Source organism: Candidatus Nitrososphaera evergladensis SR1, from assembly GCF_000730285.1.
Taxonomy (GTDB): domain Archaea; phylum Thermoproteota; class Nitrososphaeria; order Nitrososphaerales; family Nitrososphaeraceae; genus Nitrososphaera; species Nitrososphaera evergladensis.
Map to the genome: position 1 here is coordinate 1,412,162 of NZ_CP007174.1, position 222,239 is coordinate 1,634,400.

Sequence of the window (222,239 nt, forward strand, 5' to 3'; positions counted from 1 at the left end):
CTGCCGCCCTTGTAGTCTTGAAGAGTTGGTTTTTCTTCCTCGCCTACTTGCGGGGCAACGTCTTTTGGTTTTTCCTCGGTTGTTGCTGATGATGATGACGACGATGTCGGTGATGGTGGTGTCTGTTGCTGTCCTTCGCTCACGATCTCTGCCGTGGCAAATCTCGCGCCGACGTTTGTGATTCTCACCTTGGCCTTCTGTCCGACTTTGCCACCCTTGACAAAGATTACAAAGCCCTGGATCCTGGCAATCCCGTCGCCTTGCCTGCTGATCTCAGAGATTTGCACGTCGTATTCCTTGCCGGTTTCAACTGGTTTTGGGCCGCCGAATCCACGGTCGCCTCCAAAACCCCTTCCTCCGCCGTAACCTCTACTTCCACCGTAATTACTTCTTCCGCCGTATGACATTTTCCAGAATCAAGTGCGCAGCAAACAATTTAAAGTGAATCGGTATTGGTGCCGTCTCTAAAAAGCTCTGAATTGCTAAACGCCACCTGAGGGGCTAACTATGTGTGCTCTATGAACCGTGAACAGTAGCCGCAATGGTTTGCTGTGGCAGGCGCATTTGCACTTAGACTTTGTGAAAAGTTCCGCTTCCTTGGGATAAAAATTTGCATTTTGCAATGTAATTTTTACATCTCTGGCCTTGCCATTTCGTCTCTATCTTGCTCTTTCTCTTGCTGATGGGGACCAAAGTCATTTTAGAAAGTAAAGGGTAATTCTTGTACAGACAAGTGTATGTTTGGATTTGGAATTATTCTCACGGCTTTGGCCGACCGCCTAGCCCAGCGAAGAAACAAGGAAAGAAAGCGATGCGACATATGCAGACAGAGATTTGATACCTACGAGGCTGCCGAAGAGCACAGAAGAAAAGTGCACGCAGATGTAATGATCTAGTTGCATAGATATATGCACACACATATACGTTCTTTTTTGCAGCGTTACTTGGCTCTCTAGAACAAGAATTTCTTTATATTATCATAAATGCGGAATCATATGTGAATAATACCTATAATGAGGGACGTCCAGTATAGACTTACCACCAGTTACCTCGTCGTCTGGAAACCTGACAACCATCCGGAACGCTGCGAGATTGCATCTATGCGTTCATTAGGTCCCGAAAGCCCGATGAGGGCGAGTAGGGCCTTTTTGTTTAATCTCTTGGCGCAACGATTGGCTGCCCTGCAGAATCATCATCCTATTCAGCTTGTGCCGCATTTCCAATTGAAACTCTTTTTACGAGCATTTTCATGGTCAGCAAACCCATGATAACGCCCTTTCTACTTATGACAGGCAGTCGGCCGATGTCATTTTCTTTCATGATGGATAGCGCTTGCTCTGCAGTTGCTTCAGAATCAACTGTTATCAATGGCGCGCTCATTATGTCCTTTAACGTTACCTTGAATGGGCCGCGGTTTTGCGCCACTATGCGATAGATGATGTCCCTTTCCGTAATTATGCCAGCTGGTATGCGCGAGCGAGTATTTGGATCATTTCGGGTGACAATGATGGTGCACTCTTTTCTTTCGTACATTGTTTTTGCAGCATCTGCAACAAGAGTATTTTCATCCATGCTGACGAAGGCCTTGTCTGCAACCTTGCCTGCCTTCAAACTGACGGCCCTTCCTGCACGTTCCATGTATGTGTATATTTGACCACAGAATAGCATATCAAAGTAGCTGTGGCAGCAAAATTATCTATAATTAATAGAAAAGGAAAATAGCGGTTGTGTTTCTTCCTGCCGTCTAACTTCTTTGGCTGGCTGTGTCTCTGCATCTGATAACTCAATCCAGCATCTTTATACGATTTAGAGGCACAGATTTGGTTATGAACGACAGAGATGATGATAATGGTGGCGAAAGAGAATGGATTTCAAAAAGCGGCGAAAGCGACGTCTTTAAGGAATATGAAAACAAGGTCGAGCGCTTTCTTGCCGGTCTGAATGAGACTATCTCCAAGTTGCACAAAGCGGGTCATCTCGACGATGCCGCATACTCTAGGCTTGGCAAGCTGGCAAGAGATTTTCAAGGGTCCTAGGCAAGCATTGTGTGTATGCGTGCCTGACTCGGCTCTGCATGGCGGTGGAAAATAGAGGCAGCAAAAAGTTCCATTTTTTGGGAAAAACGTAAATACTATGCGCTTGTACAGAATGTCAAGGGGTAGGCCGAAAAGGTAATCGCAAAAGGTGCGGTTATTGGGTCATGCGGGATAAAGGTCCTGCATGACTGGCCTTCCCTTGTCTTGTTATTATAATTCTTGACTGAAATTTCTTCAATGGCAAAAGAATCTGCTACTTGCATTATTTTACATCCTGTCAAAGCAGCATGTAATTAAAGCAGCGTGGCATCAACAACTGCCTGCTCTACCATATATGCAGACGCTTTCAATGAAAAGCGAAAGGAAGATGAGAAAAGTGCTCCGGCCGGGATTTGTTCCGGCAGGGATGACGGACCCACGCCGTTTGAACCCGGGATCTCCGCCTTGAGAGGGCGAAATGCTTAACCGGACTACACCACCGGAGCTTAGCCACACTGCATTTCGCTCTTCATAAAAATGTAACTTTGCGATGTAGATCCGCAAAGGAAATAATCTACAGCATATATACAATCAATCCGGAAGATGTGTCACTGCTGGAGGCTGCCCAATTGATAACCCGAGGTTCTATCACCTTTCAGTCGACGACAAAAGACGCTGTATTTGATGCTTTCTTGCTGTCCTGCAAACAAGCAGGTGCAGACATCAAGAGCGCAGACAGGACGACGTACAGAATAGACGGCAAGTCCGGCACGATGTGGCTCCAAAATCGCTTTTCATTCCGCTTTCATGCGCGGCTTGTAGGTGATGATAATGGCGGCGGCAGTCAGGGCGTGCGGCTGGAAGTCTATGACTTTGCCCCTTCTCCTCCTGACAAACGCTTTATTGAAAAATTGCTGAAAAAGGTGGTTGACAAGATTCCGGGAGGCAAGCTCGAATACAACCTTGACTGTGTAGAACAGCCGGGCGACGCTCCTGTAGTCCCAGCAAAAAACACCGCCGCGCCAATTGCCATTGTCAGCAAGGGGCAGCTCATGGCAGATGCACGCATGATCCCGACGTTTGAATACAGCCTCCAAGGCGCAACAGGAGATGATGGGAGCGTGCATGGTGCAGACAAACTCATCATAATGCCGCCCGAATGCGGAAACGTCCTGAGCCTGTACAAGGGTGCATCTCTGGTTCTTGGCATTGCGATTAGCTCGATAGAAAAAATGATGCCTGTCATGGCAGAAAAGAAAGGCCTCCTTGGCAAAAAGGGAGATCTATCACTTGACATTCTCTACAACGACGGCAGCGGTGGTGTGCACTCTGTTCGCGTGAATGTGGATGACGAAAAAGGAGGCGAAATAGTCGACAAAGTGAACAGGTTTGAGAAAATCCAAAAAGAGCAGGACATCTATTATGATTTTGAATACCTTGAAAACGGGCAGTGGTTGCCTGACCGGCTCTACCCTGCCACGCTGTTTCTTGCCAAGTGTGAAAAGCTGGTCTGGCTCAAGCAAGACACTGCCGGCGTATTCTCTAAACACTACAAGTGGATAAAGGCCTTGACCAACATCCGGGTGTTTTATTACAATTTCGAGAGCCGCGCAGTCGACGCAATGGCACTCTCTATGGTGCAGGACGTAACTGTGATTAACAAGAGAAAAGAATCTGTTTCAAGATCCTCCGGGACAATAGATCAGCGTGAAAGGGGATCATATACAACAGGCCATTTTCAAAGCGCTAGAGACACCACTACTGTCACCGTCGGAGACGTGGCCTTTATGTACAACGGCGCCCCGCGTATAACCTTTGTAGATGTAGAAGATCCAGATGGACTCGCCACGCTTGCGCGTGAAGCCATCGCCAACTCAAAGTTCACCTTTAGGCTAAAACCACAACAGTGGCAGCCTGCCGGCAAAAGCCCATCTGCGCAACAGAATGCCGAGGCCTGTCCAAAGTGCAATGCGCAAAACCTGCCCGGTTCTAACTTTTGTGCCAAGTGTGGCTTCACGCTGCATTGACAATATTTTTATCGTCTCTATGTCATCCTTATTCCAGTAGCCGATGGGCATCCCTGAAAAGATCAAGGCCATACAGGACGAGATCCACAAGACCCAGATAAACAAGGCCACCGAGTTCCACGTTGGCCTCCTGAAGGCCAAGATAGCCAAGCTAAAGCGGGAGCAGGAGCAAAACATCCATGGCCGGACCGTGCACACGGGAGGCGAAAACGCCGGCTTTGATGTGCGAAAGGCCGGCGACGCTACCGTCGTCTTGATAGGCCTGCCGAGCGTCGGCAAGTCGACCCTGCTGAACAGGCTGACAAACGCCAAGTCTCGCGTCGCTTCGTACCAATTCACGACGCTTACGGCAATACCGGGCATGATGGACTACAGGGGCGCAAAAATCCAGGTGCTCGACCTGCCTGGGATCATCGAAGGAGCAGCGGCCGGCAAGGGCTTTGGCCGGCGCGTCATCTCTGTCGCAAGGGGTGCGGACCTTGTGCTTCTCATCCTTGACGTCTTTCAGCCGCAGCACATCGGCCTGCTAAAGAGGGAATTGGCAGAAGCAGGAATAAAACTGGACGAGCGGCCGCCAGATGTAGTCATTGAAAAGACTTCAACGGGCGGCCTCTCAATAAACTGCCAGGTGCCTATCAAAATGGAGGAAAGGATGGTCAAGGAGATAGCCCGGGTATATGGCATCCACAACGGCAGGATAATAATCCGAGAGCCGGGCCTCACCGACGACCAGCTCATCGACGTGTTGTCTGAAAACCGCGTATACACAAAGTCGCTCGTACTCCTGAACAAGATAGACCTTGTCAATCAGGGATTCATCAAGGAAGTCCAGTCGCAGATAGGCAATAATTTCATCCCGGTTTCTGCAGACGCCAACGTCAATATCGACGCCGTCAAGGAGGCGATATACAACAAGCTCGATTTTATACGGATATACATGCGTCCCAAGGGCGGCGAGACTGACTACAAGGAGCCAATGATTGTACAGAACGGCTCGACAGTCCAGGACATCTGCAACAAGATTCACCGCAGCATGACTCGCAACTTCAAGTACGGCATGGTGTGGGGCAAGTCTGCAAAATTCGCGGGCCAAAAGGTGGGACTTGACCATGTGATGTACGACGAAGACGTGCTGACGATTGTAAAGAACCCCGGCGCCCTCTAGCTTGCTGATGCTGGTGCCGGCGTTGCTATTATCTTGCCTCGCATCGTCGGGTGGTAGGAGCAAAAGTACTCGTACGTGCCCGGTTTATACGCAACTATTGCCGCGTTAAAGTGCTGCTCTGTCTTTAGCGGCGCAGTTTCAAAGTTCAGGATGCCTCCAGAGTTGTCTTTAATCTGCAAGTCGTGTATCACTATGTCCTTGTTCAAGACGACCAGCTTCTTTGGGACATCTACCTGCACAGAGATGTCCGGGTTTGTGCTGTTGAAAGTGCTTCTCTCTGCCAATAGCAGTATGCCCTCAACGTGCGAGACGTCTGCCTCCTTTGTCTCTTTTGTGAGGTTGCCTACGGCCCACAGGCCGCCGACCACGATGCATGAAATTGCCACGATGGCAATGACGTTGTTGCGCACGGACATCTTCTTCTTGCGGCATTGCTTGACGCAATTGACCTAAATTCGTTTGTTTGGCAGAATGTGTATGTGTGGAAAAACAAAAAAAGAAACGATCTGCATTCGTAGAACGCAGTCTAGCTTGTCGGGTTGTCGGTTGTCGTGGCTGCTGCGCCGTTGACGACTTCGGCAGTCGCGAACCTTGGTCCGATTTGCGTGACTCGGATCTTGGCGTTCTGACCTACCTTACCGTCCTTCACAAAGATGACAAAACCTTGTATCCTTGCGATTCCGTCTCCCTTGCGGCTGATTTCCGTGATTTGAACATCGTATTCCTTGCCCATTTCCACAGGCTTGGGACCGAAGTTATCTCTTCTTCCGTAACTCATACGTATGGAGCGCAAACACTGCTCCCTATATAAACTGTAAAAGTTGTTCATGAGCCTACTCTCATGCCGTCATCGCATATGGAGCGGAGGCATTCTATCGCCGAAAGCACCGCAAGGTAGCTGGTCTTGGGGTTGCCCGGCGAAGGCACGTTGTTGACCGTAAAGCGAAATTCGCCAAAGCTTCCCTTTGCGGTTATCTCGTGCTGGTTCGTGGTAAAGGCAGGGTCTGCGATGATGCGCACCTTGGTCCTGTCAACCCCAATGCCTGCAAGGCTCAGGACTGCCGCGACGTTTACGTTTGCCGGAAATGCCCTGACTGCGTCTGCGGCAGTTCCTTCGTAGATGACCGTTCGCTCTTTTATCTCGTCCAGCTTGACCTTGCTTGTCTCAAAGAACGGTGCGCCTGCAAGGGCCTTGGGGCTCTTTGTCGTAGCAAGCGTGACAGAATCCAAGAGGTGCTTGACAGCCCTTATTGCGTCAATCCCTGCTATGGCGCCCGTTGGGACGTACAGCCTGCGGCCGGCCTTTTCTGCTTCCCTTAAAAGTTCTGAAAGGAATGTTTTGTCGGCAAGGGCGCCGACGCTCATCACCATCAGGTCCTTTTCAGCACGCAATACCTGCACTGCAAATCTTTTTACCGCTTCCTGCGAAGCGGCCTCTACCACAATGTCACAGTCTGTTTTCTTTATAAAATCGTCAAAACTGGAATAGGCGGAAGGGCCCGTATTCAGTTTTTGCTTTAGCACCTGCGCGCTATTCTGAACGACATCAAAAAGTGAGACAAGAGAAGCATTTCGTACTGCGCCAGTATCGACTGCAATGGCAAGCTGGCTACCAATGGTGCCGCAGCCTATTATGCCGACTTTTCTTGCAGGCATGTACTAGCAGGTAGGCAAGTGGGGGATTTTTACCCTTCTCTGCTGCTTACCTTCTTCCGCCGCGGCGCTCTGGCTTTTTCTGGCCTGGCAGCCTCTTTTTCTCAAAGCGCTTGACAAAGTTGTCCTTATTGCGCATTCTTGCAATCTTGCTTGAGCGTGGCTTGGCCTGAATCTTTGGAGTCTGGCCTCTGACCTTGCCCGCCTTTGTAAGCGATCCGTGTGTTGGCATGTATTATTATCTCCAGAAGCATTATGGAACTGAAATTTATATTTGTATTCATCATCATTTGCTGTTTTGATATCATTCTGTGACTGGTTTTTCTATCCTGTCTGCATGTGTAGATTCGGTCGTGTGCTGGTTGAGATGTATAGATACAGTTTCAACTTGAAAAAGAATTAGTTAGTTGTTGGGCGAGTCCAAGATACTCTTGAGGAATTCCAGATCTCCCAAGCGCTCCCATAATCCTATTCTTTCCAAAGAAATAGCAGGATCGCTAAGGTTTTTTCTGCCATTTTCAATCAGTTCGTTTGTAAGCTTTTGCGATTCGTTTTCTATCAGATTCAAGTCTTTCGGAAAATTCTGCAACAGCTTGATCCGTCTATCTATGTGCTCGTTATAGATTCCGCCCAGCTCTGGCCTTTTTGCAGATTCCAATTCCTCTATGGCTGCCTTGATTCTGCTTTCTGCATCGACGACATCATTATTATTATCCAAAATAGGTGGATACAAAATCTGTCTCACATCCTTAAAGATTTTATGATTCTGGTCGATAAGACTGATGCGTTTCATCGCGATGCATATCATGAAAAAAGCTCGTCAAGCCGTGGTATTATCCTGTCACGTATTATGGGCTCGTGCTTGATGCCCAAGTCAAACGAAATCATGAAAATGTGAGTGATTCTTGACGACTCCCTGATGGGTATCGTCGCCCTCTTGACCTTGCCGTACAGTGTGTAAGCGTATATAGTCCGGCCGAGTTTTGGCTCAAGGGTTGCGCGCATGTTCATCCTCATCAGCGACTGCAGGACCGCGGTTTCGCTTTCCTCCTTTGTCAAGAGGGGCTTTAGGCCCTTTCTGTACGCAAAGCCAATGAGTCTTCCGCTGCTGCTTGCAATGCCTGCAAACCTTATGCCCCTGTCTATCTCGAGTATCCTTTGACAAAAATCGTCAACGGTACTGGGCATTTTTTGCCTGTGAAATACTGGGAATATTTCTTAAGTTTTATCCAACACTCTTCTAGCCGGATTGGTCTTTTGCACACTATTGTGCGTCAAATGTGGCAAGTATTGCCTGTATTCTTGCAAGTCTGGGCACGCATATCCTCAATTATACTGGTTTAAATGTAGACCACATGAATCATTGTCTGTATATAGACAGACATGACCATGCTTGCAATCGACTTTAAGGAGCAGGTCCTGCGGCTGAAGAAGGAAAGGAACGCCATTATTTTGGCGCACAACTACCAGCTTCCAGAGGTGCAGGACGTCGCCGACTTTATCGGTGATTCGCTAGCCCTGTCCAAGAACGCGGCTGCGACAGATGCTGACGTGATTGTATTCTGTGGCGTCCACTTTATGGCCGAGACCGCGTCGATACTGTGCCCCAACAAAAAGGTGCTCATTCCCGACCTTGAGGCTGGATGCTCGCTTGCGTCCACCATAAACGCAGACGAGCTTGCCGCTTGGAAGCAGGAGCATCCCGATGCAGTGGTGGTAAGTTATGTCAACACTACCGCAGAGGTCAAGGCGCTGTCGGACTATTGCTGCACGTCTTCAAACGCTGTCAAGGTTGTCAACAGCATACCTGCCGACAGGAAGGTACTGTTTTTGCCAGACATGTTCCTTGGCTCGTACGTCGCAGAAGTTACAAAGCGCAAGAACATGTACATATGGCCTGGCGAATGCCACGTGCACGCAGGCATAAAAGCAGAAGACATCAACAAGATGCTTGCGACGCTCAAGAACGCGGACTTTCTCGTTCACCCGGAGTGCAGCTGCACGTCGTCTACGATGTACCACATGGCCAAGGGCGACCTTGCGCAAAAGGGTCACATACTGTCAACAGAGGGCATGATGAAGCACGCCCGCACGTCTGGCGCCAAGCAGTTTGTAGTCGCCACTGAAACGGGCATCCTTTACAGGATGAGGAAGGAAAACCCTGACAAAGAGTTCATACCTGTCAAGGAAGACGCCACCTGCCGCTACATGAAAAAGATAACGCTGGAAAAGGTCTACAATTCGCTGGCACACAACGTCTATGAAGTAAAGGTGCCAAAGCAGGTTGCAGACAAGGCGCGGCTGGCCATAGACAGGATGCTGGCCATCTCTTAACTTTTTGTTTTTGCCGTCATTATTTCCAGACTGAAATCGACTGCCTTTGGCGAGTGGGTGATGTAGCCCATAGAGACATAGTCCGGCTTGGCTTTTGCGTACTGCTTTATGTTCTTGTGGTTTACGCCACCTGAAATTTCAATGATGGTTTTTTTGCGCAAGCCTAGTTTTGCGAGGTTTCTAATTGTCTTGGCGGCCTGCGCCGGGGTGAAATTGTCCAGCATGACAATGTCTGCGCCGGCCCTGATTGCCACTATCGCCTCCTTTTCGCTCTTGGCCTCGCACTCGACCTTGATGGCGGTGCCTGCACCTTCCCTTGCAAGCCTGACGCACTTGTCCGGCTCGCCGCCTGCAAGGGCAATGTGGTTGTCCTTTATCAGCACCATGTCGTCAAGGCGCATCCTGTGCGCCAATCCTCTCCCAATCACTACCGCTTTTTTGTCAAAGTAGCGCAGGCCCGGAGCTGTCTTGCGCGTAGCAGCTATCTTGACCGGCTTGGCCTTGTCAGCAAGCGCCCTTGTCTCCGTAGCAATGCCACTCATCCTCATTATCAAGTTCAGGGCGACACGCTCGGCCTTTAGAATTGCCCTTGCATTGCCTTCAATTATCATGACGCGCTTGCCCTTGCTTGCCCTTGAGCCATCCCTGACAAGCGCCCTTGCCGAGCAGCCGCACATTTCAAAGATGATGCCTGCCTCCTCAAGCCCGCAGACGACTGCATTGCCAGTCTTGCAGACTATCTCTGCCTTGGCGTTTCTGTCCGCGGGGACTGTAGTATTGCTTGTAATGTCGCCCGTCCCGACGTCTTCCTGAATAAAAGAAGCAAGCGCTTGCCTGATGTCAAGAACTGTATCGAGACTTGCCGGCAATGACAACCTTACTGGACCTTTAGCGCATACCTGCTTGGGGTGGTTATTTCAAGCGTGTTTGCCACGAGGGACTTGGCAGGGTCAAATACCAGAATGATGCCTGACCAGTCGGGGCTCAGGTCCGTTGACTTGCACACGGGGCACACTTTGCCGCTGGTGAGGGCCTTGCACCTTCTGCAGGCTTTTTCCTTGGCCATCTCTCCTACTACTTGCCTCCCTTCTTCTCCTTTGGAGCAGCTGGCGCCGTAGCTTCTCCGCTCTTGCCCTTTTTGATCTCTTCCTGTATCCATTCAAGGGCGCCAAGGAACGGCTGGCGGCACGTGATGCCTATTTTGCCCATGCCTGCCCCCTTGCCGAGGCTGACTGCGGTTATCCTTGCGCGGATTTTGGAGCCTATCTTTAGCGCGCGGGAAGACTGGTTGGCAACGATGACGCCTTGCTTGACGTCGCTTTTCAAATAGTCGTCGGTAATCTGCGAAAGGTGCAAAAGCGCATCAGTCGGGCCGATCCTGACAAACGCGCCAAAGTCGGTGATTTCAACGACCTCGCCTTCTACAATTTCCTGCAACTTGGGGTAGAACGTGAGCGCCTTGAACGTGACTTTGTGGTATGTGGCGCCATCTCCGGCCACCAGCTTGCCCGTCGAGCTCACCTCTGCGTCGGTGATCATGACAACGTATCCAACATCCGGAGAGAGCATGCTTTCATATTTTTCCTTGAGGATCTGGATAGCGGCATCTTTGAGAGAGTTTGTCAGCCTACTTGGAGGAATCCTGACGACGTCGCTCATGTGCACTATGGCAAACATAATATTGTACGCGAGAATGTGATAAACGCAACTTTATGAACTTTTGGAATGGTTTGATGCATTTAGTAAGATAATCTCGCCGGACACAGCCAAGAGTCGCCGACGAAATGGTGCAGGTTTTGCGGAAAATGCTAGAAAAATAGGCTTGCATATTATATGTAATGCAATTTGTACTGCCTAACTCCCCTAGATACGATGATTTAAATACAGTGTAGGCAAAATTTTTCTTAAATGGTGACGGTAGATCAAGTCCTAGGCTCCCTGAAAAAGGTGGTTGACCCCGAACTCCACAAGGACATTGTTTCAATGGGAATGATAAAGGATCTTTCGATAAACGACGGCAAGGTGTCTTTCACTCTCGAGCTCACTACTCCTGCATGCCCTTTTAACAGCGACATCGAGCGCGACGTGCGCGCCGCCATAGCAGGCATCGGCGTCAAGGACCTGCAAATGCGCGTTACTGCACGCGTCATGGAAGGAAGGGCGCTAAACCTCGATGAACTGCTGCCGGGAGTAAAAAACATCGTGGCAGTTGCGTCTGGCAAGGGCGGAGTCGGCAAGACTACTGTGTCTGTAAACCTTGCATTGTCGCTGGCAAAGACCGGTGCCAAGGTCGGGCTTCTTGACGCCGACATTTATGGCCCGAGCGTTCCTCTGATGCTTGGGTTAAAAGCGCAGCCAGAAGTCGAGAACAACAAGATTCAGCCGCCAGAGGTCGCAGGCGTAAAGGTCATCTCGATGGGCTTTTTCTACGAGCAGTCGCAGCAGGCCGGCATATATCGCGGCCCGATTGTCTCGGGAATAGTCAAGCAGTTCCTGACCGACGTCAACTGGGGCGAGCTTGACTATCTCATCATAGACCTGCCGCCGGGAACAGGCGACGCTCCGCTTACAATAGCACAGACGATTCCAATCACAGGCATACTCATAGTCACTACGCCGCAAGACGTTGCCATGAACGTGGCCGTCAAGGCTGTGGGGATGTTCCACAAGCTCAACGTCCCTATTATTGGCGTCGTGGAAAATATGTCTTTTCTCAACTGTCCGCACTGCAACGAGCAGATCTACCTCTTTGGCAAGGGTGGTGGCAAAAGGATAAGCGACGACTTTAACATCCCGTTCATAGGCGAGATCCCTCTGCATCAGCACATCAGCCAAGGAAGCGACACCGGAAAACCTACCGTGCTTTCAGAGCCCCAGTCTTTCCAGGCGCAGTCGTTTGAAAAGGCAGCCAAGATGATCGCCGGAAGGATAAGCATCATCGCGGCAGAAATGCGCGCGCAGGAAGAGGCAGAGGGCAAGGACCCGCAGGAAGGCACCAAGGACCCAGAAAACAAGCCGTGAGCTTAATAGCCGGACGCCTGCAACAGCAGTAGATCCGCTTGCGCCAGGAAGACCTTGAAGAACTCAAAAAGCCGTTTGGCACACTCGTACCGGACGCGCAGGTGACAAAGGAAAAGATCTCTGCTCTGGTCAAGGGCGCCAAAAAGATAGTCGCAGTGGGTGACGCCACAACAGAGCGGCTGCTTGGTTTTGGCATAACGCCCGACCTTGCAGTAGTAGACGGCAAGGAACGGCGTCTCTTACGAGAGTATCCAAGGCACGACGCAAAGGAGATGCGCTGTACAAACCCTGCCGGCACGATTTCGCAGGCTGCGGTTGACCTCTTGAAAAAAGCACTTGTCGAAAAAAAGCCGGTGTTGGTAGTCGTGGAAGGCGAAGAGGACCTGCTTGCACTTCCAGTATTTGCGATGGCGCTGGAGAACTCTGTCGTCCTGTACGGCCAGCCCCTTGAGGGGATGGTCGCTGTCAAGATAACGCCTGCAAAAAGGAAGCAGGCTAAAGACTTAATGGACAGAATCGGCGTCGAAAAACATGGCGGGGTATGATGATGTGGTGGCTGGAAGATATCCCAGATAGATGATTGTATATACCACTTGCTGACCCCACACAACAAAAAACTCAGCTGTCGCAGCCGCAGCCGTCCTTGCTCATGTCATACTTGCCAATGTTGAATTTCTTGGCACAAGCATCGCATACGCTCTTGCCATAGTCGATCTTGGCATTGCAAAACGTGCAGACCATCCCGCCTATCTGTTGCTTCAACAGTTACAAAAGCGCGTAGTTGATTTTTAAATCTTGTGTCTATTATCGACGCGGATATCTAGTAAACTGAAATCCTGTGCATAGTGACAGGATTTAAACCACTGCAGGCGATGCAGGTCATGACAAATGTCCTTACGTCATAATTTCCTGGCTTGTCTGGCACCCAAGAGAAACTAATCCTAGACCACTGGCTTGGTTCCAGCGCGATTTGCTGAAATGCCAAATACTTGGTTATGCCATCTGAATCCCTGACTTCAAGCAGTACTGTGGCAGGATAGTCTGCAACGTCACAACCGCTGTTGATGATGGCTTGCACTGATACCTGCGATCCTGCTGCCACTTGTTTTATTCCATTGCCGCTGAAATCCCTGAATTGCAGCCCTGCTACCTTGGTTGCATCAACCTGCAAACAGTGCTGCTGGTCGCCCTTGACAATCACTTTGGTTTCGCTGTAACCGGATATTGTTGCGGCATATGCCCTGTTTGTCAAAGAAGATGTCGCCAGGACGGCTGCCAGAATAACTGCAATTGCTATCGAGCCTGCGGCTTTTAGTAGCAACTGGTGGCATCAGGAACGAGCTACGATAAAAAGAGTACGGATGAATCTTACATCGGCGCGATCAGTATCTTTGGACGATTTGGAGTATTGTGATGGCATTTCTTGCCGCAGATAGGGCAGTTCTTCCTGTCAAGGAATATGCACTGGCAAATGTGGACCTTCATGTAACTTTCTGCCGCCCTGCTTGGTTCGCCAGTACCGTTACAGAAGGGACACTGCGAGTCTGTGATTTCGATAACCCCCTTGCCTGCACATACGGGGCAGTGTTCCGCCTGCATCATAACCGCTACAGCATAACCAGTGCTATTTAATCATATCAGTTTAGATTCGTGAAGTTTGTTATACTGGCACCGCCAAGGCTAGGCATATTGACGACGATAGGCGACGGGCTTGCTCGCATTGCCAAGGGGGAGGTGCTCTCTGACGAGTGGAGCCGGCAGGTCTACTCGATGGACGCAAGCCACTATGAAATCAAGCCAGCGCTGGCAGCCTGCCCAAAGGACGCCGGCGACGTGCAGGCAATCTGCCATTATGCGTTTTCAAAAAAGGTTCCCCTGACGGGAAGGGGCGCGGGAACCGGCCTGCTTGGCCAGTCGCTTTCAGACGGCGGCCTCGTGCTTGACTTTGCAAAGCACATGAACAGGGTGCTTGAAGTGGGCGACGATTATGTCGTAGTCGAGCCCGGGATAGTAAAGGGCATCCTTGACAAGGAGCTGAAAAAGAGGAACAAGTTCCTGCCGCCGGACCCCGCAAGCAGCAACTATTGCACGATTGGGGGCATGATAGCAGACAATTCAAGCGGCGTGCACTGCCTTGGATATGGCAATACCATCGACTTTATCGAGGCGCTTGACCTTGTGTACGCAAACGGCTCGGCCGGCCATGCCGACAAGAATAGTTTTGACGCTCGCATGGAGAAATTAAGAGGGCTGCTTGGGCAAAGCGCCGAGATGATAAACAGCAGCTACCCAAGGGTGAGCAAGAACTCGTGCGGCTACAGGCTCGATGCGGCAATAAGGCACGGCTTTGAGCCGCACAAGGTCATTTCGGCGTCAGAGGGAACGCTCGCACTCGTCACGTCTGCAAGGTTCAGGATACTGGATCTGCCGCTCCATCGTTTTTTGCTGGTGCTTGGCTTTGAGGACCTGCTTGCCGCAGTAAGGGCCGTCCCTGCGATACTGGAATCGTCGCCGGTCGCCCTTGAAATGCTGGACGCAACAGTCCTTGCGCTGGAGAAAAACGCAGAGACCGGGTGCCTCTTGTACGTCGAGTTTGCCGGCGACAACCGTACCCAGGTTGAAGCACAGATGGCAAGGTGCCAGCAAAGGATGATGACAGCTGCAGGTACCCGGATCGTGGAATACGCGACTGACGAGCAGAGCTTGACCAGGATCTGGGCGGCAAGAAAGGGGGCCCTTGGCAACATCATGAAGTTGACTGTTGGAAGCAGAAAACCAGTAGGGCTTGTAGAAGACACGGTTGTCCGCCCCGAAATGCTGGCCGCGCACACGGAAAACCTGCTTGCCGCATACCGGGACAACAACCTTTGCTATGTCATGTACGGCCATGTTGGAGACGGCAACATACACACGCGTCCCTTGGTCGACACTGGCTCAAAGGCCGAATCCGAGATGATAAGGGCGTTGGCTGCTCGCGTCTTTGCGCAGGTGATAGCAAACGGCGGGACGATAACTGGCGAGCACGGCGACGGCCTTGCAAGGGTAGGATACATAGAGCAGATGTACGGCAAGAAAATGACCGCACTTTTCAAGACGGTCAAGGAACTGTTTGACCCGGACTACCTGCTAAACCCTGGCAAAAAAGTACCGTTTAAGAGCAGGCGCAATGTGTAGCTGGCCGTATACAAAAACATGCCTGCTGCCTGGAAGACAAGGAGCGCGGAATTCAAGAAACTGTGGGGGTACTCGGTCGGCTTGTACGGCGTATGGGTCGCGCACGTCGGGCGCAGGACAGGGCTGTTTGAGGCAATTGCCAAAAGTCCTGCCACTTTTGAAGAGCTGGCGGCGCAGACCAGTTTCAATCCTGACGCAGTCAAAGCGTGGTGCTCTGCCGCCCTTGCGCTTGGCTTTTTGAGAATGAAAGGCAAGAAATTGTACCTGCCGGCAAAAACAAAAGAGATCCTTCTTGACAAAAAGAGCCCAGATTACCTTGGCGGCCAGTTCTCGTACATTGCCTTGCGCAGCCTAGAGTACGGCGGACTTGAAGACCTGATAAGAACAGGCAGAAAGCGTGAAACGACCTCTTTAACGTTTGAAGCCATCGTGGAGGCGACCGACTGGGACCACAACGCCTTTTTGTCCGCAATAAAAAACCGCGGCGGCAAGAGCCACAAACTGCATACAATGCTTGTCAGGGGATGCAGGGTGCTTGACGTCGGCTGCGGCACAGGCACGTTTATCGAAAAACTGCTGCAACACTATCCGCGCTCGTCCTTTGTGGGAGTCGAGCCGTCAGAGGTCGCTGCGCACAAGGCAATGGAGATGGCCGCAGGCAAGCCTGCAATAGAGGTACTGCGAGAGACGGGCGAGGCGATGAACTTTGAAAGCGAGTTTGACCTTGTCTACCTCGGCGAGTCGCTCTATGCCGCATCTGACAAGCAGGCCATAGTGTCAAACTGCTATCGCGCGCTGAAAAAAGGCGGCGTGATTGCAATAGTAGAAGGACTCTTGCCCGATGATGATGACAACGACCACAAAACCAGCAGCAACGATGATGATGAAAACCGGCTGATAATGGGCATGCAGGTTGATTTTTCATTGCAGGGCTATCGCTTTATGACGAGAAATGAGATAGGGACACTCCTGAAGACGGCCGGCTTTTCCAAGACTGCCTTTGAGGATTTCGGGGGCTCGCTGTACCTGGTTACTGCATGGAAGAGCTAGATCTAGTCCGTTCCAAACATGCCGAGCATGTCAAAGCCTTCATCCGACTTTGTCTTTATCTCTGCGATGGATATCAGGTGGCCGTCAGGGTCCTCAATTACTGCGTGCTTGCCAAACGGCTCATCCTTGGGCTTTTTGAAGAACTTGACCTTTTTGGCCTTTAGCTCCTTCACGGTTGCGTCCATGTCGCCTACCATGAAACCGACAAGCATTCCTGTGCCAGAGCTTACCATGCTCTTTCTCTTGGCAGGAGTGAGCGCAAGAACGGTGCCGTCCTTGAAGAATTCGGTCCAGTCCTTGGACTTGCTCTTCAGCTGGAGTCCAAGCGTATCTCTGTAAAACTTTACCGACTTGTCCATGCTTGAGACGAGCAGAATCACTGCGCCGACTTTTTTGAATGCCAAAATCAGTCTCTACCTGTGGGAAATGCTGCGGAGGTAAATTAAGAACTTTCCGCTCCTGACGTGCACAGTCTTATAAAAAAATCTAATAAATTTGTCCTACCGCATTCTTAAATAAATTTTTCTAATAAACTAATTCGGACAACATGAACTTCGGGATTTTTGCAAACTTTGCATGTGCTGCGGCTGCTGCAATTATCGTCATGTCTATTTTGCTACTGCCATTATCAAAAGTATTGGCTGAAGAGCAGGTTACAAGGGGCGCCGGTGAGCTGGACAGGTTTGCGGGCTACTCTCGGGTGCATCTGTCAGACGACACCTTTACCCTGCGTTCGGGAGAAGAGCGGGTTGTCAATTTTACTGGTATTAGTACCGCTGAATCAGGCGCTTACATTGTTGGCAACGCTACTGTAGAGGGAGGCGGGGTACGGATCAAAATCACGGATTCGCATGGAAGATGTCCCGGAGTGGACATGTGCACCTCGATATCTGTTTATTCTAAAGATGCCCCGTGGAGCTACTATGACGGAGACGTCAAGGACGTGGAAATTCCAATATCTAAAGGAATGACACAGGTGGTATTTTACACGCCCTACGAACAGGGGAGCACTATTGCATTCAATTTCGATGTCGTTGAAAAAGTGGTGGACAGCAAATCCTAGCCAACGCACTATTGCTGATGCAAAAGTCGCTATAAAAGAATGGTGTGCCTCTCTGCCACTATTGGCTTATGTTGTTGTTGATGATGTCGCAGTCGCCACAAGGACGTCCCACGGGAATCTTATCTTGCCATCTTTGACAAAGCGCTGCGCCTTTTCCTCTGCTTCCTTTTTTATGTCGGCCACCACCTGCGAGCCTCTTGCCTCTATCTTTGACCGTATGGCAGCGGCGGTTGTGGCCATGTAGTCGGACCAGTACTCTGAAAAAGGCCCTGCTTCATAATCAAATACAAATTTTCTGACAGCCACGTTTGCAAAACCTGCGCTGGCCAGCGCGTTTTCAAGGTCCTTTGGGTTGCCAAAGCGGTGCACCGTGGGTGCGCCTTCCGGCCTGATGTCCGGTATGCGCTTTAGCACCGGCTCCATTATGGTGCTGAAATACGGCACGCCTTGCGCTGTACCGTGTACTGCGACTGCAATCCTGCCGCCTTTTTTCAAAAGCCTGCGCAGCTCCCCAAGGACGCGTACAGGCTCTGGAAAGAACATCAGCGCGTACTGGCACAGGACCTTGTCGAACCTCGCACGCAGGCCAATGTTCTCTGCATCCATCTCTACAAAGTGGCCTGCCGGCACGTTCTCTTTTGCTATCCTTAGCGCGCCTCTTGCAAAGTCAATCCCTGCAAGCATCCCTGACGGCCCAAGGCGCAAAAACGCCTCTTTAGAGACAGCACCCGTGCCGCACGCAACGTCAAGCACGAAATCACTTTCCAAAATGCCTGCCGCGTCTACCAGCTCTTTTGTCGACCGGAACGGCCCGCGCCCCGCGCCTGCCCAGCCATCGTGATAGTCACGTGCCCTGCTGTTCCAGCTGACAATCGACTCTTGCTTGTACTTCGTTGGGTCGTAGGCCAAGCGTGTCACAAGGTTTTAATGTCTTCCTTTAATTAATCATAACCTGCCGATGAAAGAGTTCCGCGTGCTCGTGACCTGCAACGTCTGCGGCGAGACTTTTGACTCTGACTACAAGCTGATGAAGCACGTGAGCAAGAGCCACCCGCAACCGGAAAAGACCGGCTGGATGGGAAGCGAAGACGAGCACAACTGCAGCTGCGGCGGCGGACACATGCACAATCATCATCATGAGTAAAACAACATGGCCTTGAAAGCAGAGAAACTGTTCTTCATTTATGTTGCCCGAAACGACGAGTGGGTGCGCCTGCAGTCAGAAGACTGGGGCTATGTCTCGGCAATGGCGCGCTTTTTCAAGTGGTGGATAAGGCGCTATTATGACTTTGAAATAGCCGTGGAAGCAGACATCCTGCCCGTGATACCCGGCAAACTGTTTGACAGGATGTCGCTTGCGCTTTTCCTACGCGACCACGAAAGCAGGGGCCAGGACATCTACCACTTTTACCTGGCGCCGTTCAAGCCGTTTTTCACGGACTGCAAGACCGAAGGCTACACCACCGACAACTTTGGCCTCGCATTCTGGAACCGGCCAAAGGAAGGGTCGGAGGCAAAGCGAAACGCCATGTTTGCGGAAGAGAACTGCCCGCGCATCTCCCACGTGCTGTCGCACGAGATCCTGCGTATGCAAGGGCGCAAAAAGAAAGAGTATTTTGAAAACGTCCATGACCTGTGGAGGCAGCACAAGGAAAAAGGCAAGCCGTTTCTCTATTATGACAGCCAGTTCAAGCGCACCACAAGCGACGGCTGCAAGTATTCAACCATCGATGCGACCGGCCTGTGAGGTGGACCTGGCAGGAAATAGTTTTATGTGCTCCTTGGATGCACCAGTTTGCGTTGCCAGCATCAGGCCTTGAAATCCTTGCCAAGTCGGGCGCAATAGTGTCTGCGGCAGGCGTGGCGCTGCTCGTGACGTTTGTGGCCGTGCTCCTTGTGTTTCCGGTGGCCAAGACATGCGAGCAGGAGGGCAAAAAGTGCGAATACACGTCATCTGCGTCAGAGCAGCTGCAGCCGATATTCAGCCAAGGGTTCTTTGCGCTGTCGCTCATCGTGATCGCAGCGGGCATACTGATGATCCGGTACAGCCGCTGGCGCGAGTCCAAGGCGGCTGCACCGGGCTAGATGGCCCGCCGGCTATTATAAATACGAGAAACCGCAAAAAATTCATGTAGTTGATCTCGTTTACCAAGGCCGAAAAAGAATTCCTGCTTGCAAACGAGGCGTGCAGGCTTGCGACCTGCCACGACAACACGCCGCACGTAGTCCCGGTGTCGTACGTGTTTGAGGATGGCGCGTTCTACTTTGCCACAGACCTTGAAACCCGGAAACTGGAGAACTTGAAGAAAAACGATAAAGTCGCGCTTGTAGTCGATGTTTACAATAGTTCGGTTGGCAACAAGGCGGTGTGTGTTCAGGGCAAAGCAGAGATAATCGAAAGAGGCAAGGAATTTGCGCGCCTCTACAGGATTTTCCATGAAAAGTTTGAATGGGTCAGGCGCGAACCGTGGAAGGAAGGCGAGGCGCCCTTTGTACGAGTAGTTCCAACAACCAAGGTCAGCTGGGGCATATGACATTCAAGAAAAAGTTTGACGACGCGGCGGGCAAGGTGTGCGAGGCGTTGATACCTGTCAAGCACGAGAGTTTTGAGGGTGAAGGCAAGGAAGTGGCGGTGTGCACCCTCGGCAGCATCGACCTGCTTGAAAAGATCTCTGAATCTGAAACAATCATGGGCAAGGTGGCAATAGCCGGCCGGCTCTTGTCAGAGAACAAGGGCATCGATGCCATCATCGATTACGTTTCTGCACACCCTGACTTGAAGCGAATCATAGTGTGCGGCAGGGAGGTCAAGGGTCACATGGCAGGCCAGGCATTGCTGGCGCTTTACAAAAACGGCATCGACGGGCAGGGCAGGATAATCGGCGCGGCAGGCCCGTACCCCGTGCTTTTGTCTTCGCAGGAAAAGGTCGAGGTATTCCGGCGGCAGGTAACAATAACTGACATGATTGGAGTTATTGCCCTTGAAAAAATAACACTGCTAGTAGCCTGACTTTTGCCTGTCGCGGTTTACCTGGTTCTTTTTCTTGTATTCGTCAAGAATGTCTGCCGGCGTCATGCCAAGTTCCAGCGACGCCTGCACCACAAAGTGCCATATGTCTATCAGCTCTTCCCTTGCGGCTGCCTCGTCAAAGCCAGAGGGCTTTTTCCACCACTTCCAGTTTGTCAGGCGCTGAAGCTCCACTGCCTCGTGGATTATTGCCGTGGAAAGCGCCGAGACCTTGCCCTCTGTTGTTGCAGGATATCTTGACAGGTCCATCATATTTGCAAGCTCTTTCTGCATGGAAAATATCGTCTCTAGCGTGTCCATCATCAGGATGTCTGTTTTGGATAGACAGGTAAATAGTTGCTGCTGATGATGATTGTTGTCCGACTAGTGTCGAGCTGTTGCGAAAGCTTTAAGGCATGTGGTGATAGTACAGCTCGCTATGGCTTCTGGCAGGCAACCTGCTGCTACTACCACCCCCAATTCCTCAATGCCCGAAGATTCTGCGTCGCTTGGAAACGTTCTTTCGTCATCGCTTGACATGCTGAAGATAGAGGATGCCGAGATCCGCAAAAAGGCAGTCGAGTTTGTGGGCAACGTGTCGCTTGCAACCGTCAACGCATACGGCAAGTGGATCGCATCCATTAAGGCAGTGGCTGACGCCTGCACAGTGTCAGGCCACGCTTTTTCGCAGTCAGAACTGTGCGACTTTTTGACCGTGGCCGCAAAGGGCATGGACTCTAAAAGGGCAGGGACAAAGGCCGTAAACGACGCCACGTTTTACATCTACATGGACATCATGGAAAACCACCAAAAGGCACCTGCACAACTGAAACTGCATTTTCCCAGAATAATCGTCGATGTCATATCGATACTTGACAAGGGAGTAGACACGCGTGGTGAAGCAGTCGGCGTTTACGGAATCGAGCGCTACTATCAGGAGCGAAAGGCCAGCGCGCCTTTGGAAGACCCTGTCGCCAGCTACACTGCTGCTGTTGCTGCAAGGCCCTTGACCGGCGGAAAAAGATCCTCCTCATCGCCTTCTTCTTCTGCCAACAATAGCCAGCCAAACCTGCCAGCGATAACGTTCAATGACGACCTAGTCGACAACCTTGCAATCATAACCGGTAGGCCAAAGAAGGAACTTGAGGCGTCGCTTGCAAGCCTGCCTGCTGCAGACATTAAAAAGATAACCGACCTTTCAGTCAACTACAAGCGCCTGCAAAAGTACAGCAAGCTGTCAAAGCCGGAACACCTGAAGATGGAGGTGGAAAAGGATCTTGGCCGCAAGCTCACCGACAACCAGCTGCAGCATGCCGCCAACTCGATACGCAAGGCCAAGACATACATCGAAAACGTGCTTGACGGCAAGTTTGTCCCGCATGGGACGCACGGCATCAACCACGTCAAGCACAATCTGGAGTACGGCTATCAGCTGATGGGCCTGATAGAGCCCAGAAAGCGCAGGTCCAATTGAAATTTTTACAAAGTTGCAGTGCAACAAAGCCGGTTAGATAGGGTCGTCCCCCTATCGAAAGGCGGCCAATACCGCACATTTGTGATACGGGGGGTCCCTATCTAGTTAGTTTATTTCGTTGCTTGGAGTAACGGTGATAAATTATTAAGTCTTTCCAACATAAAATTTTAGAACTATGCTAATGTACCAGAATTATAGCATAATTTTTACACAATTTATCTTTGTCAAAATCATAATTTACATTATAAGTCGATGTAGATAGACACTTGTCGAACTAGCTCCAGACTTTTTCCTTGAACGTCCACTTTTTGTTCAAAAGAAAGTTGCCTATCGATGCGGCGCCGACAGCTAGTACGAGCGCGATCTCTTTGCCCACGCCCTGGTATTCTACAAGCGCGTACATCATGCCCAGCTGCACCAGCGCGCCAAACGATGAAAAGCCGGCGAACATGCCGTACTGCAGCAGTGTCTTTCTGGCTACAAAGTCCATGTCCTCAAACGTCCAGATCTTGTTGAGGATAAAGTTGGACGTTATGGAGAACGTGATTCCGACTATAGCTGCGTGCAGGTACCAGATCTCCTGGAAAAGCGTCGTGAGTATGAACGAGACGAGGTAGTTGATCAAGAGGCCGCTTGCCCCGACCGTGTAGAACCTGCCTGCCTTTGAGAAAAAGCGCACCGATGTCCTGCGCTCACTTGGCGCCGCCCTGCCGTAGCGGTACAGGCGCCACACCGCGCGTATGTAGTCAAATACCACCTCCGAATCGAGCTTGCTTGCGCCGGCACACCTGTTTGTAAACGTGTAGGGTATTTCTTTTATCCTTGCTCCTTTGACCTTGACGAGCATCTCAAGGAGCATCTTGTAACCGATAGAGTCGAACTTGATTCCGTGGATGATATGCCTGCGAAACGCGAAAAAGCCGGACATCGGGTCCTTTACCTTTATTCCAAGGCTGTACTTGGCTATCTTGGTCGCGCCCTTGCTCATGAGCTTGCGCTTGAAGGGCCACCCTGATATCGCGCCCCCCTTGATGTACCTTGAAGCGACAACGATGTCGCATTTTGACTGCTTTATCTCCTCAAGCATCTTGGGTATGGTGTGGGCCGGGTGGGAAAGGTCGCTGTCCATGACCACGACTATCTCGCCTGTCGCTTCGTGCACTCCTGCAAGTATTGCAGAGCTGAGGCCCTGCTTGCCTGCCCTGCGCACGACGCGTATGCGGAAGCGCTTGTCCTGCTTGGCAAGGCTTGCGGCGTGGTTGGCCGCAATGTCTGCAGTCCCGTCGGGCGAGTTGTCGTCGACTACTATGATTTCTGCAGGCGTGTTGCGCGGCAGCGCCTCTGCAATCGAGTCGATCATCTTGGTGATGTTTTGCGACTCGTTGTACGTGGGCAGGATAACCGAAAGCGGCATCTTGTCCTGCTTGACGACAAGCTCTTGCGGCAAAGCGTCCACAGCTGTTTTAGACTGCCGTTCTATAAAACGGTTAGTCTCCTATGTCTGACAGGCCCCGCGGGATGATTGCAAACTGCGCAGTGCCGGTGGACGGCTGCAGTAACGCCGCGTGGAACCATCCTCTTGAAGGGTCCTCTAGGGCAAGTTTCATCCTGATGTGCGAGTATATTGAAACCGAGCTTCCAAGGTATTCGCGCTGGATATACTTGCCCGTCTCGGTTGGCGCGTTTCTTACCATGTTTGTCACGACGACCGCGCAGTCCGTGCTTATTGCAAAGGTTGCAAGGTCGTGGAGGTGCGACATGACTGCAAGGTGCCTCGCCGGGCCGGCGGAATACTCTGCTGAAAAAAGGGACGTCAGCGTGTCGATTACGAGAAGCCGGGCATCTGCATCCCGCACTCTCTCAACTACGTTTATCTGGTCCCGAGTATTGAGCGCCCGTACAAACGTGATCCTGTCCAGCGCTTCTTTTGTCCCTGCCATTTCAGAGACGCGTTCTGGCCGGAACGTGCCGGCCGTGTCCACGAAAAATGCTCGGAATCCTGCTTTTGTGCAGCTGGCGCACAGCGAGAAGCATAGCTGGGACTTGCCGGAACCGCTCTCGCCGTATATGTCGGTGACCATTCCTGTTCTGATGCCGCCTCCCAAGAGCGCGTCAAGCGACTGCGAGCCGGTCTGGATGAACATTATATCTTGTCATTCTCTAGGACGCGGCCTTTTTATGAATTAAGGGAGGGCAAGGGAACCTTTTTATTTGCGGCGCAAACCTACGACCACCAAAGTGATTAACTAGCGTGTCTTCTCCGTCATCTCAACAACCAAAACGTCCCCTGTCGATTCTCCAGAGATCGCTTAACCGCAAGGTCGCCGTGCGCCTGAAGAGCGAGATAGAGTACAAGGGGAGGATGAACAATGTCGATTCTTACATGAACCTGATACTTACCGACGCAGAAGAGTTCAACGGCGCCGACGTGATGGCCAACTACGGCAAGGTAGTCATCCGCGGCAACAACGTTCTGTTCATCAGGCTTGAGAAAGACCTCTAGCGTGGTGGCAAATGGTAAAGCGCTGGCTGTTTACTTCTGAAAGCGTTACAGAGGGCCATCCTGACAAGGTTTGCGACCAGATCTCTGACGCGCTTCTCGACGAGTTTCTCAGGCAGGACCCTGACTCTCGCGTTGCCGCAGAGTCGATGACTACGACTGGCATCGTCTTTGTGGCCGGCGAGGTGACGTCAAAGGGCAGGGTTGACGTGCAGAAAATAGTCCGCGACACCATCCGCGAGATTGGCTACGACAAGCCCGATTACGGCTTTGACTGCGACTCGTGCTCTGTCCTTGCGGCACTTCACGAGCAGAGCCCCGACATCTCGATGGGCGTGACTGCCACTGAAAAGAAGGAGCAGGGCGCCGGCGACCAGGGCCTCATGTTTGGCTATGCCACCAACGAAACTCCGCAGCTGATGCCCCTTCCGATAACCATGGCCCACCAGCTCTCCATGAAACTCTCGCAGTCAAGAAAGAGCAAGGAGCTTGGATGGCTAAGGCCAGACGGCAAGTCGCAGGTGTCCGTCGTCTACGAGGAGGGCATCCCAAAGCGCATCGACACCGTCGTCATATCGACGCAGCACGCGCCAGACATTAGCATGGACCAGCTGCGCGAGGAAGTGATAGGCAAGATAATCAAGCCGGTGTGCGGCGAATGGGTGGACAGCAAGACAAAATACCTTGTCAACCCGACCGGCAGGTTCGTGATAGGTGGCCCGCCGGGCGACACCGGCCTTACGGGCCGCAAGATAATAGCCGACACGTACGGCGGCATGGGAAGGCACGGCGGAGGCGCGTTCTCTGGCAAGGACCCGTCCAAGGTGGACAGGTCTGCCTGCTACATGGCAAGGTACGTTGCCAAGAACGTAGTGGCTGCCGGCCTTGCAGACAAGTGCGAGGTGCAGGTCGCATACGCAATCGGAGTAGCCGAGCCCGTATCCGTAATGGTAGACACGTTTGGCACCGGCAAGGCTCCTGAAGAGGAGATAGAGGCTCGCGTGCGCAAGGTCTTTGACATGAAGCCGGCAGGCATCATCAAGACGCTTGACCTAAAACGCCCTGTCTACCGCAAGACTGCGGCATACGGCCACTTTGGAAGGAGCGAGCCGGGCTTTACGTGGGAAAAGACCGACAAGGCTTCCCTGCTGAACTAACCGGCTGATGCAAAAAAAAACAGTCTAAAAAATAATAATGTCTGCCATCTATCCTCTGTCATTGAAGGGCAAAATTGCGGCGATCACGGGCGCCACGCGGGGCATTGGTCTTGAAATGGCCAAAGAGTTTGCAAGGAGGGGCGCCACAGTCCTCGTGTGTTCCCGCGACATCAAAAGCGCCGGCGACGCCGCAAAGAAGGTCGGAAAAAACGCGCACCCTTTTTCACTTGACGTTTCAAACCCTGCCAGCGTCAAGGCCTTTGTAAAGGATGCAATTGCAGAGCACGGCAGAATAGACATCCTTGTCAACAATGCCGGCTATCCCTTTGACAAAAAGATGTGGTACAAGGAGATGCACGAGGTCACCGACGAAGAGTTTGACCGCGTGCTTGAAGTCGACCTAAAGGGCACGTTCCGCCTGACGCGCGCAGTGCTCTCTGTGATGGTGGAAAAAAAGAATGGCGGCGGAGTCATCATCAGCATCTCGTCAACTCCTGCGGTGGCAGGCCACGTCGAGGGCGCGCCCTACACTCTTGCCAAGGCCGGAATCATCGCCATGACCAAGCACATCGCGCTTGAATATGGAAACAGGGGAGTCCGGGCCTACTCGCTTGCCCTTGGCAACATTGCCACCGACGCCACCTTTGGCTCGATGGACGAAACGGCACGGAGGCAGGCAGCGCAGGAAAACGCCATGAAGCGGTGGGGAAAACCAGAAGAGGTTGCAAGGGTAGCGGCAAGCCTTGCAAGCGACGACTTTTCCTTTGCAACCGGCAACACCTTTGTAATCGACGGCGGGGCGGTGCTCCTGTGACTGTTGACGATAATGATAATGCTCACAAGGAAAATGACGACGACCTAGAGCTGGCAGAACAGGAACAGGAACTGCCCGCAGAAGTGGAGGAGAAAAAGAAAAAAGGTATTCTGCGCACCGGCTACACGACAGGAACCACTGCTACGGCGGCGACCAAAGCCGCGCTCCTGGCGCTTGTAAATGGCAAGCCTGTAGAGCAGGTTACGGTGTCGCTTCCAAAGGGCAGGACTGCGACGCTCGAGATCGCATGGACAAAAATTGAAGGCGACAAAACAACATGTGCTGCAATAAAGGACGGGGGCGACGACCCTGACGTCACACACGGCGCGGAAATCTGCTCGACTGTTTCGTTGATTGATGATAATCCCGGCATGATAGACATCGATGGCGGCATAGGAGTCGGCAGGGTGACCAAGCCTGGCCTCGGGCTGGAGATGGGCAAAGCCGCAATAAACCCCACTCCGATGAAAATGCTCCTGCAGGCAGTGGATGAAGTAGCTCACGAGCAATTGAAAACAAAAGGGGTCAAGGTCGTTATCTGGGTCCCGATGGGAAAAGAGCTTGCAACAAAGACTGACAACCCGCGCCTTGGCATCGTTGGCGGCATCTCGATACTTGGAACGACCGGCATTGTACTGCCATATTCTACCGCGTCATTTGCAGCGGCGATACGACAGAGCCTTGATGTGGCCATTGCGATGGGCGCAGACACTGCGGTCCTAACAACTGGCGGCAGGAGCGAGGATTTTGCCAAGACGCTGTTTCCGGATCTTCCTGAGCACAGTTTCATACAGATGGGCGACTTTGCAGGATATTCCGTCACGCAGTGCGCCACAAAGCACATCAAAAAAGCAATCATCGCCGGCTTTATCGGGAAACTGACAAAGATGGCGATGGGGATAAAGCAGACGCACGTGCGCGGCCATCATGTCAGCCTTGACTTCATGGCCGGCCTTGCAGAGCAGTGCGGCGCACCTGCTTCTGTTGTCGCAGAGATAAGACAGGCAAACACCGCCCGGCACGCAGGCGAGATAGTGGCAAAAAACAACGTCCACGGCTTTTTTGACCTGCTGTGCAAAAAGGTGTACGAGCAGATGCGCGATCATTCAAAGGGCCAGCTTGCGCTTGAAATAGTCATGTTCGACTTTGACGGCAAAATCCTTGCGCGCTATTCTTCCTCTTGATTGCGTTTTAGCGCCTCTATCCTTCCGCCGTACTTTTCCTTGTACGACGCCCTGCACTGCACACAGCAAAAGAACCGCTCAAACCTTGCAAACCTGAGCACCTTTGGCTTGTCGTGCACCGGCCCCCCGCAAAAGTCGCATTTCAGCTTTACCTTCAGACCTTCGACATACACATGAAAGTGCTTTTTTTGCTTCTTTAGCTCTTGCAGCGCATCGCCAATCTCGTCACTCTTTTTGTCTATCTTGGACATGTCAATTTCTGGCCTGACTGCCTTGATGAGGCCGATATTGACGAGGCGCTCGTACCTTGCCTTGACGGTGGGCGTGCTGACCTTGATTTCGCGGGATATTGCACGAAAAGACTTGCGCCCGTCTTCCATCAGAGACTTTAGTATCGCAACGTCCGTGTCATCGAGTTGGACTGGCAATGTTGTATAGCGTGTACATTACAGCGAAACTGTTCTTTTAACCTTGACTATGCCCTAACCTTCGATAGCTTTTTTATAATCGGTGTTTTTTTGCATACATGTTCTTGCTCTCTATTACCATCAGCAAGAAAAAGTATTCGCTGATAATCTTTATTCCGATAATATTATCCTCGTTTACGCATCTTTGGAATGCCACCGGCTTTCCTGACATATTCTACGACGAAGGCATCTACATGCGCAGGGCAATGAACGTGCTAGTGTACCAAATGCCCCAAGAGAACCCCTATTATTACGATCACCCGTTGTTTGGCCAGATGTTTCTGGCAGGGCTGCTCGCCGTCACCGGCTTTCCTGATTCGCTGCATCCTTCCGCTTCGGTCCAGTCGGTCGAAGAGCTTTACCTTGTCCCAAAGATATGGATGGGGCTCCTAGCCGTGCTTGATACGTTTCTGATTTACAAGATTGCCGAGTACAAATACAATTCTCGCGTTGCATTTCTTGCCTCCCTCCTGTTTGCAGTGATGCCCATGAGCTGGCTTTTTCGAAGGATACTGTTAGAGTCGCTGCTGCTGCCTTTTCTGCTGTCCTCAATATTGTTCGCGCTCCAGCTGGCGCGCTCAAGCCAGAAGCAGTATCTGCCGGCGCTGCTTTCGGGCGTATGCCTTGGCCTGGCAATTTTCACAAAGATCCCTGTTTTTGCCATGATCCCCCTTGTCGGCTTTATGATCTACACTGGCAGCAGCAAGGACAGAAAGAGCAGGCTGAGAAACATTGGCATATGGCTCATCCCTGTAATCCTGATTCCTCTATTATGGCCTCTTCAAAGCATATCGACCAATTCCTTTGATAACTGGGTTAAAGGCGTTCTGGCACAGACCCAGAGGCACAGCTACGGAGTCGCAGGCATTTTTGAGACTTTTCTCACCGTCGACCCCGTCCTGCTGGCGCTAGGCGTCGTTGGATTAATGTACGCCATCCCAAGAAAAGACCTGTTTATTCTGCTGTGGCTTGGGCCTTTCTTGGCATTTCTGTGGCTCATTGGATACGTGCAGTATTTCCACATCCTCCCGGTGCTGCCTGTGTTTTGCATCGCAGGTGCCTTGTGGTTAAATGACCTGGTTGACAAGATAAAATCAAGAAAACACAATCTGGCAGGCTATGGCATAGTAGCGTCCGTGGTACTTTTTGGACTGGTGAGCACCACCTTGCTGATAACAACCAATGTGACATCTGCGCAGTTTGAGGCTACGGCATTTGCCCTGTCCATAGCAGACAAGGACACGACGATAATTGCAAACCCCGTCTACGCCTGGCCTTACAAGTTTGTGTTTCACATGCCGTATGCGATGAACGACTACAGAGATGTCCTGTACTCTGAAATCAACACAGACAAGGTTGTGCTTGTGTCAGAGCCACACCTGCAGGGCAGCATCGGCGAGCCGCAGATTAGACAAGCATATGACAGCACCGCCAGCGTCAGAACTTTTTACGGCAACTCTAGAAACTATGATGTAGGTTTGTATCCGTATACCAGCATGGCGCTAAACAACCAGGGAGACTTTATCGACGTAAGGCAGAGGGTCCCTTGACAAGGCTTTTATTCTAATGTCCTTTTCAGGACGCGTGTAGCCCGCATATGCTACAGATAGCAGTAAGCAGAGGAGGAAAAGAGCCTGTAATAATATTTCTGGCTGTCATAGCTATTGGACTTGCCGCAGCATTTTACCTGTACTTTGTAGTTGACAAGTATTCTCTTCTTTATTATTGGGACGCCGTCTCGCATTCAGTTGCAGCCAGAAAGCTGGTAGACTGGGGCGAAAACCCCGGCTTGGGCCAGATTGGAACGGTGTGGATGCCGCTTCCGCATTTCCTGCTGATTCCATTCGTTCTGGTAGACCTGCTTTTTTCAACGGGGTTTGCAGGCACGGCCCTGAGCTTGCCGTGCCTGGCTCTGACTTCGGTATACCTGTACAAAATTGCAAAAGGACTGCAAATCCCCGGCATCGCCGTCATTCCGGCATACGCTGCTTTTGCAGGGGCGCTGCTGTATGCGACAAACCCGAACATCCTGTATCTTGGGATAACCTCGATGACTGAAGCTCCTTTCATGCTCTTTTTCGTGGCTTCTGCATATTATTTCCAGATGTGGTATCAGAAGGGCAACAAGCTGAGAGACCTGATACTGTGCTCGGTTTTCCTGTCGTTTGCCACCTTGTGCAGGTATGAAAGCTGGTTCCTTCCGGTCTTTTTGATAATTGTTGTAGGCGTGTTTGCAATAAAGAAAAAGGAGGGCAAGGATCAACAGTCCAACAATAGAAAAGCACTTGCCATACTTGCTTCCATTCTCTCCCTGTCAAGCATAGTGTTCTGGCTTGCCTGGAACCAGTACCACTATGGAGATCCGTTTGAGTTTAGCAATGCGCAGTACTATTCTGCGTCCTGGTACGCGCAAAACAGGCCGTTTCGCGAGCTCTTGTTCCTGCAGCCTGCAAACGTCCTGTCGGTTTATGGCGTTACCGCGCTTGCAATGTACGGGCCCATTCTGCTTGGCGCAGGGGTGGCAGGGTACTATGTCTTTCGCAAAGCCCGCATAGATGGCAAAAAGATTGTGCTTCTGTTTCTGGCGCTTCCGCCGCTGTTTACCATCGTCTCGCTGTTGATTGGAATTGGCGAAATGTCCTACTGGTTCAACTCGCGGTTTATGGTGCTCCTGTCGCCTCTGATCATAGTAATGACATGCATATTCCTTGCCAAGGTTGGTGATGATGGCAGGATAGTAAAAAGAAGGCGCGCCATCACCATCGCTGCCATAGTTGGCGCCCTGTTTATCTATCAATTAGCTATTCCTGCGTTTGCTGCCGTCATCACGGTGGACGATGCAAAAGGTGGCTACTCTGTCAAGGAAAACCAGCTTGCCATAAAAACAGGCGAGGCGCTAAAGTCTCTGTATGACGGCAACGGCAAAATCATGGTGCTGACGGGATCCGGACTGGAGCAGAGGATAATGGTTACAAGCGGGATCGCGCTGCGGAATTTTGATGAGATTATAGAACCAAGCACGTGGAAGGCATCGTTCAAGGAGCCGTGGTCCTATGACAGGTGGCTGGTTATCACCAGCCATCCCGGCTCTGACGCCCTAAACACGACAAAATACTGGCTTGACCGGCAGGACGAGCTTGCGACACATTACAACACGGTATACGAAAACGAATACTACAAGATCATGGCCTTGAAATAAGGAGAAGTAAAAGATTAATTTCCACTGCAATCTGCATAATTTTGCCTTGGCGAGCAAAACCGCCGTCGTTGCAATTACAAAACACGGGATCGAGATTGCCCGAAAGATAAAGGGCAAGATGCCCGAGGTGGAGGTTTACGTCCCTGCAAAGCACAGCGACGGCGGCGCAGATATCAACTGGTTTTCAGAGCAGAGCACGCAGCTTGTCGCCAGCTTGTTCAAGTCGCACGACGCGCTGATATGCGTGTTTTCGCTTGGCGCAGTCATACGCATGGTCGCGCCATACCTTGTGGACAAGAAAAGCGACCCTGCAGTGATTGTAATAGACGACAGGGCAAACTATGTCATCAGCGCGCTTTCAGGCCACCTTGGCGGCGCAAACGCGCTTGCACGGCTCGTGGCCTCTTTCCTTGGCGCCAAGCCCGTCATAACCACGGCCGCAGACGTCAACGAAACCATCGCCGTGGACCTTGTGGGCAGGGAGTTTGGCTGGACAATCGAGAATTTTGACAACGTGACAAAGACAAGCGCGCTCATGGTAAACGAGGAAAGGATCGCCATCTACCAGGATGCCGGCGAGCGCAACTGGTGGCAGGGCCAGCAGCTTCCAAAAAACGTCACCGTTGTCGATAATATCGAAAAAGTCAAGTCGCCTGATTTCAAGGCGGCCCTTGTCATCACCGACAAGATGGTGGATCAGGACGTCGTGGCCAAGTCCGTGGTGTACAGGCCAAAGACGCTCGTGGTCGGGATTGGCCTGCACTGGGACACGAACAAGGAAACCATAGAGTCTGGAGTAACTGCTGTCTTTAAGGAAAAAGGCCTTGCGCTCAAGAGCGTGCGCAACATCGCAAGCGTCGACCGCGGGGCAAGGGTCAAGGGCCTCGACGAGTTTGCAGGGCAGTATGGAATGCCTGTTCAGATCTACAAAAAAGAAGACCTGGCCAAGGTGGAGGTGCCAAACCCGTCGCCGGCCGTGCAAAAGTTCGAGGGGACGGCAAGCGTGTCAGAGGCTTCAGCCATCCTGGACTCAAAGGGCGAGCTGATAGTGCAAAAGCAAAAGTTCCCGCCAAACCTCACCGTGGCCGTGTGCAGGGTCGCAGACTTCTCTCAGTAAGATATTTTATCCCAATATATGCACACATTTTTTGCAATTGAAGAAGAGGGCGCTTCTTATCGTCGACAGGGGCAGCAGGGAGCCAGAGGTCCGGCAGGAGATGCAGGAGATATGCGCGCTTGCCAAGGGCAAGGCAGGATACGACTTTGCCGACTATTGCTTCCTTGAGGTGCTCCCCCCGTTCATTGAAGAGGGCATCAAAAAGTGCGTCGACGCCGGCGCCGAGGCGATAACCGTGATGCCCTATTTCCTCTACCCCGGCATGAAGCTAAAAGACACGGTAAAGCAGAGCGCAAGGATAGGCCGCGACAAGAACCTGAATCTGGTAATAACAAGGCCGCTCAGCTATCATCCCATGATGCCAGAGCTTGTATCGGAGCGCATAGCCGAACTAAAAAAAGAAAAAAGCATCAGCCTTTCCGACAGCCAGTGCGACGTGCTTTTGATAGGGCATGGCAGCAGCGACAGAAATGCGCACGACGCCTTCGTGCACACTGCAGAGGCGATAAAATCTCGCTACCGAAACGTGCACCACTGCTTTTTAGAACTTGACACACCAAACATCGAGCAGGGGGTCATGCAGGCGGTGGCCAGGCAGCCAAAAGTGCTACTCATGATGCCGTATTTCCTGCATAAAGGAGCCCACATCAAGCGCGACGTTGTAAACGATGTTTCGGCCGCACTTGAAAAAGCGCGCTTTCAAGACGCTTACATGGCAAGGCACCTGGGAGTTGACGACAAGCTGGTCAACCTCGTAGTCGAGCGCGCCAAGGAAGTGGAAAACCGCCAGGGGCCGGACGACAGAAGCTTTGGGACTGCCGCAAGCAGGAGCATGACGGAGAGGGCCTTTGACATTGAAAAGAGGAGCTTTGAGATAATCGACTCTGAAGTCGGACCGCACGACTACGACTCCATGCAGTGGCCAATAGTGCGCAGGGTGATTCACGCAACGGCTGACTTTGACTTTGCCGGCAAGGGCAAGATGCTGTTCCACAAGCGCGCGATCGAGTCTGCGTTTTTTGCGATCAAAAACAGGTGCACCATAGTCACGGACGTAGACATGGTGCTTGCCGCCATCAACAAAAAATCGCTTTCCGACCTTGGGCTCAAGGGGGCCTGCTACATCTCTGACAAGAGCGTCGCAGAACAAGCAAGGAGGCTTGGCAAGACCCGGTCGGAGATGGCCATGAGGCACGCGGCAAAGGAAATAGAAGGCGGGATTGTAGTTGTTGGCAACGCGCCGACCGCGCTCTTGGAAGTCATTTCGATGGTAAAAGAAGGCGTGGCCAAGCCTGCGCTAATAGTCGGCATCCCTGTGGGCTTTGTGTCTGCGCCCGAGTCAAAGGAAGCGCTTGCCAAAATGACTGACGACGACGATGGCGTGCCGTTCATAACAAACGTCGGCAGAAAGGGCGGCAGTCCAGCCGCGTCGTCAATAATCAACGCGCTGCTTTTGCTGTACCAGAATAATAGTCAGCGGCGCAAGTAGGATGCGCAACTGCGTACAAGCCTCTCTGCCAGCACGTTGTTCTTGCTTGCAAAGTGCAGGTGCATGTATGCCGCAAGACCTGTTTCGCCTATCACAAAGCCGTCCCTGCCATCCGTGACTCCTTTTCCCTTTTTCATGGCGTACGCAAACCTGCTGTCCCTGGAAATGTCCTCTATTGCGGAATAGTGGAACTCGTGGCCGCGCAGGTTTGCCCTGCCAAAGACCGGCCCGTCGCAGTCAGCCTCGGTGTAGTTGAGCGTGAGGCGGGAGGTCATGACCGTGTCGGCGTCAATCAGCCCTGCCATCCTGCGAGTTTTTTTCTCGCCCTTGTACCCGCTTATCGAGCGTGTCAGGTACATCAGCCCGCCGCATTCGCCGTACACCGGCATGCCAGCGTTTACCGCTTTTGCGACAGACTTTATCATGGGCCTGTTTTTCTCCAGCTTGTCTGCAAGCACTTCTGGAAAGCCTCCGCCAAGCATCACGCCGTCTATTCCCTCCGGCAGCCTGGCATCGTTTACCGGGCTGAAAAAGACGAGCCTTGCACCCGCCCTCCTTAGCGCGTCAAGGTTGTCCGCATAGTAAAAGTTGAACGACTCGTCAAGCGCGACTGCTATTGTTGTGGCCTTTTTCTTTGGTGCCTTTTTCATTGCAGACGATGATGCAGGGAGCGGGCCTGTCCCACATGCCTTTAAAATAGAGTCAATGTCAATCTGCTCCGAGACGTATTTTGCGGCGTCAAGTATCGCGGCGCGTTTTTTCTTTTGTAACTCCTGGGCAGGCACGAGCCCGAGGTGGCGCTCGTCCATCTTTATCTCGCTGTTGCGCCTGATGACGCCAAGCACCGGCACCCTCCTGACCTTTCCTGCAAGCGCTTCTGAAAGGTAGCCTGCGTGTCTGTCGCTTGCCACGTTGTTCAGGATGATGCCTGCAATCCTGACGCTCCTGTCAAAGTGAGTAAAGCCAAGGGCTATGGCCGCAATGGACCGCGCGCTCTTGCTTGCATCGACTACCAGCACCACCGGCGCGCCAAGTATCTTTGCCACGTGAGCGGTGCTTGCAAAGTTGTCTTTTCCTGACATGCCGTCAAAGAGTCCCATTACGCCCTCGATGACTGCCACGTCGGCACTCTCGCACGCAGAGTTAAAGCAGTCAATGACTCCCTGCCTTCCCATGAGCCAGACATCGAGGTTGCGCGACTTGCGCCCCGTCACAAAGGTGTGGTAAGAGGGGTCGATAAAGTCAGGCCCGACCTTGAATGGCTGTACGGCAAGCCCCTTTTTTTTGCGCAGGGTGTGCATTATTGCAACTGCGACAGTGGTCTTGCCCACTCCGCTTGTGACTCCTGCGACCACTATTCTAGGGACTGCCACCGTCGCCATGCAGCAACACAATTGTGTTGCAGAATGGTGGTATTAATAATATAATATGACTACTTAGCTCAGGATCTCGGGGAACTTTTGTCTGCACGCAGAGCAAAACACCGCATCATTGGTTGTCAGAGCATCGCACGCAGGGCACATCTTCCAGACGTTGGTTTCTGCCTTGAGGTCCTTGCCGCAGTCTGGGCAGAACTTGGACGCAGGGGGCACGGCTGCAAAGCAGCAGTAGCGGCACGCAACCGTTTCTTTTCTTCTTCTTCTTCTTTGGCTCTGCTACCTCCTGTATTGTTGCTGCTTGCTTTGGAGGCTCGGCCTTTAGCTGCCGTGACGGCTGGACGGCGGAGGAGACAACAAGCATTTCGCCACTTATCTGGGGCCTGATCCCCAGCATCAGTTCCTCCTTGAGGATGGCAAACTCTTCCTCGGTTATCATGCCCTGGTGCTTCATAAGCGCCAGCCTTTCAAGCCTGTCAAGCGCATCCATCTTGGGTTTTTCCGGCTCGAGTCTCATCTCGGGCTTTGGTTCTTGCTTTTGGGCAGTCTTGCGGCTTGATAATTCGCCCCTCATGCCCTTTTGGATGAACGCGCTTACCTGCAGCGCCACCTGCTTGTCGACAGCCGGCAGGTCAATATGCTGCAAAGATGCGAGGGGTTTTAAGAGTATCTCTGTGGAAAACACGCCGCGCTTTAACATGACGGTGGCAATCTCTTCGTATTTTATGGCAATGATGTTTGCCCGCAGGCCAAACATCTTGGGATCCTTGAAAAGCACGCGACTCGTGGTGATGTATATCTTGTCAGGTGCCGAGATGGACCCGCCGGGGGCGACCTTGGACTGCGAAGCCACAAGAAGTATCTCTTCTTTGGGCATAAGCAGGCCAGCTATGTCTGGGTCCATCCTTTCAAGCATCATGTCCGACAGAAACCTCTACGCTTTTTCCTAAAATATCTGATGTAAGGAGGTTCTGGATGTTTCTACTAGGGCCGGCAGGTTAGTTTTTATCCCAACCCGTTTCTTTTGTGACAATACACACGCATATGCCTCCTCCTCCTTCTTTGGACAGGGCTCCGGTCATAGTCTATACGGGCAAGGGCAAGGGCAAGACTACCGCGGCGCTTGGAATAGTTTTGCGGGCGGTGGGACACGGCCACAAGGTGGGGATGATCCAGTTCATCAAGGGCGAGTGGTATTATGGCGAGCTGACAAGCTCCAAGCGACTAGAGCCAGAGTTTGAGATGATTGCTGCCGGCAAGGGCTTTGTGGGCATCATAGACGACGACCATCCCATAGAAGAACACCAAAAGGCTTCGCAAGATGCAGTGGGACTTGTCCGGGACAAGCTTGCGTCAGGAGCCTATGACGTGATGATACTTGACGAGGTAAACTATGCGGTCAAACTCGGTCTGATTACTGTCGACGACGTCCTTGGCATAATTGCGGCCAAGCCTGACAAGACCACGCTTGTTCTGACAGGCAACCACGCACACGAAAAGGTGCTAGAAGCGGCAGACCTTGTCACCGAGATGAGGGAGGTAAAGCATCCTTTTCAGAAGGGGATCAAGGCCAGAAAGGGCATCGACTTTTAGATCTCTTGTATCATCAAAAAAATCTAATGGTATCTAACCATCAGGGCAACCTTAAAGTATGGTCTGCGCACCGCGTAAAATGATTTGTCATCTGCTCAAGAGGCCTCCAAACTCCCGGACGAAGGCGAGATAGTCATTGCCTCGGTGAGGGAGGTAACTGGCCACGGAGCCTATGTCACGCTTGACGAGTACAACGGCATGACGGGTTTTCTCCACATTTCCGAGATTGCGACCGGCTGGATACGCAACATCGAGCGCTACGTCCGGCCAAAGCAAAAGGCGGTGCTGAAAGTAATCCGCGTCAACAGGGCAAGGGGAGAGGTGGATTGCTCTCTCAAGCAGGTCTCTGGCGAGGAGCGCAAGTCAAAGCTCATCGAGGTAAAAAAGAGCGAAAAGGCCGATGCGTTCATGGATTTCATAAAGGCCAAGCTGAAACTTTCAGATCAGCAGGTGGCGGAGATAGAAGAAAAGGTCCTTCAAAAGTACGACTATGTTTATGACATTTTCGAGGACATTGCAAGAAGAGGTCCTGAGCTACTCCAAAAGTTCGATTTTTCAGACGACATCAAAAAGGCGATGGAGGAGGAGAGCAACAAGATTCAAGTGCCCCATGTTGAAGTGAGGGGCGTCATGGAGATATCCTCGAAAAAACCCGACGGCATCGAGATCATAAAAAGCACGCTTGCAGGCGTGGAAAGCAGCAAGGGAAACGCCACGACAGAGGTCACGTACGTAGGCGCCCCTCGCTACCGCATAGTGGTAACGGCAGAGAATTTCAAGGTGGCTGAAAAATCGATGAACAACGCAGTGGAAAAGATCCGCTCTGCGATTGAAAAACAGCACGGCGCATTCAACTTTATCCGCGAAGAGTCGAAAAAATCGCACCAAGGATAGAGAATAGTAGAATATGAGACATCTAATCCGCAAGTGCACCGCCTGCGGAGCGTACACCCTTGCAAACACGTGCCCAAAGTGCAATTCCCAGACTGCCGATCCTCACCCGCCGAAATATTCGCCAGACGACAAGTACGTGCGCTACCGGGTGGCCGAGCGCTATGAAGAAGAAGAGGGCGACAAGGATTATAAGTAAAGTTGCGGTCCTGACACTTGCGCGTTGAGATTTGCCATTGCAGGTGCAGGAGTGGCCGGGAGCTACCTTGGCAATATGCTCCAGAGACGCGGCCATGAAGTCCAGGTGTTCGAGTCGTCAAGGCCGGAGAACCACTGGCCAGTGTGCGCCTGGGGCGCGTCGCGGCACATGCTGTCCAAATTTTCAGAAAAGGCGGGGCTTGACTTTAAAGACTATATCATGCACATAGGGCAGAGGCTGCGCATGGACCTGCCAGCAGGCAAGGTCGAATACCTCGACCTAAAGGGGCTTGTCACCTACGACAAGCACAGGTGGGAGCACGACCTGATGCAGGGGCTGGAGATAAAGTACGGCACCAAGGTGACAAAGGAAGATTTCCCGTTTGAAAAATACGATCACGTCCTTGACTGCACGGGCCTGCACCGCACGCTGTTGCCAAAGTCAGGCGAAGATTTTCTCATACCTGCGTACGAATACCTGCTTGAAGAAGTCAAGGGCGAGAACGAGTTTTATACGATAGGCTACAAGGGCGCCAAGGGATATTTCTGGTACTTTCCGCTAGGCGACGGCAAAGGCTACATGGGGGCCGGCGACGTGGAAAAAAAGTACCACGGCATAAAGGAATTCTTTGAGCAACACCCTGAGGCAAAGATCGTCAAGAAAATTGGCAGGCCAATCCGGCTTGCGCCTCCAAAAAAGATGGAACCGTTCTTTGACGGAAACGTGGTAGGAGTTGGCGAATCCATCGGCTGCGTGTTTCCGATGCTTGGCGAGGGCATCATCCCGTCGCTTTTGTGCTGCGACTTTTTCCTCGACGCCCTTGACGACAGAAAAGGCCTTGACGCCAAGAAATACAGAAAGAAGGTTCTCTCTTACTTTGACTATTACGACGACGTCTATCGCATCGTCAGGCTAAAGATGGACGGCAAGCTGTCTACCATACGCCATGCAAACCTCCTGATGAGCATGTACCGCCATATGAAAAAGGAGGAGAGCCGCTTTGGGTTTGAAGTCAGCCTTGAGAAGATGAACCGGCTGGTAAACGCTTTATAGCCGAGGGTGGCAGGCGCTAGCTAGCAGTTGTCGCTAAATGCAAAAAGCCCGCAAGACTCACAGGCAGAAACCACCGTCTTGATGATGCCGTCTGACGCAAACCCGATGGGAAACGTCTTTGGAGGCGTGATACTAAAGCACGTGGACCTCATTGCCGGCATCGTTGCCAAGAGGCACGTGGGGCACCCAAACGTCGTCACCGCGGCCATGGACAGGATGACCTTTCTAAAGCCGGTGTTCATTGGCAACGCGCTCGTACTGTCTGCCCGGATAAACTATGTCAGAAGGTCGTCGATGGAGGTTGAAGTTACCGTCGAATCAGAAGACTATGACAGCGGGACAAAGGCTCGTACAGGGACGGCGTTTGTGACGCTTGTGGCACTTGACAAGCACGGCAAGGCAACAGAGGTGCCGCCCCTCTTGCTGGAAACGGCTGAGGACAAGAAGCGGTTTTCAGAGGGCGAAAAGCGTATGCAGCAGCGCCTGCGCGAAGCCGGCAAATTGTAGTTAATCTCATTCAAAGTATTCTAGTTCTTCGGAACCACTGTCGCCATTTTCGTCGTCATCTTCCATATCTATGGCGTCTTCAATCTCGGCTGGCTCTGCACTTGCTGCCGCCGTCTGCTGCCTCCTTTCGAGGTTTGTGTTGAGCCTGCGAAGCTCGGCAAGAATCTCGCGCAAAAGTACCGTTATCTGCTCCTCATCTTTTCTGGCCTTCTTTGCCTTTTTTGCCACGGGCTTTGACCTTCTTTGCATATTCTATCAAGATCATCTCTTTTCTTTAGCTATAGCGCTTTTCAAGGCCCATGTATTTTTGCAGATCAACAAACTCGTTAAAGTCCTTGAATGTGACCATCATCTTGCGCGTCTTTTTGGTGTAGCTGGTCTTTTTCAGCTCTGTAAAGACTTCGCGCATGGCGTACGTGGCGCTGTACAGGCCGGAAAGGGGCCATACCGCTATCCTGTAGCCCAGCTTTAGCAGCTCCGGCCCTGTGAGGTTTGGAGTCACGCCGTCTTCTATCATGTTTGCCACAAGCGGGGCGTCTATCTCGTCAGCGACCTTTTTCAGCTCTTCGACAGTCCTTGGTGCCTCGACAAATATCACGTCGGCGCCTGCCTTTCTATACGCCTTGCCCCTTTCTATCGCCTCGTCAAGGCCAAGTGGCGCCCTTGCGTCGGTCCTGGCGACTATGATAAAGTCCCTGCTCTTTCTTGCCTCGACTGCAGCCTTTAGTTTCGGCAAATAGTCGTCCTTTGGGATAACGTCCTTGCCGACCATGTGGCCGCACCTCTTGGGCCATATCTGGTCTTCAAGGAATATCCCTGCCGCGCCAAGTGCTTCTAGGTCTCGGACGAGCCTCCACACGTTGAGCGGGTTGCCATAGCCGGTGTCCGCGTCAACGAGAACAGGGACGCTGACGGCACGTATGATGCGCCTTGCATTGTCAACCGTCTCGCCGGCGTTTAAAAACCCAAAGTCGGGCATCCCAAGGAGCGCAGCAGAAGAGCCATAGCCTGTCTGGAACATCGCTTCAAACCCGACTTGCTCCGCAATTCTTGCGCTCAGCGCGTCAAACACGCCCGGCAAAACTATTATCCTGTTCTTGTCCTCAAGCTGCTCACGTAGAGAACGCGGCTTTTGCATTTTGTATGTGTGCAAGAACATTGTGCAACATTATTATGCTTTTACTAACAGTCAACTGGCCAGGCGCCGGGCGTTATCAGCTCAACGAGGTTGCCAGACGGGTCGCGAAAATACAGTGACCTGGCTTCCTTCCAGTTGACTTCAAGCTCTATTGCAACACCGTTTTGTGCAAGATGTTCCTTCCATTTTTCATAATCGCCGGTTTCTATTTCAAGGGCAAAGTGGATGTTCCCGTATGCTCCATGTGGAGGCAGCTTGTCATTTGAAGGAAATGTCCGGTCAGAATTGAACACAAGGAGCATACTGGCTCCTGCCTTTAGAAATACAAATTTGCCCTCTTCCTCATCGACTACTTTTAGGCCCAAAATATCCGAATAGAATTTCTTTAGCGATCCAAGGTCATGAGAATAGATGCAAGTCTCTATTACTTTTCTGACCTTCATTTTGTCATTTTTTATATCCTTATTATTACTGCGTTGCCTGTTGCTGCTCTTCTTGCGGCTGTTGCTGTTCTGTTTCAATGGTGCCGTCGGCAAGCTTGGTCACGTTGATCTTGCAGTGCCTGCACTCGTAGAATTTTGTTGGCGGGTCATGCAGGACGGAGCCGTTGAGCCAGACCATTATCGCTCCGCACACAGGGCAGTTCATCATATACGCGATAGAGTTTGCAGGTACCGTTAATATGCTTTGTCTTGAAGAATGTGTCAAGTTAAAGTATTGATTGCATTTGTGATGGAAACTGGAATACAGATTGGATTGGATTGTAGATTTTATAATGAGATCGTAGATAGCGCTAGAGACAATATTGTTAAATATTCAATATCGATGGGCCCTTCTCATTATGCTATGGAAAAAGTCAGAAAACCGACCATGGTCAGGGCGGCAAATGGCACCATGAACCACGCCACAGCCGAACTCCCTGACCGGCTGACATGGGGTAAGGGATGCGTACATGCTTCTAATACCAAGAGCAATTAAAAACAGTTAGGATACGTCGCAACTTTTTCAGTCGAAAAATGCAGACTCACCTTAATATTTGTTTAAACATACATATTCATTGTCAAAATCATGCCAAATTAGGCGATTAAACGCAGATCAATACACGATTGCGCCGTACTGTACGACATGCAAAAGCCGGCTCAGATTGAAGTATTGATTGAAAAGAAAGATTACGTCATGCTCCAAAGGTTTTGCAAGAGTTGTCTACGGCGGCCAGGATACAAAGTTCCTAAACACTAATCTATACTTCATCTTGATCGCCTGATTCTCCTTCCTCAGTTTCTGTCTCTGCAACAACAAGGTCTTCTTGTAGCTTCTCTGGTTCCTCGCCTTCTTTGGATGGAAGGTCGGCCTCTCCAACAGCCCCACAGATAGGGCATTTGAATTGGCTTGTTAATCCTTCAAGCGCAAGTGGAAACTCCTTTTGGAAAACCTCCGCACATTTTGAGCAAGCAAGCGTTGTATGTAAATTATCTTGGCTGAATTTGATAGTCTCTAAAAGAAAGGTTGTGTTTGTTGTCATTGCGCAGTAACTTAACAAAACTATCTTAAAACAGATTCCAAAAACTCGTCTTTCAAATCATTCTGGTGAATATTAGAGAAGCAGGAGTCAAATGAGATGCAGCCGCCTGCAATAATATTGGCTCTATGTGTTCTCAACTTTTTTATTTTATTATTTCCTGCTGTAGCACAAAAATCCATGTGGCGCCAAACATGGTTGTCGGGATCAGGCTTGGGCTGGCTTGCAGGTAAAGGCTTGCAATTTGTGCCAGCTACCCCTGACCTCTAGGCCCTAGTGCTGAAAGGTAAGCTGGCAGTGCAATATCATTGGCGATCCAGCCCTTCCTGATGCAATTTATGCGATCTTATGATTCTGGACTTGACAAACAACTGTCACAATACCTTCGAAGAACTATACAATTATCTCTCTCCAGAAATACTTCAGTTGTTGCTTCCTTTGAACATGCATCGCAGTCATAAGGCAGCCGGTATTTCTTGTGTTTCACTGGCCTTGTCTCAACCAACCTTTGCATTTAGAATTGATAGCAAAATATTGAACATATAAAAACTGGGTAACACTGTAATGTAGAAAATTAACAGAGGCTAAACTAGTTCGCATTCTATGGAACTGCCCTCGCTAATTTATGGTTGAGAACCTCTCCTCATGATGATGGAGTACGCTTTTGGATATTTGTCCAAATGAAATAATCCATGCGCCATTAGCTATTGGTGTGAAACGGGTTCATGCGAAGCCCATCTGTGTGCGTGTGTCATTGCTTTTTTTCTTCTGCAAATTTGGAAAAGCATTCTGAAATGCAACAATAGCCTTGGCTGGACAAATCATGTACTAAGCCCGCATTTGAGCCAGAAAATCATTAAAATTTTGCATTTACATGATCCATATCAGGTGCGTGCCAGCTTCGCGCCTGAGCAAGTGCCAAACAACCCGCGATGCCCCTCCTGCTGCTGGCAGTTATAGTAGGTAGAGGCACATACTAATTAAATCTTTAATCATCATTCCCAGAATGACTCGTACGATAATAAACGCTAGTTGCGATGATGCTTGGCAGACGCTTGCACTAAGAATCTATGATTTCCTGCATAATCTAAACAGCGTGATGTATTGACTCATTAAACTAAGGTAATTGCTAAATTTGGAGCTAAATTTTAAGTAATTTGCTTGGTTATGTGAATAGTTGTTCACAGTGAACAATGACTGTATCTGTTATAACAAAAAATGGTGAATTGCCATGAGAAAAAATAACGTTGATGTACCACACATCGACGAATTTGACGCAAGGCTGCTCAGCCTCCTGACGTCGCAGGAAAGCTATTCGAGCAAAGATTTGGCCGCAAAACTGGACAAACCGCTAAGCACAGTCCAAAGAAGAATCCGGATTCTCTTTCAGAACGGCTACATCAAGAAAAAATACGAAGTCGATTACTTGAAACTGGGCTGCAGAAAAGGGATTCTGGACATCTGCCTTAAAGACAGCGACATTGAATGCGTGGCAAAAAAAGTGTCAAGGATAAGCGGCGTGATACTGGTATCAGTACCGTTGGGTCATTCCGATCTGTCCGCATCCTTTGTCTACAAGACCAACGATGAAGTCTTGAGGTTCATCAGGCAGGTAAAAAAGATGCCCGAGGTGCAGCGGGTCACGTGGACAGAAGAAGTCTTTAGTCTATCTGCGGCCCGGCCAGTGCTCATAGAGTATTTGTGCAGCGCCGCCTAGACATGCATACATACAGTTTTTTCCCACTCGTCGCATCATGATGTCAGGTCTTCAAAGCACATGCACACACCTAGATTTGCAACACAATGATATTTTTTTTCAGCTGCGGACTATTTGCCTGTTGGGCCTGTACTCACGCATCTCCGAGCCGCAATACACGCAGCGGTACACGTCGACTTGCTGACCGGAACTCCTATCATACCTTGTGGAAAATGCAAGCTCGCGGTGGCAATGGACACACTTCATAAAACTTGTTTTTACAAACTTGTATAAAAGCAAGACTGACCCATGTTTGCTTGGTTTCCAATGGCTTTTTTAGTTTAGCATGATTTTCAAAAAGCGTGATATGATGATATCTGACGCAGAGGGGGCCGAGCTCGTGCGGCTTGCGAGGCTGGCCGTGGAAAAGTACGTCGTCGAATCAGTTGTGGTAAAAAAGCCTGCAATGGAGCTTCCAAAATCCGGCGTGTTTGTTACGATAAACTACCTTACAAGAAACGGCGAGGATCTGCGCGGGTGCATCGGCTTTCCCCTGCCGTACAAGGAGCTGCACCAGTCAGTCATCGAGGCCGCAATTGCAGCGGCTGTTGACGATCCGCGCTTTCCGCCTGTCGACGGCAAAGAGCTTGAACATCTTACCTTTGAGGTGAGCGTGCTGACAGAACCGGAAGAGATACCGGGAGGCCCTGTAGAGCGCAAAAAGCGCATTGCTATTGGGCGCGACGGGCTCTTGCTCAAATGGAAGCACGGCTCTGGCCTGCTCTTGCCGCAGGTGCCTGTCGAGCTTGGGTGGGACATCGACGAGTACCTGGCAAACATTTGCTACAAGGCCGGCGCGCCGCCTGATGTCTGGCTTGACCCCTCGTCAAAGCTCTTTACGTTCCAGGCTGCAATATTCAAGGAGGAAAGACCCAAGGGGGACATAGTGCGGCTTGGAACCGACGACCGCTACTACTATAATAATAACAAATAATATCGCCAGCGCTTCCATGCATATTCCAGTTGGTGGACAAGGCGTATCTTGCGCCGTACGGCGTAGGGCTTGGTCATGCAAGCCGGATGGTGATGGTGGCAGACCATCTGCAGCAATACAACGATGTCCAGGTGCGCTTTTCTACGTTTGGCGAGGCTGCAAAATACGTGTCTATGAGGGGCTATCAATGCGTCAACGCTCCTCCCGTCGAGTTTGCGTGGAGCGTCGAAGGTGGCTTTTCGGTAAAGCACAGTATAGCCAACATCCCGATCTGGTTCACCAACTTGGTGCGTCAGGTAAACCATGAGACTCGCAACATGATAATGTACAGCCCTGACGTCATCCTGTCAGACTCGCGCCTTTCGCCGCTTCTTGCGGCAAAGCTTCTTGGGATACCCTCTATAGTGCTCCTCAATCAGGTCAAGCTCTTGCTGTCGCCGAGGCTGCGGGAGTTTAGAATCTCGCGGTTATTTGAGGCGATGGTGGGTGAGTTCCTAGGCTCGATGTGGAATCTGGCCGACAGGATACTCGTGCCGGACCTGCCCCCTCCGTATACGGTAGCCGCGCACAACGTATGGTGCGTCGGCTCTGCCGCGCGCAAGCTAGAGTACATCGGCTTTACTGCTCCCAAGCCTGTTGTGACAGAGGAGCAGGTCGCAAAGGTGGCATCTGACCTTGAAATAGACAGGTCGAGGCCAGTGGTGTTTGTGCATATAAGCGGGCCTATGGAGACGCGCATGCCGCTCATCAAGCTTGCGCTTGAGGCGACTAGGCTTGCAGACATCAACAACAAAGAAGGCATCCAATTCATCTTTTCTGAAGGCAGGCCGCACGGGAGCATCGAGCCGAAAAGGATCGAACATGGCTGGTATTACGAGTGGTGCCCTGTACGTGACGAGGTGTTTGCGCTAAGCGATCTCGTGTTGATGCGTGGCGGCCATACCGCGCTTTCCCAGGCCATACAGTTTGGCAAGCCTGTAGTGACTATACCAATAGAAAACCACGGCGAGCAGCTGGGCAACTCTGAAAAGATTGCCAAGCTTGGCGCCGGCATGATGGTTCACCCAAAAAAGCTAAAACCAGAGAAAATCGCCGAGGCCATAGAGCAGGTTTTGTCCGATCCTGCGTACAGAAAGAGCGTCTTTGAGCTGAAAAAGATGACAGAATCGCTAGACGGAATCAATAATGTCGTGAAGATAGTCAGGTCCTACCTCTAGCCTTACGTGCCTTGGCTTTTCCAGCGCCGTCTTCTTTGACTTCATGAACTCTTGACGCGTGACTCGTCTTGCATCTTGTTCTTCTTTTGCATAATCTATCTCTGAAAACATTAGCGGTACAAGAGGTACTTTGCCTGCACCAACGATTTCTTTCATGATCATTTCTATGAACCACTGCGGGTGCGTGGCAAGCGACAGCGGCAGGACGACGTTCTTGCTCTTCATCATCCCTGCAAGCGCTCTTGCCGCGGCAAGGTCGAATTGGAGCATCCTTATCCTGCCGTCCCTTGGATGCACTGCCGTCATCTTTGCTATCGCAATTTTCTGGCTTTTTGCTCTCGTTGTTTTTTCTGCCAGCGACCTTGCAATCTTGGCGTTTCTGCAAAGGTCGTCTTCGTCGCCGTACAAGAGCAAAAGTTCTGGCAAGGAAAACCCTGCCTTGCAGGCTGCGATGCAGGAGGCAAGCGACAGCGGGCCCGTTATCGCACACGATGCGCTTCCAAGTGCGCCGGCAGGCGCCCCGCCCGCACCCTCGTACTCTTTGAGGCAGACAAACGCCCTTCTCATGCCCACGTACGCGACTATTTTCGCGCTTGCTTCTTCCTCGTTTTTTGCAGAGCTTGCGACGCCGGCAAGCTCTGCGGCAAGCGCGCCAGTGGCGGCAAACTCTAGGTCTCTTGCAGCAAAGTCTCTATCTGTCAAGAGATGCACCTTGACGAAAAAGCCCTGGCCCTGCAAAACGGTTCGCCTGCCGACCTCTGCGATGGCCTTTGATATTGCGGCAAACTGGCTTTCGCATTCTATTGCCATGGACACCCTTGCCACGCCAAATGTGCCTGCAATTTCCTGGATGCGGTCGGTTTCAAGCACGACAAAGCTGTTTTCTTCCACCCTTGCCGCGCCCCGCTCCCGCAGTATTTTTGCGAGCTCTTTTGCATCTGTTTGTGGCGAAGGATGGGCCAGTACAAACGTCAATAATGCAGAGGAGTGCTTGGTGGGTAATAATAATTAATTAATTAATGTTGTTTTATATTATAAAAGAAAGATAAAAAGGGCATAAAGCCCTGAGTTTTTTACCAGTGGTGCTTTTCGTCCGGAATTAGGCCTATCTGTTCACGTTCAAAGTATCTTTCCAGTTCCTGCGCCCACTTTTCCTTTGCAGAGCCACCGCCAAGACCCTTCCTTCTGAGCCAGAAGGCGATTACGCCAAGCAGGAACACTGCAAACAGCATGGTTCCGAAGATGTAGACCATGACGTCATAGAACAGTGGGTCGTAGTTCGGACCGATCTGCCCAAGTAGACTTCCGAGACTTCCGAAGTTCATTAGCATAGTCCAGAAAGCGCAAAGATATATACATTTTGGTTGTCGTAAAAGTCGCTGAAAAGAAAAGGAAATGACTTTTCTTTTTCTGCGGAAAAGCTTGGCTGTGTAAATATGTCAAGTGGATAAAATAAACAAAAAGAGAGGAGGTAGGGGTGTTGTGTACTTAGCTTGGAGGTGTTGCGCCTCTGCCCCTGAAGAAGAACGCTGCAGCTACTCCACCAAAGATTGCGCCTAGGACGCCGATGTATATCCAAGTCTCGCTTCCTTGGAAGTAGTTAGTTCCTGAACCCTTGTCGGGGTTGTTTACGTTGTCCTGCACTGCTATGATTCTTCTCTTTGCAAGAATCGCGTTCTCAGTGCACTCGGACTTGGCAATGCCAAGCTGGTCGCACTCTTGAAGCTGTTCCTTGGTTGCACCTGCCACCGGGCTGCCTCCGACACCATACTGCGCGTGGGCAACCGGCAAAGCCGATACAGCTGTTGCAGAGAAGAATACAGCCAATACAGATAGAGCCACTACGATTGGCTTGTTCATACTAGACTACCCATTAGGGTTCGAATATTTAACCTTTATGAGCGGGCCGGAAAAGCGTTTCTCGCCGCGCCGTTTTTCGTGCCCAAAAACACACAAGTAACATTTAAGAAACGCATGGCAGAAGCTGTAAAATCGTATATGGCACGAATTCACGTTCACACTCATGGCAAGTCACATTCTATCCGTCCTACTTCCAAGGCTGCCCCTTCGTGGCTGACTACGACTCCTGATCAGGTGTCGTCACTCGTGGTCAAGATGGCCAAGGATGGCGTCACCCCAAGCGTAATCGGCATAAAGCTTCGCGACGAGCACGGTGTTCCACTTGCCAAGTCCGTGACCGGCAAGACGGTGACTCAAGTACTTGCCGACAACAACATCAAGTCAGACATGCCAGAGGACCTTGAGAGATTGGTGAGAAAAGCGCTTGGCCTGCAAAAACACCTGAGGGCGCACAACAGCGACCACAGAAATGTCCGCTCGCTAGAGCTTGTAGAAGCCAAGATCCATCGTCTGGCAAAATACTACAAGGGAATAGGCAAGCTTCCTGCAACCTGGAAATACGCTGCTGTCATTGCCCAGCTAGAGTAAGACACAGAGATGGGCGACGGCGACAGTTCAAAGCTCCTCTCTGCGCTTAAACCTTTTTGCGAAAAGCTCCGCTCTGTTGTAGAGAGCGGGAGCGAGATTTCTGTCATAACGCACCTTGACGCCGATGGCATCACTTCCGGAAGCATAATCGGAACGGCTCTGGCGCGCATGGGTGCCAAGTGCTCCGTCAGGACGGTGTCTGACATGACGCCGTCCGTGATAGAGCAGATGAAGGCCGAAGACCACGAGTTTTACGTCGTAACCGACCTTGGAGGCGGCATGGCCGCAAATTTCCGCAAGGCCCTTGGCGACAGGTGGGTGGTAATCGACCATCACCAGATCCCGGAGGAGGAGATCCTGACAGACGACGCGGGCCAAGTGCTAAACGCCTGGAAATATGGCATTGACGGCGGCATCGAGGTGCCTGCTGGCGGCATGGCCTACATGGTTGCAAGCACCCTTGACCGGAAGAACCGCGACCTTTCGCCCGTGGCAGTCGTTTCTGCAGTCGGCGATAGGCAGGACCAGGGCGACAAAAAGTCGTTTCTTGGCCTCAACAAGGCGATACTTGAAACCGCCAAGACGCTTGGGCTGGTCAACGTCGACCTTGACATCATGCTGACAGGCAGGGAGACGCGCCCCTTGCACGAGGCACTTGCTTTCACGTCGTTTCCCTATATCGACGGGCTGACGTGGAACCGGGATAACTGCCACGCTCTGCTAAAGGGCGCCGGCATAAAGCTAAAGGATGGCAACGGGCGGTGGCGCGTGCCAGCCGAGTTTTCGCAGGAGGAAAAAAGCGCTATTCTGGATGCGATTGCCAAGTTCGTAGTCACGTCGAGCAAGACGTCTGCAACCGTCATCGACGACCTCGTTGGCTATGTTTACACGCTTGCCGGGGAGGACAAGCGCAGCCAGCTGCGCGACGCAAGGGAATTCTCGACCCTCCTAAATGCATGCGGCAGGATAGGCAGGTCCGGCGTCGGGATTGCCATCTGCATGGGCGACAGGAACGCCATGCTCACGGCCGGTGAGGAGATAAGCACAGAATACCGGACGACTCTGCGCAACTATATTTCAACAATATTTTCAGAAAAGTGGAGGGTGTCAGACGACGGCAAAATGGCGCTCATAAACGGCGACGGTCTCGTTGCGGAGGACATGCTGGGCGCCGTCTCGTCGCTCCTCTCCGGTTCGCCGACCCTGGCCGGCAGGCTCGTTTTCGTAAGGTCGCTTTCCAAGGACGGCACCTACAAGTTCTCGTCAAGAAAGGGTCTTGGGTGCACGTCGCCGGCAAACCTCGGCCTTGTGATGCGCCACTGCGCCGAGTCTGTTAAAGGCACCGGGGGCGGCCATTCGGCTGCGGCAGGCTGCAGGATACCTTCAACGACACTTGATCCTTTCCTTTCATGCTTGAGGTCAGCGGTAAATGACGCGAAATTCGCAACAGCATCCTGATGTTCCTACTGCAGTTGATGCGCAGGTCAGCGTGTCTTTTCCAACGGCAGCTCGTGCAAGGGCCGCAGTCAAGGCATTAATACCAGACAATGTGAACATGCCTGCGGGCTTGACAGTTGACATTTTCTCAAGGGGCAGGACAGTCTTGGTGCGAGTTGGAGGTAACGATGGAGTTTCCATTGCTACCGTCGCAAGCACGCTTGATGAAATCCTTGAGCACCTGTCAGTTGCCTGGAAAGTGATGACAACTAATGCTTGACCCCAAGCTATTGAAGGACAACCCCGATGCTGTACACGAGATGCTCAACAAGCGCAATGTAGAGTTCCCGCTTGACGAGCTGGTTGCGCTTGAGCGGCGCAGGCGGGAGCTCATCACCGAGTCGCAGGAATACCGCTCTAGAAAGAACAAGCTGTCCGAAGCAGTCGCGGCAAAGAAAAAGGCCAAGCAGGACGCGTCGGCCGAGCTTGAGCAGATGAAGGAGGTCGGCACCAATATGGAAAGAGTCGAGCAGGAAAAGGTTGCCGCCGAGGACAAGTACCGCAAGCTCGCCGCGCTTTTGCCAAACATGCTCCACGAGTCGGTGCCTGTTGGCAAGGACGAAAAGGACAACGTCGTAGTCAAGACTGCTTCGGGCAAGATAAGAAGTATCGACAAGCCCAAAGACCATGTCGACATTGCAACGGCGCTCGACCTGTTTGACATCGAGCGGGCGGCCAAGGTCTCTGGCGCAAGGTTCTACTTTTTGAAAAATGAGCTTGTGCGCATGAACACCGCGCTGGTGCATTTTGCACTGGACTATTTGACGGAGAAGGGCTATACGCTTGTCCAGCCGCCGTACATGATACACAGAGAGCCGATGGAAGGCGCAGTCATACTGGGAGACTTTGAAGACGTCATCTACAAGATAGAAAACGAGGACCTGTACATGATCGGGACGTCAGAGCACGCCATTGCAGGCATGCACATGGACGAGATACTTGAAGGCAAGCAGCTGCCCGTACGCTATGCCGGCGTCAGCCCGTGCTTTCGCAAGGAGGCCGGCGCGCACGGAAAGGACATGAAGGGCATATTCCGCGTTCACCAGTTTGAAAAAGTCGAGCAGTTTGTCTACTGCCGGCCGGAAGATTCTTGGAAGGAGCATGAGCACATGCTTGAAGTCTCGCAGGGGTTCTTTGACGCGCTTGGCATCCCGTACCGGGTGATGCTCTTGTGCTCCGGCGACACGGGCAAGATATCTGCCAAGACGTACGACATTGAAGCGTGGATGCCCGGGCAGGGCGCGTACCGGGAGATAGTGTCGTGCTCAAACTGCACCGACTATCAGGCACGCAGGCTTGCAATACGCTTCCGGGACAAGACCAACGAAGAAACGAGGTTCGTCCACACGCTCAACAGCACGCTTGTAGCAGTCCAGCGCACGCTTGTCGCAATAATGGAGAACTACCAGACGCCATCAGGCACCGTGCAGGTGCCCGAAGTCCTGCAGAAATACATGGGCGACCTCAAGGAAATCAAGCCCAAGGCCTGATTGTCGAACAATATATATTCTGGAGGCCAAGTGTGGTTTTCGATGGTCAAGGCAGCAAAGAAGGGAGGCAGAGTCCGCGACAAGTGGCGAGACAAGCAATGGGTCATCGTCAACAAGCCATCAGGATTTGAGCCACCCGGATCCGTTAACTACGTTCCCATAACCGACGGCGAGCAGGCCAAGGGGAGGGTGATTGAAAATACACTCCATGACATGATGAAGGGCAACCCTGATCAGACCATGGATCAGCACCAGATAAAGATCTTTATCCAGATTGACAGGATAAGCGACGGCACCGCAAGCACCCGCTTCAAGGGACACGAGTATGCTAAGGAATTCCTGCGCTCGCTGATAAGGCGTGGAAGCTCCATGGTCAATTTCGTACACGACTACACCACGCAGGACGGTCACACCTTCCGCGTGGCAGTTGTCGCCTTTACCCAGAGGCGCGTCAATGCTTCAAAGAAGCACGAGATCCGCATGATCGCCCACCGCATCCTATCGGAGAAAATTCCGCAGATGACAGTAGAGCAGTTTGTGCAAGAGACAACTGGCAGCAAGGCCGGCGACATTCCAAGGGAGACAAACAGCCTGCTTGGCGCAGTTATCATGGACGAGGCGAAAAAGATCTCTAACATACGCCACCTCGGCATAAAAAAGACAAAACTGATCTCCACCCCAGAATCGAGGGCAGTGAGCGACGCCAAGCCTGTCGAAGCGACTACGACCGTGGCCGAACCTGCTCCGCAATAACTTTTTAGTCCCTTTCCTTTTTCCTCTTTTTAGATAGATGTCAGAGGATACAGTAGTAAAGTTCTCCTCAGCAGAGGTCCAGCTGGTGCTCCATGCAACGGAGGGCCATGACAAGGTGCTTGCCGCCGTGGAAAAGGCTCTTTCTGTTCCTGCCGCAAGCTTTGGAGGCGAGCAGTCTGAAGGCCACTATGGCAACGCGATAATGCTTCTTGGCGCTGTGGTGTCAAGCAGCAAGGAAGCCGGCGCGCTTGCCAGCAGAATCATCTCTGCTTTGAACCATACAGACCGGCAAGAACTTACAGACCACATCGAAGAGTACTCTGACGAAAAAGGCAACCTCTACCTGCGCCTTGACAAGCAGAGGCTCTGCCAGGGCAAGGTCTCTCTTGCCGAGTCGGACGCGGTAAGGGTCAAGTTCAAGCCGGTCCACCGTTACAAGCCGTCAAGCAGCCTGCAGAGCTACAGGGGGCTACTCTCTTCAATCGAATAGACCTCTTTGTTGCCGGCGACAACACCGCCGCTTTTGCGGCAAAGGCGCTTGGGCTGAGGGTAGGAGTTGTTATTGCAGCAGACACTAAAGGTTTTTTTTCTGATGCCGGCGGCAACATCATTTACCGGCTCAAGAATCCGCCTCCCAAGCCGGTGAAATACGATTACCTGATAGTCTCTGAAAACATTGACGAGGCCTCGCGCGCAGACATACTTGTACTGAGAGATTTTCGCAGGGCAAAAGAGAGGCTGAAAAAAAAGGCCAAGGGCGGTGGCGCAGGGATCGAGATTACGGTACAGCAGGCGCGCAAGATGGACGCGATAGGAGTCGCAAGGTGGATTGTCGACGCGCACGATCTCTATGAATTCTGCCAGTCGTCTGGCTTTCAGTTCATACTGTCAAGCGGGGCTGGCTCGCCTTCTGAAGTCGTGTCGGGGCAGTCCTTTGATGCGATGCTAAAGATGACGGAAATCGATCCGCAAAAGCATTGGAGAGAGCTTGCCGGCTGGCTGGAATCACGCCTTGAAAGGAGGGTGCGCCTGTGCTAAAGAGGCGGCAAAAGAGGCGCTATATCTCCCTCATGTGCGAGACAATGACAGGAGTGAATGCGCTTGCCGCAATCCAAAAGCGCCATGCAGAGCTCTTTGGAAGCATTGCGCTTGAGAGGGCGGCTCTTCGGCTGATAAAAGACGAAAACAGAGTTGCAATAATGCGCTGCAGCCTTGCAGAGGTAGAGCGTGTCCTTGCGACAATTGCACTGTGCGATCCGCCAATCGTGACCCTTGACATGTCGTCAAGCACGAAGCGGCTAAAGCGCAGGCTGCAGGTATAGGATTTTATCTTGCAGGCGCTTCTCTGTCAAGTGGGGATGAGGTGAGTTTCGCTGCTCCAGACTGAGTCAAAAACGATGAAGATCTCGCGACGAACCGACCCAAATTTTCCAAACTTATAATTATTAGAGGAGCCTTCTTGGAGCCATATGGAGCTGGCCTACGACTATCCTCTGTACAGGCCTCCGTCAGAGGCCAATTCGCTGATATTTCAGGTCACGCTAGGCTGCTCATTCAACAAGTGCTCCTTTTGCAACATGTACCGCACCAAGGAATACGCCGAGCGCCCGTGGGAAGAGATCCGCGCGGAAATAGACATGATGGCAAGATTCTACCCTGACACGCGCAGGATATTCCTTGCAGACGGCGACGCGCTCAACATGTCCAAGGACCGGCTGGTGCAGATACTAGAGTACCTGTACCAAAAGTTTCCAGGCATCGAGCGCATATCCTGCTACGCCATGCCAAAGAACCTCTTGCAAAAAACGGACGAAGAACTGCAGGCACTTTACGCCGCCGGCCTGCACATGTTCTACGTCGGGATCGAAAGCGGAAACGATGTTGTGTTGAAAAAAGTGACAAAAGGCGCAACCGGCAGGTCGATAGTCCAGGCATGCAGCAAGGCCAGAAAGCACGGCTACGTCCTTTCGTGCATGGTGATCCTCGGCCTTGGCGGAAGGAAATACACAAAGGAGCACATTGCCGACACTGCAAAAGTGCTGAGCGAGATAGCGCCTGATTACGTGGGCGCGCTCACGCTGTACCTGGAGGAAGGCGTGCACGACGAGTTTATGAGCAAGTATGGCGAGCCTTTTGAATTCATTGACGATGTTGAAGTGCTTGACGAGCTGGAGCGGCTGGTCAGGGACTTTGACCCAAAGATGCCCGTGGTGTTTCGCGCAAACCATGCTTCAAACGTCTATTCAATAGGCGGGACGATGCCTGACGACAGGGGCAAGATCCTGTCGCTCATAGAGGGATTAAAGTCGCATCCAGAGATGCTAAAGCCCAAGTTCCTGCGCAGGTTCTAGACGCTTTCAGAGCGCCAGGCAAGATCGCCTAGCGTTGTTATCTCGTAGCCTTGCTCGTTTATGGACTTGAGGAGCATATCAAGTTCTTGCATCTGCTTTTCATCTAGCTTGTCATGAAAGCTCAGGCCGTCACGCAGTGCAAACTCCATCGGGTGCATCGTGACGACTGCAAACCCGTTTTCATCTATTCCGCGTTTTATCTCTGACATCGTCTTTTCGTGGTCGTAGCCAAGCCAGCGGGCACCGTCGCTGCTCAGGTCGCCTGTCTCCGCCGTTTCCGGATAGTGCCACAGGCCGTCATCTCTTTTGTTATTGTACGGCGGCTTGTCAAACGTCATGTTTGCGCTCACATACAGTATAGCATTATCCTTTGCGGCCGCAAACGTCTTGTCATTGACGGCGTTATACGGCGCGATGAATATGAGCGGCCTAAAGCCAAGTATGTTGTTTAGTTTTTCGTTTGTCTTTGCCATCAGGTCGGACTGCTCTGTCTGGCTGTAAAGGGTGAACCTTTCATGGTTCCAGCCGTGGTTTGCCACTTCAAGACGCCCCGCCGCGACGCCTTCTTTTACAAAAGACACTATCTTCTCGTCCTGGCCAAAGTAGTTGCCGATGACGCCCACGGTAAGCGGCAGATTGCGCCTTTCAAACTCGTCCATCAGCCGGATCTGGGTGCCTTGTAGGTAGTAATCTTGGATGTCGTCCAGCCGGAATGCGACGCACCTGCACTTTTCACCAAGCGTCTGCTGCTGGGCGTTAAAACTTGGCGCGGCGCCAACGGTCGCAAGCAGCAGCATCGCGCAACCTGCTACTGCAAATGCAATCCCCTTCATATTCTCTTCTTTGCGCATGCTGCAAGGGCATAGTAATCAATTGCGCGACAAGATTCTAGGGTCAAAATATGGAATAATGATCTGGGCTCCGGCTTGATGCTCCACAGTCAAAAGGATTAAAAGCCAGCCGGCGGTTAGGTGTGCAAATATGTATAGCGGAGAACTTGAGGTACAGGCCAAAAGAAAGGCGCTGGCCATTTTACAGGACGAAATTAGCAAGATCCTGAGCTCTTCGCGAGACCTTTCGACGCTCACTTCGTCGCTCATCAAGGATGATAACAACGACATACAGGCATGTCTTGAGCGCCTGCGCAACAACGAAGAAGAGGTAGAAAACCTCCGGCGCAAGATAACCCGGGAAGTGTCAGAGCTTGGCGGCCTGATGGCAAACAGGGAGGACATTCTGCGCACGGCGTACCTGATGGACGATGTTGCCGGCTACATCAATGGAATCGCGTTCCGGCTGGCAAACATGAAGGGCGAGACGCTCAAAAAGGCCCAGTGCGATGTAGACCTGCAGGAGCTCGTCGGCATGGTAGTCGACGCAAGTTTCAAACTGAACGAGATGGGAAGGGCGCTTTCGATAAACCCTGCCAGCATGTTTGAGCACGCGCAGGAAATGCAAAAACTTGAGCATCAAGTGGACGCCAAGTACCGGGCGATGATAATCAAGGCGCTTGGCGAGATAACAAACAACAAGGACCTGCTGCTTTTCAAAGACGCGGTCGAAGGCATCGAAGGAATGGTGGACAAGTGCCAAGAAGCGTCTGATTCGTTCACCATACTTGCACTTGGAATGTAAAAGTAAATGTCAGTAGTAGTAAACGGCCGACTTTTTGGTAACAGGATAATAGTCTGGGACATTGCTGACTCCCGAAAGCTGTACGGCTCGGGATACTATGGCAAGCCTATTGGAGTGCCAAAACCAAAGGGAGTGGAATTTGATGCGCCCCTTGTACTTGACCTGATGGAAGGCTGCTACCTTGCTGAAAAGGGGAGGCTGAAAATATCGCAGATGGACAGCAGCAACAGCAAGCCAGTTTCGCAGACAGAGATAAAAAAGATCTGCAAAAAACAGTACGTCGACTTTGACGCCAAGTACCTGGTGTTTTCGGACCTGCGGGAAAAAGGCTATGTCGTCTCGCCGGGGATAAAGTTTGGCTGCGACTTTGCAGTGTACGAGCAGGGTCCCGGGATTGACCACGCGCCCTACCTCGTACAGGTGTTCCGGGCAACAGACGAAATGACTGCTACCGGCGTCGTCCTTGCCGGCAGGCTTGCCACCACCGTGAAAAAACAGTTCATACTGGCCATACCAAAAGTAACAGAAAAAAAAGTAGAGTACGTCGGCTTTGACTGGTGGCGCGCCTAGCTAGGCCGTTTCTTTCTTGGGCATGTCGAACTTGACATAGTTCTCGCCAGAGATGGTAAGGCGCGTGGAGAACCTGTCAGAGCCCTGCTCAAGCCAGCCCTTGTAGCGCACCGAATTTTTGACAATATCAGTCACGCTTGGCTTTTTCTCATTGACTTCTTCGTAGCACGAAAGTATCTCGCCGAACTTGACTTCCTGCTGCTTGTTGAATTTTGTGATATAGTACGCAAACACCGCCGTTTTCTCATAGTGGTTCTGGGGCTTTTTCTCTGCATAGAATTCGCGCAGGCCCGGCTTGCTCTCGTTTGCTTTCAGGTCGACCGGTATTGGCGGGAGCGTGGGCGCGACGCGCGGAGCGTGCTGCTTGGCCGATGGTGGCGCTGGTGTTGCTGCCGCCTGCCTTGGAGCGGCTGCTGCGTGCCCGTCTGGCATCTGCTGCTGCGATGATGGCATTTCATGGACCTCATGCGGGAGCGCAACCTGCGCCTTTAGGGCAATGTTTTGTTGCTGCATGCCGCTTGCTATTGCCTCCTTTACTGCCATCTTGAATATCTCTTCAAATTTTTCAAGGTGCTTGTCGACGAAACTTTCCTTGCCCTCCAACTCGACGATGCCTTCCTTGACGTTTATCGTAAATCTTGCTTCCGAACTTCCCGCGCTCAAATTCCCGCTGTAGTATTTTCAAAGCTTCTTTATCAAGTTGGTGGTTCACCTTTGCGGCTTTGCTAAAAAAACTAGTTAAGCAAAGTTCCGGCTCTCTTAAATATCCGTATTAGAAATAACTTGCGCCTTATGTTTTCAGTCAAGAAATTGGGTAAGAACGGTATGTGGGGAACGGTGAGCCTCATAGACGAAAATGGGTCTTTTCGGGGAGAGGCCAGATTTGAGACAAGAGAAGATGCCGAAAAATACCTCGTCAAGTTCAAGAACAGGATGAAAAAGCCGGTCGACCTGAAGGTTTTTAACGATTCAGAAGCAGAGGAGCCCAAGAAAAAAGACAAGAAAAAGTGAGATTCTATATTTTATTTTGCGCGCAGCGGCACCAGCTTTTGCCTCACTTTTTGAGCCATCTTCTCAAGCTCTTCTTCCGGGGCAACGCGCCTTGCGGGCCACTTGCCGTCGGGGCTGTCATCTGCAAACCGCGGTACAATGTGTACGTGCACGTGCGGGATTATCTGGTTTGCCGCAATGCCGTTGTTCTGACCAACGTTAAACCCGTCTGCGCTCACAACATCTACGACTGCCTTTGCTATCCTTGGTATTGCCGCATACAGCTTGGCCACTTCGGCAGGCGGCATGTCTAAAAGCGTGTTGTGGTGCTTGACAGGGATTACCAGCGTGTGGCCCGGGTTTATCGGGTACTTGTCCATTATCACGAGCAGGTCCTCGTCCTTGTAGACCTGGGCGCTTGGCAGCTCGCCAGCTATTATGGAGCAGAATATGCATGGCTTGGGCATCTGTTGTTGCGTCATCTGCTAGGATTTCATGGATGTTTATTCCTTGTGCTTGCAGCGCAGTTATGGTTGTTGGCAATGCTTTGAAGATGAGCGTCCTTTTTTGGACCTGGTGGCGTGTTTGTCTCACCAATCGTTCTATACAAGAGATCATAGAAGATCGTATTTGCAACTATCAGCAGACACTTTGTCTGATAGGACAGGAGCGAAGAAGGATATAGTTTACTGTAAGAGCTAAAGCAAGTCGTAAATAACTTGATCATGAGATTGACCTATGAACATAGAAGAATTATCATCAATGCTGTCAAACAAGACTGGGATGCAGCAGTCGATTGCTGGCACAGTGATAAGCGCCGTCCTAAGCTATGCAGTGCAGCACTTTATGCAGAAAGGAGCAAGTGGCTTTATGGGTTTGGGCGGATCTGATGCGGGCTCTTCTTTGCAATCCATGCTGTCGCAGCTGACCTCCGGCATAAACGATCCGGGCAATCCGCTTGTGCAACAAGTAAAAAAAGACGGTGGATTAAATGACGACAATCAAGCAAGGCAGTACACGCAACAAACAGTAGACGTGCTTAAGGAAAGCGCAAACAAGGATTCTGCGGGATTGAGCTCGTTGATTGGCAGCTTTCTGGGCGCAAATAAACAAGGAGGCGGAGGAGGGGTGGGAGATATTATCGGCGGCCTGCTGGGCGGTGCAGGCAAGAAGTAAGGTTCGACATAGTCCGTCTTTACGTCGACAATTGAAAGAGCGAGTCCTGTAACTGTATTACAACAATCACGTGGAGAACACATTTCTGCCGCATCAGGCAGGTATAATATTGAGAATGCAAATGTTTGCGCCGCCTTGCTTGCCAGCGGGACAACAGCCAATTTTAAATACGCCAGATTCTAGACCTTTTACGATGGCTGAGACAGTTGAGCTGGAAGACTTTGACATTGCCTTTTCATTCCGTTGCCCAAAGTGCGATTATGTCAATGAAGAGGTGTCTGCCAAAGATCTGTCAAGCGGAAACGCCGAGTGCGGCATGTGCGAAACTGTCTTTCGCGTGGAAGGCCTCGACGGCATCAAGATAACGGCAAACCTTGACTGATTGACTGACTGAGAAACGCCAAGAATCTTAAAGATCGACAAGCAATTTACTTTAATAATCACTAGGTATAATCTTCTGTAAGGTAATACCTGTGGCAAAAGTTAGTCGTTTGGCGAAGGAGTATCTTGGAAATGTCAGTGCACGCAATGCATTCAGCGGCAGAACATACGCACAGCGCATAAAGAGATTTGAGGAGTTCGTAGCAAAGGACGGCATAGATGCCACTGTTGCAAAGCTGCTGAAGGGAAAGCTGGATGTATACAAGGTCATGAGTGGCTTCAATGCATACATGGCAAGCCGTAAGGTTACACCACGTTCACAAGTCCAGACTGTAAAGACGGTTAGGAACTTTCTAGAGTATTGCGATGTGCCGATATCAAAAGCCAAGTTCAAACTTAAGGTGTTTCTTCCTGTCATCGTTCGCAAGCAAAAGAAAGCTCTCTCTAAAGCTGAGGTCAGAGAGATTGTCATGGCTTGCAGGGGAGATGCCAGATTGTTCACATATGTTCTGTTCTTGGCCGCCACAGGCTGCAGGGCCACAGAGGCATTGAATGTCAGAAACAAGGATTTGCATCTAGATGATCCCATACAGCCTTACGTATTCATCAGAGGAGAAACGACAAAGACAAAACAGGACCGCAATGTGTTCCTCACTACGGAATTGATTAAGGCCTTGAAAGAATATCTAACCGTAAAATACCGCGAGCGCAGGACAGTCTATGATAGGACTCTAGGCAAGACGATACATAACAAGTTTGCCCCTCGTCAGGAGGATGATGATTATGTTTTCGTTGCGTATCATCAGGATAGGACCATCCAACCAGATTTGCGGAGTGTCTACGTCCACCTGAACCACGCATTTGTCGAGACATTAGACAGAAATGGAAGAGGGCAGAAGGAGGAGAATAAGAGAAGACGGAAAATTACATTTCACTCATTGCGCCGGTTCGTAAAGACTCAGATCTCGACACTTGGGTACGCAGAATTTTCTGAATATTTTATCGGCCACACAAGCACTGTAAACATGGTCTATTTTGCAGAGACACATGAGAAGTTAGTCCAGATTTTCAAGAAGTGCGAGCCTGCATTAACGCTCTTGGATGTGACATCTATGGAAGCAAGGCAGCGAGACTTTGAGACTCGGTTGCAGAAGGCTGAGCAGGAGGCGCTTGATGCAAAGAACAGCACAGCGCAAATGGAACAGATAATTGCGAACATGGCTCGCCTGAAGGGTTACAAGTGGACAAGGGATGAGTTCCATCAAGTCTTCAAGGGCTTGCTTGGGGAGCCTGAAGAGGAGGAGCGTGCCGACTCCTCCTAATCTTGTTGTAACAAGCCATGCTGCAAGTCTTGCGCCCATCATGTGATGGAAAGACCCGAAACGTCTTGGCGCACACAACACATGCCATCTCTCTGCTCCGGATCACTTTGCGCTTGGTTGTTTTATGGGGATAGGCTTTGAAACACGCCCAACTGCAATAGATGTTCTGATTATTTCCGACTTTGAAAGGTTGGTGACAGTTCCGGCATATTGGTTTCTGGTCTCTACTCAACTGGCCTTCAAACGCTGGCTTCCATGTGTGTTCAAGACGGCATTTAGCCGAACAGTAAACTCGGTTCTTTACCCAAGACCCAAATTCATTGTTGCAGTGCCTGCAAACATGTGTGTATGTTGGGGCCTTTTTGCTATTGCGTTTGAACTGAAAATAACAATGCTGATCGCAGAATGCATTAGTTGGTTTTAGAACCGTGGCCTGCTTGCCGCAGTTCTTGCAAACTATAGTGTGTGTTTTCTTGCGAACACGTTCCTTTGGAACAGCCTGAACCTTTACCTTGCGTGCGTCCCAGTACGTCCTTCTACACTCACGAGTACAAAACTTGATAGCGTCTCGCTGGCAATTCGGGACGCTAAAGGTTGTTCCACAACCTTTGCAAACTATGTCGGATCGGTGGTTAAGGCGTCTCGAAGACTCGACACTTCTGACAGGTTGAGAGACTATAAACTCTTCAGGGTGGTTGAACCTGTATGCAACAGTCTTTACGAAGGTCCGACGGTTGCCGGTTGTGTTGCAAATCTCCTCTACACTTCGGCCTTCATTCAATAGCTGAATTATGGCGTCTTTAGAGCTCGCTCCCCAAGTCACAGCCGATTTGGGAAGAGGAGGCGGCAATGCAGTGTAATTAACGAGGGGCAGCTCAATCCTCGGCAAGTTTAAGGAGCCCCCGTGCTTGTTTCATGCTCGCCAACATTCGTACTTCATTGATGGAAGCCTGCGCCTGACTTTCTGCAAGATATTTGCGCCGGGCTGCTTCAAACTCTTCATGCTGCTCCTCTGCCTGCTTGATCTCCTCTAGCCGTGCCAGCTCTTCAGCTTGTGCCTTTGCCGCTTTTTCAGCAAGGCGTTTCTGTTTCGCTGCACGACCTGCTATTCTTTTCTTTTCTGTCTCGGTTAGTTTTCTAGGCATGATATCCTAGAATTAAAAATGAAAACAAGGCCCTCATCAAATGTAGGATGAGGGTCCATGCCAACGGACGAGAGCAGGCGGGAAAGGCTGACCCGCCTACTTGATATTAAAAATACAAATGCCAGCTAGGAAGGACCCCGTTTCCTGTCTTGAAGTCGGGGACTTCTACAGTCTTGGGAACATCATCGTCACGCCAAGGACGGCTCTCGTTCTCTCGGATTTGGACCTTCCAGACAAACCTGCGCATCACCATGTAGCCACTTACTAGAAGGAGCTTACTCAAAAATATTATGAAACACTTAGTACCGAGGCAACCGGTACGGGCTATCATCCTGCCGGTACGGGTTGTGTACGGGCTATTTTTGGGCATTTCACGCTCGGTACTGGCGTACGGGTTGATAAAACGAAAATTTTCCGCACTTATACATTGTTTGTAGGTTCAGCCTCAATTTTTCTTATTTATCTATTGTGAGTTCGTAAAATAGCCCGTACCGCCAGTACCAGCACGAAATAGCCTGTACTCAACCAGTACTCAAGCCGTACCTCAAATTAACAACCCGTACCCTAAAAGAGGTTGAAGATTAAACAACCAATATTAGACAATGTTGTAAAAACTATAAGAATTGAAATAAAAGAAAGGAAGGAAGCGGGAGTTTAGGCCGCCGCTGGTGTGAATTGTGCTTGCTTCAAGTCAACAGTATATGCAGGGTTCACCCTCAGTCCCAACCATACTTCATCTTGTTTACCCTTCGGACCCCTATACCCATCCTGAACCATCATCTCCTTGTGCAAATAGGTCCCGAATAGTTTCTTTGATTGCACGGCAAGGTTGTTCTTCGCACAGAACTTCTTGTATGCGTCGTATGCCTCCGCCTTTGTTACATAGTCTTCAGACGTTGAACTACTCAGGAATATTGCGTCTGTCGCAGCCTTCATGGGGTTCGTGACAAGTTCGTATCTTGTTCTCCTGTCCTCAATCTTGTTGTACTTCATATACAGCGATTTGGCCGTATTGAGTCTCCGTAGTGCCGGAGCAATGACCCACGCAAAGATGTTAGAGAGTTCCTCCTCTGTCAGAAGTTTTTGCAGGATGTCTGTGTCATCACTCTTGCCCTCAAACTGGTGCGGATAACTTAGCATGAGCAACCTGCGAATGTCACCGTCCGACTGGTTGATGATGATTGGGTCCTTGTTGAAGTTCATCTGGAACTTTGTATTCAGGATCACGCTCTCAAAGTTGGTTCCCTTCCCTTCTACCTCATGAATCGTATCTCTGGACGCAAGTCTCTTCAGCTCCGTCATGTCTATTGCCCTACCGTCTGTCTCTGCATCAATATTGAGGGCCTTGCCCTTCATTCTGTATGTCGCAAACCGATTTTCGATGATTTGCCTGAGCGAGAAGCCTGTTACTGATCCTCCAACAAAACTTCCCTTCTCACTTTTGCCTCCATGCAGTGCTTTTAATAAACTATCTTCAGTAGTTTTGCCATTCTTGCCGTATCCTATCTTGAAGCATACAAGCTCGAACTTGTTTTCCTTCATGAAGGTGTAGGCCATCCAGTCCATTGCCGTCTTGACTTCGTGTGGATAGTGGATACCCTTGATCTCTCTGTTTCCGTCTTCAGGATATCTGACTCCTGCCATGAATCTGTAGAAGTTCTTTGGCACTTGTTTGACCTCTGGATATGGGTAGGGCAGTTGATGCATGGAAAGCAGGTCTGGACTGTGCGGGTATGTCTTGTCCTCAAGCCAGTTGTACCACACATTCCTGAAGTTTATCATGTACGGATTGTTGTCAAATTCAACCTCATTCACATACTCCCGCCTGCGCAGTTTGTTCAGGACTTCGTTCACATCGTGGTTGTTGATACCGGGGCTGATCTCTTCAAGATACCTTTCTATCGCCTGCTCAGCATCTTTTTCCTCATACACTCCATCGTTGTAAATGCAGAGCCTTCTGTCCTGACCTGTAGCCTTTACGATGAACTTACTCTTTACATCCTCAGTTAAGGCAACTATCCTCTCCTCACTGTCTTCCCAATCTTGCACTTTCCTGCTTGCAGCAAGTGCTTCCTTGATCAGCTTATCCCATTGCTTGAAGAACCTCTGCACTGTTTTGTAGTCATGGTTCGCCAAGAGTTCTCTCTCCAACTCTGCCCTACTGTTAATCTGTGCGATGTCTTTGCGGAATGTTGCATCCACTGCTTTCACAATCTTGTCCCTATCGTCACCGTGCAGTTTTATGACAAACTCTTTCACGGCATCTTCAGGGAAGCCCTTATGCCTGAGGTCTCCGATGAGGCGAAGCCCTACATCATTTCTGCTTCCTTCTGAGTAAATAGACTTGGCACAATCTGCAAGAGCTGCTATGTGTAGAGGGCTTACCTTAGTTACTCCGGCTGTTTGCTGTCTTGAGGCAGTGGAGCTTTTTGAGGCTATATTGAAAGCATTAAGTAATTGTTCATACTCGGCTTTAGTGATGGTTGGTATTGTCTGGCCTCTGCGCTCGTAGACCTTACCGGTGTCAGGGTGTATGCTCCCTGCACCTACAACATAGGAGCCATTTCCTCTAATGACTATCTCTTCATGTGCTCCAGTTCCTTTCCAGAGTTTGATTCTGCCTATACCATCTTCAAACTCGGAGAGATTGAATCTTAGGTAGATGTGATAGCCTCCACTTGTCTTCACTAGCTGTGTATCCTTGGCTTCCAGCTTTTCTTTCAATGTAGGGACTTTAGAGATTGTATCCGCCCACATCTGTGTAGCAGGTTCCCCATCAATATCTATGACAATAACCAAAGAGATCTTACCACATATCACAGCGATGTTGCAACCTTTGGCTATCATCTCTTGGAGTCTGTCTGCCGGGAATAGTTCATTGAAGTATTTGTCTAGGTCAATACCAGCCTCAGGGATCTTGCTTCTAGCCGCAAGAGGGACTAGGTTTATCCCCATACTCACATACCTTGCTGCTTCTTCAGCGATGTTAGAACTCATCTCTAAGCCCTGCCTCCGAGAATCTCGAACACGAATCTCACTGTGAGTCCCAAGTCTTTGCTATGCAGGAGTTTCAGCCTGTAGCCAAAGATTCCCTCAATCACTTCCCTGCATTCCTTACTACACTCAGGATGCGCCCAAACTTCCACTTCGACAATCTGCTGGACCCTAGTGATCCTGTAGTTGGGATGGTCAATACTCCAGTGCTGGAGCCTTGCGTAGTTTGTATATTCGCTCCTTTTTCTATTGTAGTCAATCTTCTGGGGTGAATCAGGTGCTTGGCTACTCATCTTCTTTTATTCAGCCCTCTCCACCATACCGTTCCTGAATGCCTTGGCCCTTGCTTCTCCCAAGTGTACTCTCACCCTGAATCCGCAATGAGGGCACGCTGTATGAAAGATAGATCGCCCTCGGTATGTCCATATGTACGTGCAGTGCTGGCAGTAGAGCTCCTTACCGAGCTCGGCTGTCACGGTTGTTTGGTTGTTTAATCCCATATAATAAAAAGGAGAATTGCGAGCGTGGTTTTGCATTGTTACTTTTTTGTTTTAGTAATGATCCTCAGAATCGGCAAAGAAGCCCATATTCTACCTCCTTTTGGCTAATAGAGGTATAATATGGGAGATAGGATGGCTAGTTTGGGTTAGAATATTCGACAACTGTCGAACTTATTCTAACTTCCGCACAGTCGCCTTCTTTCCATCCAAATCCCAAGCCAAAACGTCCCCAACCTCCAGCTTTAAAGCTTTGGCTATTTCGTAGGGAATTGTTACCCTGATAGAACCTGAAACTTGGTTTGCCGTCTGGACCTTGGAAGTTATCATGTCGCTTTGCCTTATATACCCTCTGTTACCTATATAAATATTGCTGTCATGGTGATCTAAATGCATAAATAGCTCATGTAGGTAACTATAATGCATGAGCAAATACAACACGAACGCAAACAAAATAACCGCAAGCAAAGTCGTCGCAGCCGTCGCAACTGGAGCCCTGATTTTTGGAACAGCCTACGGGGCAGCCACACTCCACACGCCGTTGGGTGCACCGATCCTGACAGCTTCAGTATTCTCATTGGGGCTGCTAATGGGAACGACTTTCAAGGGCAAGCGCAAGGCTGAGGTGACTGCTTAACATGGCCGCCACCCTCCAACACCGGGAGCATGGTATCGTTGAAATGGGGTGCGTGCTGGCAGAGATGCATAGAAGTCCCTTCGGCAGAGACCTGCTCCATAATGCCATGGCGGAGATGGGCTTAACGTGTGACATGTGCGATGAGCAGGAGGGCACGGCCTAGCCCCACTTTTTATGGTGATGGCATAAATGGCAAAAATAATTGGTCTCGGTAAATTCATTGTGGCAGGCGTCTGCGTCGCAGTATGGCTTAACGGTTTCGCCAGCCTTTATCAATCATGGTCAGACGCCGGCATCAGCGCTGCAATGTGGTTGAGTGGGGCATCAGTCTGTCTGTATTGGGCTATGCGTGATCGCAGGAAGGCAAAGGCGAGCTCACAGCAAGCCACCACCCCATAGTCCCTTACTTTTCTTCTTTCCTTTTGATTTTCCAGCCTTTACCTGTTTTTGTCCGCCTTCCTGAATGTCAAAGGCACCGGCTCCGAACAGAATATTTTTCACTCCACGCTGCTTAAACGAACTGACTCCGCCCTTGCTCCCTTGACTGGCCGCTACTCCACCCGGCATGAATGTTGGAATTGCGATAGGTGGCACCTTCCGACTAGTGGGTGGACTTCTCGGAGGCCTGCCCGTGGTTGTATCAAGCCTGAAGTTTAGATCTGTAATAGTCCCCTGATCTAAGCGGGAACCTGTCGATGTGATGTCTCTGGGAGTCATAATTATGTCGGCCTTTCCTCCTGTTTTCGAACCGGTCCCGTGGGAGAATGGATTGGCGACATCGAGTCCTCCTTTTTGGGGCTTTAGGTTGAATGGATTGGCAGTTGAACTCAGTGAGCCAAGGTTAAGCAAGCTGTCTGTCCTAGTATCCTGCTTGGTCTTGTGGCTCAGTGACTCTCCCGGATATCTGAGGAACTCGGTAGACTCAGAGACGTTCTGAGAAGTCTTTTTCTTGGAGACTCTCTCGGCTCCGGTTAAGCCGCCAAGCCCAATGGCCCCAATGTTTGTGTATGCACCGGCATTGCCTCCTAATCCAAGACCCTTTACTCTTGCAGACGATTCCGCTTCAAAGATCGTGTTTTTCACACTCGCAAAGCTCGGAGCTTCCTTGGCACTACTAACCTCAATCAACTTACCGCCATTTGTCTTAGGCAGTTCTGCCGATGGTGTTCTGCCCGGTTCGACATTGAATGTGAATGGTGTGCTCGGCTTCTTTGTCCTTGCCTCATCACTAACAGCCTTGGATCTTTTTGTATCCTCTTTGACAAACTTGCTGACCTTATTAAGATCAAACTCCACATCAGTGGCCACTTGTTCCTTCATCAGTTTTATCGCCTTGCCGCCTTTGGTTATGAAATAGTTTCCGGATAACGGGTCCAGTCCTTCAGAATCTCTTGCAAGGTCATAGCCGGCTAGTCTGGAAAGTCTGGCACTAGGCAAAGCTGGATTTTGCTCCAAGTTATAAACATCTGTGGTACTGCTTGCTATCAGGTTAGAGGACTTGGGAGCGTTCTGGACCTTTGGGAACATGACATCCGCCGGCGCTCCTCCTTTCGCCGGATTAATTCTTCCCTTTCCGCCTACCTTATAGAAAAATTCGCTTGCGTGTTGCAGTGCGCCTAGTGCGTCGGCCCTCTTGATGCCGAAGGCTGTTGTAGTGCTAGATATTTCACTTTCAATACCAGTTAGCTTTTCGTCAATGCCAGATATTTTTTGTAGGAGGTCGGACTTTTGGCTAGTCAAGTCAGCGACCTCTTTCGATGTTGCAGCATCGGTACTGCTATCAACGGCAAACATATTTTCTGATTTTTGATTACTCGCCACAGCAATATGGTCATTGATATCAGAAAGCTCTGATTGCAATTGCTCTTTTTGCATTCTGAGATTGTCAGCCTTAGAATACAGCGGCTCTAATTTCTTAGATAGTTTAGCTGACTTGCTGTTCAGAGTAAAGTCATTTTTCAACGCATAGCCTTCAATCATTTCCTGAATTTTTGGCGAATTGTAGTAAGGATCAGTCGCTTTCAGCTTTATCTCCTCAGCACTTGGAGCTTTTGCCTGATTCTTTATCCACTGGGTAGTGTCCTGCACCGCTGCGACTGATTTAACGTCTTGTCCAACTAGATCTGCCTTTGCTGCAAGCGGCAGTGGAGATGGATTCTGGATGACGGCTGTGTTGCTCCTAGGTGAAATGATCCCAATCGGTGTACCCTCTTGCGTCACGACCTCTCTAGTTGGATTGATGGTTAACTTCTTGACACTTATGCTCTCTGGAATATTGATGGAAGCAATAGGTGTCTCGTTCTGCATGATGCCGAGATCTATTTTCTTACCGCCTACCAATGGAATCTTTACGTTGCGACTGGCTACAGCAACGTTCGCAAAGCGTGTAGGCTGAAGTGGCACGTCAACGACCTCACCGGTTGCCGGAATCTTGCGCTGTTCGATGGGCCTAACAGAAACGTCGCCCTCGACACCCGCTCTTTTTGCCGCAGCCTGCGCTTCCTTCTCAACAGATCGGGTAAGTTTGAGACCGGATGCAACCTTGCTCACACCCTTTACAATCTTTACAGGATTGCCGAACGTTAAAATGTCTGCAATGGTACCGCCAATGAACTCAACGGGCCGTTCTTGCAGTGCCTTGTATTGTTGCGCTATGGCTTCATCCCCACTGCCGAACGACAGGCCAGTTGCACTTTCGACAGACTGTTTCATGCCACTCTTTTCCAATTCCTTCACACCATAGGCAGCACCGAGCCCCACTATGCTGCCTACGGGGATGTTTTGTGCGTCGATAATTTTTTTGTCCTGCGCTGCTTTAGACGATTCGGCATAAAATGTATCGCTGCCAAAGGTCCTGCCTATACTTTCAGTAAGTGTACTGAACGCACCAAGGTCCGTGGCTGACTTGATTGCTTGTGATGCTGCGGCACTATTATTGCGAGTCCGTTCCGCTTGCGCTTTAAATCCTAGTGCATCCTCCGCCTTGCTGATCAGATTGCCACCTAAACTCACCAGTCCTGCACCCGCAGCGCCGAATCCCTCGACGCCAAAGCGCCACACCTGCTCGGCAGCATCTAGATTTAATTTCGCATCTTTGTATGGATCCGGAATCTCAAAGGTGCCATCATCACGAACCCCCACTGTCTTACCACCGCTAGTGAAAGTTGTGAACTTGGCTGTAGTCTTACCGGAGGAATCTTTAGTCTCTACAAGCCCTCCAAAGCCTTTGGCCTGCATGTCGCTAATCCATGCGTCATAGTCGGCTTGGGCTTTCTCGTTTGCAGCACGTATCGCACCGTTTTGCCTCTGAACAGACATGAAATCGGCATAATTCTTTTTGCTCTCCGCCACATCTACGAAGAGTGGGGTAATATCCCCTGTAGGGGACACTTCCACCTGTCCTGCATACTTTACCTTCCCTCCCTTTTCCTGTTCACGCACAAACTGAAGGATGTTGTCGCCCAATGCAAGCCTGCTGACATAGACTCTTTGTGATGCCCCGTTTTGTCCTGATTGCGCTAAGGATTGACGCTGTGCGGCAAGATTCTGCGATTGGTATGCAGCATAGTTTTTTTCCAATCTTTTGGCTTCAGCCGCCTTGTCGTGGATTGGAATGCTCATAGTGCGCATTGGTCCCTCTTCGTACCTGCTGCCACCGCCCAATTTGCCGAAGCCGGGAGTGATGGCGACAGTATAACTATCCTCGACAGCCTGCCGGGCTTCTGGCAGAAAGTCGGAGAGATTTTGAGTTTGACCACTGTATAGCGCCTGGTCCTGAGCTCTTCGCTGTGCTTCCAAGAATGTCTGCGTGGCCAGCGTACGCTGTGCTTCATCACTCAAGCCGTTGGAGTTTGTGTTTGTTGGTGCAGGTGATGGTGCAGCGGCAATGTCCGCAGCCGTGATCGACTCAGTTTTACCAGTTTGCAAAAATTGGGCTTGTTTTTGGGCATTCAGTTCTTGGTACTTTTTATACGCAATTTCCATCGGGGATGACATGGCTAGTTCCTGCCATCCTTGGAATGAAGGAGAGAATAGATTACGTCGTTCATTGAACTATATGGCGTCGGGGACTTTTGCTTGAGCTCATGATAGATCTCTTCACGGACTTTGATTGTTTTGTAGGACACTTTTTGTAACCTTACAATAAAAAAGGAAGTCAGGCAGTAAGAGAAGAGGTTAGGCGTAGCAGAGAGTCAACGGACGTACCTGCCGTTTACGTGGCGGAATAGTAACTTTCACACACAGCCTGCCTTCAGAGTCCACGAAATAACTAGTGTCTTTGGGCAATGCTTTATTCATTCGCAGCCTCCTCCACGATTATCTTTAACCTCTTTCCCATCCACTGTTTGGGTACGTAAACATGGGCTCCTCCGCCAATGGCCGTGGCAGTTGCAACAATCTCTTTTGGCGTTGACTTGTCTGCATGTTGTTTTGTCCGTGTTATCGTTCGCCCTTCCTTGAACAAATATCTGATCAAGTCATAGCGGTAGTGTTTCTCAATTTCGCTGATGATGTGTTTGTAACCTCTTGAACGTACCCATCCCGGCAAATCTGGATGGTTCTTGATGAAAAACTCGTTGCGCTCCTGCCAAGTAATGAGATCCCTATGTCTGGCCTTGGCTTCATTAAGGAACAGTCTTTGCTGAGTAATCTCTAGTTCGCTCATGCCTGTCCCTCCTTATTCCACTGGTCAACAGCCCTCTTCGGAGCCTCACCAAACAACAGATCAGGCGTCATCAATGGCTCGCACTTTTGGTATGCAAGTGCCATTCTCTTTACAAGATCAATCGGCTGTTTGCCCTTTTCCGTAAAGATGTAATGGCTAAACGTTACACCCACCGGCGTGTGATTCATCAGGTATCGCAAGTCCTGAACATCAATGCCGGCTGATTCTAGCTTATGTGCAAATGATTTTCGTAGACTATGAAATGGACTCTTTCTGTGAAGGATCTTCTTACCATCTTCTAACTCTTCCACTTTGGAAATAATTTCAGGGCATTCTGTGCTCAAGGCTCTAGTAAGTCTAGTCCGATATAGCTTGTCGAATGGACTTGATTTGCTGCTATGATCATTAACGATGTAGGGAGTTTGGTTGTTTTTGTTTGAAGGATCAGTGAAACGTTTGATAGCCTCAAAGACTTCGTTACTCAAGATACCCGAATACTCTTTGTTCTTGCTCCATACTCTAAAGGTCACACAATTAGTTCCATCCACAGGCTTTACACTATCCCATCTGATTCCCTTGCAGCCAGATATGCGGAGTCCTGAGTAATAGCAGAGTGCCGCAGCACGCCAAGTGTTGCGTCCATCGTTTATCTTAGCGGCAGCTCGGAACAGCTTTTTGATCTCATCATCGGCGTATTCTTCCCTAGGCTTTTCCAATCTTTGGATTGCCTTGTAGAGGTCATGGTAGCTTTTCCCCTTAAATGGGGATTCATCGGTATGAATTTTAAAGTAGGCAAACAGCATGGCCATAACGTGCTTTATGTAAACGTAAGAAACTCCAGCCTCTAGCTTTGTGAGAAGTACCTTATACAACTCAGGTAGCCTCTCGGTATCTACCTGATTTACCCCCGTTCTCTCTAATGCTCGTTTGTAAGCCTCTATTGTGTGGGCGCTTGCTCCATCCTTCTGTACATCCGCGATATACTCGGTGAGACTGAGTATCATACTGTAATAAAAAGGAGGGGATAACAGGTAGAGAAAAGAAACGAAATAGCGCATTTACAACGACATATATCTATGACTTTATGGAATAGGCAAAAGATGTGTTAATTTGGATGTGTTAATAATAATATTATCAAACAAATTTTTTGGCATGATCGGACGCCTGTACTGGTATAAACCTATGCCTAACTGTCAGGATTTGACCGTCTGGTCCTAGGGTTAGACAGCCTGTCCACGCCACCAGCTTTAAGACTTAAATCAGACGGTGTGCATATACTGGATATCTTCTGAACTTTCCATCCAATAATTGCCCAATACATAGCGAATAATCGTCTCAATCTTAAAATATGCACTTCTAACCTCCTTCTCTCAGTATATGGAGCTTCCAAGCAGAAAAGTTGTCGAAGGAGCAGCAAGGGCGCCGCACCGTGCAATGTACAAGGCAATGGGTCTTACCGACGAGGACCTGAACAGGCCCATAGTTGGCGTCTCTTCCACGTGCAACGAGGCAACTCCCTGCAACATCCACCTTGGGCAGCTTGCGCAGAGCGCCAAAAGAGGCGTAAGCGAAGCAGGCTGCACGCCACGCGAGTTTACGGCCATAGCGGTTTCTGACGCAATTGCGATGGGTCACGAAGGCATGAAGGCCTCGCTTGTCAGCAGGGAGATAATCGCCGATTCAATAGAAGTGATGGTCAGGGCGCACGGCTACGACGGCGTCGTGGGCATCTCTGGCTGCGACAAGAGTTTGCCGGGAACGCTCATGGGCATGGCGCGCCTGAACCTGCCATCCGTATTTGTGTACGGGGGCACCATCATGCCCGGCGAGTGGAACGGCAAGCAGGTTACCGTACAGGACGTATACGAAGGCGTCGGCGCATACGACGCCGGCAAGATGACCCTTCAGGAGCTCATCAGTCTCGAAAACGTTGCCTGCCCCACGGCAGGGTCGTGTGCGGGCATGTACACGGCAAACACGATGGCGTCGATAAGCGAGGCGCTTGGCATGTCGCTCCCTGGGAGCGCGTCGCCGCCCGCCGAAAGCGACAGGCGCCACGAGATATGCTACAACACCGGCAAGGCCGTGATGAACCTTATAGACAGCAACATCCGCCCACGCGACATACTCACCTACGAGGCATTTGAAAATGCGATAATGATGGCAAACGCCATCGGAGGCTCTACAAACGCGGTCCTGCATCTGCTTGCAATAGCCCGGGAGACAGGGGTAAAGCTTGTCCTTAGCGACTTTGAAAAAATCCGCAAAAAGACGCCCCACATTGCAGACATGAGGCCGGGAGGCATGTACGTCATGCTGGACCTCGACAAGATTGGAGGCGTTCCTGTCATCATGAACGCGCTCTTGAAGAAAGGCCTCCTCAACGGCAACGTCATGACGGTGACCGGCAAGACCATGAAGGAAAACCTCGCGTCGATGACGTTTGACCTGAGCCAGGGCAAGGAAAAGGTGGTAAGGCGCCTTGAAGAGCCAATAAGCAGCGAGGGCACGTTAAAGATATTGAAGGGCACGCTTGCGCCGGACGGCGCTGTGGTCAAGGTCGCAGGAGTAAAGAGCAAGAAGTTTGTCGGCAGGGCACGCGTCTTTGACAGCGAGGAAAAGGCCTTTGACGCAGTGTCGCAGCGCAAAATAGTCGAAGGCGACGTGGTGGTAATCCGCTACGAGGGTCCAAAGGGAGGCCCCGGCATGCGCGAGATGCTTGCAACCACAGCCGCAATAGTCGGCCAGGGGCTTGGCGAAAAGGTGGCGATGGTAACCGACGGCAGGTTCTCCGGCGCAACCCGTGGATTCATGATAGGCCACGTGGCGCCAGAGGCGATGGTCGGAGGCCCAATAGCGCTTGTCAAGGAGGGCGACCAAATAGCCATCGACACTGCTACAAGCAAGATAGACCTGGTAGTGTCAAAGGCAGAGCTTGCAAGGCGGGCAAAGAAATGGAAGCCCATCAAGCCCCACTACAGGTCCGGAGCGCTTGCAAAATACGCATCGCTGGTCCAGTCGGCATCGGAAGGCGCAATCACCGTCCCGAAACTTTAAATGCCTATCTAAATGCATGAGGGCAGAGGGCCAGAGAGGGGAGAATGAAACAGGGTGGTAGCTTTTGGCCGTCTCGACTTGGGCGGCAAGATAAGGATCGAGCCCCTAGCCGCGACTGAAGACCAGTTTACGCTATTCAAGAAACTCTATTCTTCCTCTGACCGCGCATTTATTCTAGAGTCGCTGATAGGCCCAAAGGAGCTTGCCGAGATGTCAGTCATCGGCTTTGACCCCGAAGTCACAGTCACCTGCGACTCTGAAACATTTACAGTTGAAAGGCGCGGTAGGATAAAAAAGCAAAAAGTAAGAGAGCCCCTGTCGCAGCTGCGCCAGCTGGTGCCGGAGGTAAAGGACGGCACTTTTCGATACATTGGAGGCGCGGTGGGGTACATCAGCTATGACGCGATAAGGTTCTGGGAAAGCCTGCCCGTGGACAAGCGCAAGGGCAAAAACACGTTTCCCATGATGGAATTTGGGATTTACACGGACGGCATACTGTACAACCACATGGAAAACCGCGCCTACTACTTTTACCTAGGCAAGTCGCGCCTGAAAGAAATCGAGTGCCTGCTGTCAAAACCGCCCGCCAAGTCTCCTCCTTTTACACATACCGCGCCGCGCAGGAACATGACCAAGGAGCATTTCGCAGGCATGGTGAGAAAAGCCAAAAAGTACGTCTACGACGGCGACACGTTTCAGGTAGTGCTTGCCAAGAACATCAAGTTTGGCGTAAGTGGAGACATGCTGCGCTTTTACGAAGCGCTCAGAGAAGTCAACCCGTCGCCCTACATGTACTTTATGAAAATGGGCAAGCGCTGCATTATCGGCTCAAGCCCGGAAATGCTAGTCCGCGTCACAAAGGGCCACGTCGAGACGTTTCCAATCGCCGGCACGAGGCCTATAGTCGAGGACGAGAAAAAGAACGAGGAGATGCGCCAGGACCTTCTAAAGGACGAAAAAGAGCTTGCCGAGCACACCATGCTCGTGGACCTTGCAAGAAACGACATTGGCAGGGTATGCAGGTACGGCACGGTCAAGGTAGACGAGTTGATGACGGTCAAACGCTTTAGCCACGTGCAACACATTGTCTCGCACGTCGCAGGCAACCTGCAAGAGTCGTACGACTCGTACGACGCCCTGAGGGCGGTATTTCCCGCAGGGACAGTGTCGGGCGCTCCAAAGGTGCGCGCGATGGAGATAATCAACGAGCTAGAGCCGGACCTCCGGGGTCCCTATGCAGGCGCGCTAGGCTATTTCTCGTTCAACGGTTCGTGCGACTTTGCGATAACCATACGCTCGCTTTTTGTCGACGGAAACAAGGCTTACATCCAGTCGGGCGCCGGCATCGTCATGGATTCGGACCCTGAAAAAGAATGGGACGAAACTGAGCACAAGGCAAACGCCCTTCTTTCTGCGCTTCGCAAGGCCGCAAAAAACTGACTTTTCGCTCAATGCCAGCCTGCTTCCTAGGCCGTTTTCGCAGCCCTTTCGTGCTTGGCACGTGCTAAAAATGAACCCTTGTCAGCGGTTGGCAGTTTTGCCGGTCAGAAAAACGATGTTGTTGATAATGTAATCATATATATCGTTGTAAACTGAGAATTATGATATTATATTATATCTATCAGTTTAATATGATAAATACTATACAGTAATGATCTGTACGATTGCAATACTAAGAAAAAGGATCTAGTGGTTTGTAGGTGGCCTTGCAAACATGTTGTCTGCGTTCATGTGATATTCCACTGCAAGCGACGGGTCTTTCTGCCTGCCCGTGAGAATGCCAACAACCACGTCGTCCTTCTTTATCGTGCCTTCTTTTCGCAGCTTGCGTACGCCTGCCGGTACTGCGCCTGAAGCCATCTCGCAGTCAAAACCATTCAGGCCGACTATTGACATTCCGTCGCTCATCTCCCTGTCGGTTGCCTGCACGACTATGCCGTTGGTGAAATGAAGGGCTCTTAATGCCTTGACGATGTTGGCTGGCCTTCCTATCTGGATTGCAGTTGCGTGCGTCTTGGGCCTTATTCCCTGCTTGTCTAGGTCTGCGTAATACCTGTCGACCATGCCAAGATCCGGCCTGCCGTCGTTCCATGACAGCTTTTTGCCCTCAAACATGCCATTGTAAAGCTCGTACAGCGTATTTGCGCCCTCGGCGTTTACAACCACAATCCTTGGGATCTTTTTTATCCATCCCCATTCGTACAGTTCGATTAATGCTTTTCCGCAGCTAGAAGTATTGCCCAGCGCGCCACCGGGATAAACTATCCAGTCTGGCGGGTTCCAGTTCAGATGCTCCATTACCCTGTAGACTATGGTCTTCTGGCCCTCTATCCTGAACGGGTTTACAGAATTTACAGTGTAGCCGCCTGTTTCTTTGGCGTTCTTGAGAGAAGTTGCAAGCGCGTCGTCAAAGTTGCCCTGCACCTGTATGACCTGCGCGCCAAACTGGAAAGCCTGGCCTAGTTTGCCTGGCGCAATCTCTCCCTTTGGGATATAGACGTCGCACTGGATATCCTCGTTTGCCGCATACATTGCCGCAGACGCGGACGTGTTGCCGGTTGAGGCACAGATTATCTTTTTTACCTTGAGCATCTTGGCGTGCGTCACGGCAGTAGACATGCCGTTGTCCTTGAACGAACCTGAAGGGTTGTAGCCTTCTGGCTGGAGGAAAAAGCTGTCATGGCTCATGTCGGCATAGTCTGCCGCCTTGCTCATGTTGTACGGTTTTGAGAGCCTGCCTTCAGAGCCGTCAAGCGACACCAGCACGCGGGCGCACTCGTTAAAATCTTCGGTGTCGATACCTGCAAAGTTTACCAGGTCGCGAAAACGCCAGACGCCGGACTCGTTGTAGATGTTGCCTCCGTGGTTGCGCCTCTGGTAAAACCTTTCAATGAGATCGCGGCTTGGCCTTTTGCTGTATTTGATATCAAGGAGCGAGCCGCAGGTGCACCTGTAGATGTCGTTGTCAATGCCATACGACTTGCCGCAGTCCGGATTGATGCATTTCTTTATGGCGTGCTCGGCCATGATGTTGTTCAGAATGAGACGTTAGGACTTGCTATTTAGGTGTTTTTACTTTTTGACGCTCTTCTCATACATTTTCAGGATCTGCTGGATCACGCCGTCCATGTCGTCCTCGCGGACCTCCGGCGACGCGGCATGCTTTAGCAGGTTGCTGATTGTGGATGATATCTCAGAGCTGACCTCGTCAAAACTGTCCATGTCGCTGTAGCTCTGCTGGTAAAGCCTTCGCAGTTTCATTGCATACATCTGCGTTTGCTCGTTGAGGCTGATGTCGTAGCTGCGATTGTTTACCTTTATCTTTTCCTTTATCATCCGCACTTGTCCGGGGTTACGGGTGTTTAAAATACTTGTCTAATGAGATTTTAGGGGGAGGTACGCTTTGTCATAAGGTACCTGTCATGGTCCACAAAGCCGTTGCGCCTGTAAAACCCGATGACTGCGCTGTTGTGCCTTGTCACTTCCAGATGCAGGGCGTTAACCTCTGCTTTTTTTGCCACTTTGTGCGCATGTTCAAGGACCGCCTGCCCTATTTTCCTTCCGCGGTATTCTTGCAGGATGAAAAACTCGTCAATGAATGCGTCGCGGCCACCAAACTCTAGGCTGTAGCCAAACGCAAGCACGAGATACCCTATGGGCTTGCTGCTGCCGTCAAGTACAAGAAGTACTGTGCCAAGCTTGCGATTGCCAAGCAGCTTGCGCATTGCTTTTTTGGCCTTTTTCCTGTCAAAATCGTGACAGTCGTAATCATAATATTTTTCCATGAGCGCATAAAGCGCGTCAAGGTCGCCTGTGCACGCCATTCGTATTCCGTACTGCAATATGCATACGTCATCATCATTCTCCTGTTCAAAACCGTTTCGCAGCATGAGATGTTAGGATCCTGATGTAACCGCCGGGCCTTGTTACCGCGGTTACAGCACGCGTCGGTACAGCCGCCCTTTTACTTGATTGCCAGCAAAACATTGCTAGGTGCCATCATAGTCAAGATGTCATTTGGTAACAAATGGGTAAAACCACAAGGAGAAAGCGTAGGACACAAGCTGATTGAAGGAATCAAGCCGCAAACACCACTAAAGCCGAGGATAGAAGAAGCGCAAAAGAAATTGCAGATGCAGATACAAAAGCTGGACGCGATAAACTCGCGCATCAACGAGAAGGATCAGGTGATCTTCAAGCGCGTCGTCCTTGCCATGCAGAGCCACGATGCCCAGCACGCACGCGTGCTTTCCGGCGAGCTCTCGCAGATCCGCAAGATGGGCAAAATGATAAGCTCTGCAAAACTTGCACTGGAACAGATCCAGTTGAGGCTAAATACCATAACAGAACTTGGCGACGTCGTAGTGACGCTGAGCCCCGCAATGTCTGTGATAAAGGGACTCCAGGGCGGCCTTTCGGGCATGATGCCAGAGGCAGACCAGTCCTTTGCGCAGATTTCGGACCTGCTTGGCAACATCATGACCGACTCGGGACAGATCCCGTCAGGCGAGATAGGTGGATACACAGCAGTCAACGACGACACTGCGAGGATAATGGAGGAGGCAAGCGCAATCGTGGAGATGAACATGAAGAATAAGTTCCCCGATCTTCCTTCCACCGGCAGCTCGCAGAGGTCTGCTGCAGAAGCTTCAGGCTACTAATAGACAAGCCTCCTTCCTCTCTTTTCTCTTTCTTTTCTCACTCTACTTTTTCCCGGCTGCAATTTTTTGCAGCTGCTTTTTTATCCTCGATATCGTCGGATAGCTGTAGCCTTTATCGCGGTACGTGCGAATCATCGTCTTCCAGTTATTCAGGCGCCATTTTGCCTGGTCGGCGCTGAGGAGGTGCGTCTCCCTCTTGACCATGCTCTTTCGCCCAGGCATGAGGTATCCGCCACTTGCAGCAGTATAGCGGTTGTACGCAAAGCGCAGGCCAAAGAGCACGTCATCAGCAGAAAGCGAACTGAGGTACGACGCTAGCTCTCTTTCCTGTTCCTCCGATGACAGCTTTATCCGAAACGCAAATTCCCTTGCAGGCACGATATTCTTTTTGTTGCAGGTACGTGTTAATTAACTTTATTTCTAAACTCGAGTTTAGAAATATATGCTAGATTATGCCTGTCTTTCTGCCCGCTTTTTCAAAAGCGATTATGGCTGTATCAATGTGCTTTTTTTCGTGTATCGCCGTAAGCGAAACGCGCAGGCGAGCTGAACCTTTCTTCACTGTCGGATAACGGACAGCCTGTGCAAACACGCCTTCTTTTAAGAGTTCATTAGAGAATGCCACTGTCTTTTTCTCGTCGCCTATCATGACAGGGATTATCTGGCTTGACGAGTTGCCGAGGGTAAACCCCTGCTTTTTCAATTGCGTGGAAAAATGCTTGATGTTTTCAAACAGCCTTTTCTGCAGGCCGCCTTTTTTTGCCACAGGGACCGCGGCCTCCGCAGCTGCGCAGAGGTGATCTGGGAGCGCAGAGGTGTAGATGAACTGCCTTGAGGTGTTGACCAAGAGCTCGCGTATTCTGGCGCTTGTCGCCACGTACCCGCCAAAGCAACCGAGGCCCTTGCTCATGCTGCTGACGTGTACGTCGACCTTGACGCCAAACTTGGCGGGAATTCCTGCAAATTTCGGGCCAAAGATAAAATCGCCGTGCGCGTCGTCAACCATTGTCAGCGCGTCGTGCTTTTCTGCAATCCTGCAAATATCCCCAATGCAGGCCGAGTCGCCGTCCATGCTGAAAACGCCCTCTGTTATCACGATCTTTCTTCCTGCCGCCTTTGAGACAAGGCCCTCCAGGTGCACAATGTCGTTGTGCTTGAATACCTCTATTCTGGCACCGGAGAGCCGGCAGGCGTCAATGATGCTTGCGTGGTTCAGCTCGTCGCTGAAAATGGTTGTATTTTTGTCGGCAAGCGCGGTGACCGCGCCAAGGTTTGCCGCGTACCCCGTAGGATAGACAAGTGCTGATTCTGTTCTTCTGTGCTTTGCAAGTATTCCTTCCAGCTTCATGATGGCCGGGTCATTTCCAGCGATTAACCGCGAGCTGCACTGCGATACCTGCCTCAATGCACTGGCCGCCGCCTGCACGACTCTCTTGTCCTGCGACAAGCCGAGGTAGTCATTTGAGCATAAATGGATAACTTGCCTGCCATTAACAGTGGCAAGCGGCCCGTTTACGCTCACTGTTTTAAGCGAGCGGTATAGGCCGTCCTTTTCAAGCGCATCAAGTTTTTCGTCTACAAAAAGAGTCTTACTTTGCTTTGAGGCCAATCTCTTTTATCATCGTGATGTCCTTGTTGGGCGCATTGCCGCCTGTTGTCAGGTAGCCCCCTGTGATGATGCCGTTAGCGCCGGCCTTTAGCGCAAGCCTGTCCTTGTCCTTGAGGTGAACCTCGCGCCCGCCTGCTATTTTCAGTATCGTCTTTGGCATGATAAAGCGCCACACCGCTATTGCCTTGATTGCGTCCATCGGCTCGATGAGGTCTTTGTAGCCGGCAAACGGCGTCCCTTCCCTGCCGATGAGTATGTTCATGGGCACCTCGTCAGGGTCAAGTGACGCAATTGAAAACGCAAGCTCTAGCCTCTGCCTAGGAGTCTCGCCCATGCCAATGATTCCTCCGCAGCACAGCTCCAGACCCGCTTCTTTCACTATTTTTGCCGTGTTGACTCTGTCTCTGAAATCATGGGTGGTGCATATTTTTGAGAAATAGCTTTCTGATGCTTCGAGGTTGTGGTTATATCGTTTAACGCCCAGTTGTTTCAGGCGCCTTGCCCTTTCAAGGGTCATAAAGCCAAGCGAGACGTTCACTTCTGTCCCAACCTGCTCTTTTATCGCAGTTATCGTTTCGCATATCTGCTCAAAATCCTTCTCCGGAGGCGACCTGTACGCGCAGACAAGGCAGAAATTGGTAGCTCCTCCTGCCTTGGCCATCTCTGCCTGTTCTACGATTGTTTCCTTTGGCAAAAGGGGATACTTGTTGATGCCAGTTTCGTAAAAAGTCGACTGGGCGCAAAAACTGCAATCCTCCGGGCATTTTCCGGACTTGGCGTTAATCAGGGCTTCAACGTCTACAACGTCGCCGTTGAACTTGCGCGTTATGGTGTTGGCGCAGTCTGCAAGGGCCATGACGTCGTCGGTGGCAAGCAGCCTTTCGGCTTCGTCGATTGTTATCCTGCCGCCTGCAAGCACTTTATCCATGCAAGCCTTGATAAAAGGCGCGTCGGACATTTTGGAATCGATGTTGTGAACTCGTAATTAAAAGTTTGGTTTACAACTGGGCCAAAAACACCGATATTTCAAAACTCGAGTTTAGAAATATAGCTAAAAATCGTGCGTAAAATCAGCTGTCAACAACTGGCAGGTTTTGATCGTCTGCAGCGGGGGTATGCGAACCAATTTCGATGATTTACTGTCCCCGGTGCTTGAGCCCGTCAAGGAATTCCTGGCCGTACTTCCGGGCTATTTCTTGTTCCATTTCCCACGTTATAGGTCGCTCTTTGAGCACGCTAGCTACGTCTGCAAAATACCTTTCCAGGCTTGCAGGGGATATGACTAGGACCTTGCCTCCCTCCGGGCCCGACTGGTAGTTGTGCGGCGTCTCCTTTGGGATGAACACGAAATCTCCTGCCTTGGCAAGAACCGTCTTTTCACCGTACCTGACAGAGTATTCGCCTTCAAGCACAATGCTTCTGGCGCTTTTGGGTGGATGTGAAGCGCAGGTCCGACATTTGGCGGATGGGTCATTTCAAGCAAGGTATAGATGCCCTCTGACCGTTCGCCGGACACCTTTACCATTATCTTGGTGCCCTGAAAGTCGATACGCACCCCCTTCGCCATCTTTCAGGGCATACCCGCCGCCAACGGCATCATCATTGCTTTCCATAATGCGCCTTATGTTACAGGGGCGGCTCTATTTGTAGATGCAAAAGCCCGCCCGTGTGCATCTGGCAATAATTCGGGTTTTCTGGCCTTCCTAGGCGGGGGGTTTGACGCCCATTTTCCGGCAGTTATGGACCTTTGCATTTTTTGAAGTTAACAATTTGTTTGTAGATGGACCTTTTGGCGGAAAAACCGAAAATCGTCATCGCGGCTAACTGTCTGGAACCGTCCAAAAAGGGAAGTTTGACCCTTGTGCGAAAAGTGCTGAAACCCTTTCTACATTCGTGTATACATCTACAAAACAGACCGTAGTACGGAGCATCGCTTTTGCAATATCCTTAAAAGGGAAATCGATATGACGGAAAAATCGACTAGAACTATTGTCTACTGTCAAACGTGCGGATGTCACGCTATAGACCACCGCTTTACCATTTCTGACGACAAGCAGGTTATCCGGCCATGTCGTAATCATGCCTCCTGCCGTCAATTCGTCAGGGTGGAAAAAGTGGTTGTTCACGCATGACAGTCTGGGGTGTCTCAAATGGACTATGGGCATAGTATCTGCGACAGCCCCGACTGTCAGCACCCGCATTTTTTTCACGGCGTATACGGGTGCTTGGGAAGGAACAAGAACAACCTTAAAGCCTTTTGTGACTGCCGACGCGACCTCAACAACGAGCGCGGGACTGCATTTCATGGAAAGCTGCGCGCTATTTTGGAAGAGTACTTTGGACTAATCGAGACGGAAGATTGGTTCAGACCAGAAGCACCTATCGAGATAGAACCGCTGCCACGGCATGAAGTAGACACAAAATATAGCAATCTCCCGCCTGAAATCAGAAACAAACTCTACTATCCAGAGGATTACGCGTTTGAAATACCAGGTGAGGGTGTAGACACCAAAAACGTACAGTCACAAGAATCACCAAAGATAGCGACATCGAGCAACCTAAAGCCACTTCCGCCTCATTTTGTGAGAGCAATAGACCTGCTGAATTAGTCGGGTGACTGCATCCTGTCAAGCGTTGCGCTTGACCTGCGGTCACTTACCGACTATGCTTTAATTCGCAGGTCAGCGGTAGCAAGAGCCTATAGAGAGGGCGAGATTAATCTAGACACCGCGCTCGACCTTTTCACGCAATGGTCTCAGTTCAACGAGGGAATTTTGCTCAAGCGTGAAGATTTGAGCGATGCAAAGATAGACTATCTGGCTATAAAGTCCGCAAAGCGCGGAAATGATGTCTATGAATACAGAATCAAGCAGAGACTAAAGCCCATTGAGATAATGGCCGATGAATTAGATGGAGATATTTTTGAGGATGACGATATGACAATTCTAAACGACAAGACATCAAAAGCATGGACAAACGCGCTATTCGTGACTCTGACCTATGACATCAATCGGTCTAACTCTCCTACTGCATGGCGTGACTTGGGGTCTGACCTGAATCTGTTTCTAGCAAACATCAGAAAGCAATTCGGAAAAATATCGTACATCAGAGCATTTGAGGCATTCGGCAATGGCTATCCTCATATCCACCTGTTAATTATTTTCAAGGAAACGCGTTTTAAGGTGTTCAAGTATCACGATGTTTATCGCTTAGAGGACAAGCACATTTTTGAATCGTGGTATCATTCCTTTGTTGACATCCGAGCCGTACGCAATCTCAAGCATGCAATCCGCTATATCGTCAAATATCTAAAGAAATTAAACGGCAATCTGAAAGAAGCAAAGCCAGAAAATTATTACAAGGCTCTATTGACGCAAGGTCTGCAATGGCTCTACAACAAGCGCGCTTATGCTGTCAGTGGCGACTTCTTGCGCGTCCTGAAAGCGGAACGCGCTCGACTTGAATCAATGAAGCATAACTCAAACCTGCTTAAACTATCTGACGGAACGCGGGGAAAAGTTATCGGCTATGATTTACTAGGGCAACCCATACTCAAAAAATTTAAGTTCACTTTTCTCGGTTCTTTTGCATGGAAAAACATCATCATTTGTGGAAATTACACAAAAGAAGAGGGCACGCCTTGGTTAATGGTCGGCATAGACCCGCACAAACTACCAGAGCAGGATAAAGCGCGCATTAGGTCATTTGACCCGTCTTTTGAGAGCGAGCCAGAATCGACAGCTGACGGCATGATAAGGCTCTATGAACATTCCGATATTTGGCTGTGTGTAAAATGCAAGCGCCGAGGGGACAAGTGGGATGTAATAGGCCATACCTGCAAGGCCAGTGTGCGCGAGAGCGCAGCTATCAACCCTCACGGACTCGATGTCTATCAGTAGATCTTTTTTCAGGTATACACCAACTACCAGGTGCGAGGTGTATACACCTTGACTTGTGATCAACATTTGCGCACCGACAGAGCTAAAGCTGTCGTGGCATACACCCTTGACGGTAGACTATGGGCATAGTTAAACCAAGACACGCCTATTATGGCGGTGAAAACAACTGCAAAAAATGCGCCGTTTTTTTGAGGCGTCTATACGTCCGTGACATATACTATCAGGACGCGGAAGGCAAGCGACACGAGAGGGTGGACACCTACGGTCTGACAAAAAAGCGCGCTTTTGCGCCTGTCGGGTGGTGGTGTCCGTCGTGTGACAAGACGATGTTTGACGGCAAGCAGAGCAAGGCCAGCAAGGACAACCCGCAAGAATCGACCAAAATCAAGTGTCGGGAGTGTGGTTCTACCAACACCGTCTTTAGAAAAGAGCGCGGACGGTCGAAGCAATATCAATGCAGGGATTGCAGCGCGTATTTTAGCATCAAGGACAACGAGACAGAAAACAGCGCGGAAACCTGTCCAGAATGCGGGGTAAAAGTCCCGAATCCTGACAGTTCGTCAGAGTTGACTTGTCAAGGCTGTGGTGAGCAATTCGCTTGCTGATTCGTCTAAAGTGCAAAGAATGTGACCATTGCGTTGACTTCTATCGGGGTCTAGACTGCATGGCCGAGATGACAAGCCACGCGGTCTGGAAGGGTCACAAAAATTTTGAAGTAAACGTCCTTGCCGTCTAACCTAGACGGCTGACGATCTTTTTTCTTACTTCTTCTATTTTGCGCCTTACTTTATTTTCTATTTCCTATATCTATGGGGGGTTACAGAGAGAAACCAAAACAGCTTTAGCTAACCTACATTATTACAGAACAAAGGCATATGACCCTTGCACATGATTTTTTCTGTGGTCTCGGACAATGTTGGATAGGTGACTTGGTAGATGGGGTCTGGCAATTCGGGAGCGTCCTACTTCAATACGCGGTGCCATTGATGCAGGTGTTTGCACTGTTCTATTTGCTGTATTGGGTAGGGCTGATAATTCGAGTTGTCAGACAGGGCGACATCGCTCCCGTTGTAGACCATGTTATGAAAATCTGGCATCTGCTGTCATCTATCGCAAATATGTTCGTGAACATGATTCAAGCGGTCATTCCTTTCTAGGTGGGAAAAATGGAAATCGAAATCTTGAACCAAATTATCAGTAGTGGTTATCTCACTACTGGTATAACGCTAGGCGTCATAGTCCTTTTTTCGTGGCTATTGCTGCCGAGATTCGCAAGGCAAATGAGACAAAGGCTAACCGTCAAAAATGACGGTATCAACGAGACACTTGGAGCGTTCGCGGTGATAATACGCAACGGCGACATTCTGAAAAAGGCAAAAGGACGGTTCACGCGTGAGGGATACCTGCTTGCAGATAAGAGAGCGTGGCCGATGGTGGATGTCAGGCCATACTTGCTTAAAGACGGGTGGTCAACGCGTCCTTGTTTCATAGTAGACGCACAAAAGCAAGTGTATTACAGATTCAACAACGTTGACAACGAGAAGCAAAGACAACTCGCAGGGTTCGCGTCTGACCCCGAATTACTAAAGCGATTCACTGACTCTACCATTGTTCAAAAACTAACAAGCGCAAAAGCAGACAAGACTATGATGATAATGGTTTTCATCATGGGAATGTTCGCGTTCTTCCTGATTCAGCAATTCCTGCCTAAAGGTGGTTAAATGTCAGAGTCAGAAAAGGAACGTCGAAAATTATCGGGCGCAGGTGAGGCGTGGACTGCGGTTCTTGACGCAGAGCGCGCATTTACCAACCCTATTGAAAAAGAGGTATACACCCTCTCGGAATTAGATGATAATGAGATTCGTTTCGCGGTGCAAGCGTTGACGGTGGGAAGCGCGTTCAAGACTGACCTTATGAGAGAGTTGGTCACGAATCTTGCAGTCCTAAAGCGCAGCAAGAAACGTCAAGGTGAGCGCGCCGTAATATCGCTTGTTCGCAACTCTACAGCCAAGATAATGCAGACAGTCCAGCAATCCAGATTCAAGCGTGTCATGTCAAACCGTGAGGACTATGAAAATGACTAGGATAGACGAATTGAGAGCGCAGGAACGGCAATTAACCAAACTCATCAATAAATGGCACGCTGAAAATGAGTTTAGGCTAGTTATCCTCTACGGCACAGGTGGAATCGGAAAAACATCGTATGCGATGCAGACTCTAAAGCAGGTAGACCCCAAAGGCTACCGACACCGCTTCATTTTTCCGCCTAGTCAATTCGTGCAGACAGTAACTTACTTGCGAGAGAATAACATGCGCATTCCCGCGCTTGTCTGGGATGATATGGGCTTCTGGATGTATTCTCTCGACTATTCAGACCCATTTGTTAAGGCTGCGATAAAATTTTTCAACGTAGCGCGAACGGTGGTATCGTGCATCATAGGAACGACGGCCAGCATGAAGATGCTCACTAGCGCGGTCCGTAACATGGATGCAATGAGCGTCAAGGTTGTAAGCGCGACGGCTAAGGAGCCTGTCAGTCTCGCAAAGGGCTATCGTCAATCAATACAGCCTAACATGATGCGACTTGTCAAGACTGTTTTTGAGGACGAATACCCGCGCCACATGGAGGATGATGATTTTGCATGGTATAAACCACTGCGCGATTCCTATGTGAACCACGCTATCAGTCTCATGCAAGAGTCGATAATGTCGCGCTCAAGGCGTCCTATGAAAACATGATCATAATTGCGGTATACACCGATACCTGGTATTAGTGTATACACTTCTAAATTTAATAGGGTCTCTCACGAAAGGATAAGCGCGGATATGCCACATAAGGAATTTTGCACTGGCTGCGGTGAATCTATGTCTAGGGTTTACGAGCGCGGGCCTGCCGAGCAGGGTCAAAAGTTCATACCGCTTGGCTGGAAATGCTCTACATGCAATAGAATAGTATTCGAAGCAAGTCCTATGTTAATGCAATGATGCCCCTCATCAACTGGTTAGTCTGATTTCTTGCTTCATTAATTCCAAATCGTTCGAGAATATCTTGCGGTCTGAAATTGCGTATTTTGCCAAGTCGGAACGCCAGACATGGCGGTCAATTGTATCTATATGCTGTTCGTATAGTGGAATTAATGTCTGTAATTTTGAGTGGTATTCTTGCTCGGAAATTGTTTGATGGTAGTAATCATTGCTTACCATGTAATATTGTTCTTGCAAACGTTCGCCCTCCTCAATGACAGACATATCATCTTTGTACTCTTTGTCATGCTCAAAAAATAGAATGCTGCCGTAGATTGTGCCTATGACAGACGAAACGGCACTGACAACTTCGATAATAAGTTTGAGTTTTTTCTTATCCACTTATCCTTGCTTCTTGCGTGCACATAAATAAGCAGTGCGATTTCTCCAGATAAAAATAGAGTATACTCAGTAACAGTATACTTTATCGAAAACTTATAGCTTCCCTAGAGAATTTCTGCAATAATGTTTTCCATAAAGAAGTGGAAGGCAAATCAAAAAATCGGTAAGATGGCGCGCATAGGCGTTTTTGCCCTCGCGGGCCTGTTCGCGTCCATCTTCGTATTCGGACACCCCGCCTATGCACAAACAACAACATCCGCGCCGACAATGGACATGACACCGCTGATAGCGGTCATCGTGGGCATCATACCACTGTTCATTGTCCTGTCGCTACTCGACAAACTAGGAGGCAAGTTCAAGTAGCAAAAAGGTGGTCTCAATGAAAGCCTCCCGTGTGATAGGTGCAATGGCCGTATTCGCAATCGTAGCAGCGGTGCTTTTTAGCCAAAATGCATTCGCACTTCCGCAGCCTATCACCTTTCAGAGGTCTATTCCCTATACAGTCTTTAACTCAACTAGCGCGACTGTATATGATGTCACGACCGCCACAAAAGCGCCTTTCGAGATTTCTACCGTCAATACTCTGACGTATACCGCAGGTGGAGCAAACAACAAGGCGATACTGAAATTCCAGAGTGGCAAGACTGGCTCATTCAACGCGCTAGAAATAGTGCAGTATGAGGGCAAGGCAATAGACATTAATTGGTCTGACAAGGTGACAGGAACGACAACCAAGATAGGCGGGATTGCTGCTGCCGACCAAGAGACATTCGCAAAGGAATTGCTGATTGAAAACACTGGCTCAACGCTCAAGATAACGGACATCACCAACAACAAGGTGCTGATAAGTGACTTCGTGCTTCCGTCTGACTTTAGCCTAGTCGCTGTTTCAGCCTATGGTGAGACGGGTGCTGTCACAGGTGGATATAACACAGTCTATCTGGGTGGCATGAATCTGTCCAAGGCTGCGAGCGTAAACACTAATAGTATGATGCCCCTAATCATGGCTATCGTCATGATAAGCGTCGTCGTTGGTGTCATGGCTAAAATCAAAAACAGAATCTAGAATGTCAAGCAGAAAAATCCACTACCTTTCTCTCTTTTCTTTTTCAGTTATCCTATTTGCAGGTATATTTCTAAATTCGAGTTTTGAAACATCCGTGCGCGCAGCTTTTGCAGTAAATCCGACTTTCAACGCAACAAAAGGCTATCAGTATATCGCGAATCAATATAATGCGACCTATGGTCTAGTCAGAGAGAGCGAGACCATACCGACATACTGGCTCTGGACGGATAACCTGCTAGCAAGCGAAGTGCTAAAGGACTACAATTATCAGATGTCGGCTAACATCACTTCGTCAATAAAGGTATACACCAGTAACTATGACCTAGATTATAGACATCCTCAAGGCGTCCTGTTCAATAATGTAGCATACTTTAACGGTGTCACAAACAAGCAGGTAAACGGCGCGGTGTGGTATTCTGACAGCGACGGACAGGAATTATCATGCGGTGACTATGCAGACATCGCATTTCTAAAATCAATGTATCTCTACAAGGCAGGCAAGTTCATCGATGCAAAAACCTGCTATGATATGGGTGCATCGATGTTTGATGGGATAGGCATGAGAGACAGCGCGTTCAATGGCGACGGCCAGCGTTATTCTACCTATAAACTGGCTTTGTGGCAAATTGCGTCAAACGTCACAGGTTATCCTATTCCAAAAGAACCTATGATGATTATTCCGTTCATGCAGAATCAGACAACGGGCGGAATATACACCCACTACCGCGCAGACCTAACGCCTGATAGCCTCACAAACGTAGAGACAACGAGTCTCGTTATCATGGCCGAAAAGGGCGTGACGCATGAAAAACCCGCAGCTATCGCGTCGGAGAACCAGCATCTCGAGATGATAAAATGGTTAATCGGTGCTTTCGTGGTGGCAGGTTTTGCTATCCTGCTTTTCAAGAATAGGTGAAGATTTTTTTATCTCTTGTCTGCTCTTGCTTCTGTTGACTATTACCAATAAATGTCCATTTAAGGGAATGATGAATAAAAAGTTTCACTAACATGGTTAACTAATCTTATTATAGAAAGAATTCATATAATTAGGCAATGGCAAATTCTCAGTATATTCTAAAAACAAACGCGCCATCGTCACCTGCGGCATGGGGAGTTAGTGTGGAATTCGTAGTACCGAATGGAGTAACGTCGCTTGCTTCTACGTCAACAGGCAAATGGTGTACTGCCGCAAATATTTTTGGCACTTTTGATGGAATTCCGTACGGCCTGCCCCCTTTTTCGTGGGTAGAATGCAGTGTCACATATTTTGCATCAGGAGGAGCCCGCGCTCAGGGATGGTACTTTTGGTATGGGTGGATTGGTAACACTGCTGGCACATACCAATCCTTGAGTTATGATCCAACTGGACATACGATTAGGCTGAAGCTCAAACAAGTCTTTGGTGCAGTAACTCTTTGGACGGCAACATTCGTAGATTTAACAAATTCTACAACCATCTCGCAGCCCATAAATGGAGCTCAAGTTATCAATAAATTGGGCGGTTCTTGGATGTTCTTTGAAAATGGGGGAAATACGGATTGTCACAACTATGTCAACGCTGGTTGGGGTCCGCTAGATTTCAACAATCATAAATTCTATGACCAGAATGACAATGTCATAACCTTTACACCAACGGTAGTTTCAGATAAGTCAAATCCTGCACCGGCATGTTGCGCAGGACAAACAGACTGTATCGGGTTCAATACTAGCACTCTGACAATATCGCGTAACTGTACAAGTTGCTGAACATGCAATTCTCTTCTTTCCTTCTTAAACTATCCCTACTATCGTCAGAAAAATCCCTATTTTCTTTCGGGCTCAGTAGATTTAACTTCCATATTATTTTTATACTCACACGATTAAGATATTCCTTGGTATCAGTTTCGATTATGGGTGAAGTAATTTGAAAAGATGCGATGCTAAGCTGACAATTATGTGTTTAATTCTATCTGCACTATTATCTAGCATTCCCACTCTATTTTTAATTCCTGCTTATGCCGCAGTTGATTCAAGTCTTGTAAGTGGTACTTCGTTAGAAGGCGCAGATGTGCAGGTTGAAGCTTTGGGTCCAATCAAATTCGATGAACCAAACCAACCTATTCCTTATCTTGCAAATGGAACCGACTATACCTTTATCGTGTCATTCTTTGAACCAAACAGTAGAAAGCTACTCAAAGACGTAAACTATAACATCGTGATCACAGATAATCCATTTGGGCCAGGCAACGAACTATTCAATGCCGCAAAACAGGCTAACGACCCTAGCAACATGATGTTGCATAGCGCAACCGGGAACGCGACAGTCAAGTACAACTTTAATAAACCACAGACCGCAATACTCAGAATACAGTTTTACGGCACTGCCAACAACGCTACATCCAGCGGCCAACAACAACCACAGCAACATGACTTTGAATATCAGGTCATAGACTCCAAGGCCATGCCAGAATTTCCGCTTATAGCTGTTGTCCTCGCATCTAGCTTAGTGGCGGCTATTGTTGTTGCAAGAACCCATATAAAGAAGCCTTGACGTGCATATTGGGTGGATTTTTTAGATAGTCTTCGTTGCGACATTTTTCTTGCGGGCTACCATACGAGTTAGAACGAATTTTGCATTACTGGAGTTTTCTACGCTGTATTGCACATATGACATTTTGTACAGAATAAGTGTATACCACTTAGATCTATAGCTAAGTATACTATGTCTCAGTGTTGCCATGTTAAAAACTGGCAACGCAAAAACAAGTTTGATAGCCCTCGCGGTTATCGCGTTGGTCATATCGACCTCAATTTTGATGCCTATGCAACAGGCAGCGGCCGCAAAACCAACGCACACGGACATCCAGAACGTCATTAACCTCGCAAGTGGTTATATCAACGCGCTCTACAAAGACTCGTCACCTGCGGAAGTAGGTTCAAGCACAAATGCCGTCATGGCAGAATATCCCGCCTTGCCGATTCGTGTCGTACAGTCTGACGGACGCGTTATCAGAGCAGGCGAGGACGTAAACATCTGGACAGGATGGAAAACAAACGTTCTGGACACCTTCAGCGAAACAGCAAGCGACAGCATTAAATACAGAATTCACATGCGCTCGAAGGACATCTTTAACTCGGTATACGACAAGAGCCCGCTTCTTGAGGTGACGGTAGATTATGACTATGGAGCAAGCCACAATGTCAAGGTAGATGTTAAGAATCTGCAATGGGATGCAGGTGCACCCGTATCTTATGCAGATGTCTATATCGGAAATGTCTATCTCGGAAGGGCGACACCTGCAAACGTCGGAACAACATGGTCGTATACTTCAAGCGTCAACAATAGCAACGATGTTTTCTTTAGGTCGTTCCGCTACATTGAAAGGCACGGCACGCAACTAGGGCGCGAATGGTATAACGCTGTAGGTGACACGAGTAAGGCCACCGAATTAGCAAACAGGCTGACAAGCGAGGGCTACACCTTGAGCAAGGACATCTATTCTCCTATGTTCGGAAGTGCATCAGCGCAGGCAACCAACTATCAGTATGAATCAGGATCTACAGGTGTATACCGTGATTGTTATACTGAACCGTCGCTAAGAGACCAATCATACCAGTATCACAGCAAGGTCTGCAATGGCGTTGACGCATACATTATCTATAGCAGGTCAAGTGACTGGCTCGTTCCTACTCTGTGGGCGATTCACCAGTTGAACAAGGGCGTAGGTGTGGACACCCCGATTTATGACGGCTACCAAACATGGTCACCGAGACAGGTAGCAAGGTTCGTTGAAGGCAAGTGGATTGCAGACATAGGCGTAAAGTCACCCTATAGCAACACACAGGCCAGTGCAGTCAGAACCGCAGCATTCCTGACCCTTGAGACCATGCTAGGCTATGGTTCCACAAACGACGCAACAAGCAGGACCTACGCAGACAAGGCTGCAAGTGCACTTCTGAACCCGCAAATCAAGTCAAATGGCGTGGTAACACGCGAAAACGAGGATGGAAGTTTCACATCACTGACAAGGCCATTGCTGAAGGGTGGGGTATACACGGCATGGAATGGCTTCAACTACGTGACAAAGAACTCTATCCTTCAATCGATGTCTGACTCGTTCAACCAGCCTGACGAAACACTAGACATCAAGCCGTCAAATGCAGAATCGACGATAACCGTAGCACAAGCACTTAGGGTATACGACTGCTACAACTACGGCTCCAACTGCCTGAACACCCCATAGGGAAGGCTTTTTTACTTCCTTCTTTCTTTTTCTTCTATAACATGCGAACATCTATCAAGGCAATTATTGCAGGCGTCGCGATTCTTGTCGGTCTGGGATTGTTCTATTGGAATGTTCTGATAGCAGGCGCAGCTCCGCCATAAGAAATGCATACACCGATACTTGGCAAAGGTGTATACCCTCATGAGATCACTTTATCTAGAACTGTTCTATTTTTCAAATGATGGGAAAGCGAGATAAAGGGGAGAAAGATATGCCATTTAAGTTCCAAACAGATTTTGGAATGTTTCAAACTACTATCGGAATAATCATAGGCATTGGAATTGCCTTAGTATCATTTGGATTCACTACCGCTGCAAATATCTTACAAGGCTTGATTACCCTAGACCCGCAGACCACGCCTGCAAGGGTCTATCTGGGTCTCGAAGCCCTTTCCACACTGGGTCTATTTTGGGGTGTATCAGGAGCGATTGTTTTTGCCGGTGGGATATTCCTATTCGTCTGGAAACGAAAATCATTCTATGAGCGCGCTAGAAGGTTAGACGGAGATGCATCATCCTAAACGTGCTCAATGAACTATCAATAACTTCCCTTTTCGCGCGGTCAGAGGTGGGGTCAGACCGTTTTTTTGGCTAGGTATGCGTAGGATAGTATACTTTAAACGCTATCTTTATTAGCTCAACCTAATACCCCTATCGTAATGCACCAAACTTGGGAACTTGACGAAATTCGCAGTGCAGCACAAGAAGGGTCTAGATTTTTTTGTACGTCTGAAAAGGGGACGTTTTCCAGAGTGTGTAGAAATTAGCCCCGTTTTTTTACTCTTGTTTTGCAGAGTTTGCTTACGCGTCGTTTAGAAACTACTATTACCATTTTTGAACACTTGATCGCACTTTGTTGACTAGCCTGCTGTTAAGCTCAGCCTGCAAGACAGGCCATGAAAAAATATGCGTTTGCCTACCTCCGGGTCAGCACCGAAGAGCAGACCGTCCAGAATCAAAGGCTGGCACTAGAAAAATGGGCCAATGACAACAATTTCCAGATCCTTGACTTTTTCGAAGATTCGGCCGTTTCCGGCAGGGTTCCGGCGGCCCAAAGACGGGGATTCCGCGACCTTGTGGAAATGGTCAAGACTGCAACAGTCGACGCGGTGCTAGTCTACGAGCTGTCGCGGGTCGGCAGGACTTTCTGGGACACCCTTGACGCCATTAAAGCGATTGAACAGTACGCGCCTCTGCTGTCGTGCTCGCCCCGCGAGTCGTTTCTGCAAACGACGGAGCCAAGCGTCCGGAAATTGATGATAGGCATACTGACCTGGGTGGCAGAACGCGAGCGTGAGATGCTCGTACAGCGCACAAAGGACGGCATGGAGCGCGCAAGGGCCGCCGGCCGCGGAATAGGCAGGCCGCAGAAGGTGCTCGACAAGGACCGGCTGATTGCGATGCTTGCAGAAAACCGCTCCAAGGCAAGGATTGCAAGGGAGCTTGGAGTATCAAAGGCGACGCTCTACAAGGAACTGCGCCAAATAAGCAAAAAATAGCTATAGTTTTTCGGCTTTTTTTACCAGTTCCTGGTGGGCATCCATCATCTTTTTCAGGTCGTTTCGGCCTATGGCAAGGGGCGGGATAACAACCATGATGTTGCCAAGTGCGCGCAGGTGCACTCCCATCTCAAGCGACTCCCTTGCCACAAAGTAGTTGATGCGCTCCTTGTTCTTGAGATGGACTAGGGGCCTGCCGTTCCGTGCAAGCTCTATTCCCGCCAGCATTCCCTTGTGGCGCACGTCTGCTACAATGCCAATTTCTTCGAATTCACGCAGCCTTTGCTTGATGTACTGTGTATTTTCTTTGATTTGTTGCATTAGGTTACGTTTTTCGTAAAGCTCAAGGTTTGCCAGCGCGGCGGCGCAGCCCACAGGGTGCCCAGTAAAAGTGTGGCCGTGGTAGAAATGCTTGTTTTTCTCGTAACTGCCGAGGAACGCGTCATAGATTTTTTCATGCGCGAGCGTGACAGCAAGCGGAAAGTAGCCTGCGGTAAGGGCCTTTCCCATGCAGACGATATCCGGCTTTGACTTTTGCGCCCGATATTCTATCATGTTGCCAAGTCGGCCAAAGCCCGTCGCAATTTCGTCAAGTATCAAAAGAGTGTCATACTTTTCACATAGTTCTGAAATTTTCTGCTGGTATTTCTGAGGGTAGACGACGACTCCCCCTGCTATCTGGGCGCCACTTTCCATGACAAGGCCGGCACATTTTCCATCCAGCTTTTTCAGCGTCTTTTCTGTCTGCTCTATGCAGTGCTCGACAAGGTCTTGCTCGCTGTCAAACTTGCTTCCATAGAGAAGGGGGCTTGGAACCCTGCTTACCTTGGCCAACAATGGCTTGTAGGCGCCAAAGAACTGCTCGATGTATCCTACAGACATGGCGCCGACCGTGTCGCCGTGATACCCGCCCTCAAGCGACACAAACAGTTTCTTCTCCGACTTTCCGCGGTTCTGCCAGTACTGCAGGGCCATCTTTAGCGCGGCTTCAATGGCTGTCGAGCCGTTGTCTGTGTAAAATACTCGGTCCATGCCTCCTGCCATCTTTACCAGCCGCTCTGCAAGGCGCGCAGACGGCTCGCTTGCAAGGCCAAACAGCGTGGAATGTTGCAGGTGTTTCAGCTGCTCGCGCATTGCCTCAACCACTTCATTCTGCCCATGTCCCCACACGTTGCACCACATGCTTGCAGTCCCGTCAAGGTATCGCCGGCCCCTGTCGTCGACCAGGTAAAAGCCCTCGCCATTCACGATGACCCTGTTGTCCTGTTTTTCCCAGTCCTTCATCTGGGTGTAGGGGTGCCAGACAAAATTCCTATCTGCGTCTTTGAGACTTGGACTGCCGCTCATACGGTTAAATGCAACCCCCTACTCTATCTAATTATTTCCATGCGCGGCGTGTTTGTGACGGGCACGGACACTGGCATCGGCAAGACCGTGGTCGCGGCAGGCATCGCATGGCTCTTGAAGAAAAAGGGAATCGACGTTGCCGCAATGAAGCCGTTTGCGACCGGCGGCAAGTTCTTTTCAAAGAAATTCAAGTCAGAAGATACTGCCATCCTTGCTGCAGCCACACGTGCTGTCGAATCCGATGAAGAGCTGAACCCTGTCTTTTTCAGAGTGCCTGCGTCTCCGCTCATGGCCGCGCAGATTTTAAAGAAAAGCCCGCCGGATGTCCACGGCGCGCTGTTTCCGCTGAAAAAACTGGGCATAAAGCACCAGTTTGTAGTGGTTGAAGGCATCGGGGGCCTGATGGTGCCCCTGACAGAGCGCGAGTTTGTCGCCGACTTTGTACGGCTTGCAGACCTGCCTGTAGTGGTTGTGACTCATCCGCGCCTTGGCACCCTGAACCACACCCTTCTCACTGTACGCGTCTGCCGCGACTTTGGCCTTGACATCCGGGGGATAATCGTCAACCTGATGCCAAAAAAGCCAAGCGCAGTAGAAAGAAACGCACCGCATGTCATGCAGCGGCTTGCAGGCGTACCCGTGCTTGCAGTCCTGCCGGAAATGAAAAAGCCTGACTACAAAGAGATAGGCAGGTTGCTTGAAAAAACAAGCATTGCAGAAAAAATACTTGCCTAGCCGTGCAGCATTTTCAGGCTGCTGACACCCTTGCGTGCAAGGAATGCGTGAATGTCTGAAACTGCTGACGAATATTGCAAGTTTGCATTACCAAGGTGATAATTCCTACCTTTATATTCAATCTTTCTTGCAGAAATTATCCACAGGTTTTCAGCATTTTTCTGGACCGCTTGCGCCTGCTTTACCTTTGCCAAATCCGCGCTAGTTTTTACCACCTGTATTACAAGCGTCTTGTCGGGGTTTTTCGCAAGGCTCTTGACGGACGGCACGACTATGTCAAGCTCCATCCCATCCACGGTTACTTTTCTTTCGGACGGCAGAAGCGACGCGGTGAGCATGAAGTGCAATAACGCCTCGCACAGGTTGCCCAAAGTCTCGTCGTCGTTTGCTTCGTCGCCAAGGTCCCGCATACACCTCTTCATTATTTCAGCGCAGTATTTCTTTGACGATTCTATGTCAGAACTGACGTCTGCGCGTATCTTTTCCCTGCCAATATCGTCAATGACTGCATAGAGGACTTGTTTGACGTCCTTTCGCACACCATTGCAAACCCGGGTACGTTTATTAAATCTGATTGCCCTTTGTACAGCAAATGGCCAAGGTCAAGATTGCAATCGGCTTGCTCGTCGCCTCGCTGGTACTTTTGGTGATATATGGCGCAGACGCCGCAGTCGCTGGCTCTAGCCCAAATCACAGGGGGTTTCTCCCATTTGACGAGTCGGTGAGAGGCAGTGGGTTTGGAGGGGGCGCGGTGATAATGTCGATAATCGCTTTTGTCATTGCAAGAAAAGAGCCTTCAAAGGCAGTCATGGCGCTGCTCTTTGTCAACGGCGGCCTGATAATTGCAGGGATGCTTGCCCTCATTGCACAGGGCGCACTTGCTTCAGAGAACTCGTCAGGCGCAATGCGCACGATCGGAAGCACGATTGGGATGGGCGCAATCCTAGTGGGCCTTGGAGTCTGGAAGGCCGCAAGCGACAGGCGCATCGCAAGCAAGCCGCAGGCCTCGAGATAGTTTTTGCCGGTCTGCGCGCGCTGCAACTCCCAGACTGACCGGACTTATTCTTGCGTGCACACGGAGGACAAGGAAATGTGCACCGAATGCTACCAAGAAATACACTGGCTCCTGACCCAGTCCGATGGATGATAACATTTTATACGATTGTACAGGAATTCTGGGTTATGAAAGCAGTAATCCTTGCAGGCGGCTTTGGCAAGCGTCTGAAGCCATTGACAGACCAGATACCAAAGCCCATGATCGAGGTGTTAAACCTCCCGATAATCGAGTGGCAGATAAAGTGGCTGGCCGGAAACGGAATCAAAGAGTTCATAATCTGCGTCGGCTACCTGAAGGAGCAGATCATAAACCACATCGGAAGCGGGAGCAGGCTTGGAGTCAAGGTCGGCTACGCTGTCGAGGAAGAGCCGCTTGGGACTGGTGGCGCGCTAAAAAACGCGGAGGGTCTTCTTTCCGGCCAGAGCGAGTTTTTCATGCTAAACGGCGACATACTATCAAACCTTGACCCCTTGAAATTGCGCGACGGCGGGGCGGCTCACGCTCTTGCGCTCGTCCCGCTGCGCAGCCCGTACGGCGTGGTCGAGGTGGACAAGGCAAACAAGGTGCTCGGGTTTGTGGAAAAGCCCCGGATTAAAGACAGGTGGATAAATGCAGGAGTCTATCATTTCACAAGCGATGTGTTTTCCTACCTGCCTGAAAACGGCAACATCGAGACAACTGCCCTGCCTGCGCTGGCAAAGGAAGGAAAACTCAAGGCAACCACCTACGACAGCATCTTTTGGCGCTCAATCGACTCGCACAAGGACATCGAAGAGGCTGCAAAGGAAATGCAGGCTGCAAACATCTCATGAAGATTGGGTACAGCCTCGGGCCGCTCCTTTCGATGGAGGACGTGCTCCGTTGCGCAAGCCTCGCAGACGGCCATGAGAACGTCGACTCTGTGTGGGTGCCAGAATCGTGGGGCCGCGAGTCTTTTTCAACGCTTGGAGCCGTGGCGCAGACCACAAAAAGGGTAAGGCTTGGCACGTCAATAATCAGCATTTTTTCAAGGACTCCTGCCACGATAGCGATGGGCGCAGCCACGCTTGACATGGTATCCAGCAACAGGACAATCATCGGCCTTGGCACGAGCACGGAAGCCATAGTCGAGAATTGGCATGGAGTAGAATTTGAAAAGCCTGCATCTCGAATGAAAGAGTATGTCGAGTGCATCCGGCTGATGGCCTCTGGCGAGCGGGTCAACTATTCTGGCGAGTTTTTCAAGGTAAGCAATTTCAAGATGCTAAACGCGCCTCCTAGAAAGCATGTCCCTATCTTTCTTGCTGCGGTCAACAGGCGTATGCTTGCGCTTGCCGCAGAAAAGGCAGACGGCGTGCTCCTTTACATGCGCCCGCTTGAAGAACTGGAAAAAATGGTGCCGGAGCTAAAGGAAAGGGCTACAGCAAGCAATTTTGAGGTCGCGCTCTCCCTCATCTGCGCCGTGTCAGACAAAGAGCCGGAAAAAGCCAGGGCGCGGGCGGCAAAGACCCTTGCGTTCTATGTTGCAGTGGGCAAGTACTACAGCAAGTTCCTTGCAGAAAACGGCTACAGCGACGAGGTCAAGCACATCTCCGAAGCGTACCAAAAGGGCGGTGGCGACGCGGCCGCGGAGCATGTCTCTCCAAGGATGCTTGAGGCGTTGACGGTGTGCGGTACAAAAGACGAGTGCAGAAAGGCGCTCTCTCGATTTTCCGGTTCAGGAGTCACCCTGCCGATCTTGCAGTTCAACCCTGTACAGGACGCAGAAAGTTCATTTAGGGAACTGTTGTCAACCTTTTCAAGTGCGTAGGGTAGCTATCTCGGCTGCAGCAACTTCAAAATTCACCAAAGCAATCGAGAGGTCGATTTTTGACGTTGCGTGCGAGCCCTGCATCGAGATTTTGAAAAGCTATGGCAGCAAGGATGTAGACGCTGTGCTTTTCTCGACGTGCGCAACAGAGCAGTACGGCTCTACGATAATTTCAGAAAGGCTTGGGGTAAAGCCCAAGATGTCGCAGCGAGTCGATAACCTCTGCAATTCCGGGACAAACGCCATAGCCACTGCGTATTCACTCATAGCATCGGGCCTGTGCGAATCGGCGCTCGTCGTTGGCGCAGAAAAGGCGCACAGCGAAGGAAACCGCCTTGTCTGGGACGTCACACGGGGATCTTTTAACTTTCCAGTCCACTGGGCGTCAATGTTTGCGCGCTCACACATGAGGTGCTTTGGAACCACGGAGGAGCAGATGGCGCAGGTGTCGGTAAAGAACCACAAAAACGCTGCAAAAAACAAGAATGCGCTCTTTTTTCAAAAGCCCGTGACGATAAAAGACGTAATGGAGTCAAAAATGATAGCCGAACCTGTGAAACTGCTTGACTGCTCGGCGCCGTGCGACGGCGCCTCTGCCGTGCTTCTTCTATCAGAGCAAAGAGCAAAAAAAGCCGAAAACGACCCTGTGTGGATAAAGGGCATAGGCCAGAAGACAAGCGGCGCCAGCTTTGCAAGCATGGACGACCTGACCGCGCTTGAAACTGCAAAGAGGGCTGCACGCGACGCGTACGAAATGGCCAATGTCAAGCCGTCGCAGGTGGACGTTGCCGAACTGCATGACGCTTTTACAATCTTGGAGATAATGGCGTACGAGGACCTTGGCTTTGCGCAAAAAGGCAAGGGGGGCAAGTTCGTAGAGCAACAGGACATCGCAATAAACCCGCGTGGCGGGATACTTGGATGCGGCCACCCCGTGGGCGCCACTGGCGTTGCACAGGTCGCCGAGATAACTCTGCAGCTGTCCGGCAAGGCCGGAAAAAGGCAGGTCAAAGGTTGCAGGACCGGCCTTGTGCACAACCTTGCTGCCGCCGGCTCGTCAGCTACGGTGATGGTGCTTGGCATCACCTAGTCTCTTTATTGAATACCTGAAAAAGGGGGAATTTGTGGTGCCTGTGTGCACGTCATGCGGACAAAAGGCCTGGCCGCCGTCGCCTACCTGCCCGAAGTGTTTTGGCAGGACTGCGCTAAAAAAGGTTGGAAAAACAGGAACGCTGGCCGAGTTTGCAACCTCGCACGTCCGGGGCCACGAAGGAGTTTTTGGAATCGTAGAAATGGACGGCTTTAGGCTCGTAGGCTCGCTTGACGGCGACAAAAAGCTGCGCAAGGGCGTAAAAGTCAAGATGGACAGATGCGGAGTGAACGCTGAAGGCGCGCCGTTTTACCACTTTACTTTGACAACAGCAAAATGAATGCTTATTAATGATTGAGAGAGAACAGGAACAGGCTCATGAGTTATGATAGGTTCGTTGACGAGAGGGTGCTGACAAGCAGGGATGCCCTCAACCGTTTTCAGATCAAGATAAAGCTAGTTGAAATCGACGAAGGGGCAAGGGACTTTTCCCGGCGCTTTGGCAACAGGATCCTCGTCAGAAAGATTCTGCTTACGATAAAGCATACTGAAACCCAGGAAGTGGAAGAAAGAGAGCTCAACGTCGAGGAAGTTGAAAAGAGGATGAAAAAAGAACGCCTTTTCAGTTCCACGAACAGGTGGGTCGCATCGACTGACATCAAGAATGGCTACGTGGTCGCAAGCAAACACCTTGACCTCCTTGCGGACGCCATAGCGCTTGATATCGTTCCACTTGGATGACAAATGGGATATTTCAAAACTCGAATTATGAAATAGGGCGCTTTATCCACACCCTTAACGTTTCTATCCAAAAGGCGACGGCGCCGGCCACCGCAAAGCCTATTGCAAAAACATCCAGGTTGTTAAAATTCAGGACGACGTACGCGATGAGCATTGTCGTGAAAAATGCCGCAAAAAATGAAAGCCTTGGCACTGCAAGCCCGCCAATGTTGACAAACGCCTGCAGCACGCCTACCTGCACCTTCTGGATGATGTAGTACCGGCCATACTCGTCTTGGCCTACCAGTGCAAGCTGCACCAGCTTGTCGATGTGGTAGTTGGCTACGCTTGGGCTTGAAAAATCAAGGTCGCGCTGCACCTCGCGCACCCCCACCGGCTCTTTTCGCTTTATCATGTACATGTACACCTGCAGGGTTTTTCCCTTTAGCTGCTCCTCTATCTTGTCGTTATTGCTGCTGCCGGCCTGCTCGTTATCTTTGGACAACTCGGGTGTTCACGTAATGCTGACGTGTGAAGCTATCCTGAAATGCTATAAAGCTATCGTAGAGAAATTATACATAGCGCCGCTGACCAGACTCGAACTGGTGACCCACTGGTTAACAGCCAGTTAAGCTCCGAAGCACAATATTGCGCTTTGAATTTGCTCTACCATGCTGAGCTACAGCGGCGCAAGTATACGCAAATTCCATGCACAAAATAAATGTTTTGAGAAGAAAATTTTTTGCAAAATCAAAGCCGGAGTGCTCGCGCCGTTGCTAATCAATCATTCTCTGACAAATTGAATGGTATTTTAACAAGTCTTGTGTTTTCTTACTTGTTTGCTATCTCTAGATCCTGAGCTGGCAGCGTGAAGGTAAATGTCGCCCCTCTTCCATTGCTATTATTTTCTGCCCATATTTTTCCGCCATGAGCTTCGATGATACTCTTTGAGATATACAAGCCAAGACCAGTGCCCTGGGAGGAACCCGTGGCGAATTTGCTAAAAAGTCTTGGAAAAATGTTTGCCGCAATCCCAGTACCTTCGTCTTTTACAGAGACAACGAAAACGCTACCTTCTTTCTTTACGCTCACGGAAATGGTCCCTTCTTTGGTGTAATTGATGGCGTTGCCAACTAGATTGGCTAGAACCTGCATGATTCTGCCTCTGTCAGCGAAAGCAGACGTGGTACCTTTGCTGCCCTCACAGAGCAGCTGCAGCCTGTCATTCTTGGACTGTCTTTTTGCATCATTCACAAGACCTTCTGCCAACTCTGTCAGGTCGAATTTTTCCTTGTTGAGTTTCAATGTTTGATTGTCTATCTTGGTAACATCAAGGACATCTTGCAAAAGTCCTTGTAGTCGCCTTGCATTTCTAAGGATTATTTCTACTCTCTCTTTGTCTTCTTCTTGCCCCTCGATGCCTTCTGCCGTTAGCAGGATGGGGGCAACTCTGTTGCGAATTTCGTGCGCAGCCACGCTGATGAATTCATTTAGCATTTTATCCCGAAGCTCCAGCTGTTCATTCGCTGTTTCGAGTTGTTCGTTAGATTCCTTTAGCTTCTTTGACAATTCTGTTTGCAACCAGAGATTCTCAAAAACAAAGACATAGGAAAGAATACCCGGCGTGCTTGTGGAATAAGTGGAAAAGCCTCCCGCTTCTTCAAATCTTTCTTTGGAATCGTCAATCAATTCAATTACCAAAGAGACGCTGCGGTCCACTATGAGAAAAGTAGACTTGCTTCCTTCGAACTGTTCAAAGAACCTGATTGTCAGGTTCTTATCATCCTTCAATCTTCTTGATAGCTCCTTACTTGATTGATGCTTGGGCATCAGGATTCTTACCTCCACATGCCTGTCTCTTGCTGCTTCAGATATCAGCTTGAATATTCCTGCACGATCTTGCCTTCGAACGGCATTGATAGTTGGGATGACAACTAGGATCTCCCTACGGGCTTCGCTGATAAGATCCTTGTACATGCTTAATGATTTGGAGGGCGAATGGATGAGTTCTATGGTTTCAGTTTGAATGCCATCTTCAATTTCCCTTATTCTTCTTGATGCTGGAATGGCTTTGCTCCAAAGAGCCTCAAAGAGGTACTGCTGCTGTTCGATAACTTCTTTGACGTTGCTATAGATTACCTGCGAAAGCAGCTGGGCCTCTTGGAGAACCGCTGTAGCCATAAATTCAGTTTCTGTTACTCCCATGCCGCCCTTTACTCCATCCATGTGACGGAGCTCTCCTAGTTGCATGACTTCCTTGCAGTAAGGAAGATTCTCCTTGGTAATATTGGTGATAAATCTCGATTTTACATTCCTATCCTTGAGGGCATGGAATTGGGTTTTAAAGATCTCAATGCCCATAACAACTGACGGCCATGTGCTGTCTGCACATATGCTCATGGTGGAATGCGTATTGTTCAAGAAAGCGATTATAGCTGCCGTCGTTTCTTCCGTCCCATAGAAGACTTTGGTCTGGGGATTGGAAGGAGCATTTGACATTTATGCTATTTTCGTGCTCAAGTATAATAATATTGTCCCAAATTGGCAACATTTCTTTTACCATACATAATCTCTCTATTGTTTGTTAAAATATTTGTCAAAATACACGTGGAGAGATCTTGGAATCGTTGTTTTCCAGCGCGATATTCGCGCCGGGGGTTGCCCTATGCAGTACAGTAGCCAAGCAGCAGGTCAATATCGCTGGTATAGAGGTATGTGATAGAGTCTCGCGATAAATGTTTTGAGAAAAGCGCTTTTCAAAAATTATAGGAAGAAAATAAAGAGGAAAACCCTACATGCCTTCTTCGCGGGAGTAGACGTACAGCCCGTCGAGGAAGACACGCTGGTCCTTGTCCTTTATTCTGGTGGATTGCTCGATGTTTGCGGCAGTCTGCGAGACATCTTCAAGACTTGGGCCCTTTACGACGACATCCTCGCCCTGAACTTCTACCTTGGTTGCGTCACCCTGAATCTTGGCAATACGGGCAGAACGCTCGCCGAAAAAGTTCTCTACGTGGACCTCTTTGCCCTTTACCTTTACTGCGATTGGAAAATGCGCAAATATGATCTTGACCTTGTAGGTATAGCCCTTTTCGACGCCTTTTATCATGCTCGTCACGATGCTCCTTGCGGTGTTGGTCACTGCGAGGTCGCGCTTTCTCGTGCCGTACGGCTTTATCACGACCTTGTTGCCCTCAACCGTTACCGTGGCCGGGAGCTTCAAGAAATCCTTCTTGACCGTGCCAAGTTTGCCCTTGACCGTGATAAAGCTTCCTTCCTTTGTCACCTTGACGCTTGCAGGTATGGCGACTTCTGCCATTATCTCTGCTGCTTGCTCAGTAGACGTAGCCAACGAGAACTCCTCCTAATCCTTGCGCTTGCGCCTCGTGGTGGGACATGATGCCCTTGCTGGTCGAGACGAGCAGTATGCCCATGCTGTACGCAGGCAAAAACTGCCTCTCCCAGTTAAAGTACGCGTCCTTTTTCACGGAAAAGCGCGGCGTGATGATGCCACACTTGTTTATCTTGGCCAATAGCTGTATGCGGAATTTGCCTGCCCTGCCGTCGTCCACCTGCTCAAATTCTCCGATGTAGCGGTGCTTTTGCATCACTCGGAGCACTTCGCTTGCGAACTTGGACGATGGAAGTACGATACATTCTCTCTTTCTTCTGGTCTCGTTGTTGTAGATGGTGGTGAACATGTTTGATAGAACGTTTAGCGCTGGCATCTACATACTACACCTACTCGAATTTCTTGAATCCCAGGCTCTCAGCCACTTCCCTGAAGCACTGTCTGCAAAGCATCAGGTTGTATTTTCTGATGAGTCCGTTATATGAACCGCACCTTTTGCACCAGCGCACTCCTCTTCCGTGCGCAAGCTGCTTGCGGCCCGTTGTTGCGTATTCTCTTGGTTTAGGCATGTTGTTTACTGTACCTCCGCTCCAAACTGCTCCCTAAAGTAGGCAATTGCGTCTTCCTTGGTTATCCTGTGGCTCTTGCCCACCTTGGCGCGTTTTCTGCTCTTGCGAGCAATCCTGTATCCCGGCCTTATGAGGACAATGTTTACGTCCATTCCAAAGATGCCGATCTCCGGGTTGTATTTCGTGCCGGGGATGTCGATGTGCTCGTGGATGCCGATTGAAAGGTTGCCGAAATTGTCAAATGAAGACTCTTTTAGCACGTTCCTTTTTGCCGCGATAACGCGCTTTAGGAATTCAATCGCCTCTTGGCGCCTTAATGTCACCATCGCGCCTATCGGCTCGCCCTGGTGGATGCCAAAGTCACGCACTGTCTTTTTTGCGCCCCTTATCGCCGGCTGGTGGCCTGTCAGTTCGGTGAGCGCTTTTTTTGCCTTTTCCATCGGCTCGCCGGACTTGCCGACCCCGATGTTGATGACCACCTTGTCCACCGCGATCCTCTTCATGCTGCTGCTTTCCATAACTTGGCTCATTCTATCTAATTCACCTTTATCACTGGCTTATCCTTGCCAACTACCATGACCATTTCCACCGGGAGCTCTACCGTCCTGTCGCCAACTGAGACGAGCGCGCGGGTCGGAAGGGAGAAAATTCCTTCACGGAGATCCTCTATCTTGCCCACCTTGCCTGCGTTTTCGCCCGTGATGATGAGTGCCGTTGCGCCTTTTTCGAACTTGATGTGGTCCTTTACCTTTGCGCCGGGAAGCTCAAGCACGCACGTGTCGCCGACCTTCATCTTGGCGTCTGCAAGGAGCGTCTTGCCATCGTGGAAGCCGTACTGCAGTTTCTTGCCCTTGGTGGTGACCTTGCTTGTTATCTTGGCTAGTTTTACTGCTTTCTCTGCATCTTCTACTGCCACTGGCGCAAGCAGTTCCGAGTCCTTTGGGACAAGGCGGTACGCTTGGCCGTTTGCAAGCTCTACCACGTCCATCAGGCCGACTGCCAGGTTCGGGTCGCGCCTTACAGTGCCGTCCACCTTGACCTTGCCTTCGTTGAGTATCAGTTGTGATTCCTTGGCCGTGTGCGTCACTTTGATTGCGTCACGCAGGACCATGCCGAGCGGGTATGCGCTGTTTTTCGGATGAGGCCCCGGCTTTACCCTCATGACGAACTGGCTTTCCTTCCTTCTGATGTTCCAGAAGGTCGGTGCCATCTGTCTCTTTACTCTAGTTGCTCCACCTTTCTTTCCCATTAGCTAGTTTTCTCCTCCTTCTTTTCTTTTTTTGCTGCTGCCGCCTTTTTCTTTGGCACTGCTGCCTTCTTTTTTGCAGCCTTGTCAGCCTTTGGCTTTGCCTCTGCCTGCTGCTTTTGGCCGCTCAGCATTGCCGACCTGTACTTGTCATCCGTCTTGAGTCCAGTTATCATGACCTTTGAAGCGTGGATCGGGACTTTGACCTGGCCTCCGCGCACCTTTTCGCGCTGGATGCCTTCGATTTCGAGGGTGCCTTCGACCGTGTTGACCTTGTCGACCTTGCCCTCTACCCCCTTGTACTCGCCGCGCATGACCTTGACAGAGTCACCCTTGATTACGCGTGCGCTGCGCCTCTTGTACTGCTGGCGCAGGCTATCAGACAAGGCAGCGCCGACCATGTTGTCGCGCTGGTGCTTTGGAACGTGCAAGAGTTTTGGATGTATTGCCATCTCAACAAAACACCTCTAGACTATCATCCCTGCGAGGTTTGCAATCCTCGGCCACTTTTCAGCCGCCTCGCTTGCGACTGGGCCCTTGATGTCTGTCCCCTTGATCTCGCCTTCCGGAGTCACGAGCACAGCGGCGTTGTCTTCAAACGCTACGCGAACTCCATTTGGCCTGCGTATTGGGTACTTTTGCCTTACAATCACTGCGCCGAAAATCTGCTTGCGAAGCTCGGCCGGGCCTTTTTTCACTGTAACTGTGACAAAGTCTCCAACTGCCGCCGCCGGCTGACGCGAGTGCCTTCCCTTGTATCTCGTGACCTGCGCGATGCGCAACACCTTTGCGCCCGTGTTGTCTGCGCATACAAGCTCTGCCGTCACCGGCAGCGCCCTTGTAATGTACGGGCGGAATTCCTCCACGCCCTTGGCAGAAACTGCTCTTGACTTAGCTCCTGCCGCCATCCTTTGTGTTCACCTCAATCACTACGAACGAAACTGTCTTTGAAAGTGGCCTGCATTCTGCGATCCTGACCTCGTCGCCTTCTTTTACGTCCATGCACGTCGGAAGGTATGCGTGGACCTTGGATCGGGACCTCTCGTATCTCTTGTATTTCTGGACTGGCCTCGGGTACTCTTGCGTGACTACGACCATCTTTTTGGCCTTGGCACTTGCCACGATGCCTGTCAGCAGTTTGCCTCTCACCGGGAGCGTGCCGTGGAACGGGCAGAGCTCGTCCTCGCACGTCTTGCGAGGGGCAATGACTGAAACACCAATGTTTCTTACCATTTTCTATCTCTCACACTATTATAATCGTGATATACGATCCTCTGGCCTTGCTATCATCGAAGAACCACTTATAAAGCAAGCGCCATTTTGAGTTGCGATTTTGATTTTCTTAGCTGCCGCTTTTGGAATTATTTTTGTCGCGCTGCCCGACCTTATTGCAAGCGTGTTTTTTGTTTCAAAAACAATGGTGCCTGCAAGGCCAGCAAGCGCTGTGTTTGTTGATTCGATTATTTTTGCGTCAAGGCCGATGAGCTCGTGCGCAAGGATGTTTACCGCGGTTATCATATCACGCCTTGGCCTTCCTTTCGTTAAGCAGCGTGAGTATGCGTGCAATGTCGCGTCTCATGTACCTTATCTCGCCCGAGTGCTTTTTCAGCGTGCCTTTTGTCTGCTCGGACCTGACCTTTGCAAGGTCTGCCTTCATCTCGGCAAGCTTTTGCGAGAGGTCCGTGTCGTTCATTTCACGAAGGGTCTTCAGCTTAAGCCTGGCCATTTGTCTCCGCTCCTGTTTGTGCAGTTACTTCTTGTGCTGGCTCCTGCGTCGCTTGTGCTCCGCCTTCGACCATCTGGAACTCTTGGGGCAGCTCTGACTTTGACGCGATGCGCAGCTGTATTCCCATCAGGCCCATCTTCGTCAGGACAGACGAAACGCCTGTCTGGACTATCTTGCCTGCAACGTCGCCGCTCTTTGGCACCACGCCTACCGTGTGCTTTTCAAAATGGGCGCGCTCTGTGCGAAGCTTGCCTGAAATTGTAACCTCGACGCCAAGCGCCCCCTGGCTCATTATCGTGTTGAGCGCCCACATTGATGCGCGCCTAAAAGCTGTCCCGCGCTCGATGAGCTGTGCAATCCTGTTGCACATGATGTTTGGGTTCAGTTCCGGGTTTGTTACTTCAAGTACTGAAATCTGCGGGTTTGGAAAACCAAACTTTTGCTCTATCTTGGCCATGAGGTCCTTGATTCCTGTCCCCTTGCGGCCGATTACGAGGCCGGGCCTTGTCACGAAAACGGTTATCCTTGCACCGACTGGCGTTTTCTGGATCTCGACTCCGCCATAGCCAGCGTCTTTAAGCTCGCTCCTGAGGAACTCGTCGATTTCCATGTTGCGGTACGTGTTCTTCATTACGTTCTTTACTGCGCTCATTATTCTGAAGAGACCTCCTGTGCTACAAGCTCGACATGCACGAGCGTGTCAACCTTGGGGCTTGACCTGCCCATCGCCCTTGGAGTAAAGCGCTTTAGCTTTGTCCCCTTGTGGACTACTGCGCTCACTATGCGGAGGCGGTCAAGGTCCATGCCCTTGTACTCTGCGTTTGACTCGAGGTTGTCAAGAAGCCTGAGGAATTCGTTTGCCGCCTTTTGCGGGAACCTGCCTGCCGCAAAGCCGTCGCGGATGTTGGTCCTGTGCGCGACTTCGTTGTGGTACCTGCGGTATGGCACGGCGACCTTTTTGGCCACGACGTTTTCAAGGAACTCGCGGGCCTTTTCGATGGACATGCCCTTGATGGCAACTGCTATCTCGCGAGAATGCTTGTGAGAAATGCTCTTTTCGCGGACTGCGGCGCGCACGTGGCGGGCCTTGTCAAAGTTTTGGAAAGAATAAGAGAATTGTGGCATATGTGCATCACTTCAGCGGGACGTAGAGGCTGGACCTCGAAGCGCCGACACCTGGTGCGCCATGCTGGACTCTCTTGTTCGTTATTGCGTATTCACCGAGATAGTGTCCGACCATTTCTGGCCTGATTGCGACTGCTGCAAATTCTTTGCCGTTGTGGACGTTTATTGTAAGGCCTATCATGTCCGGCAGGATTATCATGTCGCGGATGTGTGTTCTGATTGCGCCTTTCAGCTTGCCGTCGCGTGCCAGCTTTATCTTTTCGCGCAGCTTTCTCTTTTCGTCGTTCATGTATGTGCCGACGCGCTTGTCAAGCGACCTGCGCTGCCGTGCGTTGAGAAGCGGCAAAAGGTTCTCAATAGACAGTGACTGTAACTGCTCAGGCGTATAGCCCTTGAACTTGAATTCACGTACCAACTATATCACTCTCTCCTCGGCTGCTTTTCCATTTTTAAACCTAGCGAGTATTGTCATGTTATTGTTACACCAGTCCCAGCTTTGTTGCAAGGTTCCTTGCGCCTTCGGGCTCTTTGAACTTGACAAACGCCTTCTTGCCCTGTATAGTTCGCGCCGTGTTGACTTCTGATACCTCTGTTTCGTAGAGTATCCGCATCGCTTCAATTATCTGGTGCTTTGACGCCTGGTCTGCAACCATGAATGAGAGCTTGTTTTCCTTCTCTATCTGGTTGAACGTCTTTTCTGTGACGTACGGTGCCAGTATTATGACCGTGGCTTCTTCTGCAGTCATTGTGGTGTCTGCCGGAGCCGCCGCTGCGGTTGTTGCTGTTGCTTTGTTGCTATTGTCTGTCTTGCTCATCTAATCATCTCCATTACTTTGTGCATCGGGGCCTTCACTTCTTTTAGCTGCTCTATTGCATTCTGCGAAAATATTGTCAGCCTGATTGGCTTTGAGCCCGGAGCTAGGTCAAGGACGCTGATTTCCTTTGCTGTCTTGACCTCTACGCCCGGTATCGACTTTATTGCAAGAGCCTTGGCGTCGTTTCCGACAACTACGAGCGCGCTTGTGCCAATCCTTGCGGACCTGCCCCTGCGCCTTGCCGTGCCGGAGCGGACCTTGTGGGTTGCGCCTGCGCGTGCAAGATCATCTGCAATGCCAAGCGCTGAAAGCGTATTTATCAGGTCTTTGGCCTTTGCGACAGATTCAATGTCATTTGAAACGACCAGCGGCAGTTTGACATCCTTGGCAAGCTTGTGGCCGCGGCCCTCTACTAGGTCGCGCCTTGCAGTTGCCGCAATTGCGGAGCAGAGGCCGAGCTGCTTTTCCTTGTGATTGATTTTCTTGTAAATGTGCTTCCATGACTCTGGCGGGTGCGCAACCCTGCCGTGCCTTACGCCTGCCACGCCTGCTGCCTGTCCTGCCCTTGGGAACCCTTCGCCCCGCGCCCTTGCAAGACGTGCAATGCCAAGACCTGTGTTTCTTGATTCTGCAGAGACGTTCTCACCTGCAGCGGGGTAGCGACCCTGCCTCTGGTACGTGTGCGAGGCGAGGTTGACGTACACCTTGTGGATTACCTCCGGCCTGTACGGCGTCTCAAAGACAATCGGGAGCTCGATGCTTCCTGCGTCCTTGCCGTCAATGCCTGTTACTGTTGCCTTTGTCATGTTACTGAACAACTACCTCCAGAACCTTTGGCTCCTGCACCTTCTTTGGAAGGTTGCGTATTGGGTGCCTCATCTTTATCAGGCGCTTTGGAACGCCCGGCACCGAGCCCCTTACTACGATGTAATCGCCCTTGACAAGCCCAAAGTGCTTGAAGCCGCCAGTGGGGTTGATGGAGCTTTGCTGCTGTCCGTCCTTTTCAGTGTTTGACATTATCAAAATGCGCTTATTGTATTCGGTCCTCTGGTGGAAGCCGCGCTGGCCCTGCCTTGCGACCGTGTACATGACGACCGCAGGAGATATCGGACCCAGTGTACCGACTGCACGTACGCTCTTTCTTGACTTGTGCTGCTTGCGCTTGACACCAAACCTTGTAATCGGGCCTTCGACACCCTTGCCGCGCGTGATGCCAAAGACATCAATGTTCTGGCCGTTCTGGAAAATGTCGCTTGCCTTCATTTCCTTGCCGAGGATGCTCTTGACGTATTCAAACTGCGCTTTTGCATCCTTGCCGGAAACTGCAAGCTCAAAGACAAACGGCTTTTTCTGAGAAATGCCGACTGCGCTTGGAGAAACTGCAGCGATTGCCATGACAGAGCTTGCCTGCGCGACCTTGGCCTCGGCCTTTGCCATTGCGTCGTCGGCCTGCTTGATGTCGACTCGGCGCGACATTTCTTTTGGCAGGTCCTTTGCGTAGACGTCAAAGATCGCGTGCTGCCCGTACAAGTCTGTCTTGTAGGCGCGAGCGCCGATTATCTTCATTGGTGGAGTCGCAATGACCGTGGCAGCGTTTAGCAGCTGCTTGCCAAAGTTTGGAGTCTTTTCCCTGTCGTCGATGGTTAGAACGTGTATACTCCCTGCCTTGAAACCTGCAAATCCCAATAGTGAGCTTTTCTCTCCCGCTATTTCCGGCCAAGTGCGGACCCTTGCTTCGAGGCTCCTTGCCCTGGCCCTCGGGCGGAAGGCTATGCTACCCCTTCTTGGGGCGCTATACTTACGATGACCCATAGGTAACGCAACAGTCTTGCGTTTCCTTTTATAAATTATTCAGTGAACAAAGCTAGTTCTTGGACAAAATAGAGCTGTTCAAGATGGCAAGAGTGCCAAGGATGGCCTCTTCTAGGCGCACCGTTTCCGTGGCTTGGTTTGGAAACATGTTCACGACAAATTCGGCACGCACGTTTGTACCTTCTTTTGCAATGATCTCGTGCACGCCGTGTCTTGGCGCGCCAAACACGACAAGCACGTTCTCGTTTGCCCTGATGCGCTCGCCAAGCTTGACCTCGACGTTTTTGAAATAGCTGCCTTTTCTTGACGTGATGACTGCGACTGTCTTTTCCATGCTGCTTGACAGCAGCTTTACCACTGACGGCACCTCCTTGACTTCATAGCCCCAGTAATCCGAGATGTCGTGATCTGTTGCTTCCACTGCGCGCAGGTTGGGATACGGCTGCGTGAACTTGACGTTCACCTTCTTGCCCTCAAAGCCCTGCCCCTCAAACGGCACAAGCGAGCCTAGGCCGGCCTCCACAAACAGCGCGCCCTTTACCTTTGCGATCACGCCAGTGCGCACGTCGCCGGCCCTGACCGTCTTGATGTCCTGCGCAGGCCTGTGGTGCGGCGCCTTTATTGGATGCAATATGCCGGCAAATTCCAGCTGCGTCATCTTGGGGTACAGTATCTTGCGCAAATATTGCGGCGTGTCAAGGTAGCGGAGCACGGTGCGCAAAAGTATCGGGTCTTCTTTTTCAAACTGCGATAGCGGGTCGTGGTAGATGTAGATGCGCTTTGCTCGAAAGATGGAGCAGGCGCGCGCAAACTGGGCTATCTTGATGCTCTTGTCGCGCTTGGTCTGCTCGTCTGAAAGCGAAGAGTCGGGTATTGCTACCCAGAGGTTCTGCATGTTTTTTCTACTTACCTTTCTTTATTCATTGAGAAGCTCTTCTACTATAGTTCCCAGGTAGCCTGTTGCGCCAAAGAGGTTGTGGCGCAGGTTGCCCTTTTTGTCTATTACAAGCGAAGTTGGAGTCCCGCGCATCGCGTATTCCTCAAACGTCTTGGCAGAGTATTCCTTGCCTTGCAGGTACATTTTCACGCGCTCTATCATCACCTGCTTGTCCTTTTCGCTGTACGAGCGAAAGTCCGGCACGTTTGCCTCGATCACGTCCATTATCTTGCTCTCTGTTATCTGGCCGTTTTCCTTTTTCAGCACGTCCATGCCCACCGGGAACGGTATCTTGTACGGCAGCTTGCCGCCTTTCAGCTGGCCGTACATCGACAGCGCTTTTTGCGTCTCGCCAATGACCTCGCCTGTAGTCAGCAACTTTTGCAGGTTTTCAAGCGTGTTTTTGTCATAGTCTTCAAACGCAGTAGCCATGCCAAGAACCGTGAGGCCGCTGTCACGGTACTTGTTGTAAAGTTCTATTGCCTCCGGAATGCCATACATAAAGCAGCCGGGACAGTTTACCTGGAATACCTCAACAACGACGACATTGCCCTTTTCTTGGTCCAAGTTGGTGGGCTTGCCCTGCACCCATGTAGAAACGTGCAGGTTTGGAGCCTTTGTGCCTACTTTTACTGCCATGTGTAGTAAGCAGTAATTCCCGTCACTGTATTAACCTTACCGGGATTTTCAGGCCGGGTGCTTGCCTGCTCTTTCCTTGGCAGAAGCTGCGTACTTTTCCAGCTCTTCGTCTTCTATCTTGCGCATGGTCTTTGTCTTGGTATCAATGATGGCCATCTTCAAGTGCTTGGTGCTGGACTTGTCCTCGCTGACAAGGTAGATGCACTCAACGGCAAGCGAGGCCGCCTCTGCAAGCGAGATGTCCTGCTTGTATGACTTTTCGAGGAAGTCCGTGACCTGGTCGCTTCCTGCGCCTATCGCCATTGCGTCATAGCCAATGTAGGTGCCTGACGGGTCTGTGAGGAACAGGTTTGCGCCGTTCTTGTCGACACCTGCAAGCAAGAGCGCGACGCCAAACGGCCTGACGCCTGCATACTGCGTGAACTGCTGGGCCATGTCGGCGATGTTCTTGGCAACGCCTTCGACGTCTACCGGCTCGTCGTAGATGAGCCTGTTGCTCTGCGCAAAGAACCTTGCGTGGTCAACCTGGGTCCTTGCGTCAGGGATATAGCCTGCCGCAGCGACGCCAATGTGGTCGTCGACCTGGAAGATCTTTTGTGTAACGTTGTTTATCTGGAGCTTCCTCGTCTTTTCCTCTACTGCGAGGACGACGCCATCCTTTGCCTTGATTCCTATGGCAAGGGTTCCACGCCTTACGGTCTCAATGGCGTATTCTACTTGGTAAAGCCTGCCGTCTGGCGAAAATACGGTAATTGCTCGGTCATAGCCTGCTGCTGCTGGTAACAATTCGAGCTAATTTGCCTCTCCCGTTTAATTTAAGTTTACCTCGCTTTTTACGCGGCATCTTATTGCCAAACCGGGATAAACCTCCGGATGCTTTTTTGCTCAAGCGCGCAGGAATTCTGGCTATAGAACGCTCAAGACGTGAAGGAAAAAACTTTACTCTCTGCCCTCTAGGCGTAAAGGCAGCCCGGTCTTGAAGAAGCAGTGGTAGTGTGGAACGCAACTCTAGCGACATCATTGTGCAGGTAATGCGTGTTGCCTGTTGCTGCTGCAAATACCGAAAAGGCCAGTGCTATGGCAGAAACAGCAACTATTGCAATCGCAAATGCTGCCACCGTTGGATGACTGTATGCAAATTCCTCTAGTCTTTGCCAAAGAGCCATACGCTAGAGTGTAAGCGTCTCTGCTAAATAAGAATTTGCACATAAGGCAGTGTTTGTACATTTTGTTTCTTTCCGGCCGCCCGCTTGCGAGATTATGTTATTTTGATTGATTTTAATATCGTCTGCAAGAAAGGTGTGCCTGTATTGCAGGACGACATCGCGTTCTTTGGCCACCCAAACGTCCAGTCTCTGCACGCAAGGACTGTCGAGATTACAAAAGAGGAGCACCTGACGCTGAGGGGCGATTGCATAATTGGCGTCAATGCTGAAAAGGCGTGCGCCGACATTGACGAAAAGATAAAGCGCAAGCTGGCAAGGAGCGACTCGCACGTAAAAATAGAGATAATCGTGGGAAACGATGTCTATACGATAAGCGGTGCCGGCGATGAGCGGCTTACGCTTCAAAACAAGCACGACATTGTAATCCGCAAGACAAATTTCGTCTGCCCCCGGACGCTTTCTGTGAGGTGCGATAAAGCGTCGTCTGACATACCGCGTGGCATGGTCAAGGCGCTTCAAGACCCTGGCACAAAAGGCATCTTCCGCGTAACAGTCGAGTAAAAAATATTGTTGTTGTTAGCATACGCTAGAGCCATATACAGCACATCAAGAATTTTGGTTGCGCGCGCAAACTGGCCTCATGTCGTCAGAAATATAATAGTCATTCAGCAAGGAAAAATCTGCATAGCTAGGCTTTTTGAGCGTGCATAAATGCATAATTTGGGCACGGCTGTGCATAATCGCGCTTTTGCACAGCCGGCGGGATCAAGTGCCGCAAGCAGGATTGTCCCCATATTGTATGTATGTGTGTGCCAGCACAGACGATGCTAAACACTAGTGTTAATATTAAAGAAGTAATTTTGCATCAAAACCTGCCCTGCCGGTTACTTCTTTTGTTGCCCTGCCGCCGTCAGTTCCTTGTATTCTGGCCTTTCCATCGCCCTTGCAAGAGCAGCATTTATGATTTCAAGAGCGAGAAACTCCCTGCACTTGCCGTCCTTGTCAAGCGCCAAAAAACGCTTGTCCTCATGCACGCTCTTTAGCACCTTTGCCAGCTTGCCGCTCGTATCGTCAATCAGCCGTAAAGCCTTGCTGTCAAGATCTGCTGGCGCTTGGCAGTCAAACACCCGGAGCGTAGCAGAGTAGTACTTCATCACTGCGCCCCTTACTTCGACCATCTTTGCCGCTTCTACCAGGCCTGCTTCCTTGAGCGTGTCAAGATGGTGCCTGACCGTGGTCGTGGCCTTTTTGACGCCTGCACTTCCTAGCGCTTTTGCGATTTCTTCGGCGTTCATGGGCTTGTGGCTTACAAGCTCTAGTATCCGCATTCTTGCAGGGTCGCTTAACCCCTGCGCTGCGACATGATTCAAGGTTGTCACGCGCCTTACTTTAACGTCCTTTTGAAACAGCGCATCTGCCATATGCGTACAGGATGCCGTCATGCATAGTAAAGCGCGCTTGTCTGATTGTTTTGTTCTGTTGGTTAATTGCAATCGTATCTGTAGTTGCAATATGGCATAGATAGTATAGTTATTAATTCCGCCATCTCTAGTTTATCATGATGAAATGATACTATAATTGTAGTAATGCTATGACAAATTCGGTTGGCTGTCGCGCAAAAGCGGCCAGGCAGGCGATGGGGCCGCCTGCAAGCACGCAGCATGCGGAAAAAGGCGCAGAAATAAGGCAGGGAATTGAGCGATTAAAGCGTCCTGCCGCTTATGCGCTCGTACGCAAGTATGTAGCGCCTTGAAAGCTCGCCTGCTATTTCAGGCGCAACTGCGGGCGGCTCGGGCTTTTTGCCTTCCTTTGCAAGCCTGTCGATTTCTGCCTTGAACCCTGTCTTGATGAGCCAGTCGCGCAAAAGTTGCTTGTCGTACGCCTCCTGGATCCTGCCCGGCTGGTAGTCGGCCTTGAGCCAAAGGCGGTATTCATCAGGCCCAAGCGAGTCCCCCAACACTATTCTGCCGCTTTCGTCGCGGCCAAACTCGAACTTGACATCGGCTATGATAAAGCCAGCCTTTTCGACGATTGCACTCATCTTTTCATAGAGCGAGATTGACGTCTTTTCAAGAAACTCATAGTCGTCTTTGGAGACAAGGCCCATAGAGATGGCCTGCTCCTTGTTGACTGGCATGTCGTGCTCCTCTGATTTTGTCGTCGGGTCAAATATCGGCCTTGGCAGCTTGCCGGCCATCACCGGCTTGTAATCTGCAGGCAGGCTCTTGCCAAGGTGGTCCTTAAAGCGCTCGGCAAAACTGCCATAGAAATACCCCCGTACAACGCACTCTAGCGGGATCATGGTCAGTTTCTTTACCACCATCTTGTCCTTGTCCTGCACTCGCAGCATGTGGTGCGGCGTGCCAAGGGTGTTGAACCAGAACTCGCCAAACCTGCACAATACCTCGCCTTTTCTCGGTATGGGAGTTGCCATCTTGACGTCAAACGCCGAGACCCTGTCTGAGAAATGGAAGAGGATGTTGCCATCATCAAGCTGGTAAATGTCCTTGACCTTGCCCTTGCGGATAAGCCTCAACGCCGAATTGTTGCGTGTTATGGCATATCTGCTTATCTATTGTTCTTGTTATTTTTAAAAAAGGCTTTTAACGGCGCCTGTACGAACCAACGTCGGAATTGTTAAAGAGCGACATGCTTTCCATGAAAAGCCCCACCTGCGTCGGGATAATCGGCGGCGGGCAGCTTGGCAAGATGATAGCACACGAGGCAAGGCGCATGTCGTTTAGGGTCATAGTTCTCGACCCGACCGAAGGCTGTCCAGCTTCAAGAATAGCCGACGAGCAGATTGTGGCCGACTTTAAGGACGAGGCCGCGATCATGAGGCTGGCAGAAAAATGCGACGTGCTCACCTATGAAATCGAGCTGGCCAACTCGACTGCGCTAAAGCAACTGGAGGAGAAAAACTATCCCGTCCGGCCTGCCCCTGAAACCCTGCGCATCATACAAAACAAACACCGCCAAAAGTCATTTCTTCAGAAGCACAGGATAGCAGTTCCTGATTTTGAGCTTGTAAAATCAGAAGAGCACCTGCACGAGCTGTGCCAGAAATTCGGTCTTCCCGCGGTCCTGAAAGCGACTGAGGACTCGTACGACGGCCGAGGCAACTTTGTGATAAAAACCAAGGGCGACATACACCGCGCCTACGAGTATTTCAAAGGCAGGGAAATCATGCTGGAAAAGTTTGTCCTTTTTACAAAGGAAGTGTCGATAATGGTGGCAAGAAACCCTTCCGGGCAGATAGAGTCGTTTCCAGTCGTTGAAAATATCCACAAAAACAGCATACTTGACACCACGATTGCGCCAGCGCAGATAAGCCGCAAGGTCGAGCAGAAAGCCATAAAGCTGGCAAAGAGGACGATGGAGGTTCTGCACGGCGCAGGCATCTTTGGGATTGAAATGTTTGTAACAAAAAGAGGCGACGTGCTGATAAACGAGATTGCGCCCCGGGTCCACAACTCTGGCCACTACACCAACGAGGCGTGCTCGGTGTCGCAGTTTGAGCAGCATCTGCGGGCCGTGCTTGACCTGCCGCTTGCCAAGCCGGAACTTCTGTCGCCGGCAGTCATGATAAACATCTTGGGTCCTGAAGACTTTGACGGCGTGTATGCAGTCGCCGGACTTGACGCGATGATGAAGGTGCCCGGGGCGGAACTGTACGTCTATGGCAAAAAGGTATCCAAGCCGCGCAGAAAACTTGGCCACATCACGGCTACCGGCAGGACCGTAAAGGAGGCCCTAGCAAGGGCTAAAAAGGCGCGCAATGCTATCACGCTCGTGCCGGCCGCAGAAAAAGAGGGAGCAAGCTGATAACGATGGCAACAGCGACAACAAAAAAACCGCTTGTAGGCATCATCATGGGAAGCGACTCTGACCTGCCGGTGATGAAAGAGGCGGCAGAGTTCCTCGACTCTTTTGGCGTTCCAAACGAGGTGACCATAGTGTCTGCGCACCGCACCGCAAAGCGCATGTACGACTATGCCAAAAGCGCCAAGAAAAGGGGAATAGAGGTAATCATTGCAGGGGCCGGAGGGGCGGCCCACCTGCCGGGCATGACTGCGTCGCTTACCCCCCTGCCCGTGATAGGCGTTCCGATAAAGACCAAGAGCCTTGACGGCATTGATTCATTGCTTTCAATAGCACAGATGCCGCCCGGCGTCCCCGTTGCGACGGTGGCTATAAACGGCGCAAAAAACGCCGGCATACTTGCGTGCCAGATCCTTGCGGCCAAGCACCCTGCCATTGCAAAAAGGATAGAGAAATTCAAGCAGGAGATGGAAGGTTCCGTTCTTGAAAAGGCCCAGTCGCTTGAAGACATGGGCATAGGCAAGTACCTGGCAAAAGATCGTCGATTGCAGCAGTAGAATTTATTTGGCCGCTCCCGATACCTCTTGGCGTGGAGTATCAAGAGCATAATTCTTCCAGCCATTCCCACGGTGAACTGCACAAAGAAGAGGAGCACGGGCACGGCGACGGCGAGCCAGTGATTGTCAAAAGGTTGGCGCCAAACGAGATGCTGGCCAACGACCTGAATGAACACGGCATCATTGCCGAGACGGTTGCGCAGGGCACGCATCCTATTGAGAGCAAGCCATGCTACAGCCACATGTTTGGCATGAATTCCAAGTTTACTACCAACAAGGGCGTCATTAGGGTCAGGAACAAGAACTTTGACCTTGTCCAGGTGCTCCAGAAACACTAGGTGATAAGAAAAAATGACAAGACAAGATTCAATGCCGCTTCCGTATGGTGCGCTTGACTACTACCAGGTACACTATATCGTCCAGACAGGCGACGACGTAAACACGCAAAAGTTCCTTGCAAGGTGCGAGCCGATAACCAAGGGCCACTTTTCTGAAAAGCGCGTCGTTGCAGTCAAGTGGACAGGCGCAAGCGCCTTTGCAGACAAACTGCAGCAGGACGAGCGCCTTACTGAGCTGTTAAAGCAGGTGCTCCTGCACGAGCGCGAGGTCCGCGTTGACCCGCTTGACGGGCACGTGAGGATCTATGGCCGGTGGAACCACGATGAAAACCTGAAGGCAAACCCTGTCATGGTAGAGATCGCAGACATTATCGCCGGCCACATCAAGGCCGCGCTCTAGTTCCTTTTTCCTTATCGTCACATTAGCTTCCTTCTTCATTTGCCCTGCTATTGTGACTCGTAAGCACCATATACTCTGATGACTTTACAAGTCCTTAAAGCGCGTAATCTTGTTCGTCCTCATTGTCTCCCAGCATGTTGTTGTCGGCAAATGACAATGTCATCATTTCTGGGTGAAATTTGCGAAAATAGTCTACAGGGTCTCCAGACAGCCTGTTGTCTCTCTCCTTGCGAATTATCCGCCCCATTTCATGCACGCAATATCGGTTTAGATATGAAACGAGATGCATTGGCCTGCCTGCGTTGATTTCGTCTTTCTTTTTCCTTTCGGCTGCTGTATTGTAAACGCTGCGAAGCCATCTCTTGTTTCCATTCCGGCGAAATTCTTCTTCGTCCTTTTCGTCAAATGTGGTCTTGACTCGAATCCCGAACACCCTGAATATTTTCTCACCAATCCTATTGAAGCTGGCCTGCTGAAGATCCCTTATTTTCTGGATTGCATCTTGTTCAAAAGGTTCTAGCCTTTTCAGATTCTCTTTAATCTCATTGCGCGTAATTTTGTTAGCTGGCATGCCGGCGTACAGGGCATAGTAGTAATCGCCCATAGTCCAGCCATGCATTGCCAAATTCTGCTGCATTTCCTTGTTAGCCTCTTTGACTTCATCTCCATAGAATTTTGATATTTTCTTGCCCCGCTCATCATACGAAAAATATACTATCTCTCCAATGGCTTCTGGATCCTGATGCCGATACCGCTTGTCAATAATGTAGGTGTTATCAAGAGTAGTAGCATCTAGTTTAATCAGCAATGGGGCAGGCTGATGCCGCTCTATAAGTTCCTTAATCCTCGCTTCAAGCTCATTTCGGTCCGCGGCAGTTATCTGACCTAGATCCTCGCTGCCAACGACCTTCAGCGCGCCACGCATGGCGTGGAATTGTTCGTTCTGCAGAAGAGTTGAAATTTCATCTTGGGCATATTTTTCTAGAATTGGTTTGAAAATTCTTGCTTTGATGGAAGGGTCAGGCTTTTCAGGCGGCGACGATGATGGTGATGGCAAGTTTGCTGTCAACCTATGAATAGGTCGCCTCCTCCAGTTTCACCTTCCTCGTCCTTTACGCCTGCCGCTATCGCAGACCATTTGTTGAGTATCTTTTCTGCGGCACCAAAGACTGATTCGTGCAGCAGGCTCAATTTTGCGCTATTTTCCTTGTTAAGGCGGAACATTTCGTGTGCTGGCGTTGTTGGGGTAAATTCTGCTGTTGACGGAGATAATTTGGCGTTTGCCCCGTTCACAACTTTTATCGCGCTATCCATGCATCTATCGATGATTGCCCTCGCACGCTCGTTTGGCGGGACAAGTCGGCGAAAGGTTCTCATCTCGTTAACAAACCTTGAAGCAGAAAGTGTCAACTCCAGAGTCAGGACTACTCCCTGCTCGCTCGTTGACCTGTCAGTGGATTTTGGAACGCCTTTGCTGACTACTTCACTTTCTTGGTAGTCATTCTCAATGCTCTCGTCTACTATACCCCGGGCAACTATCGTCAGATCTATTGGCCCTTTGTTGGTCATGCCCGGTGCGCGGAGGCCACGTAGACCTGCTTCATACTTGAGCGTTTGCTGGTAGCGTGCAACGGGCTTTGGCCGGACTGCCAGTTTTGTATCTTTTGTAATTATGGCAGCACCGGCATTTGATGGCTTGTCCGTACACAAACGAACCTCGACTACTCTGAAAACAACCATTTCACGGAAGCTGTGTGTCACAAGCAAGTCCCCGGCCGTCACTGGAATGGAGTCAAGTTGCTGGGCAAGTAGATCTTCTGATACGAATGACAATGCTTCTGCCAGCGGAGCCATAATTACACTTTCGGCTTGAGGAATTTCCTTTCCGGCAGGTGTCACGCTAACTTTTCCTCCTATACCGACGGCAACGTTTGTCCTGAGGATCTCGTCCAGACGAATGATGTCTTTTTCTTGATCTGTAGGATAAAGTTCATGCACTTTGGCATAGGTTCGCCTGCCTCCTCCCAATTCAATAATGTCTCCGTTAGCCAAACCTAGTGCAGATAATAGATCCCTGTGAAGTCTGGCAATCCCGCGGTGTCTTCCCAGGGCGTACGCTTCTCTTACAGTCAAAGAGACTTTTTTATCCCGATTGAATGACGCTACATCGTAAGCCATTTCCTTGCTCCTTTCTTTAATCCATTATAGCAGGCATACTGTATGTGGCATTCTCAGTTAGATAAACAAATACGCCAATCTCATTAACCAACTTGCAACAATAAAAGTGCAAGAATAGGCAATGCAATAGCTCAAAAAGATTCCCGTAGTGCCGTCTAGAATTGAATTGTCTTGTACAGAATTATATCTTGCTGGCCCCCTTCCCAATGATCACTCTTTTTCCCAAGTGTGGAAAAGCTACCAACGCAAGCGTATGCCTTTTTTCCTCAAGAGAAAGTGGCAAAGCCGAGCCTGATTCACTCAAGCTCAAACAATAATCTCCGTACCGACCAGAAATACCTTTAATAACCGTGCAAAAGCCTCTTGCACCCTGAGAATATTGATATGAGTGGTTTAAAATTTGATGGTAAAACCGTTGTTGTTACTGGAAGCGGCACCGGCATCGGCCAGGCCATTGCCAAGAGGTTTGCCGAGGCAGGCGCCAACATTGTCATAATGGGCAGGCGCAAAGAGCCCCTTGACCAGACTGCCGAGATACTAAACGACATCATCAAAAAGGCTGGCTCCAAAGGCAGGGTCGCCACCTTTCCCGGGGTGGACGTCTCCGACGAGGAAGGCATCAACACCATGTTTGAGGGCGTCAAGAAGCAGTTTGGCAGGGTCGACATCATCGTCAACAATGCCGGCGTTTCCGGGCCGGTCAAGACTTTTACAAACGCAAGCATCAAAGAGTTCCGCGAGTGCGTCGCAATACACCTGACTGGGACCTTCTGGACTTCGGCGGCCGGCCTGAAGGCGATGGAAAAGGGCGGCAAGATAATCACGATATCGACATTCTTTTCTGAGGAAAACAGGTACGAGCAGCGCCCGTACCGCTTCAGGACGCCGTACACCGCCTCGCAGGGCGCCAAGAACAGGCTTGCCGAGTGCCTTGCATGGGAGCTTGCAGAAAGGGGAATACGCTCGATTGCCACGAACCCCGGGCCGGTGCACTCTGACAGGATCTACAAGACCGTCTACCCAAAGGCGGCGGCAGAGTTTCTGCGCGTCGGCGGATACCCCGGCCTTTCATCAACCGAAGTCGAAGTGGTCACTGCCAAGGCGCTCCCGTACCTTGGCGACGCCGACGACATTGTGAAAAAAGCGTGCCGCGACGCGGCCACAGAAATTGCCGCAAAGCGGGGCCAGCCTGACGAAGTGACTGTTTCAAAACTCGCAGAAACCGTTGCCGGCGCACTTGCCAAGATGCAAGAGATTGCCGAGAAAATCCAGGGCAACACCAGCAAGATGATTGTAGACAGCGAGTTCCTTTCTCAGGACGAGGTCGCCGAGATGGTGCTGAACCTCTCTGACGAAAAGATAAGCAAGCTGATAAACGGCAGGGTGATACCAAACGACCGCGTATTTTACCCCGTCAAGCCGATTGTCGGCACCGGCGTCGACATACTGCCCGGCTCTGAACTGAAGGGCAAGGTAATCGTGCTGACCACGACGTCATCTGCCGCCAAAGACGTTGACAGGGTGAAAAAAATTGCAGGTATCGCGCAGGTTGCAGGAGCCAAGCAGGTCATAGTCCTGTACCGCAACAAGGCCGACGAGGCGCATTTCAAGGAATTCCACAGCCATGCAATCGACTTTCTCGATGAAACCGCGGTAAGGCGCATTTTCAACACTGCCAAGACGCACTTTGGACCAATAGATGCAGTCATACACTTTACCGGCGACTATGACTATAACTCAGCGTTCAGTACGATGCCAAGGAAGCAGTGGGAAGGCCTCATTGACAACTTTCTCTACATACCTGGAATGATAGTAAAAGAATCGGTAATCGCAATGGCTCCAGAGGGCGCGCTTGCCGAGCCGGCCAAGTTCAAGGGGACAAAAGGCACAGTCACCCTAGTCGGACCTGACGCCCCTGTCGGCAAGAAAATATCCGGCACACTCCGCGCACGTGCTGACGTTTTCCGGGGAGCGCTGAGGCCGTACACGGCAACTACGAACCAGGAGCTTGGCGACGTGCTTGGGTCAAACATCAAGTTGCACTTGGTGCTTGCAGGGAACAGCGAAGGAGCAGAGCCAAACGCAGACAGGCTGCATGCCTCCATCCTGAGCCTTGCGGCAGGGGCGGCGCTCAAGCGCAACGAGGCAATATTCTACGTCGATGAGGCAAGGAATCAGTAGCCCTTACTGATTCTCTCTCTTCTTTTTGATAATCTTCAGATTGTATGTATGTGTATGCGGCAGCTACAACTTTACCCCTAGCCATTCTAGGATGAACGTGATGGCTACTGCCACCAGCATGATGCCAAGCATCTTTTGGAGCGACGCTGCCTTGGCATTTTTTGACCATCTGGCACCAAGCTGCGCACCCACTACAGCGCCCGCAGAAAGCGCAACTGCATAAACATAGTTTGGATGTCCAAGCAACGCATGAGTGAATATCCCTGCAAACGACGTTATCATGAGCGTCAATTGCGAAGTGGCCGTAGCCCTGTGTATCGTCATGCGGTGTATTAGGAGCATCACCGGCACGAATATCACGCCGCCTCCCACACCAAAGAGACTCGAGATTATCCCTGCTCCAAAGGTTATCGCAAATATTGCCGCATGCTGGGCTATGGATATTTTTCGCGCCTCTTTTTCCTTCAGTATCGAGCTTCTGAAGACGATGTACGTGCCCACTGCCATTAGCAGTATGCCAAAATACAGCTTGAAATCTGCCTCTGATATCGTGCTTGAGATCAGACCCCCAAGTACCGCTCCAGGTACGGCTCCTGCTGCAAGCTCTAGTCCATGCCTGTAATCGATCCGCTTTTGGCGCGAAAATGCAACCGTGGATGACACGCTTGTAGACGTCACCGCAAACAGGCTCGTGGCGGCAGTCTGGGATGGGGGAAGCCCCATGAATGTAAGCGCCGGCCCCATGATTATGCCCCCGCCCACTCCCAGCATGGAGCCTAGGGTGCCGGCTCCAAGGCCGACTGCCACAAGCACAATCACGGTGGTGACAATGTCAAACAACAAAGGCTAGAACCTGATTGTATACCTAGATTCCTTAAAACTCTACCTCTTCTTTTAGGCGCCATCCTTCCACGCGTTCAGGACGGTTATTACTTGCGTGCCGGCGACGCCTGGGACTGCCTTTATCCTGCTTGCGATAATGTCTGCAAGGTCGCTTGGGCTCTTTGCCCTCACCTTCAGCAGCAGGTCGCCGTACGTGTGCGTCTCGTGCACCTCTGCCACCACGTCAATCAAGGCAAGCCTTTTTGCGACTTCTGCAGTTCTTCCCGGCGCCGCATTTAGGAGGACAAAAGCGATTGCGCCCTGTCCAAGCGCCATCGGGTCTATCGATACCGTGAATCTGCGTATGACCCCTTGCCGGCGCAGCCTGTTTATCCTGTTTCTCACCGTCCCTTCGGTGACTTTTAGCATTCCTGCGATCTTGACTGCAGGAGTCGAGCTGTCCTTTTGCAGGATCTCGACAAGCCTGACATCCAGCTCGTCAATTTTGTAAGCAGCCGGCCTCACAAGGCAAGCGTTGCGCCTGCTTGCGCTTTATAGTTTTGTCATTGTTGTTGTAAACATATTAACCCGAATACTTTAAGCAAATGGGTAACCGAAATTGCGCGTAATCCTTGTGGGCTTTGGCGTCGTCGGCCAGAGTTTTGCCAAGCTATTGCTCTCACGCTCTGCAGACCTTTACAGCCAGCACGGGGTAAAGCCAAGGATAGTGGCGTGTGTCGACAACAGGGGCTCTGCCGTATCGCCTGCCGGCCTCAACCTTGAGCGCCTGCTTGCTGCAAAAAAAGCCAAGGGCACTGTCGGCGCCTATGACAAAAAGTCTGCAACAAAGTTTAACCCATTGCAGGTCATTGAAAACGTCGAGGCCGAGGTTGTAATAGAATGCACGCCTACAGACCTCTCGACGGGCGAGCCGGGGACGTCCCACATCATATCGGCAATGAGGACTGGCAAGAACGTCATCAGCATAAACAAGGGCCCACTTGCGCTTGCCTTTCCCTCGCTGATAGAGCTGGCAAACTATAACGGGGTCATGTTCAGGTTCAGCGGCACCGTCGGGGGCGGCACACCGATACTTGAGTTTGCAAAGCGCTGCCTAAAGGGAGACAGGATAACCTCGTTTCAGGGAATACTGAACGGCACTACAAACTATATCCTGAGCAAGATGGAAGAAGGCCTGACGTACCAGAGCGCCCTTTTGGACGCCAAGGAAAAAGGCTACGCAGAGGCCAAGCCCGAGCTCGATACAGACGGCTATGACGCGGCCGCAAAACTGGTCATCATGGCCAACTGGATAATGGGCATGAAGGTGACCATGAAGGACGTGGCAAGGACGGGGATATCAGAGGTCAGCGTCGCAGACGTGGAAAAGGCACAATCCCGTGCAAACGCGATAAAACTGATAGCAGCATGCGACAGCAGGCGCCTTGAGGTCAAGCCTACGGAGGTTTCCAAGAAGGACCCGATATGCGTCAACGGCACGCTAAACGCTGTCACTTTCTCGTCGGAGCATTCGGGCTCGCAGACCATCATAGGGCGGGGAGCGGGCGGCATGGAGACTGCAAGCGCGGTTCTCCGAGACCTCATAGAGATTAGAGACACGATTTTTGAGCGCTAAAAAGGCGCTTTTTCCACCCGGAAAAGGGCGTACAAGCCTTGTCAAAATATGCTTAGCTGAGCTGTCAAGCAGTAGAAACAAATTACCTATAAATATCCGATCTGCATTCAAATTCTTATACTAGAACTATGCAGATTTTAGGCATGGACACGGAAAAAACTGAGGAAATTGCAGGCGGGGAAATTGTCTGCGACCAGTGTGGCAAGAGGCCAGCCGAGATATTCCAGGTGACGGGCGACTATTGCGTCGAATGCTGGCAGGCCATAACGCACACAAGTACATAATTAAGTTAGTGTTGGATATTAGCCTAAAATATCATAGTTCCTAGTTTCAGCCTGTAATGGCTTTAATCGTTGAAGCAAAAGGCGCATACCAGAGGTTTCTTAGTAAGACAAGAAATGACTTCACACGTAGGCAATACGATCACTTTCTAACTACATTTATCGAATTCACTCTGAAGGTCAAGGTCGATTCTCCAAAGCTTCAAGAACTGAAGAAGGAATTTACAAAGAACCGCCACAAGGAAAAGGCCACAAAGGAGGCACTCAAGAAGTCAATACTAGAAGAGAAAATTAGGATCATGGAGCCATTGGTTGCTCAGATCACAGAGCTTCCTATTACAAGCTTGGAGGACCTGATAATTGACTTCATCAACTACCTTAGTGGAATAGGCAGAGGTTATGGCAGCCAGATTGCCGTTGTAAACGCCATGCGCAAGTTCTGCAAGGCCAATAAAATAGTCCTTGATTTTGATGGGCTACGAGAAGCAGTTGGAGAGGATGACACGGAGAGGGACGACAAGCCGTATTCTAAGGACATGGTTCAGAGGGTCATGCAAGCAGCCGACTTGCGTAAACAGACAATCATAGGAATCCTTGCATCCTGTGGAATGCGCAGGGGAGGTTTGGCAGATTTGAAGTTAAAGCATCTGACAAAACTTTCGGTAGATAATTGGCCTACGGTGTATGCCCTAAAGGTGTATCCCAACTCAGCAAGGTCCTGCTATACCACATTTGTAACGCCAGAGGTCACGGCAATCATTGATCAGTACTTAGAATCCCGTCGAGCCGCCGGAGAGACGTTAAATGAAGAATCACCATTGCTAAGAGAGCAGTTCGCTATCGAAAGCGCCGACAATCCCCGGCACATCACAACGGGCACGATAGCACAACTCGTGCATCAAGTGATTGAAGATGCTGGACTAAAAGGAGAACTAAGGAAGAACAAAATCCATGAAATGCACGGGTTCCGTAAGCATGTTTACACTGAGCTCATTAAGGCAGGAGTTAAAGACATCAACGTTAAACGCATAGTTGGACATTCTACTGGACTAGGCAAAAACTATGACCGCCAAGAATTGGAAGACGTGTTGCGAGATTACATGAAAGCGCTGCCTGCCTTAACCATCTCTGATGCTCCGGTCCTCCGTGCCGAGCTAGAGAAGATGAAGATACAGAATGCAGACATTGATATCTTGAAAATCAAGGTCAGCCAGCAAGCTGATGACCTGCGGGTTATGCAGAGCATACTTGAGAGATATGCCAAGGGTGAGATACAACAGCCGCCTAAGAGGTCGCCTGAAGAGGAGCGGGACTATTTGGAGTGGCTGTTGCGGGATTATGAGAAGGAGCATGGCGGCTCCTCCTAGCCTTCGCATAACAGGCACGACCACAATACTTGCCTTTACCCATTTTCAAATGTGATTTAGGCACTCGAACTGGAGCATTACAAAATCGACAATTATTTACAACGCTGCGAGTACTCTCACGTTTTGGAATTATTTCCATACGATTTGGGCATTGAATGTAGCATTGCCATGAGCAGAACAGATTGGCATCACTCCTTGGCTTGAACGGTTTTCCACAATTCCTACAGTTAGGCAAATGATATCTGTTCTCCTGCCCCGGAAAGTAGGGATTAAAGCGGCTGTCCCAATAGCATCTATGAGAGCAATAGAACTCGCCATGTGCGTTATGTGAAAGACGTTTCCCACATTGCCGGCAGGTTGGCAAGCCGGCTTCATACCGTTGAATGATAGACTCGACAAAGAATCTCCGGTTACGAGTCTGCCGGCAAATATCGTCAATGCCAAAACCACGTTTGAAAAGTTTGATGATTAGATCTCTAGAGTCAAAGCCCCACGTGACCTTCTTGGGCTGAGGTGGTAGGTACTTTGGAACGTATGGCTTGTATTTTTTCCTAAAACCTACCACCTGTGCTTGTCACCTATGCCCCATGCCCTAGTTCGGAAGAGGAACGCCCGGTTGCGTTGATGTGCGAAAAAAGGTCACGGTGGATTTGCCAGTTATGCCTATCTTTGACTTGGCCTTTTCCATACTTTTCAGCATTCGGGATTCATTCAAAGAGGCAGCAGACTCACTCTCGGCGAGATATCTTTGGCGGGCTTGCTCGAACTCGGCATGTTGTGCTTCCGCCTGCTTGATCTCCTCTAACCGTGACAGCTCATCAGCTCGTGCCTTTACCGCCTTTTCAGCAAGGCGTTTCTGTTTCGCTGCACGACGTACTATCTTTAGTTTTTCTGTCTCGGTTAATTTCCTTGGCATATCTATCTAAAATTAAAAGGAGAACGGATCCCGGTCATGCCAAACCGGGCCCCGTATACGGATTAGTCAGCGCAATAGAGGGAATGATGCAAGGAAGCCTCTTTGTGTTATCAGGACCGCCATGAAGATCAGTGCTGGCTGTACGCCGTTTCAGACTTTGCAGGCTAGGATGATCATGAACTAGTTCTATGCCTAACCTCAAAAAATAAGGTAAAAAAGGACTTGGCTTGGATATTCGTTCCTAGTTTACGGTCTTGGCTATCTCAAGCAGCTTGGACAGAGACTCCATACCCGAAATAGAATATCCAAGTTTTGTGTTGTCATCAAACCATGCTACCTTTCCAGGCATCTGAGCAGGTGTTGTCTCTACGGTTGTTCCATTGATTTTGTATGTAGATGCGCCTTCAAACGGCTCCCATCCGTATCCTTTGAATCCATTTACCTCAATAGCCTGCGGATGTGCCTGTAATCCCGGATCCTTTGAGAAGTTGTCCAGCGATATTCTCTGCATTTCCTCACTACTGCTTGCCCAGTCTATTGGTCCAGTAAGCTCTACTATGGAACGTTCCTGAACTTGGTTATCCAAACCAAGGTTTGGACAGATTTCATGGTCTGCATAGTAGAGAGCCACAGTGTTTGGGAAGTCTGCTACTGCTTTTAAGGAATATCCGCTAGGCAGGGAGGCTAGATCTGGTTGCTTTATGGGAAAGTTTACTTCTATCTGAGAAGGGTCTGTTTTGCAGACGTTCTTGTCAGTAGCAGATGCCTCGTCTGTAGTCGTATTGCTGCCAGAAAGCAAGCCTGCCATTTGTAGAGATAGCACATATGCGATTGCCACTGCAGCAATCGACACTCCTATCACGGTCGTTTTCATCTTGTTATTCATCATAACTATTCACCCGGTAACTCCCACTGCTGCGCAAAGTTTCCAGATGTGACACAGTCATCCGTAGTTGCAAGACTAGGTCCAACATCTACCTTGTCTATAAGTTGGGTACCTCCAGCATTGTACTTTGCTTTGTAGTCTATTAACCATCCCGGACTCGAAACGCCATTAGTTGTATAGCACTTTACTAATGATCCGGTGCTAAAATATGTCGATGAGTCTTGCGTAAGGACGCCAGAGTTCCAGTAATAGTAATGATTTCCATCAAACTCGCCGGGCATTGTATTGCTTCCCGCACCATAGATGCTGAAGGTTCTACCTGTTACGCCGGCGATTGAGCCTGTGCTAAAAGTGCCTGTTCCAAAACAGTATGAATATACATTTGATAAAGATCCTGTAATAGCCTGACCTGTCCAGCAATTTGCACTAGTACCCGATTGTGCGTTTTGTGTTACAATAAGACGAGGTTGAGAGCCGCTACTAAGTTGATTGACCAGATTGTGTGTGGGTCCTGAGCCGTTGGGCTTGACGTAAATTAAATCATAATTGATCACAAGAGAAGTACTGGTATCTTTGTATGACAACCACCCAGCTCCTATTCCTTGATTGCCATTGATAGCATCTATGTGCATAACATATGCTACATAATCCCTATGATTATTGAAACCAAGGCTACTCATTACAGGGGTTATGACAGTAGCGGTGTCTGTTCTTACTCCTGCTACTACTCTACTACCTGATGGGAGTATGCCTACGTAGGCTTGTTGTTGCGTTGCGTTAGCCACCAATGGAACGACAAGTAGGCCTCCGACAGCTATGATCACCACGACATATAGAAGATTATTGCCAGCAAGCATCCTCTCTTACAATTTCCCTTATCTTGAACAATCATATAAGATTTTATCCGAATCATGTTCCTGAGAGTTGCATTATACGCTTTCAGAAAATGGATTCATAAGAGAATCACACTGGCTTTTCCGGCGAGTCGGTCCCTTGAGGGACCGACGAGCACAGGGGCGAGCATGGAGTAAATATCAAAAGCAGTTTTCCTTCTCCAAATAGTGGAGAATGTTTTGGTCTGTGAGCTGTATTCCTCCACCGTGATCGTTGACACAGACAAACTCCATCCTTTCAACATTGGCATCATAATCAATATCTATAATCAAAACTACCTGAGGCTCCCTTTGCAGGGTGCCGTTGTATCGCAGGCTGGTATTCCCTGCCTCAGTCTTCTCGTAGATGACTTGACGGCCCTCCACGGTTACTTTTGGTTCTCCGTACTTCTTTTGGAACGCTTTCATCTCTGGCAATGTATTCAGTTTTTCTTTCACAAGTCCTTCGCTGTTGGGTTTCAGGCCTATGGGAACGTCGGCTGGCGGACTGGTTTGCAAGAGTCTGGGCAAATCAGGAATTACAACAACGATTATGATGACCACCACTATGATTGACATGATTAATCCAAATATCAAGAAGCGAGAATTGTCACCGCCTATGAAAGGGTCAATCGACAAGTGTCTGGAATCTTTGCGTTATGAAAGTTAAGGATACTGGAGAGTGACGATAGAAGCTCATCAGAGGGCCCGAAACGGAGGACGAGCTTCGCAATCATTGATTCTAACTCGCTCAGGTTATCAAACTCCCTTTGACCCTCAGGATCGCCAGAAAGAGAGTGTCCCCGCTAGCAATCTCCATTCCGTCGAAGGTATCCTTGCGAAACAAAATGCTACCTCTAGAATCGACAGATTTGAATTTGACTGCAACATTTGCATATGCAATGTATCTCGCACCATTAGCATAATTCGCCCAAATGTTCCTACCTTCTTGAGTGAACGATCCGAGAACGGTTGCATCAAGGTATGCGGCTAAAGGATTCTGTCGATGAGAGATATCACTTCCGCTCACCCCTAATACAATCTCTGATTTTTCATGGAGACCTAACCGGTCCACATCGTCTTTTCTCACTATGATGCTGCCTCGTAGGTTGCTGTAGTAGCCATCCGTAAGCACCAATTTCACAAAAGCATGATCTTTTTGGAGGGGAGTCATTTCATGGATGTACACGGAATACGTTCCCTTCCATTCTCTCCTCATGCGATTATTAACTGGAAAGACATTCAAAATATTTGTATTCTTTGCCATCGACGTCTAATGAATAACAAAAGAATCTGTAAGTATCCGAGAGGTTCTTCAGCACAAGTGCCCACCAACCCGGGATCCCTGAGAGCTGACGAGCGTGAGGGCATCATAGTATCATTTTCTAGTCTGCAATCACCTCACGAAATATTCTTAAGAATTGGACATCTAATCTCACCGGATCAGATAAATCTTGCAGCTTGATGGTAGTACGGTCGGATTACTTTTGACAGTAATTGTTGCCGGTTGTATTTGCATCTCCTTTCTTTTTGAACCGACTGCATATGCACAACAGGGAGGAATCGGGTCAAGATCAGTTCCACCACCGGACTATGAGAAATGGAACGCAGCTCATCCCACTCTAAGAATGAATATCATACATTATCCAGCAGATAATTCTACAGTAATTAATCTACGATTGTATGATAACCGAACAAATCAAGATATTCCTTGGGTATACTATCACCTGAATATCACCACTGCAGACGCATCATCCACTCCCATCGTCAATGACTTCTTTCAGACACATAATGGCACGCTAGTTCTGAAGATAGTTAGTGACCCTAGTCTTTCTGCTGCAAAAATTATTGCATCGAGAGAGCCCTTTATCGGTGCCTATGTGGCTGACCCGAACTCGCCCATCGTCATCATGACGCCATTCATCAAACCGTCTGGTTCATATCTTCTCCATGCCGAGATCTTTGGCGTTTACTACCCGACGAATATTTTTGATGACAGGCACATTAAGGGGACCACATTTGCATTTGATGGAAGTGATGTAGTAAACGAGACGCACGCAGTTCCAGAGTTTTCAATCATCTATCTAGTGATGGCCGCATCTGTTGCTGGAGTCATTGCACTATTTAGAACCAAAATAAAGTTTGGCTTGTAATATGTGGGATGTCTTTCGCCACTGTCAGCAATAGCTGATATAGCGAACCTTCATCGTTTCTGTTACTCCGAATACAGTTTGCCATCCGCCGTCAACGTCCAGTAGATGTCAAAGCTTGGAGGATAGTTTGGCTTAAGGAAGAAGCAATTCGATGAATCAATTCCCAGAAGGTCAATATGTATGTGATACGTGCTTGGCTTTTCCAGCAGTACGTTGTCTATGTTTATGGTGCCATTATGTTCTGGAAGATAGGGCGGATAGTACGCTTGAAAAATCGTTGGTTCTATCGGAGCATGAATTACTACTGGATCAGTTGAGTTTTCAGAAGCCGCATGTAAGTTTAGTGTGAGGTCTGCAGTAGTGTAGAAAAGAGTAGGAGCAAGGACTACTTTCTGGTCATCTCCATTAGTAATGGTTAGATTGTAATGTAGAAAGCGAATTATCTTTTGTGTTTCGTTGTCATACAGTGTTATTTTTAGTGACAAATCCGTCTTACCTGCAGATGCAGGATGGGAGAGTTTGCCATTGTTGTCGTCACCTGCATGCCCTTGCGCCAATGGCAACGCCGTTATGTTATAGCCAAGTACTACTCCTTTGTGAGCAGGTGCCAATATGGGTGGCTCGATCCTATCAGAAGCGATAAAAGCAGGCCCCACATACTGACATTGAACAACGCTAGAACTTGCCAAGGCGTTGACATGATTTTCAGCTTGCATATAGCATATTGACGATATCATAAGCATGACCAACGCAAGCAGGAGACATCGAGAAATCAACATTCCACTGCTGCCTCCCCTTACGAAGGAGTCAATCGACATACGGAGAGTGTCGAATCATGATAATTAAGAATACTGGAAGGGAATGATAGAATAAGAAGGTGGGAGGCGAGCGCATGAGGACGGTGGTAGTGGCGAGAGGAGGGCACTGTCTTGCCATTTCTTTATATTCCCAAAAATGATATGGATGAATGTGTATTTGAGTGAATGGCGGGTAGTAGCAACAATTCTAAAGAAAAAACAGAAACTATAACTTTTCGACTGAAGGCCGAGCTTATTGACCAGCTAAAGAAGGAAACAATAGAAGAGGGAATGAATCTTAATTCTCTCGTCCAGAAGGCTCTGATGGAGTATCTTTGGTGTCATTCAGGCGTCGCCAAAGGAACGATGGTTCCTACTTCAAAGTCAAGATTCAAAGCTATAATGGAAGAGCTATCCAAGGAGCAGATACTCCGGGTGTCTGAAGCCAATGACAAGACGAATCCGAAATCGTTGCAGTTTGTTTTGCATGGAGAATATACCGAACAGGCTCTGAGTGAAAGCCTGGAGATATGGTCGATTGCTTCAAGATTTGACTTTGTGAAGAGAATACTGGACGATAAGAGAGTTTACATGTCAGTTCGACATGGCATGGGATACAAATGTTCACTCTTTTTTTGCACTACTATAGTTGAAGCGATTCACAATGCCTCCGGCAGGCGCCCATTGGCAACTGTTTCGGAGGATTACTTTGCACTAACTGTCGATCCTACGGCGGCTAAACATGTACTGCAGTCTCCAGAGCTGCAGCGCAAAAAGATAAAGGGAGAATAGCTAGCAGGCATTTCTTCACCGGGCGCACTTGATAATTGATTACAACGAGCTCAAAGGGCGAGCAATATCTATGCTGCCTCTCCATCACTTCTCGCAAATGAGCTTCGCCACCTGTCGTGGATGGAAATTATGGGCCCGTTTGCCATAATGAGCTCGCAATAAAATTAAACAGAGTCCTATAATCGCTAGTCCTAAAATACTACCGTGGGCGAGCCTGCCGCCGAGCCTCCTCAAGGGGGCGAGGTTGAGGGTGAAGCGGTGGGCGGATGGAGTAGGGCTTTAACTACACAGGCTTGTAATCTGCTCTGCCACTCTCGTATCCTGCATTGTATAGGTTCCGCAAGGGTGGTGCTAATAGCTGTATCCAGCCGGGTGTATGCATTGCAATGTCTTCAAGGCTTGGGTTCGAGCCTTCTGTCTTTGCATATCTTGTGTACGAAATGAAAGCCTCAAACTCTTCTTCTTTCCCAAATATCTTGGAGATGGCTCCTAGCGCATCCAATAATGCGTACTCCATTCGAGGATCCATTATGGCAGGCATATGCGAACGACATAAGGCAAAGAAACCTCAAGGCGTTGGCCGGTATGAGCAAGGACAGAGGCGCTGTCAGACTTGTTCAGTGTTCTTAATTTGGTCCGGAGTTTACTGTCCCTGCTGCGGATACAAACTCAGAAGTACGCCTAGGAATAAAGTACTCAAGAGGCGGTTCAAGAATATGATAAAGGACCAAAACCGCCATCAACATGCATATGTACTATTTCTTCGCTGATAATAGTCTGTGCCAACAAGGGAACAAGGAGGCCACAGCTTTTTGAATGCGCCGGCTTGATGACTCGGGATTATGGCGCGTAAATATTCCAGAAAAAGGAGGGGACGAGAGTGTGTGAATGGGCCCGTCCATTTGTCCAGGTTGTTGTTTACCTTTCGTCTTCTCTTCTTCTTTTAGAATATGCGCTCAAGAAGAAGGACGAAAGGATGATAATGCCGACGATGATGAATTAGCTTTCGGCGCAGCGGCAATAGTAATTGTGGCCGTGGCTGATTTTCCCTCTCGGTCTGTTGCAGTTATGTTGTGCGTTCCATTCTTTGCATCGTTTGGAGTTGTCATTGTTGCGTTAAATGCTCCGGATTTGTCTGCCTTGGCCGTTGTCGCATTTGAACTGTTGTCAAAGGTCAAAGTGATCGTCTGGTTCGCACTAAATCCAGCGCCTTTCACCACTACGATGTCGCCGGGATTTACAGAGTCCGGTGTCACTGTAATGGATGATGGATTGCTAATGGTCTTGTTCAAAGAAGATGTTGCGTTTGTGATTGCCGCACCAATCATGCCAGCACCAGCTTTGGTGGCGTTAGCAATGGCATTGCCTGCCGAGGCAGTTGCGTTTCGTGCTGCTTCACCCGCATTTTGGGCCGAGGTAGTCGCATTGCGCACGGCTTCAGAAGCTGCTGCTGTTGCATTGCCAGAAGCTGTTGAAGTTTGGTTTACTGCCTGATCTTTTTGAGCAGTGGCGCTATCTGCCATTATCACCGTGACTGACAAAGAGCTTAGTATGGCAAGTCCAACAATCAGTGCAGTCAGCGTCTTCTTTCGCAACGGCTGTAGAGAGTAATTTTTCCTACTTTTTTCTTCATCCATATTTTTTCAGCACCTGAAATGAGAATTTCAAATATTAAGGACTTTAAATTTAGATGAGTTTGAAGGAGATGAGAGATTGAGGGGCAGTGGTAAGTTATTCTTACTATGGGCAATGGTCGAGATAGCGAACCCCGTCGGCCAGATCACCTTTTAAAAAATTACAACTCTGAGATGCGCAGAAAAATAGGAAGAAAGATCGGTGAAGTTATTTTATTTCAGAGCATCCTTGGCCTTTTCCTTAGCTTTGTCAAATTCAGCTCTGGCCTTCTCAGCGGCGTCCTCTGCAGTCATTCCTGTTATTTGCAAATCTATCATCTGCTCAATAGCGCCTCTGACTTCTAATGGCAAAGCCATGTTAGTGTAGAACAATCGCGAGGAATATATCAGTGATTCTCGACTCTTAAAGAGCAGGCATAAGCGTTTTGCCATCTATACACTCTGAACACAATGCGATCAGTTGGAGATTAAAGGAGTTCTTCAGAGATGCACTGGTCAAAAGTTCGCTGGGCATAAACAATTGGAAAAAAATTGAGCCATGTAAAGAGAGATTCCTAACTATGGCCCGTCTGCAAACATATCAGAAGTTGAACTTTCTTTCCCGTCCAATTTTATTTCCATACAGTCATTGGCTTACTAATTCCAAAATAAATGGAGAGAGCAGGCTAGGAGTTACATGCATCCACTATACGTCATGAGGTGAGCATTCATTACAGTACCTCTCTAGCCTTATGTATCCGCCACTATCATAGAGTACTTCCTTCATGGCCGGTTTTCCGCATGAGGTACAACTAGACCTTCTTGCTTTTTTTGGCGGACTATGATCCCGAACGGTGTATGTTCGAGCCATAGTTCTACATACAGAAAAGCCAAATATTTATAGGTCACTCACCATCTGTGAGTAAGCATAAATATCTCGTGCACACAGCATTAATGTGAGAGAGAAGAGATATGGAAGAGCGCGAACATCTCACCTCTGAAATTAACTTCAGAGGACTGTTAGATTAAGATAAAATTAACAGAGAATCTGCAATTGCGACATCGAGAGGTGAAGACAAGGGGTGAAGAGGGCAAATATTGTACATGCAGATTTGAATCCATGCGGAGGAGCGGAGCAGGTAGCTATTGCTACAATTCAGGCGCTGACTGAAATGGATCTTGAAGTTGAGTTGACCGTCGCAAGGTGCCCTGATATTTCAAGATTAAGGAACGCATTTGGCGCCAGAAAAGTAGATGTCATTTTCAGTCGTATAAAGAGGATAAACCTGCTCGACACTTTGCTGACCATCCAGTCGAAAAACTGCCATGATGGCAATGACTGTGGCATCAATGATACAATCACGATAAACACTCATGGAGATGTACTGCCGTATTATCTTCCATGTTTTTCAAAGGTAAATGCCATCACATACTGCCATTATCCAATAGTACCTGGCCTTGCATTAAGGCGAGACCCTTCTTACCTGGACTATTTGAGGAGCCTTGGCATGATAAAGTTTAGCTACCCTACAAGCAAGGTCGATACTGGCGGCAATGGCAAAATTACTGACAATCGCTACACAGAGAATGACTACTCTCTCTTTTGGCAAGATCTTCAAAAAACATATCTAATGATGCTAAAACATTCTACCATCATAACTAATTCTACGTTCAGCAAGGATGCAATTCAAAGAGAGCTATCACCGATGCCGCCCGTTTCGTCATCAACCGTCCAAGTCGTGAGCGAGCCAATTGTTATTCCGCCGCCTGTCAGTGTCGAGGAGTTTCGCAGAGCGACGCTGTATTCGAAAGAAAGAGAGGATTTTGTAGTTGTTATATCACGCTTTAATCCAAGTAAGAAGCTAGAAAACGCCATCACTCTTGCAAACATGCTCAAGAAACAAAGGATTGGCAAAGGAATGATTATTGCTGGGGGACTGATGCCGGAAGACAGCGATTACTATCATCATATAGTGAATCTGGCAAAAGAATATGATGTATCAGATTATGTAAAATTCAAGGTCAATGTCACCTCCGACAACCTTAAAACAATTCTGCGCAAAGGAAAGGTTTACTTTCATCCCATGCCGGGGGAGCCATTTGGGATATCTGTGGCAGAGGCTATGAGTTGTGGGCTTATCCCCATCGTACCAAGTGTGGGAGGCCACAATGACTTTGTTCCGAAAAGATACAGATATGTATCTTTAGAAGATGCAGTAGGAAAGATTTCTTTCGCCTTGAGTGCTTCCCAAGAAGACCGAACGTCGATTAGCAATTTAGTAACCAGATTTTCTGAAGCAAATTATGTGAAAAGCATACAAAGATTGGTCGCCAATGTATTGCAAGGAATAAGGGCAAGTGACAATGTTGCCTATGCTGAAGACACTATTGCATGATTACTCTGTACGATATCCAAAAGTAGAATAGCAAGACAATTTATTTTATACCAAGCAAGTATACATTCGCTCTAGTAACTATCTTCGCATGTGGGTGTCCTCCATATGACCAACCATGGTTTCACTTTTCCCTATCACTGACCTACAGTATGGGCATACAGATTCCCGCTGTGCTACAGAGCGTGACGATTCCAGCTCTGCCAGATCAATGTTGTGGCTGGGCATGTTACCAATTATGGTCTTGAGAGTCACTATACCGATAACTGAACCATCCGAACTTATCACTGGCAGCCTTCGTATTTGCTTTGATTGCATGAGAGCTATTGCGTTTCTGACAGATGCATCTTCACCTATCGTAACAAGTGGTGAGCTCATTATTTGGCCTATAGTAATCTTGTAAGGGCCGTGTCTTCTGGCAAAGCGACAAAATCTTGTTCTGCTACGTTTGCCACTCTTTTGACAAGACCGCTGGCTACTGTTTGCTGCGCCATTTTACTCTCCACCTAAGGCGGAAACGGCATCAGCAATAGAGGGTAGACCCAAATTTATTTTTTAAAATATAGTTAGCTTTTAAGACTGAAGATATGACAACATTATGATTATATGTTGCAGGAACAAGTGAATCCATCGCCTGCAACAGTCCGACGGCTTATCGCGTTTTCATCATTTTTTAATTCCAATAGTAGCATCTTCCTCACCATATCATGCGGTCTAACTTCTGCAGCATGCTTCCCATCGCTGCCTCAGATCTTTTCTTTTATACATATGTCTGACAGCCAGCTCTGCGTTATGGCCTCTACTACATAATAGAGGTTTACAATTTATTGCTTACTCACCACCCGTGAGTAAGCAATAAATGAATCGATTTTGATAATAAGGTCGTGAGGTCAAATGGAGTGAAAGTTCAGAAGGAAGTGCCACGGCCAAAATTTGAATGCACCGGGTGCCAAAAGGCTTTTAAGTTTCCTTGACTGTGGAAGAGCACAGGAAGCATGACCATACAGGCGGCAGACCAATAGCTGCCTGATTCTTATTTCTCTTTTTACCGATAATATCGGTATGCCAATTTCTTTCTATGACAAGGAAAATCATGGATTTATGAATTGGAGAATAGAAATAAAGAAAAAGGTGGAATCGACAGCCGCTGCTATTTAGAAAGCAGCGGATCGCTCCTCATCTTTGGTGCCAAGATTTTGCCTGCGCAGACTGCCGCCATTGTTGCAGAAACAGCGAGTGCGATCCACAGGAGCAAGCTCATGGGGTCAGCACCGAACAGCAAAGGAACCCCGTTTCCAAACGCTCCTGGCTGAGTAGCAGCGTGCACCTTTTCTTGAGCCAGCCTCAGCATTTCAGTATATTCCGGAGGCAGGCTCGCGTCCGTGCTAGCTGCAAATGCCATACGCACAGTGGATAGGATGGTCGCCATTCCTGCCGTAGCAGCAGTGGCTATCTTGGCCAGCACGTCTTTTACTGGTCCACCAATCATATGACATCGCCTATATCTTCTAACTAGAAGAAAAATAAATTTTTTGCTTCATCATAAATTTCTGTCGTCAGCAGCAACTTTGATCACTCAAAATCCATAAAAAATAAAAAATAAATATTAGTTACTCACATGTTGTGACTTGTTAGAGGTGCTGCAAAATGGAGACACTTTGCAGAGGTTGCGGATTCGAACTCGAAGTTGTAGAATTATGTGAAGGATGCAGCGAGCCTGTGCGTTGGAGATGCAATGTATGTTTCAAAGAGAAAGATTCTCCTCATATGCACATGGCACCAGTGCAGTACGCGCTTGCAAGGTAGGTCACATCCTCACTTTTTATCAAAGAAAATTTTTTTATTTTGAATCTCTTTATCATAGAATAAAGGTCGATTGCATATGATGATTAAGACAAGAATATCGTATGCAATCACTGGCTGGCTGGCTGCCTCCAAGCGCGCCAGTCGCCGTTGCCTTCTTAACCTCTTGTGCTAGCAGTTCCATCTCTGGAACCCTATCCTTCTGTATCCTGCCAAACTCGTGCTCGCTAATGCTCCTGTCTCCAATCAACCGTAAGTAGATGAAATCAGTGGTAACTATTGGAGGCGCCTTTATGTCGTCGAGCTGGTTCCACACAAGACAGATGCCTTTTCGTTTCAAAAAGTCGTACAGCTCATCGTTGAACCATGATGGGTGCCTAATTTCTACAGCATATCTGTATTGTTTATTGAGAATATATATTTCCAAAGTTTTGCAAGGCTCTAAATCCTGTTTTGAAGCCGATGGATGACGGCAGCTGTATCAGGATGCAAAGAAGTTTCTCTCTTAGTAGGGCCACCGCTGAATAGAACGTCTCCAGCTGTTGATCGCAATTGCTCATCGCCTTTGCATGTGTTATTACCCTATGCATCTTGGCCGTGTACCTAAAGTCGACTGGAGTATTTTTCGCCCATCTCTTTACTGCGAGGGGGATTTGGCATGGAGTAAAAGGTGCTGTCGATTTCAACAAAGTCAAAGATGCCTGCATAATGCTGCAGCCATTTTGTCTGTTCCAAGCACCTTGGATAAAGGGGGCCCTGCCACGCAACATAGCTCCAACCGCTGCAGCCCACATAATATTGCACAATCGTCTAAGAGCTTGCCACTTATTTTCCATTACTGCCAACTACAAAGTTCACGGTTTAGCCTGATGATGTGGAACCAAAGCAACTGGATATAATGCAACTACTTCTTGACTCTTTTCAAAAAGCACCCATTTCTGTTGCCCCCACTCGAAGTATAAAAATATGCTCACCTTCTATGACTATGTGAAGAAAATAAGAGAAGAGCAAAACAGCAAATCGTCGCAAAACTAGAATTTGGAGCTACAGAGTATAAGGAGTTGCAATTAGCATTAGTAATGAACTTCTTTGAATTCCGCAGACAAGTGATAAAATACGCACGAATTCCCTTCAAGAGGATTTAGAGTGTCACAATGCCCGTTCATCTTGGAACCCTTTTGCCTTTGCATCTGCAGATTCTTTCGCTCCCACAAAATCTGATGTGCACAAGCGTTATTTTTTTGATACCATCCAATTATCCACAGACCGCACTTGACCAAACGACTTATGATAATAATGTACAACATGTTGTGAAAAAAGGAAGAGTACTTTGGGGCGAGCATAGTGGAACTAACGGTTCAAGCTATTCAGAATTCATTTCGCCTTTTGTCGATCCAACTTCGAACTCTTGAAACTCCTTGTCTTCCCTCGACTTTACTTTAGTGATTGGCCCTTGTGCCTCTTTCGTAGGATCTACTTTGTCCTCGTCGTCCGGCAACTACTGTTTCTTGTCCTTTTCATTGAGGTTTGGGCTTGTCCGCATATTCTAATGTTACATTCAAAGATTGATGAGATTCTCTGGACTAAGAAAGGATGAACCAGGTTAGCCCGTGCGAGCCTCCTACAGGTATGTGAAAAGTAAAGAATTTTCAATAATAATCAGTACCTAAAGAATCGTGGGTACGCTTATTATCAGGTCATCAAAGGAAAGAATGGTCGGCCATGCTTCATAGAGGTTGTCGTTATGTGAGCCACAGCAACTTTTGGAACATGGCCAACACAGGCGTCTAATCCTTGACCCGCATCTGTATTCGTGGGGAATGATATGGGTGCGGGTCGAGTTTTTAGTCTATTAAGAAAGCGGTGTTATTTAAGTATGGGCCCGCACAGGGAGACGAGACGTGCAAACCGGCCCGAACGGAGGCGTGGGCGAGCGTGAGGAATACTACAACAAGCCTAATTCAGTATCTTTTTATGTGTCCGCCTTCTAGGTCTTAGTTCCACATGGCCTTGGTCGAACAACAACGCAATAAGATAAGTTTGCTCGTATGCAATTCATGCTATTGGATGTCATCACTTTTGGACAGCTCAAAGGAGGTTCCCAACTGTCCTTCGTGCGGAACCACGTTAGAATCGCTGCCTGTTGAAAATAACGAAAGGTGCACCATAGAGGCAGCAGACACTAAGACAGGTTTGATCGTAGAGTTCCAAAGAGCATAAGGCTTGAGCATTGGCCAATATTATCATAAATGACTGGCAAGCCTGTGCGATGTGGCGTGTGTGGTAAAGCCATGCCATCCAAGGCTGAGAGAGCCAGACATTTGGATCAAGTGCACAGGATTACGATAGACGATGGTCCTAGCGATGCCCTCTCGTAGGGGAGCGGAGGGCGACAAGCGTCGGCAGTTGGCAGAAAAGAATTATTTTGTTGTTGACTGCGATTCGGTGCCTGAGGCAGCAGATATCTTTTCATTGTATTCAGTAGCATAATGTTTCACCAACAGCAACGAGATTGCAATCTCTGCCGCTATGCCACTGATTATAATAGCCAACGAAGCGGCATAGTTGTCAATTGAATTAGCGATTCCTCCCGTTAGCCCACCAATGACCAATCCCAGTCCAAAGTTGATTCCTGTTAGAAGCCAGAACTTTTGGATGCGCCATCCGGCGTAGATTGATAGAAACGGAATGAAAGAGTAGATCATCATCCGTTTAACATTTACTTGCTCCCGTGGAGGATCAAGAACCATGCTACTTACATTATAGTTGCTTCTTCTATATAAGTTCACTAGAGGCGAGCGATAGGACGCAGGAGATGGCTCGAATCGGAGAGCCCCTTAGTACCATCTTGTAATCATAATCCCTCACAGAAGGAGGGGTAGTTGAGTCTGGGAAGAACGCTTGTCACATGGGCACATCCAGTGCCACGTGGACATGAGAGCGTGGGTTCAAATTCCATCCCCTCCGCCTAGGAATTAAGAGTGAGCGCCGAGGCTTCTGACGAGAGACCTTATCTCCGGTTCCCGTTTTCCGATTTCTCTCATTATTGCTTGAAACTCCATATCCATGGGAAACCTACCATGTCTGCAGCGAAAAATCAAGACGTATCCGTGTCTAATGTCATGGATGACATCGTTCTCTATGAACCACATTTCAGCAGCTCTACTAGTTGAACCCAAAAATTCTTCATCTACCTTTTGCGCTTCCGGATGCTGCGGTTTTGCCACCTTCAAGTCACGTATGGATTTGTCGAGATATTCATTTATGGAAGCTTTCTCGGCATTATCCAACTGGAGGTTACGCATTGTGTATGCAAACGTGTCAAGGTTTAATGGCGTTTCTCATCCTTCTTCAGGTAGCTGAATACCGGGAGCGATGGACGAGCGGATAGGCAACCCGTTGTACTCGGCTTGTCAAACTGGCGCATTTACTCTATTTCACTTCAAAGGATTCAAAAAAAAGAAATTGGGGCTATGTCGTCGGTTGTGCTTCGAGCTTTATCTTCGATATCTTCTTCCTGCTGCTCATGCGATGAGTCCGTACTTTTCTACCACAGTCTGGACAGCGGATGGTTCCTAATGGTCGTCGTTCTCTACAGGTACTACAAAACGTGCTGGTCTCATAGATGGATTTTCCCATTCTCCCCGATTCTCTCCCAATTCAGGCGAGCTGCTATCATTAATCAGTCCTATAGTGCTGATATTCTAGAACTCTATACCTGATTAAGAACTAGAAGACATTTAACATATTATTAAACTATGATAAAGCTAGGCCGCCTAATGATTGCTAGGTTGAAATGAGGGAGACAAACGATTTCAACATAGCGGAAATTGTTAGAATTCTTGTGAAACATTGTATACTAATTAGCTAACTTGACAACTGTCGATGTCTTTTCTTTAAAGAAAATGATTCTTGTTTATGGAGATTTCCAGCCATAGGGATTCGCAGAAGAGCAGGCATGAATTGCTGGAAGAGATAGAGAGATTGAAGGAGAAACTGAGAGCAAAGGAAAAGGAGATTGCGGTTCTTAAAAAACGCATTGCAATCTACAAAAGTTTGAAGTGAGATGGCCAGAACAGAGGGCGTTTGGGATGGCTCTTGGCAAAAGTGGCACACCTGCCATACCTGCCATGGCAGGCTAGGGCTTCAGCCTGCCTTTATCCCTCAAGAGATCATCTCTGAGGATGGCCAGTGTATGCCTCAAAATAGCTGCCGAATGCGTGTCGGACAGGCCATATTGCTTCTTTACGTATCTGCAAAGTCGGTAGTCATCATACTTTGTAAGGTCTATAGCCACGATTCTTCGTAATAAAAAATGATATTTAAGGCTAGTACCTGGGGATTTACTGTCACCAGTGTACCCACTGGATGCTTAGGATACTAGATCTAACCTATATGCATTATAGAAGTATAATGATAGTATAGAGGGGAGAGGATTGTGCCAGTGTATCCTAAGCACCCACTGGTGACAGTGGTGACGGCAGACAAGGGAGATTCTATCAATGACTGTTTATTTCGTTAGCTGTACCCAGTGTCACCAGTGAAGTGGCATAGGGAGTGGTACTATACCGTGTATTGTATAAAAATAAATAATAAATAAAAATTATAATAAATAGGGTAAGTAGCTATCCCTACCTATGCCATTCCAGTGGTGACACTGGTGACATCTAAGGAAATAGACAACCCTTCGTAGAACCGGGCACGTCCTCCGTTCACTCTAGCTTGTCTTCTCTTGAAGCCCATAGGATTTAGGACGTTGCCAACTCTATCCTCATCAATAGGAGCCAGATTGTTCTTGGCACACCACTTGTTTAGTTCATCCACAAAAGTTGTAGTCTGCACTCTCCTACCAAAACCTACTGTACAGCAAGCAGCAATGAACTTGTTAATGTTCTCTTTATGATCTTCCATGTAACTATGACTGATCTTCTTCGATTCCTTCTCCTCCGGTAGAGTTTCGCCGAAGCACTGCAATACTTTAAGCAGCTCGGCTTTCGATACCTCAACAACTCCAAAATTAGGCATCATCATACCGCATTTGTTACGTCCGTATGCGGCTTCATACTTATCCCACTCGACTGTGAATGAAGGTAAGACGGGGACGTAGTGCCCATTGCCATATAACGTTGCTGTCTTTCCTAGTTCGATAGTAGGAATACCATTTGGAAACTCTTCTCGCTTGTACTTCAAAAGCCTCCCGCCTCCACGAGCCAATATTTCTGAGCTCTTCTTTAATTTCGTCAAGAGGTCCTCAGAAAGTGGCAGTTTTGGCAACTCCCGCCTGTCCATAGACAGTAACACATGATTCCCCGGCGATCCCGTTGCAATGGCAAGGTTAGGATAGAATCCCTTGGCATATCTTGAGCCTTTGACGAACGGGTCCGGATCATAATCTCTAGTCTGCCAATCTCTATCCACAGGAAGCAATCCTCTTTTACTCTTAGACATGGATTTGTCTAAAGGGGATCGTAGAGGAATGATTGCCAGTTCATACTTGCCCCAAAGTTCTTCCGCCTTGGCGTGGAACTCCGCCTCATCCACGTTCACTCCCTTGATTTTTCTTTTATCAAGCTCCTCATTCATACAGGACCATACTCCTTAATTCTGCATTCGACCATCGGAACACCGCACTCGTCTTCGCTCCATCTTGTAGAGTCTACTATCAATCCTACGTCTTGGCAGACTTGGTAGAAGTCAGCTCTGGGATCATCAGAGTTGTACATGACTGCCTTCAGCTTGTTGTATCTAACGGTGATTTTTGTCCATCTACTGTAGAATACTATTTTCTTGCCGCCTCGGCAAGCCACGACTATGCCATACCATTGTATCTCTGTTTGGCCCTTGCTGTCGGATTTACCTTTTATATCATTGTCTGTACTTTTTATGCTGTAGTCAGGTCCGTTGGATGTGGTCTCTTGGCTGGTCACCGAGTGACTGCCTCCTTTTTATTAAATTCGGCAAGTCCCGCCATCCCGTCTACGTTTGTCTTCACATTGGTCCTGCACCTAGGGCAGGATGTCCAAAAAGGGGACCTGCCCTTGTATAGCCATTCATAGGCGCACTTACCGCAGGTAAGGCGCTTTAGCGTAGTTTGTTCACTATACATTCTACATAATAAAAAAGAAATATGATATTTAAGGGTAGTACTGTTTATATAACACCATTATAAGGTTTGCTACCTAAAGATTGGTAGATACCGATAAGGTGGTTACAATACGGCGACTGTCTATGCTTTCATCCAAAACTAGCCTTTAATATCATAACACACCCACAGAAGTTGGCAAGCCAGAAAAAGGAGCGAACCATGCAAGCGAGCTAGCCATTAGGATGGGTGAACCAACTTAGTAAGCGAAAACATCTTGGAGGGACCCTTCCCTCCCATTTTACAACTTTTGCAAAGCGTTCAGCACAGAATTAATCAAAAGAACCTGATCGGTCATAATTGCCCGTTTCTTTAGAATCCTGCTCTTCAGCGTCTTGCGATAGCCGTCAGAATAAGCTTGTATGTTACCTTTCTTCAGGTCCTTCAAAAACTGCTCCTCCTTAGGGCTTAACACGATATATCGTAATTTCTTGATTTAGTATATAAAAGTACCTATCAATAGCTGATTTACGTAAGCTGGTTAGCTGAGATCATATTATATACTAGATTACGGTATTCTGTAATATGAATAACGCAACAAACAACGCAAACAAAATAACCGCAAGCAAAGTCGTCGCAGCCGTCGCAACTGGAGCCCTGATTTTTGGAACAGCCTACGGGGCAGCCACACTCCACACGCCGTTGGGTGCACCGATCCTGACAGCTTCAGTATTCTCATTGGGGCTGCTAATGGGAACGACTTTCAAGGGCAAGCGCAAGGCTGAGGTGACTGCTTAACATGGCCGCCACCCTCCAACACCGGGAGCATGGTATCGTTGAAATGGGGTGCGTGCTGGCTGAGGTCCACAGGTCCCCGTTCGGCCGAGACTTGCTCCACAATGCCATGCACCAGATGGGCCTAAAGTGCGATATGTGTGATGAGCATGAGGGCTCAGCCTAGCCCCACTTTTTATGGTGATAGCAATGGCAAAAATAATTGGTCTCGGTAAATTCATTGTGGCAGGCGTCTGCGTCGCAGTATGGCTTAACGGTTTCGCCAGCCTCTACCAATCATGGTCAGACGCCGGCATCAGCGCTGCAATGTGGCTAGGCGGGGCATCAGTCTGTCTGTATTGGGCTATGCGTGATCGCAGGAAGGCAAAGGCGAGCTCACAACAACCCCTTCCATAGACCTTTCTTCTTTCCTTTTGATTTTCCAGCCTTTACCTGTTTCTGACCGCCTTCCTGAATATCAAAGGCACCGGCTCCGAACAGAATATTTCTTACGCCTCTTTGCTTAAACGAACTGACTCCGGCTCCCTTGCTCCCTTGACTGGCCGCCACACCGCCCGGCATGAATGTTGGAATTGCGATAGGTGGCACCTTCCGACTAGTGGGTGGACTTCTCGGAGGCCTGCCCGTGGTTGTATCAAGCCTGAAGTTTAGATCTGTAATAGTCCCCTGATCTAAGCGGGAACCTGTTGAGGTGATGTTTCTAGGAGTTGTGAAGATATCCGTCTTCGCTCCACTTCTCGACCCGGTGCCGTGGGAAAATGGATTGGCAACATCCAGCCCTCCTCTCTGTGGCTTAATGTTGAATGGATTTGATGTTTCAGTCAGACTGCCAGGGTTAACTAGGCTCTCTGTCCTTCTACTTTCTCTACTCTTTAGCCCCAAGCTCTCACCCGGATAGCGAACATACTCGGTTGTTTCATTTGTGACAGTTCTTTTCTTATTGACCCTTTCTACACCAGTAGCTCCTTTGAATCCTAGCAGGCCGGCGTTTGCGTAACCTGCCGCATTACCGCCTAATCCTAGACTCCTACCCGCCTGTTTTGCAGACTGCTCGGCATCAAATATCGTGTTTTTCACACTCGCAAAGCTCGGAGCTTCCTTGGCACTACTAACCTCAATCAACTTACCGCCATTTGTCTTTGGAAGTTCTGCCGATGGTGTTCTGGCCGGTTCAACATCAAACTTGAATGGTGTGCTCGGCTTCTTTGTCCTTGCCTCATCACTAACAGCCTTGGATCTTTTTGTATCCTCTTTGACAAACTTGCTGACCTTATTAAGATCAAACTCCACATCAGTGGCCACTTGTTCCTTCATCAGTTTTATCGCCTTGCCGCCTTTGGTTATGAAATAGTTTCCGGATAACGGGTCCAGTCCTTCAGAATCTCTTGCAAGGTCATAGCCGGCTAGTCTGGAAAGTCTGGCACTAGGCAAAGCTGGATTTTGCTCCAAGTTATAAACATCTGTGGTACTGCTTGCTATCAGGTTAGAGGACTTGGGAGCGTTCTGGACCTTTGGGAACATGACATCCGCCGGCGCTCCTCCTTTCGCCGGATTAATTCTTCCCTTTCCGCCTACCTTATAGAAAAATTCGCTTGCGTGTTGCAGTGCGCCTAATGCGTCGGCCCTCTTGATGCCAAAGGTTGTTGTTGTGCTGGATATTTCACTTTGAACACCCGTTATTTTTTCCTCAATGCCAGCTATCTTTTGCAAGAGGTCGGATTTTTGGCTAGTCAAGTCAGCGAGCTCTTTCGAGCTTGCAGCATCGCCGCTATTAATGCCAAACATATCAGCAGGGTTCGATTTACTGGCAGTTGAGATCTGGTTGTCGATATCAACGACTTGTGATTGCAATCTTTCCTTTTGGTCCCTAAGGTCATCTGCCTTGGAATACAATGGCTCTAACTTTTTGGATAGTTTCTGAGACTTCATGTTAAGAGTCGGGTCGTTTTTGAAAGCATAGTTTTCAATCATCTCTTGAACCTTGGGACTATGGAAGTATGGGTTCACGCCTTGTGCCTTGATCTCCTCAGCACTTGGAGCCTTTGTTTGATTCTTTAACCACTCGGCAGTGTTTTGAACTGATGTGACAGATTTGAGGTCTTGACCGACAAGATCTGCCTTTGCTGCAAGCGGCAGTGGAGATGGATTCTGGATGATGGCTGTGTTACTCCTAGGTGAAATAATCCCAATCGGTGTACCCTCTTGCGTCACGACCTCTCTAGTTGGATTGATGGTTAACTTCTTGACACTTATGCTCTCTGGAATATTGATGGAAGCAATAGGTGTCTCGTTCTGCATGATGCCGAGATCTATTTTCTTACCGCCTACCAATGGAATCTTTACGTTGCGACTGGCTACAGCAACGTTCGCAAAGCGTGTAGGCTGAAGTGGCACGTCAACGACCTCACCGGTTGCCGGAATCTTGCGCTGTTCGATGGGCCTAACAGAAACGTCGCCCTCGACACCCGCTCTTTTTGCCGCAGCCTGCGCTTCCTTCTCAACAGATCGGGTAAGTTTGAGACCGGATGCAACCTTGCTTACATCCTTTACAATCTTTACAGGATTGCCAAATGTGGCAATGTCTGCAATGGTACCGCCAATAAACTCAACAGGCCGTTCTTGCAGTGCCTTGTATTGTTGCGCTATGGCTTCATCCCCACTGCCGAACGACAGGCCAGTTGCACTTTCGACAGACTGTTTCATGCCACTCTTTTCCAATTCCTTCACACCATAGGCAGCACCGAGCCCCACTATGCTGCCTACGGGGATGTTTTGTGCGTCGATAATTTTTTTGTCCTGCGCTGCTTTAGACGATTCGGCATAAAATGTATCGCTGCCAAAGGTCCTGCCTATACTTTCAGTAAGTGTACTGAACGCACCAAGGTCCGTGGCTGACTTGATTGCTTGTGATGCTGCGGCACTATTATTGCGAGTCCGTTCCGCTTGCGCTTTAAATCCTAGTGCATCCTCCGCCTTGCTGATCAGATTGCCACCTAAACTCACCAGTCCTGCACCCGCAGCGCCGAATCCCTCGACGCCAAAGCGCCACACCTGCTCGGCAGCATCTAGATTTAATTTCGCATCTTTGTATGGATCCGGAATCTCAAAGGTGCCATCATCACGAACTGCCACTGTCTTACCACCGCTAGTGAAAGTTGTGAACTTGGCTGTAGTCTTACCGGAGGAATCTTTAGTCTCTACAAGCCCTCCAAAGCCTTTGGCCTGCATGCCGCTAATCCATGCGTTATAATCTGCTTCTGCCTTTTCGTTGGCCTTGCGAGCAGCGGTGTTTTCACGTTGAGCCCCCATAAATTCAGCGTAGAACTTTTTGCTCTCCGCCACATCTACGAAGAGTGGGCTGATGTCACCTGTAGGAGACATTTCCACCTGTCCTGCATACTTTACCTTCCCTCCCTTTTCCTGTTCACGCACAAACTGAAGGATGTGGTCGCCCAGTGCGAGCCGGCTCACATTAACCCTTTGTGATGCCCCGTTTTGTCCTGATTGCGCTAAGGATTGACGCTGTGCGGCAAGATTCTGCGATTGGTATGCGGCATAGTTTTTTTCCAACGCTTTGTTTTCGGCCGCCTTGTCGTAGATTGGAATGCTCATAGTGCGCTTTGGTCCCTCTTCGTACCTGCTGCCGCCGCCTAATTTGCCGAAGCCGGGAGTGATGGCGACGGTATACCTATCCTCGACAGCCTGCCGGGCTTCTGGCAGAAAGTCGGAGAGATTCTGCGTTTGCCCACTAGATAGCGCCTGTTCCTGAGCTCTTCGCTGTGCTTCCAAGAATGTCTGCGTGGCCAGCGTACGTTCTGCTTCTGCCGAGACGCCACCGGTGTTTGCAGCCGGTGCCGATGCTTGCGCTGCTAGATCGGCACTGGTCAAGGTCTGACTTTGCCCTGTCTGAATAGCTTTTTTTTGCAATTCAGCATTAGCTAACTGATACTTTTTGTAATTGTCTTCCATGCTAGTCATGGCTAGCTCCTGCCCTCCCTTATTCCGGCCAGTCTAGCTAGCAAACAATCCCAATTCTCGTACGGAAGGGCTTTTGCTCTAAGGGCCTCCTTGATCTCAGGACGGCATGATATGGTAGTAACTTTCTGACTCATTACAATAAAAAATAATTAAACATAATTGGCAAGAAAGGAGGAAAGGCTAGCCTTCAAAGAATCTTCTACTAGTCGTTGCCGCCAATAAGTTCAAGAATCATGAAACACCATAACGGATGATGGAGCCGTGGAAGAAGTATGCCTTTGCTTCAATCAGCGTGGCGATAGCAATGGTGGTCCTCTTCGTTCTAGGTGTTATTTTCGTGCACAGTGGGAATGGCTAGCCGTATATGCCGATGAAAGAATGCAAGAATCAAAGAACGTTAATGCGCATTTAGCCCTATTATTAATAGAGGATGAACTTATGATCATGAAAAGTTGAATATTACCGTTACATTCTTTCACGCTTATAAGAATAGAAGTTTTTTGCAAGATCTGGTGCAGCTATACAGGTTATCAAATACGTCTGAGTGCAAACATCGGGTAGCAAAATGGCAGGCAGAGACTGCGTAAAATGGTAAGCGTAAGGGCCTCAAATGCTTATTAAAGTAAATAGGGATTCAAAAAGCAGATTTTATGTCAGCTCTTTTCATACCGAACCTTCATGTGTTCCGTAAGACTATAACACATTCTGGAGATCCTGCAAGCCATATAGAAGACTACTGATAAGAACCGTGAACGTCTAGTTGTATAAGGAGCGCCCACGCCCTTATTACATGAATGGCAAATCCAAAACGACAATTTTCAACGACTCTTTTTTTATCAAACTGATGAGGGTTGCATATAACGCTTAACGCCTCAAAAAGAATATGTGGCATCAGCTGTAGATAGTATGTGGCTGAGGATGGTCCTGCTGCCTACGTATCGGCCCTATCTTGACCCTGCATATTAGCTGGCCATCGTCAGTCCAAAACCAATCTGGCTTATTGTTGCTGACCGCCATGCTCTCCCGTCTCCGGCAATAATTCCACTTTAACTGTTCGCCCACGCCAAGCTCTTGGCAGTGTGATGTGAGTACATGTGCCCGAACTCTTTACAGTCTTTACCATTGATGATGGGATGTAATGAAGGGTCTTGCGAGTTTTGATCCCACGTTCAAGATATCGAAGCAGGTCATATCTGTAGAAACCCTCTATCTTCCGCTGCCGTTCTTTGTAGGCTCGTGTAAATCTGTAACCGGGTTTGTACTGCATTAACCACTTATGATCCTCCACCTCTTCTAGGACCTCCCTGTATTTCATTTCCGCACATGCTCCTTGGCCCATCTAGCAGGAGCATCTTCTTCATACTTTCTTAGGAAGTCACCATAGATGTGCATGTATTCCAAATAATCATCAGTAGTGGCGTTGTCGTCCTTGCTAAGAGGTGGAGGATTGTAGCCTAACGTCAGGATAGATGCTCGTACAAGCTGGATCGCTTTCTTGGGATCGGTGAGCATGAACTCTGAGGATTTGCAGCCAAGCCAAAGCGCCACACTCTCTTCATCGTCGTATTTTAACCGGTATTGGTTTGCCTTAAAGTCCTCAATGTCCTCCTCGGACATGTCAAACCTTTCAATCATTTCTTTTGAGGGAGAGATATCATCGCTAGCCGTCATTCGCCTTCCTCCTCCTGCTCTTCACGTTCCCTGCGCTCGTCTTCGTCTGTCCACAGCCTAACTGAGCTTACATTGCCGTGACGCTTCAAGTACTTGTCAGTTGATATCATCACATTATCCAACTGCGCTGCGCAGTAGTCCTCCCAAGGTTTTTGATTTACAAGAATACTGACCTTCGGCGGCCGTAATGGAGGCTGCGGAATTTTTGCACCAACTAACCTGCTTAGTGATTTTAGCAGAGTAGAAGCGGTGTAATAGTTTGTACCGCTATATGCGATCAGGAACGAGTTGTAAGTTTGATTGATTAGCATTGAGCGTAGACCGGGACCTTTCTTCATTGTTCATCAGACTCCTTCTTTGAAAGCAAGTCGTTTATCCGGCTGTCGAATGTATCTCCGTATGTCATTGTATCTTTGAGTCGCTGGTGTGTTGCTCTACTGATGCTAATCGTTACTTTCATGTTTGCTGTGCTCATAGTAATATAAAAAATGAAATCGGCAGAATGACAGAAGAGAAAGATTACAATGGGAATCGTTTGTGCTTGTGCGTTCTACACCCTATTATTATTAGAGATGACCAAGATGATAAGAAAAAAGAGTTACAAACCAGTGTGCCACAAAGTATCATCTTTGAAAAGTTTCTTCTCAATCTCTTGTGCAGCTATATTTATCTACGAGTATTCTATAGAATAAGCTTCACTATGCCTGCTAAAGAAAACAGCATGTACAAGACAAACGAACCTCTGCTGACAGCCTTGCAGAGGAACGATTTAGAGGAGTTGCGAAGAAAGGTAAATGGTGAAAAGGGAACTTACTTTGACTTCTATTCGGTTGCAAAGAAGTACTGCAACAGATATGAGGATATGATGAGGTCACACGGGATAAGAAGAGAGGAATAGTCGCTCGAGCTATTTGCGAAGTCAACCTCAGGAGCCCTAGCTAGACTTGCCTCCTGCCACGCCAGCTTGTTGTATTCGCACTAATCCTATTTGGCGTAGAACCGGCATTCCCAAAACCTCGGATAGTTTGAGAAGTCAACATGAACTACATTCCGCAGGACCAACTCCTTTACCGCATCAATAGTTCTGTCGTGACTGAATCCTGTTTCCATTATGAGATACTTGCCTTGAATGCCAGAATATTTCCTAATTAGACTAAGGACTTCGCAATCTCCCGGTAGAGGGTCAGTTGCGAGCATTCTTGGCAGATACTACTATAGTGATTATGATTTTTCAGCATATCTATTCGCATTGCAGTTTGCGGACGCCCGCACCTTGGCGCTAGTTGAGAAGCAAATAGAAGAGCGTGACGTAGAGACATAGCTGCCGTCTAAAATAAAGCCCGATTAATGAGCCACCGTCTTTTATAGACAATACAAAGATTCACCATCATTTAATGCCGATAGAAAGGACCAACGAATCAGGTCGTCATGTCGTTGAGCAACTGTTTGGAGCACGTCGGTCGGCACTAATTTGCTCACCTTATATCTCCTCAGAATATGCAAAAAAAATCACAGGTCTAGCAGCAAGAGGAGTTTTAGTAAAGGTATTGACTTCAGACAAAAATGTCGAATCAGATTTTCACATAAGAGAATTTTTTGCAGAGGCGAAAAGAAAGGAAAAACTTGATACCCTCAAGACACTCGTGATCAGTCACAGGATGTCATTTGAACACTCCAAGATGTACATAATTGATGATGAATATGCTGTAATGGGTTCTGCCAATCTGACAAGAGCTGGCATGTGGGAAAATGGTGAGACCATTGACGTCTACCGCAGTCACAGAGATGTTCAGCTAGCTAGGGAAGCATTTGAAAGCGCATGGAAGGATGCACTTGCATCAGCATTTGGAAACAAGAGCAACACATATCAGCATACTTCAACTTACCCACGCCAAGGTACACGTGCCAATTACCAAATCCATGAAAGAACAGGATCCAAGAAAGTAGAGGATAGAGATTCCATTTTCGATGTTATCAAACGTGAACTAAGGAGTCTGACTAAATAACCACGAACATTGTGCCCGCCGCACAGCTTTCCTGACTGGCATATCCACCTATTCACTAGGAGGGTTGGATGTGCGGCAAAATAATCACCTGTTTAAATACTGAATACCGCACACAAACGCCTAGCTGTTAGCCTAGCCTATCCTGAATCCCCCAAACGAAACTCCCGTGTTGTTTGATGTCGTTTCTGCACGCTGGTTTATTCCAAGTATGTCTATTAGCTCGCGCAGGTTCTTTGTCTGAAACAGAACAGGACCTGGCCCCGTGCACTCTGTGGCAAGGCCTTCGCCTCCAAGTATCGTTGTCTTCATGCCGCCTACCTGGATGACGTTGTAATGCACCTGCTCGCCGAGCGCGACTAGGTGATAGTTGTCAACCGTCATCCTCTCGCCGGGCAGCAGGTCTTTTTGTATGATGCCGCCGTAGGCATTTGCAAAGAGGTAGCCCTCTCCAGTTGCTTTTAGCATGAAAAATTCAGAGCCAAAAAGCCCCTTTGTAAACCCCTGCCACTGGGTGTCAAGGAGCACGCCGGCGGTGGACGCCACGTACGAGCCGGATTGTACGATAAAGCCGCTTCCCGGCTTTACCAAAAGCTGCACAATGTCCCCGATGGGCGGGCCGGTGAGGCCGATGGAACAGCCGTCGCTTTTTGCGACAAAGTCGTTTACAAAGAACGACTCGCCTCCAAGAGCCGTGACTTTTAGTTTTTTCAAAAACCCGCCTTCTCTCGTCCTTGTCTTTATCTCGATGTCGCCTTTCATGTACACCATCGCGCCGGATTCCGCGGTTATCTTTTCTCCTGCCGCCATCTGAACCTCAAGAAGCGCCATGGGTGCCTTGACTATGCCAAACTGCATGTCCTTGGCATTGTTTGTATGTGCGTATAAAGTTGTGCCTGCAAGAATGAGAGGTAATGTAAACGATAATAACGATGACAGGCATAGTTTGCGTGAGAAAAACTGAAAATCTCTGTTCTTTCAAAAAGCGAGACTTCAGACCTTGTTGACAGGATGAAGGCGCTCTGGCCTGCCGGCACGGTCCCAAAGGTCAAGACGTTCAAGGTGTACGAAGTCGACGAAAGCAAGCACCTGCTCGTATCTGACGATGAAATTACGTGTGTGCGAGTAAAGGATGATGACAATATCATCATCATCCCGTTCCTTGGCGGCAAGCCCGAGACACTTGCACAGTTTCCGTCAGTCAAGGTGGACATGGGGGCGGTCAAGTTCGTGTGCAACGGGGCCAAGGTGCTCAGGCCGGGAATAGTCGAGTTTGGCAGCTTCAAAAAGGGCGACATTGTGACCGTGCAGGACCAGACGCACGGCAAGATGCTTGCTGTTGGCATCGCACTAGAAGATAGCGAGGCCGCAAAAGCGATGCAAAAGGGCTATGTCATTGACAACCTGCACTACATCAGCGACAAGATATGGGAAGCGTACAAGGAAATATGATGATGATATCTCCATAATGTTTGGAAGCAAGAAAATGGCTTTTCTTTATCTAGTGTCTGTATTTAGTTAAGATTTAAAGATAGATTTAAATCATACCTGTTCTGTAGGAGGGTATTGACTAATCTCGGGCAGGATGCCCCAATCGTCAAAACAACCACCACCCATGCACGTAATGTATCCAGACAGGCCATAGTAGCAGAATTAGAGAATATAGGCGTCAATGCAAGTCTTTTCGAATCGCTTACAATAGACCAGCTGTCGGATCTTCTGTACAATCTCAACAAGGTGATCATAAATTCAAATGGCAATCCAATGAACTCCCAAAGAACGAAAGGGGTCATCCTATCTGCAGTTGACAGGAAAATATTGAAGGCGTTGCTGGAATGTGGTGGTAACCCCTCCTCTCTGCAACTATCAAGGGAATTGGACATACCATTAAGCACTGTTCAACGAAGACGGAAACGACTTGAGGAAGAATTCATCAGCGAATCATATGGTCTAAGATACGAGAAATTCGGCAAGAGGCATATCACGTTTATCGTATCTCTTGGCGTGGGAGATAGATCTGAAGTCACAAAGGAAATTCTTGTTCTTGAAAAAGTGAGTGCCCTCACCCGTACATTTGGAGATGGGGCAGACCTGAAGGTTGAAGCAATACTGGACAGCAATCAAGAATTCATAGAGATATCTGAGAAAATCAAGTCCATTTCTGGTATCCAGAAAATCTCGTGGTTTGAGTCGATTGAAGTCGTGGGAAGAAAGAAAGAAACCGATCTCTCGATAATAGGATCGGGATAGAAGAGGGAGAAAAAGCCTAGTTCCTTATCGGAACGGTTTCTTCCCTTGTGCCGTTTCGGCTCACGACCAGCACCTCGATTCCGTCGCCTGAAGCGGCGTCGCGCTGAGTTGCCGACCTGACTGCCCTTATTGCCAGCTCCCTGGCGTTTTCCTCGCTCATGTCCTGCTTGAATTCTGCGTCCATGATGCCTAGCGCCATTTCCGCGCCCGTGCCAACGGCCGCGTACTGGTCAGGAAGGACGGAGCCGAGCGGGTCAAGCGTGTATATCTCGGGCTTGTCGTTTACGCCGCCGACGATGACCTGGGTGAGAAGCGGGAAATACCTGCGCTCAAACATGATGACTGACATCAGCTTGGCGACAGAGTTTGGCGCAACCTCGCGCCTTGTCTCAAGCTTGCGGATTTTCGCAAGTGCCTCGACCTGCCTGACAAGGACCGTCATGTCAGCCACCATGCCTGCGCAGGCAGCGCCCACGTGCGGGGTGACAGGGAACGTCTTTTTCATGTTCTTGTTCACGACAAAGTTGCCAAACGAAATCCTCTTGTCCGCGGCCAGGACCACGCCATTGCTGTACGAGATTCCCACCACGGTAGCGCCCGGCATGAATTCAAAGGCCATATATCTATCGTTCTAATTCGCGCTGGCAGTTAGATATAGTCGTTTCCGTCCGGCTAGGCGTGCTTTAGGACGGAGTAGTCGTGGATCCTGATCGCTTCGGAGACGAGGCGGTTCTGAAGTTCAAGCGCCTCCTTGCCCTCCGGGTGCTTGGCACTCGCTATTGATTCTGCGACCATGTTGATGATGTGCCTGAGCAAAAACTCGTCGCCCCTTGAGGATTCCGCCTTGTACGTCGAGTTGGCCTTGTTCACGAAAACGACGTTGTCGCTTGTGAAACTGTATCTTGAGTCGGACTCGTCCTCGTACGGGATTACCTTGAACCCGATCCTTTTTAGCGCAAACGTCTTTTTCACGATTGGCTTGCGGATCTTTTTTGTCCTGATGACCGTGCCATCGACCTGCTTTTCGTCAACGACATCGACTACTTCGCCCTGGACATCTGACGCTTCTTCCACCGGCACGGACCTGTACGACTGCGGTTCAGCTACTGTCTCTTGTTTTGCATGTTCGGCCTTGCCCATGCCGCTGCTTTCAGGCGCAAGCGGCTTGATCTCTTCATATTCCTGCATCTGCGCGCCGCCGTGCCTTGCAGCAGGATGCTTGTCTTCTTCCTCCCCTGACTTGGAAGTACTAGTCCTGACCACTTCTTTTACGTCGACCATCTCGTAGCCCTGCACTTCTTCCTGCGTTTCAAGAGTATCGACCATCGCCTGGCCGAGAACCTTGTCTATCTCGCGGTAGATCTTGGACTCTTCCCTTGTTATCAGGACGTCTTCGTACTCTGTCAGGCTGGGGATTACGGTGTCGATGACAAAAGTCTTCATGGATTGGTTAAACCTGATGTATTCCTCGTCCTCTATCAGCGCCGACTTGTCGGCAAACCTCGACGTGAGCGTGTCGCATCGGACGTAGCCGGTGACGCGGCTGAGCTTTGTGTCAAAGCCAAAGTTGCTGCGAGTCACGATGTGGTTTCCGACCATGACTGCGATCCCGCGCTCTTCGTCTGAAAGCGGCCTGCGCGCTATTACTATCTCGCCAGCTATCTTGCCTCCATCAAGGCTGACTGGGATCTTGTGGCCCTGGATGTCCGGAGCTGTTATCTTTTGCGCACCGGAAAAGTCCCATTCTGAGAACGAATCGGCAGACTTGATAAATACTTCAAACAAAGGCTGGCGCAGTATTGCAAGCTTGCGGATTTCTTTTGCCAGTTTAAAGATGTCGCTTTCAACCTTTGAGCCAGACATTACAAGCTCGGTGCCGTCGCGCTTTAGCGCCGGCTCCTTCAATTCGTCAAGGGCGGCGTTTCCTGTGAAAAGCCTGTCGAGGACGTTTCCATCGATCATGAACGCCTTGTGGAACGAGCCGCGCCTTGTCCTTATCCTCATGCTCTCAAACGAGGTGAGAAACGACAGCCTGCCCGTGCCGTACCTGCCTGTTCTCAGCCTCTTTAGTTTCGGAGAAATGGACTCGACTTTTTTGTGGGGCGAGCCAAGAAGCAGGAACTTTTCCATGCCGTTCTGATCCATTCCAGAGTCATCCTCGATTGATATTCCATTCTTGAGAACCGTGACGAGAACCTTCGTTGCGTCTTCGTCAAAGGCGTTTTCAACCAGCTCTTTGACGATTTCTGTTGGGGAAACCCATGTTTTAGTTGCGAATTCCTTGAAAAATGACGGGTGAACCTTGAGTTGAGTGGCCATCTCTAGTGAGAAAGGTAAGCTGTATACCTTTATTAAATATGCGCACGGTGCAACGATTAACAATCTGCTCTAACGGTTCTGACCTGAAAAAGGGGCAAGCTTGCTTGGCACAGTCTCTGGAAGTTCAAGGCTGCGCATAAAAAAAGAGATGGTTGGGTGGTGATGATGATTGAAGAAAAAAACTTTTTCCAGGTATTTGCTCAGGCCCTCTCTCTGTCTTATGATACCTTGAGCTCGCCAACCATAGCGGGGTGGAGCGAGCAGAAGTACTTGAAGTCGCCTGCTTCTGTTGGCTTGAATTCAAGGGTCTTGCCTGGCGGAATCAGTTCTGGGCTCTTGTCGGGCTTGACGCCAAACTTGCCGTCTGGAGTCCCATTGGCGCCCGACTCTACAGTGTGTATTGCACCGTCCTTGTTGGTCCACACCACTGTGTCACCTACGTGCGCTTGTCCTGGATTTGGAGAAAATGCATCATTTGTTTTGGTTGATGCCCCCGACACAATGTCGATGTTGACATTGGCAGCATAGGCTGCTTGTTGGCCTGCAGCAAGAGCTAACACGGCCGTTGCCAAAATAGCCGCAACTCCCGCTGCTAACATTGTTGCTTTCCTGTTCATCACTAGATGCGAACTTGTAAAAAATTAAAAGAGTTTTGAAAAAAATGTAGAAAATTGTTGTAAAAGATTTCTCGTTCTGCGTGCATAACCTGCGAGGCCTCTCGGAGGGGATGTTGGTTTTTGGCCGCAAGCTAGATATGTTTTTCAGCATAAAACTCTGTCATGGTGGACAAATGCGCCTGCGGCAGGGAGATCAAGTCATTTGAAGCCTGCTCGCCACTTGGATGCTCCACGTTCTTTGTGTGCTCGGGGTGCTTTAAGGAAACTGCCAGCTGCTCTTGCAGCCCTGCTGCTAGTACTACTGCATGATCCTGTAGCGCAGAATCGCGCCTATCTTGCCAAGCGATCCTAGCTGCGCGCCTTCCTCCGTCTGGCCTGAAATCACCTCAAGCCTTGTCCCCGTCATTGTAGCAAGCTCTTGGAGGTAGTCTACGATGTCCTTTTCAACGACTTCAAAGTCGGATGCACCGCAGACGGGGCACGGCTTTGACAGGATCTCCTGCTTGGTCGCCGTGAGTGCCGCGCGGTCGATTATCTTTTCCTGCACGTTCTTGCACGACTTGCACTTGAAATCCAGTTTCATGTACGAAATGTCGCTTGTGACGAGCACCAGGTCTGCCATGTTGCCCTGCAGGGCTTTTACGACGTCGAAAATGCCATAGATGCCCAGGCCCTTGCTCGAATGGACCTCTCCCATGAACTTTTTGACGAGCTGCTTTTCCTCCATGACACGAAACTCTGCAAGGATGCCGTCCTTTTGCGCCTTGTCTATTATCTCGCGCACGCCCTCGTCGCCAGAGTACGAGGTGTCAAGCGTAGCCAGCACGTTGTTTTGCAGGCGGTAATCAAGGTACTCTTCCTTTAGGAAACTCTCCTTGGTGGGGCCCGGCCCGCCGACGATTATGCCCTTGACGTTGAACTGGTCGATAAAGACCGCCTTGGCGTGGTCCGCAACGCGGTGGTAGTATTCGTTCAGCTCGTTGTCGCGCAGGCGCTCAAACCTTCGGGCCGACTGCCCTCCCTGCCTGTGCTTGCCTGCGACGCCAGAAGTCAATGAATCAATCGCCTCCCACCTGTCACCAGTCAGTATGCCAAGGCCTGCTTCCTGCGTGTCTATCGCAAGGATGCCTATCACCTTTTCGTCTTTTAGCATCTCCCTGAGGTGGTCCGTCCAGAAATGGTCGTCGCACCTGTACAGGCTGATCTGCACCGGCTTTGGGGGAATGACTGACGTCAGCTCTATCTTTTCGGTGCCAAAGCCCTTGCCCGTCGGTATGGCGCCGCAGAATATCACGAGGCCGTTTTCAGGCGTTTCTTTGAATAGTTTTAGGTGCTCCATCGTCCTGCTCAGGGCGTCCTGCACGTGGTTTCGTGTAAGGTCCGACTTTATGTTAGAAGCCGTGCCTGCCTCGTTGCGCAGCTGGGAGATGACGTCAAATATCGGGCGCCTTGGTGGCACATAGACGGTGACAAGCTCGGTGCCGTGGCCGGCTATACTTGACAGTTCGTTTATCATCTTGGTCAGCTTGTACCGCTTGACCGAATCCCACTTTTCTGCGCCGTTGCCACTATTCACCATAAACAGTCGTAACGACAAAAATCCGCACGCACATAATATAAAACTACGGAAAAAACCCGCAAGACTATATAAGTTGAAAAGACAAAATCAAATTGTTTGTTACCGCGCCTAGAGTACATAAAACAAGCAAGGATGCGCCTTGGGATAACCCAGCGCAAGCTGGCCGGGCTCACCGGGGTCAGTACCTCGATGATAAACCAGATTGAATCTGGAAGGTGCAAGCCCAGCTACGAGACTGCCCGCAAGATATTCGAAGCCCTTGGCTCGCTTGAGGGCAAGACGTCGATGAAAGCCGGCGACATCTGCAGCAGGAAGTTGATATCCGTCCAGAGAGACGAAAAGCTACACGAGGCAATTGACATGATGCGCCGAAACTCCATCAGCCAGATACCAGTGCTTGACGGCTCAAAGGTGGTCGGGATACTGACGGAGGATGGGCTTGCCAAGATAATGGTTGAAAAGGACGAAGGCGAGCTCAAGGACTTTAAGGTTTACCAGGTGATGGAGTCGCCTCCGCCCATAGTTGACGTGTCGACTCCTGCAAAGGCCCTAGTACCTCTTGTGCGGTTTGCAAAGTGCATACTCGTAAGCGAAAAAGGAAACGTCATGGGCATAGTGACGATAACTGACACGCTAAAAATGGTCGAATAGCTACTGCTGCTACTAGTCGCGCAGGCTTTCCAGGCCGACGCAGCAGTCTGCGCATTTCATGCACTCGCCGCAGATGCTGACTTCGCTTCCCACTGGCAGAGTTGTGCCGCAGAGGGCGCATTCCTTCCTTTGTGGTGATGATGATGCCTGCTGCCGCGCTTGCGCTTTCTTCACGGAAGACGTACATGCGTAATCGGTATTTGAATTCTTCTGCCTTTCCAGGCAAGCAACGGTTTTAAGCGGCAGGCGATACTGTCGTTCTAGCCACAAGATGAACTCGTTTTCAATAGTATTTTCAAGCAAGGCACACATCGCCCTTGCTATTGCAGTTGCGGCAGGCTTTTGGGTGCTGATGGCTCACTTTGACCAGCTGCTATTCTTTTCGCCAATCCTTGCCTTTGACGTGCCGCCAAGCGGATGGGCGGGGTTTGCACTTTCGACCATAACGGCCGTCATGCTTGGAATAGTTGTGAGCATGAACGTCTACATATTCAGGACGTCTGAAGTCAGGATAGGGGCGTCGTTCTTTTCCGGATCTACTCTTGGCGTCATATCGAGTGCCTGCGCTGGCTGCACGTCAGCTGGCTTTTTCATGGCTAGCACGTTTGGCGTCGCCGGGGCCGCTGCAACTAGCATCTTTGTGCAGTACCAGTTGCCCCTGCGCATTGTCTCAATAGGCCTTCTTGCGTGGGCGCTTTATTCTGTGAACAGGCGCGTGACTCGGAGCTGCGCAATAAAACCAAGTAACAATATGGAAGAGCAGCGGTAGTAGTTAGCTGGAAATGCCGACCGGCCCTTCCATATTGTGAATGAAGTAAGCCGAGGCTGTCGACTTACGAGAACCAATCTGCCGAAAAGGGCTTTTACCCTTTATCCAAACCGTTTATGATTTGTTGCAAACGCCTTTGAGCAGGCAGGATCCGGTGAATCGACTTTTGGCGTTCTTTTGTTGTTACTGCTACTTGAATTCTTCTTCAAGGATCTTGCGCTTTTTGCTCATCTGGAAAAGGCTGTCGGTTCTTTTCAGCGCCTCTTCCCTTGGGCGCCTAAACGCCATCGACTGGATGAGCATGTGGTTTTCCGGTATCACCATGCCTGTCTGGTCGTCAGAGTAGCCCAGCTTCACGGTGTCATCCTGCACGCGCAGTATGTCGCCGTGTATGTGGACCATGTTGGTGTCGCCGTGCGCAAAGCCAAGCTCCATCGCCTTTTTGCGGACGTCTCCCGTGCCCTTGGCGGAGCTTAATATCGCCACTCCAAACTCGTTTCTGTAGCATTCAAGCAGTTCGTCCTTTGATGGCGCTTTTCCGTCAAAGCGTATCATCATCTGGTGCAGGTGCATCATCCGGGAAGGCACCTTGAAGGCGTCGACGTACAGGTTGGCGTCAGGGATAAAGTCCTTGACGTCGTCCTGGTGGTGCGGGTGCCTGTCCCATTCAATAGAGTCCTTGACAGCCTTGGTGTCCTCGAGGTCTGCCCACCTCCTGATGAGCGATACGTCCCAGCGCTTTATGCGCGGGCCGTATTTTTCAACAAGCGGCTGCATTATGCGGCCCATGCCGGACACGTTGCAGCTGCCCTGTATGACGTACTTGCGCCCCTGCGCCTTGGCATAATTCACGCGTGAATTGTGTATCATGTCTGCCACTGCCATTTCGCCGTGGCGGTCCTCTCCTCCCTGGAATATGGCAGTCTTTTTCATCGGCTCGTACATTGACTTTTTGTTCTCAAAGCCGCCTCCTTCCTTTGCAGCGTCTACCACAAGATCAGCGGCGGCAACTGCATCCTTTACCGGCCCTGTCACGTTGTAGCCCTTTTCCTTAAAGGCGGCAACCATGTTTTCCGGCACGAAAACGCTGTAGCGGTTGTCCAGCGCTTCTTTGACCTTGTCGTCTATTGTGTACTTGGCAACTCCGACAAACTGGATCTCCTTGTCTGCAGAAAGCGCGGTCGCAAGGCGCCGGCCGATGTTTCCATATCCGTTTATGAAGACCTTGACCAAAACCATTCACTCACTCTTTTTTCTTCTGAAGGCAAGGTGTTTTTTGCAAGTCTTGGATTATATATCTTCCCAGATTGGTGCCTAGAGCCTTTCTACACATGTGGTAAAGCGCACTAGATTTAAATACAATAAAAGCACCTTTCCGGTGGAGTCAAATGGAAAGAGGCGGTCGCTTTTGGCAAGAATGCAGCCCGTCAACCGAAGGTTAGGTCTTCTTCCTTGGCCGGAAAGAAAAAGAAAATCCTAGTTATCGACAACTATGACTCTTTTGTGTACAACATCGCCCAGCTGCTGGGCGAGATGGACACCGAGCCCGTGGTCATAAGAAACGACAAGATAACGCTTGCACAGATAAAGAAGATGAAGCCGGACGGCATAGTTATCTCGCCCGGACCCGGCCACCCTGCAGACAAGAAATACTTTGGCGTCTGCACCGATGTTATACAACAGCTTGGACACAAGACTCCGATACTTGGAGTCTGCCTGGGGCACCAGGGCATAGTACATGCCTTTGGAGGCAAGGTGATAAACGCCAAGAAGGTCAGGCACGGCAAGACAAGCACCATCGAATATGGCGACAGCAGCGACAGGCTCTTTGGAGAGGTGAGCAATCCCTTCCGGGCAACCCGCTACCATTCGCTTGTCGCAGACAAGGAAACCATCCCTGACTGCCTTGAAGTCACGGCCCGCGCCAAAGACGACGGCGAGATAATGGGCATCAGGCACAAGCAGTACCCAATCGAGGGCGTCCAGTTCCACCCAGAGTCGATACTGACCGGCGAGGGGCGCAAGATACTTTCAAACTTTCTCTCACTGGTGGAAAAATAAAATGAGCACCGCGCAGGCAGACCTGCGGCCGGCCATACGCAAGCTGGTCGCAAGGACCGAGCTTTCGGAGGCAGAAATGGCAGATGCGCTTGATTCTATATTAGCTGGCGAAGCTTCTGAAGCTTCGATTGCGTCGTTTCTTGTAGCCCTTGCCATGAAGGGCGAGACGCCTGCGGAACTTCGCGCAATCCTCAAGACAATCAGGCGCCATGCCACGAGGATAACGCCTGCTGTCGGCGGCCCGCTCATAGACACCTGCGGGACCGGCGGGGACTCGATAAGGACGTTTAACGTCAGCACGGCCGCGGCAGTCGTGGCGGCTGCCGCAGGCGCCAAGGTTGCCAAGCACGGCAACCGGTCTGTATCAGGAGTCTGCGGGAGCGCAGATTTCCTTGAAAGCATCGGCCTTGACCTGAACGCGCCGCCGGCTAAAGTGCAAAAGTGCATGGAAGATACTGGCATCGGGTTTTTGTTTGCGCCGGCATTCCACCCTGCAATGAAGAACGTTGCGCCGGCAAGAAAGACGGTAGGAATACGGACTGTCTTTAACGTGGTAGGACCGCTGAGCAACCCGTGCACAAACATTTCAGGCCAGGTTATAGGCGTATTTGAGCCGTTTTTCATGGAGACCCTTGCCGAGGCCTGTAAGGGCTACATCAATGAGGCGATGATAGTGCATGCGGCAGATGGCTTTGACGAGCTGTCAAACACGTGCGAAAACGACATCCTGTGGGTGACCGGTGACGGCCAGACAACAAAGCGCCTGCGCCTGAGCCCAAAGGTGGTGGGCATGGCAGTTGCAAGACCTGAGCAGCTGGTGGTGACTACAAAGGATGAATCGATAAAAAGCACGCTTGCCGTGATATATGGCAATGGCCCGCAGGAAAAAGAGGACATGGTGGTGCTCAATGCCTCTGCCGCGCTCGTGGTGGGCAAGGTTGCAAGCGACTTGAAGGAAGGGGTAGAAATTGCACGTGGCGCAATAAAAAGCGGACAAGCGCAGAAAAAACTTGCGCGGCTTGTCAGCGAGTGCGGGAATAAAGAAGCGCTGGAGCAGGCAGAAAAGAAATACCTTCTCCTCTAGCCTGCTGTTATTCGTCAGCGTCCTTGGACTTCTTTTTCGGGGCTTCTTCCGTGTCGTCGATGCCTTTTTCGTTCACGGTGAACCGGACATCGGAGTAGGGGTGGTACGGGCTGTCGATTATCTTTGCCACCCTGTCGTTCCCTGCCTTTCTCAGGTAGATGCGGTATGTGGACGCATGGCCTATCACGTTTCCGCCTGCGGGCTTGGTCGGGTCGCCAAAGAACGTGTCCGGCGTTGACTGGACTTGGTTTGTCACAATGACTGCGACGTTGTAGATCTCGGCTATCCTGACCAGCTTGTGCATCAGGCCGTTGAGGCGCTGCTGCCTGTCGGCGAGCGTGCCCCTTCCAGAAAACTCGGCCCTGTGGAGCGAGATGATGCTGTCGATTATTATCATCTTGGCCTTAAAGTCGTCAATGTACTTGCCCATCGACTTGACAATCAGCTCCAGATGGCTAGAGTTGTATGCCTTGCATATGGCTATGCGCTTCAATACCTCGCTTGCGTCAAGGCCCCTTGCCCTTGCTATCTGGTCGACCCTCTCTGGCCTGAATGTGCCTTCGGTGTCTATCAGTATCACGCCGCCGCCAAGGCCGCCCTCAGAAGGCGGCTGCTGGGCCGTGACGCACAGTGTATGGCATATCTGGGACTTGCCAGAGCCAAACTCGCCGTAGAATTCAGTTATCGCCTGCGTCTCTATGCCTCCAAGCAAGAGCTCGTCTAGTGCTCTTGCACCTGTCGAGCAGCGCAGGAGCGACTTTCTCTTTTCAAGCTCAACGTCGGCAGTGGTAAACTCGTTGTCAAGGACACCGCTTTCGCGGAGGAGTTTCTGCGCTGCCATGATAAAGTTGCTAGCAGTCTCTTTAGAGCCTCCAAGGTCTGTTGCAAGCTCGTCTGCAACTGCAGTAGCCAGTTCCATGACTGAACTGATGCCTGCCTCTCTCAGCTTGCGAGCAGTGGTCGGCCCGATGCCTTCAATGTCTTCTATTTCAAACTCCATTACATTTTTGGAAGTTTCGGTCATATTTCTGCTTGTTACGATACTAACGGAGTATATAATATCAGATGCACTTGTGGGGGAGGGAGGGGGCGGGTGGTGGTAGTAGTGATGTCGTCAAATTCTTGAAAGGTGAAAAAATGTCCGGGGAGAAGCCCGGACAAGGATAACGTCACTTACTTTTTCTTCTTTCCTGCCTTCTTCTTGGCAGCTTTCTTGGCAGGCGCTTTGGCCTTGGCCTTTGCGCCGCCTCCACCGCCGCCAATCTTGAACATCTTGGTCCCGCAGACCGAGCATGTTCCAGAAAGCGCGTTGCGTCCGTTCTTCATGGTGACCTGTTTTTCTCCCTTCATTTCCCTCTTTGCTTTACACTTTACACAATATGCTTGTGTTGCCAACGTGCCTACGTCCCGCACGCTTGGATATAAGAATAGCTCCAAAATGGCCGATTTTCGGTCGTTTGGGCATGAAATTGGTGCAAAGTTGCTCAAAATGCAGCCACTAAATAAAAAAATCTGCAACGAGTGAGCAAAAATGGGCCATTTTTGGCTAAAATTATGCTGGAAAGCTTGTCCCGCCGCATACCTGTGGTGGAATTCGCCAACCCCCACCTCTTGGCGATGTCTTGAAATCGGCATACGTCACGAAGGAATTTTCGGTGTCTGCCTCTGTTTTTCGCATTTCCGTCCTTAAAGAATTGACGATTTTCATAGCACGCATAACCTGTCAGTCGCTTTTCTTAATGCCCACGTCCCTTGCCTATGAAAAAGAATTGCTTTTGCAAACTTGCAGATCTTTTACTGGCCTGAAGAGGCACAACATTTCATGCATCCGTTGTCCTGAAATGTTCTTTCAGAGATATAGCAACACAATCTGTCGGCATAGAGATTATATTTTTATACTATTTTTGCTCGTATTCTGAGTGTCTTGGAGGCAGACGGCAAGGCGCTAGAATCGCTTGGGTGGGAAGACCTTGTTACGCTAAAGCGCAAGGTCGCCGGCGATCTGAAAAGCGTGACCGACAGGCTGGTTGACATTGACAGAAACCAGTTTCGCGCCATAGTCACGGCCATCAAGACCCAGAAAACGGCGCTAGACTCTGTTACAGAAAGGGCAAGGCAGGTGAGGGCAGAAGTCGACAAGCGCAACTCTGATCTCCTGTCAATAAGCGAAAAGATCTCGCAGTCCAAGAATTTTCTGAGCATGATGGAGGCAAGGCTTCCAGCAGAAAAGGAAGAAGAGTTGCAGGCAATTGTTGCGTCAAACCAGGCGCTGGTTGACGCCAAGCAGTACAAAGGCGAGCGCGAAAAAGGCGAGATACTCTCAAAGATAAAGGACGCCTCTATGAAGATGGAGGCGATAAAGGCCATCCGCACGATAAAGGACCAATACGTCATGCTCACGCAGCAGTCTGCAGACATTGGCAACGCAGTAAAGGCACTCAACGACGAGCGCGACGCACTGCGCGTCAGAACGGCAGAAATCAACGTGGAAATGGACAAGCTGTACGACGCAAAGCGCAAGCTGGCAGCGGAGCGCAATTTGCGCCTTGCCGAGTACGAGGATATTGTCAAGCACTTTGACGCGATAAACGCACGCCTGGATGAAATGTCTGCGATGAGAAAGCGCCAGCGGGAGGAGTACGGCTACAACCTGCCAAGCGACGCGCTGTTTAAGGTAAAAGAGACTGCCAGAAAGAAACTAGAGTCAGGCTCTAAACTCAGCCTTGACGAGCTGCGACTTCTTTACAGCGAAAAGGATTAAGACGTACACCATAGCAAAAAAAGCCTGCATGGCGATAAATGACTTTGCGCTTGCCTGCGCCATCGACAACTCGCCGGGCTACTTTACCTATGACGACCAGACTATGCTCATCATCCAGTCGGCGCAGGACGCAAAGGCAGGTCAGAGCAGCTTTTCCTACATCGAGCCTTTCATGGACGCACTAGTGTCGCACGAGGCCATACACGTGGCCATAAAGAAACTGGAAGGCGACGACGCTTCTGAATCGCTTGACGACATCGAAGTCATTGTAGAGCATAACGGCAGGCGCTTTCAAGTCACGCTGAACAACATCCTGTTTGCAAGCGACAACTCGGGCCTGGTCATGCCCTACTAGAGTAACATGCCTTTTTGAGCGATGCAGAAAACGCCTTCAGCTCTTTTAGCATCGCTTTTCTGTTATTCTTGGCGTTTGAAATCCTGTCGACTAGAGCGCTTCCAACAATTATCGCGTCCGCGCCGGCGTTTACCATAAAGCGGGCGTGCTCGGGCTTGCTTATCCCAAAGCCCACGCCGACGGGAATCTTGCCGCCTGCGGCTTTCTTTGCGCGCTGCACAGCGTCTTTTGTATAGTTTTCAAACGTGCGCCTTGCGCCAGTGATGCCGTAAACCGAAACAAGGTACATGAACCCTGAAGAGTTTTGCGCTATTTTTTTCAGCCTTTCTTCAGGGGTGTTTGGCGATGCAAGGAAAACCGTGGCCATGCCGTTGTGCGCCGCCTTTGGCAGATACTCTGATGCCTCCTCGACAGGCATGTCCGGCAGGATAAAGCCGTCTATGCCTGCCTCTTTGCACTTGGCGATAAAGTCACCCCACCCTGGCTTGACAAAGAGGTTCGAGTAGGTCATTACAAGCAATGGAAGGGAAGGGTGCTTTTTCCTCACCTGCTTTGCCAGTTGTAGCGCCTTGGCAGGCGTGGAGCCGCGCTCAAGCGCGGCCTGCGAGGCGCGCTGGATCGTCGGGCCGTCAGCTATCGGGTCTGAAAACGGTATGCCGATCTCGATAATGTCGGCGCCGCCTTCTACAAGCGCGTCGATGATTTGCGCAGTAGTCTGAAAGTCTGGAAAGCCGGCTACCACATAGCAGACAAGGGCGCATTCTTTATTTTCCGCAAGGTTTGCAAACCTTGCGTCTATCCTGTTTTTGTTACTTTCTTGTTGCATGATGCCTGCGGCCCTTTTTTGAATTGAGGTAGTCCTGAACTACGGTCACGTCCTTGTCTCCCCTGCCGGACAGCGTGACAACTATGACCTCGTCTTTGTCCATCTCTTTTGCCATCTTGACGGCGTGCGAGATCGCATGCGACGATTCAAGCGCAGGGATTATGCCTTCCAGTCTTGAAAGCGTAAGAAACGCCTCCACCGCCTCGCCGTCTGTGCACGGCACATACTCAGCGCGGTTTAGGTCCTTTAGCATCGAGTGCTCCGGCCCGACGCCGGGATAGTCAAGCCCTGCAGATATGCTGTGGGTGTCCATTATCTGGCCGTCCTTGTCCTGCAGGACATAGGTAAACATGCCGTGGAGCACGCCTGCAGTGCCTGCAGTCAGCGTCGCGGCGTGCTTGCCGGACTTGATGCCCTCCCCAGCCGCTTCTACTCCCACCAGCCTTACAGAGGAATCGTCGACAAACGGATAGAAAGAACCCATTGCGTTGCTCCCGCCGCCGACGCAGGCCACGATTGCGCTTGGAAGCCTGCCGTACTGGCGCTGCATCTCATCTTTGACCTCCTTGCCTATGACGCTCTGAAAATCCCTGACCATCATCGGGTAGGGATGCGGGCCCATCACGGTCCCTATGAGGTAATAGGTGGAATTGACGTTTGAGATCCAGTCGCGTATTGCCTCGTTGATGGCATCTTTCAGGGTCTTTGTGCCCGAATCGACAGGGTGGACCTTTGCACCCAACAATTGCATACGGAACACGTTGAGTTTCTGGCGCTCGACGTCCTTTGAGCCCATGTAGACCTCTGCAGACAGGCCAAGCATTGCGCACGCAAGGGCAGTCCCGACTCCGTGCTGACCGGCGCCAGTCTCTGCGATTATCCTCTTTTTGCCCATCCTCTTGGCCAGCAGGCCCTGCCCAAGCGTGTTGTTGGTCTTGTGCGCCCCGCCATGCAGCAAGTCCTCGCGCTTTAGCAGTATCTTGGCCCCGCCGGCGTATTCCGTGAGATTCTTTGCAAAGTACAGCGGGGTGGGTCTTCCGGCGTACTGGGTGAGGTAGTAATGCAGCTCTTTTTGAAAGTCCAAGTCGTTTCGGTACTTTTCATAAGCAGATTCTAGCTCCCGCACTGCCGGCTCTAGCGTCTCGGGTATGAACTTGCCGCCATACTTGCCGAACTTGCCGCCAACGGGATAGCTTCCAAGCATCTCTCTATCTATACGGTGCAGTAGTATTGCCCAAGGGTTATTATAGTATTCATCAATCACAGGGCGTTGTACAGTTCGCGCACTTTGGTGCCGACATCGTCTGTTTCCATAATGCTGGTGCCGACCAGAAACGCGTCCGCGCCTGCCTCGCGCAAGTACTTGATGTCTGCAGGCTTGGCGATGCCGCTTTCGCTTATTATCACGCTCCTGCCCTTGCCCAGTTTTTTTATGAGGCGCTCTGTGTTTGCCATGTCTATCTTCAGGTCTGCAAGGTTGCGGTTGTTGATGCCCACAAGCTCGTAATTTGCAGAGAGGCAGTCTGCGTATTCGCCCTCGCTGTGCGCCTCGACAAGCACATTCAGCTCTCTTTTCTTGAGAGCGTATTCGTACAGTTTTTCAATGCCAGACTCTGCCAGGTCGCGGTCAAACACGGTTTTTATCAACAGTATGCAGTCGGCGCCGGCCTGCTTGGCCGCGTCTATCTGTACCTCGCTTACGATAATGTCCTTCATCAAAAGCGGTATCGACACTGCTTTTCTCACCGCAAGAAGGTTTCCAAGCGAGCCATCAAACATGTACGGCTGGGTGAGGACGGAAAGCGCGGTCGCCCCAGCCTCTTCCATCGCTATCGCAATCTCGGCCGGCGTGCCTACCTCCCTTATCTTGCCCCTCGAAGGCGACGAGAACTTGACCTCGGTTATCAGGGGCGCATGTTTGCAGACAAAGATGGCCTTTTTGACACTGATGGCATCGTGGCTCACGCTCCTTTTAAGCTCGTAGGCGCCGTCGTCTATTGCCCTAAACGAGTTTTCGACCAGGCGCTCTATGGTGTCACCGGCCCTGGCAAACCTGCTATTCATATGTGCAGATCTGTGCACGGTCGGCCGGCTATTATAATTCTATATTGATATATACCGACGGCGGAAAAATTAGGGATAGATGCCAGAAAGCGCCATCTTTGCAGACAGGTCCAAACTGTCGCCCCGATACATACCGCAAGAGCTGCCGCACAGAGAGGCACAGGTGCAGCAGCTGGTCCACGCGTTTTCAGAGGCGGCGCACGACCCTGACAGGTTCCCGCTCACCGTGCTTCAGGTGATAGGCGTTGCAGGCATCGGCAAGACCACCACCGTCACAAAGGCGACAAAGACTATCGAGGAAAGGTTTGCCCAGAACCGCCTGACACTAAAGATGGCGTATATCAACCTGAAACTGCAGGGTGGGAACAAGTTTGCCATATACCGGTTTTTGCTTGAGCGCCTTGCGCCAGACCTGCCGTCGCAGGGCTTGAGCGCAGAGGAGATGCTGCGCTACCTGCTGCGATACTTACGCGATAACAAGCAGTACGCCATCATCGTCATGGACGAGATCGACTACCTGATAAAGACAAGCAAGGACACCAGCATCATTTACGACCTGACGCGGCTAAACGAGTTTGAGCCGGACAAGCCCTGCAACGTCAAGGGCGTCATATTCATCGCAAGGAGCACCGACTTTTACAGCAGGCTCGACCCTGCGGAGCTGAGCACGCTTGGCCGCGTCCCGCTAGAGTTTTCGCAGTACACGCTAGAGCAGGTAAGCGACATCCTGTCGAGCCGGTGCGCGCGGGCGTTCAACCCAAAGGCGATAGGCTCTGACGTCATTGACAAGGTTGCCAAGATAACGACTTCGGCAGAGGTAAACGGCGACGTGCGCTACGCCCTTGACCTCTTGCTGTACGCAGGCAACCTTGCCGAGTCGCAGGGAACAGGCAGGGTGACTCTGGAGCACGTGCGCAAGGTGCACGGCCAGACGCACCCGTCGATGACGACTGAGGAGATAGAGCAGCTGTCTAAAAACCACATAGCAAGCCTGATTGCGGTGGTGCGCGCCCTAAAGAGCAAGAAAAAGCAGTACGTTGAACTCAAAGACGTCCGGCTGCACGCCGCAGAGCTTGCCGAGCAGCTAGGCATCAAAAAGCTGGACGTGGAAGACTATATCGACGACCTAAAGGCGCGCCGGCTGATTGAAATGCGGTCGCTCAAGGAAATCGGCTTGCATGGCGCGTCGCTTGCCGAGCTGGAACCGGTCCTTTTGGCAAAGGTGAAAAAGCAGCAACAATGAGCGACATAGAGACTGGCCTTGGCAGCATCGGCAAGATCAAGATAATCCGGGCGCTTGCGCAGGAAGGCAGGATGGCCACAATCTACCTCTTGCACAAAAAGACCGGCCTGAAAAGAGAAGACATCAAGAACAACCTCGACGATCTTGTCAAGATAGGCTGGGTAAAGCAGGCAAAATACGCAAGCGTGATGTACGGGCTTGGCGAAAGCGAGAACGTTATAAAACTAGTGCAGTTTTTCCGCGACGTGGGATACGTCGACGGCGGCCGCCATCATCATCAGCCGTAAAAGTTCACGTACTTGAAACCATGCTACAGACACAAGGGCATTCTGTTTCTTGAATCCTGCAGCATTTCGCACTCTAGCAAGATATGTGAATAGAAGGAATGAGGTAAAGGATGCAAATGAACTAGCCGCGGGTCGTAGATAAAATGAAGGAGTTAATTCTTGCTTTGTTCATCGCAAGCTCCACCTGCGCCGCCATTTCAGCTAGTTCCATTAACTACACTGGCTCCAGCGTATGTATATCGCTAAGGATTCATCTAAATCCTTCTAAAATGACTACTTTATTTGAAAGAAGCAAGATTTTCTTGCAGTTTCTCTACAGAAATATAAAAAATTAGGTGACAAGAATTCCATTCCTCTTCTTGTACCATGTTGCGACTGATCAGCCTGCTTCGCTGCTGATGTTAACGTCGCCGCCGTATCCTTCTTGTCATGCTTGTGCTTGCCTTTCTTTGCAAAGGCTAGTATATAATATTCAAATCGTACATAAATATTGCAAAGATTCATACTTTTAGAAGTAATATATGTAGGGAATCTGCAGTGCGCTTAAGTAAAATAATAAGCTGTTTTTATACCTGATGTCTTGTAACCAAACAATGAAAATTGCGCTGACGGGAGTTATGCTTCTGGCTCTCGCGGCAATGATAACGGCAACAGCGACGAGCCCTAATCTGGCATACGCATCACGTGGCCTCTCCCTTGGTGGAAATGGTGGGGATGGAGGAAACGGTGGAAACGGCGGAGATAGCGGCGACAACTGTTCTGACGATAGCGATTGTAGCGGCGGCGATGGTGGAAACGGCGGCAATGGCGGAAATGGAGGCAACGCATTCTGTCCAGGCCGCGACAACGATTGCAGCGGTGGAAACGGCGGCGCAGGTGGAGATGGAGGCAATGGTGGTGATGGTGGAGATGACTGTTCCGATAACAGCGATTGCAGCGGTGGAAACGGTGGAAACGGCGGCAATGGCGGAAATGGAGGCAACGCATTCTGTCCAGGCCGCGACAATGACTGTGGCGGCGGCGATGGAGGTGAGGGAGGCAATGGCGGAAATGGAGGCAATGGCGGCGACAACTGTTCTGACGATAGCGATTGCAGCGGCGGCGATGGAGGTGATGGAGGCAACGGTGGAGACGGTGGAAACGCATTCTGTCCAGGCCGCGACAACGATTGTAGCGGCGAGGAATTCTGTCCAGGTCACAACAGGGATTGTACCGACGGACGCGGAGACTAAAAGTCGCAACACAAGATATACATGAAAATGGCGGTAAGAAGAAGCACCGCCTAATCTCTTCAATTTTTTGCCATAAAAGTAGTAATTAGTAATGTGATTAAATGAGCCCAGATTCTCTGCGGCAAGGTATATGCACGACTTTGCAATAAAAGTGGCATCGGCCGTATAAAGTCTCTGGAGTAAAGCCGTACAAGATGGGCAGTGCGTTCAAGAATTGATAGCGAAAGTACTGTCGGCCTGGTTGTTGTCCAGTCTTTGACGCTCTACTTGAGGGCAGGTTTATTTAACCATGATGTTTCTGTGTCTGAAATTAAGGAGCATTCAACCTTCTAGCCATAGAAATTTACGTACCTGTCGTTCTCCCCGCCCTTGCTTTCCATCCTGTAGAGGTTGCGGAACATAATGTCGACTGCGGCTGCTTCTGCCAGCTGGCCTGTTGCCACCTGGTACGCCTGGCTTGCGACATCAAGTTCCTGCACCTTGGCGTCAAACGCGTCCTTGCCCATCCCGTTTTCCCTTGCGCGCTTTTCAAGAGCCGACATAATTCGCTCTGCGTGGTAGTTTGTGTGGATGTCAAGCGCTTCTACGTTGTCGACGCCGTACGAGTCAGAGATGAGGGCGCTTACTTTGCCCTCGTCTTCCCGGGCGATGCCTGCATGGGCCGCATCTATTGCAGCCTTGCCCCTCTGCTGTCTTGCCGCTGACGGTGTAGAGTCGTGCATATTTAGAAGAACGTGGTTAACTTCGCGTTTTCTTCTTATTAAGATAGCGTATGAATGATACTGTTAACTATCCATCGGCTGAAACAAATCATCTCAAAAGTGTGCTAGCTGACGACAAGTCAACAATACCCACATGGAAAAAGGAATAAAAAGGCGCACCTCAAAAGTCAGACGTGCAGTCGTCCACTCTGCCGCCGCAGCAGCAAAAGAACAACGGCAGGTCTTCATCGTCGAAATTCATCTTTGTGATAGGCGGTGTCATGTCCGGCCTGGGCAAGGGCGTCACCACCTCTTCAACGGCAAGGCTTCTCCAGCTTGCCGGCTACAAGGTCTCGTGCGTCAAGATAGACCCGTACGTCAACTATGACGCCGGCACCATGAACCCCGTCGCCCACGGCGAAGTGTTTGTGACAGACGACGGGGGCGAGTGCGACATGGACATCGGCAACTACGAGCGCTTTATCGATACTTCGATGACCAAGGACCACAACATCACAACCGGCAGGATATACATGGACGTGATAGCAGCCGAGAGGGAAGGCAAGTACCTCGGCCAGTGCGTCCAGATAATCCCGCACGTGACAGACGCCATAAAGGCAAACCTGCGCAGGATCGCTGAAAAAGAAAAACTCGACATAATGGTCGTGGAGTGCGGCGGGACCGTGGGCGACATTGAAAGCCTGCCGTTTCTGGAGGCGTTCCGGCAGATGGCCCTTGAAGTGGGGAGGCAGAACACGCTCTTTATCCACGTTACCCTTGCGCCGGTGCTTGACGTAGTCGGGGAGCAAAAGACAAAGCCGACGCAGCACAGCGTGCAGGAACTTCGCAGGATAGGAATACAGCCGGACATAATTGCGGTCAGGTGCAAGACGCCTCTGACTCCTGACGCAAGGCGCAAGATCTCGCTCTTTGCAAGCGTCGAGCAGCAAAACGTCATTTCGTGCCACGACGCGCCTTCCATCTACAAGGTGCCCGAAGTGATCGAAAGCCAGGGCATGCTAAAGGTGGTGTCGCAGGGCCTTTCGCTAAAGCGCAGCAAGCCAAAATGGGGCGACTGGAAAAAGGTTGCAAGCTCATTTTCAAACTATGACGGCTCTGTCAGGATTGCAGTCGTAGGCAAGTACGTCACGCTTCCGGACAGCTACGTCAGCGTATACCACGCTCTGTCGCACGCAGGGGCAGGCATTGGCAAAAAGGTAGAGATAGACTGGATTGACTCTGAGAAATTCGAGAACGGCGGCGAGAAAAAGATCGCGTCGCTCAAGGAGTACCAGGGCGTCCTTGCGCCAGGCGGCTTTGGCAAGCGAGGGAGCGAGGGCATCATAAGCGCGGCAAACTTTGCCCGCGAAAACAACATACCGTACCTCGGCATCTGCTTTGGCTTTCAACTGGCAATAGTCGCCTTTGCCCGGCACGTCTGCGGCATGGCAGGTGCCAACTCGACAGAGCTTGACCCGCACACCAAAAATCCTGTTGTCGATTTCATGCCGGAGCAGCGCAACGTCCACGACATGGGAGGCACGATGCGCCTTGGCGGGCACAACATTGCAGTCGCGCCAAAAACTCTTGCGCACAGGCTGTATGGCGCAACGACGATAAGGCGCCGGCACCGGCACCGCTACGAGTTCAACCAGAACTACCTTGACGCTGTGACAAAGGCAGGACTCGTGCTGTCGGCACACTCTGACAGCGGCAGGCGCATGGAAATACTTGAAATCCCAGACCACAAGTTCTACTTTGCAGTGCAGTACCACGCCGAGTTTTCAAGTAGGCCAGGCAAGCCCGAGCAGGCGTTTGACGCCTTTGTAAAAGCAGCGGCTAGATCTTGAGCTCGTAGATCCTCTGCCTTGCGTCTCGAAGAGACGTCTTTTTCTTGACGTATCCGCCGTCGATGAGGTGGGAAAGCGAGAGCCGGATTGTGCGCTCGGGGAGCATCGTCCTTGTGGCGAGGTCCTTCTGGCTGAGCGCGCCTTCGTACTCTAGCGTTTTCAGTATCAGTTTGGCGCTTGGAGGCATCTTTAGCATGTCCTCTGCCAGGCGCACCTTTTTGGCCATGAGCGACGCTGCCGAGTCATCGGCAGTGCGCACAAGCCGCGCCGGAAAGGCGTGCCTGGTACATTCAAGCGTGTTTTTCACCCTGACGCGCCTTCCGCCGTCCAGAACCACCTCGCAGTGGTAGCGGCTGGTAATGTCTGCAATCTCGATGCTGGCGTCGTTTGGGACCACAAGCGGCCTGCGGGTGTTGTCAAGCGAGTTTACCGAAACCACTACAAACACCTGCGACTTTTGAATCACCATCGGGCCGCCGGCGGACATGGTGTACGCAGTCGATCCAGTAGGGGTTGAAATTATCACGCCGTCGCTGTTGTCGTGCCATATATCCCTGCCGTCTATCTTTAACACGTGCTCCATCAAAGTCGCGCTCTTGCTTGGAAAGACCGCGACGTCGTTGAGGACGGGGTCGACCTCCTTGCCGTCAACCCTCACTGCAAGCCGGAAGACCTCGTCGACCTTGTACTCGCCCCTTTTCAGGCGTGAAGTTGCCTTTTCCAGGTCGCGAACATCTAGCTGGGCAAGAAAGCCGGTAGAATCAGTCTCGTAGATCCCAAGCACGGGTGCAGAAGCGGCGGTGACCTTGTGAAAGTATTCCAGTATGCCCCTGTCGCCTCCGGCAACAAGGACCATGTCGACTTCTGAGGCAGTGCCATAGTCGCCATCCTTCATTATCTGGGACTTGATGCCAAGTGAGTCGAGGGTCTTTTTCATCTTTGTGAGAAGTGCGCCGTCGCGCGAGTCGACACCCCAGAGGGCTACCTTCATTAACCGCCTACCTATCCGCGCCGCCTGATTTAAACTAGATTAAAGCCGCTTGAAACTTACCGTGTTGTAAAAGTACGAGGCGCTTGACTCTATCTTGTTCATGGGCGGGATCTTGGCAAGACCTGGCTCTTTTGTTTCAAGCGCGGCACGCAGCGCGCCGGCGCCAAAGCATATCGCCCACAGGGGGTCCTTTTCCTTTACATAGCCGCACGCAAAGCCTGCCGCAAGTATGTCGCCGGCGCCAGTCGAGTCCGACGTGTCAATGTCGCGCAGTTTTATCCAGTAGTGCATGTCCTTGTGGAGAAGGTGGACGACCCTGTGCTCGGTTGCCACGACAAACTCGATCCCCTTTGCCTGCAGCGCCTGCATTCCTTCCAGGCCTTCTGCGCCTCCCGTCAACGCGGCCATTTCCTGCCTGTCGACCTTGAGCGCGGTTATCCCTGCAAGGTCGATGTCAAGTTTGTCTATAAGGGAAATAACGCTTCCATCAGATGCCGCCGCCGTCCTGCGCATGTAGCCCTGCGGGTCCAGCATCACAAAGTTCTTTTTTCCGCGGTTTTTCTTTATTGCGGCAAGCGTGCTTGGCGGGACCTCGTCAATCACGGGGCTGACAAGCCAGCAGTCGACCTTTGCATCCTGCACTTGCCGTTCCGAAATCGGCTCGCACTTTGTTTGCAGAAACAGTCTGCGCGTGTCGCCTTCCACTTCAAGCCGGAAACGGGTTGTCTGCGCGTCCCGGGCTACGTGCCAGTCTTCTTTTAATGTGATATTGTTATCGCGAAGAAAGTTACGCTGCTCTTCTGGAAAGTCGCCTCCCACACTTGTCGCAAGCTCGACGTCAAGTCCAAAGCGCCGTGCGGTTATCCCGCAGTAGCACGGTGGGCCCCCCATGCTCTCGAGCACCATGCCGTCTGAGCCCTTTATCGTGTCAAGGACGATGTGGGAAGCAATACCTATCTTCAACGCAATTGCTCTTTCTTTTTTAAAGTACAATAAAAGGGCTTTTTTGGGCGTCCCTGCGACCTTTTTTGGGATGGCGGCACACAGAGACGCTTTGCCCTTGGGTTGAGGAACACTGTCGTAGCTATAAGCTTTCCGGGCAAACTTTGCTGACAGAATGACCCATTTTTAACATAATAATCAACTTCTGTTGCAAATTCGGTAGTTTTGTTGCGGCGCGGCCACCACATCTACGAGATATGGCGCAAGGCCATGCCTACCAACTTGTTGTTACTTGTGCCAAAAGCCAGCGTGTAATTAAATAACTGCAACAAAAACAGCCTCGCTGCAACAGTAGAAAACATCGAATTTGCAACGAGACCCATAATCACAAGATTTAAAGTATGGCGAATGCCAATCCCGCCTATGCCAAAGAAACGAGCAAGCCGTGGCCGTTCCAAGGGTGGCAAGGGCAGTTCAGGTGTTGTGCACTGCAGCCAGTGTGGCGCTCTTGTTCCTCGCGACAAGGCCAAGAAGGTCACAGGCAGAATAACGCTTGTCGAGCCTACACTTGCCAAGGAGCTAAAGGCGCAGGGTGCTTATATCCCCATGTCAACAGATGTCAAGTTCTACTGCGTATCGTGCGCAGTCCACAGGGGAATCGTAAAGGTTAGATCAGAGGCAGAACGCCGTACTGGCGGAAGGCTCTGGTAAACCCACAATATTTTTCCACTGCTATTATTACAACTTTTTAGCGGTTGCCACTATTCTCTGCACCAGTGTTATCCCCGCAACTATTGACACGATGATTACCGCCCAGTCCGGCGCGCCATCGTTTGCCATACCATCGTAAGGTATGAACCCGATTATCGCAAGGATTAGCATACGCTCTGCCCGCTCGCCGATTCCAATGCCCTTCAGCTCGACTCCAAGGGACTCTGCCCTTGCACGCGTGTAGCTTACAAGCAGGGACATCCCAAGGCCTACCATGCACCACACGGGATTTGCAAGTCCGCCGACTGCGATGCCTATGAAGATTACCACTTCTGCAATCTTGTCAAACGACGAATCCAAAAACGCGCCTTTTTTTGAAGCCTGCTTTGTCGCGCGTGCAACAGCGCCGTCTATCATGTCAAAAAACCCGGACACAAGCAGTAGCACGCCTCCGATTACCGCGGCCGGATATTTGTCGATGCCAAATCCAAAAGATGCCGACGCGTACGCGACGCCGGCGGCAAGGGCGAGCGCAAGGCCAACTCCAGTCCAAAAGTTGGCTGAAAGCCCGGTCGATGCAAAGCCGGACCCGAGCTTCTCCATGGTAGGCTGGAGCGAGTCTCGTAACCTGTTTAGCAACTGTGCTGATACCCGCGTGCCAGAATAATAATAGTTTACTGCTGCCAGTGCATCAAAAGCCTGACCTAGCCGAGCTCTTTGCGCACAAGTTCTGTGATTATCTCTGATCCCGCACCGAGCACTGTGCCCAATGCCTTTTCGACGTCTTGCAGAGAAGATCGCCTGTCTCCTTCAAAAGAGATTCCGTGGGATTCCACCAGCACGCGCATGAGCGCGTTTTTTGGATCCTCGCCGAGAATGCTGTCAAGTGCTTTTTCCACGGCCCTGCGAAGGTCCGGGTTGTAGTTGTCGTCGTGGCTTGATGGGGCAAAGGACAAGGCGCTTTTTCCACCCTCGCTCTTTTGTTAAAAGGTCCTTGCCTTCTGCAACTTTTTCAATCCTTCAAGCAACGCAGACACCTGCTCGTGCGAGGGACCTGTGCTCTTTAACTGGTCTACCTTTACATTGAGCGCCTTTAGCCCGTCATAGATTTCCTTGTCTTCAAGAGTGTCTATCAGGGCTTGCATCCGAAATGGCTTTTGCAGCAGTTCCACAACCCTGTTCAACTGCTTTACCGAATCCAGAAGGGTCTCCCGGACATAGGCGGAAGCAAAAATGATGCGCTGGCGCGGGTAGAGCGCAAATATCTCTTGCGCCACCTCCATGCCGTCCTTTTTGGGCATACGATAATCCAGCAAAACTGCGTCAAAGGGTGAGCGTGCGTGTGGTGATGATGATGATGATGATGTTCTTGTTGCGCCATCCCCGGCGCTTTTTGCAAACTCTTCATAATGCTGCCTGTAGACACTGATGCAGTCTTCGCCATTTTGTGTGGTCACAACTTCGTGACCCTGTGCACCGAGCGCAATCCTGTACGCGTCCAGAACGTCGCGTTCATCCTCTGCAATCAGTATCTTCATTTTGTTAAAAAACATCCTGCCTGTTAATAAGGCTGTCATGAAATGCAATCTCTATAATCCATTTGTTGAAAAAACAAAGCTATTTGCAGTAGATAATATGAGTTTTGCAAAAATATGACATAATGAATCACCATTCAGAACCGAAAAGTTATGTGTTTCTCATGATTTGTTAAAATACTACGTCTCGCATCACAATGACTGATAAAAGAACCATAAATGGCAAATACCACAAAGTCATTTATTTCTGATGGCGCGACTTCGAAAGAGGATCAGGCAAGCCTGCTGACCACCCTTGTCAAGTATACCATAGTGCCGTCGATCCCCCTCGTGGCCATTGCAATCGTGTCTGCCAACCTCAATCTCTGGGTGGGAAACGACACGCATCACTTTTACTTTGAGCTGTTTGCAGTAGTGTTTGCCGCAATAGTAGCCATCTACGGGCTCCTCCGCGCCTACCAGACAAAGGACAGGTTCAGCCTCTTGATTGGCCTCGCATACCTTACCAGCGCCGTAATCGATGCGCTCCACGCGTCGCTATCGTACAATGCGGCAAACGAAACGCTGTTCTTGGGCTATTTCATACCCCAGACGTGGTTTGCGGGCAGGACGTTTATCAGTTCGGTTATGGTAATTGCCATCCTAAAGTACGCAGTACCACCGCCAGTAAAGACGACGCTGGCAAGCTCTTCTTCCATGCCGCTTGCGGATAAAGAAGACGTTGTCCTGCATGAGGAAAAACCCGACCACTACGGGTATGCGACAAATGTGGTGCCGTCACAACAATCATCATCAGTTGCGCGGAGAGGCGGTTTGCTCGACAAGCCGCTCGTTTCTCTATCCATAATAATCCTGACGATAGTCATTGCGACGTTTCTGACGGTCGTCTCTTTTTTTACCGTCCTTCCAAGCATAGTAATCAACTTTCCAATTCACAGGCCGTACGAGCTTCCGCCCCTCATCCTGTTTTCACTTGCCCTGTTTTTCTTTTACAAAAAGAGAGTCTACAGGATAAACGATGTGTTTTACAAGGGAATCCTTGCCTCTCTGATGCTTGACGTATACAGCCAGATCATAATGTCGTATTCCGCAAACCCCTTTGACACCGCCCACAACGTCTCGCACATCCTAAAAGACGCAAGCTACTTTACCAACATCATTTCGCTTGCGCTGTCAAGCATACAGTATAACAAGATTGTCAAGCAGAACGAGCAGCTGATCCGCGCAAGCTACGAAAGGCTCAAGGCCGCCGACAAGATAAAGGACGACTTTATCAACATAGCAGCGCACGAGCTGAGGACGCCGCTTCAGCCAATAATCAGCTACAGCGACTTGGCGCTAAACGGGGTGACAGACAAGGAGGAGGCGCTCAAAGTCATCGACCGGCAGGCAAAGCGGCTGCAAAAACTTTCTTCAGACATACTGGACGTAAGCAGGATAGAAAGCGGCAATTTGTCATATGTTATTGAAAAGGTCCGGATAAACGAGGTCATACAGGAAGCGGCAAACTCGCAAAGATTGGGCCTGCAAGACGTGGAAATGCAGACGCGGTTTGCCACTGCACCGAACATGACGATAGAGGCAGACAGAGGCCGCATAATGCAGGTGCTCACAAACATCATCAGCAACGCGGCAAAATTCACAAAGCAGGGCTTTATCAGGATCGAGACCCGCTCTTTTGCCGAGCTGAACAGGCTGGACATCATAATCAGCGACACCGGCCCGGGAATCCCAGCCGAAATACTTCCCAACCTGTTTGGCAAGTTTGTCACGAAAAGTACCGGGACGGAAAATTACTATGGCACGGGCCTTGGATTGTTCATAAGCAAGGCAATCGTTTCTGCTCATAATGGCAGGATTTCTGCTCATAACGGCGAGGCCGGCGGGGCGGTGTTTGAGATTTCCCTGCCAATCACCCAGGATGAAAAAATGAAAAACCGCATCGCCGAGCTGTAGGCGCTAAAATGAAAAATTATTAATTAAACAGCAATGTAGTTCAAATTTTGCTGTTCTAAGAGCTGAGAGGAGCTAGGCTACACAACGGCCACATCAAGACGGTGTACTTGTTCATTGTGGTGATTCATGGCTGCTCACACACGCTTGGCATTATCTGCTTTTGAGACTATGGCAACAATATCTCTTCCAGGGCTTATCATCACCTCTTTTCGGTCAAGTGGAATATCTTTGGCTTCTATTATCTTGACAAATCTATTGTAAGCCTCTATTACTTCCTCCTTTCTCTTTCTATACAGCAACTGCTCGGTTGTCAAAACTTCTCTTGCTTCTTTTATTATCTCGTCGCCCTCTTCTATCGACATGATTCCATCGGAAATCAAGTCTTCTATGGCAAAGACGACCTCCATTCTATCAATTGAAATCCTGGCATCGATCTCGCCAGCTCGGATAAGCCCTCTAATGGTAGAAGGAGTAAAGTCTGTAACCTTGCCAAATGTCGCACCGGCGCTCTCGAGTCTGTCTATTCGCCACACCTTTGAAATACGCGGCTTTCCGTACAAGAGATCCCTGTAGGTAGTAAACTTGTATTCATCAACCCTTGCTATGGTTTTCGCCTTTCTATCCAGAATCTCTTCGACCTTCTCTGAAAGGCCCTTTGATCTAGCGAGCTCGGCAAGTTCACCAGCCATGTCCACAAAGTCCGTCATAACGTATGCCACTTGTTCGTCGTACGTGGTCCTGTCGTGAAATAGTATATCGCTCTCTCTGTCGTCAATAAGATCCTTGTCCTCTGGAATATCTCTTGGTGCCAGAGGATGCAGGTTGACGATGTACACTTCAAGCTCGGGAGTACGCGTAATTGATCTATTGCTGCCGCTTCCGCGGGTCTTTCGCAAGTATTCCATCCAATAATTCTTATGAGCCGTCAAGAGTTCGCGCAGCGGGGTGTTGCTGAGGTAGCCGCCATCCCATAGTTGGCGCACGGTTCCAGTTGCCTTGTCCTCAATTTCAGGATGGTCAAGAGCGTATTTCCCAAGAGCGCTGGCAAGCACCTGATCTGGGCCAATGCCATCGTAAAAAACAATGTGCGTATTTTCTGAATTCCCGTATTCGGAATACCATCTTCCACTACTACTACTACTGCTACCATTTTCCGCCTTTGCGATGACTGTCTTACCATTAACGGAAACATCATGTTGCTTTTCATAGCTATCAAGGACCACGGGTGTGGCATAATCTTGGACGTCGACGCTGGTAAGAAGCAATCTCGGCTGCCCTTTTTCAAGACTCGTCTTTATGGGGAATTCAACAAACTTGGAAAGATAGCTTCTCAACTGTTTGTAGTCATATTGCCACCATGGCAGGAAATCGGTAAATGGATTTAGGAACTTGGAGCCCCATTTCGGGACAGATTCGTACATGTTTGGCACGCCGCGTGGAGTAAAGGCAAACTCGAAAATCGACCAGAACCTCCTAGCACTTTCTGCATCGGCGATACCCGGATTGATTGCGTGTAGATAATCCCACGAGCTTTGGACAAGCGGGTTTCTGCCGAACAGATCATCTGCGATTGTGGGGCACATAAGTCCTTCCCAGAATTCCAAGAGTTTTTCAGCAGAGCCCCTCCAGCTGTTATTATTCTTCAGATAATGCCCCATCAGAACCGCAGAATTTATGGCTCCTATCGAAGTGCCTGCGACGATGTCAAACAGTCTACTATCGTCGGCAGCGTCTTTCTCTTGGCTGACTTTTTATAGATCTGTTGGTAGGTGCCAGCTTCATAGGCACCAAGCGCTCCTCCTCCCTGAAATACGAGCGCCCTTTGACAGTTGTTCTTACCTTCCGGCAACTAAACTACCGCCCTGTCGATTTCTCCTGAAAGCACACACACATATACCACACATGGATGCGAGGCGTTTTCCTATTGAAAAATGAAGGATGAAGAATATAGCTACATCACCCCGCATTACCGCGTGAGAAATCCGCCGTTAATGAAGATCGTCTGCGCAGTCACCCAGCTCGCTTCGGGCGAGACAAGAAACTTTGCCAAAGGCACAATATCCCTGATCTCGCCAAGCTGCCCGTTGATGCTCTGCTGCTTGAAATATTCAGTCGATTCCTTTGTTTCGGCTGGATAAAAGAACGACGTATTGAGAGGGCCGGGCGCAATATTGTTGACCGTAATACCGCGATTACCAATTTCCTTGGCCAAGGCGCGGGCAAAGTCTTCGAGCGGCGCTTTGCTTCCCGCATAGGCCGAATAGTAAGGTGTTGTCGCTCCAACCAATGATGTCTCCATATTGATAATGCGCCCATTGTTAGCCATCCGTTTGGCTGCTTCTTGCATGCAAAAGAAAGCGGCTTTCGCATTGACCGCAAACATGCTATCATATTCCTCCTCACTGATATCAACAAAGGGTTTCTTGAGAACCTTGCCAGCAGTGTTAATCAGAATGTCTAGTCGACCAAACTCTTCCATCGTGCGGTCAAACAGCCTCTTGATCTCTGCTGTTTTGGTCAAGTCAGCCTGTTCAATTATTGCTTTGGAACCTGCCTTACGAATGTTGGTAGCAACGTCTTCAGCATCAGACTTTTTGCTCTCGCCATGATAGCGAACGACAACGAACACTCCCTCCATCCCAAGCATCTCGGCATAAGCGCGGCCCAGGTTTTGGGAAGCCCCAGTCACAATAGCGACTTTACCAGCTAGAGATTTTTTCATCTCACTTTTGGTTGTTGTCATAATGAAATAAGATACTCGCTTCTTTTATCTTTGACGGAAGCAATGCCAATGTCAAGCAGGCTCCAAGGGATGCTCACAGGAAGCAATTCTGTCGCATGATCAAAGGGTTGTTTTGGTGCATACAGGATGCAATCAGACCGGGAGTAAAATATCATGTGCAACAAGGTTCAACTTTTCTTCTGAACTTGAGCAGCAAACGACGTTAACAGAATGCTATAAAGAAACAATGGTTCTGATAACTTTTAATAAAGATTCATAATTTGGTAAACTTTAGGAGAAATTACTATTACAAAGAGTAGAATGAATCCTAAGGTTGATGCATATTTAAGTAAAGCCAAAAAGTGGCAGGAAGAATTTGAGAAGTTGAGAATGATCATTCTCAAATGTCAGCTGACCGAAGAATTGAAGTGGAGTTGTCCTTGTTACACGTTTTAGAAAAGAAACATAGTTTTAATACATGGATTTAAAGAATACTGTGCGCTTCTGTTTTTCAAAGGTGTCTTGTTAAAGGATGCCCATGGTATTCTAATCTGACAAACGGAGAATGTTCAGGCGGCGCGCCAGATTCGGTTCACCAATGTTCGGGAAATAGTTGAGATGGAACCTGTCTTGAAAGCCTATATTCATGAAGCCATTGAAGTGGAAAAAGCCGGTTTGAAAGTGAATTTTAAAAAGACTTCAGAATTCAAAATTCCTGAAGAATTTCAAAATAAATTAAATGAAATCCCTGCCTTGAAAACTGCTTTTTATGCATTGACGCCGGGACGGCAAAGAGGATACCTTTTTTATTTTTCTCAACCCAAACTATCCAAAACCCGGGAGTCAAGGGTTGAAAAATGTATGCAGCAAATTCTCAATGGAAAGGGACTAAATGATTAGTGCATTCGATGAGAAAATAAATAATTCTTGGGCTCCTCATCTTTTTCTGGCAGACACTGCAGTCGGCCTTGCCGTTCCGATCCCTTTTGCTACGCCAAGTGCGAGAATCGCAAGCCCAACTATGACTCCAATTATTGGACCTGGAATCACAAAGTTGATGTTTGCAAGAGGGAGTATCATGAGGATGACTCCGCTTGCTGCCAGCAATCCTGCCACTGCAAACGACCTCTGCTTCCACGATATGACAAATGCAGCTATGGAAAATGCAATGGCACCTGTGACAACATTCACTGCAAGCCCTCCTGCCGGCAGCGTTTTTGGGCTTCCTAGTATGTTGTTCGCTATCAATCCCATCGTTCCTTGCTGCTTCATTTCCTGCATCTGTGACTCTGACATTCCTTGCTGCATCTGTTGTGAATCCGACGCCGGGGCACCACCACCACCATGCATTTGTGCCATCGACGAGTGACCGCCGGTTATTCCTTTGATTATGGACATGAACAAGTTGTGGCCTTCCTCCGCTTGGGCTGTCTGCAACAACGCAGGGGCACCTAGGACATAAGTCAAGACCACGGCAAGTGTTGCCGCAGCCAACCCTATTGACAATGCGTGTCTCAACTTGCTCATACTGATGTTCACTAGTTTGGTTATTATCTAACCTGTCTAGATATTAGATGAACTAATATATTTATCTGTTTCCTATGATACTTGGCTATGGAGAGGGAAGAAGTCATTCATGCTGTTAGCGAAAAGTTTACGGAAATGTCAACTGAAACAATATTGTTCCACCAGGCCCTGGCAGATATGCTTGACCTGCACGTCACCGACCATAGATGCATGCATTTTCTCCACAGCTATGGAGCCATGCCGGCTGGCAGGCTTGCCGAGCTTACAGGCTTGACCACTGCGGCGGTAACGGGAATCATTGATCGATTGGAAGAGGCAGGATATGCAAGAAGGATAAGCGACCCAAAAGATAGGCGCCGGACCATTGTCGAGCCTGTCCAAAACAAAAAGTTGGAAAGGAAACTTGAAGCGATCTTTACCCCCTTTCATGAAAAAATGCATGAACTTTTGTCTCCGTACTCTGACAGCGAGCTAACTTTTCTGCTCGACGTGATGAACAAGAGCATAGAGCTCACGCGCGAGGAGTCAAAAAAATTGCGGCATATGCAAAGATGATCCTCTCTTTCGATGAGAAAAATCCGCCACAGGCTCTCTTGGCCCTTGCACATCAATCACTTTTGCAAAGTTATTACTCATCTTGTCATGCAACAAAATAACACAACGGTTTAATTCTTTTAAACAAGCAGGCATTCCACTGGAAGCACGCCCCCTCCCTATGGACACTTATTGGGCAGCAGGCACGATCCTGTAGATGCTTCCTTTGCCGTACGACAGGATGTAGAGGTAGCCGTCCGGCCCCGTCTCGATGTCTGTTATTCCGCCAAATGCGGTGCCAAGCGTGATTGCGGATCCTTCCGCGTCGTTGTCCGCCACGCGGTCTGACAAGTTGCCTTCAAGTGTAAAGCCGTCTCTTTTGCCGTTTACCGTAAAGTAATACAAGTTGCCGTTGTTGACGTCGCCGACAAAAACATTGTACGCATATTTGTCACCCAGTTTGGTTGAATTCAGAAATTCAATGTCAGTCACGCCCATGGACTGGCGCCAGCTAAACACTGGATCAGAGTAATGCGCCCCGTTAAACATCACCAAGTCGCCCTCGCTTACCTGCTGTTGCGACCTTGAAATCGGGCCCATCACCCGCTCCCATCCACTGTTAAAGCCCGGCTCTGCCACGTTTACCTCGTCGTACCTGTCAGGGCCGTTTTCCGTGGCCCACAGTTTGCCGTTGCGCGGGTCAAAGTCCATGCCAAAACTATTCCTTATGCCATATGCGTAATAACCTTCAAGGCCGCCGGCTCCAGACAGAATGTTTGCCGCCGGCGCGCCGTCAAGCCCCACCTTTAGTATTACAGAGGTGTTGTCAGGCACAGCGCCGTTCTTGTAGTTCTGCAGCATGCCGTTTCGGTTCAGGTCGCCGATGACTATGTACAGATAGCCGTCCGGGCCGACAATTATCTTGCCCCCGTCATGGTTTGGCCCTGGCGTCCCGGGAAGGTCAAGGATCATCTTTTTCGTCGAGTTGCCAGATAGCGTCCCATTTTGCAGGTCATAGCTGTACACTCGGTTTCTGATGTCAAGGCCGCTTTGCTCGGTCATGTACAAAAACACCTTGTCCTTTGCATAGGCGACGCCCAAAAGGCCCCGCTCACTTGCAGTCTCGACCTTGAACGACAGCAGTGGCGGCCCTTGCTGCAGCGCGCCATCCCTGACAAGCCGGACGTCTCCGCCCTTTTGCGTGACAAGCACATTGTTGTTTCCTACAAACGTCATGCTTGTAGGCTCTGTCAGGCCGTCGATTACTTTCTCGACCTTTAAAGAAGGGTCGCGCAGTCGGGGCAGGCTAGAGTCAGGTATGGCCTTGAAAGGGTCGCCAGCCTTTGTAGCCGTGAAAGTGATGTCAGTTGGCGTGACGATATTGTCGCCTGTAATGCCCGGGATTGCACGCGTCTGCCATGTGCCGGCGACTGCCGCGATGGCGGCTGCGACGATTATCGCACCCGCTACGGCAAATACGGCCCTTCTCACTGCCTGAATTATCGCTTTTCTCACTATTATGCATTAAAACGCTTCTTATAGAGAAGGACTCAAGATAACGCCATTGGACACAAGGATGACAAAAAGCGAGTTGGCAAGGTGCGTCAGAGACCTTTATTCACTCGGGCTTACCTCGCCTGTCTCTGGCAACCACAGCGTCAGGGCCGGCAACAGGAGCATGTGGATAACGCCGTCTGAGATCCCGCGCTACCTTTTGCACACCAGCGACCTTGTCAGGATGGACCTGTCAACAGGCAGGGCTTTTGGCAAGAAAAAGCCAAGCAGGGAGCACAACATGCACAGGATGATCTATGATGCCAGAAGGGATGTAAACGCCGTGGTGCATACCCACAGCCCCTACACCATAGCTGTCGCAATATCTGCAGGAGAAGGATTCGTGCACGTTATCGAAGAAGCAAAAATAGTTGTCGGCAACCCTGCGATTATTGAAAACAGGCCGTCAGGGTCGATAGAGCTTGCGGAGGCTGTCTCTGCAGAATTTGAAAAAGGCGCAAGCGCAGTGGTCATCAGAAATCACGGCGTAGTTGCGGCCGGCAAGGACATACACCATGCCCGCGCCATTGTCGAATCGCTGGAAGAGTGGGCAAAAATACTGACCGTGGCAAGGCTGCTTGGCGGGCCTCGCAGTACTCTCTAGACGCCCAGAATCTGCTTCAAAAGGGCGCGATAGTCGACCTTTTCCTTCTTGCTTCCCGGGGATGGAAGCTCAAAGATGAGCGGGATTGGCCTCTTGGCGCGAAGCGTCGTCAGTTGCGTGCGAATCTCTTTTCCAATGTCGTCACTCAAAAGCACGAGCCCCACGTCGCTTGTGTCGCCCATCTTGTTGATCTCGGCAAGCGCCTCTGCCGACGACTCGACCTTGACTCCCTTGACGCCGGCAAGCTGGAAGCTGGTAACGAAAACGCGGCTTCCAATGGCAATTATTCGCATATGTTTTTCTTGCTGTGCGCTTGACTCGTATCCCTTTTTATTCTTTTTGAGATGAAACTTCTCTCTTCTACAAAAAAAATAGCTGCAAACCCATTGAGGACCCCTCCCCCTCTCCCCAAGGTGCTACAATAGCTTTATCCTTGGACATCGCATCATTCACAATGTCAAACCAAAACATATTCCAAGCATTTGAAGAGGCCAAGAAAGCAAGCGGAAAATTCCTAAAGCTGGCCCCTGGCGAAAGACGGACGCTGCAGTTTAACGTGAACAAGATCGAAATCGCGGACAGCGAGTTTGAAGGCAAAAAGACCGGCGGCAAGTCAATCCACTTCACGGTGATTGACCCAAAAGAGCCGCAGGCAGAAAAGGTGCTTTCAATGGGGGTCAAAAAGGCAGACGCAATCATGGCTCTCTTGAAGGCTGGCAAGAACTTGCTGGACATTCAGAAAATCGGAAGCGGAAAGGACAGCCAGTTCATTGCAATCCCGCTCTAACGCGGGACGCAACATCTTTTTTTCTTTTTTCCTCTGAATTTGAAAGCAGTTAGCGACGCCTGTTTGGGCCTTGCTTTTCTTAACGAAAAATCTTCCAAACATCTGATATGCCACGACTGCGATCGTACAGCTGTACGGGGACATGACCAGGCAAGACGTCATGATAATAGCAATGCTCTTTTCAATGGCTGCAAGCCTTTTTACCATATACAAGGTAAAAAGATGGGAAAAGAAATACGACATATCATGACACCGCAGGTAAGTCATAGCAGACAATTCTTCCAAGCGTCTTAAATGGCTGAATACTGGATTATATCCATGTCAACGCAACGACAGCAGGTAACAGAAAAAAATATCGAGATCGCCCGGCGTTCAATACAGGCCCTGAATACCGGAGACGTAACCAAGGCTTCTGAATTCATGCACCCTGATTACTTTAACCACGAGTCCCAAGCCAGCCCGGAGCGAGCAAAGCTTCGCGGTCCTAGTGAATTCATCGATACTGTTCAAAAGTTAAGAGCCGCGTTTAGCGACCTACATTATGAAGAGCAAGAGAGCATCGCTTCAAACGACAAGGTCGTGTCGATAATGACGGTCACCGGCCGACACACGGGAGATTTTTTTGGCATCCCTCCATCAGGCCGCAGCTTTTCGTACCAGGCGGCGCACATTGTGCGGATTGCCGACGGCAAGATAATTGAGCACCGGGCAATTCGCGACGACCTGAAATTCATGATGCAGCTTGGAGTAATCGGCGCTGCGTCGCCGCAGTACGAGCCCATCTTTAATGCGTGGAAGGGAATGATAAAAAAAGGAGGATAATTGTCGCACTTTACATCAAAATGTTCGGCAGGCTGCAAATCTGATTATTTGCAGATTTCTTTTTTCTTCAAAAGAATGGAAAACGGCTTGTCAAACTTTATTCAGCTTATGAGAATTTGAAACCATGACAAGTCATGTTCTTGGAGTAAGCTGGCAGGCAATACCAGCTCCAAGCTATGCCTTTTACGACGGCGCGCGGGTTTTCACGCTCAAAGAGGGGAGAAAGACTATTTTTCTGCGCTAACTATGTCGGCCTAGAAAGATTAGAATCGCCATAGCCATTGTCATATCCTGCATCGTACAGCTTTCGTAATGGCGGAGATAGAAGCTGTACCCAAGCTGGCGTGTGTGCTGCTATGTCTTCAAGGCTCGGCGTAGAGTCTTCGGTCCGCGCATATCGAGTATAAGAAATTAATGCATCAAATTCCTCTTCTCTGCCCAATATCTTGGAAATGGCGCCCAGTGCGTCCAGCAATGCTTGCTCCTTTCGTGAATCCATTATGGCAGGCATATATGGCCATAGATGGCTTTATCAATTAAATAAGTAGAAGGGCATCTAGGCGGGATTTTTTTGCTAACCTACTGGAAGCTTGCTCGTAGTGATGAGCGGCAATCGAGGATAAATAGCATGAGAATAATCATTTACTGTTGGATGGGGCTTCTGAAGTCATTGTAAACGTCCGTGCGAAGCCTGATGATCTCTATGCATTCTTGGTAAAATTGTTCTCCTCGGGCTCCGGATTGCGCATTGTGAGCGGTGATGAAAGTGTGCTTAAAATGCAGCTCGTCAAATTCGCCGACACAGACAAGGCTGATTTTCACTTCAATCTCTGGATTACATCTAATGGCGAGATATCTGGCATGCATTTTACTGCCCCTGACATGACATCTAAAAACAAACTCGGCAATGCCGTTACTGCGGTGACCCGTGCACTTGTTGCATTTCATGATCTCATGCAAAGACGCAAATAGGCTTCTTGCTATTTTCTATCGAGCATAAGGGAGACGAGCCATACGCTTTAGTACCAATCTCGTGGATTAATTAGCCCTTGCAAAAGGAGGGATAGTTGAGTCTGGGAAGGACGCTTGTCACATGGACAATTTCGAGTGTCACGTGGACATGAGAGCGTGGGTTCAAATCCCACTCCCTCCGCGGAGCCTTCAAGGCCTGAAAGCCTAAAGATTGATTGGTACTTTTTCATGACTCTTTGAGCGGCTGTAGCCAAGGCGTAAGGAAAAAGAAGAATTCGCAAGATGCCAGGGTGTTTGACTAAATTGCTAGCGGTACAGATTATCAACAACAGAAAACGACTTATACCGTCGCCGGCAATGCACAAGGTGACTTGGCAGCGACTAAAGTCCAGCTCTTGATGTTCATGATTGCGTGCTTTGTTTCAGGCGGCCTTGCAATCGGGCTCTCAATCATTTATGGCTCGTCGTTTTTCACGTACTCCATACCTGGCTTGGTGGTCGGTGCCTTTTTTGCCTTCAAGTACGCCACGTTTGACAAGAACAAGGCACGCCAAGAAGAGCACAAGCGCAGGCGCAACAGACACTAGCGCAATATCAGTATGTAAATCACGATTGCGGCAAGCCCTGCAAACAGGATCATGGTCGCCTTCCACATGCCCATGCTCGCCTTGTCGCTGATGTCCCACATGCCGCCGCGGATGTTGCCGCCTTGACGGTACTGGCGCTTTAATTCCTCATAGCTGTAGACCCTGGCAAAGTCTGCAGAAGGCGTCCATTCCGCATGAGTCGAAACAGAGAACGCGTTTTCGTCGTACTTTTTGCGCGACTGCGTGTCAGAGAGGACCTCGTATGCCTCGACTATTTTCATGAACTTTTGCTTGGACTCCTCAGAGCCTTTATTCTTGTCGGGATGGTATTTCATGGCCAAACTCCGAAACGACTTTTTGATCTCCTCCTGGGACGCCCCGGGCTTGAGGCCAAGCACTTCGTAATAGTTTGACACCTGGTACGTTGCCAAGATCTCGTAAATAAACTTGCAACGGCATATATATTCTGGAATCGTCTATTATAGGCGCGCTTGGATAGCACTTTTCTTATCATCTTTTACGTCGCAACCGTCGTCCCGACGCTCTTGCTCGTCAAAGAGACCAAGCCAAGGCTAAAAAACTTGAGAAACGGCCTGCGTTCGATTGTCTACCTGCCGCTCACGGTAGGCATCTTGATGTTGTACGTCATATTTGCAATGGACTTTTTCTCAAAGATACCAATCTTGAACTGGTCGTGGCTTGGCTACAACATCGCCATCGGGCCGGCGGCCGACCAGGGACTGTGGGGCGTTCTGCCATTTGTCCCGATGCTTGTATACATGCTTATCCACGTCAACTATTTTGAGGAAATGTACTTTCGCAAGACCGCCCTCCTTACCGTCGTCTGGGCGTTTTTGCACATTGCCATGGGAGTTGCCGTGCACGTCGCCCTCGCTCTTCTCCCACTTGGCTTTTTCTACAAATACCTGTACAAAAAGCGCGGCCTTGACCACGCGTACGCGCTGCACTTTGCCACCAACATCATCATAGTCGCAGTGTCGATAGCATCCTACTTTGTACGGTTCTAGGCTTCCAAGCGCGCCTTTAGGGCCCGGTTCATCTCCTCAAAGCCTGCCTTGACGTCGTCGGTGTCCTTGAAAAAGGACGACAGCAGGCCGCCAAAGACCTCGCGGTGGATGAATTTCACCCTGCCGTTGCCTGCGTCTTCAATGGTGAATATGTGCTCGCCAGACAGAAATCCCGGAACCTTGCCAAACCACCGGAGCTCTTTTTCCGGCTCGACTCTGGTTACCTTGGGCTCGTACGTGCGCTTTGTCCCTGCAGGCGTCGTCAGGTGGATCTCTAGTTTTGCTCCTTCCCGGGGCTCGCCCCTGACCTGTCTTATGAACGGGTTCCACTCTTCGTATTTTGCAAAATCAACAAGCACTTCCCACACGCGCCGTGCATTTGCGACAATCTCTATTTCTGTGTAGATTTCTTTCAAGCCAGCGACAGCATCAAGTGCACCGCAGGAGGAGGTTATTTACTTTCTTGTAGTAAACTCGATCCTTATAGAGTCGCCGTCTTTGAGCGGTATGTCCAAAAAGCTGCCGCCAGTATGCTGGACGTTATTGACGTAGACCTTGGTGTCGTACTTTGTCAGGTTCTGCCCTATCCAGTTGTACAAAAAGTGGCCCAGCGTGAATGTGTACGGCTCCTTGTAGGCCACATGAATAGTGTTGTCCTGCAGGGTGTGCACAGGCAGGGTGCAGTTTTTGGTGATGCCAACTTCACTTGGCACGCGCGCAGGCGCGCCGTCTACAGTTACTGACACAGGCAAGGTAAGCTGGTACGGCTCTGCAAGCGGGTTTTGTATGCACTGGTATATCGGGTCCTGGGAGCGCAAATAGTCGGTAACTGCTTTTGTCCCTGCGCCGGCAACAATGACTGCGCCGGCAAGGAGCGCCATGGACCAAACGAGGCGCCTCTTTTTTCCGGGCTCTTGCCCGCCAAAACCCATTACGGACAGGCGCGTGTCAAAAAGTTAAAAGTCTTTGCAAGTATGACAAGGCTGGAAAAAATGCCAGAGGTTTTATTGGCTTATGGCCAACACATGGTTCATGCTCTCCACCAGTGGGAGTCCGGTGAGCATCTTGGCGGTGGTGGCGTGCGGGAGTGTAATATAGATCAGCATCCCCGGAACAGCTGCACAGACGATAATAGTCAATACAATCAGCCAAACGGCTGTCATCTTTTCGACCATTAAAAAAATCACGCCTGTTTGGTTATATAAATTTTAAAACTGTCATCAGCATGTCTTTGGTGCCGGAGCACTTTTTGCCTGGCTGCGGAGCATCTCTACCTCTTCGCGCAGCTCGTCGTTCTCGTCTTCAAGGACCTTCAAGGAGGTTATCGCCTCGGCGTTCTGGGCCTTTAACGACTGGAATTCTTTTTGCAGTTTCTCATAGGCCTGTTTTACCGCCGTTGTCGCGTCACTAGATGCTGTTGCCGCCTGAGGCACAGGAGGAGCACTTTTTGGCACCATCTGCAGCCTCGCATTTTCCGCCTTCAACGCCTCGACGGTTTTTACAGCCGCGGCGGCCTGCGCCTTGAGCGCGGCAACTTCATTTGCGTGCGAGCGCAACTGTGATGCGAGGCGCGTGTTTTCATCCATCAGCTTTTGGCGCTCGGCTCCAAACTTGGCCAGCTCTGCCTTTAGCTGCGCTACAAGCGCTTCGCTGGTGGCGGCATTGGATAATGAAGACTGCAAAGAAGAAGACGCCGCGGCGACAAGTTCTGACAGTATTGCAGGCATGGCGTCAGAGTTGATGTACGCAGAGGCGCCAAAATCAAGCGTGATTGCACCCTTTGACTTTAGCAGGCCTTCGACGCTTGGATCAAGTGCAAAAGAGCTGGCATTGAATGAAAAGAGCTTCAATTCATACACCGTTGGATTTTGGCTCTAAAAAGAAGGCAGCGCAAAATTTGTTGACATTTTTACTTATTGGTAGTCGTGTAGCGGCTTGTCCTTGTGCGACGAGATCTTGCTCTCCAGCTCTTTTCTGTGCTTTTGCAGCGTGTGTTTGTTTGCGCACGAGTCGTGCATTATGCCAAAGTCGCAAAAGTCGCAGGCTGTCACAAACTCGATTTCCTTAAACTCTTTTTTGCAAAATGCGCAGTTTTCAGTGCCCACGTCCCCGTCAGTGAGAGGCTTGAGCCACGGGTCGCGCCAGAGAAGCGTCACAGATTCTTGATGTAGAGACGCAGATATGTAGTTATTCTGCCGGCTTGTCCAAAAGCCCTATAATCCCGTACATGCGTCTGTATGACGCTTCAAGATCTGCCTTCTTTTGCAGCTTTTTCTTGGTCTTTTTCAGCTTTGCCCCAAGCAAAGAGCCGCGGACTGACGCAAGCGCGCTGGCCTCCTTCATGTACTGGCGCATGTACCCTGCCGCATGCGGGTTGTCGCGTATGAGTGCCGCTATGAGTTCTGGTTCGTCGGTCATGACGCTCTGGGCGAGCATGGCCTGAACTGCAAAGGTAGTCCCCCCAACTTCGTTGAGGTTTGCAAGGTCTTCGCGTGCAAGAATGCTTGCAAAGGCAACGTTGGTAAAGTATGTCAGGCCAAGCACTGCTGCTATTGCCCTGTCATGCGTACGGGCGTCTGGCAGCACCTTGACTGACATTCCTGCAAATATGCTGTTTATTGCGTCAAGTTCTTTTGCCTTGTTGCGCACCGGGATTGCAAGCATCTTTAGCTGTTTCTTTTCCTCGCTTGCGCCCGGCCCAAACATCGGGTGAACACACAGGGTGATAATATCTTGTCGCGCCTTTTTCAGAGCAGGAAGCGTCTTGGCCTTGACTGATGATATCTCGGCAAGCAGGGCATTTTGTCTTGTCATTGCTTGGGCGCATTGCTTTATCACGGCGGGAGTGCGCTTTACCGGGACGCATATCATCACAAGGTCCGCGTTTTTCACGCAGTCTGCAATGCTTGCGGCACTTCGGACATCGTTGTTTATCTGAAAAGGCTTGACGTCAAAGGCGCTGACCTCGTTTCCCTGCCTTGCTGCAAAGTACCTGCAGAACCATGCGCCCATCTTGCCTGCCGCGCCGATGATTGCTACCAGCATTGCCTGCTAGCGCGCCTTCCTGACCTCGTCCGCCATTATGGCAAGACCTTTTTCCATCTCTTTCTCATTCCTGCACGCAGATATCCTGACAAAGCGCCTGTACGAGTCTCCAAAACCGCTTCCCGGAGCTATCGCCACTCCTCTTTCAAGCAACCTTTCAACCAGCTGCATGTCTTCGCCGCCAGAGTGAAGCTCGGGATAGACGTACATGGCGCCGTCCGGCTCGACAAACCGCAGGGACATCTCTTTTAACTTGCCCGACAGAAAGCGCAAACGCCTTTTCATCAGTTCCACGTTTCTTGACGGGTCGGCGCCAAGGGCGGCAAGGGCGGCAAGCTGCACCGGCTCGGCGACGCTTGTCACGCCGACTGCCTGGACCTTTGCCATCTTTTTTATCAAATCCGCGCTTGCGACAGCGTATCCGACCCTAAAGCCGGTCATCGCGTACGTCTTTGAGAATGACGAGACGATTACACCCTTGTCATAGCCGTACGCGTGCACGCTTTCAAACGGCTTGAACGAATAGTCAGAATACACTTCGTCGCTCAAAAGATACAGCCCGTGGCCTTTTGCCAGAGCGACTATCCTGTCCATAGTCTTTTTGTCAAGGACTTTGCCAGTCGGGTTGTTTGGGTAGTTTAGCGCAATCATTTTCGTCCCGCTCGTTATCATCGATTCCAGTTCTTTCAGGTCAGGGGTCCATCCGCTTTCAAGCGTGGTTTTCAATACTTTGGTCCTTGCACCGATAAAGTCGGCACATTCCCTGTACGCCGGCCACGCCGGCTCGATTGCTATTATTTCTTCGCCGGGTCTTACAAGCGACGCGATTGCCGCGAAAACGGCAAAGCGCCCGCCTGGCGTCACCATCACCCGCTCCTCGCCTACTCTGTTCTTTTTTGCTATTGCTTCTCGCAGCTGCGGTATCCCGCGGGTGTCTGTATAGTGGTACTTCTTTTGTGCAAACGACTCTGCAAGCGCGCTTCCAGCCTGCGCAGGCGCAGGGTAATCCGGCTCGCCCACTTCGAGGTGGATTATGCGCCTGCCGGACGCCTCCAGTTGCTTGGCCTTTTGAAAGATGCCAAGATGGGTCTGCCTTGGCGCCTTGTTGTTTTGCTGTGGGCGCTTTTGCTCCTGCACGGCCTCTGATTCAGAAAGCAATACGTTAAGCAGGCGCAGAGCAAACTCGATGCTCATGCCGGTTTCCCCTGCCTGCTTTATGACCATCTGGCGGATCTCTTGCTCCACCTTTTCGTCCTTGACGTCTATTCCAAGCCGGCTTTTTACCTCGCCCACCTGCTCTGCCAAAACCATCCTTTCTTGCACCTTCTTTAGGATGTCAGAAGTCACGGCGCGGATCTGGCCTCGCAGAGCTTCCAGATCTTTTTCTCCCTGTGACGATGGCATTGTCATTTATGCACTTCCTTTCTTCTTTAGCACAGGAGGGACGAGCCCCGCGCGTATTGCGTGGTCGGCAAGCACCATCGAGACAACGCACTCGACTATCGGAGGCGCCCTTGGCACCACGCACGGGTCGTGCCTGCCGGGGACGGTCAGCCTGGCCTGCGACTTTGTCGATATGTCAAGCGTATCTTGCGACTTGGCTATCGACGCCGCCGGCTTGAACGCCACACGGACTATTAGCGGCATGCCGTTTGACAGGCCACCCAGGATGCCACCCGAGTTGTTGGTCCTAGTCACTATTTTTCCATCATTTTTGATATAATATGCGTCGTTGTTTTCAGAGCCCCGCCTCTTTGAGCCTTCAAAGCCAGAGCCAAACTCGACTGCCTTGACGGCAGGTATCCCAAAGAGCGCCTTGCTCAGGTCGGCCTCAAGGGATGCAAATATCGGCTCGCCAAGCCCGACCGGCAAGTTCGACGTTGTGCATTCCACTACGCCGCCAAGCGAGTCTCCATCCCTCCTTGCTGCTAAAATGGCGTCGCGCATCTTTTCAGCCGCCGCTGGATCGGGGCACCTGACGTCGTTGTCATAGCGACGGGCAATGTTTTCTGCGGTGATGTTGTTGCCTGCAGCCTTTATCCCGCCAATTTCTGAGGTGTAAGCGACAGTTTCGATGCCAAGTGTCTCTTTAAGCAGCTTTTGCGCCACCGCGCCGGCCATCACAAGAGTTGCAGTGAGCCTGCCAGAAAAGCGCCCGCTACCGCGATAGTCTGCAAAGCCCCCGTACTTGACCATCGCAGGATAGTCTGCGTGGCCGGGCCTCGGTATGTTCTTTATCGCCTCGTATGCGCGCGAGTCGGCGTCCTTGTTCCATATCAACATGCATATTGGCGCGCCAGTGGTAAAGCCGTTGAAAACGCCGGAGAGTATCTCGACCCTGTCCTCTTCCTTGCGCTGGGTGGTAACTGCGGACTGGCCGGGCTTGCGCCTGTCAAGTTGGCCCTGTATGTCGTCCTCGGAAAGCAAGAGCCCTGCAGGGCAGCCGTCGACTAGCATCCCTACGCAGCGGCCGTGGCTTTCGCCAAAGCTCACGGCAACAAAGCGCTCGCCGATAATGTTACCGCCGACCATGTGTTATTACAGTAGTATGCTGGCTTGCGCTCGGTATATTGGCTTTTTGGATTGCTTTACTTGGCAGGAGCTAGCTTTGCCCCCAGGTCCTTCATGTCCTGCACAAAGTTGGGGTACGAGACGTCCACCGACTCGGCTCCTTCTACTATTGACCTCTCGGTCATCATGGACGCTATGGTAAACGCCATGAAGAGGCGGTGGTCGTTGTAGGCCTCAAGCGACGCGTTTTTCAGTTTTTTTGGCGCTACAATGGTCAGCCCGTCGTGGAACTCGTCCACCTTGGCTCCAAACTTGACAAGCTCGCGTGCAATGTTTGCCACCCTGTCGGTCTCTTTGACGCGGGCGTGCGCAACGCCGGTTATCTTGACCGGCGACCTTGCCTTGAGCGCAAGTATCGAGACCACGGGCAAAAGGTCAGGCGTGTCTGCAAGGTTGAACTCGCCTCCCTCAAGTGATTCTGCGCCCTGTACGACGACTTCGCCCTTTGACTTGTCAGCCTTTATGACGCAGTCCATCTGCTTCATTATCTCCACTATCTGCGAGTCGCCCTGCGGCAGGTTGAAATTGAGCCCTTTTACCTTCAGCCGCTTGCCGGCAAGCGCGCCTGCCGAGAGAATGAGCGCGGCAGTTGAAAAGTCGCTTGGCACGTCAAATTTTGTTGATTTGTATTCTGCCTGCTTGATGCGATATTCAAGCATGTTTGGCTCATGGTCAATCTTTACCCCAAACTGCTCCATAGTCGCCATCGTCGCCCTGACGTACGGCTTGGACACCAGGTCGCCTTTGATCTTTAGCACAATCTCCGAGTCAGCGTAGATGCCAGCTATCAAGAGCCCGGATATGAACTGGCTGGATATGCTGCCGTCAATCACGGTCGTCCCGCCCTTTATCCCGCCCCCTCGGACTATGAGGGGCGGAGTCCCATTGCCCTTGGTCGAGTAGGCCTCTACACCAAGCGGCCCAAGGGCGTCAAGTATTGGCTGCATCGGGCGCCTCCGGAGGCTCTCGTCTCCCGTAAGGACAACATGGCCGCTTTTGACAAGGCCGGACATGGCAGTCATTATCCTGATGGTTGTCCCCGAGTTTTCGCAGTTGAGCACGTTTTCAGGCGGCGGCAAGTCATGCCTGCCTTTCACCTGTACGATGTCGCGTCTTTCTTGCACCTCTGCCCCAAGTGCCTTGCAGCAGGCAAGCGTGGCAAGCGTGTCCCGGGCAAGCAGCGCGTTTGTTATTGTAGACTGGCCGCCGTCAGCAGCAAGCGACGCTATTGCAAGTGCGCGGTGGGTGTAGCTCTTGCTTGAAGGGCACCTGACAGTACCGTCCACGTTTGAGCGCCGGACCTGTATCTTGACCATTTTTACAGGACTTCCACACTTGCCTTCTGGTTATTAACCTTAGACACAAGCACCCTGCCATTGAATTTCAAAAACGCGTTCTTGATGTCTTCGACCTCGTCATCGTACGCAACTGCCGCTATCGAAGGCCCATTTCCGGACATGCCAGCGGCAAGCGCCCCCTGCTCAAGGGCGGCAAGGACCGGCTTGTAGTTTGCGCCAAGCGCGGTTGAAGCAAGGACTCCGTTGAGCTTCATGGCCTTCCAGTACTCGCCTGCTTCTGCAAGCCCAAACGCGTCTGTAAACAGGTCGGAAAGGTCGCTCAGCTTGTGCACGTCTCCCCGCGGCGTGTTGCGCGGCAGAAATATCACCGCGTGCAGGTTGTCCGGCGCTTCCTCCCTTCTCAGCAGCTTTTTCGCGTAATTGTCCGTCACGACAAACCCGCCAAAGTAGCACGCTGTGGCGTCGTCGTACGCGCCGGTTATGGTGACCTTGGCGTCAAGCGATGCCCTTACCGCGGCGTCAAGGACGGCATAGTCGTCAACCTTTTCGTTTGCCAGCCTGCTGCATGCAAGGGCGACTGCATTTGACACCGCGCTGGAGCTTTTCAGCCCAAAGCCTATCGGGATCTCTGACCGGAGTTTCACTATCAGTTGGTTGCGCTCAAGCGTGCCGGCAGGCATGGTGTTTTTGATGATGTTGTTGACTAGCCTGTCGTCGTTTTTGCCTGTCAGGAACCTCAGGCCTCTGCCCTTTGTCATCTCGACCTCTGCCGTGACTTTGAGCGAGATGCCAAGTGCCGAGCCGTTGCCGGTCGCTATGGCGTTTACTATAGAGACTGCGCCGTGCATCGTAGCCCTGACTTTTGATACTGTCATGTCGGCTCTCCAAAAATCCCAAGCAGGTTCTTTTTCATCACGTCCCGGGGCGCAGGCAGGCCCGTCCATATCTCAAACGCCTTTGCGCCCTGCTCCAAAAGCATTTCATACCCATAGACTACGTGCGCCTGTGCAAACTTGGCCTGCTCCAGAAGGTCCGTCACGACTGGCCGGTACACGATGTCGTAAACTAGGCTTCCCTTTTTAATGTGATCAGAGTCAATTGGGCTAGGCTCGTTGTCAAGCCCGATAGAAGTGGCGTTTACTATCAGCCCCGCCTCGGGCGAGACCTGCACCGCGTCCTCAAGCGCAATGGTTTCGCACTGTATCCCAAGGTCGCCGGCAATCCTGGCAAGCTCTTTGGCCTTTGCCTGGTCGCGGTTTGCTATTATCACCCTGCCTGTCTTCTTTTCCTCGGACAGCGCGGCAATTATGGCCCGCGCGGCTCCCCCTGCCCCAAGGAGCAGGATTGTTATACCAAAGTCAAACTCGCGCCGGCGCAAGGGCTCTATAAAGCCGGCTATGTCAGTGTTGTATCCCTTGAGTATTCCTTCTATGTTGTTGACCGTGTTTACCGCCCCCGCCTTTTTTGCTGTAACGTCCAGCTCGTCAAGGTACTTTATCACCGCCACCTTGTGTGGGATGGTGACGTTAAAGCCGGCGACGTTTATTGCACGAAGCGAGTCTATCGACTCTTTAAGATCTGGTGCAGGCACGCGAAATGAGATGTATGTGCAGTTCAGGCCGAGCGCAGAAAATGCGGCGTTTTGCATACCCGGCGAGAGCGAATGGCTTATCGGATCGCCGATTATGCAGTAGGTCTTGGCAGGTGCTCTTTCTCCAGTCATCATGTCCAGCTAGCGACTCCTTATGCTACCGTACAGCTGCTTCATCTGCGCTATGGTCAGCTGCCCCGGCGCCACCGCCTTTTCCACCGCGGCGTACGTGTAGGGAGCGCCGTACAGCGCGCACAGGACCCTCGTCATGACGCCGGCCTCGCCCATTGCAAATATTATTGGGTGCAGGCCAAGCATCGCGTTTTCATAGAGCGACATCAGCCTCACCGAGTCCTCGACGCTATTGGCCGTGGTGACTATCTTGACGTAGTTGCTGTACAGGCGCATTTCCGTGATAATGTCTGCCAGGTTGTCGTTTGGAGGCGTCTTTTCAAAGTCGTGCCATGAGACAAGCGTCGGGATGCTTGCAAGTTCAAGATAGTCTGCCAGGTTGTCGTTTGCCTGCAGGGTTTCAAGCTCGACGTCAAGGAGCATAGGCCTCTTTTCTGCAAGCTTGCGAAGCAGTTTTACGCGCTCTTGCTCGGTGCCGGAAAACCTACCGCCCTGGCTCTTTGAGCGCAGCGTGAAAACTGCGCGGTCCTTGTCGATTCCATCTGCGGCCTGCATCACCTGGTCTTGAGCGACAATAAAGTCAAGACGCGCCTCGATAAAATCCGCTCCAAGGTCAAACGCAGTTTTTGCTTGCGCTACGAGGTCGCTTGCGTTTTCCGCGGCAATGGAGGCGCAGATCTTGGCCAACGGCATCCATCAGGCGTATGCCCCCTTATTTCTTTAGCTTACGCCTGCGGGTGGATGACCCTGCTTGCTGTGCTCCATTTGTTTGTGTGATTCCAAAAGTTCGGGCGTTGCGAAAACCTTGCCGCACAGGTTGCATCTATTCTCCGCTTTTCTGACAGACGAAGATGCGGTAGACATGCACTATAATTGCCGCTTCTGGTATTAAAGATTAGCAATTCAGAAAAGAGAGAGATTTTTTTACCTTGTAGCACCTACAAAGAATTCCTTTGTCACGGTGGTAGAAACGACGCCTCCTTCTACCGTGACAGCGTATTTTCCGCCGTTCAGGATTATTGGCACGCTGCCCACGGTCCTCAGGCGCTCTTGCTCGTCTTTGTTGTATTTCTGGACATCGCCGATGTGCCTCTCCTTGTAAAAGTCCGTGGATTCACATACAGAACCTATAGCAGACAAGCGGATTTCACCCATCCTTGACCACACTGGGATTTGCGTCTGATTCTCTTGCTTCATTATTACTACTGTCGGAAAACCCATGTCACAGCCATAGCCTTTAACCTTGACGACAAAATCCACCGGCTCGCCTGCCTTGTACGTCTCTTTGAGGCCGTCGATTGTCACGTTGACAAAAGGTTCTTTAGCGGCAACAATGCTAGGGCTTGAGATAAAAACGGCCGCCAGTATAGACGCAACTCCCACTGCGCCTGCCACAATCAACAGGCTTTTTGGCAGCACCAACTAAAGCCAGTATGACGACCTAGAAGAAAAACTATACGCAAAAAGACAGGACAATCCAGCGAGAGGATTTATTATGCCCCTCTGGTGCGGAGATAGGTAGTAAATGTCAAAGGAAGACCACATTTCCCGCATGAAGGCGCTTGGCTTTGACGGCGCGTCTATAGAGTCGTTTGAAAAGATGTGGAATCCGCTTGCCGACGAAAGTTATGAAATGTATGCGATGTATACCGGCGCCGAAGGCTCGGCGCTTGAGGACAAGGCAGGCTGCGTCATCTGCTCAAAAAAGTCTTTTCCGCTCCGGTGGGAAAAGGTCATAACGCCAAGCCAGGACAGCGCGGCCATATACACGGTCTGCACCGACTGCGACGCGGCGTACGTCGATGCGGCAATAAGGCAAAAGGCGCTTGGCAGGCTTCTCAAAGAGCGCAACACGCGCCCCAACTGACAGCTAGGCCCTGTAGTGGTGGGACGATGGTATCTTTTTCCAGTTGGCTATGAGCGCCTCGTTGCGTATGTGTATGGGCTCGCTTTCTATCCGCGAGCGCGCAAGCTCGACGTACTCTTTTACCATGTCAATTCCGATGTAGCGCCTGCCGAAATGGTGCGCCACCTTGGTCGTCTGGCCGCTTCCGTTGAACGGGTCGAGCACGACGTCGCCCTTGTACGAATAGACCTTCATCAGGCGGTACGGTATCTCCTCGGGGTACGGGCACGGGTGGTCGATGTATCCCGGCGGGACCGGCGCGATGTGCCACACCGAGTTTGCAATCTCTTTGGTCCACTCCTCGTGCGTTGCAGGGAGCGCCTCTTTGCGTTTTCTCCCGCTGTTGACGTCTCCCTTTCTCAGGACGAGTATGAACTCGTGCATCACGTTTGCGCGGTAGTATTTTGGGTATGGGTTGAGGACGAACGAGCCGTAGCGGTTGGTGCCTCCTGTGACCTTGTGCCAGATTATTTCCTCATGCAGCTGCCACTTGCCGAACGGCTGCACCAGCCTTGAAAGCAGCATGTGCGGCAGCGGGAGTATGGTGCCGTTTACGACCTCGTTTGCAATCACTACGCAGCAATAGCCTCCGTCCTTTGTGACGCGGTAGACCTTGTCGCCAAAAATGTCGGCCATCTCGTTCAGGTAATCGCCTGTTTCAACACCGGCGTTTCCGCGATAGTAGCCTCCGCTTCCGGACGCGTGCATTTCATAGTTGATGGCGTTCCGGTAAGGAGGCGACGTTATCGTCAATTGAACAGAATTCTCAGGAAGTCTGTCCAAAATGTCCTTGCAGTTTCCGAGAAGTATCTGGTTTGTCAGTTGTTCTTCCTGAGCAAGCATGTAGCGAACAACAACGCTTGCCTAGTTCGTCCATATCCCGCATACTTTAGAGTAATAGACCCGCAACTAAAAACGCGCTATAGCTCCAGCTAACTTTTTGAGCTTGCCGCGCGCATGTTGTTTCGAGGCTGAAACAACTCGCGCTCGTCGCAGTTGCGCATGTAAAGACGTAGCTAACCGCAGTCGACTTTACTTTTCGACGATGTACTCGTCCACTTCCATGCCAAAGTGCCTGCCGCTGGCAGGCTTGGCGTAGCCCATGACCTCGTCGCCGGGCTTGACTTCGGTCACCGACAACAGTTTTCCATCGGGCTTCATCAGGCGTATCGTCTCGGCGTTCTGCAGGATGACGGTCCCAGTCTCGCCTTCGATTTCTGCGCGCAAGAGGCGCAGGGGCCGCGTCTCTATCTTTGACCTGCCGACCGTCGCGCGCCTTGACTGGCCGTCCTTGTTGACAATCCACACCTCCGTCCCGGATTCAAGCTCTGACAGGTAGCGGGTGTTGCCGTCAGGCGTTATCGTGTAGCAATAGACGGCGCCGGCGTTTACGCGAAAAGGCCGTGGCGACGTAAAAGACGAGCCGACCGACTCGTTGTGCACGAGCAGCATAAAGTTGGACCTGCTTCCGATGAGCATCCCCTCGCCCATACCCATCATCGAGGCGGTGTCGACGCAGACGCGCTCGCCAGTGCCCACGTCCTTTACCTCGGTTATCCTGGCGACCTTGATCGGGAACCGGACGGTTGAAAGCTGCTGGCTTGCCTTTTCCACCTCGTCTTCGCTGTCTGTCGAGAGTATGACGCCGTCGACTCCAAGCTCCAGCACCGAGAACATGGTCTTGACCTCCTTTGACGAGGATGCAGTGGTGTAGACCTTTGTCTTGGACTTGTGCAGCTTGGCGATGATGTTCTCAAGCGGGATTATCTTCCAGTCGCTTGCGTCCACGACCACGAACGATGCACCCTCTGCTTGCGACGCGCGCTCGATCTCGTCGACGTCGGCGTTGCTCAGCACTTTTTTGTAGTAGCCAAAGGTCTTGCCTGCGGCCTTGGCAGCCTTCATCTGGTCAAACGTCTTGCATATCACAAGGTCGGCGTCGTTTGACTCGAATATCGTCTGGAATTTCTTGCCTGCCACAACCTTGGGGTCGGCGTTTAGCATGCTGACGTTTTTTAGCTTTGAGAGGAATTTCTCAAGGCCCGCTTTTGCGACCGTAGGCTTTACGATTAGCTCTTTGCTCTTTGCTGCCTGTTCAACCAAGCTGCTTTGCAGCCTCCTTGGCGCTCTTGCCCTCAAATATCACCTTGTGCAGGGCGCGTACCATCGCAGGAGGATTCTTGTGCTGGAAAATGTTCCTTCCAAAAGTCACGCCCTTTGCTCCTGCCTTCATTGCACCGGCACACATCTCCAGTATCTCAAGGTCGGTGGTCGCCTTTGGCCCGCCGGCTATTACAAGGGGCACAGGGACGCTCTTGACGACTTTTCTGAACGAATCAATGTCGCCAGTGTAAACTGCCTTGACAATGTCGGCGCCTGCCTCGGCTCCCACCCTTGCAGCGTGCGCTACAATCTCTGGGTCGTGCGGGTTCTTTATCCCCTCGCCGCGCGGATACATCATTGCCACAAGGGGAACGCTCCATTCGTCGCACTTGTCGGCAATCATGCCCAGTTTCTGGAGCATCTCCGGCTCTTCCTTGGCACCAATGTTGATGTGAAGAGATACTGCGTCGGCTCCAAGCCTCAACGCCTCTTCGACGCTTCCCATGAGCATCTTGCGGTTTGGCGCCGGGCCAAGTGACGTGCTCCCGGAGAAATGAACGATAAGGCCTATGCTCGTCGGCCTTGGCATGGTCTTGACAATGCCCTTGTTGACGAGAACGCAGGTGAGGCCGGCGTCTTCGCACTGGTAAATCATGCCATGAGCGTCCTCAAGACCCCTGATGGGCCCATTGCTTATCCCGTGGTCCATCGGGATGCACAGCATCTTGCCGTCTTTGAGTATCCTGCTGAGCCTTACGTCCCTGCCAAACACCATGTCTGAATAAAGAGTGAATCTTTTGGTCCTACTTATAAAACATCTTTTTGCCTTGAGCAATGCCTCAAAGGCCCGGAAGCGATCAAGGGTAATATTATTCCGGACCACTCACCATAAATCGTTTATAGTCGAAGCCCGTCTTTTATCGGGGGCATGAAGTCTTTGCGAGATCTGCGCGAAAGAAAGGACGATTCTGACGCAGCAGCAACTACTACAGGGCTGAGTAACCCTTATTTTCATTTTGATCCACAATCAAAGCAGATTAAAGATTCAGTTTTCAACTGCAGGGGAATAATAATCAATGAAAGATTCTGGAACAGAATCCGCGACGAGCTGATGGAGCTTACAAAGGAGGCCGGCCCCGTCATACTGTACCAGCTTGGGCTAAGTTATGGGCTTGAGGTGGGCATTCAAGGCAAAGAGGCCGTCAAGGACTCTGTGGCTGCAATCGATTTCCTAGAGTATTATGGCCTGTTGGCTGGCTGGGGACGCTTTGAGACATCCAAACTGCAGCTAAGCCAGGGGCAGTTAAATGGCTCTGCCGTTGTAAAGATATTTGATAATTTCTTTGCGCACGCTCCCCAGAATAGTTCTGGAAACCCAAGCTGTTTTTTTGTTGCCGGCCTGCTGGCAGGAATCACTGACGGGCTGTTTGGCGGCCACCACAACTGCCTGGAGGAACAATGCATTTCTGCAGGATCGAAATGCTGCCAGTTTGTGGTTGCAAGAGCATCTTCGTACTAGCGGCAGCAGAACTACTCCTGTGATGATGTGATTCTTTTGTACAATGATAATAATGGTTATTGCTGAAAATGGTCAGGTTTTTTAGAACGAATGATGTCAAGACTGCATACATCATGAGTTACGAGCCGGACGACGGCGGAGGGGGCATGTTTGCCAGGACATCGGGCAAGAGGCTTGCCATCCTGTTTGGACTGGCGTTCTTTGGCGCATTCATGCTCATACAGGTGGTACAGGGCTTTCCGCTTCGCGACATCCTGATAAGGGAGAAAATCACCGAGGAGAGGGCCATTGCAATAAAGCAAGGCGACCTGTGCGTCATTGACACGCCCGACCACCCACGCGAGATAAAGAACTGCCCGTATAACGTGGGAGACCGCGTAATTGTCACTTATAGCAAGAACAATGCGGCAATAGAAGCGCACAGGCTAGCTGGCTAGCTAACTAGCTCGCAGAACGCCTTTAGGTTCTTGGCGTCATCTCTCTTTTCGTCGACAGGGGTCTCCATTATTATTGGCAACTGCGCAATTGCCTTGTGGCCTAGAAAAGCCGCGATGCCTGCCCTGCCGATGTTGCCAAGCCCGATGTGCTCATGCCTGTCAAGGTTTGAGCCGAGGGCGCCCTTTGAATCGTTTAGGTGCACCACTTTTAGTTCCTTGAAGCCTACTGACTTGTCAAATGCACCTAGTGTCTTTACAACCTGTTCGGATGTTCGCAGGTCATAGCCGGACGCAAAAGCGTGGCACGTGTCAAGGCAGACTCCCACATCATTGCCGTCCAGCTTGTCAAGGATTGTGCGCAGCTCCTCAAACGTCGCGCCGATGCTGTTTTTCTGGCCAGCGTTGTTTTCCAAAAGCACGGTCACGCCCTCGCCTTTTTTCTTGGTCTTGTCGCGGGCGGTGGTGATGGCGTTTACCAGCTGGCCCATGCCGGCTTCCGTGCCCTTGCCCAGATGGCTTCCAAGGTGTATGACCAGGTAGGGAATGCCAAGCTCGCCTGCGCGCTGGATCTCGCCGGCAAGCGTGTCTACAGATTTTGTGTACATCTCGCCGGAAGGCCCCGACAGGTTGGGCAGGTAAGGCATGTGCACTACAGTCGAGGTCCTGTCGATGCCACTTGCAGCCATCTTGTTCCTAAACGCTGCCACATCGTTAGGCGCCAGAGGCTTTGCCGCCCACCCGCGTGGGTTTCGGCTGAATATCTGAAACGCGCTGCAGCCAATCCCTTTAGCATTGTCCACGGAATTTGATATGCCTCCTGCGATGGAAACGTGAAAGCCCACCTTGTAGCCGCCGTTCATTTGCATGTACGCCCGCTAGTCTGCGAGTGCGCCGGCTACTAAAAAGTTATTGCGATGTCGTTTTATTGCAGTTCCGCAAACAGCTAGCCGTAAAGAAGTTGTCCATCAAGATGGGAACTGGCGACCTTGCCAAGTACCCCTTCCTTAATGAGGCAGGAGAGTACCTGCGCCAGTCTGGGTTTGGCTGGGACGAGCTTGACCGGCCCGACACAAAGGACATCATCGAGCGCGCCGCAGAGCGCGTCAGGATAGCAGCGGCAGGAAACGTCTATGAAAAGCTTGACCGGTACGAGACGGAGATCCTCACCTTTATTGTCACGCTGATAATGGTCAAGTCAATTGGCCTGGAGCCAGTTCTGAGAAAATACGCCCTTGCAGAAGCAAGGCGCGCAGAAAAGTTCCTCACCGACGACTTGAAGAAGCAGAGCGACGCGCAAAAACGCGCCCTGTTTTCCAAGATATTTGAGGACCTTTTTGGGCTAAAGATAGACGTGACTGAAGATGGCAGGCTCTTCAAGGTCAAAGTCACGGACTATTTAATGCGCTCGTCGCACTTCCACGAGCAGGAATGGAAGATGATAAACAGGCTCGTACAGGGAGGCCAGGTGTTTCTCGACGCCGACGAGACCGTCAGGCTGGTGCGAAACGAGCTGTCGGTTCTCATTACAAGCAGGGTGAGGGCCATGAACCTCCCGACGCTCCCGCAGTCGATAAAGCAAAAGGTAGAAGAATTGAGGACAGAGCTTGCCCCGCGGTACGAATACAGGACCTATGCGGTGACGGATTACCCGCCGTGCGTCAAGCACGCGCTGGAAGTGATGGCCAGGGGCGAGAACCTGCCCCACTCTGCCCGGCTCATGCTTGCAACCTACATGCTTGCAATAGGCAAGCCGATAGACGAGATAGTAGAGATGTTCAAAAACGCGCCGGATTTCAACGAGCGCATTACCCGCTACCAGGTGGAGCACCTTGCAGGGTCAAAGGGCAGCAGGACGAAATACTCGGTTCCATCGTGCGAAAAGTTGCGCACTGAAAACCTCTGCTTTGCGACGGCCGAATGCAACGGCATCATCAACCCCGTGCAGTTTGGCAGGAAAAAGAGGAAATAAATAAAATGAGCAAAGGTGCAACAGCGGCGGCAGACGCGGTAAGGGCGGCTTTTCGCGAATACTACTTTAGGCGATCCAAGATGATAGAGCCGCCAAGCGATGTTGAAAAGCGCGAGTTTGGCTACATGCAGTTTGGAGGGCATGGCATGGTGCGCCATCTTTCATTCAAAAGCATGGGCGAGCTGGTAGCCACGCTCATCACGCAGGTCCCGTCAGACGTCTACTGCTCAAACGCGCTCTACCGCTTTCCAACGCTTGCAATGCAGGAAAAACAGTGGCTTGGAGCCGACCTGATATTTGACATTGACGGCAAGGACCTTCAACTGCCATGCGTGCCGTCTCACTCGTATCCCGTATGCGCAAACTGCGGCCAAGTTTCATCCCCCCTTTTGCCAGATGACAAAGAAGAATATGCGTGCAGTGCGTGCGGCAACAAAAAGGCCGAGCACATAGTCATCCCATGCGCCAAGTGCATCGACGGATCGAAAAAGGAGGCAGGGCGCCTCTACGAGTTTCTGACCGGAGACCTTGGAATCGACAGGCAAAACATCAACACCTATTTTTCAGGCAACAACGGCTTTCACTTTCATGTGCAGGACGACGCCTACAGGCCCCTTGACTCGCAGGCGCGCTCTGACTTGGTGGGATACCTTGCAGGGGTTGGCCTCCTCGCAGAAAGCGTCGGCGTACGCAGGGCGCCTGGAGGCGGCGACCTTGCCTTTGTCAAGTTCCCAAGGAGCGGCCTTGGATATGGATGGCGCAAAAAAGTTGCCGACAAGTTAAAGATAGACACCACCTCGACTCTGCGGCTGACAAACATTGTCAAGGAAAAAGGCGGATACGCCGGCTTTAAGGCAGAGCTTGACACGATGACTCGCCAGCTTGGCGTAAGGATAGACCCGCAGGTCACGACCGATGTCCACCGCGTTTTTCGAATGCCCGGAACGCTCAACAGCAAGAGCGGCCTTGCAAAAGTCAAAGTCAGCGACCTAGAGTCCTTTGACCCGTTTGCCGACGCTTGCCTGCTTGGCGACTCGAAGGTGAAAATAAGGCTAAAGGCGCACGCCAAGGTCCGGCTAAAGGGCGAAAACTATAACATTTCCAAAGAAACCGCCGAGCTTCCCGCATACGCGGCAGTGTATTTCATCTGCAAGGGCCTTGCAGAAGCACAGCTTGACAACACATTATAAGACCCGAGCGCGTACTTCACAATTGCTTGTGGGACACGTACAGCAGCGGGGAGGACAAGGCACCCCGAGCCGACGTTGGCAGGCTTGTCAAGTGGGGCATCCTCGCAGCGATGGGCATCGTGATATTTGCAGTCGCCAGCAACCAGGCAGTCAACCTGCTCCTCAACTTGACAGAATTTGGAAACGCCTATTCCAAGACGCTCTATTATTCAATTACGTCAGGGCTTGCACTTGCCGCAATAGCACTTGTGCGAGTAAACGTCGCCAGCAGGCACTCCATAGTCTGGTATTCAATCAGCCTCATAGCCAGGTTCGTCAAGAGAAACAGCGACTTTGAGGCGCCGTCCCGGCCCGCCCGCTACTCGGACTTTCACATGAGCCCGCTCAGCTTTGGGCTGTGGCAGGCCACAAAGGTGGTGATCCTTGCCCCGCTCTTTGCCAACATTGGCTTTGGAATGGCAATAGCGTACATGGCGGAAGGAAACGACATCGGGATTTCAAGCGTCGGTTCAATATTCTCCATCCCGTTTGCCACCGTGCCTGCCGACAACGGCGCGTTTGCCCAGGAAAACGTCATCCCTGCGATACCTGTCCTTGCGCTCTTGGTGCCTCCACTGATTGGCGCAATCGGGATAAGGCTGCTTGTCTACGTGGGCGTGTCAGGCGCAGTCAACATCGTGTCTCAGTACATGGTAGACTCGGCAGAGCACAAGCCCAAGTTTCTCTCGTACATATCGACAGTCGAAGTAATCGTGGGCGCGGCCATATTCTGGGCAGGCTTTACCCTCTTTTTCAGCGCAGGCATTGACTTTAACACAAAATACCTGATAGCAGGAGCCCTAGCGCTTGGCGCGGCGCTCATCTTTTACGGATTTATGGACAAAAGGCGCGCCCGCGTTATTATTTATCCGCCTAGAAGGCATGTCTACTTGCGCCTTCTGACAGTTGCCGCAGTCGTGGCAATTGTAGGCTCGATAGTCGCGGTAAACACCAGCATCGCAGAGGCAAAAAAAGTCGAGTGGCGCGGGCCGTACATCTCGCAGGAAATAGCGGTCAACCGCAATATGGCAGAACTTGACAAGGTAAGCGTCGTAAACTATGACGTCAAGCCGCCTTCGGTTGCGCCGGCAAACATACCGCAGATGGTAAACGCCAACCGCGACACCCTGAACAACATCCGGCTCTGGGACCAAGAAGCTGCGACCCAGAAGCTAAAGCCGGAGCTCGGCCAGCGAAACGACATTGTCTTTGCCGACACGGACATGCTGCGTTTTTCAGGCACGATGTACTGGACTGGAACAACCACTCCAAAACTGCCGGACACGGTCGCGCAAGGCACAGAGTGGTTCAACCGGCACCTTGTCTACACGCACGCAATCCCGGGATTCAAGATGCTTGAAGCCGACACTGGAAACATTGTCAGCGAAAGCAAGTTCTTCCCGCAGGAGCGAATCTACTATGGCGAAAGCGGAGACGAAGGGCTGTTCTCCCGCAGCTGGTCGGCGTACCCTGTCGGAAGGACCACAAGCGACGAGATATCCCAGTTCTTTTACAACGGCACCGGAGGCATCGACGTGTCTCCGCCCATCAGCTGGATGTTTGAGCCAAACTTTATGCTGTCATACCCGGACACCCCAATTCACATCATGAGGTACAAGGACATCCACGACAGGATGGACCTGCTGTACCCGTATTTCGTGTACGACTTTGCGTTCAGCAACGACGACACGGTTGCGCCCATATTCCACAAAGTAGGAGTGCTCCCGGTCACCGACGGCAAGAACACGTACTGGCTCATGCCACTTGTGGCGGCGCTTGACACTTCGCACGTGCCTTGGGGCTCGCCGTTCATGCTAAAACTGGTAGGATACTCGCTAATTGACACGTACAACGGCGACGTAAAGATAATAGTGACCGGAAACGACAAGTTCTCTGACATATTCTACGACCAGTACAAGGGCCTTGGCGCTACCCGCGATGTCCCTCACTGGCTTGACCAGCAGATCCGCTACCCGGAGGAGATGTTTATCTGGAAGATTGCAAAATTCAACCGTTACCACGTCACCGACCCCAAGGCGTTCATAGAGGCAAGGCAGTTCTACGACATACCAAAGGACGGCTCTAAAGACATACCTCCTTACTACATCATGACCAAGCCCCAGGGCTTTGACAGTCCCCAGTTTGTAGGGTTCCAGTCGCTAGAGCTGAGCGGCTCGTCCACAAAGAACCTTGTCGGGTACATGATAGTCGAAAACGACCTGTCCACGCTTGGCAAGATGACGTTCTATTCCGTCCCGCTCGACTCGGCTACAAAGCTGATAGGCCCCTCTGCCGCCAAGGAAGCGCTTGAAAAAGACAAGGAGTACAAGAATGTCAAGACGCTCTTGCAGGGCAACCCAAGGGTCGGCGAGAATATACTGTACAGGATAGGCGACCAGGAAGTGTATTTCATACCCGTATACACCGCAAACACTTCGGGTGGAGTCGTCTCGCAGATAGGCACCATTGCGGCCGTGGGAGCGTCAGTCACGGGCACGTTCAACGTGGGGCTCGGCGACAACCCCGTGCAGGCCTTTGAGAACTATTTGCTAAAAGCTGCCGGACAGCAGCCCACTGATGTCACGCCAGGTGGCCAGGGAACAACAACAGGCGGTGGTGGCGGTGGAGCGCCTGCACCTACGACTCTGGACGTGCAAGACAGAATAGATGCCATAGAGCGGGTCTTTTCCGATGCCGGCGTGCAGGTTATCAAGCCTACTGCCATCTCGTCGCCACTAGAGTTCAAAGAAGCGGGAGCCACGTACAAGGCCGATACGGATTTCAAGCTGGTGCAGGAAGCAATAGCCAAGTTCATGCAAGACAACCCGCCGGATAACGGCAGGGTGTATGAATGGCAAGATGAAAACAAGGTGAACTTTGGCGTGCTCAAGGTTTCCGGCGGAATAGTCGAAAACCACTACATTTCAATCGAGGTAAGTTGATGACATCACCGCTGGCGACGCTGGTGGTCGACAACCTGTCGCCATTTACCCCCGACATACTTGCGTGCCTTGACAAGCTCGGCACAACATACGTCTACAGAAAATATTCAGAGGTGACGCAGGACGACTTGACAACGAAATGCAAAAGGGTAATCCTGTCTGGAAGGCGCAGAAACGACCAGGCCATAAACGCTGCAAACTCGCAAATAGTGAGGCACTGCCATGATAACGACGTGCCACTTCTTGGAATATGCTACGGCGCAGAGATAATCGCGCTGACGCTTGGAGGCTCGATACGCAGGATGCCCTCGCACTTGCATGGACAGATAGAGATCACCGCAACATCGCCAAACCCACTCGTTCCTGCAGAAAAAGACAGCAGGATATCCGTGTACGAAAGCCACGGCTTTTGCATAGCCCGACTGCCCGAAGGCTTTGTACGCCTTGCAGGGTCAAAGTACTGCGAGTACGAGATTTTTGCGCACAAAACAAAAAAGATCTATGGCACCCAGTTCCATCCTGAAAAGAGCGGGCCGGACGGCCTTGACCTCCTTGAAAAATTTACAAGGATTTAGAGAGGGAGAAGGATTTATTTGCCCTGCGAGAGTTGACACGAAGCATAGTTGGAATCTTCGCAGCCAGAGCACTTTATCTCACTTCCGCTTGTAAGCAAGGGCGAAGAAAGCCCGCGGCTCCCGCTTGCAATCAACGTTGTTGCAAAATACTGGGGCGAGGACCTGGCGGCAGCAGAAGAGGGATCACAGCAAGGACAACAGCAACAGGCGCCAAGGGGCGCGGTCATGATAATAGACGGAATAGAACTTGCAGAAAGCCACGGGCTCGCCTGCTATGTTTTCAGGGGCTCGCTCAAAGACATCAAAAAAAGAATAGACCAAGGCATACCACCAATTGTGGTGATGCCGGGCATCCACGACATTGCCCAGCATGCAACAGTGATCTCTGGGTACGACCTTGACGAGCGCAGGATCCTGACATACGTGCCAGAGCCGGACACAATAGGCGCAATCCCGGAGCAAAAGTTTGAGCAGGACTGGGAGCAGGACGACATGACAGAGATTATCCTGATCCCTGCAGACATGAAAAAAGACTTGATGAAAAACGAGGACTTGAAATTTGCAAAGTCCAACAGGGCGTGCTTTGAGGCAGAACGGCTCAGGCAGGAAGGCAAGACGGAAAAGGCAGTAGAGAAACTGCGGCAGGCAGCCGAGGCAGAGCCGGAAAACGCGCAGGCGTGGTCGCAGCTTGCCGGCATCTACAACGAGCAGGGCTCAGAGCAGGCAGTTGTCTGCTATGAACGCGCCATCAAGACAAACCCGCGCTACTACCTTGCCTACAGGGGGCTTGGCAACTATTACCTGAAAAAGAAGGACTATTCTCTTGCAGAAGCGTACTATACCAAGGCAATAGGCATCAACCCTACGCGCTATGGCCCGATATACAAAAACAGGGCGGTAGCAAGGATGCAGAACGGCAACAACGCCGGCGCCAAAGAAGACCTGGCAAGATACCTAGAGCAGACGCCAAATGCCGCAGACAGGGAGAGTGTCAAAGAGGCAATAGCGCAGCTCTAAGAAGAAAGGAGCACCTCGTAAAACGTCTCCACTACCGGAGGTTCTGACACGATTCCTTGCAGCCTCTGCGAGAGCGCCCGGATGTACGGCTTGGCGGCGTGCTCTTTTAGGGCCTGCATGTTTACCCAGATCTCGTCAAATACGAGGTGGCGAATGTCGTTTGTGTCTTGGTGCAAAATGTAGGCTATGCACCCAAGCTCGCTCCGGGTAGGTTCTACAAGCGACATAAGGATCTGCTTTAGCGCTTCCTGCTGCCCCGGCTTTGCCTTGAACGAGGCGATGACTCGGACAGATTCGCTAGTCACGAGCTTGTATTTTTCTGGGTCTGTTGTAGGCTTCAACGATATTTTGTGACAAAAGGCAGGACATTTTTATCCTTTATCCTGTCATCACGACATGGGCCTGTTCATCAGGGTGTCTATTGCCTGCGCAAACTCTTCCCTTGTCAGCGGCGGGATGCTGGCGACTTGGATGTTTTCTCGTATGTGTTCAGGGCTTTTCTGGCCTAAAAGGGGTGCAACGACAGACGGGCTTGAGCGCAGCACCTGCACAAGTTTTGCCACTTTGTTGTTATCACCGACTCCAACATAGTCGGGTATCTGGGCGCGCAAGAGCCTCCCCTGAAACAGGGGCGCACTTGTAAACACGCCTATTCCAAGCTTGCCTGCCGCTTCAAGTATGGTTATCATGTCGGTGCCCGCCGGCTGGTTCTTTAGCAAAAGCGCCTCGCTGTAAGCAAGGTTGTACGGAAGCTGGATGAACTTGAAGCCATGGCTATCACCGCCAACCTCGCGTGCTATCTTGACTGCGTCTTCAAGTGAAAAATGCTCTTTTTCACCCTTTGGGACCCTAAAGCATGTCCACGTGGCCATGCCATAGTATCGCAGTTTCCCCGCCTTGCGGTACTTTTCATACAGCTCGAAAACCTTGGCAAGCATCTCTGCAAACGTCTTTCTGTCGACGTCTTCGTGCCAGCTCTCAAACGCGTTGTGAATGTAGACAAGGTCGATTGTCGAAAGGTGCATGTTTGCAAGCGATTTTTCGATGCATTTTGCAAGGTAGTTCGGGTTCATCACGTTGTAGCCAGAGCTGATGTCGTCTGCTGTCATGACATCGTTGGCGATGTACATCCTGTGCATGTATTCCATCACGTCGACGTTTGGAAAGTCGCCGTCGTTTGTGATGTAGCCGTTCTTTGTTGATATAAAGATCTGGTCGCGTGATATCTTGCCCTCGCTTGCAAGTCGCAAGAGCGCCCGGCCGATGCTTTTTTCTGATTTCATGGCGCGGTAGTTTATCGCTGTGTCAATGACGTTTATTGCGCCGGACATGACCGACTCGTACACGGCGTTTTCCACCGCAATGTCGTCTTCCTTTGTGAGGTCGCCAAGGTAGGTGCCCATGCCGATGCTTGACAGATAAAGACCGTCAAACTCGCGGAAATGCGTTGCAGGCAGGCCCTTTTTTGATACGCCATAGCTTGCGTATTTTTTTGTCCCTTCCGGCGTGGCGTGGCCCTCGATTACCTTGAAATCAGCAGCAGATGATGACACGCATTTGCGATCGCCTGCGGCAATAATAAATGTGTGCTCCCCTGAAGGGAGCAAGCCTTATCTTGACAATTGAGCTAATACAGAATGTATAATATGGCGCTGGACCCAAACGTGCTGAACCCGTACGTGCTTTTGGACCCGGCAATTGCGCCGATCGCAAGCGCCGTGTTTACGGCTGCATCCATCGCGCTTTCACTTGCCATATCATGGTACTTTTTCCGCTCGTACAGGTTTGCAGGGTTTGGGTATTTGCTTGGCCTGCCGGCAGGATTCGTGTTTCTTGCCGCGTCGTTTGCGTTTGAACACGCAGGCTTTATGTACAGCGCAGACCCGCTCCTGTACCCCGCGTTTTTCTGGCTGCAGCTGGCGCTCCAGTCAGAGGCCCTTGCACTCATTGCGATTTCCTACTTTTTCAAGAACGCCGGCGAGCAAGAAGGCCACAGGCTTGGCATAAAGGACGCTGGCATGATACTGCTTCCCTTGGTGATGGTGGCACTGCCGTTTCTTCTGCCGACGTCAGAGATTGCAAGCAAGCCGTACTTTAACTACGCCAAGCTGGCTGATTTCAGCCTCTACATGCGCGTGTTCAACATGGCGGTGCTCGCGTACATATTCACAAACGCCGTGTCATCGCTTGCAAAATCCGGCATGGTCAAGATGCTGTACGTGCCTGCCGCGTTTGCGCTCCTGTGGCTTGAGCAATACTCGCTTGTAATGGCGTACTTTGACAACAGCGTCTTTGCGTTTGCCGGCTCGATAATTGCAAGGGTCGGCGGGCTTGCGCTCTTTGCATACGTCATGCACAGCGCGACTTCAAAGAGGAGGATAGAGGTTGAGGCAAGAAAAGCGACATAAACTGCAGTTGTTCTACGAGATCCTCTGCGCCATCGAAGATGATGCGGCGCACAACGAAGTCGCAAGGCCGACCCACGTGCAGCACTCTACGCGGCTTTCGTACGACAAGATGATGAACCACTTCTCAGAGCTTGAGGTAAAGGGCATGATACACAGGGTGAGCGGCCTCGTCGCAATCACGGCAAAGGGGAAAAAGTTTGTCGAGCAGTACGACGAGCTGACCCGGCTTATCGAAAGCGCCGGCCTCTAGAACAAGAGGCTGACTGCGAGCACAAAGCCGGTTATACGCGAGTACGTCACGGCAGAAGACATGGCCGGCACAAACTCTTGCGCACTTGCGGGGTTTTTCCTCACTGCAGAAATTGCCTTGATTGCAAATGGAAGCGACGCAAAGCTGGCAAGCGAATAGACCTTTGTAAAGCCGAGGAAAATGCCTGCCACTATCAGGGCGTACGCCGCAATGATGAAGATTGGAAAGGCTTGCACTGCTTTTTGCTTGCCCATCAATATCACAAGCGTCCTGCGGCCCTTTGACTTGTCGGCATCAAAGTCTGGAAAAGAGTTGACGAAAAGCACCGTCGCCGACAAGAGGCCGACAATGACGCCGACAAAAATCGCGGCAGGGTCAATCAGGCCGGTCTGCACAAAGAACGTGCCAAGCACTATCATGGCGCCCTTTATTGCGACAAACAGTTCTCCAAGGCCCGAGTTGACTATTGAAGTCGAGTAAAAGTAGATGGCAACCACGGCAAAGCCAAGTATGGCTGCAATTGTCACGCCGCGTACTGCGACAAAATACGCGCCGACTGCGCCTCCCAAGATAAGAAACATGACGCCGGCGGTGTAGACTGCCTTTGGGGTAAGGACGTTCTCGGGAAGCACGCCGGTCCCGCCGGAGAACTTTGTCCTAGTCGTCGCCGAGTCGATGCCCCGCTTGTGGTCCCAGTAGTCGTTGAGGAGGTCGACGCTTGCGTGCAGGCACGCGACACCGGCGTAAGTCAGGCCGGCGTACAGCGGGTCAATAGTCCCAGACTTCCAGTAGGCAATCGCCAAGCCGTTTGACACGGCAATGACAGACGCAAGCAGGAACCTGATGCGTATGGCCCTAAGCCAGCTGGAAAGCAACACCAACTACAAGATCTTTAGCAGACGCGGTGCCTTCTATGTTTTTTGAAAAGGTTCATTAATGATAGTTTTGCATGCATTTCCAATGGCAGAGGCATACATTCTCATCAATTGCGAACTTGGTTCTGAAGACAACGTCATCAAGGAACTGAAGGCAATATCCGGCGTCTCGGAAGTAAAGGGCGTCTTTGGAGTCTATGACATTATCGCCAGAGTGAACGCGTCAAACGACGAGGACTTGAAAAAAGCTGTCGGCAAGATCCGCGGCCACCACGGCATCAAGTCAAGCCTCACCATGATGGTAATAGAAGGACAGGGCACGTAGAGCTACCTGCCCTCCCTCCCCCCTCCGTGCTACATTTCTTTTAAACATCCTGCGATAAACAATTCTTGCCTGTAGAACGTTGCCAACGATTCTTCCCAATCCCCCGATTGGAGTGTTCTACAGGCTCACCCCCGATCTATGGCTCGATTACGCCGGTGGTTTCAAGAGGCTTGCGGCCCATGAACCCTTCGTCCTTACCGTGCCAGAACTTGATTTCGTCCTCGCCGGCCTTCCAGCACAGCCACACCTCCTCGTCAAAGCGCTTTGAGGGAAAATCAAGCAGCCCCTCGTCCACGCTCTTTAGCATCACGCCCGTCGCCTCTAGCGTCTCGATAGCCTTGTATAGGTTGGTAATTGCGGTGTTTAGCTCTTGCTTCTTTTTCATAAAGCGCTCAAAATCGCTGCCAGAATCGACTATCATTTGCAGTTCCTGCTGGAGCACCATCACATGGTTTTTCTGCGCGACAATGCCGGCAAACATGCGCTTTACCTCCGGCAGTGCCTTGTTTGCCGTCTGGGGCGTATAGAGCGTAAACATTATTCACCCTTGAGAGCGGCCAGCATTAATTTATGCCTAGCGCACCTTTTTCTAGATGCCGTACGTGGCCTGGCCGCCGCTGCCGTCTCCGTCGCTCTGCGCTTCAACCGAGGTCTTGTCCCTCTCTTTTGCCCTTGCGACAAACGGCTTGGCGGTGATGGGCGCCATTATCGTAGTCGCAAAGCCTATGGCGACTGCTACCGAGAACAGCGTAATGTCGATGATGCCGGCGGCAAAGCCTATTGAGGCTATTACAAGTTCAACCATGCCCCTCCCGTTCATGAGAAAGCCGATTGCAATGCTCGTGTCCTTTGAAAACCGCACAAGCCTTGCGCCAAGGTAACTTCCGCCTATCTTGGCCGCTACTGCCACTGCAAGGAGCGCCAAAAAGAGGGGTATCGCGTTTACAAGCGACTTTAGGTCCATGTCGATGCCAATGATTGCAAAGAAAATGGGCGCAAAGAACCCAAACGTGATGGCAGAGATGATGTTGTAGACCCTGTCAAAGTTCTGCTTGCCGATTATCTCCTTGTAGATGATAAGGCCGGAAAAGAAGGTGCCTATGACAAAGTGCAGGCCGATGTCTTGCGCGATGAGCGATACTGCAATTGTGGTTATCAAGAGTATGCCAAACGCCGCCTCCTTTGTCTGCAGCTTTTTGAAATATGGCTCTACCCGGGCAGGCAGCCAGTGGCTGGTGCTGCGCAAGAGCAGGTCAAACAGGAATATCCCTGCAAGGAACGCTGCTATCTTGGCTCCGGACCACGCAATGGCTCCGACGTCCATTACGACCTGACCCGCACTTCCTTCGGCTCCGATCTGGAGGACGATGGAGAGCACCACGAGCGACAGTATGTCGTTTATGACAGCGGCGGTTATCACGATGTTGCCAAGCTTGCTTCTCAGTATGCCAAACTGCATCAGGACTATGGCACTTACCGGCACGGCCGTTATCGAAAGCAAGAGGCCCATAAAGAGCGACTGGGAAAGCGCAAGGCCAAACGCCTGCGCCACCAGGGTCCCGGACGCAAACGGCACGAAAAATGCAATGAGCGAAATCA

265 protein-coding genes, 4 tRNA genes and 6 pseudogenes (2 of these 275 running past the window's edge) are annotated in these 222,239 nt (G+C 50.4%); 121 read left to right on the top strand and 154 right to left on the bottom strand.

Features of this window, described 5'->3' with window-relative positions; all coding sequences use genetic code 11:
- Together NTE_RS07530 and NTE_RS07535 are read right to left on the bottom strand one after the other, a co-directional pair.
- On the bottom strand, positions 1–407 hold the 5' portion of the coding sequence (locus tag NTE_RS07530) for a TRAM domain-containing RNA chaperone (RefSeq protein ID WP_148700464.1). 16 nt of this gene lie to the left of the window's left edge; 407 of the gene's 423 nt are visible here — the first part of the coding sequence; its start codon is at positions 405–407; its stop codon lies beyond the left edge, outside the window.
- A gap of 790 nt (positions 408–1,197) precedes the next feature.
- Complete coding sequence (locus NTE_RS07535) at positions 1,198–1,611, bottom strand: CBS domain-containing protein (protein WP_158385253.1); 414 nt, start codon at positions 1,609–1,611, stop codon at positions 1,198–1,200.
- A gap of 215 nt (positions 1,612–1,826) precedes the next feature.
- Between NTE_RS07535 and NTE_RS07540 the strand changes: the two genes are divergently transcribed.
- Positions 1,827–2,036: a hypothetical protein gene (locus NTE_RS07540; RefSeq protein WP_148700466.1), complete on the top strand. Its 210-nt coding sequence runs from the start codon at positions 1,827–1,829 to the stop codon at positions 2,034–2,036.
- Between the two features lie 95 nt (positions 2,037–2,131).
- On the opposite strand, the gene NTE_RS16515 is transcribed toward NTE_RS07540, so the two are convergent.
- Positions 2,132–2,299, bottom strand: coding sequence for a hypothetical protein (locus tag NTE_RS16515; protein WP_158385255.1), 168 nt, complete (start codon positions 2,297–2,299; stop codon positions 2,132–2,134).
- A 114-nt stretch (positions 2,300–2,413) separates the two neighbouring features.
- Positions 2,414–2,521, bottom strand: a tRNA-Glu gene (locus NTE_RS07545).
- Between the two features lie 99 nt (positions 2,522–2,620).
- On the opposite strand from NTE_RS07545, the gene NTE_RS07550 reads away from it, so the two are divergent.
- Together NTE_RS07550 and NTE_RS07555 are read left to right on the top strand one after the other, a co-directional pair.
- Complete coding sequence (locus NTE_RS07550; RefSeq protein ID WP_148700467.1) at positions 2,621–4,042, top strand: zinc ribbon domain-containing protein; 1,422 nt, start codon at positions 2,621–2,623, stop codon at positions 4,040–4,042.
- 43 nt (positions 4,043–4,085) lie between these two features.
- Positions 4,086–5,207: an OBG GTPase family GTP-binding protein gene (locus tag NTE_RS07555; RefSeq protein WP_148700468.1), complete on the top strand. Its 1,122-nt coding sequence runs from the start codon at positions 4,086–4,088 to the stop codon at positions 5,205–5,207.
- On the opposite strand, the gene NTE_RS07560 is transcribed toward NTE_RS07555, so the two are convergent.
- From NTE_RS07560 to NTE_RS07585, 6 genes are all read right to left on the bottom strand, one after another.
- Positions 5,204–5,623 (bottom strand): cupredoxin domain-containing protein, encoded by a 420-nt coding sequence (locus tag NTE_RS07560; protein WP_148700469.1) that lies wholly within the window; start codon positions 5,621–5,623, stop codon positions 5,204–5,206. The genes NTE_RS07555 and NTE_RS07560 overlap by 4 nt on opposite strands.
- A 110-nt stretch (positions 5,624–5,733) precedes the next feature.
- On the bottom strand, positions 5,734–5,985 hold the full coding sequence (locus NTE_RS07565) for a TRAM domain-containing RNA chaperone (RefSeq protein ID WP_148700470.1): 252 nt from the start codon (positions 5,983–5,985) through the stop codon (positions 5,734–5,736).
- Between the two features lie 47 nt (positions 5,986–6,032).
- A complete protein-coding gene (locus NTE_RS07570; RefSeq protein ID WP_148700471.1) occupies positions 6,033–6,863 on the bottom strand; it encodes an aspartate dehydrogenase in 831 nt (276 codons plus the stop codon).
- 46 nt (positions 6,864–6,909) lie between these two features.
- Positions 6,910–7,092 carry a 30S ribosomal protein S30e gene (locus tag NTE_RS07575; RefSeq protein WP_075053754.1) on the bottom strand — a complete coding sequence of 61 codons (183 nt, stop codon included), beginning with the start codon at positions 7,090–7,092 and terminating at the stop codon, positions 6,910–6,912.
- A gap of 171 nt (positions 7,093–7,263) precedes the next feature.
- Complete coding sequence (locus tag NTE_RS07580; protein ID WP_148700472.1) at positions 7,264–7,593, bottom strand: hypothetical protein; 330 nt, start codon at positions 7,591–7,593, stop codon at positions 7,264–7,266.
- A 71-nt stretch (positions 7,594–7,664) separates the two neighbouring features.
- A complete protein-coding gene (locus tag NTE_RS07585) occupies positions 7,665–8,048 on the bottom strand; it encodes a hypothetical protein (protein ID WP_226987236.1) in 384 nt (127 codons plus the stop codon).
- A 195-nt stretch (positions 8,049–8,243) separates the two neighbouring features.
- Between NTE_RS07585 and nadA the strand changes: the two genes are divergently transcribed.
- Complete coding sequence (gene nadA, locus NTE_RS07590) at positions 8,244–9,194, top strand: quinolinate synthase NadA (RefSeq protein WP_148700473.1); 951 nt, start codon at positions 8,244–8,246, stop codon at positions 9,192–9,194.
- Here the strand turns inward: nadA and nadC are convergent.
- From nadC to NTE_RS07605, 3 genes are read right to left on the bottom strand one after another with little or no spacing between them, the layout of a single operon-like run.
- Positions 9,191–10,063, bottom strand: a complete 873-nt coding sequence (gene nadC / locus NTE_RS07595; protein WP_148700474.1) for a carboxylating nicotinate-nucleotide diphosphorylase — start codon at positions 10,061–10,063, stop codon at positions 9,191–9,193. The genes nadA and nadC overlap by 4 nt on opposite strands.
- Before the next feature lie 8 nt (positions 10,064–10,071).
- Complete coding sequence (gene spt4 / locus NTE_RS07600) at positions 10,072–10,260, bottom strand: transcription elongation factor subunit Spt4 (protein WP_148700475.1); 189 nt, start codon at positions 10,258–10,260, stop codon at positions 10,072–10,074.
- Between the two features lie 8 nt (positions 10,261–10,268).
- The gene (locus NTE_RS07605; RefSeq protein WP_148700476.1) at positions 10,269–10,871 is read right to left on the bottom strand and encodes a DNA-directed RNA polymerase; all 603 of its coding nucleotides are present in this window, start codon (positions 10,869–10,871) and stop codon (positions 10,269–10,271) included.
- Between the two features lie 231 nt (positions 10,872–11,102).
- Here NTE_RS07605 and NTE_RS07610 point away from each other — a divergent pair, with 231 nt between their 5' ends.
- A complete protein-coding gene (locus tag NTE_RS07610; RefSeq protein ID WP_148700477.1) occupies positions 11,103–12,215 on the top strand; it encodes an Mrp/NBP35 family ATP-binding protein in 1,113 nt (370 codons plus the stop codon).
- Positions 12,216–12,253: 38 nt separating this feature from the next.
- Complete coding sequence (locus NTE_RS07615) at positions 12,254–12,760, top strand: GTP-dependent dephospho-CoA kinase family protein (RefSeq protein WP_158385257.1); 507 nt, start codon at positions 12,254–12,256, stop codon at positions 12,758–12,760.
- Positions 12,761–12,833: 73 nt separating this feature from the next.
- Here the strand turns inward: NTE_RS07615 and NTE_RS16520 are convergent, their stop codons facing one another.
- The 3 genes from NTE_RS16520 to NTE_RS07625 are packed head-to-tail and all read right to left on the bottom strand — an operon-like array spanning position 12,834 to position 13,814.
- Entirely contained in the window at positions 12,834–12,977 is a 144-nt protein-coding gene (locus NTE_RS16520; protein WP_158385259.1) for a hypothetical protein, read from the bottom strand.
- 58 nt (positions 12,978–13,035) lie between these two features.
- Positions 13,036–13,536 (bottom strand): hypothetical protein, encoded by a 501-nt coding sequence (locus NTE_RS07620; protein ID WP_148700479.1) that lies wholly within the window; start codon positions 13,534–13,536, stop codon positions 13,036–13,038.
- Positions 13,537–13,583: 47 nt separating this feature from the next.
- Entirely contained in the window at positions 13,584–13,814 is a 231-nt protein-coding gene (locus tag NTE_RS07625; protein WP_420835305.1) for a hypothetical protein, read from the bottom strand.
- Between the two features lie 90 nt (positions 13,815–13,904).
- Here NTE_RS07625 and NTE_RS07630 point away from each other — a divergent pair, with 90 nt between their 5' ends.
- Both NTE_RS07630 and NTE_RS07635 read left to right on the top strand, forming a co-directional pair.
- Positions 13,905–15,389 carry an FAD-binding oxidoreductase gene (locus NTE_RS07630; protein ID WP_148700481.1) on the top strand — a complete coding sequence of 495 codons (1,485 nt, stop codon included), beginning with the start codon at positions 13,905–13,907 and terminating at the stop codon, positions 15,387–15,389.
- An 18-nt stretch (positions 15,390–15,407) separates the two neighbouring features.
- Entirely contained in the window at positions 15,408–16,439 is a 1,032-nt protein-coding gene (locus NTE_RS07635) for a class I SAM-dependent methyltransferase (RefSeq protein WP_148700482.1), read from the top strand.
- Positions 16,440–16,441: 2 nt separating this feature from the next.
- Here the strand turns inward: NTE_RS07635 and NTE_RS07640 are convergent, their stop codons facing one another.
- Positions 16,442–16,843 (bottom strand): VOC family protein, encoded by a 402-nt coding sequence (locus NTE_RS07640; RefSeq protein ID WP_226987237.1) that lies wholly within the window; start codon positions 16,841–16,843, stop codon positions 16,442–16,444.
- Positions 16,844–17,043: 200 nt separating this feature from the next.
- Between NTE_RS07640 and NTE_RS07645 the strand changes: the two genes are divergently transcribed.
- Positions 17,044–17,502, top strand: coding sequence for a hypothetical protein (locus tag NTE_RS07645; protein ID WP_148700483.1), 459 nt, complete (start codon positions 17,044–17,046; stop codon positions 17,500–17,502).
- Positions 17,503–17,568: 66 nt separating this feature from the next.
- Here the strand turns inward: NTE_RS07645 and NTE_RS07650 are convergent, their stop codons facing one another.
- Positions 17,569–18,411 carry a class I SAM-dependent methyltransferase gene (locus NTE_RS07650; protein WP_158385261.1) on the bottom strand — a complete coding sequence of 281 codons (843 nt, stop codon included), beginning with the start codon at positions 18,409–18,411 and terminating at the stop codon, positions 17,569–17,571.
- Positions 18,412–18,460: 49 nt separating this feature from the next.
- Here NTE_RS07650 and NTE_RS07655 point away from each other — a divergent pair, with 49 nt between their 5' ends.
- Genes NTE_RS07655 through NTE_RS07675 form a run of 5 tightly spaced genes read left to right on the top strand, consistent with a single transcriptional unit; the run spans position 18,461 to position 20,512 of the window.
- On the top strand, positions 18,461–18,646 hold the full coding sequence (locus NTE_RS07655) for a hypothetical protein (RefSeq protein WP_148700485.1): 186 nt from the start codon (positions 18,461–18,463) through the stop codon (positions 18,644–18,646).
- 12 nt (positions 18,647–18,658) lie between these two features.
- Complete coding sequence (locus NTE_RS07660; RefSeq protein ID WP_148700486.1) at positions 18,659–19,249, top strand: hypothetical protein; 591 nt, start codon at positions 18,659–18,661, stop codon at positions 19,247–19,249.
- Between the two features lie 53 nt (positions 19,250–19,302).
- A complete protein-coding gene (locus NTE_RS07665) occupies positions 19,303–19,587 on the top strand; it encodes a hypothetical protein (RefSeq protein WP_148700487.1) in 285 nt (94 codons plus the stop codon).
- Between the two features lie 50 nt (positions 19,588–19,637).
- Positions 19,638–20,036, top strand: coding sequence for a pyridoxamine 5'-phosphate oxidase family protein (locus NTE_RS07670; RefSeq protein WP_148700488.1), 399 nt, complete (start codon positions 19,638–19,640; stop codon positions 20,034–20,036).
- Complete coding sequence (locus NTE_RS07675; RefSeq protein ID WP_148700489.1) at positions 20,033–20,512, top strand: tetrahydromethanopterin S-methyltransferase subunit A; 480 nt, start codon at positions 20,033–20,035, stop codon at positions 20,510–20,512. Before NTE_RS07670 ends, NTE_RS07675 begins: the two co-directional genes overlap by 4 nt.
- Here NTE_RS07675 and NTE_RS07680 read toward each other — a convergent pair.
- Positions 20,501–20,830, bottom strand: coding sequence for a dUTPase (locus tag NTE_RS07680; protein WP_148702084.1), 330 nt, complete (start codon positions 20,828–20,830; stop codon positions 20,501–20,503). The genes NTE_RS07675 and NTE_RS07680 overlap by 12 nt on opposite strands.
- Before the next feature lie 118 nt (positions 20,831–20,948).
- Here NTE_RS07680 and NTE_RS07685 point away from each other — a divergent pair, with 118 nt between their 5' ends.
- Positions 20,949–21,983 carry a hypothetical protein gene (locus NTE_RS07685; RefSeq protein ID WP_148700490.1) on the top strand — a complete coding sequence of 345 codons (1,035 nt, stop codon included), beginning with the start codon at positions 20,949–20,951 and terminating at the stop codon, positions 21,981–21,983.
- Between the two features lie 274 nt (positions 21,984–22,257).
- Here NTE_RS07685 and NTE_RS07690 read toward each other — a convergent pair whose 3' ends face one another.
- Positions 22,258–23,397 carry a glycosyltransferase gene (locus NTE_RS07690; protein ID WP_148702085.1) on the bottom strand — a complete coding sequence of 380 codons (1,140 nt, stop codon included), beginning with the start codon at positions 23,395–23,397 and terminating at the stop codon, positions 22,258–22,260.
- Between the two features lie 73 nt (positions 23,398–23,470).
- The gene (locus NTE_RS07695) at positions 23,471–24,127 is read right to left on the bottom strand and encodes an AAA family ATPase (protein ID WP_148700491.1); all 657 of its coding nucleotides are present in this window, start codon (positions 24,125–24,127) and stop codon (positions 23,471–23,473) included.
- 107 nt (positions 24,128–24,234) lie between these two features.
- On the opposite strand from NTE_RS07695, the gene NTE_RS07700 reads away from it, so the two are divergent.
- The 4 genes from NTE_RS07700 to NTE_RS07715 all read left to right on the top strand — a co-directional run bounded on the left by NTE_RS07700 (position 24,235) and on the right by NTE_RS07715 (position 27,638).
- Positions 24,235–24,486, top strand: a complete 252-nt coding sequence (locus NTE_RS07700) for an LSM domain-containing protein (protein ID WP_075053799.1) — start codon at positions 24,235–24,237, stop codon at positions 24,484–24,486.
- 11 nt (positions 24,487–24,497) lie between these two features.
- Complete coding sequence (metK, locus tag NTE_RS07705; RefSeq protein ID WP_148700492.1) at positions 24,498–25,640, top strand: methionine adenosyltransferase; 1,143 nt, start codon at positions 24,498–24,500, stop codon at positions 25,638–25,640.
- A 61-nt stretch (positions 25,641–25,701) separates the two neighbouring features.
- The gene (locus tag NTE_RS07710; RefSeq protein ID WP_158385263.1) at positions 25,702–26,454 is read left to right on the top strand and encodes an SDR family NAD(P)-dependent oxidoreductase; all 753 of its coding nucleotides are present in this window, start codon (positions 25,702–25,704) and stop codon (positions 26,452–26,454) included.
- Positions 26,455–26,525: 71 nt separating this feature from the next.
- On the top strand, positions 26,526–27,638 hold the full coding sequence (locus tag NTE_RS07715; RefSeq protein ID WP_148702086.1) for a cobalt-precorrin-5B (C(1))-methyltransferase: 1,113 nt from the start codon (positions 26,526–26,528) through the stop codon (positions 27,636–27,638).
- On the opposite strand, the gene NTE_RS07720 is transcribed toward NTE_RS07715, so the two are convergent.
- Positions 27,623–28,066, bottom strand: coding sequence for an AsnC family transcriptional regulator (locus NTE_RS07720; protein WP_148700494.1), 444 nt, complete (start codon positions 28,064–28,066; stop codon positions 27,623–27,625). The two genes, NTE_RS07715 and NTE_RS07720, sit on opposite strands and share 16 nt — an antisense overlap.
- 104 nt (positions 28,067–28,170) lie before the next feature.
- Between NTE_RS07720 and NTE_RS07725 the strand changes: the two genes are divergently transcribed.
- Genes NTE_RS07725 through NTE_RS07740 form a run of 4 tightly spaced genes read left to right on the top strand, consistent with a single transcriptional unit; the run spans position 28,171 to position 33,910 of the window.
- A complete protein-coding gene (locus NTE_RS07725) occupies positions 28,171–29,655 on the top strand; it encodes an ArnT family glycosyltransferase (RefSeq protein ID WP_158385265.1) in 1,485 nt (494 codons plus the stop codon).
- A 47-nt stretch (positions 29,656–29,702) separates the two neighbouring features.
- Positions 29,703–31,304, top strand: a complete 1,602-nt coding sequence (locus NTE_RS07730) for an ArnT family glycosyltransferase (RefSeq protein ID WP_148700496.1) — start codon at positions 29,703–29,705, stop codon at positions 31,302–31,304.
- Positions 31,305–31,350: 46 nt separating this feature from the next.
- Entirely contained in the window at positions 31,351–32,421 is a 1,071-nt protein-coding gene (locus NTE_RS07735) for a cobalt-precorrin 5A hydrolase (protein ID WP_226987241.1), read from the top strand.
- 31 nt (positions 32,422–32,452) lie between these two features.
- The gene (locus NTE_RS07740) at positions 32,453–33,910 is read left to right on the top strand and encodes a precorrin-8X methylmutase (protein WP_148700497.1); all 1,458 of its coding nucleotides are present in this window, start codon (positions 32,453–32,455) and stop codon (positions 33,908–33,910) included.
- Here the strand turns inward: NTE_RS07740 and NTE_RS07745 are convergent.
- From NTE_RS07745 to NTE_RS17575, 3 genes and pseudogenes are all read right to left on the bottom strand, one after another.
- Positions 33,895–35,292: a cobyrinic acid a,c-diamide synthase CobB gene (locus tag NTE_RS07745; protein ID WP_226987242.1), complete on the bottom strand. Its 1,398-nt coding sequence runs from the start codon at positions 35,290–35,292 to the stop codon at positions 33,895–33,897. The genes NTE_RS07740 and NTE_RS07745 overlap by 16 nt on opposite strands.
- 54 nt (positions 35,293–35,346) lie before the next feature.
- On the bottom strand, positions 35,347–35,502 hold the full coding sequence (locus tag NTE_RS17570; RefSeq protein WP_148700498.1) for a double zinc ribbon domain-containing protein: 156 nt from the start codon (positions 35,500–35,502) through the stop codon (positions 35,347–35,349).
- A gap of 376 nt (positions 35,503–35,878) precedes the next feature.
- Positions 35,879–36,205, bottom strand: a pseudogene (locus NTE_RS17575) (PH domain-containing protein); the annotation flags it as partial.
- A 125-nt stretch (positions 36,206–36,330) separates the two neighbouring features.
- Here NTE_RS17575 and cobO point away from each other — a divergent pair.
- The 5 genes from cobO (at position 36,331) to NTE_RS07780 (ending at position 39,529) form a co-directional block, all read left to right on the top strand.
- Positions 36,331–36,879 carry a cob(I)yrinic acid a,c-diamide adenosyltransferase gene (gene cobO, locus NTE_RS07760; protein WP_148700500.1) on the top strand — a complete coding sequence of 183 codons (549 nt, stop codon included), beginning with the start codon at positions 36,331–36,333 and terminating at the stop codon, positions 36,877–36,879.
- Between the two features lie 84 nt (positions 36,880–36,963).
- Positions 36,964–37,773, top strand: a complete 810-nt coding sequence (locus NTE_RS07765) for a translation initiation factor IF-2 subunit alpha (protein WP_148700501.1) — start codon at positions 36,964–36,966, stop codon at positions 37,771–37,773.
- A gap of 13 nt (positions 37,774–37,786) precedes the next feature.
- Entirely contained in the window at positions 37,787–37,969 is a 183-nt protein-coding gene (locus tag NTE_RS07770) for an RNA-protein complex protein Nop10 (protein ID WP_148700502.1), read from the top strand.
- 24 nt (positions 37,970–37,993) lie between these two features.
- Entirely contained in the window at positions 37,994–39,022 is a 1,029-nt protein-coding gene (locus tag NTE_RS07775) for an NAD(P)/FAD-dependent oxidoreductase (protein WP_148700503.1), read from the top strand.
- 27 nt (positions 39,023–39,049) lie between these two features.
- Positions 39,050–39,529 carry an acyl-CoA thioesterase gene (locus NTE_RS07780; protein ID WP_226987243.1) on the top strand — a complete coding sequence of 160 codons (480 nt, stop codon included), beginning with the start codon at positions 39,050–39,052 and terminating at the stop codon, positions 39,527–39,529.
- 6 nt (positions 39,530–39,535) lie between these two features.
- Here NTE_RS07780 and NTE_RS07785 read toward each other — a convergent pair whose 3' ends face one another.
- Genes NTE_RS07785 through NTE_RS07800 form a run of 4 tightly spaced genes read right to left on the bottom strand, consistent with a single transcriptional unit; the run spans position 39,536 to position 41,318 of the window.
- Complete coding sequence (locus tag NTE_RS07785) at positions 39,536–39,778, bottom strand: hypothetical protein (protein WP_148700504.1); 243 nt, start codon at positions 39,776–39,778, stop codon at positions 39,536–39,538.
- Between the two features lie 25 nt (positions 39,779–39,803).
- Positions 39,804–40,667: an isocitrate lyase/PEP mutase family protein gene (locus NTE_RS07790; protein ID WP_148700505.1), complete on the bottom strand. Its 864-nt coding sequence runs from the start codon at positions 40,665–40,667 to the stop codon at positions 39,804–39,806.
- A 44-nt stretch (positions 40,668–40,711) separates the two neighbouring features.
- Entirely contained in the window at positions 40,712–41,110 is a 399-nt protein-coding gene (locus NTE_RS07795) for a VOC family protein (protein ID WP_148700506.1), read from the bottom strand.
- Positions 41,111–41,135: 25 nt separating this feature from the next.
- Positions 41,136–41,318 (bottom strand): hypothetical protein, encoded by a 183-nt coding sequence (locus NTE_RS07800; RefSeq protein ID WP_148700507.1) that lies wholly within the window; start codon positions 41,316–41,318, stop codon positions 41,136–41,138.
- 66 nt (positions 41,319–41,384) lie between these two features.
- On the opposite strand from NTE_RS07800, the gene NTE_RS07805 reads away from it, so the two are divergent.
- Entirely contained in the window at positions 41,385–41,645 is a 261-nt protein-coding gene (locus NTE_RS07805) for a hypothetical protein (RefSeq protein WP_148700508.1), read from the top strand.
- Positions 41,646–41,907: 262 nt separating this feature from the next.
- Here NTE_RS07805 and NTE_RS07810 read toward each other — a convergent pair whose 3' ends face one another.
- Positions 41,908–42,189 (bottom strand): hypothetical protein, encoded by a 282-nt coding sequence (locus tag NTE_RS07810; protein WP_148700509.1) that lies wholly within the window; start codon positions 42,187–42,189, stop codon positions 41,908–41,910.
- A 1,228-nt stretch (positions 42,190–43,417) separates the two neighbouring features.
- On the opposite strand from NTE_RS07810, the gene NTE_RS07815 reads away from it, so the two are divergent.
- The 3 genes from NTE_RS07815 to NTE_RS07825 all read left to right on the top strand — a co-directional run bounded on the left by NTE_RS07815 (position 43,418) and on the right by NTE_RS07825 (position 46,093).
- On the top strand, positions 43,418–43,903 hold the full coding sequence (locus tag NTE_RS07815) for an Lrp/AsnC family transcriptional regulator (RefSeq protein ID WP_148700510.1): 486 nt from the start codon (positions 43,418–43,420) through the stop codon (positions 43,901–43,903).
- Between the two features lie 346 nt (positions 43,904–44,249).
- Complete coding sequence (locus NTE_RS07820; RefSeq protein ID WP_226987244.1) at positions 44,250–44,876, top strand: TIGR00296 family protein; 627 nt, start codon at positions 44,250–44,252, stop codon at positions 44,874–44,876.
- Positions 44,877–44,908: 32 nt separating this feature from the next.
- The gene (locus tag NTE_RS07825) at positions 44,909–46,093 is read left to right on the top strand and encodes a glycosyltransferase (protein WP_148700512.1); all 1,185 of its coding nucleotides are present in this window, start codon (positions 44,909–44,911) and stop codon (positions 46,091–46,093) included.
- On the opposite strand, the gene NTE_RS07830 is transcribed toward NTE_RS07825, so the two are convergent.
- From NTE_RS07830 to NTE_RS07840, 3 genes are all read right to left on the bottom strand, one after another.
- Complete coding sequence (locus NTE_RS07830) at positions 46,046–47,068, bottom strand: THUMP domain-containing protein (protein WP_148700513.1); 1,023 nt, start codon at positions 47,066–47,068, stop codon at positions 46,046–46,048. The genes NTE_RS07825 and NTE_RS07830 overlap by 48 nt on opposite strands.
- Positions 47,069–47,166: 98 nt before the next feature.
- A complete protein-coding gene (locus NTE_RS07835) occupies positions 47,167–47,346 on the bottom strand; it encodes a hypothetical protein (RefSeq protein ID WP_226987245.1) in 180 nt (59 codons plus the stop codon).
- A gap of 235 nt (positions 47,347–47,581) precedes the next feature.
- Positions 47,582–47,953 (bottom strand): hypothetical protein, encoded by a 372-nt coding sequence (locus tag NTE_RS07840; RefSeq protein WP_148700515.1) that lies wholly within the window; start codon positions 47,951–47,953, stop codon positions 47,582–47,584.
- Positions 47,954–48,091: 138 nt separating this feature from the next.
- On the opposite strand from NTE_RS07840, the gene NTE_RS07845 reads away from it, so the two are divergent.
- From NTE_RS07845 to NTE_RS07885, 9 genes are all read left to right on the top strand, one after another.
- Positions 48,092–48,541: a 30S ribosomal protein S15 gene (locus NTE_RS07845; RefSeq protein WP_148700516.1), complete on the top strand. Its 450-nt coding sequence runs from the start codon at positions 48,092–48,094 to the stop codon at positions 48,539–48,541.
- A 9-nt stretch (positions 48,542–48,550) separates the two neighbouring features.
- Complete coding sequence (gene recJ / locus NTE_RS07850; RefSeq protein WP_148700517.1) at positions 48,551–49,999, top strand: RecJ family nuclease; 1,449 nt, start codon at positions 48,551–48,553, stop codon at positions 49,997–49,999.
- A complete protein-coding gene (locus tag NTE_RS07855) occupies positions 49,971–50,258 on the top strand; it encodes a KEOPS complex subunit Pcc1 (RefSeq protein ID WP_148700518.1) in 288 nt (95 codons plus the stop codon). Before recJ ends, NTE_RS07855 begins: the two co-directional genes overlap by 29 nt.
- Positions 50,251–51,528 carry a serine--tRNA ligase gene (gene serS / locus NTE_RS07860; RefSeq protein ID WP_148700519.1) on the top strand — a complete coding sequence of 426 codons (1,278 nt, stop codon included), beginning with the start codon at positions 50,251–50,253 and terminating at the stop codon, positions 51,526–51,528. The genes NTE_RS07855 and serS overlap by 8 nt, the downstream gene beginning before the upstream one ends.
- Before the next feature lie 42 nt (positions 51,529–51,570).
- Positions 51,571–52,281 (top strand): eS1 family ribosomal protein, encoded by a 711-nt coding sequence (locus NTE_RS07865; protein ID WP_148700520.1) that lies wholly within the window; start codon positions 51,571–51,573, stop codon positions 52,279–52,281.
- A 37-nt stretch (positions 52,282–52,318) separates the two neighbouring features.
- Positions 52,319–52,771 carry an RNA-binding domain-containing protein gene (locus tag NTE_RS07870; RefSeq protein ID WP_148700521.1) on the top strand — a complete coding sequence of 151 codons (453 nt, stop codon included), beginning with the start codon at positions 52,319–52,321 and terminating at the stop codon, positions 52,769–52,771.
- A 152-nt stretch (positions 52,772–52,923) separates the two neighbouring features.
- The gene (locus NTE_RS07875; protein WP_148700522.1) at positions 52,924–53,319 is read left to right on the top strand and encodes a hypothetical protein; all 396 of its coding nucleotides are present in this window, start codon (positions 52,924–52,926) and stop codon (positions 53,317–53,319) included.
- Positions 53,313–53,603 (top strand): hypothetical protein, encoded by a 291-nt coding sequence (locus NTE_RS07880; protein ID WP_148700523.1) that lies wholly within the window; start codon positions 53,313–53,315, stop codon positions 53,601–53,603. Before NTE_RS07875 ends, NTE_RS07880 begins: the two co-directional genes overlap by 7 nt.
- 147 nt (positions 53,604–53,750) lie before the next feature.
- Complete coding sequence (locus NTE_RS07885) at positions 53,751–54,632, top strand: radical SAM protein (protein WP_148700524.1); 882 nt, start codon at positions 53,751–53,753, stop codon at positions 54,630–54,632.
- Here NTE_RS07885 and NTE_RS07890 read toward each other — a convergent pair.
- Positions 54,629–55,483, bottom strand: a complete 855-nt coding sequence (locus NTE_RS07890) for a polysaccharide deacetylase family protein (protein ID WP_148700525.1) — start codon at positions 55,481–55,483, stop codon at positions 54,629–54,631. The two genes, NTE_RS07885 and NTE_RS07890, sit on opposite strands and share 4 nt — an antisense overlap.
- A 130-nt stretch (positions 55,484–55,613) precedes the next feature.
- On the opposite strand from NTE_RS07890, the gene NTE_RS07895 reads away from it, so the two are divergent.
- Together NTE_RS07895 and endA are read left to right on the top strand one after the other, a co-directional pair.
- Positions 55,614–56,267, top strand: coding sequence for a DUF47 domain-containing protein (locus NTE_RS07895; protein WP_148700526.1), 654 nt, complete (start codon positions 55,614–55,616; stop codon positions 56,265–56,267).
- 6 nt (positions 56,268–56,273) lie between these two features.
- Complete coding sequence (gene endA / locus NTE_RS07900) at positions 56,274–56,837, top strand: tRNA-intron lyase (protein WP_148700527.1); 564 nt, start codon at positions 56,274–56,276, stop codon at positions 56,835–56,837.
- Here endA and NTE_RS07905 read toward each other — a convergent pair whose 3' ends face one another.
- Complete coding sequence (locus NTE_RS07905; RefSeq protein ID WP_148700528.1) at positions 56,838–57,500, bottom strand: hypothetical protein; 663 nt, start codon at positions 57,498–57,500, stop codon at positions 56,838–56,840.
- Positions 57,501–57,647: 147 nt separating this feature from the next.
- Between NTE_RS07905 and NTE_RS07910 the strand changes: the two genes are divergently transcribed.
- Positions 57,648–57,848 carry a hypothetical protein gene (locus NTE_RS07910; RefSeq protein ID WP_148700529.1) on the top strand — a complete coding sequence of 67 codons (201 nt, stop codon included), beginning with the start codon at positions 57,648–57,650 and terminating at the stop codon, positions 57,846–57,848.
- Positions 57,849–57,859: 11 nt separating this feature from the next.
- On the opposite strand, the gene NTE_RS07915 is transcribed toward NTE_RS07910, so the two are convergent.
- Positions 57,860–58,294: an HIT family protein gene (locus tag NTE_RS07915; RefSeq protein ID WP_148700530.1), complete on the bottom strand. Its 435-nt coding sequence runs from the start codon at positions 58,292–58,294 to the stop codon at positions 57,860–57,862.
- Positions 58,295–58,565: 271 nt separating this feature from the next.
- On the opposite strand from NTE_RS07915, the gene NTE_RS07920 reads away from it, so the two are divergent.
- The 3 genes from NTE_RS07920 to NTE_RS07930 all read left to right on the top strand — a co-directional run bounded on the left by NTE_RS07920 (position 58,566) and on the right by NTE_RS07930 (position 60,706).
- Positions 58,566–59,003 (top strand): hypothetical protein, encoded by a 438-nt coding sequence (locus NTE_RS07920; protein WP_148700531.1) that lies wholly within the window; start codon positions 58,566–58,568, stop codon positions 59,001–59,003.
- A 193-nt stretch (positions 59,004–59,196) separates the two neighbouring features.
- Positions 59,197–59,385 (top strand): hypothetical protein, encoded by a 189-nt coding sequence (locus tag NTE_RS07925; RefSeq protein WP_148700532.1) that lies wholly within the window; start codon positions 59,197–59,199, stop codon positions 59,383–59,385.
- Positions 59,386–59,494: 109 nt separating this feature from the next.
- Entirely contained in the window at positions 59,495–60,706 is a 1,212-nt protein-coding gene (locus NTE_RS07930) for a tyrosine-type recombinase/integrase (protein ID WP_148700533.1), read from the top strand.
- 875 nt (positions 60,707–61,581) lie between these two features.
- Here the strand turns inward: NTE_RS07930 and NTE_RS07935 are convergent.
- The 5 genes from NTE_RS07935 to NTE_RS16530 all read right to left on the bottom strand — a co-directional run bounded on the left by NTE_RS07935 (position 61,582) and on the right by NTE_RS16530 (position 65,672).
- Positions 61,582–61,851, bottom strand: a complete 270-nt coding sequence (locus tag NTE_RS07935; RefSeq protein ID WP_148700534.1) for a hypothetical protein — start codon at positions 61,849–61,851, stop codon at positions 61,582–61,584.
- A gap of 106 nt (positions 61,852–61,957) precedes the next feature.
- Positions 61,958–62,134 carry a hypothetical protein gene (locus NTE_RS16525; RefSeq protein ID WP_158385267.1) on the bottom strand — a complete coding sequence of 59 codons (177 nt, stop codon included), beginning with the start codon at positions 62,132–62,134 and terminating at the stop codon, positions 61,958–61,960.
- A 371-nt stretch (positions 62,135–62,505) separates the two neighbouring features.
- Positions 62,506–64,848: a bifunctional DNA primase/polymerase gene (locus NTE_RS07940; protein ID WP_148700535.1), complete on the bottom strand. Its 2,343-nt coding sequence runs from the start codon at positions 64,846–64,848 to the stop codon at positions 62,506–62,508.
- Positions 64,849–64,850: 2 nt separating this feature from the next.
- A complete protein-coding gene (locus NTE_RS07945; RefSeq protein ID WP_148700536.1) occupies positions 64,851–65,138 on the bottom strand; it encodes a hypothetical protein in 288 nt (95 codons plus the stop codon).
- A gap of 378 nt (positions 65,139–65,516) precedes the next feature.
- Positions 65,517–65,672, bottom strand: a complete 156-nt coding sequence (locus NTE_RS16530) for an AbrB/MazE/SpoVT family DNA-binding domain-containing protein (RefSeq protein WP_158385269.1) — start codon at positions 65,670–65,672, stop codon at positions 65,517–65,519.
- 94 nt (positions 65,673–65,766) lie between these two features.
- On the opposite strand from NTE_RS16530, the gene NTE_RS07955 reads away from it, so the two are divergent.
- Positions 65,767–65,979 carry a hypothetical protein gene (locus NTE_RS07955; protein WP_148700538.1) on the top strand — a complete coding sequence of 71 codons (213 nt, stop codon included), beginning with the start codon at positions 65,767–65,769 and terminating at the stop codon, positions 65,977–65,979.
- A gap of 375 nt (positions 65,980–66,354) precedes the next feature.
- Here the strand turns inward: NTE_RS07955 and NTE_RS07960 are convergent, their stop codons facing one another.
- From NTE_RS07960 to NTE_RS07970, 3 genes are all read right to left on the bottom strand, one after another.
- Positions 66,355–69,975 carry a hypothetical protein gene (locus tag NTE_RS07960; protein WP_148700539.1) on the bottom strand — a complete coding sequence of 1,207 codons (3,621 nt, stop codon included), beginning with the start codon at positions 69,973–69,975 and terminating at the stop codon, positions 66,355–66,357.
- A gap of 295 nt (positions 69,976–70,270) precedes the next feature.
- Positions 70,271–70,645, bottom strand: coding sequence for a DUF2080 family transposase-associated protein (locus NTE_RS07965; RefSeq protein WP_148700540.1), 375 nt, complete (start codon positions 70,643–70,645; stop codon positions 70,271–70,273).
- The gene (locus NTE_RS07970) at positions 70,642–71,649 is read right to left on the bottom strand and encodes a tyrosine-type recombinase/integrase (protein WP_158385271.1); all 1,008 of its coding nucleotides are present in this window, start codon (positions 71,647–71,649) and stop codon (positions 70,642–70,644) included. Before NTE_RS07970 ends, NTE_RS07965 begins: the two co-directional genes overlap by 4 nt.
- Positions 71,650–72,022: 373 nt before the next feature.
- On the opposite strand from NTE_RS07970, the gene ilvD reads away from it, so the two are divergent.
- The gene (gene ilvD / locus NTE_RS07975; protein ID WP_148700542.1) at positions 72,023–73,702 is read left to right on the top strand and encodes a dihydroxy-acid dehydratase; all 1,680 of its coding nucleotides are present in this window, start codon (positions 72,023–72,025) and stop codon (positions 73,700–73,702) included.
- 54 nt (positions 73,703–73,756) lie between these two features.
- Positions 73,757–75,142, top strand: a complete 1,386-nt coding sequence (locus tag NTE_RS07980) for an anthranilate synthase component I family protein (protein ID WP_148700543.1) — start codon at positions 73,757–73,759, stop codon at positions 75,140–75,142.
- 246 nt (positions 75,143–75,388) lie between these two features.
- On the opposite strand, the gene NTE_RS07985 is transcribed toward NTE_RS07980, so the two are convergent.
- From NTE_RS07985 to NTE_RS07995, 3 genes are read right to left on the bottom strand one after another with little or no spacing between them, the layout of a single operon-like run.
- A complete protein-coding gene (locus NTE_RS07985; protein WP_148700544.1) occupies positions 75,389–76,729 on the bottom strand; it encodes a threonine synthase in 1,341 nt (446 codons plus the stop codon).
- A 45-nt stretch (positions 76,730–76,774) separates the two neighbouring features.
- Entirely contained in the window at positions 76,775–77,038 is a 264-nt protein-coding gene (locus tag NTE_RS07990; protein ID WP_148700545.1) for a hypothetical protein, read from the bottom strand.
- A 50-nt stretch (positions 77,039–77,088) separates the two neighbouring features.
- Positions 77,089–77,592, bottom strand: a complete 504-nt coding sequence (locus tag NTE_RS07995; protein ID WP_148700546.1) for a GNAT family N-acetyltransferase — start codon at positions 77,590–77,592, stop codon at positions 77,089–77,091.
- A gap of 120 nt (positions 77,593–77,712) precedes the next feature.
- Here NTE_RS07995 and NTE_RS08000 point away from each other — a divergent pair, with 120 nt between their 5' ends.
- The gene (locus tag NTE_RS08000; RefSeq protein ID WP_148700547.1) at positions 77,713–78,363 is read left to right on the top strand and encodes a Snf7 family protein; all 651 of its coding nucleotides are present in this window, start codon (positions 77,713–77,715) and stop codon (positions 78,361–78,363) included.
- Between the two features lie 42 nt (positions 78,364–78,405).
- On the opposite strand, the gene NTE_RS08005 is transcribed toward NTE_RS08000, so the two are convergent.
- The 4 genes and pseudogenes from NTE_RS08005 to NTE_RS08020 all read right to left on the bottom strand — a co-directional run.
- Positions 78,406–78,741 (bottom strand): hypothetical protein, encoded by a 336-nt coding sequence (locus NTE_RS08005; protein WP_226986914.1) that lies wholly within the window; start codon positions 78,739–78,741, stop codon positions 78,406–78,408.
- 67 nt (positions 78,742–78,808) lie between these two features.
- Positions 78,809–79,972, bottom strand: a complete 1,164-nt coding sequence (locus NTE_RS08010; protein WP_226986915.1) for an aminotransferase class I/II-fold pyridoxal phosphate-dependent enzyme — start codon at positions 79,970–79,972, stop codon at positions 78,809–78,811.
- Entirely contained in the window at positions 79,953–80,930 is a 978-nt protein-coding gene (gene bioB, locus NTE_RS08015) for a biotin synthase BioB (protein ID WP_148700548.1), read from the bottom strand. The genes NTE_RS08010 and bioB overlap by 20 nt, the downstream gene beginning before the upstream one ends.
- A 178-nt stretch (positions 80,931–81,108) precedes the next feature.
- Positions 81,109–81,399, bottom strand: a pseudogene (locus NTE_RS08020) (cupin domain-containing protein); the annotation flags it as partial.
- 798 nt (positions 81,400–82,197) lie between these two features.
- Here NTE_RS08020 and NTE_RS08025 point away from each other — a divergent pair.
- The 6 genes from NTE_RS08025 to NTE_RS08050 all read left to right on the top strand — a co-directional run bounded on the left by NTE_RS08025 (position 82,198) and on the right by NTE_RS08050 (position 86,610).
- The gene (locus NTE_RS08025) at positions 82,198–82,581 is read left to right on the top strand and encodes a hypothetical protein (protein ID WP_148700550.1); all 384 of its coding nucleotides are present in this window, start codon (positions 82,198–82,200) and stop codon (positions 82,579–82,581) included.
- A 165-nt stretch (positions 82,582–82,746) separates the two neighbouring features.
- The gene (locus tag NTE_RS08030; protein ID WP_148700551.1) at positions 82,747–83,871 is read left to right on the top strand and encodes a rolling circle replication-associated protein; all 1,125 of its coding nucleotides are present in this window, start codon (positions 82,747–82,749) and stop codon (positions 83,869–83,871) included.
- Between the two features lie 188 nt (positions 83,872–84,059).
- Complete coding sequence (locus NTE_RS08035; protein WP_148700552.1) at positions 84,060–84,476, top strand: ubiquitin carboxyl-terminal hydrolase family protein; 417 nt, start codon at positions 84,060–84,062, stop codon at positions 84,474–84,476.
- Positions 84,477–85,151: 675 nt separating this feature from the next.
- Positions 85,152–85,592 (top strand): hypothetical protein, encoded by a 441-nt coding sequence (locus NTE_RS08040; protein ID WP_148700553.1) that lies wholly within the window; start codon positions 85,152–85,154, stop codon positions 85,590–85,592.
- On the top strand, positions 85,593–85,955 hold the full coding sequence (locus NTE_RS08045) for a hypothetical protein (RefSeq protein WP_148700554.1): 363 nt from the start codon (positions 85,593–85,595) through the stop codon (positions 85,953–85,955). It abuts the gene before it with no gap.
- Entirely contained in the window at positions 85,948–86,610 is a 663-nt protein-coding gene (locus NTE_RS08050) for a hypothetical protein (protein ID WP_148700555.1), read from the top strand. Before NTE_RS08045 ends, NTE_RS08050 begins: the two co-directional genes overlap by 8 nt.
- 255 nt (positions 86,611–86,865) lie before the next feature.
- Here NTE_RS08050 and NTE_RS08055 read toward each other — a convergent pair whose 3' ends face one another.
- On the bottom strand, positions 86,866–87,237 hold the full coding sequence (locus tag NTE_RS08055; protein ID WP_148700556.1) for a hypothetical protein: 372 nt from the start codon (positions 87,235–87,237) through the stop codon (positions 86,866–86,868).
- A 379-nt stretch (positions 87,238–87,616) separates the two neighbouring features.
- Here NTE_RS08055 and NTE_RS08065 point away from each other — a divergent pair, with 379 nt between their 5' ends.
- A complete protein-coding gene (locus tag NTE_RS08065; protein WP_148700558.1) occupies positions 87,617–88,303 on the top strand; it encodes a hypothetical protein in 687 nt (228 codons plus the stop codon).
- Between the two features lie 94 nt (positions 88,304–88,397).
- Positions 88,398–89,219 carry a hypothetical protein gene (locus tag NTE_RS08070; RefSeq protein ID WP_148700559.1) on the top strand — a complete coding sequence of 274 codons (822 nt, stop codon included), beginning with the start codon at positions 88,398–88,400 and terminating at the stop codon, positions 89,217–89,219.
- 148 nt (positions 89,220–89,367) lie between these two features.
- On the opposite strand, the gene NTE_RS08075 is transcribed toward NTE_RS08070, so the two are convergent.
- Positions 89,368–89,565 carry a hypothetical protein gene (locus NTE_RS08075; protein ID WP_148700560.1) on the bottom strand — a complete coding sequence of 66 codons (198 nt, stop codon included), beginning with the start codon at positions 89,563–89,565 and terminating at the stop codon, positions 89,368–89,370.
- 641 nt (positions 89,566–90,206) lie between these two features.
- On the opposite strand from NTE_RS08075, the gene NTE_RS08080 reads away from it, so the two are divergent.
- The 4 genes from NTE_RS08080 (at position 90,207) to NTE_RS08095 (ending at position 94,066) form a co-directional block, all read left to right on the top strand.
- Positions 90,207–90,833 carry a hypothetical protein gene (locus NTE_RS08080; protein WP_148700561.1) on the top strand — a complete coding sequence of 209 codons (627 nt, stop codon included), beginning with the start codon at positions 90,207–90,209 and terminating at the stop codon, positions 90,831–90,833.
- Between the two features lie 265 nt (positions 90,834–91,098).
- Positions 91,099–92,526, top strand: coding sequence for a hypothetical protein (locus NTE_RS08085; protein ID WP_148700562.1), 1,428 nt, complete (start codon positions 91,099–91,101; stop codon positions 92,524–92,526).
- A 220-nt stretch (positions 92,527–92,746) separates the two neighbouring features.
- Positions 92,747–93,088 carry a hypothetical protein gene (locus NTE_RS08090; protein ID WP_148700563.1) on the top strand — a complete coding sequence of 114 codons (342 nt, stop codon included), beginning with the start codon at positions 92,747–92,749 and terminating at the stop codon, positions 93,086–93,088.
- A gap of 375 nt (positions 93,089–93,463) precedes the next feature.
- A complete protein-coding gene (locus NTE_RS08095) occupies positions 93,464–94,066 on the top strand; it encodes a recombinase family protein (RefSeq protein ID WP_148700564.1) in 603 nt (200 codons plus the stop codon).
- On the opposite strand, the gene bioA is transcribed toward NTE_RS08095, so the two are convergent.
- Positions 94,067–95,413 carry an adenosylmethionine--8-amino-7-oxononanoate transaminase gene (bioA, locus tag NTE_RS08100; protein WP_148700565.1) on the bottom strand — a complete coding sequence of 449 codons (1,347 nt, stop codon included), beginning with the start codon at positions 95,411–95,413 and terminating at the stop codon, positions 94,067–94,069.
- A gap of 39 nt (positions 95,414–95,452) precedes the next feature.
- On the opposite strand from bioA, the gene bioD reads away from it, so the two are divergent.
- Positions 95,453–96,148 carry a dethiobiotin synthase gene (bioD, locus tag NTE_RS08105; protein ID WP_148700566.1) on the top strand — a complete coding sequence of 232 codons (696 nt, stop codon included), beginning with the start codon at positions 95,453–95,455 and terminating at the stop codon, positions 96,146–96,148.
- Here the strand turns inward: bioD and NTE_RS08110 are convergent.
- Complete coding sequence (locus NTE_RS08110) at positions 96,145–96,687, bottom strand: hypothetical protein (RefSeq protein WP_148700567.1); 543 nt, start codon at positions 96,685–96,687, stop codon at positions 96,145–96,147. The two genes, bioD and NTE_RS08110, sit on opposite strands and share 4 nt — an antisense overlap.
- A gap of 53 nt (positions 96,688–96,740) precedes the next feature.
- On the opposite strand from NTE_RS08110, the gene NTE_RS08115 reads away from it, so the two are divergent.
- The 6 genes from NTE_RS08115 (at position 96,741) to NTE_RS08140 (ending at position 100,825) form a co-directional block, all read left to right on the top strand.
- Positions 96,741–97,163 carry a hypothetical protein gene (locus tag NTE_RS08115; RefSeq protein ID WP_148700568.1) on the top strand — a complete coding sequence of 141 codons (423 nt, stop codon included), beginning with the start codon at positions 96,741–96,743 and terminating at the stop codon, positions 97,161–97,163.
- A gap of 167 nt (positions 97,164–97,330) precedes the next feature.
- On the top strand, positions 97,331–98,017 hold the full coding sequence (locus NTE_RS08120) for a nucleotidyltransferase family protein (protein WP_148700569.1): 687 nt from the start codon (positions 97,331–97,333) through the stop codon (positions 98,015–98,017).
- Complete coding sequence (locus tag NTE_RS08125) at positions 98,014–98,994, top strand: LLM class flavin-dependent oxidoreductase (protein WP_148700570.1); 981 nt, start codon at positions 98,014–98,016, stop codon at positions 98,992–98,994. Before NTE_RS08120 ends, NTE_RS08125 begins: the two co-directional genes overlap by 4 nt.
- On the top strand, positions 98,987–100,084 hold the full coding sequence (locus NTE_RS08130; RefSeq protein WP_148700571.1) for a thiolase family protein: 1,098 nt from the start codon (positions 98,987–98,989) through the stop codon (positions 100,082–100,084). Before NTE_RS08125 ends, NTE_RS08130 begins: the two co-directional genes overlap by 8 nt.
- Entirely contained in the window at positions 100,071–100,424 is a 354-nt protein-coding gene (locus NTE_RS08135) for a Zn-ribbon domain-containing OB-fold protein (protein WP_148700572.1), read from the top strand. Before NTE_RS08130 ends, NTE_RS08135 begins: the two co-directional genes overlap by 14 nt.
- Positions 100,425–100,462: 38 nt before the next feature.
- Positions 100,463–100,825, top strand: coding sequence for a hypothetical protein (locus NTE_RS08140; protein ID WP_148700573.1), 363 nt, complete (start codon positions 100,463–100,465; stop codon positions 100,823–100,825).
- 25 nt (positions 100,826–100,850) lie between these two features.
- Here the strand turns inward: NTE_RS08140 and NTE_RS08145 are convergent, their stop codons facing one another.
- The 23 genes from NTE_RS08145 to NTE_RS08250 all read right to left on the bottom strand — a co-directional run bounded on the left by NTE_RS08145 (position 100,851) and on the right by NTE_RS08250 (position 114,191).
- Positions 100,851–101,309, bottom strand: a complete 459-nt coding sequence (locus tag NTE_RS08145; protein ID WP_148700574.1) for a hypothetical protein — start codon at positions 101,307–101,309, stop codon at positions 100,851–100,853.
- A gap of 77 nt (positions 101,310–101,386) precedes the next feature.
- Positions 101,387–101,493, bottom strand: a tRNA-Asn gene (locus NTE_RS08150).
- Positions 101,494–101,635: 142 nt separating this feature from the next.
- Positions 101,636–103,303 carry a sensor histidine kinase gene (locus tag NTE_RS08155; protein ID WP_148700575.1) on the bottom strand — a complete coding sequence of 556 codons (1,668 nt, stop codon included), beginning with the start codon at positions 103,301–103,303 and terminating at the stop codon, positions 101,636–101,638.
- A 292-nt stretch (positions 103,304–103,595) separates the two neighbouring features.
- Positions 103,596–104,156, bottom strand: coding sequence for a 50S ribosomal protein L6 (locus NTE_RS08160; protein ID WP_226986916.1), 561 nt, complete (start codon positions 104,154–104,156; stop codon positions 103,596–103,598).
- Positions 104,140–104,532 carry a 30S ribosomal protein S8 gene (locus tag NTE_RS08165; RefSeq protein ID WP_148700576.1) on the bottom strand — a complete coding sequence of 131 codons (393 nt, stop codon included), beginning with the start codon at positions 104,530–104,532 and terminating at the stop codon, positions 104,140–104,142. Before NTE_RS08165 ends, NTE_RS08160 begins: the two co-directional genes overlap by 17 nt.
- Positions 104,533–104,545: 13 nt before the next feature.
- Positions 104,546–104,725, bottom strand: a complete 180-nt coding sequence (locus NTE_RS08170) for a 30S ribosomal protein S14 (RefSeq protein ID WP_075053861.1) — start codon at positions 104,723–104,725, stop codon at positions 104,546–104,548.
- A 5-nt stretch (positions 104,726–104,730) separates the two neighbouring features.
- Positions 104,731–105,255 carry a 50S ribosomal protein L5 gene (locus NTE_RS08175; RefSeq protein WP_148700577.1) on the bottom strand — a complete coding sequence of 175 codons (525 nt, stop codon included), beginning with the start codon at positions 105,253–105,255 and terminating at the stop codon, positions 104,731–104,733.
- A gap of 5 nt (positions 105,256–105,260) precedes the next feature.
- Positions 105,261–105,974: a 30S ribosomal protein S4e gene (locus NTE_RS08180; protein ID WP_148700578.1), complete on the bottom strand. Its 714-nt coding sequence runs from the start codon at positions 105,972–105,974 to the stop codon at positions 105,261–105,263.
- Positions 105,974–106,423: a 50S ribosomal protein L24 gene (rplX, locus tag NTE_RS08185; protein ID WP_148700579.1), complete on the bottom strand. Its 450-nt coding sequence runs from the start codon at positions 106,421–106,423 to the stop codon at positions 105,974–105,976. The genes NTE_RS08180 and rplX overlap by 1 nt, the downstream gene beginning before the upstream one ends.
- A 15-nt stretch (positions 106,424–106,438) precedes the next feature.
- Complete coding sequence (locus NTE_RS08190; RefSeq protein WP_148700580.1) at positions 106,439–106,879, bottom strand: 50S ribosomal protein L14; 441 nt, start codon at positions 106,877–106,879, stop codon at positions 106,439–106,441.
- On the bottom strand, positions 106,863–107,204 hold the full coding sequence (locus NTE_RS08195; protein ID WP_148700581.1) for a 30S ribosomal protein S17: 342 nt from the start codon (positions 107,202–107,204) through the stop codon (positions 106,863–106,865). Before NTE_RS08195 ends, NTE_RS08190 begins: the two co-directional genes overlap by 17 nt.
- A gap of 18 nt (positions 107,205–107,222) precedes the next feature.
- Entirely contained in the window at positions 107,223–107,489 is a 267-nt protein-coding gene (locus tag NTE_RS08200) for a ribonuclease P protein component 1 (protein ID WP_148700582.1), read from the bottom strand.
- A 1-nt stretch (position 107,490) separates the two neighbouring features.
- Positions 107,491–107,697, bottom strand: coding sequence for a 50S ribosomal protein L29 (gene rpmC, locus NTE_RS16950; RefSeq protein ID WP_193354064.1), 207 nt, complete (start codon positions 107,695–107,697; stop codon positions 107,491–107,493).
- The gene (locus tag NTE_RS08205) at positions 107,684–108,349 is read right to left on the bottom strand and encodes a 30S ribosomal protein S3 (RefSeq protein WP_226986917.1); all 666 of its coding nucleotides are present in this window, start codon (positions 108,347–108,349) and stop codon (positions 107,684–107,686) included. The genes rpmC and NTE_RS08205 overlap by 14 nt, the downstream gene beginning before the upstream one ends.
- A complete protein-coding gene (locus tag NTE_RS08210) occupies positions 108,349–108,822 on the bottom strand; it encodes a 50S ribosomal protein L22 (RefSeq protein WP_075055949.1) in 474 nt (157 codons plus the stop codon). The genes NTE_RS08205 and NTE_RS08210 overlap by 1 nt, the downstream gene beginning before the upstream one ends.
- Before the next feature lie 7 nt (positions 108,823–108,829).
- A complete protein-coding gene (locus tag NTE_RS08215; RefSeq protein ID WP_075053869.1) occupies positions 108,830–109,237 on the bottom strand; it encodes a 30S ribosomal protein S19 in 408 nt (135 codons plus the stop codon).
- Between the two features lie 64 nt (positions 109,238–109,301).
- Complete coding sequence (locus NTE_RS08220; protein WP_226986918.1) at positions 109,302–109,637, bottom strand: 50S ribosomal protein L23; 336 nt, start codon at positions 109,635–109,637, stop codon at positions 109,302–109,304.
- Positions 109,634–110,443 (bottom strand): 50S ribosomal protein L4, encoded by an 810-nt coding sequence (rplD, locus tag NTE_RS08225; RefSeq protein ID WP_148700583.1) that lies wholly within the window; start codon positions 110,441–110,443, stop codon positions 109,634–109,636. The genes NTE_RS08220 and rplD overlap by 4 nt, the downstream gene beginning before the upstream one ends.
- A 1-nt stretch (position 110,444) precedes the next feature.
- The gene (locus NTE_RS08230; RefSeq protein ID WP_148700584.1) at positions 110,445–111,449 is read right to left on the bottom strand and encodes a 50S ribosomal protein L3; all 1,005 of its coding nucleotides are present in this window, start codon (positions 111,447–111,449) and stop codon (positions 110,445–110,447) included.
- Positions 111,450–111,501: 52 nt separating this feature from the next.
- Positions 111,502–112,344, bottom strand: a complete 843-nt coding sequence (locus NTE_RS08235) for a putative RNA uridine N3 methyltransferase (RefSeq protein ID WP_148700585.1) — start codon at positions 112,342–112,344, stop codon at positions 111,502–111,504.
- A gap of 21 nt (positions 112,345–112,365) precedes the next feature.
- Complete coding sequence (locus tag NTE_RS08240; protein WP_148700586.1) at positions 112,366–113,025, bottom strand: thioredoxin domain-containing protein; 660 nt, start codon at positions 113,023–113,025, stop codon at positions 112,366–112,368.
- A gap of 48 nt (positions 113,026–113,073) precedes the next feature.
- Positions 113,074–113,811: an archaeal proteasome endopeptidase complex subunit alpha gene (gene psmA / locus NTE_RS08245; protein WP_148700587.1), complete on the bottom strand. Its 738-nt coding sequence runs from the start codon at positions 113,809–113,811 to the stop codon at positions 113,074–113,076.
- 167 nt (positions 113,812–113,978) lie between these two features.
- Positions 113,979–114,191 (bottom strand): hypothetical protein, encoded by a 213-nt coding sequence (locus tag NTE_RS08250; protein WP_148700588.1) that lies wholly within the window; start codon positions 114,189–114,191, stop codon positions 113,979–113,981.
- 135 nt (positions 114,192–114,326) lie between these two features.
- Here NTE_RS08250 and NTE_RS08255 point away from each other — a divergent pair, with 135 nt between their 5' ends.
- Positions 114,327–114,752 (top strand): DUF371 domain-containing protein, encoded by a 426-nt coding sequence (locus tag NTE_RS08255; RefSeq protein ID WP_226987261.1) that lies wholly within the window; start codon positions 114,327–114,329, stop codon positions 114,750–114,752.
- A gap of 323 nt (positions 114,753–115,075) precedes the next feature.
- Here the strand turns inward: NTE_RS08255 and NTE_RS08260 are convergent, their stop codons facing one another.
- Together NTE_RS08260 and purC are read right to left on the bottom strand one after the other, a co-directional pair.
- A complete protein-coding gene (locus tag NTE_RS08260) occupies positions 115,076–115,612 on the bottom strand; it encodes an ArsR/SmtB family transcription factor (protein ID WP_158385275.1) in 537 nt (178 codons plus the stop codon).
- A gap of 281 nt (positions 115,613–115,893) precedes the next feature.
- Positions 115,894–116,727 (bottom strand): phosphoribosylaminoimidazolesuccinocarboxamide synthase, encoded by an 834-nt coding sequence (gene purC / locus NTE_RS08265; RefSeq protein ID WP_148700590.1) that lies wholly within the window; start codon positions 116,725–116,727, stop codon positions 115,894–115,896.
- Between the two features lie 98 nt (positions 116,728–116,825).
- On the opposite strand from purC, the gene purK reads away from it, so the two are divergent.
- The 4 genes from purK to NTE_RS08285 are packed head-to-tail and all read left to right on the top strand — an operon-like array spanning position 116,826 to position 119,308.
- On the top strand, positions 116,826–118,016 hold the full coding sequence (gene purK, locus NTE_RS08270; RefSeq protein ID WP_226986919.1) for a 5-(carboxyamino)imidazole ribonucleotide synthase: 1,191 nt from the start codon (positions 116,826–116,828) through the stop codon (positions 118,014–118,016).
- A 5-nt stretch (positions 118,017–118,021) separates the two neighbouring features.
- Positions 118,022–118,570, top strand: a complete 549-nt coding sequence (gene purE / locus NTE_RS08275) for a 5-(carboxyamino)imidazole ribonucleotide mutase (RefSeq protein ID WP_148700591.1) — start codon at positions 118,022–118,024, stop codon at positions 118,568–118,570.
- A gap of 32 nt (positions 118,571–118,602) precedes the next feature.
- Positions 118,603–118,908: a hypothetical protein gene (locus NTE_RS08280; protein WP_148700592.1), complete on the top strand. Its 306-nt coding sequence runs from the start codon at positions 118,603–118,605 to the stop codon at positions 118,906–118,908.
- A gap of 13 nt (positions 118,909–118,921) precedes the next feature.
- Positions 118,922–119,308 carry a hypothetical protein gene (locus NTE_RS08285; protein WP_148700593.1) on the top strand — a complete coding sequence of 129 codons (387 nt, stop codon included), beginning with the start codon at positions 118,922–118,924 and terminating at the stop codon, positions 119,306–119,308.
- A gap of 94 nt (positions 119,309–119,402) precedes the next feature.
- On the opposite strand, the gene NTE_RS08290 is transcribed toward NTE_RS08285, so the two are convergent.
- Together NTE_RS08290 and NTE_RS08295 are read right to left on the bottom strand one after the other, a co-directional pair.
- Positions 119,403–120,377, bottom strand: coding sequence for a hypothetical protein (locus tag NTE_RS08290; protein ID WP_148700594.1), 975 nt, complete (start codon positions 120,375–120,377; stop codon positions 119,403–119,405).
- Complete coding sequence (locus tag NTE_RS08295) at positions 120,374–121,486, bottom strand: CDC48 family AAA ATPase (RefSeq protein WP_148700595.1); 1,113 nt, start codon at positions 121,484–121,486, stop codon at positions 120,374–120,376. The genes NTE_RS08290 and NTE_RS08295 overlap by 4 nt, the downstream gene beginning before the upstream one ends.
- 384 nt (positions 121,487–121,870) lie before the next feature.
- On the opposite strand from NTE_RS08295, the gene NTE_RS08300 reads away from it, so the two are divergent.
- Positions 121,871–123,667: an SDR family NAD(P)-dependent oxidoreductase gene (locus tag NTE_RS08300; protein ID WP_148700596.1), complete on the top strand. Its 1,797-nt coding sequence runs from the start codon at positions 121,871–121,873 to the stop codon at positions 123,665–123,667.
- 63 nt (positions 123,668–123,730) lie between these two features.
- On the opposite strand, the gene NTE_RS08305 is transcribed toward NTE_RS08300, so the two are convergent.
- The gene (locus tag NTE_RS08305) at positions 123,731–124,507 is read right to left on the bottom strand and encodes a sulfite exporter TauE/SafE family protein (protein WP_148700597.1); all 777 of its coding nucleotides are present in this window, start codon (positions 124,505–124,507) and stop codon (positions 123,731–123,733) included.
- Between the two features lie 54 nt (positions 124,508–124,561).
- The gene (locus tag NTE_RS08310) at positions 124,562–125,014 is read right to left on the bottom strand and encodes an Lrp/AsnC family transcriptional regulator (protein WP_148700598.1); all 453 of its coding nucleotides are present in this window, start codon (positions 125,012–125,014) and stop codon (positions 124,562–124,564) included.
- A gap of 94 nt (positions 125,015–125,108) precedes the next feature.
- Between NTE_RS08310 and NTE_RS08315 the strand changes: the two genes are divergently transcribed.
- The 3 genes from NTE_RS08315 (at position 125,109) to NTE_RS08320 (ending at position 127,773) form a co-directional block, all read left to right on the top strand.
- A complete protein-coding gene (locus tag NTE_RS08315) occupies positions 125,109–126,125 on the top strand; it encodes a homoserine dehydrogenase (RefSeq protein WP_148700599.1) in 1,017 nt (338 codons plus the stop codon).
- Between the two features lie 143 nt (positions 126,126–126,268).
- A complete protein-coding gene (locus NTE_RS16535) occupies positions 126,269–126,409 on the top strand; it encodes a hypothetical protein (RefSeq protein ID WP_158385277.1) in 141 nt (46 codons plus the stop codon).
- A 56-nt stretch (positions 126,410–126,465) separates the two neighbouring features.
- Positions 126,466–127,773, top strand: a complete 1,308-nt coding sequence (locus NTE_RS08320; protein WP_148700600.1) for a tyrosine-type recombinase/integrase — start codon at positions 126,466–126,468, stop codon at positions 127,771–127,773.
- Between the two features lie 592 nt (positions 127,774–128,365).
- Here the strand turns inward: NTE_RS08320 and NTE_RS08325 are convergent.
- From NTE_RS08325 to NTE_RS08345, 5 genes are all read right to left on the bottom strand, one after another.
- Positions 128,366–128,689 carry a hypothetical protein gene (locus NTE_RS08325; protein WP_148700601.1) on the bottom strand — a complete coding sequence of 108 codons (324 nt, stop codon included), beginning with the start codon at positions 128,687–128,689 and terminating at the stop codon, positions 128,366–128,368.
- Positions 128,690–128,930: 241 nt separating this feature from the next.
- Positions 128,931–129,578 (bottom strand): hypothetical protein, encoded by a 648-nt coding sequence (locus NTE_RS08330; RefSeq protein WP_148700602.1) that lies wholly within the window; start codon positions 129,576–129,578, stop codon positions 128,931–128,933.
- Between the two features lie 2 nt (positions 129,579–129,580).
- Positions 129,581–130,432: a hypothetical protein gene (locus NTE_RS08335; RefSeq protein WP_148700603.1), complete on the bottom strand. Its 852-nt coding sequence runs from the start codon at positions 130,430–130,432 to the stop codon at positions 129,581–129,583.
- Positions 130,433–130,609: 177 nt separating this feature from the next.
- Entirely contained in the window at positions 130,610–131,086 is a 477-nt protein-coding gene (locus NTE_RS16955) for a hypothetical protein (protein WP_193354065.1), read from the bottom strand.
- Positions 131,087–131,198: 112 nt separating this feature from the next.
- Complete coding sequence (locus tag NTE_RS08345; protein ID WP_148700604.1) at positions 131,199–131,714, bottom strand: hypothetical protein; 516 nt, start codon at positions 131,712–131,714, stop codon at positions 131,199–131,201.
- 187 nt (positions 131,715–131,901) lie between these two features.
- On the opposite strand from NTE_RS08345, the gene NTE_RS08350 reads away from it, so the two are divergent.
- Positions 131,902–132,600, top strand: a complete 699-nt coding sequence (locus NTE_RS08350; protein ID WP_148700605.1) for a hypothetical protein — start codon at positions 131,902–131,904, stop codon at positions 132,598–132,600.
- 62 nt (positions 132,601–132,662) lie between these two features.
- Here the strand turns inward: NTE_RS08350 and NTE_RS08355 are convergent, their stop codons facing one another.
- Positions 132,663–133,289: a hypothetical protein gene (locus NTE_RS08355; RefSeq protein ID WP_148700606.1), complete on the bottom strand. Its 627-nt coding sequence runs from the start codon at positions 133,287–133,289 to the stop codon at positions 132,663–132,665.
- Positions 133,290–133,583: 294 nt separating this feature from the next.
- On the opposite strand from NTE_RS08355, the gene NTE_RS08360 reads away from it, so the two are divergent.
- On the top strand, positions 133,584–134,189 hold the full coding sequence (locus tag NTE_RS08360) for a hypothetical protein (protein ID WP_148700607.1): 606 nt from the start codon (positions 133,584–133,586) through the stop codon (positions 134,187–134,189).
- A 283-nt stretch (positions 134,190–134,472) separates the two neighbouring features.
- Here the strand turns inward: NTE_RS08360 and NTE_RS16540 are convergent, their stop codons facing one another.
- From NTE_RS16540 to NTE_RS08375, 3 genes are all read right to left on the bottom strand, one after another.
- The gene (locus tag NTE_RS16540) at positions 134,473–134,718 is read right to left on the bottom strand and encodes a hypothetical protein (protein ID WP_158385279.1); all 246 of its coding nucleotides are present in this window, start codon (positions 134,716–134,718) and stop codon (positions 134,473–134,475) included.
- Positions 134,719–135,145: 427 nt separating this feature from the next.
- Complete coding sequence (locus tag NTE_RS08370) at positions 135,146–135,784, bottom strand: hypothetical protein (protein ID WP_148700608.1); 639 nt, start codon at positions 135,782–135,784, stop codon at positions 135,146–135,148.
- 252 nt (positions 135,785–136,036) lie between these two features.
- On the bottom strand, positions 136,037–136,174 hold the full coding sequence (locus NTE_RS08375) for a CsbD family protein (RefSeq protein ID WP_148700609.1): 138 nt from the start codon (positions 136,172–136,174) through the stop codon (positions 136,037–136,039).
- Between the two features lie 710 nt (positions 136,175–136,884).
- On the opposite strand from NTE_RS08375, the gene NTE_RS08380 reads away from it, so the two are divergent.
- A complete protein-coding gene (locus NTE_RS08380; protein WP_148700610.1) occupies positions 136,885–138,198 on the top strand; it encodes a glycosyltransferase in 1,314 nt (437 codons plus the stop codon).
- Positions 138,199–138,276: 78 nt separating this feature from the next.
- On the opposite strand, the gene NTE_RS17580 is transcribed toward NTE_RS08380, so the two are convergent.
- From NTE_RS17580 to NTE_RS08405, 5 genes and pseudogenes are all read right to left on the bottom strand, one after another.
- Positions 138,277–138,573 (bottom strand): CBS domain-containing protein, encoded by a 297-nt coding sequence (locus NTE_RS17580; RefSeq protein WP_148700611.1) that lies wholly within the window; start codon positions 138,571–138,573, stop codon positions 138,277–138,279.
- 772 nt (positions 138,574–139,345) lie between these two features.
- Positions 139,346–139,684, bottom strand: a complete 339-nt coding sequence (locus NTE_RS08390; RefSeq protein ID WP_148700612.1) for a hypothetical protein — start codon at positions 139,682–139,684, stop codon at positions 139,346–139,348.
- A 369-nt stretch (positions 139,685–140,053) separates the two neighbouring features.
- Positions 140,054–140,588, bottom strand: a pseudogene (locus NTE_RS17335) (DUF72 domain-containing protein).
- 13 nt (positions 140,589–140,601) lie between these two features.
- On the bottom strand, positions 140,602–140,802 hold the full coding sequence (locus tag NTE_RS17585; protein WP_420835293.1) for a DUF72 domain-containing protein: 201 nt from the start codon (positions 140,800–140,802) through the stop codon (positions 140,602–140,604).
- 1,616 nt (positions 140,803–142,418) lie between these two features.
- Positions 142,419–142,748, bottom strand: a complete 330-nt coding sequence (locus NTE_RS08405) for a hypothetical protein (protein ID WP_148700615.1) — start codon at positions 142,746–142,748, stop codon at positions 142,419–142,421.
- A 122-nt stretch (positions 142,749–142,870) separates the two neighbouring features.
- Between NTE_RS08405 and NTE_RS08410 the strand changes: the two genes are divergently transcribed.
- Positions 142,871–142,965, top strand: a tRNA-Met gene (locus NTE_RS08410).
- Positions 142,966–142,973: 8 nt separating this feature from the next.
- Here NTE_RS08410 and NTE_RS08415 read toward each other — a convergent pair.
- On the bottom strand, positions 142,974–143,303 hold the full coding sequence (locus NTE_RS08415; RefSeq protein WP_148700616.1) for a hypothetical protein: 330 nt from the start codon (positions 143,301–143,303) through the stop codon (positions 142,974–142,976).
- Between the two features lie 613 nt (positions 143,304–143,916).
- On the opposite strand from NTE_RS08415, the gene NTE_RS16550 reads away from it, so the two are divergent.
- Positions 143,917–144,063 (top strand): hypothetical protein, encoded by a 147-nt coding sequence (locus NTE_RS16550; protein WP_158385283.1) that lies wholly within the window; start codon positions 143,917–143,919, stop codon positions 144,061–144,063.
- 570 nt (positions 144,064–144,633) lie between these two features.
- Here NTE_RS16550 and NTE_RS08420 read toward each other — a convergent pair.
- The 3 genes from NTE_RS08420 to NTE_RS16555 form a co-directional block, all read right to left on the bottom strand.
- On the bottom strand, positions 144,634–145,581 hold the full coding sequence (locus NTE_RS08420; protein ID WP_148700617.1) for a hypothetical protein: 948 nt from the start codon (positions 145,579–145,581) through the stop codon (positions 144,634–144,636).
- A complete protein-coding gene (locus NTE_RS08425; RefSeq protein ID WP_148700618.1) occupies positions 145,578–145,925 on the bottom strand; it encodes a hypothetical protein in 348 nt (115 codons plus the stop codon). Before NTE_RS08425 ends, NTE_RS08420 begins: the two co-directional genes overlap by 4 nt.
- Positions 145,926–146,381: 456 nt before the next feature.
- Positions 146,382–146,555: a hypothetical protein gene (locus tag NTE_RS16555; RefSeq protein WP_158385285.1), complete on the bottom strand. Its 174-nt coding sequence runs from the start codon at positions 146,553–146,555 to the stop codon at positions 146,382–146,384.
- A 110-nt stretch (positions 146,556–146,665) separates the two neighbouring features.
- On the opposite strand from NTE_RS16555, the gene NTE_RS08430 reads away from it, so the two are divergent.
- Positions 146,666–146,878, top strand: coding sequence for a hypothetical protein (locus NTE_RS08430; RefSeq protein ID WP_148700619.1), 213 nt, complete (start codon positions 146,666–146,668; stop codon positions 146,876–146,878).
- A gap of 372 nt (positions 146,879–147,250) precedes the next feature.
- On the opposite strand, the gene NTE_RS08435 is transcribed toward NTE_RS08430, so the two are convergent.
- From NTE_RS08435 to NTE_RS08445, 3 genes are all read right to left on the bottom strand, one after another.
- The gene (locus tag NTE_RS08435; RefSeq protein WP_148700620.1) at positions 147,251–150,853 is read right to left on the bottom strand and encodes a kinetochore Spc7 family protein; all 3,603 of its coding nucleotides are present in this window, start codon (positions 150,851–150,853) and stop codon (positions 147,251–147,253) included.
- Between the two features lie 997 nt (positions 150,854–151,850).
- Positions 151,851–152,168 (bottom strand): DUF2080 family transposase-associated protein, encoded by a 318-nt coding sequence (locus NTE_RS08440; RefSeq protein WP_158385287.1) that lies wholly within the window; start codon positions 152,166–152,168, stop codon positions 151,851–151,853.
- Positions 152,165–152,524 (bottom strand): hypothetical protein, encoded by a 360-nt coding sequence (locus NTE_RS08445; RefSeq protein ID WP_148700622.1) that lies wholly within the window; start codon positions 152,522–152,524, stop codon positions 152,165–152,167. Before NTE_RS08445 ends, NTE_RS08440 begins: the two co-directional genes overlap by 4 nt.
- 700 nt (positions 152,525–153,224) lie before the next feature.
- Here NTE_RS08445 and NTE_RS08450 point away from each other — a divergent pair.
- A complete protein-coding gene (locus NTE_RS08450; protein WP_148700623.1) occupies positions 153,225–153,422 on the top strand; it encodes a hypothetical protein in 198 nt (65 codons plus the stop codon).
- 496 nt (positions 153,423–153,918) lie between these two features.
- Positions 153,919–154,530 carry a phospholipase D family protein gene (locus tag NTE_RS08455; protein ID WP_148700624.1) on the top strand — a complete coding sequence of 204 codons (612 nt, stop codon included), beginning with the start codon at positions 153,919–153,921 and terminating at the stop codon, positions 154,528–154,530.
- Between the two features lie 132 nt (positions 154,531–154,662).
- On the opposite strand, the gene NTE_RS08460 is transcribed toward NTE_RS08455, so the two are convergent.
- Positions 154,663–155,385, bottom strand: coding sequence for a TIGR00266 family protein (locus NTE_RS08460; RefSeq protein ID WP_148700625.1), 723 nt, complete (start codon positions 155,383–155,385; stop codon positions 154,663–154,665).
- Between the two features lie 153 nt (positions 155,386–155,538).
- On the opposite strand from NTE_RS08460, the gene NTE_RS08465 reads away from it, so the two are divergent.
- Positions 155,539–155,979 (top strand): PUA domain-containing protein, encoded by a 441-nt coding sequence (locus NTE_RS08465; RefSeq protein ID WP_148700626.1) that lies wholly within the window; start codon positions 155,539–155,541, stop codon positions 155,977–155,979.
- Between the two features lie 114 nt (positions 155,980–156,093).
- Complete coding sequence (locus tag NTE_RS08470) at positions 156,094–156,777, top strand: Lrp/AsnC family transcriptional regulator (protein ID WP_148700627.1); 684 nt, start codon at positions 156,094–156,096, stop codon at positions 156,775–156,777.
- A gap of 16 nt (positions 156,778–156,793) precedes the next feature.
- Here the strand turns inward: NTE_RS08470 and NTE_RS08475 are convergent, their stop codons facing one another.
- The 4 genes from NTE_RS08475 to prf1 form a co-directional block, all read right to left on the bottom strand.
- Positions 156,794–157,396 (bottom strand): Ntn hydrolase family protein, encoded by a 603-nt coding sequence (locus NTE_RS08475; protein WP_226986920.1) that lies wholly within the window; start codon positions 157,394–157,396, stop codon positions 156,794–156,796.
- Positions 157,397–157,449: 53 nt separating this feature from the next.
- Positions 157,450–159,096 carry an ATP-binding protein gene (locus tag NTE_RS08480; RefSeq protein WP_148700628.1) on the bottom strand — a complete coding sequence of 549 codons (1,647 nt, stop codon included), beginning with the start codon at positions 159,094–159,096 and terminating at the stop codon, positions 157,450–157,452.
- A gap of 218 nt (positions 159,097–159,314) precedes the next feature.
- Positions 159,315–159,695: a cupredoxin domain-containing protein gene (locus NTE_RS08485; RefSeq protein ID WP_158385289.1), complete on the bottom strand. Its 381-nt coding sequence runs from the start codon at positions 159,693–159,695 to the stop codon at positions 159,315–159,317.
- 316 nt (positions 159,696–160,011) lie between these two features.
- Entirely contained in the window at positions 160,012–161,292 is a 1,281-nt protein-coding gene (gene prf1 / locus NTE_RS08490; protein ID WP_148700630.1) for a peptide chain release factor aRF-1, read from the bottom strand.
- 96 nt (positions 161,293–161,388) lie between these two features.
- On the opposite strand from prf1, the gene NTE_RS08495 reads away from it, so the two are divergent.
- On the top strand, positions 161,389–161,943 hold the full coding sequence (locus NTE_RS08495) for a CBS domain-containing protein (RefSeq protein ID WP_148700631.1): 555 nt from the start codon (positions 161,389–161,391) through the stop codon (positions 161,941–161,943).
- A 12-nt stretch (positions 161,944–161,955) separates the two neighbouring features.
- Here the strand turns inward: NTE_RS08495 and NTE_RS16560 are convergent, their stop codons facing one another.
- Entirely contained in the window at positions 161,956–162,117 is a 162-nt protein-coding gene (locus NTE_RS16560) for a hypothetical protein (protein ID WP_158385291.1), read from the bottom strand.
- Between the two features lie 97 nt (positions 162,118–162,214).
- On the opposite strand from NTE_RS16560, the gene NTE_RS08500 reads away from it, so the two are divergent.
- A complete protein-coding gene (locus NTE_RS08500; RefSeq protein ID WP_226986921.1) occupies positions 162,215–162,712 on the top strand; it encodes a hypothetical protein in 498 nt (165 codons plus the stop codon).
- Between the two features lie 189 nt (positions 162,713–162,901).
- On the opposite strand, the gene NTE_RS08505 is transcribed toward NTE_RS08500, so the two are convergent.
- Entirely contained in the window at positions 162,902–163,951 is a 1,050-nt protein-coding gene (locus NTE_RS08505) for a type II glyceraldehyde-3-phosphate dehydrogenase (RefSeq protein WP_193354066.1), read from the bottom strand.
- Positions 163,952–164,164: 213 nt separating this feature from the next.
- Between NTE_RS08505 and NTE_RS08510 the strand changes: the two genes are divergently transcribed.
- The gene (locus tag NTE_RS08510; RefSeq protein ID WP_148700633.1) at positions 164,165–164,773 is read left to right on the top strand and encodes an anthranilate synthase component II; all 609 of its coding nucleotides are present in this window, start codon (positions 164,165–164,167) and stop codon (positions 164,771–164,773) included.
- 1 nt (position 164,774) lies between these two features.
- Positions 164,775–165,857: an anthranilate phosphoribosyltransferase gene (gene trpD / locus NTE_RS08515; RefSeq protein ID WP_148700634.1), complete on the top strand. Its 1,083-nt coding sequence runs from the start codon at positions 164,775–164,777 to the stop codon at positions 165,855–165,857.
- A gap of 7 nt (positions 165,858–165,864) precedes the next feature.
- On the opposite strand, the gene radA is transcribed toward trpD, so the two are convergent.
- On the bottom strand, positions 165,865–166,881 hold the full coding sequence (radA, locus tag NTE_RS08520; RefSeq protein ID WP_148700635.1) for a DNA repair and recombination protein RadA: 1,017 nt from the start codon (positions 166,879–166,881) through the stop codon (positions 165,865–165,867).
- Positions 166,882–167,114: 233 nt separating this feature from the next.
- A pseudogene (locus NTE_RS17590) lies at positions 167,115–167,252 on the bottom strand (DUF5679 domain-containing protein); the annotation flags it as partial.
- 529 nt (positions 167,253–167,781) lie between these two features.
- Here NTE_RS17590 and NTE_RS08525 point away from each other — a divergent pair.
- On the top strand, positions 167,782–168,618 hold the full coding sequence (locus NTE_RS08525; protein WP_148700636.1) for a coiled-coil domain-containing protein: 837 nt from the start codon (positions 167,782–167,784) through the stop codon (positions 168,616–168,618).
- A 28-nt stretch (positions 168,619–168,646) separates the two neighbouring features.
- Positions 168,647–168,973 (top strand): hypothetical protein, encoded by a 327-nt coding sequence (locus tag NTE_RS08530; RefSeq protein ID WP_148700637.1) that lies wholly within the window; start codon positions 168,647–168,649, stop codon positions 168,971–168,973.
- Here the strand turns inward: NTE_RS08530 and trpA are convergent.
- From trpA to NTE_RS08545, 3 genes are read right to left on the bottom strand one after another with little or no spacing between them, the layout of a single operon-like run.
- Positions 168,960–169,799: a tryptophan synthase subunit alpha gene (gene trpA, locus NTE_RS08535; RefSeq protein WP_148700638.1), complete on the bottom strand. Its 840-nt coding sequence runs from the start codon at positions 169,797–169,799 to the stop codon at positions 168,960–168,962. The genes NTE_RS08530 and trpA overlap by 14 nt on opposite strands.
- Positions 169,783–171,003 carry a tryptophan synthase subunit beta gene (gene trpB / locus NTE_RS08540; protein WP_148700639.1) on the bottom strand — a complete coding sequence of 407 codons (1,221 nt, stop codon included), beginning with the start codon at positions 171,001–171,003 and terminating at the stop codon, positions 169,783–169,785. The genes trpA and trpB overlap by 17 nt, the downstream gene beginning before the upstream one ends.
- A gap of 56 nt (positions 171,004–171,059) precedes the next feature.
- Entirely contained in the window at positions 171,060–171,863 is an 804-nt protein-coding gene (locus tag NTE_RS08545) for an indole-3-glycerol phosphate synthase TrpC (protein WP_148700640.1), read from the bottom strand.
- Positions 171,864–171,942: 79 nt separating this feature from the next.
- Here NTE_RS08545 and NTE_RS08550 point away from each other — a divergent pair, with 79 nt between their 5' ends.
- The 3 genes from NTE_RS08550 to NTE_RS16570 all read left to right on the top strand — a co-directional run bounded on the left by NTE_RS08550 (position 171,943) and on the right by NTE_RS16570 (position 174,650).
- Complete coding sequence (locus tag NTE_RS08550; RefSeq protein ID WP_148700641.1) at positions 171,943–173,106, top strand: Cdc6/Cdc18 family protein; 1,164 nt, start codon at positions 171,943–171,945, stop codon at positions 173,104–173,106.
- A complete protein-coding gene (locus tag NTE_RS08555; RefSeq protein ID WP_148700642.1) occupies positions 173,103–173,393 on the top strand; it encodes a hypothetical protein in 291 nt (96 codons plus the stop codon). Before NTE_RS08550 ends, NTE_RS08555 begins: the two co-directional genes overlap by 4 nt.
- 714 nt (positions 173,394–174,107) lie before the next feature.
- Positions 174,108–174,650 (top strand): hypothetical protein, encoded by a 543-nt coding sequence (locus tag NTE_RS16570; RefSeq protein WP_158385295.1) that lies wholly within the window; start codon positions 174,108–174,110, stop codon positions 174,648–174,650.
- Positions 174,651–174,954: 304 nt separating this feature from the next.
- On the opposite strand, the gene NTE_RS08565 is transcribed toward NTE_RS16570, so the two are convergent.
- Positions 174,955–175,347 carry a hypothetical protein gene (locus NTE_RS08565; RefSeq protein ID WP_148700643.1) on the bottom strand — a complete coding sequence of 131 codons (393 nt, stop codon included), beginning with the start codon at positions 175,345–175,347 and terminating at the stop codon, positions 174,955–174,957.
- Positions 175,348–175,520: 173 nt separating this feature from the next.
- Between NTE_RS08565 and NTE_RS08570 the strand changes: the two genes are divergently transcribed.
- The gene (locus NTE_RS08570; RefSeq protein WP_226986923.1) at positions 175,521–177,176 is read left to right on the top strand and encodes a CTP synthase; all 1,656 of its coding nucleotides are present in this window, start codon (positions 175,521–175,523) and stop codon (positions 177,174–177,176) included.
- Here the strand turns inward: NTE_RS08570 and NTE_RS08575 are convergent.
- Complete coding sequence (locus tag NTE_RS08575; protein WP_148700644.1) at positions 177,166–178,167, bottom strand: NAD(+)/NADH kinase; 1,002 nt, start codon at positions 178,165–178,167, stop codon at positions 177,166–177,168. The two genes, NTE_RS08570 and NTE_RS08575, sit on opposite strands and share 11 nt — an antisense overlap.
- 39 nt (positions 178,168–178,206) lie before the next feature.
- Positions 178,207–179,130, bottom strand: a complete 924-nt coding sequence (locus NTE_RS08580; protein ID WP_148700645.1) for a PfkB family carbohydrate kinase — start codon at positions 179,128–179,130, stop codon at positions 178,207–178,209.
- Positions 179,131–179,532: 402 nt separating this feature from the next.
- Between NTE_RS08580 and NTE_RS08585 the strand changes: the two genes are divergently transcribed.
- The gene (locus tag NTE_RS08585; RefSeq protein WP_075055957.1) at positions 179,533–179,820 is read left to right on the top strand and encodes a 30S ribosomal protein S26e; all 288 of its coding nucleotides are present in this window, start codon (positions 179,533–179,535) and stop codon (positions 179,818–179,820) included.
- Positions 179,821–179,847: 27 nt separating this feature from the next.
- On the opposite strand, the gene NTE_RS08590 is transcribed toward NTE_RS08585, so the two are convergent.
- The 3 genes from NTE_RS08590 to NTE_RS08600 all read right to left on the bottom strand — a co-directional run bounded on the left by NTE_RS08590 (position 179,848) and on the right by NTE_RS08600 (position 181,358).
- On the bottom strand, positions 179,848–180,459 hold the full coding sequence (locus tag NTE_RS08590; protein ID WP_148700646.1) for a CDP-alcohol phosphatidyltransferase family protein: 612 nt from the start codon (positions 180,457–180,459) through the stop codon (positions 179,848–179,850).
- A gap of 65 nt (positions 180,460–180,524) precedes the next feature.
- Positions 180,525–180,776, bottom strand: a complete 252-nt coding sequence (locus NTE_RS08595) for a hypothetical protein (protein ID WP_148700647.1) — start codon at positions 180,774–180,776, stop codon at positions 180,525–180,527.
- 27 nt (positions 180,777–180,803) lie between these two features.
- Positions 180,804–181,358 (bottom strand): response regulator, encoded by a 555-nt coding sequence (locus NTE_RS08600; RefSeq protein WP_148700648.1) that lies wholly within the window; start codon positions 181,356–181,358, stop codon positions 180,804–180,806.
- A 216-nt stretch (positions 181,359–181,574) separates the two neighbouring features.
- On the opposite strand from NTE_RS08600, the gene NTE_RS08605 reads away from it, so the two are divergent.
- Positions 181,575–183,311: a sensor histidine kinase gene (locus NTE_RS08605; protein WP_148700649.1), complete on the top strand. Its 1,737-nt coding sequence runs from the start codon at positions 181,575–181,577 to the stop codon at positions 183,309–183,311.
- 134 nt (positions 183,312–183,445) lie between these two features.
- On the opposite strand, the gene NTE_RS08610 is transcribed toward NTE_RS08605, so the two are convergent.
- From NTE_RS08610 to NTE_RS08615, 3 genes are all read right to left on the bottom strand, one after another.
- Positions 183,446–184,969: a patatin-like phospholipase family protein gene (locus tag NTE_RS08610; RefSeq protein ID WP_148700650.1), complete on the bottom strand. Its 1,524-nt coding sequence runs from the start codon at positions 184,967–184,969 to the stop codon at positions 183,446–183,448.
- Positions 184,970–184,992: 23 nt separating this feature from the next.
- Positions 184,993–185,160, bottom strand: coding sequence for a hypothetical protein (locus NTE_RS16575; protein ID WP_158385297.1), 168 nt, complete (start codon positions 185,158–185,160; stop codon positions 184,993–184,995).
- Between the two features lie 117 nt (positions 185,161–185,277).
- The gene (locus tag NTE_RS08615; protein WP_226986924.1) at positions 185,278–186,054 is read right to left on the bottom strand and encodes an SDR family oxidoreductase; all 777 of its coding nucleotides are present in this window, start codon (positions 186,052–186,054) and stop codon (positions 185,278–185,280) included.
- Between the two features lie 285 nt (positions 186,055–186,339).
- Between NTE_RS08615 and NTE_RS17595 the strand changes: the two are divergent.
- Positions 186,340–186,933, top strand: a pseudogene (locus tag NTE_RS17595) (YdeI/OmpD-associated family protein).
- Positions 186,934–186,969: 36 nt separating this feature from the next.
- Here NTE_RS17595 and NTE_RS08625 read toward each other — a convergent pair.
- Positions 186,970–187,470 (bottom strand): hypothetical protein, encoded by a 501-nt coding sequence (locus NTE_RS08625; protein WP_148700651.1) that lies wholly within the window; start codon positions 187,468–187,470, stop codon positions 186,970–186,972.
- A gap of 177 nt (positions 187,471–187,647) precedes the next feature.
- Between NTE_RS08625 and NTE_RS08630 the strand changes: the two genes are divergently transcribed.
- On the top strand, positions 187,648–188,115 hold the full coding sequence (locus NTE_RS08630) for a MarR family winged helix-turn-helix transcriptional regulator (RefSeq protein WP_148700652.1): 468 nt from the start codon (positions 187,648–187,650) through the stop codon (positions 188,113–188,115).
- Between the two features lie 168 nt (positions 188,116–188,283).
- On the opposite strand, the gene NTE_RS08635 is transcribed toward NTE_RS08630, so the two are convergent.
- Positions 188,284–189,609, bottom strand: a complete 1,326-nt coding sequence (locus NTE_RS08635) for a PQQ-dependent sugar dehydrogenase (protein WP_226986926.1) — start codon at positions 189,607–189,609, stop codon at positions 188,284–188,286.
- A 61-nt stretch (positions 189,610–189,670) separates the two neighbouring features.
- Between NTE_RS08635 and NTE_RS08640 the strand changes: the two genes are divergently transcribed.
- Positions 189,671–190,252, top strand: coding sequence for a class II aldolase/adducin family protein (locus tag NTE_RS08640; protein WP_148700653.1), 582 nt, complete (start codon positions 189,671–189,673; stop codon positions 190,250–190,252).
- Here NTE_RS08640 and NTE_RS08645 read toward each other — a convergent pair.
- On the bottom strand, positions 190,249–190,545 hold the full coding sequence (locus NTE_RS08645) for a V-type ATP synthase subunit F (protein ID WP_075053915.1): 297 nt from the start codon (positions 190,543–190,545) through the stop codon (positions 190,249–190,251). The genes NTE_RS08640 and NTE_RS08645 overlap by 4 nt on opposite strands.
- A 161-nt stretch (positions 190,546–190,706) precedes the next feature.
- Between NTE_RS08645 and NTE_RS08650 the strand changes: the two genes are divergently transcribed.
- A complete protein-coding gene (locus tag NTE_RS08650) occupies positions 190,707–191,039 on the top strand; it encodes a hypothetical protein (protein WP_148700654.1) in 333 nt (110 codons plus the stop codon).
- 318 nt (positions 191,040–191,357) lie between these two features.
- Complete coding sequence (locus tag NTE_RS08655; protein ID WP_158385299.1) at positions 191,358–191,861, top strand: ester cyclase; 504 nt, start codon at positions 191,358–191,360, stop codon at positions 191,859–191,861.
- A gap of 244 nt (positions 191,862–192,105) precedes the next feature.
- Here NTE_RS08655 and NTE_RS08660 read toward each other — a convergent pair whose 3' ends face one another.
- Positions 192,106–192,372: a hypothetical protein gene (locus tag NTE_RS08660; protein ID WP_148700656.1), complete on the bottom strand. Its 267-nt coding sequence runs from the start codon at positions 192,370–192,372 to the stop codon at positions 192,106–192,108.
- A 137-nt stretch (positions 192,373–192,509) separates the two neighbouring features.
- Here NTE_RS08660 and NTE_RS08665 point away from each other — a divergent pair, with 137 nt between their 5' ends.
- From NTE_RS08665 to NTE_RS08675, 3 genes are all read left to right on the top strand, one after another.
- Complete coding sequence (locus NTE_RS08665) at positions 192,510–192,833, top strand: hypothetical protein (protein WP_148700657.1); 324 nt, start codon at positions 192,510–192,512, stop codon at positions 192,831–192,833.
- Between the two features lie 85 nt (positions 192,834–192,918).
- Positions 192,919–193,014: transfer RNA gene (locus NTE_RS08670), tRNA-Met, on the top strand.
- A gap of 190 nt (positions 193,015–193,204) precedes the next feature.
- Positions 193,205–193,420 (top strand): hypothetical protein, encoded by a 216-nt coding sequence (locus tag NTE_RS08675; protein ID WP_148700658.1) that lies wholly within the window; start codon positions 193,205–193,207, stop codon positions 193,418–193,420.
- A 218-nt stretch (positions 193,421–193,638) separates the two neighbouring features.
- Here NTE_RS08675 and NTE_RS17600 read toward each other — a convergent pair.
- A pseudogene (locus NTE_RS17600) lies at positions 193,639–193,836 on the bottom strand (DnaJ domain-containing protein); the annotation flags it as partial.
- 75 nt (positions 193,837–193,911) lie between these two features.
- On the opposite strand from NTE_RS17600, the gene NTE_RS08685 reads away from it, so the two are divergent.
- Positions 193,912–194,448 (top strand): hypothetical protein, encoded by a 537-nt coding sequence (locus NTE_RS08685; RefSeq protein ID WP_148700659.1) that lies wholly within the window; start codon positions 193,912–193,914, stop codon positions 194,446–194,448.
- Here the strand turns inward: NTE_RS08685 and NTE_RS08690 are convergent.
- The 14 genes from NTE_RS08690 to NTE_RS08750 form a co-directional block, all read right to left on the bottom strand.
- Positions 194,445–194,864, bottom strand: a complete 420-nt coding sequence (locus NTE_RS08690; protein WP_148700660.1) for an SRPBCC domain-containing protein — start codon at positions 194,862–194,864, stop codon at positions 194,445–194,447. The two genes, NTE_RS08685 and NTE_RS08690, sit on opposite strands and share 4 nt — an antisense overlap.
- A gap of 39 nt (positions 194,865–194,903) precedes the next feature.
- Positions 194,904–195,380, bottom strand: a complete 477-nt coding sequence (locus NTE_RS08695) for a hypothetical protein (protein ID WP_148700661.1) — start codon at positions 195,378–195,380, stop codon at positions 194,904–194,906.
- Positions 195,381–195,452: 72 nt separating this feature from the next.
- The gene (locus tag NTE_RS16580; protein WP_158385301.1) at positions 195,453–195,623 is read right to left on the bottom strand and encodes a hypothetical protein; all 171 of its coding nucleotides are present in this window, start codon (positions 195,621–195,623) and stop codon (positions 195,453–195,455) included.
- A gap of 45 nt (positions 195,624–195,668) precedes the next feature.
- On the bottom strand, positions 195,669–196,298 hold the full coding sequence (locus tag NTE_RS08700; RefSeq protein ID WP_148700662.1) for a hypothetical protein: 630 nt from the start codon (positions 196,296–196,298) through the stop codon (positions 195,669–195,671).
- A gap of 63 nt (positions 196,299–196,361) precedes the next feature.
- Positions 196,362–196,604: a hypothetical protein gene (locus NTE_RS08705; protein ID WP_148700663.1), complete on the bottom strand. Its 243-nt coding sequence runs from the start codon at positions 196,602–196,604 to the stop codon at positions 196,362–196,364.
- Positions 196,605–196,635: 31 nt separating this feature from the next.
- Positions 196,636–197,493, bottom strand: a complete 858-nt coding sequence (locus tag NTE_RS08710) for a prephenate dehydrogenase/arogenate dehydrogenase family protein (RefSeq protein ID WP_148700664.1) — start codon at positions 197,491–197,493, stop codon at positions 196,636–196,638.
- A 6-nt stretch (positions 197,494–197,499) separates the two neighbouring features.
- Entirely contained in the window at positions 197,500–198,897 is a 1,398-nt protein-coding gene (locus NTE_RS08715) for an aminotransferase class I/II-fold pyridoxal phosphate-dependent enzyme (protein ID WP_158385303.1), read from the bottom strand.
- A gap of 6 nt (positions 198,898–198,903) precedes the next feature.
- Entirely contained in the window at positions 198,904–200,025 is a 1,122-nt protein-coding gene (gene aroC, locus NTE_RS08720; RefSeq protein WP_148700666.1) for a chorismate synthase, read from the bottom strand.
- Positions 200,026–200,081: 56 nt separating this feature from the next.
- Entirely contained in the window at positions 200,082–201,380 is a 1,299-nt protein-coding gene (gene aroA, locus NTE_RS08725) for a 3-phosphoshikimate 1-carboxyvinyltransferase (protein WP_148700667.1), read from the bottom strand.
- 2 nt (positions 201,381–201,382) lie between these two features.
- A complete protein-coding gene (locus tag NTE_RS08730) occupies positions 201,383–202,237 on the bottom strand; it encodes a shikimate kinase (RefSeq protein WP_158385305.1) in 855 nt (284 codons plus the stop codon).
- Entirely contained in the window at positions 202,234–203,088 is an 855-nt protein-coding gene (locus NTE_RS08735; protein WP_226986927.1) for a shikimate dehydrogenase, read from the bottom strand. Before NTE_RS08735 ends, NTE_RS08730 begins: the two co-directional genes overlap by 4 nt.
- A gap of 6 nt (positions 203,089–203,094) precedes the next feature.
- Positions 203,095–203,772, bottom strand: coding sequence for a type I 3-dehydroquinate dehydratase (gene aroD / locus NTE_RS08740; RefSeq protein WP_226986928.1), 678 nt, complete (start codon positions 203,770–203,772; stop codon positions 203,095–203,097).
- Positions 203,773–203,805: 33 nt separating this feature from the next.
- Complete coding sequence (locus NTE_RS08745) at positions 203,806–203,949, bottom strand: C2H2-type zinc finger protein (protein ID WP_148700670.1); 144 nt, start codon at positions 203,947–203,949, stop codon at positions 203,806–203,808.
- 60 nt (positions 203,950–204,009) lie between these two features.
- Positions 204,010–204,507, bottom strand: coding sequence for a hypothetical protein (locus tag NTE_RS08750; RefSeq protein WP_148700671.1), 498 nt, complete (start codon positions 204,505–204,507; stop codon positions 204,010–204,012).
- Between the two features lie 103 nt (positions 204,508–204,610).
- Between NTE_RS08750 and NTE_RS08755 the strand changes: the two genes are divergently transcribed.
- Positions 204,611–204,952, top strand: coding sequence for a hypothetical protein (locus NTE_RS08755; RefSeq protein WP_148700672.1), 342 nt, complete (start codon positions 204,611–204,613; stop codon positions 204,950–204,952).
- Between the two features lie 3 nt (positions 204,953–204,955).
- Here the strand turns inward: NTE_RS08755 and NTE_RS08760 are convergent, their stop codons facing one another.
- The 3 genes from NTE_RS08760 to NTE_RS08770 form a co-directional block, all read right to left on the bottom strand.
- The gene (locus tag NTE_RS08760; protein ID WP_148700673.1) at positions 204,956–205,834 is read right to left on the bottom strand and encodes a DNA-methyltransferase; all 879 of its coding nucleotides are present in this window, start codon (positions 205,832–205,834) and stop codon (positions 204,956–204,958) included.
- Positions 205,835–206,023: 189 nt separating this feature from the next.
- The gene (locus NTE_RS08765) at positions 206,024–207,094 is read right to left on the bottom strand and encodes a 3-dehydroquinate synthase II domain-containing protein (RefSeq protein WP_148700674.1); all 1,071 of its coding nucleotides are present in this window, start codon (positions 207,092–207,094) and stop codon (positions 206,024–206,026) included.
- Positions 207,087–207,869 carry a 2-amino-3,7-dideoxy-D-threo-hept-6-ulosonate synthase gene (locus NTE_RS08770; protein ID WP_148700675.1) on the bottom strand — a complete coding sequence of 261 codons (783 nt, stop codon included), beginning with the start codon at positions 207,867–207,869 and terminating at the stop codon, positions 207,087–207,089. The genes NTE_RS08765 and NTE_RS08770 overlap by 8 nt, the downstream gene beginning before the upstream one ends.
- 153 nt (positions 207,870–208,022) lie before the next feature.
- On the opposite strand from NTE_RS08770, the gene NTE_RS08775 reads away from it, so the two are divergent.
- On the top strand, positions 208,023–208,613 hold the full coding sequence (locus tag NTE_RS08775; protein ID WP_148700676.1) for a V4R domain-containing protein: 591 nt from the start codon (positions 208,023–208,025) through the stop codon (positions 208,611–208,613).
- 68 nt (positions 208,614–208,681) lie between these two features.
- The gene (locus NTE_RS08780) at positions 208,682–209,050 is read left to right on the top strand and encodes a hypothetical protein (RefSeq protein ID WP_158385307.1); all 369 of its coding nucleotides are present in this window, start codon (positions 208,682–208,684) and stop codon (positions 209,048–209,050) included.
- On the opposite strand, the gene NTE_RS08785 is transcribed toward NTE_RS08780, so the two are convergent.
- Complete coding sequence (locus NTE_RS08785) at positions 209,047–209,910, bottom strand: deoxyribonuclease IV (protein ID WP_148702105.1); 864 nt, start codon at positions 209,908–209,910, stop codon at positions 209,047–209,049. The genes NTE_RS08780 and NTE_RS08785 overlap by 4 nt on opposite strands.
- A 98-nt stretch (positions 209,911–210,008) precedes the next feature.
- Here NTE_RS08785 and NTE_RS08790 point away from each other — a divergent pair, with 98 nt between their 5' ends.
- Genes NTE_RS08790 through NTE_RS08810 form a run of 5 tightly spaced genes read left to right on the top strand, consistent with a single transcriptional unit; the run spans position 210,009 to position 216,782 of the window.
- Positions 210,009–211,019 (top strand): DNA primase, encoded by a 1,011-nt coding sequence (locus tag NTE_RS08790; protein ID WP_148700678.1) that lies wholly within the window; start codon positions 210,009–210,011, stop codon positions 211,017–211,019.
- Positions 211,020–211,024: 5 nt separating this feature from the next.
- The gene (locus NTE_RS08795) at positions 211,025–212,209 is read left to right on the top strand and encodes a DNA primase small subunit domain-containing protein (protein WP_158385309.1); all 1,185 of its coding nucleotides are present in this window, start codon (positions 211,025–211,027) and stop codon (positions 212,207–212,209) included.
- Between the two features lie 26 nt (positions 212,210–212,235).
- A complete protein-coding gene (locus NTE_RS08800; RefSeq protein WP_226986930.1) occupies positions 212,236–215,190 on the top strand; it encodes a UPF0182 family protein in 2,955 nt (984 codons plus the stop codon).
- Positions 215,190–215,765, top strand: coding sequence for a type 1 glutamine amidotransferase (locus NTE_RS08805; RefSeq protein WP_148700680.1), 576 nt, complete (start codon positions 215,190–215,192; stop codon positions 215,763–215,765). Before NTE_RS08800 ends, NTE_RS08805 begins: the two co-directional genes overlap by 1 nt.
- Before the next feature lie 48 nt (positions 215,766–215,813).
- Complete coding sequence (locus NTE_RS08810; RefSeq protein ID WP_226986931.1) at positions 215,814–216,782, top strand: tetratricopeptide repeat protein; 969 nt, start codon at positions 215,814–215,816, stop codon at positions 216,780–216,782.
- Here NTE_RS08810 and NTE_RS08815 read toward each other — a convergent pair.
- Together NTE_RS08815 and NTE_RS08820 are read right to left on the bottom strand one after the other, a co-directional pair.
- Entirely contained in the window at positions 216,779–217,123 is a 345-nt protein-coding gene (locus NTE_RS08815) for a putative quinol monooxygenase (protein WP_158385311.1), read from the bottom strand. The two genes, NTE_RS08810 and NTE_RS08815, sit on opposite strands and share 4 nt — an antisense overlap.
- Positions 217,124–217,171: 48 nt before the next feature.
- Entirely contained in the window at positions 217,172–218,335 is a 1,164-nt protein-coding gene (locus NTE_RS08820) for an aldo/keto reductase (protein ID WP_148700682.1), read from the bottom strand.
- A 93-nt stretch (positions 218,336–218,428) separates the two neighbouring features.
- Here NTE_RS08820 and NTE_RS08825 point away from each other — a divergent pair, with 93 nt between their 5' ends.
- Both NTE_RS08825 and NTE_RS08830 read left to right on the top strand, forming a co-directional pair.
- A complete protein-coding gene (locus NTE_RS08825) occupies positions 218,429–219,190 on the top strand; it encodes a hypothetical protein (RefSeq protein ID WP_148700683.1) in 762 nt (253 codons plus the stop codon).
- Positions 219,168–219,440: a winged helix-turn-helix domain-containing protein gene (locus tag NTE_RS08830; protein ID WP_148700684.1), complete on the top strand. Its 273-nt coding sequence runs from the start codon at positions 219,168–219,170 to the stop codon at positions 219,438–219,440. The genes NTE_RS08825 and NTE_RS08830 overlap by 23 nt, the downstream gene beginning before the upstream one ends.
- Here NTE_RS08830 and NTE_RS08835 read toward each other — a convergent pair.
- Positions 219,437–220,315 carry a prenyltransferase gene (locus NTE_RS08835; RefSeq protein WP_148700685.1) on the bottom strand — a complete coding sequence of 293 codons (879 nt, stop codon included), beginning with the start codon at positions 220,313–220,315 and terminating at the stop codon, positions 219,437–219,439. The two genes, NTE_RS08830 and NTE_RS08835, sit on opposite strands and share 4 nt — an antisense overlap.
- A gap of 85 nt (positions 220,316–220,400) precedes the next feature.
- Between NTE_RS08835 and NTE_RS08840 the strand changes: the two genes are divergently transcribed.
- Positions 220,401–220,640: an Lrp/AsnC ligand binding domain-containing protein gene (locus NTE_RS08840; RefSeq protein WP_075053954.1), complete on the top strand. Its 240-nt coding sequence runs from the start codon at positions 220,401–220,403 to the stop codon at positions 220,638–220,640.
- Positions 220,641–220,776: 136 nt separating this feature from the next.
- Here the strand turns inward: NTE_RS08840 and NTE_RS08845 are convergent, their stop codons facing one another.
- Together NTE_RS08845 and NTE_RS08850 are read right to left on the bottom strand one after the other, a co-directional pair.
- Positions 220,777–221,178, bottom strand: coding sequence for a DUF2203 domain-containing protein (locus NTE_RS08845; protein ID WP_148700686.1), 402 nt, complete (start codon positions 221,176–221,178; stop codon positions 220,777–220,779).
- Between the two features lie 51 nt (positions 221,179–221,229).
- Positions 221,230–222,239: the 3' portion of a cation:proton antiporter gene (locus NTE_RS08850; RefSeq protein WP_148700687.1), read on the bottom strand. It continues 265 nt past the right edge of the window; 1,010 of the gene's 1,275 nt are visible here — the last part of the coding sequence; the start codon falls outside the window, past its right edge; the stop codon is at positions 221,230–221,232.

Excerpts from the sequence above, each read along its gene's own strand:
- NTE_RS08295 (WP_148700595.1), bottom strand. The coding sequence starts at position 121,486 with ATGGCTTACGATGTAGCGTCATTCAATCGGGATAAAAAAGTCTCTTTG.
- NTE_RS08735 (WP_226986927.1), bottom strand. The coding sequence starts at position 203,088 with ATGATGACTGGAGAAAGAGCACCTGCCAAGACCTACTGCATAATCGGC.
- NTE_RS16530 (WP_158385269.1), bottom strand. The coding sequence starts at position 65,672 with ATGATAACTTCCAAGGTCCAGACGGCAAACCAAGTTTCAGGTTCTATC.
- rplD (WP_148700583.1), bottom strand. The coding sequence starts at position 110,443 with ATGACAAAGGCAACAGTAACAGGCATTGACGGCAAGGACGCAGGAAGC.
- NTE_RS08115 (WP_148700568.1), top strand. The coding sequence starts at position 96,741 with ATGGCCAAGGTCAAGATTGCAATCGGCTTGCTCGTCGCCTCGCTGGTA.
- NTE_RS08485 (WP_158385289.1), bottom strand. The coding sequence starts at position 159,695 with ATGTTAGCAGCGGGAGTTGCGGCTATTTTGGCAACGGCCGTGTTAGCT.
- NTE_RS16550 (WP_158385283.1), top strand. The coding sequence starts at position 143,917 with ATGGAGATTTCCAGCCATAGGGATTCGCAGAAGAGCAGGCATGAATTG.
- NTE_RS08775 (WP_148700676.1), top strand. The coding sequence starts at position 208,023 with ATGAAGTCTTTGCGAGATCTGCGCGAAAGAAAGGACGATTCTGACGCA.
- NTE_RS08260 (WP_158385275.1), bottom strand. The coding sequence starts at position 115,612 with ATGGCAGATGCGCTGTTTCAAAAGGACGTTAAAGTAAGGCGCGTGACA.
- NTE_RS07865 (WP_148700520.1), top strand. The coding sequence starts at position 51,571 with ATGGTCAAGGCAGCAAAGAAGGGAGGCAGAGTCCGCGACAAGTGGCGA.
- NTE_RS08780 (WP_158385307.1), top strand. The coding sequence starts at position 208,682 with ATGGTCAGGTTTTTTAGAACGAATGATGTCAAGACTGCATACATCATG.
- NTE_RS07680 (WP_148702084.1), bottom strand. The coding sequence starts at position 20,830 with ATGGACACGCTAGAGACGATATTTTCCATGCAGAAAGAGCTTGCAAAT.
- NTE_RS08575 (WP_148700644.1), bottom strand. The coding sequence starts at position 178,167 with ATGAAGGTAGCCCTCTGGGGTGTCGACTCGCGCGACGGCGCACTTCTC.
- NTE_RS07685 (WP_148700490.1), top strand. The coding sequence starts at position 20,949 with ATGGCTTCTGGCAGGCAACCTGCTGCTACTACCACCCCCAATTCCTCA.
- NTE_RS08120 (WP_148700569.1), top strand. The coding sequence starts at position 97,331 with ATGAAAGCAGTAATCCTTGCAGGCGGCTTTGGCAAGCGTCTGAAGCCA.
- NTE_RS08545 (WP_148700640.1), bottom strand. The coding sequence starts at position 171,863 with ATGAATAGCAGGTTTGCCAGGGCCGGTGACACCATAGAGCGCCTGGTC.
- NTE_RS08550 (WP_148700641.1), top strand. The coding sequence starts at position 171,943 with ATGCCAGAAAGCGCCATCTTTGCAGACAGGTCCAAACTGTCGCCCCGA.
- NTE_RS08655 (WP_158385299.1), top strand. The coding sequence starts at position 191,358 with ATGTCAACGCAACGACAGCAGGTAACAGAAAAAAATATCGAGATCGCC.
- NTE_RS07945 (WP_148700536.1), bottom strand. The coding sequence starts at position 65,138 with ATGAGTAGCCAAGCACCTGATTCACCCCAGAAGATTGACTACAATAGA.
- NTE_RS08755 (WP_148700672.1), top strand. The coding sequence starts at position 204,611 with ATGTCAAAGGAAGACCACATTTCCCGCATGAAGGCGCTTGGCTTTGAC.
- rplX (WP_148700579.1), bottom strand. The coding sequence starts at position 106,423 with ATGGCAATACATCCAAAACTCTTGCACGTTCCAAAGCACCAGCGCGAC.
- NTE_RS08325 (WP_148700601.1), bottom strand. The coding sequence starts at position 128,689 with ATGCCAAGGAAATTAACCGAGACAGAAAAACTAAAGATAGTACGTCGT.
- NTE_RS08600 (WP_148700648.1), bottom strand. The coding sequence starts at position 181,358 with ATGAAGATACTGATTGCAGAGGATGAACGCGACGTTCTGGACGCGTAC.
- NTE_RS07610 (WP_148700477.1), top strand. The coding sequence starts at position 11,103 with ATGGTGACGGTAGATCAAGTCCTAGGCTCCCTGAAAAAGGTGGTTGAC.
- NTE_RS08530 (WP_148700637.1), top strand. The coding sequence starts at position 168,647 with ATGGCGATAAATGACTTTGCGCTTGCCTGCGCCATCGACAACTCGCCG.
- NTE_RS07840 (WP_148700515.1), bottom strand. The coding sequence starts at position 47,953 with ATGAACAAGCCAATCGTAGTGGCTCTATCTGTATTGGCTGTATTCTTC.
- aroA (WP_148700667.1), bottom strand. The coding sequence starts at position 201,380 with ATGGTCAAGATACAGGTCCGGCGCTCAAACGTGGACGGTACTGTCAGG.
- NTE_RS08200 (WP_148700582.1), bottom strand. The coding sequence starts at position 107,489 with ATGATAACCGCGGTAAACATCCTTGCGCACGAGCTCATCGGCCTTGAC.
- NTE_RS08805 (WP_148700680.1), top strand. The coding sequence starts at position 215,190 with ATGACATCACCGCTGGCGACGCTGGTGGTCGACAACCTGTCGCCATTT.
- NTE_RS08825 (WP_148700683.1), top strand. The coding sequence starts at position 218,429 with ATGGCGCTGGACCCAAACGTGCTGAACCCGTACGTGCTTTTGGACCCG.
- recJ (WP_148700517.1), top strand. The coding sequence starts at position 48,551 with ATGGGCGACGGCGACAGTTCAAAGCTCCTCTCTGCGCTTAAACCTTTT.
- trpB (WP_148700639.1), bottom strand. The coding sequence starts at position 171,003 with ATGCTTGGAAGCTATCCCGTTGGCGGCAAGTTCGGCAAGTATGGCGGC.
- NTE_RS07925 (WP_148700532.1), top strand. The coding sequence starts at position 59,197 with ATGGCTGAGACAGTTGAGCTGGAAGACTTTGACATTGCCTTTTCATTC.
- trpA (WP_148700638.1), bottom strand. The coding sequence starts at position 169,799 with ATGCAACAAGAAAGTAACAAAAACAGGATAGACGCAAGGTTTGCAAAC.
- NTE_RS17580 (WP_148700611.1), bottom strand. The coding sequence starts at position 138,573 with ATGAGCTCACCACTTGTTACGATAGGTGAAGATGCATCTGTCAGAAAC.
- NTE_RS07695 (WP_148700491.1), bottom strand. The coding sequence starts at position 24,127 with ATGTTCATCCAGACCGGCTCGCAGTCGCTTGACGCGCTCTTGGGAGGC.
- NTE_RS07820 (WP_226987244.1), top strand. The coding sequence starts at position 44,250 with ATGATGATATCTGACGCAGAGGGGGCCGAGCTCGTGCGGCTTGCGAGG.
- bioA (WP_148700565.1), bottom strand. The coding sequence starts at position 95,413 with ATGAGCGGCAGTCCAAGTCTCAAAGACGCAGATAGGAATTTTGTCTGG.
- NTE_RS07810 (WP_148700509.1), bottom strand. The coding sequence starts at position 42,189 with ATGACAACAAACACAACCTTTCTTTTAGAGACTATCAAATTCAGCCAA.
- serS (WP_148700519.1), top strand. The coding sequence starts at position 50,251 with ATGCTTGACCCCAAGCTATTGAAGGACAACCCCGATGCTGTACACGAG.
- NTE_RS08050 (WP_148700555.1), top strand. The coding sequence starts at position 85,948 with ATGACTAGGATAGACGAATTGAGAGCGCAGGAACGGCAATTAACCAAA.
- NTE_RS07890 (WP_148700525.1), bottom strand. The coding sequence starts at position 55,483 with ATGCGCAAAGAAGAGAATATGAAGGGGATTGCATTTGCAGTAGCAGGT.
- spt4 (WP_148700475.1), bottom strand. The coding sequence starts at position 10,260 with ATGGCCAAGGAAAAAGCCTGCAGAAGGTGCAAGGCCCTCACCAGCGGC.
- NTE_RS08320 (WP_148700600.1), top strand. The coding sequence starts at position 126,466 with ATGGCTTTAATCGTTGAAGCAAAAGGCGCATACCAGAGGTTTCTTAGT.
- NTE_RS08430 (WP_148700619.1), top strand. The coding sequence starts at position 146,666 with ATGAATAACGCAACAAACAACGCAAACAAAATAACCGCAAGCAAAGTC.
- NTE_RS07565 (WP_148700470.1), bottom strand. The coding sequence starts at position 5,985 with ATGAGTTACGGAAGAAGAGATAACTTCGGTCCCAAGCCTGTGGAAATG.
- NTE_RS08175 (WP_148700577.1), bottom strand. The coding sequence starts at position 105,255 with ATGAGCCAAGTTATGGAAAGCAGCAGCATGAAGAGGATCGCGGTGGAC.
- bioB (WP_148700548.1), bottom strand. The coding sequence starts at position 80,930 with ATGTCCGACGCGCCTTTTATCAAGGCTTGCATGGATAAAGTGCTTGCA.
- NTE_RS08240 (WP_148700586.1), bottom strand. The coding sequence starts at position 113,025 with ATGGCAGTAAAAGTAGGCACAAAGGCTCCAAACCTGCACGTTTCTACA.
- NTE_RS08195 (WP_148700581.1), bottom strand. The coding sequence starts at position 107,204 with ATGGTAAGAAACATTGGTGTTTCAGTCATTGCCCCTCGCAAGACGTGC.
- NTE_RS08220 (WP_226986918.1), bottom strand. The coding sequence starts at position 109,637 with ATGAGCAAGACAGACAATAGCAACAAAGCAACAGCAACAACCGCAGCG.
- NTE_RS08420 (WP_148700617.1), bottom strand. The coding sequence starts at position 145,581 with ATGAATGAGGAGCTTGATAAAAGAAAAATCAAGGGAGTGAACGTGGAT.
- NTE_RS16540 (WP_158385279.1), bottom strand. The coding sequence starts at position 134,718 with ATGGATCCTCGAATGGAGTACGCATTATTGGATGCGCTAGGAGCCATC.
- NTE_RS08475 (WP_226986920.1), bottom strand. The coding sequence starts at position 157,396 with ATGGCCTTTGAATTCATGCCGGGCGCTACCGTGGTGGGAATCTCGTAC.
- NTE_RS07835 (WP_226987245.1), bottom strand. The coding sequence starts at position 47,346 with ATGGTCTACATCTTCGGAACCATGCTGTTTGCAGTGTTCCTGCTTGGC.
- NTE_RS07785 (WP_148700504.1), bottom strand. The coding sequence starts at position 39,778 with ATGCAAAGAAGGTCAAAGCCCGTGGCAAAAAAGGCAAAGAAGGCCAGA.
- NTE_RS08460 (WP_148700625.1), bottom strand. The coding sequence starts at position 155,385 with ATGCAGTTTGGCATAGTCAAGGCACCCATGGCGCTTCTTGAGGTTCAG.
- NTE_RS08090 (WP_148700563.1), top strand. The coding sequence starts at position 92,747 with ATGATGGGAAAGCGAGATAAAGGGGAGAAAGATATGCCATTTAAGTTC.
- NTE_RS08585 (WP_075055957.1), top strand. The coding sequence starts at position 179,533 with ATGCCAAAGAAACGAGCAAGCCGTGGCCGTTCCAAGGGTGGCAAGGGC.
- NTE_RS08615 (WP_226986924.1), bottom strand. The coding sequence starts at position 186,054 with ATGACAACAACCAAAAGTGAGATGAAAAAATCTCTAGCTGGTAAAGTC.
- NTE_RS08555 (WP_148700642.1), top strand. The coding sequence starts at position 173,103 with ATGAGCGACATAGAGACTGGCCTTGGCAGCATCGGCAAGATCAAGATA.
- bioD (WP_148700566.1), top strand. The coding sequence starts at position 95,453 with ATGCGCGGCGTGTTTGTGACGGGCACGGACACTGGCATCGGCAAGACC.
- NTE_RS08455 (WP_148700624.1), top strand. The coding sequence starts at position 153,919 with ATGCCGATAGAAAGGACCAACGAATCAGGTCGTCATGTCGTTGAGCAA.
- NTE_RS08285 (WP_148700593.1), top strand. The coding sequence starts at position 118,922 with ATGACAAGACAAGATTCAATGCCGCTTCCGTATGGTGCGCTTGACTAC.
- NTE_RS08140 (WP_148700573.1), top strand. The coding sequence starts at position 100,463 with ATGAGTTATGATAGGTTCGTTGACGAGAGGGTGCTGACAAGCAGGGAT.
- NTE_RS08480 (WP_148700628.1), bottom strand. The coding sequence starts at position 159,096 with ATGGCCACTCAACTCAAGGTTCACCCGTCATTTTTCAAGGAATTCGCA.
- NTE_RS08785 (WP_148702105.1), bottom strand. The coding sequence starts at position 209,910 with ATGAACGGCGGCTACAAGGTGGGCTTTCACGTTTCCATCGCAGGAGGC.
- NTE_RS07895 (WP_148700526.1), top strand. The coding sequence starts at position 55,614 with ATGTATAGCGGAGAACTTGAGGTACAGGCCAAAAGAAAGGCGCTGGCC.
- NTE_RS16580 (WP_158385301.1), bottom strand. The coding sequence starts at position 195,623 with ATGGTCGAAAAGATGACAGCCGTTTGGCTGATTGTATTGACTATTATC.
- NTE_RS07770 (WP_148700502.1), top strand. The coding sequence starts at position 37,787 with ATGAGACATCTAATCCGCAAGTGCACCGCCTGCGGAGCGTACACCCTT.
- NTE_RS07790 (WP_148700505.1), bottom strand. The coding sequence starts at position 40,667 with ATGCAAAAGCCGCGTTCTCTACGTGAGCAGCTTGAGGACAAGAACAGG.
- metK (WP_148700492.1), top strand. The coding sequence starts at position 24,498 with ATGGTAAAGCGCTGGCTGTTTACTTCTGAAAGCGTTACAGAGGGCCAT.
- aroC (WP_148700666.1), bottom strand. The coding sequence starts at position 200,025 with ATGGTCGGCGGTAACATTATCGGCGAGCGCTTTGTTGCCGTGAGCTTT.
- NTE_RS08730 (WP_158385305.1), bottom strand. The coding sequence starts at position 202,237 with ATGACAGTATCAAAAGTCAGGGCTACGATGCACGGCGCAGTCTCTATA.
- NTE_RS08435 (WP_148700620.1), bottom strand. The coding sequence starts at position 150,853 with ATGACTAGCATGGAAGACAATTACAAAAAGTATCAGTTAGCTAATGCT.
- NTE_RS08235 (WP_148700585.1), bottom strand. The coding sequence starts at position 112,344 with ATGCAGAACCTCTGGGTAGCAATACCCGACTCTTCGCTTTCAGACGAG.
- ilvD (WP_148700542.1), top strand. The coding sequence starts at position 72,023 with ATGGAGCTTCCAAGCAGAAAAGTTGTCGAAGGAGCAGCAAGGGCGCCG.
- endA (WP_148700527.1), top strand. The coding sequence starts at position 56,274 with ATGTCAGTAGTAGTAAACGGCCGACTTTTTGGTAACAGGATAATAGTC.
- NTE_RS08180 (WP_148700578.1), bottom strand. The coding sequence starts at position 105,974 with ATGGGAAAGAAAGGTGGAGCAACTAGAGTAAAGAGACAGATGGCACCG.
- NTE_RS07625 (WP_420835305.1), bottom strand. The coding sequence starts at position 13,814 with ATGCAGGCGGAACACTGCCCCGTATGTGCAGGCAAGGGGGTTATCGAA.
- NTE_RS07960 (WP_148700539.1), bottom strand. The coding sequence starts at position 69,975 with ATGTCATCCCCGATGGAAATTGCGTATAAAAAGTACCAAGAACTGAAT.
- NTE_RS08650 (WP_148700654.1), top strand. The coding sequence starts at position 190,707 with ATGTCAAACCAAAACATATTCCAAGCATTTGAAGAGGCCAAGAAAGCA.
- NTE_RS07560 (WP_148700469.1), bottom strand. The coding sequence starts at position 5,623 with ATGTCCGTGCGCAACAACGTCATTGCCATCGTGGCAATTTCATGCATC.
- NTE_RS07795 (WP_148700506.1), bottom strand. The coding sequence starts at position 41,110 with ATGAAGGTCAGAAAAGTAATAGAGACTTGCATCTATTCTCATGACCTT.
- NTE_RS08645 (WP_075053915.1), bottom strand. The coding sequence starts at position 190,545 with ATGCGAATAATTGCCATTGGAAGCCGCGTTTTCGTTACCAGCTTCCAG.
- prf1 (WP_148700630.1), bottom strand. The coding sequence starts at position 161,292 with ATGGTGAATAGTGGCAACGGCGCAGAAAAGTGGGATTCGGTCAAGCGG.
- NTE_RS08610 (WP_148700650.1), bottom strand. The coding sequence starts at position 184,969 with ATGGGGCATTATCTGAAGAATAATAACAGCTGGAGGGGCTCTGCTGAA.
- NTE_RS08640 (WP_148700653.1), top strand. The coding sequence starts at position 189,671 with ATGACAAAAAGCGAGTTGGCAAGGTGCGTCAGAGACCTTTATTCACTC.
- NTE_RS08190 (WP_148700580.1), bottom strand. The coding sequence starts at position 106,879 with ATGGCGGCAGGAGCTAAGTCAAGAGCAGTTTCTGCCAAGGGCGTGGAG.
- NTE_RS08745 (WP_148700670.1), bottom strand. The coding sequence starts at position 203,949 with ATGTCTACCGCATCTTCGTCTGTCAGAAAAGCGGAGAATAGATGCAAC.
- NTE_RS08710 (WP_148700664.1), bottom strand. The coding sequence starts at position 197,493 with ATGCTGGTAGCAATCATCGGCGCGGCAGGCAAGATGGGCGCATGGTTC.
- NTE_RS16570 (WP_158385295.1), top strand. The coding sequence starts at position 174,108 with ATGGAGGAAACGGTGGAAACGGCGGAGATAGCGGCGACAACTGTTCTG.
- NTE_RS07940 (WP_148700535.1), bottom strand. The coding sequence starts at position 64,848 with ATGAGTTCTAACATCGCTGAAGAAGCAGCAAGGTATGTGAGTATGGGG.
- NTE_RS07635 (WP_148700482.1), top strand. The coding sequence starts at position 15,408 with ATGCCTGCTGCCTGGAAGACAAGGAGCGCGGAATTCAAGAAACTGTGG.
- NTE_RS08170 (WP_075053861.1), bottom strand. The coding sequence starts at position 104,725 with ATGCCTAAACCAAGAGAATACGCAACAACGGGCCGCAAGCAGCTTGCG.
- NTE_RS08165 (WP_148700576.1), bottom strand. The coding sequence starts at position 104,532 with ATGCCAGCGCTAAACGTTCTATCAAACATGTTCACCACCATCTACAAC.
- cobO (WP_148700500.1), top strand. The coding sequence starts at position 36,331 with ATGCCTCCTCCTCCTTCTTTGGACAGGGCTCCGGTCATAGTCTATACG.
- NTE_RS08155 (WP_148700575.1), bottom strand. The coding sequence starts at position 103,303 with ATGTCAAATGCTCCTTCCAATCCCCAGACCAAAGTCTTCTATGGGACG.
- NTE_RS08345 (WP_148700604.1), bottom strand. The coding sequence starts at position 131,714 with ATGGCAAAGAATACAAATATTTTGAATGTCTTTCCAGTTAATAATCGC.
- NTE_RS07570 (WP_148700471.1), bottom strand. The coding sequence starts at position 6,863 with ATGCCTGCAAGAAAAGTCGGCATAATAGGCTGCGGCACCATTGGTAGC.
- NTE_RS07540 (WP_148700466.1), top strand. The coding sequence starts at position 1,827 with ATGAACGACAGAGATGATGATAATGGTGGCGAAAGAGAATGGATTTCA.
- NTE_RS07730 (WP_148700496.1), top strand. The coding sequence starts at position 29,703 with ATGCTACAGATAGCAGTAAGCAGAGGAGGAAAAGAGCCTGTAATAATA.
- NTE_RS07935 (WP_148700534.1), bottom strand. The coding sequence starts at position 61,851 with ATGCCTAGAAAACTAACCGAGACAGAAAAGAAAAGAATAGCAGGTCGT.
- purE (WP_148700591.1), top strand. The coding sequence starts at position 118,022 with ATGGCAACAGCGACAACAAAAAAACCGCTTGTAGGCATCATCATGGGA.
- NTE_RS16515 (WP_158385255.1), bottom strand. The coding sequence starts at position 2,299 with ATGCAAGTAGCAGATTCTTTTGCCATTGAAGAAATTTCAGTCAAGAAT.
- NTE_RS08125 (WP_148700570.1), top strand. The coding sequence starts at position 98,014 with ATGAAGATTGGGTACAGCCTCGGGCCGCTCCTTTCGATGGAGGACGTG.
- NTE_RS07655 (WP_148700485.1), top strand. The coding sequence starts at position 18,461 with ATGAAAGAGTTCCGCGTGCTCGTGACCTGCAACGTCTGCGGCGAGACT.
- NTE_RS07845 (WP_148700516.1), top strand. The coding sequence starts at position 48,092 with ATGGCACGAATTCACGTTCACACTCATGGCAAGTCACATTCTATCCGT.
- NTE_RS07920 (WP_148700531.1), top strand. The coding sequence starts at position 58,566 with ATGAACATAGAAGAATTATCATCAATGCTGTCAAACAAGACTGGGATG.
- NTE_RS08095 (WP_148700564.1), top strand. The coding sequence starts at position 93,464 with ATGAAAAAATATGCGTTTGCCTACCTCCGGGTCAGCACCGAAGAGCAG.
- NTE_RS08500 (WP_226986921.1), top strand. The coding sequence starts at position 162,215 with ATGAACTCGTTTTCAATAGTATTTTCAAGCAAGGCACACATCGCCCTT.
- NTE_RS08695 (WP_148700661.1), bottom strand. The coding sequence starts at position 195,380 with ATGGGTTTTGGCGGGCAAGAGCCCGGAAAAAAGAGGCGCCTCGTTTGG.
- rpmC (WP_193354064.1), bottom strand. The coding sequence starts at position 107,697 with ATGGCCAGGCTTAAGCTGAAGACCCTTCGTGAAATGAACGACACGGAC.
- NTE_RS07995 (WP_148700546.1), bottom strand. The coding sequence starts at position 77,592 with ATGCTGCGAAACGGTTTTGAACAGGAGAATGATGATGACGTATGCATA.
- NTE_RS08335 (WP_148700603.1), bottom strand. The coding sequence starts at position 130,432 with ATGCTTGCTGGCAATAATCTTCTATATGTCGTGGTGATCATAGCTGTC.
- NTE_RS08505 (WP_193354066.1), bottom strand. The coding sequence starts at position 163,951 with ATGGTTTTGGTCAAGGTCTTCATAAACGGATATGGAAACATCGGCCGG.
- NTE_RS07985 (WP_148700544.1), bottom strand. The coding sequence starts at position 76,729 with ATGGCCGAGCACGCCATAAAGAAATGCATCAATCCGGACTGCGGCAAG.
- NTE_RS08450 (WP_148700623.1), top strand. The coding sequence starts at position 153,225 with ATGCCTGCTAAAGAAAACAGCATGTACAAGACAAACGAACCTCTGCTG.
- NTE_RS07965 (WP_148700540.1), bottom strand. The coding sequence starts at position 70,645 with ATGAGCGAACTAGAGATTACTCAGCAAAGACTGTTCCTTAATGAAGCC.
- NTE_RS08250 (WP_148700588.1), bottom strand. The coding sequence starts at position 114,191 with ATGGCTCTTTGGCAAAGACTAGAGGAATTTGCATACAGTCATCCAACG.
- NTE_RS08465 (WP_148700626.1), top strand. The coding sequence starts at position 155,539 with ATGAAGGCGCTCTGGCCTGCCGGCACGGTCCCAAAGGTCAAGACGTTC.
- NTE_RS08045 (WP_148700554.1), top strand. The coding sequence starts at position 85,593 with ATGTCAGAGTCAGAAAAGGAACGTCGAAAATTATCGGGCGCAGGTGAG.
- NTE_RS08845 (WP_148700686.1), bottom strand. The coding sequence starts at position 221,178 with ATGTTTACGCTCTATACGCCCCAGACGGCAAACAAGGCACTGCCGGAG.
- NTE_RS07870 (WP_148700521.1), top strand. The coding sequence starts at position 52,319 with ATGTCAGAGGATACAGTAGTAAAGTTCTCCTCAGCAGAGGTCCAGCTG.
- NTE_RS08440 (WP_158385287.1), bottom strand. The coding sequence starts at position 152,168 with ATGAAATACAGGGAGGTCCTAGAAGAGGTGGAGGATCATAAGTGGTTA.
- NTE_RS07575 (WP_075053754.1), bottom strand. The coding sequence starts at position 7,092 with ATGCCAACACACGGATCGCTTACAAAGGCGGGCAAGGTCAGAGGCCAG.
- NTE_RS07955 (WP_148700538.1), top strand. The coding sequence starts at position 65,767 with ATGAGCAAATACAACACGAACGCAAACAAAATAACCGCAAGCAAAGTC.
- NTE_RS07800 (WP_148700507.1), bottom strand. The coding sequence starts at position 41,318 with ATGATGAACTGCCCTGTGTGCGGAGCGATAATGGTCTGGCTCAACGGC.
- NTE_RS08605 (WP_148700649.1), top strand. The coding sequence starts at position 181,575 with ATGGCAAATACCACAAAGTCATTTATTTCTGATGGCGCGACTTCGAAA.
- NTE_RS08770 (WP_148700675.1), bottom strand. The coding sequence starts at position 207,869 with ATGGTGTTTGGCAGGGACGTAAGGCTCAGCAGGATACTCAAAGACGGC.
- NTE_RS08300 (WP_148700596.1), top strand. The coding sequence starts at position 121,871 with ATGAGTGGTTTAAAATTTGATGGTAAAACCGTTGTTGTTACTGGAAGC.
- NTE_RS07675 (WP_148700489.1), top strand. The coding sequence starts at position 20,033 with ATGACATTCAAGAAAAAGTTTGACGACGCGGCGGGCAAGGTGTGCGAG.
- NTE_RS08210 (WP_075055949.1), bottom strand. The coding sequence starts at position 108,822 with ATGCCACAATTCTCTTATTCTTTCCAAAACTTTGACAAGGCCCGCCAC.
- NTE_RS07915 (WP_148700530.1), bottom strand. The coding sequence starts at position 58,294 with ATGCCCAAGCCATGCATATTCTGCTCCATAATAGCTGGCGAGCTGCCA.
- NTE_RS08760 (WP_148700673.1), bottom strand. The coding sequence starts at position 205,834 with ATGCTTGCTCAGGAAGAACAACTGACAAACCAGATACTTCTCGGAAAC.
- NTE_RS08715 (WP_158385303.1), bottom strand. The coding sequence starts at position 198,897 with ATGCCATCGTCACAGGGAGAAAAAGATCTGGAAGCTCTGCGAGGCCAG.
- NTE_RS07605 (WP_148700476.1), bottom strand. The coding sequence starts at position 10,871 with ATGTTTGCCATAGTGCACATGAGCGACGTCGTCAGGATTCCTCCAAGT.
- nadA (WP_148700473.1), top strand. The coding sequence starts at position 8,244 with ATGACCATGCTTGCAATCGACTTTAAGGAGCAGGTCCTGCGGCTGAAG.
- NTE_RS07585 (WP_226987236.1), bottom strand. The coding sequence starts at position 8,048 with ATGCCCAGTACCGTTGACGATTTTTGTCAAAGGATACTCGAGATAGAC.
- NTE_RS08840 (WP_075053954.1), top strand. The coding sequence starts at position 220,401 with ATGGCAGAGGCATACATTCTCATCAATTGCGAACTTGGTTCTGAAGAC.
- NTE_RS16535 (WP_158385277.1), top strand. The coding sequence starts at position 126,269 with ATGGACACGGAAAAAACTGAGGAAATTGCAGGCGGGGAAATTGTCTGC.
- NTE_RS08405 (WP_148700615.1), bottom strand. The coding sequence starts at position 142,748 with ATGGTTCTTGATCCTCCACGGGAGCAAGTAAATGTTAAACGGATGATG.
- NTE_RS08040 (WP_148700553.1), top strand. The coding sequence starts at position 85,152 with ATGAGACAAAGGCTAACCGTCAAAAATGACGGTATCAACGAGACACTT.
- NTE_RS08205 (WP_226986917.1), bottom strand. The coding sequence starts at position 108,349 with ATGAGCGCAGTAAAGAACGTAATGAAGAACACGTACCGCAACATGGAA.
- NTE_RS07690 (WP_148702085.1), bottom strand. The coding sequence starts at position 23,397 with ATGCCGCTTTCGGTTATCCTGCCCACGTACAACGAGTCGCAAAACATC.
- NTE_RS08360 (WP_148700607.1), top strand. The coding sequence starts at position 133,584 with ATGGCGGGTAGTAGCAACAATTCTAAAGAAAAAACAGAAACTATAACT.
- NTE_RS08445 (WP_148700622.1), bottom strand. The coding sequence starts at position 152,524 with ATGACGGCTAGCGATGATATCTCTCCCTCAAAAGAAATGATTGAAAGG.
- NTE_RS08065 (WP_148700558.1), top strand. The coding sequence starts at position 87,617 with ATGAAAGCCTCCCGTGTGATAGGTGCAATGGCCGTATTCGCAATCGTA.
- NTE_RS08795 (WP_158385309.1), top strand. The coding sequence starts at position 211,025 with ATGAGCAAAGGTGCAACAGCGGCGGCAGACGCGGTAAGGGCGGCTTTT.
- NTE_RS08330 (WP_148700602.1), bottom strand. The coding sequence starts at position 129,578 with ATGATGAATAACAAGATGAAAACGACCGTGATAGGAGTGTCGATTGCT.
- NTE_RS08390 (WP_148700612.1), bottom strand. The coding sequence starts at position 139,684 with ATGATTGGTGGACCAGTAAAAGACGTGCTGGCCAAGATAGCCACTGCT.
- NTE_RS07885 (WP_148700524.1), top strand. The coding sequence starts at position 53,751 with ATGGAGCTGGCCTACGACTATCCTCTGTACAGGCCTCCGTCAGAGGCC.
- NTE_RS07645 (WP_148700483.1), top strand. The coding sequence starts at position 17,044 with ATGTCTATTTTGCTACTGCCATTATCAAAAGTATTGGCTGAAGAGCAG.
- NTE_RS07745 (WP_226987242.1), bottom strand. The coding sequence starts at position 35,292 with ATGGCGACGGTGGCAGTCCCTAGAATAGTGGTCGCAGGAGTCACAAGC.
- trpD (WP_148700634.1), top strand. The coding sequence starts at position 164,775 with ATGAGCACCGCGCAGGCAGACCTGCGGCCGGCCATACGCAAGCTGGTC.
- NTE_RS08630 (WP_148700652.1), top strand. The coding sequence starts at position 187,648 with ATGGAGAGGGAAGAAGTCATTCATGCTGTTAGCGAAAAGTTTACGGAA.
- NTE_RS07855 (WP_148700518.1), top strand. The coding sequence starts at position 49,971 with ATGACGCGAAATTCGCAACAGCATCCTGATGTTCCTACTGCAGTTGAT.
- NTE_RS08565 (WP_148700643.1), bottom strand. The coding sequence starts at position 175,347 with ATGCACGACTCTACACCGTCAGCGGCAAGACAGCAGAGGGGCAAGGCT.
- radA (WP_148700635.1), bottom strand. The coding sequence starts at position 166,881 with ATGACCGAAACTTCCAAAAATGTAATGGAGTTTGAAATAGAAGACATT.
- NTE_RS07815 (WP_148700510.1), top strand. The coding sequence starts at position 43,418 with ATGAGAAAAAATAACGTTGATGTACCACACATCGACGAATTTGACGCA.
- NTE_RS08000 (WP_148700547.1), top strand. The coding sequence starts at position 77,713 with ATGTCATTTGGTAACAAATGGGTAAAACCACAAGGAGAAAGCGTAGGA.
- NTE_RS08660 (WP_148700656.1), bottom strand. The coding sequence starts at position 192,372 with ATGCCTGCCATAATGGATTCACGAAAGGAGCAAGCATTGCTGGACGCA.
- NTE_RS08230 (WP_148700584.1), bottom strand. The coding sequence starts at position 111,449 with ATGGGTCATCGTAAGTATAGCGCCCCAAGAAGGGGTAGCATAGCCTTC.
- NTE_RS08415 (WP_148700616.1), bottom strand. The coding sequence starts at position 143,303 with ATGCGTAACCTCCAGTTGGATAATGCCGAGAAAGCTTCCATAAATGAA.
- NTE_RS08085 (WP_148700562.1), top strand. The coding sequence starts at position 91,099 with ATGCCTATGCAACAGGCAGCGGCCGCAAAACCAACGCACACGGACATC.
- NTE_RS07990 (WP_148700545.1), bottom strand. The coding sequence starts at position 77,038 with ATGATAAAGGAAAAGATAAAGGTAAACAATCGCAGCTACGACATCAGC.
- NTE_RS07970 (WP_158385271.1), bottom strand. The coding sequence starts at position 71,649 with ATGATACTCAGTCTCACCGAGTATATCGCGGATGTACAGAAGGATGGA.
- NTE_RS07555 (WP_148700468.1), top strand. The coding sequence starts at position 4,086 with ATGGGCATCCCTGAAAAGATCAAGGCCATACAGGACGAGATCCACAAG.